The 228,602-nt window shown below is 61.8% G+C and carries 207 protein-coding genes, 3 tRNA genes and 7 pseudogenes (1 of these 217 running past the window's edge); 125 read left to right on the forward strand and 92 right to left on the reverse strand.

Annotated features, from left to right (window positions below):
* Positions 1-149 precede the first annotated feature (149 nt).
* Positions 150-1,106, forward strand: coding sequence for a DUF1963 domain-containing protein (locus CRD15_RS06160; protein WP_034994303.1), 957 nt, complete (start codon positions 150-152; stop codon positions 1,104-1,106).
* A gap of 47 nt (positions 1,107-1,153) precedes the next feature.
* Here CRD15_RS06160 and CRD15_RS06165 read toward each other — a convergent pair whose 3' ends face one another.
* From CRD15_RS06165 to CRD15_RS06175, 3 genes are all read right to left on the reverse strand, one after another.
* Entirely contained in the window at positions 1,154-1,597 is a 444-nt protein-coding gene (locus tag CRD15_RS06165) for a DUF1990 family protein (RefSeq protein ID WP_034979495.1), read from the reverse strand.
* 13 nt (positions 1,598-1,610) lie between these two features.
* Entirely contained in the window at positions 1,611-2,732 is a 1,122-nt protein-coding gene (locus CRD15_RS06170) for a M48 family metalloprotease (RefSeq protein WP_035008465.1), read from the reverse strand.
* Positions 2,733-2,812: 80 nt separating this feature from the next.
* Positions 2,813-3,373 (reverse strand): LemA family protein, encoded by a 561-nt coding sequence (locus tag CRD15_RS06175; protein WP_034967548.1) that lies wholly within the window; start codon positions 3,371-3,373, stop codon positions 2,813-2,815.
* Positions 3,374-3,561: 188 nt separating this feature from the next.
* Here CRD15_RS06175 and CRD15_RS06180 point away from each other — a divergent pair.
* The 3 genes and pseudogenes from CRD15_RS06180 to CRD15_RS06190 all read left to right on the forward strand — a co-directional run bounded on the left by CRD15_RS06180 (position 3,562) and on the right by CRD15_RS06190 (position 6,405).
* Positions 3,562-3,946: pseudogene (locus CRD15_RS06180) on the forward strand (hypothetical protein).
* A gap of 193 nt (positions 3,947-4,139) precedes the next feature.
* Positions 4,140-5,396 (forward strand): phosphatase PAP2 family protein, encoded by a 1,257-nt coding sequence (locus tag CRD15_RS06185; protein ID WP_034967541.1) that lies wholly within the window; start codon positions 4,140-4,142, stop codon positions 5,394-5,396.
* A 118-nt stretch (positions 5,397-5,514) separates the two neighbouring features.
* The gene (locus tag CRD15_RS06190) at positions 5,515-6,405 is read left to right on the forward strand and encodes a S1 family peptidase (RefSeq protein WP_255463772.1); all 891 of its coding nucleotides are present in this window, start codon (positions 5,515-5,517) and stop codon (positions 6,403-6,405) included.
* Between the two features lie 36 nt (positions 6,406-6,441).
* Here CRD15_RS06190 and CRD15_RS06195 read toward each other — a convergent pair whose 3' ends face one another.
* Positions 6,442-6,768: a chorismate mutase gene (locus tag CRD15_RS06195; protein WP_034967537.1), complete on the reverse strand. Its 327-nt coding sequence runs from the start codon at positions 6,766-6,768 to the stop codon at positions 6,442-6,444.
* 58 nt (positions 6,769-6,826) lie between these two features.
* On the opposite strand from CRD15_RS06195, the gene CRD15_RS06200 reads away from it, so the two are divergent.
* From CRD15_RS06200 to CRD15_RS06210, 3 genes are all read left to right on the forward strand, one after another.
* Positions 6,827-9,553, forward strand: coding sequence for a UvrD-helicase domain-containing protein (locus tag CRD15_RS06200; RefSeq protein WP_370546881.1), 2,727 nt, complete (start codon positions 6,827-6,829; stop codon positions 9,551-9,553).
* 156 nt (positions 9,554-9,709) lie between these two features.
* Complete coding sequence (locus CRD15_RS06205) at positions 9,710-11,410, forward strand: AMP-binding protein (protein ID WP_035001169.1); 1,701 nt, start codon at positions 9,710-9,712, stop codon at positions 11,408-11,410.
* A gap of 58 nt (positions 11,411-11,468) precedes the next feature.
* The gene (locus tag CRD15_RS06210; RefSeq protein WP_034976693.1) at positions 11,469-12,269 is read left to right on the forward strand and encodes an SGNH/GDSL hydrolase family protein; all 801 of its coding nucleotides are present in this window, start codon (positions 11,469-11,471) and stop codon (positions 12,267-12,269) included.
* Positions 12,270-12,405: 136 nt separating this feature from the next.
* Here the strand turns inward: CRD15_RS06210 and CRD15_RS06215 are convergent, their stop codons facing one another.
* Positions 12,406-13,176: a M23 family metallopeptidase gene (locus CRD15_RS06215; RefSeq protein ID WP_187402166.1), complete on the reverse strand. Its 771-nt coding sequence runs from the start codon at positions 13,174-13,176 to the stop codon at positions 12,406-12,408.
* Positions 13,177-13,622: 446 nt separating this feature from the next.
* Between CRD15_RS06215 and CRD15_RS06220 the strand changes: the two genes are divergently transcribed.
* Genes CRD15_RS06220 through purH form a run of 3 tightly spaced genes read left to right on the forward strand, consistent with a single transcriptional unit; the run spans position 13,623 to position 17,438 of the window.
* Positions 13,623-15,275, forward strand: a complete 1,653-nt coding sequence (locus CRD15_RS06220) for a DUF6350 family protein (RefSeq protein WP_370546882.1) — start codon at positions 13,623-13,625, stop codon at positions 15,273-15,275.
* Positions 15,220-15,783: a phosphoribosylglycinamide formyltransferase gene (gene purN, locus CRD15_RS06225; protein WP_187402167.1), complete on the forward strand. Its 564-nt coding sequence runs from the start codon at positions 15,220-15,222 to the stop codon at positions 15,781-15,783. The genes CRD15_RS06220 and purN overlap by 56 nt, the downstream gene beginning before the upstream one ends.
* Positions 15,784-15,818: 35 nt before the next feature.
* The gene (gene purH, locus CRD15_RS06230; protein ID WP_187402168.1) at positions 15,819-17,438 is read left to right on the forward strand and encodes a bifunctional phosphoribosylaminoimidazolecarboxamide formyltransferase/IMP cyclohydrolase; all 1,620 of its coding nucleotides are present in this window, start codon (positions 15,819-15,821) and stop codon (positions 17,436-17,438) included.
* A 331-nt stretch (positions 17,439-17,769) separates the two neighbouring features.
* On the opposite strand, the gene CRD15_RS06235 is transcribed toward purH, so the two are convergent.
* Positions 17,770-18,150, reverse strand: a complete 381-nt coding sequence (locus CRD15_RS06235) for a hypothetical protein (RefSeq protein WP_187402169.1) — start codon at positions 18,148-18,150, stop codon at positions 17,770-17,772.
* A 94-nt stretch (positions 18,151-18,244) separates the two neighbouring features.
* Between CRD15_RS06235 and CRD15_RS06240 the strand changes: the two genes are divergently transcribed.
* The 13 genes from CRD15_RS06240 to CRD15_RS06300 all read left to right on the forward strand — a co-directional run bounded on the left by CRD15_RS06240 (position 18,245) and on the right by CRD15_RS06300 (position 32,099).
* Complete coding sequence (locus CRD15_RS06240) at positions 18,245-19,177, forward strand: hypothetical protein (RefSeq protein ID WP_255463773.1); 933 nt, start codon at positions 18,245-18,247, stop codon at positions 19,175-19,177.
* Between the two features lie 65 nt (positions 19,178-19,242).
* Entirely contained in the window at positions 19,243-19,857 is a 615-nt protein-coding gene (locus CRD15_RS06245) for a TetR/AcrR family transcriptional regulator (RefSeq protein ID WP_034967501.1), read from the forward strand.
* A gap of 182 nt (positions 19,858-20,039) precedes the next feature.
* Positions 20,040-21,641 (forward strand): carboxyl transferase domain-containing protein, encoded by a 1,602-nt coding sequence (locus CRD15_RS06250; RefSeq protein WP_187402170.1) that lies wholly within the window; start codon positions 20,040-20,042, stop codon positions 21,639-21,641.
* 59 nt (positions 21,642-21,700) lie between these two features.
* Positions 21,701-23,809, forward strand: a complete 2,109-nt coding sequence (locus tag CRD15_RS06255; protein ID WP_187402171.1) for an acetyl/propionyl/methylcrotonyl-CoA carboxylase subunit alpha — start codon at positions 21,701-21,703, stop codon at positions 23,807-23,809.
* A 63-nt stretch (positions 23,810-23,872) separates the two neighbouring features.
* A complete protein-coding gene (locus tag CRD15_RS06260; protein WP_187402172.1) occupies positions 23,873-25,042 on the forward strand; it encodes an acyl-CoA dehydrogenase family protein in 1,170 nt (389 codons plus the stop codon).
* Between the two features lie 81 nt (positions 25,043-25,123).
* Complete coding sequence (locus CRD15_RS06265; protein ID WP_034967489.1) at positions 25,124-25,621, forward strand: MaoC family dehydratase; 498 nt, start codon at positions 25,124-25,126, stop codon at positions 25,619-25,621.
* Positions 25,614-26,495, forward strand: coding sequence for a CoA ester lyase (locus tag CRD15_RS06270; protein WP_187402173.1), 882 nt, complete (start codon positions 25,614-25,616; stop codon positions 26,493-26,495). Before CRD15_RS06265 ends, CRD15_RS06270 begins: the two co-directional genes overlap by 8 nt.
* A gap of 101 nt (positions 26,496-26,596) precedes the next feature.
* Positions 26,597-28,291, forward strand: a complete 1,695-nt coding sequence (locus CRD15_RS06275) for an AMP-binding protein (RefSeq protein WP_034967483.1) — start codon at positions 26,597-26,599, stop codon at positions 28,289-28,291.
* A gap of 73 nt (positions 28,292-28,364) precedes the next feature.
* Positions 28,365-29,141 (forward strand): CoA transferase subunit A, encoded by a 777-nt coding sequence (locus tag CRD15_RS06280; RefSeq protein WP_043012651.1) that lies wholly within the window; start codon positions 28,365-28,367, stop codon positions 29,139-29,141.
* On the forward strand, positions 29,138-29,779 hold the full coding sequence (locus CRD15_RS06285; protein WP_034967475.1) for a CoA transferase subunit B: 642 nt from the start codon (positions 29,138-29,140) through the stop codon (positions 29,777-29,779). Before CRD15_RS06280 ends, CRD15_RS06285 begins: the two co-directional genes overlap by 4 nt.
* 108 nt (positions 29,780-29,887) lie before the next feature.
* Positions 29,888-31,081: an acetyl-CoA C-acetyltransferase gene (locus tag CRD15_RS06290; protein WP_043012652.1), complete on the forward strand. Its 1,194-nt coding sequence runs from the start codon at positions 29,888-29,890 to the stop codon at positions 31,079-31,081.
* The gene (locus CRD15_RS06295; RefSeq protein ID WP_187402174.1) at positions 31,072-31,494 is read left to right on the forward strand and encodes a DUF2752 domain-containing protein; all 423 of its coding nucleotides are present in this window, start codon (positions 31,072-31,074) and stop codon (positions 31,492-31,494) included. The genes CRD15_RS06290 and CRD15_RS06295 overlap by 10 nt, the downstream gene beginning before the upstream one ends.
* Before the next feature lie 116 nt (positions 31,495-31,610).
* Positions 31,611-32,099: a CD225/dispanin family protein gene (locus CRD15_RS06300; protein ID WP_187402175.1), complete on the forward strand. Its 489-nt coding sequence runs from the start codon at positions 31,611-31,613 to the stop codon at positions 32,097-32,099.
* 11 nt (positions 32,100-32,110) lie between these two features.
* Here CRD15_RS06300 and CRD15_RS06305 read toward each other — a convergent pair whose 3' ends face one another.
* The 6 genes from CRD15_RS06305 to rpmB all read right to left on the reverse strand — a co-directional run bounded on the left by CRD15_RS06305 (position 32,111) and on the right by rpmB (position 35,042).
* Positions 32,111-33,052 (reverse strand): AEC family transporter, encoded by a 942-nt coding sequence (locus CRD15_RS06305; protein WP_035008481.1) that lies wholly within the window; start codon positions 33,050-33,052, stop codon positions 32,111-32,113.
* A 21-nt stretch (positions 33,053-33,073) separates the two neighbouring features.
* A complete protein-coding gene (locus tag CRD15_RS06310) occupies positions 33,074-33,799 on the reverse strand; it encodes an RDD family protein (protein ID WP_237744550.1) in 726 nt (241 codons plus the stop codon).
* A 266-nt stretch (positions 33,800-34,065) separates the two neighbouring features.
* Positions 34,066-34,314, reverse strand: coding sequence for a 30S ribosomal protein S18 (gene rpsR / locus CRD15_RS06315; protein WP_005293672.1), 249 nt, complete (start codon positions 34,312-34,314; stop codon positions 34,066-34,068).
* Positions 34,315-34,329: 15 nt separating this feature from the next.
* On the reverse strand, positions 34,330-34,635 hold the full coding sequence (gene rpsN, locus CRD15_RS06320) for a 30S ribosomal protein S14 (RefSeq protein ID WP_034967453.1): 306 nt from the start codon (positions 34,633-34,635) through the stop codon (positions 34,330-34,332).
* 3 nt (positions 34,636-34,638) lie between these two features.
* Positions 34,639-34,803, reverse strand: a complete 165-nt coding sequence (rpmG, locus tag CRD15_RS06325; RefSeq protein ID WP_005279910.1) for a 50S ribosomal protein L33 — start codon at positions 34,801-34,803, stop codon at positions 34,639-34,641.
* 2 nt (positions 34,804-34,805) lie between these two features.
* Positions 34,806-35,042: a 50S ribosomal protein L28 gene (gene rpmB / locus CRD15_RS06330; RefSeq protein WP_034967450.1), complete on the reverse strand. Its 237-nt coding sequence runs from the start codon at positions 35,040-35,042 to the stop codon at positions 34,806-34,808.
* Between the two features lie 449 nt (positions 35,043-35,491).
* On the opposite strand from rpmB, the gene CRD15_RS06335 reads away from it, so the two are divergent.
* The 7 genes from CRD15_RS06335 (at position 35,492) to CRD15_RS06365 (ending at position 40,905) form a co-directional block, all read left to right on the forward strand.
* A complete protein-coding gene (locus CRD15_RS06335; RefSeq protein ID WP_005293662.1) occupies positions 35,492-35,755 on the forward strand; it encodes a type B 50S ribosomal protein L31 in 264 nt (87 codons plus the stop codon).
* A 67-nt stretch (positions 35,756-35,822) separates the two neighbouring features.
* Positions 35,823-35,990: a 50S ribosomal protein L32 gene (gene rpmF, locus CRD15_RS06340; protein ID WP_011273951.1), complete on the forward strand. Its 168-nt coding sequence runs from the start codon at positions 35,823-35,825 to the stop codon at positions 35,988-35,990.
* Between the two features lie 141 nt (positions 35,991-36,131).
* Positions 36,132-36,827: a response regulator transcription factor gene (locus CRD15_RS06345; protein WP_034972554.1), complete on the forward strand. Its 696-nt coding sequence runs from the start codon at positions 36,132-36,134 to the stop codon at positions 36,825-36,827.
* Between the two features lie 110 nt (positions 36,828-36,937).
* A complete protein-coding gene (locus CRD15_RS06350; RefSeq protein ID WP_255463774.1) occupies positions 36,938-38,383 on the forward strand; it encodes a cell wall metabolism sensor histidine kinase WalK in 1,446 nt (481 codons plus the stop codon).
* Between the two features lie 112 nt (positions 38,384-38,495).
* Positions 38,496-39,986 carry a S1C family serine protease gene (locus CRD15_RS06355; RefSeq protein ID WP_187402177.1) on the forward strand — a complete coding sequence of 497 codons (1,491 nt, stop codon included), beginning with the start codon at positions 38,496-38,498 and terminating at the stop codon, positions 39,984-39,986.
* Between the two features lie 135 nt (positions 39,987-40,121).
* Positions 40,122-40,709 (forward strand): molybdenum cofactor biosynthesis protein B, encoded by a 588-nt coding sequence (locus tag CRD15_RS06360; protein WP_051873983.1) that lies wholly within the window; start codon positions 40,122-40,124, stop codon positions 40,707-40,709.
* 1 nt (position 40,710) lies between these two features.
* The gene (locus CRD15_RS06365) at positions 40,711-40,905 is read left to right on the forward strand and encodes a hypothetical protein (protein ID WP_187402178.1); all 195 of its coding nucleotides are present in this window, start codon (positions 40,711-40,713) and stop codon (positions 40,903-40,905) included.
* 8 nt (positions 40,906-40,913) lie between these two features.
* On the opposite strand, the gene mscL is transcribed toward CRD15_RS06365, so the two are convergent.
* A complete protein-coding gene (gene mscL, locus CRD15_RS06370; RefSeq protein WP_034967429.1) occupies positions 40,914-41,345 on the reverse strand; it encodes a large conductance mechanosensitive channel protein MscL in 432 nt (143 codons plus the stop codon).
* Positions 41,346-41,396: 51 nt separating this feature from the next.
* Complete coding sequence (locus CRD15_RS06375) at positions 41,397-42,002, reverse strand: 5-formyltetrahydrofolate cyclo-ligase (RefSeq protein ID WP_187402179.1); 606 nt, start codon at positions 42,000-42,002, stop codon at positions 41,397-41,399.
* 108 nt (positions 42,003-42,110) lie between these two features.
* On the opposite strand from CRD15_RS06375, the gene CRD15_RS06380 reads away from it, so the two are divergent.
* The 6 genes from CRD15_RS06380 (at position 42,111) to CRD15_RS06405 (ending at position 47,835) form a co-directional block, all read left to right on the forward strand.
* Positions 42,111-43,028: a UTP--glucose-1-phosphate uridylyltransferase gene (locus CRD15_RS06380; RefSeq protein WP_034967423.1), complete on the forward strand. Its 918-nt coding sequence runs from the start codon at positions 42,111-42,113 to the stop codon at positions 43,026-43,028.
* A gap of 30 nt (positions 43,029-43,058) precedes the next feature.
* Positions 43,059-44,372 (forward strand): gephyrin-like molybdotransferase Glp, encoded by a 1,314-nt coding sequence (gene glp, locus CRD15_RS06385; RefSeq protein WP_187402180.1) that lies wholly within the window; start codon positions 43,059-43,061, stop codon positions 44,370-44,372.
* A gap of 7 nt (positions 44,373-44,379) precedes the next feature.
* On the forward strand, positions 44,380-45,102 hold the full coding sequence (locus CRD15_RS06390; protein ID WP_187402181.1) for a GNAT family N-acetyltransferase: 723 nt from the start codon (positions 44,380-44,382) through the stop codon (positions 45,100-45,102).
* Between the two features lie 98 nt (positions 45,103-45,200).
* The gene (gene glpR, locus CRD15_RS06395) at positions 45,201-46,577 is read left to right on the forward strand and encodes a gephyrin-like molybdotransferase receptor GlpR (RefSeq protein WP_187402182.1); all 1,377 of its coding nucleotides are present in this window, start codon (positions 45,201-45,203) and stop codon (positions 46,575-46,577) included.
* A gap of 15 nt (positions 46,578-46,592) precedes the next feature.
* Complete coding sequence (locus tag CRD15_RS06400; RefSeq protein WP_080716729.1) at positions 46,593-47,015, forward strand: DoxX family protein; 423 nt, start codon at positions 46,593-46,595, stop codon at positions 47,013-47,015.
* A 31-nt stretch (positions 47,016-47,046) separates the two neighbouring features.
* A complete protein-coding gene (locus CRD15_RS06405; protein WP_034967413.1) occupies positions 47,047-47,835 on the forward strand; it encodes a zf-HC2 domain-containing protein in 789 nt (262 codons plus the stop codon).
* A 32-nt stretch (positions 47,836-47,867) separates the two neighbouring features.
* Here the strand turns inward: CRD15_RS06405 and CRD15_RS06410 are convergent, their stop codons facing one another.
* Positions 47,868-49,451: a dolichyl-phosphate-mannose--protein mannosyltransferase gene (locus CRD15_RS06410; protein ID WP_187402272.1), complete on the reverse strand. Its 1,584-nt coding sequence runs from the start codon at positions 49,449-49,451 to the stop codon at positions 47,868-47,870.
* A gap of 72 nt (positions 49,452-49,523) precedes the next feature.
* On the opposite strand from CRD15_RS06410, the gene rsmI reads away from it, so the two are divergent.
* The 3 genes from rsmI to metG all read left to right on the forward strand — a co-directional run bounded on the left by rsmI (position 49,524) and on the right by metG (position 54,150).
* Entirely contained in the window at positions 49,524-50,447 is a 924-nt protein-coding gene (gene rsmI, locus CRD15_RS06415) for a 16S rRNA (cytidine(1402)-2'-O)-methyltransferase (RefSeq protein WP_187402183.1), read from the forward strand.
* Positions 50,448-50,495: 48 nt separating this feature from the next.
* Positions 50,496-52,232, forward strand: a complete 1,737-nt coding sequence (locus CRD15_RS06420; protein WP_187402184.1) for a BCCT family transporter — start codon at positions 50,496-50,498, stop codon at positions 52,230-52,232.
* A 79-nt stretch (positions 52,233-52,311) separates the two neighbouring features.
* Complete coding sequence (gene metG / locus CRD15_RS06425; protein WP_187402185.1) at positions 52,312-54,150, forward strand: methionine--tRNA ligase; 1,839 nt, start codon at positions 52,312-52,314, stop codon at positions 54,148-54,150.
* A gap of 6 nt (positions 54,151-54,156) precedes the next feature.
* Here the strand turns inward: metG and CRD15_RS06430 are convergent, their stop codons facing one another.
* Entirely contained in the window at positions 54,157-54,837 is a 681-nt protein-coding gene (locus CRD15_RS06430; RefSeq protein WP_034975412.1) for an HAD family hydrolase, read from the reverse strand.
* Positions 54,838-54,966: 129 nt separating this feature from the next.
* On the opposite strand from CRD15_RS06430, the gene CRD15_RS06435 reads away from it, so the two are divergent.
* From CRD15_RS06435 to CRD15_RS06475, 9 genes are all read left to right on the forward strand, one after another.
* Positions 54,967-56,241, forward strand: coding sequence for a CynX/NimT family MFS transporter (locus tag CRD15_RS06435; protein WP_034967598.1), 1,275 nt, complete (start codon positions 54,967-54,969; stop codon positions 56,239-56,241).
* A gap of 20 nt (positions 56,242-56,261) precedes the next feature.
* Entirely contained in the window at positions 56,262-57,161 is a 900-nt protein-coding gene (locus CRD15_RS06440) for a TatD family hydrolase (RefSeq protein ID WP_187402186.1), read from the forward strand.
* 269 nt (positions 57,162-57,430) lie between these two features.
* Entirely contained in the window at positions 57,431-58,609 is a 1,179-nt protein-coding gene (locus CRD15_RS06445; protein ID WP_034967398.1) for a resuscitation-promoting factor, read from the forward strand.
* Positions 58,610-58,699: 90 nt separating this feature from the next.
* Positions 58,700-59,647, forward strand: coding sequence for a 16S rRNA (adenine(1518)-N(6)/adenine(1519)-N(6))-dimethyltransferase RsmA (rsmA, locus tag CRD15_RS06450; protein WP_035008489.1), 948 nt, complete (start codon positions 58,700-58,702; stop codon positions 59,645-59,647).
* A complete protein-coding gene (locus tag CRD15_RS06455) occupies positions 59,644-60,684 on the forward strand; it encodes a 4-(cytidine 5'-diphospho)-2-C-methyl-D-erythritol kinase (protein ID WP_187402187.1) in 1,041 nt (346 codons plus the stop codon). Before rsmA ends, CRD15_RS06455 begins: the two co-directional genes overlap by 4 nt.
* Positions 60,677-62,509 carry an ABC-F family ATP-binding cassette domain-containing protein gene (locus CRD15_RS06460; RefSeq protein WP_034979432.1) on the forward strand — a complete coding sequence of 611 codons (1,833 nt, stop codon included), beginning with the start codon at positions 60,677-60,679 and terminating at the stop codon, positions 62,507-62,509. The genes CRD15_RS06455 and CRD15_RS06460 overlap by 8 nt, the downstream gene beginning before the upstream one ends.
* Positions 62,496-64,361, forward strand: coding sequence for an alpha/beta-hydrolase family protein (locus CRD15_RS06465; protein ID WP_034979429.1), 1,866 nt, complete (start codon positions 62,496-62,498; stop codon positions 64,359-64,361). The genes CRD15_RS06460 and CRD15_RS06465 overlap by 14 nt, the downstream gene beginning before the upstream one ends.
* 95 nt (positions 64,362-64,456) lie before the next feature.
* On the forward strand, positions 64,457-64,786 hold the full coding sequence (locus tag CRD15_RS06470; protein ID WP_034979426.1) for a putative quinol monooxygenase: 330 nt from the start codon (positions 64,457-64,459) through the stop codon (positions 64,784-64,786).
* A gap of 42 nt (positions 64,787-64,828) precedes the next feature.
* Complete coding sequence (locus tag CRD15_RS06475) at positions 64,829-66,334, forward strand: L-serine ammonia-lyase (RefSeq protein WP_187402188.1); 1,506 nt, start codon at positions 64,829-64,831, stop codon at positions 66,332-66,334.
* On the opposite strand, the gene CRD15_RS06480 is transcribed toward CRD15_RS06475, so the two are convergent.
* Complete coding sequence (locus CRD15_RS06480; RefSeq protein ID WP_187402189.1) at positions 66,331-67,602, reverse strand: glycosyltransferase 87 family protein; 1,272 nt, start codon at positions 67,600-67,602, stop codon at positions 66,331-66,333. The genes CRD15_RS06475 and CRD15_RS06480 overlap by 4 nt on opposite strands.
* Before the next feature lie 109 nt (positions 67,603-67,711).
* On the opposite strand from CRD15_RS06480, the gene ppk2 reads away from it, so the two are divergent.
* Both ppk2 and CRD15_RS06490 read left to right on the forward strand, forming a co-directional pair.
* On the forward strand, positions 67,712-68,719 hold the full coding sequence (ppk2, locus tag CRD15_RS06485; RefSeq protein ID WP_187402190.1) for a polyphosphate kinase 2: 1,008 nt from the start codon (positions 67,712-67,714) through the stop codon (positions 68,717-68,719).
* A 66-nt stretch (positions 68,720-68,785) separates the two neighbouring features.
* Positions 68,786-69,874 (forward strand): 3-hydroxyisobutyryl-CoA hydrolase, encoded by a 1,089-nt coding sequence (locus CRD15_RS06490; RefSeq protein ID WP_187402191.1) that lies wholly within the window; start codon positions 68,786-68,788, stop codon positions 69,872-69,874.
* Here the strand turns inward: CRD15_RS06490 and CRD15_RS06495 are convergent.
* The 12 genes from CRD15_RS06495 to CRD15_RS06550 form a co-directional block, all read right to left on the reverse strand.
* Entirely contained in the window at positions 69,871-70,605 is a 735-nt protein-coding gene (locus CRD15_RS06495; RefSeq protein WP_034972276.1) for a nicotinamide riboside transporter PnuC, read from the reverse strand. The two genes, CRD15_RS06490 and CRD15_RS06495, sit on opposite strands and share 4 nt — an antisense overlap.
* Positions 70,606-70,685: 80 nt before the next feature.
* Positions 70,686-71,351: a TetR/AcrR family transcriptional regulator gene (locus CRD15_RS06500; RefSeq protein WP_187402192.1), complete on the reverse strand. Its 666-nt coding sequence runs from the start codon at positions 71,349-71,351 to the stop codon at positions 70,686-70,688.
* Positions 71,352-71,383: 32 nt separating this feature from the next.
* A complete protein-coding gene (locus CRD15_RS06505; protein WP_255463775.1) occupies positions 71,384-72,016 on the reverse strand; it encodes a TetR/AcrR family transcriptional regulator in 633 nt (210 codons plus the stop codon).
* 19 nt (positions 72,017-72,035) lie between these two features.
* On the reverse strand, positions 72,036-74,456 hold the full coding sequence (locus tag CRD15_RS06510) for an MMPL family transporter (protein ID WP_187402194.1): 2,421 nt from the start codon (positions 74,454-74,456) through the stop codon (positions 72,036-72,038).
* 118 nt (positions 74,457-74,574) lie between these two features.
* Positions 74,575-76,221, reverse strand: a complete 1,647-nt coding sequence (locus CRD15_RS06515) for a peptide chain release factor 3 (protein WP_187402195.1) — start codon at positions 76,219-76,221, stop codon at positions 74,575-74,577.
* 26 nt (positions 76,222-76,247) lie between these two features.
* Positions 76,248-76,952, reverse strand: a complete 705-nt coding sequence (gene pth / locus CRD15_RS06520) for an aminoacyl-tRNA hydrolase (protein WP_187402196.1) — start codon at positions 76,950-76,952, stop codon at positions 76,248-76,250.
* A 79-nt stretch (positions 76,953-77,031) separates the two neighbouring features.
* Positions 77,032-77,658, reverse strand: a complete 627-nt coding sequence (gene pth, locus CRD15_RS06525; protein WP_034967346.1) for an aminoacyl-tRNA hydrolase — start codon at positions 77,656-77,658, stop codon at positions 77,032-77,034.
* 100 nt (positions 77,659-77,758) lie between these two features.
* Complete coding sequence (locus CRD15_RS06530; RefSeq protein WP_034967342.1) at positions 77,759-78,403, reverse strand: 50S ribosomal protein L25/general stress protein Ctc; 645 nt, start codon at positions 78,401-78,403, stop codon at positions 77,759-77,761.
* A 278-nt stretch (positions 78,404-78,681) separates the two neighbouring features.
* The gene (locus CRD15_RS06535) at positions 78,682-79,653 is read right to left on the reverse strand and encodes a ribose-phosphate diphosphokinase (protein WP_034972269.1); all 972 of its coding nucleotides are present in this window, start codon (positions 79,651-79,653) and stop codon (positions 78,682-78,684) included.
* A 110-nt stretch (positions 79,654-79,763) separates the two neighbouring features.
* Positions 79,764-81,281 (reverse strand): bifunctional UDP-N-acetylglucosamine diphosphorylase/glucosamine-1-phosphate N-acetyltransferase GlmU, encoded by a 1,518-nt coding sequence (glmU, locus tag CRD15_RS06540; RefSeq protein WP_034967335.1) that lies wholly within the window; start codon positions 81,279-81,281, stop codon positions 79,764-79,766.
* A gap of 87 nt (positions 81,282-81,368) precedes the next feature.
* Positions 81,369-82,751, reverse strand: coding sequence for an MFS transporter (locus CRD15_RS06545; protein ID WP_187402197.1), 1,383 nt, complete (start codon positions 82,749-82,751; stop codon positions 81,369-81,371).
* A gap of 29 nt (positions 82,752-82,780) precedes the next feature.
* Positions 82,781-82,852, reverse strand: a tRNA-Gln gene (locus CRD15_RS06550).
* Positions 82,853-82,942: 90 nt separating this feature from the next.
* Between CRD15_RS06550 and mfd the strand changes: the two genes are divergently transcribed.
* Both mfd and CRD15_RS06560 read left to right on the forward strand, forming a co-directional pair.
* Positions 82,943-86,701, forward strand: coding sequence for a transcription-repair coupling factor (gene mfd, locus CRD15_RS06555; RefSeq protein WP_187402198.1), 3,759 nt, complete (start codon positions 82,943-82,945; stop codon positions 86,699-86,701).
* Between the two features lie 10 nt (positions 86,702-86,711).
* Positions 86,712-88,046 carry a MazG nucleotide pyrophosphohydrolase domain-containing protein gene (locus tag CRD15_RS06560; protein WP_043012672.1) on the forward strand — a complete coding sequence of 445 codons (1,335 nt, stop codon included), beginning with the start codon at positions 86,712-86,714 and terminating at the stop codon, positions 88,044-88,046.
* On the opposite strand, the gene CRD15_RS06565 is transcribed toward CRD15_RS06560, so the two are convergent.
* Genes CRD15_RS06565 through CRD15_RS06575 form a run of 3 tightly spaced genes read right to left on the reverse strand, consistent with a single transcriptional unit; the run spans position 88,043 to position 90,672 of the window.
* Positions 88,043-88,900 carry a metal ABC transporter permease gene (locus CRD15_RS06565; RefSeq protein ID WP_034967321.1) on the reverse strand — a complete coding sequence of 286 codons (858 nt, stop codon included), beginning with the start codon at positions 88,898-88,900 and terminating at the stop codon, positions 88,043-88,045. The genes CRD15_RS06560 and CRD15_RS06565 overlap by 4 nt on opposite strands.
* Positions 88,900-89,751: a metal ABC transporter ATP-binding protein gene (locus tag CRD15_RS06570; protein WP_051879633.1), complete on the reverse strand. Its 852-nt coding sequence runs from the start codon at positions 89,749-89,751 to the stop codon at positions 88,900-88,902. The genes CRD15_RS06565 and CRD15_RS06570 overlap by 1 nt, the downstream gene beginning before the upstream one ends.
* Positions 89,752-90,672 carry a metal ABC transporter solute-binding protein, Zn/Mn family gene (locus tag CRD15_RS06575; protein ID WP_080716132.1) on the reverse strand — a complete coding sequence of 307 codons (921 nt, stop codon included), beginning with the start codon at positions 90,670-90,672 and terminating at the stop codon, positions 89,752-89,754.
* A gap of 116 nt (positions 90,673-90,788) precedes the next feature.
* On the opposite strand from CRD15_RS06575, the gene CRD15_RS06580 reads away from it, so the two are divergent.
* The 8 genes from CRD15_RS06580 (at position 90,789) to CRD15_RS06615 (ending at position 97,814) form a co-directional block, all read left to right on the forward strand.
* Positions 90,789-91,469, forward strand: a complete 681-nt coding sequence (locus CRD15_RS06580; protein ID WP_034967317.1) for a metal-dependent transcriptional regulator — start codon at positions 90,789-90,791, stop codon at positions 91,467-91,469.
* A gap of 106 nt (positions 91,470-91,575) precedes the next feature.
* A complete protein-coding gene (locus tag CRD15_RS06585) occupies positions 91,576-92,451 on the forward strand; it encodes a lytic transglycosylase domain-containing protein (protein WP_034994238.1) in 876 nt (291 codons plus the stop codon).
* Between the two features lie 181 nt (positions 92,452-92,632).
* Positions 92,633-93,910, forward strand: a complete 1,278-nt coding sequence (gene eno, locus CRD15_RS06590) for a phosphopyruvate hydratase (RefSeq protein WP_034967311.1) — start codon at positions 92,633-92,635, stop codon at positions 93,908-93,910.
* A gap of 97 nt (positions 93,911-94,007) precedes the next feature.
* Positions 94,008-94,739, forward strand: coding sequence for a septum formation initiator family protein (locus CRD15_RS06595; protein WP_034975473.1), 732 nt, complete (start codon positions 94,008-94,010; stop codon positions 94,737-94,739).
* A 65-nt stretch (positions 94,740-94,804) separates the two neighbouring features.
* Positions 94,805-95,371: a DUF501 domain-containing protein gene (locus tag CRD15_RS06600; protein ID WP_034994236.1), complete on the forward strand. Its 567-nt coding sequence runs from the start codon at positions 94,805-94,807 to the stop codon at positions 95,369-95,371.
* A gap of 60 nt (positions 95,372-95,431) precedes the next feature.
* Positions 95,432-96,415, forward strand: a complete 984-nt coding sequence (locus tag CRD15_RS06605; protein ID WP_187402199.1) for a Ppx/GppA phosphatase family protein — start codon at positions 95,432-95,434, stop codon at positions 96,413-96,415.
* A tRNA-Leu gene (locus CRD15_RS06610) sits at positions 96,406-96,479 on the forward strand. The genes CRD15_RS06605 and CRD15_RS06610 overlap by 10 nt, the downstream gene beginning before the upstream one ends.
* Positions 96,480-96,650: 171 nt before the next feature.
* Positions 96,651-97,814, forward strand: coding sequence for an acyl-CoA dehydrogenase family protein (locus tag CRD15_RS06615; protein ID WP_187402200.1), 1,164 nt, complete (start codon positions 96,651-96,653; stop codon positions 97,812-97,814).
* Positions 97,815-97,955: 141 nt separating this feature from the next.
* On the opposite strand, the gene CRD15_RS06620 is transcribed toward CRD15_RS06615, so the two are convergent.
* A complete protein-coding gene (locus CRD15_RS06620) occupies positions 97,956-100,055 on the reverse strand; it encodes an acyltransferase family protein (RefSeq protein WP_187402201.1) in 2,100 nt (699 codons plus the stop codon).
* Between the two features lie 155 nt (positions 100,056-100,210).
* On the opposite strand from CRD15_RS06620, the gene CRD15_RS10220 reads away from it, so the two are divergent.
* The 3 genes from CRD15_RS10220 (at position 100,211) to CRD15_RS06635 (ending at position 102,952) form a co-directional block, all read left to right on the forward strand.
* On the forward strand, positions 100,211-100,540 hold the full coding sequence (locus CRD15_RS10220; protein WP_083303452.1) for a deoxyribodipyrimidine photo-lyase: 330 nt from the start codon (positions 100,211-100,213) through the stop codon (positions 100,538-100,540).
* A complete protein-coding gene (locus tag CRD15_RS06630) occupies positions 100,449-102,134 on the forward strand; it encodes a bifunctional ADP-dependent NAD(P)H-hydrate dehydratase/NAD(P)H-hydrate epimerase (RefSeq protein ID WP_370546934.1) in 1,686 nt (561 codons plus the stop codon). The genes CRD15_RS10220 and CRD15_RS06630 overlap by 92 nt, the downstream gene beginning before the upstream one ends.
* A 119-nt stretch (positions 102,135-102,253) precedes the next feature.
* The gene (locus tag CRD15_RS06635; RefSeq protein ID WP_034975503.1) at positions 102,254-102,952 is read left to right on the forward strand and encodes an SDR family oxidoreductase; all 699 of its coding nucleotides are present in this window, start codon (positions 102,254-102,256) and stop codon (positions 102,950-102,952) included.
* Here CRD15_RS06635 and CRD15_RS06640 read toward each other — a convergent pair.
* Entirely contained in the window at positions 102,949-104,550 is a 1,602-nt protein-coding gene (locus CRD15_RS06640; RefSeq protein ID WP_034994231.1) for a succinic semialdehyde dehydrogenase, read from the reverse strand. The two genes, CRD15_RS06635 and CRD15_RS06640, sit on opposite strands and share 4 nt — an antisense overlap.
* A gap of 218 nt (positions 104,551-104,768) precedes the next feature.
* Between CRD15_RS06640 and CRD15_RS06645 the strand changes: the two genes are divergently transcribed.
* On the forward strand, positions 104,769-105,674 hold the full coding sequence (locus CRD15_RS06645; protein ID WP_043014692.1) for a Bax inhibitor-1/YccA family protein: 906 nt from the start codon (positions 104,769-104,771) through the stop codon (positions 105,672-105,674).
* A 900-nt stretch (positions 105,675-106,574) separates the two neighbouring features.
* On the opposite strand, the gene greA is transcribed toward CRD15_RS06645, so the two are convergent.
* Together greA and CRD15_RS06655 are read right to left on the reverse strand one after the other, a co-directional pair.
* Complete coding sequence (gene greA / locus CRD15_RS06650; protein ID WP_034967277.1) at positions 106,575-107,096, reverse strand: transcription elongation factor GreA; 522 nt, start codon at positions 107,094-107,096, stop codon at positions 106,575-106,577.
* Between the two features lie 130 nt (positions 107,097-107,226).
* Complete coding sequence (locus CRD15_RS06655; RefSeq protein WP_034979373.1) at positions 107,227-107,664, reverse strand: DUF4307 domain-containing protein; 438 nt, start codon at positions 107,662-107,664, stop codon at positions 107,227-107,229.
* 110 nt (positions 107,665-107,774) lie between these two features.
* On the opposite strand from CRD15_RS06655, the gene mca reads away from it, so the two are divergent.
* The 3 genes from mca to CRD15_RS06670 all read left to right on the forward strand — a co-directional run bounded on the left by mca (position 107,775) and on the right by CRD15_RS06670 (position 109,994).
* Positions 107,775-108,704, forward strand: a complete 930-nt coding sequence (mca, locus tag CRD15_RS06660) for a mycothiol conjugate amidase Mca (RefSeq protein WP_187402202.1) — start codon at positions 107,775-107,777, stop codon at positions 108,702-108,704.
* A 62-nt stretch (positions 108,705-108,766) separates the two neighbouring features.
* The gene (locus CRD15_RS06665) at positions 108,767-109,213 is read left to right on the forward strand and encodes a hypothetical protein (RefSeq protein ID WP_051873967.1); all 447 of its coding nucleotides are present in this window, start codon (positions 108,767-108,769) and stop codon (positions 109,211-109,213) included.
* A 10-nt stretch (positions 109,214-109,223) separates the two neighbouring features.
* A complete protein-coding gene (locus CRD15_RS06670) occupies positions 109,224-109,994 on the forward strand; it encodes an isoprenyl transferase (RefSeq protein WP_034979370.1) in 771 nt (256 codons plus the stop codon).
* Positions 109,995-110,041: 47 nt separating this feature from the next.
* On the opposite strand, the gene coaA is transcribed toward CRD15_RS06670, so the two are convergent.
* Entirely contained in the window at positions 110,042-110,968 is a 927-nt protein-coding gene (gene coaA, locus CRD15_RS06675; protein WP_034975518.1) for a type I pantothenate kinase, read from the reverse strand.
* Positions 110,969-111,117: 149 nt separating this feature from the next.
* Between coaA and glyA the strand changes: the two genes are divergently transcribed.
* The 3 genes from glyA to CRD15_RS06690 all read left to right on the forward strand — a co-directional run bounded on the left by glyA (position 111,118) and on the right by CRD15_RS06690 (position 114,063).
* Entirely contained in the window at positions 111,118-112,428 is a 1,311-nt protein-coding gene (gene glyA / locus CRD15_RS06680; protein ID WP_034967575.1) for a serine hydroxymethyltransferase, read from the forward strand.
* Between the two features lie 92 nt (positions 112,429-112,520).
* On the forward strand, positions 112,521-113,144 hold the full coding sequence (locus CRD15_RS06685) for an isochorismatase family protein (protein WP_187402203.1): 624 nt from the start codon (positions 112,521-112,523) through the stop codon (positions 113,142-113,144).
* 118 nt (positions 113,145-113,262) lie between these two features.
* On the forward strand, positions 113,263-114,063 hold the full coding sequence (locus tag CRD15_RS06690) for an enoyl-CoA hydratase/isomerase family protein (protein ID WP_187402204.1): 801 nt from the start codon (positions 113,263-113,265) through the stop codon (positions 114,061-114,063).
* Between the two features lie 19 nt (positions 114,064-114,082).
* On the opposite strand, the gene CRD15_RS06695 is transcribed toward CRD15_RS06690, so the two are convergent.
* Positions 114,083-115,258: an acyl-CoA dehydrogenase family protein gene (locus tag CRD15_RS06695; RefSeq protein WP_034967254.1), complete on the reverse strand. Its 1,176-nt coding sequence runs from the start codon at positions 115,256-115,258 to the stop codon at positions 114,083-114,085.
* 713 nt (positions 115,259-115,971) lie between these two features.
* On the reverse strand, positions 115,972-116,340 hold the full coding sequence (locus tag CRD15_RS06700) for a DUF5997 family protein (protein WP_034967250.1): 369 nt from the start codon (positions 116,338-116,340) through the stop codon (positions 115,972-115,974).
* Between CRD15_RS06700 and CRD15_RS06705 the strand changes: the two genes are divergently transcribed.
* From CRD15_RS06705 to CRD15_RS06720, 4 genes are all read left to right on the forward strand, one after another.
* Positions 116,339-117,142 (forward strand): substrate-binding domain-containing protein, encoded by an 804-nt coding sequence (locus tag CRD15_RS06705; protein WP_255463780.1) that lies wholly within the window; start codon positions 116,339-116,341, stop codon positions 117,140-117,142. The genes CRD15_RS06700 and CRD15_RS06705 overlap by 2 nt on opposite strands.
* A 122-nt stretch (positions 117,143-117,264) precedes the next feature.
* Positions 117,265-117,930: a hypothetical protein gene (locus tag CRD15_RS06710; RefSeq protein ID WP_034975524.1), complete on the forward strand. Its 666-nt coding sequence runs from the start codon at positions 117,265-117,267 to the stop codon at positions 117,928-117,930.
* A 280-nt stretch (positions 117,931-118,210) separates the two neighbouring features.
* On the forward strand, positions 118,211-119,602 hold the full coding sequence (locus CRD15_RS06715; protein WP_034994221.1) for a PhoH family protein: 1,392 nt from the start codon (positions 118,211-118,213) through the stop codon (positions 119,600-119,602).
* A gap of 83 nt (positions 119,603-119,685) precedes the next feature.
* Positions 119,686-120,366 carry a GNAT family N-acetyltransferase gene (locus CRD15_RS06720; RefSeq protein ID WP_187402205.1) on the forward strand — a complete coding sequence of 227 codons (681 nt, stop codon included), beginning with the start codon at positions 119,686-119,688 and terminating at the stop codon, positions 120,364-120,366.
* A gap of 40 nt (positions 120,367-120,406) precedes the next feature.
* On the opposite strand, the gene CRD15_RS06725 is transcribed toward CRD15_RS06720, so the two are convergent.
* The 4 genes from CRD15_RS06725 to glpX form a co-directional block, all read right to left on the reverse strand.
* Positions 120,407-121,996, reverse strand: a complete 1,590-nt coding sequence (locus CRD15_RS06725; protein ID WP_034994219.1) for an MDR family MFS transporter — start codon at positions 121,994-121,996, stop codon at positions 120,407-120,409.
* Positions 121,993-122,823 (reverse strand): TetR/AcrR family transcriptional regulator, encoded by an 831-nt coding sequence (locus CRD15_RS06730; RefSeq protein ID WP_255463795.1) that lies wholly within the window; start codon positions 122,821-122,823, stop codon positions 121,993-121,995. The genes CRD15_RS06725 and CRD15_RS06730 overlap by 4 nt, the downstream gene beginning before the upstream one ends.
* Before the next feature lie 833 nt (positions 122,824-123,656).
* A complete protein-coding gene (locus CRD15_RS06735; RefSeq protein WP_034970945.1) occupies positions 123,657-125,060 on the reverse strand; it encodes a class II fumarate hydratase in 1,404 nt (467 codons plus the stop codon).
* Positions 125,061-125,232: 172 nt separating this feature from the next.
* Positions 125,233-126,267: a class II fructose-bisphosphatase gene (glpX, locus tag CRD15_RS06740; protein ID WP_034979355.1), complete on the reverse strand. Its 1,035-nt coding sequence runs from the start codon at positions 126,265-126,267 to the stop codon at positions 125,233-125,235.
* Positions 126,268-126,425: 158 nt separating this feature from the next.
* Between glpX and CRD15_RS06745 the strand changes: the two genes are divergently transcribed.
* A complete protein-coding gene (locus tag CRD15_RS06745; RefSeq protein WP_187402206.1) occupies positions 126,426-127,037 on the forward strand; it encodes a DUF4245 domain-containing protein in 612 nt (203 codons plus the stop codon).
* Positions 127,038-127,061: 24 nt separating this feature from the next.
* Here CRD15_RS06745 and CRD15_RS06750 read toward each other — a convergent pair whose 3' ends face one another.
* Both CRD15_RS06750 and xseA read right to left on the reverse strand, forming a co-directional pair.
* Positions 127,062-127,337, reverse strand: coding sequence for an exodeoxyribonuclease VII small subunit (locus CRD15_RS06750; RefSeq protein WP_034970942.1), 276 nt, complete (start codon positions 127,335-127,337; stop codon positions 127,062-127,064).
* A gap of 4 nt (positions 127,338-127,341) precedes the next feature.
* Entirely contained in the window at positions 127,342-128,655 is a 1,314-nt protein-coding gene (xseA, locus tag CRD15_RS06755) for an exodeoxyribonuclease VII large subunit (protein WP_034970941.1), read from the reverse strand.
* A 64-nt stretch (positions 128,656-128,719) separates the two neighbouring features.
* On the opposite strand from xseA, the gene CRD15_RS06760 reads away from it, so the two are divergent.
* Positions 128,720-129,757: a 4-hydroxy-3-methylbut-2-enyl diphosphate reductase gene (locus CRD15_RS06760; protein ID WP_080716906.1), complete on the forward strand. Its 1,038-nt coding sequence runs from the start codon at positions 128,720-128,722 to the stop codon at positions 129,755-129,757.
* Between the two features lie 79 nt (positions 129,758-129,836).
* Here the strand turns inward: CRD15_RS06760 and CRD15_RS06765 are convergent, their stop codons facing one another.
* From CRD15_RS06765 to CRD15_RS06780, 4 genes are all read right to left on the reverse strand, one after another.
* Entirely contained in the window at positions 129,837-130,736 is a 900-nt protein-coding gene (locus CRD15_RS06765; RefSeq protein ID WP_035008516.1) for a DUF6542 domain-containing protein, read from the reverse strand.
* Positions 130,737-130,763: 27 nt separating this feature from the next.
* Positions 130,764-132,584 (reverse strand): AI-2E family transporter, encoded by a 1,821-nt coding sequence (locus CRD15_RS06770; protein ID WP_034978263.1) that lies wholly within the window; start codon positions 132,582-132,584, stop codon positions 130,764-130,766.
* A 61-nt stretch (positions 132,585-132,645) separates the two neighbouring features.
* Positions 132,646-132,825: a methionine/alanine import NSS transporter subunit MetS gene (gene metS / locus CRD15_RS06775; RefSeq protein ID WP_034970938.1), complete on the reverse strand. Its 180-nt coding sequence runs from the start codon at positions 132,823-132,825 to the stop codon at positions 132,646-132,648.
* Positions 132,822-134,447 carry a sodium-dependent transporter gene (locus CRD15_RS06780; protein ID WP_034970937.1) on the reverse strand — a complete coding sequence of 542 codons (1,626 nt, stop codon included), beginning with the start codon at positions 134,445-134,447 and terminating at the stop codon, positions 132,822-132,824. The genes metS and CRD15_RS06780 overlap by 4 nt, the downstream gene beginning before the upstream one ends.
* 336 nt (positions 134,448-134,783) lie before the next feature.
* Between CRD15_RS06780 and ychF the strand changes: the two genes are divergently transcribed.
* On the forward strand, positions 134,784-135,869 hold the full coding sequence (gene ychF, locus CRD15_RS06785) for a redox-regulated ATPase YchF (protein ID WP_011273881.1): 1,086 nt from the start codon (positions 134,784-134,786) through the stop codon (positions 135,867-135,869).
* A 3-nt stretch (positions 135,870-135,872) separates the two neighbouring features.
* On the opposite strand, the gene CRD15_RS10225 is transcribed toward ychF, so the two are convergent.
* From CRD15_RS10225 to merA, 3 genes are all read right to left on the reverse strand, one after another.
* Positions 135,873-136,262, reverse strand: coding sequence for a peptide chain release factor I (locus CRD15_RS10225; protein ID WP_034970935.1), 390 nt, complete (start codon positions 136,260-136,262; stop codon positions 135,873-135,875).
* Between the two features lie 191 nt (positions 136,263-136,453).
* Positions 136,454-136,804: a hypothetical protein gene (locus CRD15_RS06790; RefSeq protein WP_034970986.1), complete on the reverse strand. Its 351-nt coding sequence runs from the start codon at positions 136,802-136,804 to the stop codon at positions 136,454-136,456.
* Positions 136,801-138,222, reverse strand: coding sequence for a mercury(II) reductase (merA, locus tag CRD15_RS06795; protein WP_187402207.1), 1,422 nt, complete (start codon positions 138,220-138,222; stop codon positions 136,801-136,803). Before merA ends, CRD15_RS06790 begins: the two co-directional genes overlap by 4 nt.
* Before the next feature lie 98 nt (positions 138,223-138,320).
* Here merA and CRD15_RS06800 point away from each other — a divergent pair, with 98 nt between their 5' ends.
* Positions 138,321-138,710 carry a heavy metal-responsive transcriptional regulator gene (locus CRD15_RS06800; protein WP_005293249.1) on the forward strand — a complete coding sequence of 130 codons (390 nt, stop codon included), beginning with the start codon at positions 138,321-138,323 and terminating at the stop codon, positions 138,708-138,710.
* Between the two features lie 46 nt (positions 138,711-138,756).
* Here CRD15_RS06800 and CRD15_RS10125 read toward each other — a convergent pair.
* A pseudogene (locus CRD15_RS10125) lies at positions 138,757-139,002 on the reverse strand (alkane 1-monooxygenase); the annotation flags it as partial.
* A gap of 205 nt (positions 139,003-139,207) precedes the next feature.
* On the opposite strand from CRD15_RS10125, the gene CRD15_RS06810 reads away from it, so the two are divergent.
* The 3 genes from CRD15_RS06810 (at position 139,208) to CRD15_RS06820 (ending at position 141,076) form a co-directional block, all read left to right on the forward strand.
* Positions 139,208-140,182 (forward strand): NAD-dependent epimerase/dehydratase family protein, encoded by a 975-nt coding sequence (locus CRD15_RS06810; protein WP_035012351.1) that lies wholly within the window; start codon positions 139,208-139,210, stop codon positions 140,180-140,182.
* A gap of 301 nt (positions 140,183-140,483) precedes the next feature.
* Positions 140,484-140,762, forward strand: coding sequence for a type II toxin-antitoxin system RelE/ParE family toxin (locus CRD15_RS06815; protein WP_035012352.1), 279 nt, complete (start codon positions 140,484-140,486; stop codon positions 140,760-140,762).
* 8 nt (positions 140,763-140,770) lie between these two features.
* The gene (locus tag CRD15_RS06820) at positions 140,771-141,076 is read left to right on the forward strand and encodes a HigA family addiction module antitoxin (RefSeq protein ID WP_035012354.1); all 306 of its coding nucleotides are present in this window, start codon (positions 140,771-140,773) and stop codon (positions 141,074-141,076) included.
* Positions 141,077-141,083: 7 nt separating this feature from the next.
* Here the strand turns inward: CRD15_RS06820 and arfB are convergent, their stop codons facing one another.
* Genes arfB through CRD15_RS06840 form a run of 4 tightly spaced genes read right to left on the reverse strand, consistent with a single transcriptional unit; the run spans position 141,084 to position 142,494 of the window.
* A complete protein-coding gene (gene arfB, locus CRD15_RS06825; protein WP_035012355.1) occupies positions 141,084-141,527 on the reverse strand; it encodes an alternative ribosome rescue aminoacyl-tRNA hydrolase ArfB in 444 nt (147 codons plus the stop codon).
* Between the two features lie 19 nt (positions 141,528-141,546).
* A complete protein-coding gene (locus CRD15_RS06830; RefSeq protein ID WP_237745411.1) occupies positions 141,547-141,807 on the reverse strand; it encodes a hypothetical protein in 261 nt (86 codons plus the stop codon).
* A gap of 45 nt (positions 141,808-141,852) precedes the next feature.
* Positions 141,853-142,203, reverse strand: coding sequence for a VOC family protein (locus CRD15_RS06835; RefSeq protein ID WP_035012356.1), 351 nt, complete (start codon positions 142,201-142,203; stop codon positions 141,853-141,855).
* A 45-nt stretch (positions 142,204-142,248) separates the two neighbouring features.
* Positions 142,249-142,494 (reverse strand): CopG family ribbon-helix-helix protein, encoded by a 246-nt coding sequence (locus CRD15_RS06840; protein ID WP_080716819.1) that lies wholly within the window; start codon positions 142,492-142,494, stop codon positions 142,249-142,251.
* 114 nt (positions 142,495-142,608) lie between these two features.
* Between CRD15_RS06840 and CRD15_RS10230 the strand changes: the two are divergent.
* Positions 142,609-142,947: pseudogene (locus tag CRD15_RS10230) on the forward strand (pyridine nucleotide-disulfide oxidoreductase); the annotation flags it as partial.
* A gap of 78 nt (positions 142,948-143,025) precedes the next feature.
* Here CRD15_RS10230 and CRD15_RS06850 read toward each other — a convergent pair.
* Together CRD15_RS06850 and CRD15_RS06855 are read right to left on the reverse strand one after the other, a co-directional pair.
* Positions 143,026-144,918, reverse strand: a complete 1,893-nt coding sequence (locus CRD15_RS06850; protein WP_035001097.1) for a cation-translocating P-type ATPase — start codon at positions 144,916-144,918, stop codon at positions 143,026-143,028.
* Complete coding sequence (locus CRD15_RS06855; RefSeq protein ID WP_034973773.1) at positions 144,915-145,274, reverse strand: helix-turn-helix transcriptional regulator; 360 nt, start codon at positions 145,272-145,274, stop codon at positions 144,915-144,917. The genes CRD15_RS06850 and CRD15_RS06855 overlap by 4 nt, the downstream gene beginning before the upstream one ends.
* Positions 145,275-145,564: 290 nt before the next feature.
* Here CRD15_RS06855 and CRD15_RS06860 point away from each other — a divergent pair, with 290 nt between their 5' ends.
* Positions 145,565-145,831: a recombinase family protein gene (locus tag CRD15_RS06860; protein WP_005293226.1), complete on the forward strand. Its 267-nt coding sequence runs from the start codon at positions 145,565-145,567 to the stop codon at positions 145,829-145,831.
* Between the two features lie 349 nt (positions 145,832-146,180).
* The gene (gene erm / locus CRD15_RS06865; protein ID WP_065422277.1) at positions 146,181-147,035 is read left to right on the forward strand and encodes a 23S ribosomal RNA methyltransferase Erm; all 855 of its coding nucleotides are present in this window, start codon (positions 146,181-146,183) and stop codon (positions 147,033-147,035) included.
* Positions 147,036-147,137: 102 nt separating this feature from the next.
* On the opposite strand, the gene CRD15_RS10235 is transcribed toward erm, so the two are convergent.
* From CRD15_RS10235 to CRD15_RS06880, 3 genes are all read right to left on the reverse strand, one after another.
* The gene (locus CRD15_RS10235; RefSeq protein ID WP_309136521.1) at positions 147,138-147,575 is read right to left on the reverse strand and encodes a type IIL restriction-modification enzyme MmeI; all 438 of its coding nucleotides are present in this window, start codon (positions 147,573-147,575) and stop codon (positions 147,138-147,140) included.
* A gap of 334 nt (positions 147,576-147,909) precedes the next feature.
* Entirely contained in the window at positions 147,910-149,385 is a 1,476-nt protein-coding gene (locus CRD15_RS06875) for a multicopper oxidase family protein (protein WP_035001090.1), read from the reverse strand.
* A 71-nt stretch (positions 149,386-149,456) separates the two neighbouring features.
* Positions 149,457-150,032 (reverse strand): CueP family metal-binding protein, encoded by a 576-nt coding sequence (locus CRD15_RS06880; protein ID WP_034973832.1) that lies wholly within the window; start codon positions 150,030-150,032, stop codon positions 149,457-149,459.
* Between the two features lie 404 nt (positions 150,033-150,436).
* Here CRD15_RS06880 and CRD15_RS06885 point away from each other — a divergent pair, with 404 nt between their 5' ends.
* From CRD15_RS06885 to CRD15_RS06895, 3 genes are all read left to right on the forward strand, one after another.
* Positions 150,437-151,159 carry a response regulator transcription factor gene (locus CRD15_RS06885; RefSeq protein WP_005293213.1) on the forward strand — a complete coding sequence of 241 codons (723 nt, stop codon included), beginning with the start codon at positions 150,437-150,439 and terminating at the stop codon, positions 151,157-151,159.
* Positions 151,156-152,283 (forward strand): cell wall metabolism sensor histidine kinase WalK, encoded by a 1,128-nt coding sequence (locus tag CRD15_RS06890; RefSeq protein WP_005293210.1) that lies wholly within the window; start codon positions 151,156-151,158, stop codon positions 152,281-152,283. Before CRD15_RS06885 ends, CRD15_RS06890 begins: the two co-directional genes overlap by 4 nt.
* 140 nt (positions 152,284-152,423) lie before the next feature.
* Positions 152,424-152,750, forward strand: coding sequence for a heavy-metal-associated domain-containing protein (locus CRD15_RS06895; RefSeq protein WP_034979322.1), 327 nt, complete (start codon positions 152,424-152,426; stop codon positions 152,748-152,750).
* A 6-nt stretch (positions 152,751-152,756) separates the two neighbouring features.
* Here CRD15_RS06895 and CRD15_RS10130 read toward each other — a convergent pair whose 3' ends face one another.
* The gene (locus CRD15_RS10130) at positions 152,757-153,002 is read right to left on the reverse strand and encodes a hypothetical protein (RefSeq protein ID WP_005293203.1); all 246 of its coding nucleotides are present in this window, start codon (positions 153,000-153,002) and stop codon (positions 152,757-152,759) included.
* On the opposite strand from CRD15_RS10130, the gene CRD15_RS06900 reads away from it, so the two are divergent.
* The 4 genes and pseudogenes from CRD15_RS06900 to CRD15_RS06915 all read left to right on the forward strand — a co-directional run bounded on the left by CRD15_RS06900 (position 152,928) and on the right by CRD15_RS06915 (position 156,876).
* Positions 152,928-154,997 carry a copper-translocating P-type ATPase gene (locus CRD15_RS06900; RefSeq protein WP_255463781.1) on the forward strand — a complete coding sequence of 690 codons (2,070 nt, stop codon included), beginning with the start codon at positions 152,928-152,930 and terminating at the stop codon, positions 154,995-154,997. The two genes, CRD15_RS10130 and CRD15_RS06900, sit on opposite strands and share 75 nt — an antisense overlap.
* A gap of 88 nt (positions 154,998-155,085) precedes the next feature.
* Positions 155,086-155,771: pseudogene (locus CRD15_RS06905) on the forward strand (DUF305 domain-containing protein).
* 510 nt (positions 155,772-156,281) lie between these two features.
* Positions 156,282-156,562: pseudogene (locus tag CRD15_RS06910) on the forward strand (type II toxin-antitoxin system RelE/ParE family toxin).
* Positions 156,563-156,570: 8 nt separating this feature from the next.
* Positions 156,571-156,876, forward strand: coding sequence for a HigA family addiction module antitoxin (locus CRD15_RS06915; protein ID WP_005293187.1), 306 nt, complete (start codon positions 156,571-156,573; stop codon positions 156,874-156,876).
* Positions 156,877-156,882: 6 nt separating this feature from the next.
* Here CRD15_RS06915 and CRD15_RS06920 read toward each other — a convergent pair whose 3' ends face one another.
* The 4 genes and pseudogenes from CRD15_RS06920 to CRD15_RS10135 form a co-directional block, all read right to left on the reverse strand.
* Complete coding sequence (locus CRD15_RS06920; RefSeq protein ID WP_187402209.1) at positions 156,883-157,509, reverse strand: hypothetical protein; 627 nt, start codon at positions 157,507-157,509, stop codon at positions 156,883-156,885.
* 72 nt (positions 157,510-157,581) lie between these two features.
* A complete protein-coding gene (locus CRD15_RS06925; protein ID WP_034970923.1) occupies positions 157,582-158,148 on the reverse strand; it encodes a TetR/AcrR family transcriptional regulator in 567 nt (188 codons plus the stop codon).
* A gap of 81 nt (positions 158,149-158,229) precedes the next feature.
* Positions 158,230-158,598, reverse strand: a pseudogene (locus CRD15_RS06930) (ATP-binding cassette domain-containing protein); the annotation flags it as partial.
* Positions 158,599-158,614: 16 nt separating this feature from the next.
* Positions 158,615-158,728 (reverse strand): annotated as a pseudogene (locus tag CRD15_RS10135) (ABC transporter permease); the annotation flags it as partial.
* 173 nt (positions 158,729-158,901) lie between these two features.
* Here CRD15_RS10135 and CRD15_RS06935 point away from each other — a divergent pair.
* Entirely contained in the window at positions 158,902-159,141 is a 240-nt protein-coding gene (locus CRD15_RS06935; RefSeq protein ID WP_034970922.1) for a type II toxin-antitoxin system Phd/YefM family antitoxin, read from the forward strand.
* Entirely contained in the window at positions 159,138-159,557 is a 420-nt protein-coding gene (locus tag CRD15_RS06940) for a type II toxin-antitoxin system VapC family toxin (protein ID WP_034970921.1), read from the forward strand. The genes CRD15_RS06935 and CRD15_RS06940 overlap by 4 nt, the downstream gene beginning before the upstream one ends.
* A gap of 10 nt (positions 159,558-159,567) precedes the next feature.
* Here CRD15_RS06940 and CRD15_RS06945 read toward each other — a convergent pair whose 3' ends face one another.
* Together CRD15_RS06945 and CRD15_RS06950 are read right to left on the reverse strand one after the other, a co-directional pair.
* Positions 159,568-160,245 carry a YoaK family protein gene (locus CRD15_RS06945; protein ID WP_187402210.1) on the reverse strand — a complete coding sequence of 226 codons (678 nt, stop codon included), beginning with the start codon at positions 160,243-160,245 and terminating at the stop codon, positions 159,568-159,570.
* Positions 160,246-160,306: 61 nt separating this feature from the next.
* A complete protein-coding gene (locus tag CRD15_RS06950; protein WP_187402211.1) occupies positions 160,307-161,083 on the reverse strand; it encodes a MerR family transcriptional regulator in 777 nt (258 codons plus the stop codon).
* Positions 161,084-161,249: 166 nt separating this feature from the next.
* On the opposite strand from CRD15_RS06950, the gene CRD15_RS06955 reads away from it, so the two are divergent.
* The 4 genes from CRD15_RS06955 to CRD15_RS06970 all read left to right on the forward strand — a co-directional run bounded on the left by CRD15_RS06955 (position 161,250) and on the right by CRD15_RS06970 (position 165,214).
* Positions 161,250-162,560: a metallophosphoesterase family protein gene (locus CRD15_RS06955; protein ID WP_222866478.1), complete on the forward strand. Its 1,311-nt coding sequence runs from the start codon at positions 161,250-161,252 to the stop codon at positions 162,558-162,560.
* 91 nt (positions 162,561-162,651) lie between these two features.
* A complete protein-coding gene (locus CRD15_RS06960) occupies positions 162,652-163,155 on the forward strand; it encodes a 2'-5' RNA ligase family protein (protein WP_187402212.1) in 504 nt (167 codons plus the stop codon).
* 127 nt (positions 163,156-163,282) lie between these two features.
* Positions 163,283-164,482, forward strand: coding sequence for an MFS transporter (locus CRD15_RS06965; RefSeq protein ID WP_187402213.1), 1,200 nt, complete (start codon positions 163,283-163,285; stop codon positions 164,480-164,482).
* Between the two features lie 75 nt (positions 164,483-164,557).
* Complete coding sequence (locus tag CRD15_RS06970) at positions 164,558-165,214, forward strand: hypothetical protein (protein ID WP_034970916.1); 657 nt, start codon at positions 164,558-164,560, stop codon at positions 165,212-165,214.
* Here the strand turns inward: CRD15_RS06970 and CRD15_RS06975 are convergent.
* From CRD15_RS06975 to CRD15_RS06995, 5 genes are all read right to left on the reverse strand, one after another.
* Entirely contained in the window at positions 165,211-166,080 is an 870-nt protein-coding gene (locus CRD15_RS06975; RefSeq protein ID WP_187402214.1) for a patatin family protein, read from the reverse strand. The two genes, CRD15_RS06970 and CRD15_RS06975, sit on opposite strands and share 4 nt — an antisense overlap.
* A gap of 84 nt (positions 166,081-166,164) precedes the next feature.
* Positions 166,165-167,094: a DUF808 domain-containing protein gene (locus CRD15_RS06980; RefSeq protein WP_187402215.1), complete on the reverse strand. Its 930-nt coding sequence runs from the start codon at positions 167,092-167,094 to the stop codon at positions 166,165-166,167.
* Complete coding sequence (locus tag CRD15_RS06985; RefSeq protein WP_187402216.1) at positions 167,024-167,836, reverse strand: SDR family oxidoreductase; 813 nt, start codon at positions 167,834-167,836, stop codon at positions 167,024-167,026. The genes CRD15_RS06980 and CRD15_RS06985 overlap by 71 nt, the downstream gene beginning before the upstream one ends.
* 79 nt (positions 167,837-167,915) lie before the next feature.
* On the reverse strand, positions 167,916-169,784 hold the full coding sequence (locus tag CRD15_RS06990) for a hypothetical protein (protein ID WP_370546914.1): 1,869 nt from the start codon (positions 169,782-169,784) through the stop codon (positions 167,916-167,918).
* A gap of 21 nt (positions 169,785-169,805) precedes the next feature.
* Positions 169,806-170,528: a DUF4232 domain-containing protein gene (locus CRD15_RS06995; protein ID WP_187402217.1), complete on the reverse strand. Its 723-nt coding sequence runs from the start codon at positions 170,526-170,528 to the stop codon at positions 169,806-169,808.
* Between the two features lie 232 nt (positions 170,529-170,760).
* Here CRD15_RS06995 and CRD15_RS07000 point away from each other — a divergent pair, with 232 nt between their 5' ends.
* Together CRD15_RS07000 and CRD15_RS07005 are read left to right on the forward strand one after the other, a co-directional pair.
* Positions 170,761-171,930 (forward strand): acyl-CoA dehydrogenase family protein, encoded by a 1,170-nt coding sequence (locus CRD15_RS07000; protein ID WP_034970912.1) that lies wholly within the window; start codon positions 170,761-170,763, stop codon positions 171,928-171,930.
* A gap of 209 nt (positions 171,931-172,139) precedes the next feature.
* Entirely contained in the window at positions 172,140-172,859 is a 720-nt protein-coding gene (locus CRD15_RS07005) for an excalibur calcium-binding domain-containing protein (RefSeq protein ID WP_187402218.1), read from the forward strand.
* Between the two features lie 77 nt (positions 172,860-172,936).
* Here CRD15_RS07005 and CRD15_RS07010 read toward each other — a convergent pair whose 3' ends face one another.
* Together CRD15_RS07010 and CRD15_RS07015 are read right to left on the reverse strand one after the other, a co-directional pair.
* Positions 172,937-173,581: a DUF402 domain-containing protein gene (locus CRD15_RS07010; RefSeq protein WP_187402219.1), complete on the reverse strand. Its 645-nt coding sequence runs from the start codon at positions 173,579-173,581 to the stop codon at positions 172,937-172,939.
* A gap of 135 nt (positions 173,582-173,716) precedes the next feature.
* The gene (locus CRD15_RS07015; RefSeq protein WP_034978331.1) at positions 173,717-174,403 is read right to left on the reverse strand and encodes a hypothetical protein; all 687 of its coding nucleotides are present in this window, start codon (positions 174,401-174,403) and stop codon (positions 173,717-173,719) included.
* Positions 174,404-174,728: 325 nt separating this feature from the next.
* On the opposite strand from CRD15_RS07015, the gene typA reads away from it, so the two are divergent.
* The 7 genes from typA to CRD15_RS07050 all read left to right on the forward strand — a co-directional run bounded on the left by typA (position 174,729) and on the right by CRD15_RS07050 (position 182,700).
* Positions 174,729-176,645, forward strand: a complete 1,917-nt coding sequence (gene typA, locus CRD15_RS07020; protein ID WP_034970910.1) for a translational GTPase TypA — start codon at positions 174,729-174,731, stop codon at positions 176,643-176,645.
* A 176-nt stretch (positions 176,646-176,821) separates the two neighbouring features.
* On the forward strand, positions 176,822-178,549 hold the full coding sequence (locus tag CRD15_RS07025) for an ABC transporter family substrate-binding protein (RefSeq protein ID WP_237744278.1): 1,728 nt from the start codon (positions 176,822-176,824) through the stop codon (positions 178,547-178,549).
* A 3-nt stretch (positions 178,550-178,552) separates the two neighbouring features.
* Positions 178,553-179,575, forward strand: a complete 1,023-nt coding sequence (locus CRD15_RS07030; RefSeq protein WP_034992094.1) for a PIG-L family deacetylase — start codon at positions 178,553-178,555, stop codon at positions 179,573-179,575.
* 52 nt (positions 179,576-179,627) lie between these two features.
* The gene (locus tag CRD15_RS07035) at positions 179,628-180,098 is read left to right on the forward strand and encodes a hypothetical protein (protein ID WP_237744279.1); all 471 of its coding nucleotides are present in this window, start codon (positions 179,628-179,630) and stop codon (positions 180,096-180,098) included.
* Between the two features lie 69 nt (positions 180,099-180,167).
* A complete protein-coding gene (gene fdxA / locus CRD15_RS07040; protein WP_034970907.1) occupies positions 180,168-180,485 on the forward strand; it encodes a ferredoxin in 318 nt (105 codons plus the stop codon).
* A 76-nt stretch (positions 180,486-180,561) separates the two neighbouring features.
* A complete protein-coding gene (gene dapC / locus CRD15_RS07045; protein ID WP_034992098.1) occupies positions 180,562-181,698 on the forward strand; it encodes a succinyldiaminopimelate transaminase in 1,137 nt (378 codons plus the stop codon).
* 87 nt (positions 181,699-181,785) lie between these two features.
* Positions 181,786-182,700 (forward strand): pseudouridine synthase, encoded by a 915-nt coding sequence (locus CRD15_RS07050; RefSeq protein WP_051879500.1) that lies wholly within the window; start codon positions 181,786-181,788, stop codon positions 182,698-182,700.
* On the opposite strand, the gene dapD is transcribed toward CRD15_RS07050, so the two are convergent.
* Together dapD and CRD15_RS07060 are read right to left on the reverse strand one after the other, a co-directional pair.
* Positions 182,697-183,704, reverse strand: a complete 1,008-nt coding sequence (dapD, locus tag CRD15_RS07055) for a 2,3,4,5-tetrahydropyridine-2,6-dicarboxylate N-succinyltransferase (RefSeq protein WP_034979254.1) — start codon at positions 183,702-183,704, stop codon at positions 182,697-182,699. The genes CRD15_RS07050 and dapD overlap by 4 nt on opposite strands.
* Before the next feature lie 11 nt (positions 183,705-183,715).
* A complete protein-coding gene (locus CRD15_RS07060; protein WP_051879501.1) occupies positions 183,716-185,131 on the reverse strand; it encodes an amino acid permease in 1,416 nt (471 codons plus the stop codon).
* A 91-nt stretch (positions 185,132-185,222) separates the two neighbouring features.
* Between CRD15_RS07060 and dapE the strand changes: the two genes are divergently transcribed.
* The 5 genes from dapE (at position 185,223) to CRD15_RS07085 (ending at position 190,229) form a co-directional block, all read left to right on the forward strand.
* Positions 185,223-186,350, forward strand: coding sequence for a succinyl-diaminopimelate desuccinylase (dapE, locus tag CRD15_RS07065; protein WP_034970904.1), 1,128 nt, complete (start codon positions 185,223-185,225; stop codon positions 186,348-186,350).
* A gap of 185 nt (positions 186,351-186,535) precedes the next feature.
* A complete protein-coding gene (locus tag CRD15_RS07070) occupies positions 186,536-187,390 on the forward strand; it encodes a TIGR00730 family Rossman fold protein (RefSeq protein WP_034979252.1) in 855 nt (284 codons plus the stop codon).
* 29 nt (positions 187,391-187,419) lie between these two features.
* Positions 187,420-187,773: a DivIVA domain-containing protein gene (locus tag CRD15_RS07075; RefSeq protein WP_034970902.1), complete on the forward strand. Its 354-nt coding sequence runs from the start codon at positions 187,420-187,422 to the stop codon at positions 187,771-187,773.
* A gap of 2 nt (positions 187,774-187,775) precedes the next feature.
* Positions 187,776-189,254 (forward strand): M17 family metallopeptidase, encoded by a 1,479-nt coding sequence (locus CRD15_RS07080; RefSeq protein ID WP_034970901.1) that lies wholly within the window; start codon positions 187,776-187,778, stop codon positions 189,252-189,254.
* Positions 189,255-189,353: 99 nt separating this feature from the next.
* Positions 189,354-190,229 carry a methyltransferase domain-containing protein gene (locus tag CRD15_RS07085; RefSeq protein ID WP_034970900.1) on the forward strand — a complete coding sequence of 292 codons (876 nt, stop codon included), beginning with the start codon at positions 189,354-189,356 and terminating at the stop codon, positions 190,227-190,229.
* A 29-nt stretch (positions 190,230-190,258) separates the two neighbouring features.
* On the opposite strand, the gene CRD15_RS07090 is transcribed toward CRD15_RS07085, so the two are convergent.
* Together CRD15_RS07090 and glgA are read right to left on the reverse strand one after the other, a co-directional pair.
* Positions 190,259-191,800 (reverse strand): GH32 C-terminal domain-containing protein, encoded by a 1,542-nt coding sequence (locus CRD15_RS07090; RefSeq protein ID WP_255463782.1) that lies wholly within the window; start codon positions 191,798-191,800, stop codon positions 190,259-190,261.
* A 27-nt stretch (positions 191,801-191,827) separates the two neighbouring features.
* Positions 191,828-193,012 carry a glycogen synthase gene (gene glgA, locus CRD15_RS07095; RefSeq protein WP_070551912.1) on the reverse strand — a complete coding sequence of 395 codons (1,185 nt, stop codon included), beginning with the start codon at positions 193,010-193,012 and terminating at the stop codon, positions 191,828-191,830.
* 110 nt (positions 193,013-193,122) lie between these two features.
* On the opposite strand from glgA, the gene glgC reads away from it, so the two are divergent.
* Complete coding sequence (gene glgC, locus CRD15_RS07100; RefSeq protein ID WP_187402221.1) at positions 193,123-194,340, forward strand: glucose-1-phosphate adenylyltransferase; 1,218 nt, start codon at positions 193,123-193,125, stop codon at positions 194,338-194,340.
* 34 nt (positions 194,341-194,374) lie between these two features.
* On the opposite strand, the gene CRD15_RS07105 is transcribed toward glgC, so the two are convergent.
* Positions 194,375-195,055, reverse strand: coding sequence for an O-methyltransferase (locus tag CRD15_RS07105; protein WP_034973709.1), 681 nt, complete (start codon positions 195,053-195,055; stop codon positions 194,375-194,377).
* Positions 195,056-195,253: 198 nt separating this feature from the next.
* Between CRD15_RS07105 and sigE the strand changes: the two genes are divergently transcribed.
* The 3 genes from sigE (at position 195,254) to tatB (ending at position 196,932) form a co-directional block, all read left to right on the forward strand.
* On the forward strand, positions 195,254-195,844 hold the full coding sequence (sigE, locus tag CRD15_RS07110) for an RNA polymerase sigma factor SigE (protein WP_034978353.1): 591 nt from the start codon (positions 195,254-195,256) through the stop codon (positions 195,842-195,844).
* Positions 195,845-195,921: 77 nt separating this feature from the next.
* The gene (locus CRD15_RS07115; RefSeq protein ID WP_043012702.1) at positions 195,922-196,290 is read left to right on the forward strand and encodes a zf-HC2 domain-containing protein; all 369 of its coding nucleotides are present in this window, start codon (positions 195,922-195,924) and stop codon (positions 196,288-196,290) included.
* A 36-nt stretch (positions 196,291-196,326) separates the two neighbouring features.
* Positions 196,327-196,932 carry a Sec-independent protein translocase subunit TatB gene (gene tatB, locus CRD15_RS07120; RefSeq protein ID WP_187402222.1) on the forward strand — a complete coding sequence of 202 codons (606 nt, stop codon included), beginning with the start codon at positions 196,327-196,329 and terminating at the stop codon, positions 196,930-196,932.
* 37 nt (positions 196,933-196,969) lie between these two features.
* Here the strand turns inward: tatB and CRD15_RS07125 are convergent, their stop codons facing one another.
* From CRD15_RS07125 to CRD15_RS07135, 3 genes are all read right to left on the reverse strand, one after another.
* Complete coding sequence (locus CRD15_RS07125; protein WP_034970892.1) at positions 196,970-198,100, reverse strand: Mrp/NBP35 family ATP-binding protein; 1,131 nt, start codon at positions 198,098-198,100, stop codon at positions 196,970-196,972.
* A 65-nt stretch (positions 198,101-198,165) separates the two neighbouring features.
* Positions 198,166-198,702 carry a DUF1003 domain-containing protein gene (locus CRD15_RS07130; protein WP_034973700.1) on the reverse strand — a complete coding sequence of 179 codons (537 nt, stop codon included), beginning with the start codon at positions 198,700-198,702 and terminating at the stop codon, positions 198,166-198,168.
* Positions 198,703-198,709: 7 nt separating this feature from the next.
* Entirely contained in the window at positions 198,710-200,077 is a 1,368-nt protein-coding gene (locus tag CRD15_RS07135; RefSeq protein ID WP_237743867.1) for a magnesium transporter MgtE N-terminal domain-containing protein, read from the reverse strand.
* A gap of 51 nt (positions 200,078-200,128) precedes the next feature.
* Here CRD15_RS07135 and CRD15_RS07140 point away from each other — a divergent pair, with 51 nt between their 5' ends.
* A complete protein-coding gene (locus CRD15_RS07140; RefSeq protein WP_237744280.1) occupies positions 200,129-200,860 on the forward strand; it encodes a hypothetical protein in 732 nt (243 codons plus the stop codon).
* 141 nt (positions 200,861-201,001) lie between these two features.
* On the opposite strand, the gene CRD15_RS07145 is transcribed toward CRD15_RS07140, so the two are convergent.
* From CRD15_RS07145 to CRD15_RS07155, 3 genes are all read right to left on the reverse strand, one after another.
* Positions 201,002-204,685 (reverse strand): multifunctional oxoglutarate decarboxylase/oxoglutarate dehydrogenase thiamine pyrophosphate-binding subunit/dihydrolipoyllysine-residue succinyltransferase subunit, encoded by a 3,684-nt coding sequence (locus tag CRD15_RS07145; RefSeq protein WP_187402223.1) that lies wholly within the window; start codon positions 204,683-204,685, stop codon positions 201,002-201,004.
* Between the two features lie 53 nt (positions 204,686-204,738).
* The gene (locus CRD15_RS07150) at positions 204,739-208,176 is read right to left on the reverse strand and encodes an ABC transporter ATP-binding protein (protein ID WP_237744536.1); all 3,438 of its coding nucleotides are present in this window, start codon (positions 208,174-208,176) and stop codon (positions 204,739-204,741) included.
* Between the two features lie 94 nt (positions 208,177-208,270).
* Positions 208,271-209,038, reverse strand: coding sequence for a hypothetical protein (locus CRD15_RS07155; protein WP_034978365.1), 768 nt, complete (start codon positions 209,036-209,038; stop codon positions 208,271-208,273).
* Between the two features lie 87 nt (positions 209,039-209,125).
* On the opposite strand from CRD15_RS07155, the gene CRD15_RS07160 reads away from it, so the two are divergent.
* Both CRD15_RS07160 and CRD15_RS07165 read left to right on the forward strand, forming a co-directional pair.
* Positions 209,126-210,640 carry a carboxylesterase/lipase family protein gene (locus CRD15_RS07160; RefSeq protein WP_035000920.1) on the forward strand — a complete coding sequence of 505 codons (1,515 nt, stop codon included), beginning with the start codon at positions 209,126-209,128 and terminating at the stop codon, positions 210,638-210,640.
* A gap of 140 nt (positions 210,641-210,780) precedes the next feature.
* Entirely contained in the window at positions 210,781-211,572 is a 792-nt protein-coding gene (locus CRD15_RS07165) for a hypothetical protein (protein ID WP_043014835.1), read from the forward strand.
* Here the strand turns inward: CRD15_RS07165 and CRD15_RS07170 are convergent.
* Positions 211,569-212,057 carry a hypothetical protein gene (locus CRD15_RS07170; RefSeq protein WP_034979224.1) on the reverse strand — a complete coding sequence of 163 codons (489 nt, stop codon included), beginning with the start codon at positions 212,055-212,057 and terminating at the stop codon, positions 211,569-211,571. The two genes, CRD15_RS07165 and CRD15_RS07170, sit on opposite strands and share 4 nt — an antisense overlap.
* 257 nt (positions 212,058-212,314) lie before the next feature.
* Here CRD15_RS07170 and CRD15_RS07175 point away from each other — a divergent pair, with 257 nt between their 5' ends.
* Positions 212,315-213,673: an FAD-dependent oxidoreductase gene (locus tag CRD15_RS07175; RefSeq protein ID WP_034979221.1), complete on the forward strand. Its 1,359-nt coding sequence runs from the start codon at positions 212,315-212,317 to the stop codon at positions 213,671-213,673.
* Positions 213,674-213,720: 47 nt separating this feature from the next.
* Positions 213,721-215,940, forward strand: coding sequence for a DEAD/DEAH box helicase (locus CRD15_RS07180; RefSeq protein WP_187402224.1), 2,220 nt, complete (start codon positions 213,721-213,723; stop codon positions 215,938-215,940).
* 135 nt (positions 215,941-216,075) lie between these two features.
* On the opposite strand, the gene CRD15_RS07185 is transcribed toward CRD15_RS07180, so the two are convergent.
* The 3 genes from CRD15_RS07185 to putP all read right to left on the reverse strand — a co-directional run bounded on the left by CRD15_RS07185 (position 216,076) and on the right by putP (position 219,041).
* Positions 216,076-216,561, reverse strand: a complete 486-nt coding sequence (locus CRD15_RS07185) for a hypothetical protein (protein ID WP_035008539.1) — start codon at positions 216,559-216,561, stop codon at positions 216,076-216,078.
* A gap of 165 nt (positions 216,562-216,726) precedes the next feature.
* A complete protein-coding gene (locus CRD15_RS07190; protein ID WP_255463783.1) occupies positions 216,727-217,170 on the reverse strand; it encodes an HNH endonuclease family protein in 444 nt (147 codons plus the stop codon).
* Between the two features lie 290 nt (positions 217,171-217,460).
* Entirely contained in the window at positions 217,461-219,041 is a 1,581-nt protein-coding gene (gene putP, locus CRD15_RS07195; RefSeq protein ID WP_034979212.1) for a sodium/proline symporter PutP, read from the reverse strand.
* Positions 219,042-219,574: 533 nt separating this feature from the next.
* On the opposite strand from putP, the gene CRD15_RS07200 reads away from it, so the two are divergent.
* From CRD15_RS07200 to CRD15_RS07215, 4 genes are read left to right on the forward strand one after another with little or no spacing between them, the layout of a single operon-like run.
* Positions 219,575-222,346: a DEAD/DEAH box helicase gene (locus tag CRD15_RS07200; RefSeq protein ID WP_255463784.1), complete on the forward strand. Its 2,772-nt coding sequence runs from the start codon at positions 219,575-219,577 to the stop codon at positions 222,344-222,346.
* Positions 222,339-223,349 carry an SWIM zinc finger family protein gene (locus CRD15_RS07205; protein ID WP_187402227.1) on the forward strand — a complete coding sequence of 337 codons (1,011 nt, stop codon included), beginning with the start codon at positions 222,339-222,341 and terminating at the stop codon, positions 223,347-223,349. The genes CRD15_RS07200 and CRD15_RS07205 overlap by 8 nt, the downstream gene beginning before the upstream one ends.
* Before the next feature lie 8 nt (positions 223,350-223,357).
* Positions 223,358-224,617, forward strand: coding sequence for an exonuclease SbcCD subunit D (locus CRD15_RS07210; protein WP_187402279.1), 1,260 nt, complete (start codon positions 223,358-223,360; stop codon positions 224,615-224,617).
* A 32-nt stretch (positions 224,618-224,649) separates the two neighbouring features.
* The gene (locus tag CRD15_RS07215; RefSeq protein WP_187402228.1) at positions 224,650-227,424 is read left to right on the forward strand and encodes an AAA family ATPase; all 2,775 of its coding nucleotides are present in this window, start codon (positions 224,650-224,652) and stop codon (positions 227,422-227,424) included.
* Positions 227,425-227,448: 24 nt separating this feature from the next.
* Here the strand turns inward: CRD15_RS07215 and CRD15_RS07220 are convergent.
* Positions 227,449-227,524 (reverse strand) — tRNA-Arg (locus CRD15_RS07220).
* A 127-nt stretch (positions 227,525-227,651) separates the two neighbouring features.
* Between CRD15_RS07220 and argS the strand changes: the two genes are divergently transcribed.
* Positions 227,652-228,602, forward strand: partial view of an arginine--tRNA ligase gene (gene argS, locus CRD15_RS07225; protein WP_034978399.1) — the 5' portion only. 720 nt of this gene lie beyond the right edge of the window; the window shows 951 of its 1,671 coding nt (coding positions 1-951); its start codon is at positions 227,652-227,654; its stop codon lies off the right edge, out of view.

Consider the following 228,602-nt stretch of genomic DNA (forward strand, 5'->3'; position numbering starts at 1 on the left):
GGGGTGTGCCGTAAAGGTGAAAACGTTCCAGGCTGGTTCTCCGGAACTCCATACCAACAATGCTGTCAAGAAATGAAGGTGCTGTCAAGGTGTGAAAGTGTATCTTGAGTCGTCGGAACCACCAATGGTTTTCCCTTACAGTGGTTGGCATGCTTGTCAATCATGTCGTGTATGACCTGAAGTACTCCTTCGATAGCATCCCCACCCGCCCTGCTCTTGCACTTAAGGAAAGCACGCGGCCTGATTCGCCAACCACTTCGAAGGTGTGTGGCACTCCCTACCTGCCGGAACACGCGCCCTACCCGTATTACGATGGCCGGCCCATGTTCTTCATCGCCCAGTTTAATTTTTCTGAGCTAGAGCCCCTTCCAGGGTTCCCCACGACAGGGCTTCTTCAGCTTTTCGTACCTGACATAGAATTCTGGGGCGATCCCTGGATAGCGACGGACAAGCCAAATCTCTGCGCAGAACCCACTCCGTTCGCCCGATACTTCGAGGATTTCTCAGCGCCGCATGTCGGCGAGATGCCCGGGGAAGAGATCATGGATTCCGGTGAGCACCCTGCATCTGAGCCATTCGATCCCGTCACTATCGACGGAGTTCGATTCGATCAAGAAGTGAATTACAGCACCCACGAGTACGGTCGTTTCATTTTTGATCTGAAGGGTCCCCGCGCCTTTTTAAGGAGGGGGCGGGATTTCGTAGATATTCACACTTATCGAGGAAGCTTAGTTTCACGCTGGGTAATTGGTGGGCAAACGACATTTGAGCAGCCCCACCTTGACCTCGGGAAAACGACAAAGGATGCGTTTGATGCGGCCGTCGCCCGTGCAGAAAAAGAGGGCTTCACCGTTTACCCTCACGCCGATGAATATTTGGAGCCAATTGGCTATCCACAAGCAAACGGATCCTCGCTCGGTGGCTACACAATTCTTGTGAACGAAGGGCGGTTTCTGCCGTCTGACCCTCGGATCGTGCTGGCGACGATTGATCAAGATGGCCCATGTGAGTGGGGCGATTCTGGAGTCGGAAACTTCTTCATCCACCCCGACGACCTGGCAGCACGCAACTTCGATCGGGTCATCTTCGGCTGGGATTGCTTATAGAGTTGCGCGCGGTCTGTGGCCGCCGCTATCTGCCGTTAGTCTTCTGCTCAATCGTCCAAAGCGCGCAGGTAGAAGCGGCGGATCAGGGCACGCCTCGGCAGGTCGATGACTGGGCGCAGGGTGGGGAAACGGGCGGGCTGAGATTTGGCGTCAATAAGAAAAAGAACCCTTCCGTCCTGCAGTCGCTCGAGGGTGAAGGTTTCCTCGCCCCGTTCGACGTGGCCAGGGAGAGTGCCGTAGGTAAAGCCACAGCGATTGGGCTCGGAGAAAGCATCGATTACGCGGCAGCGGAAGGTCCACGGACCGAAGCCGAGTGCGACCTCGGCGCCAGTCTCCACAACCTCGTGGGTGGGGCGCACGCGGAAGAGGCCGCTGCGCTGCACACCCCAGCGGAAGAGCTTCTCCGCGGCGGTCTCGAAGTCCGCAGTGATGACCCGCGACATGTGTAGCTCCGGAAAGCCGTCGGTCGAGGTGTAGGAGAGGGGAGTCATAGGGTGCCTCAGGCTACTTGATGTGCCCGGAGATCTGCTCGTGCTGCGGTACGTAGGGGACGAAGTCCTGCACATAAGCCCCCATGGCAACCAGCGCATTAACACGTTCCCAGATCGGCGGGTGGGTGGCGGAGAAATCACGCTTCTTCGTCATAGCGCGCTTGAAGATGGAACCCTTTTTGCCCTGGTCGGAATTGTGGAAACCTTGGATGATGTCCTGCTCCGGGGCGTACAGAGCCAGGGAGCCCGGTGTGCCGTACATGGAGTTCTGCACCGTGGACGGGTTCGCCTGGTGAAAAGCCCGGATGGTGATCAGAGCCTGCGCCAGAGCGGTTGGGTTACGGCAAAGCGCCACGCCATGGCTATCGGCTTGCTGCTCGCGGTAGCGCGACATGTAGGCCCTGGCGATGTTGGCCAACGCGGGGGCGGCGAGGATCACGCAGAAAGAAATCAGAAGGATCACCAGGGCAGCGACAGCGTTTCCGCCACCGTTCGAATTGGAGTTCGACCGGCTCCTGTTGTTGCTGCTGAAGCTGCCGTAGATAAACACCGACTGCAGGATGGCGATGACGGAGGCGATGGCCACCAGCTGCGTCATTACTCGGTTGTCGTCGGCGGTCAGGTGGCTCATCTCGTGGGAGATGACGGCCTGCATTTGTTCGCGGTTTAGCAGGTAGCCGAGTTCCTCAGTAACGACGATGGTGCCGGTGTGGGGCTTGTTCCGCTTGCCGCCCAAGGCGTAGGCGTTGGGCACGCCGGTGCCGATGAGGACGTAGACCTTCGGCGGGGATGGCAAGCCAGCGGCGATCGACATCTCCTCCACGATGTTGTAAACCATGCCCTGCTCTACCTTGCGCTTCTCCCCACCGATCGCGGAAATCACGGTCTTGGTGGCGAAGAAATAGGAGTACAGCAGGATCAGCGCGGCCACCGGGATGGCGACCCCGGCGGAGATCAGGATGACCTTGCCCAGGGTGTTGTAGTCAATGTCGCTTCCCTGGATGCCAACGTAGGCGGCACAGGCACACGCCACGATGGAAAGCTGGAGTACAAATACGTTCGCGATCCACGCGACAGCGATGCCTTTGCGTAGCTGCGATAGCGATTCGTTGAAAGTTCTGGGCTGGTGGGCCATTGCTCGTCCTTTCAGTACTTAGATCACCCGGGTGTACGTGGCTCAGCGGCGCACGCTGGTGGGGGTGAGTTAAGGGGAAACTAGAAAGAAACGTCGGGAGCCTGGCGCTTGGATTCCTCTACCTGGAAGAAGCCGAAGGGGCGGAAGCCGTGGACGGAAGCGACGATGTTGGTCGGCACGGACTGGATGGCGGTGTTGTAGGTGTTGGTGGAGGCATTGTAGTGCTGGCGCGCGAAGCCCACCTTGTTCTCGGTGGAAGCGAGCTCTTCCTGCAGCTGCTGGAAGTTACGGGATGCCTGCAGCTCTGGGTATGCCTCGGCGGTTGCGCGCAGGGTGGCCATGGTGCGGCCGAATACAGCGTCGGCCTGGGAAGCATCCTGCACATTGCCCGTGGCGCGGGCGCGGTCGGTGGCAGAACGTAGCTCGGCGATGTCGTGGAAGACCTTGGCCTCGTGGTTGGCGTAGCCCTTGACCGTTGCTACCAGGTTGGGGATCAGGTCGCCGCGGCGCTGTAGCTGGGTATCGATCTGGGCGTATGCCTCGTTGACTGCGTTGCGCTTTTTGACGAGGCCGTTGTACATCGCGAACCAGATCAGCAGGAGGAGGACGAGGATGGCGATGATGATAATTGCGATGATCATGTCAGTAAAACTTCCCTGGAAAACTCTTGAACGTAACTATCTTGAATGTATCTGTGCAGAAAACTTTGGCGTGTGAAGGGGCGGGGTGCGCCCCTCACGCAAGCCGTTAATGCTGAAATGTATTATCGCTAACGTTTGTTCCCGGCGCAGGCGGGAGAGTCGAAAATCTTCCAGCTAGGGTGGGTTCCATGGCTAGCAATTCAAACTCGATGGTCGACCGCCAGCTTTCCCACCGCACGATCAGGGAGTTCACCGATCAGCCGGTGGACGACCAGACCCTCGCAACTATCTACGAGGTAGCCATGCGCACGAAGGCCTTTGTGGAGGCCTTCACCGATGCCTGCCTGATGGCGCAGAACGTGGTGAATGCTGCGGAGTCTTTCGGCCTGGGCGCCAACTACCTGGGCAATATTCACAACGACACTGCCGGGGTGATCGACCTACTACGATCTGCGCAATGCCAATCAGCGGGTGGATAGCTTCACCAATCAGGTTTTGAAGAACTTCCCCTTCACCCGCGACGGCAACGATGATTCGCTGCAAGCCGCGCGCTGGCAAGGCTTTATTGTTTAGTGCTTTTTGCTTTTGGCTTCTTTCTGACGCCCACAGCGTCATTTGTGTCTAACCCCAAATTAACCTGCCGTTCAGATATTTGGGTTAGTATCCCGAGGAGTTTATAAAACTATCGCGATCGGCGCCGGGCGGGCCCGGAAGCTCGGCGTCCAAAAGAATCGCAGCAAGAGACTTCAAGGGTGAGGAATAAATAGTGACTAAGAACAAGAGCCTAAAGATCACGGCAGCGGCCATGATGGCTACGACCATGTCCCTTTCCGCAGTCAGCGTGGCGCCGGCGACGGCGCTGAGCATGCCGGCGATCGCCGGTTCCCAGGGACTACCGAACTACCCGCACCCCGTTCCGCACAAGGGTGCTCCGAACCCGCAGCCTTTCGGGCCGGAGTACCTGGGCGGCTACATCTCTGACATCAGCTCCCACGGCTACGGCGTCTACCTGGACGTAGTTGATGGCTTCAACGACGTGCGCGCTAACCACCCGGGCATCATCAAGCAGAACCTGGACAAGGTTGTGGACATCAACAACGCTGCACAGAAGAACCCGGCAGCCATCAAGCGCGCGCAGAGCGATGCTCGGGCGGACAAGGATGGCGTGCTGATGGCGTTCTCCGACGCTCTGGGTGGCGAGCTCGGTCGGCACTTCCGCGATGCGCTGCGTGAGAACCGCCTGCCGAAGACGCAGTTCCTGCTGGGCAATGGTTACCTGGCACGCGCGGGCGGAGTGGCTTCCTCCACCTTCGTGGAAAAGATGGTGTTTAACAACGATCGCCCGTTCGTGGTTGCCCCGGACCGCATCAAGAAGTACCAGGACGGCAAGCGCGACTACTACGGCACCTCGAAGTCCTACCCGTCTGGCCACACCAACCAGGCCGTATGGTCCACCACGCTGCTGGCGCTGACCCTGCCGGAGCTGGCGCCGCAGATTCTGGCTCGTGGTTCTGAGGCCGGCCACAACCGCATTGTCATGGGTGTGCACTACCCGCTGGACGTCATGGGTGGCCGCATGTCGGGCACCGCAGCCGCTGCCGACCGCTGGAATGACCCGAAGATGCGCGACGCAATCCGCCAGGCAGGCAAGGAGCTGCGCGCCGAGCTGGAGTGGCGTGCGGGTCGTCCGATTTCCCAGGTAGTGAAGAGCGACAAGGCCTACCGCAGCACCGACCAGGCTGTGCGCGAGTACACCGAGCGCATGAGCTACGGCTTCCCGAAGATCTACCGCAAGGACGCGCCGATGGTAGTGCCACAGGCCGCCCCGGATCTGCTGCTGGCCAAGTTCCCGAAGCTGAGCTACAACCAGCGCGCCTCCATCCTGCGCCAGACCGCCATTCCTTCCGGTTCTCCGCTGGATGACCAGGGTCCGCGCGGCTCTTGGCAGCGCCTGAACATGGCCGCTGCTTTCGCTGCAAAGGTCAAGGTTAACGGCGACGGAAGCGTCACCGTCCTGCGCTAATTCAGGTGGCGGGAAGGGCAGGGGTAACCTTTTTCAAACTGTTACCTCTGTGACGCATGTGAAATGGTTTTTCTGCGCTAGGGTTAGTTCTGTCCATCAACAGAACTCTAAGGAAATAATGCTCTTCCGGTTTTCCTCAGCCTCACCTGAAACTACTCGCACTGCCCGCCAGGACAACGTCGCACCGCGGCGTTCTGCCCGGAGACGGGTGCGCCGCCGAATCGGTGCACTGATGGCAGGCGTGGCACTGGCGGCGACGACGGCGCTGGGCTCCGCCTTCACTGCACCGGAAGCTACCGCCGCACCGGCAGGCTCTGCGGATGCTTTCCTGAAGGCCACCGGGCAGCCCGGGCCACACCGGATTCCGGGCCACTACTTCACTTCCCCCGGGATTCCCCAGGCACAGCGAGACGCCGCGCCTAGCGTGCTGGCTGGCCCGTCCATGCCGATCTACGTCGGCAACAACATCTGCACCCTCAGTGTGGTCGGCTACGACAAGGCCGGCAACAAGGTGGGAATCACCGCGGGCCACTGCGGTGGCCCAGGCGCCCCGGTTGTCTCCATGGACGCCGAAAAGGCCGGGCAGATCGGCACCGTCGTTCGCAACGGCTACCCGGATGTTGCCGTCATCAAGTTCAACAACAAGGTGCGACTGACACGCTCCTACAACAACGTGAACATCGGTGCATTGGGCGGAGCTACCCCGGCTAGCCTGCAGCAGCTGTGCAAGACGGGCGTAGCTACCGGTATGTCCTGCGGGCCGATGCTGGCGATTTCCGGACCGTTCCTGGTTTCCCACCTGTGCGGATCCATCGGTGATTCCGGCGCCCCCATCTACGTGGACAACCGTCTGGTAGGAATCGTCAACGGTGGCATGGCAAACCTGCCTTCCTGCACCACCCCGCTGCAGGGGCCGCTGCATGCGCCGACGGCCGGCGCGGCGTGGAATGTCATCGCCGCGGACCTCAACGCAGCTGGCGGGGTGGGCGCCGGATTCCGACTGCCCTAAAGCTTTAGCCTAAACACCGCCTAGCCCCAACAACGCCTAGCCCAAGCGCCCTCTGCCTAGCTGCAGCAGGGCCTTTGCTATATCTACACCCTCAGAGCCGAACTCCTCGCGGAACTGGTTAATGATGGCGACCTCGCGGGTATACACCAGCTTCGTGCCGCCGGAACTCAGGCGCGTCTTACCGATTGCCTTGGAGACTTCGCTGCGGCGGTGGATTGCGTCGATGATCACGCGATCCAGCCGGTTGATTTCCTCGCGGTAGGATTGAATTTCTGAATCCGACAAAGGATCGTCCGTGCCAGAGGGCATGCGGACAGTGAACTCAGTGAACTCTGTGGACTCTGAGGATTCGTTGTCGCTCATGGGCTGTATTCTACCGCTAGTTGTGCCGAAGAGTTTCAAGGGAGCATAAAGGGAAAACATGGACCACCAGCAGGATCTTTTCGCTGATCTGCCACTGCCCGAAGAGCCCCCGGCGTTTGAAGGCGAAGTTCCGCCACCAGAAGACGAACTGCCGCCAGAGGGCTACGAAAGTGTTTTGGCGAATCTGCATTCCACTGGTTCACAGCCCACACCGGGGCAGGAACCTGCACGCACCTCCTACGCGCAGCCGCTACGTGGCGCTGGAATGGTTGCGGGGGAGACGGGGCGTCATAAAGAAAAGCTCCTCGAAGGCCTCAACCCGCAGCAGCGGCAGGCGGTCGAGCACATGGGCAGCCCCTTGCTGATCGTGGCGGGCGCGGGCTCGGGTAAGACGAGTGTGCTGACGCGCCGCATCGCCTACCTGCTGGCAAACGGTGTAGCGCCATGGCAGATCCTGGCGATCACCTTCACCAATAAGGCCGCGGCGGAGATGCGCGAGCGCGTAATGGACATGGTCGGCCCGCAGGCGGAACGCATGTGGGTTTCCACCTTCCACTCTTTCTGCGTGCGGGTGCTGCGGGCCAATGCGCACCTCGCGCCGGGGCTGAACACGAACTTCAGCATCTACGACTCGGACGATTCGAAGCGGTTGATGACGATGATCATCAAGGATGCCTCGCTGGATCTGAAGGAGTTCTCGCCGCGCGGGGTGCTGAACGTGATCTCTAATTGGAAGAACGAGCTGGTCGGACCGACCGGTGCGCTGGAAGAGGCACAGCGCGATTCCAACCACCACACCGCGCAGATCGCCACGCTGTACAAGACCTATCAGAACCGCCTACGGGCGGCGAACGCGGTGGACTTCGACGACCTGATCGGTGAGGTCGTGGCGATCCTGAACAGCAACCCCGACGTGCGCGAGCACTACCGGCGCCGTTTCCGCCACATCATGGTCGACGAGTACCAAGACACGAACCACGCCCAATATGAGCTGGTCGCAGCGCTGGCAGGCAAGGGTAAGGCAGAGTCTGAGCTGTGCGTGGTGGGCGATGCCGACCAGTCGATCTACGCCTTCCGCGGCGCGACGATCCGCAACATTGAGGAGTTCGAGCGCGACTACCCGGATGCCCGCACCATCCTGCTGGAGCAGAACTACCGCTCTACACAGCGGATCCTGTCTGCCGCCAACGCTGTGATCGACCGTAACCAGGGGCGCCGTCCGAAGAAGCTGTGGACCGACCTGGGCGAAGGCGAGCTGATCGGCGGCTACGTTGCGGACAACGAGCACGACGAGGCCAACTTTATCGTCCAGCAGATCGACGACCTGGTGGATAACGAGGGCTACTCCTACGGCGACATTTCGATCATGTACCGCACCAACAACGCCTCCCGCGCGATTGAGGACGTACTGGTGCGTTCCGGCATGCCGTACAAGGTCGTCGGCGGCACGCGCTTCTACGAGCGCCGCGAGGTTCGCGACATTGTGGCTTACCTGAAGGTGCTGGACAACGCAGAGGATACGGTCGCGTTGCGGCGCATTATCAACACCCCGCGCCGTGGAATTGGCGACAAGGCCATTGCGCAGGTCACTGTTCACGCGGAAGGGCAGGGAATCGGTTTTTCGGCTGCACTTGTGGACGCCGCAGCGGGGAAGGTGGCCGGCCTTTCCGCACGCGGCCGCAATTCCATTGGCAAGTTCCTGGACATGATGGACGAGCTGCGGGCTGAGACAGAGACGATGGAAATGACGGCTTCGGACGGATCCGGTCTGGGGCTGCCCGACTTGGGGCGCGTGATCTCCGCAGTGCTAGATGTGACCGGCTACAAGGAGTTGCTGGAGAAATCCAACGACCCGCAGGACGGCGCGCGCCTGGACAACCTGAACGAGCTGGTGAGTGTGGGCCACGAGTTCTCACAGGAGTCGGCGAACCTGAAGGCGTACGAGGAGGTGCCGGTCCGTGGTGACAGTGCCGGCAGCCGCGCTGGTGGGGACAGTGCCGGTGGCAGTGCTGGGGACAGTGCCGGTGCCGACAGCGCCGAGGCGATGCTGGCGGAAGGGGAGGCGCCGCTGGGCAGCCTGCAGGCCTTCCTGGAGCGCGTGAGCCTGGTGGCCGACGCGGATCAGATTCCCGCGGACGAGCAGGACATGGTCACGCTGATGACGCTGCACACCGCCAAGGGGCTGGAGTTCCCCGTTGTGTTCTTGACCGGTTGGGAAGACGGCCAGTTCCCGCACATGCGTGCGCTGGGTGACCCGACGGAGCTGGCAGAGGAACGCCGCCTGGCTTATGTGGGTATTACCCGCGCAAAGCAGCGGCTGTTCCTCACCCGCGCGATCACGCGCAGTGGTTGGGGAGCGCCAGTGAACAACCCGCCGTCGCGCTTCCTGTCGGAGGTGCCGGAGGATCTGCTGGAGTGGATCCGCGAGGAGCCTGCCCGGTTCGGCAGTGGTCTGGATTCTGCTTGGGGTGGCGGTGGCTATGCCGACGGGACCAGCTTCGGTGGCTCTGGTGGCTGGGGTTCGGGCTCTGGCTCCGGCGGGTGGGGCAACCAGTCTTACCGTAAGCCTGCGAAGAAGTCGAAGCCGGCCTTCGGGGCTGGCTCGAAGAAGAACCAGGATCTGGACTTGGCTGTGGGGGACAAGGTCAACCACGACAAGTACGGTCTGGGAACGGTGAAGAGCGTTGATGGCAGTGGCTCGCACACCACGTGCATGATCGACTTCGGCAGCCAGGGTACGGTGCGCCTGATGTTGTTCGGTGGTGTGCCGATGGAGAAGCTCTAGCAGCAAGCTCTAAGCGGGAGTTCCAAAAGAGCAGGATGCGCCCCGGCTGACGTTACTGAAGTGACTAATGTTGCAGATGTTTCGTGTAGGATACTTTTCCGATGTAACGTATTTTCTTGACCAAACGATGGCCGAAGAGGAACAAGAAGGGAATTTATGTCGGATAACCAACAAGTCGCATCCAAACTGCAAAACCTCAAACATTTCGGCGAAGCAGCGTGGGCGGAGACCCATGCCATTGCCACTGGATTGGGAACTGCGCTGAAATCGGGCGTAGTCGTTAAAGGCGGTGGCGTTAAAGGTAAAGCAAAACTGGCGGAGAGTATCGCCCGCTACGGCTTCACTGCTGCGCGTCAAGCCTGGTACGCAGCAGAAGTAGCGCCAAACCGCACGGCCATCATCGATGACATCGGTGAGCGTACGTACACCGAGGTTCGAAGCGATGCACTTGCCTTCGCCCGGGCGCTGCAGCGCATGGGGCTGGGGCCGGGGAAGAATATTGCGGTCATGGCGCGCAATTCTCGCGTGGTTGTCTATGCACTGATCGCTAAGGGGTTCATCGGGGCAGACATTTGCCTGCTCAATCCAGCTTCCAGCCCAGTTCAGCTGCAGAAGTCAATGGAAGAGCTGGACGTCCACACCATCATCATCGATGAAGAGTTCGCAGACAGGCTGCCTGCCGACTATTCCCGCGCCAAGGTGATCATCGGCTACGCGGAGGATCCTAATAATCCGAAGACCCCGAATCCGGATTGGGAGACCTTCCAGCAGGTCATCGATAACGCGCCTTCCGAGGCGGAGGAGAAGCTACCTACGATCCCGAAGCGTGGCTTCATCACCATCATGAGCTCCGGCACTTCTGGTACTCCAAAGGCTGTGGTGCACCGAGAGCCACCTATCCCGACACCCCTGGCGGACCTCGTTACGTGGATCCCATGGCGCGCGGAGATGATGATTCAGCAGACCGCCTCTATGTTCCACTCGTGGGGCTGGGCGAACGTCAATCTGATCTTTGCTCATCGAGCGACTGTGGTGTTCCGCCGCGTCTTCGACCCGGTTCAGGCCATGGAAGACGTAGAGCGTTACAGGATTAACGGCATCATTACTTCGCCGATCTTCATTAAGGAGCAGCTGAAGGTCGCTCAGAACGGCAATTACGATGCATCGGCGGTGGAGTTCATCGTGTCCTCCGGCAACGCCATGCATGAAGATCTGCTTCGCGGCCTGCACAAGCAATTCGGGCCTGTGGTCTGCAACTTCTACGGCTCCACGGAAAACAGCGTGGTCGCCATTGCGAAGCGGGAAGAGCTGGCCGAGAATCCGGCCTTGGCTGGACGCCCGGTTCGCGGTGTGCGCGTCAAAATCCTGGATGACGACGGCAACGTGCTGCCGCCGAACACACCGGGTCGAATCTATGCGCGTGGCACGATGACGATGCGCCGCTACGCCCTCACTCGCGATCGCATGAAGATCAAGCATGGTCTGTTGGAGATCGGCGACCGCGGATACCTCGATGAGGAAGGGCGACTGTTCGTGCTTGGTCGTGCAGACGACATGATCATTGTTGGCGGAGAGAACGTCTACCCGCGCAGTGTTGAAGAGGTACTGGCGCCGATGCCTGGTGTGAGGGATCTCTACGCAAAGGGTGTGGACGACGAAGAGAGTTTCAAGCGCATGGCCGTGTGGATTGTCCGCGAAAACAACCCAGAGGGTGAAGCGCTGACTAAGGAATCCGTCCAAGAATGGATCCGGGACAACCTCGCGGAGCACTCCGTTCCCCGCGAAGTGACTTTCCTGGATGAGCTTCCGCGCAATCCGACTGGTAAGGTCATGCCGGCAATGCTTCCAAACGGCTAACATTTTTGTATCTCGATCGATAGCCTTAATAAGGCCAAAACAATCACGGGAGAAACTTATGAAGAAAATTGCACGCATTCTGACTGCGACGGTGGCCGTGGCCGGCTCCGTCGTGGGGCTGGCGCCCGCTGCACAGGCAGCCCCCGGAAACACCGTTTTGCTGGGCGATTCCTACTTTGCTAACACGACCTTCAACCAGATCATTGACGCCAAGAAGAGCGGCAAGCGCAAGTGCATCCAGGGTAATTTCCGCGTTGCGACCGAGCTGCGTCGCCTGACCGGAGCTCGCGTGGACGATTACTCCTGCAACGGCAAGGAGCTGTACCTGGGACGCGAGCCGCTGGAGGCTCGCCTGGATCAGGCTATCCGAGACGGCAGGCTGAACCGCCACACGCGCAATGTGCCGATCATGGTTGGTGCTAATGACACGTACCGCACCCTCGCCCCGATCGACAACCGTGCGGCAGCTCGCTCCTATGATCGTCTCGCAAAGAAGATCAAGCGCGTTGCTCCTGGCGCTCGTATCCAGTTCGTGAGCTACCCGCACCTGACGAACGACCGTGCTGGACTTTGCCTCATCCGTCCCCGCGGTTTGCCTCCGATTCAGGCTCCGTTCCCGATCGTGAAGGAAGCTGAGCGTCAGCTCTGGCGGCAGGCTCACGACGCTGCAAAGCGTAACGGTGGAGTGTTCGTTGACTTGCACCGCTCCACGCATGGTCACGATACGTGCCAGCCGGGCGGAAAGGCATGGGTTGCTGGCGTATTCGACAGCCAGACTCCGCGCTACAACCTGACCCTGCACATGTCGCACACGGGCGTTACCAACGCGGCTAAGCAGATCGGTGCTGCTCTGCAGTAGGCCATCTGCAACAAGGGGAGGGGGCTCCTGGAAACCTAGAGCCCCCGCTTTCCAAACAAACGGATAGAAGAGAGGCCTCCCGGTTGCCTTAGAAGGCAACCGGGAGGCCTCTTTGTGGTCTAAAGGGTTAGCTAGCCTAGAGCGTGATGCCGCGCTCTTCCAGCCACGGCTTCGGGTCGATAGCGTCGCCACCGTTCGGGTGAACCTCGAAGTGGAGGTGGGAGCCGGTGGAGAAGCCGAGGGCGCCCATGCCAGCAATCTTCTGGCCGCTGGTTACGCGGTCGCCAACCTTGACGTCCAGGGTAGCCATGTGGCCGTAGACGGTGACGGTGCCGTCGTCGTGCTTGATGCGGATCCAGTTGCCGAAGCCGGAGGCCGGGCCGGAATCGATGACCGTACCGTCGTGTACGGCGCGGATCGCGGTGCCCACGGCGTTGGCAATGTCGATGCCCTTGTGGAAGCTGCCCCAACGCGGGCCGAATCCGGAGGTGAAGGTGCCCTCGGCAGGCTTGACAAAGTCGGGCATGCGAGCAGCGAGATCAGCCTCGGTGCGCTGCTTAGCGAAGCGCAGGACGGAATCTAGCTGCTGGGACAGGTCGGAGACCGGCTTGGCCTGGGGAACCTCGAGGATCTGAGGTGCCTCAGCGTTGTTGCCCTCTGCCGCTGCGGGGTTGGAGCTGCCCTGCGCGCCCTCTGCGGTAGTGCCTTCACCCTGAGCCAGCATGGTGGTGTTCTCAGAAGCCAGGGCGATGTCCTTGTCGGCATCCTGGGTTGCGCCAGCGGTGGCGCCCGCTGCGCCGGCGGTGGTCATCGCGGTCGTGGCGACTGCAACCATGGCGAAACGGCTCTTGGCGGTCGGCTCCTGCTTGCGGTGCTTGCTGGTGCGGCGCTGAGTAGTGTTCTGCACTGTTCTCTGTAACCCTTTGACCTAATCGACTGCTGTGATCATCTCTCAAATGTGGTGCTTCAAGCTGTTCTGGTTGGCTCGAAGCCTTTGCGTGAGCATTTCGTAACCACTTTGTTATCAACGGAACGTAACACTATCCGGTCGGCAACGTTGCAGCAACTAATTCAGCCAAAAATAACGCTTTGATTACACTGCGGGGGTAGTGGGGTTAAAGGTGATTTTTGGCAGTGTCCGATTATCCCAGTTCCGAGGCGGTTTATTTTGCACATTCGGGGGAGGGGGATGGATTGGTGATCTTCGGCACGCTACCTCCAAACCCTCAAGTAGAACCTGAAGCGTGTTGCGCGAATGTGGCTCTTCCCATGTAGAGAACAGTGTTGAAGAAGCATTACTTAGAGGTGGGTCAGTCCGCCAGGTGAAGGGAAGTCTTAGGCACAATAGGACGGGTGAGTAAAGATTCTGCTGCCCAACGACCCGGATCCCGACGATCTGCGTCTTCGCGACGCCCCGGCACCGGCCGCACCCGGCGGTCTGCCACGAGTGGTGACGCGCACAGAGTTAAGGGCAGCGGCCACGAGCGGTTTGTTGCTGCAGAGCATGCCAAGGGCAACTCCGTCGGCAGCGGTGCAAAGGCCACGCCGACAACTTCCGGGGCAGTGAAGGATCAGCAAGCTGCGGGTGGGCTGAAATCTACGATCGCGACGTGGTGGTCCAAGTGGAAGCCTCACGTTAAACGCTTTGGGCCACAGTTGCTCATTAATCACGCTGTCACCGTGGGCGTGATCGTCATTATCGCCGTTCTTATCGGAATCGGCGCCGGATTCGCCGTTGTGCCAGCCAGCATTGCCTCCATGTGGATGACCTTTAACCTTGCGCCGGTGGAGATGGCGGGGGCGAAGTTGGGGTTCGTTCCGCTACTCCCAGCGGTGGCGGTGGTCTGGGGGCACGCTAAGCGGGCTACGACGGTGCTGGGCAACTCCATCAGCGTGCGCGGGCTACGAGTGTTCACCACCCTGAGTCTTCTGATTCCTTTGTTATTTACGTGCATTGCGTGGCTGATGTTGTGGGACGCCTCGCGCGTCTACGACGTCACACCACCGAACCTGCTGGTAGCGCTGATCGCTACGGCGCTGGTGAACGGCGCTGCAATCGTTATTGGAATGCGAGCGCGCGTGTGGCGCGCGTTGCTGCTGCGCCGCGGATGGTCGACCTGGCCGGTTGAATCGGTGCTTCTGGCAGGGCGGTTCTTGAAGTGGATGAGTGCGGCCGGTGCTATCGCGGCGCTGGTGTACCTGCTGACGAACCTGGAGGCCTTCGGTAAGGCCTACGACATCACGACCACCACGATGGGCGTGGTGGGGCTGACGTTCGTGGCGTTGTTATATGTACCCAACGTGGTGATCGGTGCGGTGGCTGTGTTGCTGGGCGGAGAGTTCCACGTTGGCAATGGCGCCGTGAGCCTCTTTACTGCCAACAATGTGAACCTGCCCCCGGTGCCGATCTTGGCGGCAATCCCGAACGATCAGATTCCCTTCGGCCCTGCGCTGCTGGCCGTTCCTGCTGCTGTGGCCGTGGGCTGTGTGTACACGTTCCTGCGCGGGCGGAACTTCGTTGAAGCGCCTTTGTTGCAGGCGGTGGGTGCGGGTGCCTTCGCCGGTTTCATCGGATTCTGTGTTTCCTGGCTGGCCGGCGGAGAGATGGGTGTTTATGGGCACGCCGGTGCTGTGGAATGGCTCTTTGCTATCGAATTGGCGGCCTGGCTGCTGGTGCCTGCGGCCGTCATGATGTTCTTCACCGCACGCCGCGGGGAGGCCGTCGTTGAGGACATTCCGGAGGCCGAGATTGTGCCGACGAAGGCGCAGCAAGCCGAAGCGGAGGCTGAGACTGATGCTGACGCTGCTGCGGATGCTGACGCTGCCGAGAGTGCCGAGGAGACTGATGATTCTGAGGATGACGCCCCTACGGAGGAACCGGAAGAGGGGGAAGATGGGGGCGTCACGAAGAAAGAACAAGAAGATACACAAGATACAGAGGAGAGCGACGATGAGGATAGTGATTCTGGCGAGCGGGACGGGGACCCTGCTCCAGAGCGTGATTGATAACGTTGCCCGCTCGCGGGTCGAGATCGTGGCCGTGGGTAGTGACCGGCAATGCGAGGCTCTCGACCGTGCCGAGCGAGCGGGCATCGAACACTTCCTGGTCGAGTACGTGCCGAAGCAGACCGACCGGGACAAGTGGAACGAGGAGCTGGCTGACAAGCTGGCCAGTTACCAGCCCGACCTGGTGGTCAGCGCGGGTTTCATGCGCATTATCGGTCCGACGGTGGTGGAGCGTTTCGAAGGCAAGATCATCAACACCCACCCGGCGTTGCTGCCCGCATTCCCCGGAGCGCACGCCGTTGAAGACGCACTGGATTACGGTGTGCGAGTGACCGGGTCTACAGTTCATGTAGTAGATAGTGGCGTGGACACGGGGCCGATCATTGCCCAAAAGGCGGTAGAGGTCGCGGACGACGACACAGTCGACAGTTTGCATGAAAGAATCAAAAAGGTGGAGCGCGCACTCTTGGTAGAGGTGCTGCACGACATCGCCGGAACGACTGATTAAAACCTTCCAAAGACGAAAGGCCAGGATCCAAAACAATGAGTGATGGCAGCACAGCAACCAACGGTGCAAACAAGAAGGCAATCCGCCGTGCACTGATCAGCGTGTACGACAAGACTGGTCTGGAGGACCTGGCGAAGGGACTGCACGCGCAGGGCGTAGACATCGTGTCTACCGGCTCTACCGCAAAGAAGATCGCGGAGGCCGGGGTGCCGGTCACCGAGGTTGAGGCGCTGACCGGATTCCCGGAGGTGCTGGAGGGGCGCGTGAAGACTCTGCACCCCCGCGTCCACGCTGGCATCCTGGCCGATACCCGCAAGGACGACCACCTAAAGCAGCTGGAGGATCTGGACATCGAGGCCTTCCAACTGGTCGTTGTGAACCTGTACCCGTTCACCCAGACCGTGGCTTCCGGCGCAGATTTCGATGCGTGTGTAGAGCAGATCGATATCGGCGGGCCGTCCATGGTGCGTGCAGCGGCGAAGAACCACCCGTCGGTGGCCGTTGTTGTGGATCCCGACCGCTATGAGGATGTGGTTGCCGCTGCCGGTGCCGGTGGGTTCACCCGCGCACAGCGCACTGAACTGGCTGTAGACGCTTTCCGCCACACCGCCGCCTATGACGTTGCTGTGGCGACGTGGATGGGGGAGCAGATCGCAGAGGGTGCAGAGGACGCTGAAGGTGCAGAGGCTGTGCACTTCCCCGAGTGGATCGGCGCCTCCTACGAGCGCGCCAACGTGCTGCGTTACGGCGAGAACCCGCACCAGGCTGCCGCGCTGTACTCCAATGGAACTGGCCTGGCCGGTGCCAAGCAGTTCCATGGCAAGGAGATGAGCTACAACAACTACACCGACGCGGACGCTGCCTGGCGTGCTGCGTGGGACCACAAGCGCCCGACCGTGGCCATCATCAAGCACGCCAACCCGTGTGGCATTGCAGTATCCGACGTGTCCATTGCCGATGCGCACAAGAAGGCCCACACCTGTGACCCGATGTCCGCCTTCGGCGGCGTGATCGCCGTGAACCGCGAGGTCAGCGTAGAGATGGCCGAGCAGGTCGCCGAGGTGTTCACCGAGGTCATCATCGCGCCGGGCTACGAGGACGGTGCTGTGGAGATCCTGTCGCAGAAGAAGAACATCCGCATCCTGCAGGCCGAGGCTCCGAGCGAGGAGCCGGAGCTGCAGGGGCGCGAGATCTCCGGTGGCCTGCTGGTGCAGCAGGCCGATGCCATCGACGCGAAGGGCGACGACCCGCAGAATTGGACCCTGGCGGCCGGCGAGGCTGTCGACGAGGCCACCCTCCGCGAACTGGAATTCGCTTGGCGTACCGTGCGTGCGGTGAAGTCGAACGCTATCTTGCTGGCGAAGGATGACGCCACCGTGGGCGTGGGCATGGGACAGGTCAACCGCGTGGACGCTGCCAAGTTGGCGGTAGAGCGCGCAAACTCCCTGGCTGGTGACGAAAAGCGCGCTGAGGGTGCAGTTGCAGCCTCGGACGCTTTCTTCCCCTTCGCCGACGGCTTTGAGGTGCTGGCTGCCGCTGGTGTCCGCGCCGTCGTGCAGCCCGGTGGCTCGGTCCGCGATGCGGAGGTCATCGAGGCGGCGGAGAAGGCGGGCGTCACCATGTACCTGACCGGCGAGCGCCACTTCGCGCACTAGAAAAACACACCCCCCACGCGCAGGAGTTCCCCCCCCCACCAATGTCTAACGAACACCCCACTAACCCTGGCATCGGCAGCAATTCGAACCAGCCGGAACCACCGCAGTATCGGCACAATGCGAATGCGCCGGAGCAGAATCAGTGGCAGCAGTGGCAGAACTCTCCGCAGCCCCAGTTCTCGCAACAGCCCCCGCAGCAGTTCTCGCAACAGCCCCCGCAGAATCCCCCGTACCACTACGAGGGCTCTGACGGGGACAGCAAGTTCAAGCCGATCATGGGCATCATTCTGGCCGCGATCTTGGCTATTGCGCTGATCCTGGGTGCGGCCTACTACCTAGGCTGGATCGGCAACCGCAACGACAACGGCGGCACCGGTGGAGGCGCTTCCCAGTCGCAAGGAGCCGACGGCGGTAGCTCCAGCGGTGACGACGAGGGGGCGATGCCGCGCAGGGCGAAGAGTCGGATTCCGACGGCCAGGACAGCGAAGAGTCCGAAGGCCGGGACGAGGACGGCAAGGACGAGGATGGCAAGGACGAGAATGACGCAGAGGATTCCCGCCCCGCCCGCCCGAAGCTGCCCTCCGGGGCAGTCCCCGCCAACCAGTCCGCCGAGCAAAACAAGCCCGCCGGCGACTTCAACAACGTCTACACCGGTAGCGACATCACGTCGAAGCCTTTCGCCCGCGCGGTTCGCGACGCATTTGTTACCCACTACCTGGACACGGATGAAACCGAAGGTACGGTGAAGGCTCACTCGTCGGTGACGGGTCAGACTTACACGATGAAGTGCAAGGATAACGGCCAGTATGTCACCTGCACCGGGGGCAACAATGCCATTGTCTACATCGCTTAAGACCCGTCGCTCGCTTGTCGCGACGCTGCTCGTCGCTGTCGGTGCGACTGCTGCCGGTTGCACGATTGGTGATGTGGATGGGGAGGACGCCACGTCGTCCGCAGCGACCACCTCAGACAAGCAGGACGCGTCCACCGCTGGGCACCCTCCGCGGCCGACACTGGGGGCGTCCCCCACAAAGAAACCGCACAAGCCAGAGAAGCCGCAGGAGAGAACCGACGTGGAGCTGCACTACGACGGCAGCGCGACGATAGCCGTGGCCGGAATGAAGGGACCGGGGCAGACCGCGGTTGCGCCGTGGTCAACTATGAAGGTGCCGATTGCGATTGCGGCTTTGCGCAATGATCCGGGGATGAGCGCTACGGTGGCCCAGGCGATTCAGAATTCGGATAATGCGGCGGCGGAGACGCTGTGGTCCTCTCTCGGTTCGCCGCAGCAGGCGGCAGAGGCCACGGGTGCGGTGATTTCGGAAGGCGGCAGCACTGCGCGTGTGGAAACGCAGCCGGTGCGGCCGGGTTTTAGTTCTTTTGGTCAGAGCGAATGGTCGTTGTCCGCGCAGGCCGATTTTGCCTCGCACTTGCGGTGTATCAAGGGGGCAGAGCCGGTGGTAAAGGCCATGGGCAATGTGACCAACGGCGGGGGCTACGGCCTGGGCACGATCCCGGGCGCCATCTTTAAGGGCGGCTGGGGTCCAGATGCCGATGGCGCCTATGGGGTGCGGCAGTTCGGGCTGATCCCCAAGTCGGAGGGCGACGGTGGCTATGTGGCTGTGGCCATCGCCGTGAAAAGCCCGGATGGTAGCTATGAGTCGGCGCAGGCGGAGCTGACGGCGGCTGCGGAATTCCTCAAGGGGAAGGTGGGTAGCCTGCCCGCGGCCGCGTGCTGAGTGGATTGCGGGTAGTACGGGCACTGTCTGTCGGTTAGTGGCGGATAACCAGTAGTGTGTGAGCTATGAGCTCTCAATATCTAGACGATCCCAACACCGAGGGGTTATCTCCGCGGGCGGCGGCAAAGGAACAGCGCCGGGTGGAACTCCTGCGCGCCGCTGCGTCGATCATGGCGGACAAAGGGTTCCACGGCACGCGCCTGGAAGAGGTCGGGGAAGCTGTGGGGATATCTGGCCCGGGGGTCTATCGGCACTTCTCCGGGAAGGAGGAAATCCTCACCGAGCTGATGACCGGAATCTCGGAATACATGCTCTCTGAGGCGCAGGGGATCGTCGAGGGGTTGGTGGATCCGCGCGAGCGATTGGCCGTATTGATTGATTTTCAGGTGGACTTTGCGCTGTCCCGCCCAGAGTTAATTCGCCTGCATAACCGCGAATTGTTCCGCATGGGGGAGGAGGGGCGCGGGCGCGTGCGCTCAGTGCAGGGGCGCTACCTGAAACTATTGGCGGAGTCGCTGGCGCAGATGGATCCCCGCTACAAGGGGGAGGCTGGGAGGATTACCGCCCAGCTGCTGGTCGGAATGATTAACTCGTCGGAGCTGACCCGGGGGTGGGCGTCCACGGCATTGGTGCGGCGCCAGACGTTGGCTGCGGCGCGCGCGGCGGTGGGGCTGGGTTAGCGCTGGGGGACCCACCACTTTCGGGGGTAGTTTTAAAGGAGAAACTTTTTAGATTCACTAGCAAAAGTGGTCTAGCTCACATACAGTGTGCGTTACAGGTTAGTTAATCGTCTGTAACTGAAATGTAGGAGCGGAGGGCGACGAACGCCCCGCTCCCTCGCCACACTCAAGGAGCTGCACACGTGGAAACCGCAACCCCCCGAGCGACAGACTCTGCCGAGCCGCGCGGCATACCGAGCCACCGCGAGCTCGTCCAGGAACTACGCGAGCGCCTCACCCGCGCTCAGGACGGCGGCGGAGAGAAAGCCCGCAAGCGGCACACTGACCGGGGCAAGCTGCTACCGCGCGAGCGCATCCGCCTACTGCTGGATCCCGGCAGCCCATTCCTGGAAATCGCGCCCCTTGCCGCCGAGGACATGTACGACGGCAAGGCACCGGCGGCCGGAATCATCGCCGGGGTCGGGCTCGTTCACGGTCGGCTGTGCTTGATCGCTGCTAATGACGCCACCGTCTCCGGCGGCACCTACTATCCCATGACGGTGAAGAAGCACCTCCGCGCCCAGGAGATTGCCGAGCAAAACCACCTGCCGTGCATCTACTTGGTCGATTCTGGCGGAGCGATGCTGCTGCAGCAGGATGATGTGTTCCCGGACCGCAACCACTTCGGCCGCATTTTCTTTAACCAGGCGAACCTGTCGGCCAAGGGTATCCCGCAGCTATCAGCAGTGATGGGATCCTGCACCGCCGGCGGCGCCTACGTTCCCGCTATGAGTGACGAAACCATCATCGTGGAAAACCAGGGCACCATCTTCCTGGCTGGCCCACCGCTGGTGAAGGCCGCCACCGGCGAGGACGTGACCCCCGAGGAGCTCGGCGGTGGCGCGATGCACTCCCGCATTTCCGGCGTAACGGATCACCTGGCCGCCGACGACGAGGATGCTTTGCGGATCATGCGGGGCATCGTAGAGACCCTGCCGGAGCCCAAGCCCACCCCCTGGAAGCGCAGCACCCCGGTTCCCGCACCACGCCCCCAGGAGGATCTTTACGACATCGTGCCCACTGACCCGAAGATTCCCTACGATGCGCACGAGGTCATCGAAACCCTCTGCGACGAGGGCAGCCTGTCGGAGTTTAAGAGCGAATACGGCAACAGTATCATCACTACCTTCGCCCGGTTGGAAGGCCACCAGGTCGGAGTGATTGCCAACAACGGCATCATCTTTGCCGAAGCCGCCATGAAGGGCGCACACTTCATCGAACTCTGCGAGCAGCGCAACATCCCCATCATCTTCCTGCAGAACACCACCGGTTTCATGGTGGGGCGTCAATACGAAGAAGGCGGCATCGCGAAGCACGGGGCGAAGATGGTGAACGCCGTGGCCACCGCATCGGTGCCCAAGCTGACGGTGGTTACGGGCGCGGCCTTCGGTGCCGGCAACTACTCCATGTGCGGGCGGGCTTATTCGCCGCGCTTCCTATGGATGTGGCCGAACGCGCGCATCGCCGTGATGGGCGGACCCCAGGCCGCCATGACGCTGTCCACCGTCCGACGCGCCCAGATTGAACGCCGCGGCGGGGAGTGGTCGGCCGAGGAACAAGAGGCATTCGAAGCCCCCATCCGCGAGATGTTCGATGAGAAATCCACCTGCTGGTATTCCACCGCCCGCCTGTGGGACGACGGAGTGATCGACCCGGCCGATACCCGTCGCACCCTCGCGATGGCGCTCGACATCTGCGCCCAGGCTCCGCGCGAGCAAACCGGCTTCGGCGTATTCCGCATGTAGTCCAGCCCAGTCTCAGCTCTAGTCCGACGACGTACGCACCACAAGAAAGAGAAACTGACGTGAGTGACACAAACGCCCTCACCGGCCCGTTCGATACGGTGCTGGTCGCCAACCGCGGCGAGATCGCCCTCCGCGTTATCCGCACCGTACACCGCATAGGGCTTAAGGCCGTGGCCGTTTACTCCGAAGCGGATTCCGCCGCGCCGCATGTGCACGCCGCCGATAGGGCCGTGTGTCTAGGCCCTGCCGCCGCTGCCGAGTCTTACCTCAACATCGATAAGGTTATTGACGCCGCCAAGGCGACCGGCGCCGGCGCCATCCACCCGGGCTACGGATTCCTCTCGGAAAACGCGACCTTCGCCAAGCGCTGCGAGGACGAGGGGATCATCTTTATCGGCCCGCCCGCGAGCGCGATCGAGAGGATGGGTGACAAGATCACCGCGCGTGCGACCGTGGAGTCCCGCGACGTGCCTACCGTCCCCGGAATCTCCCGGCCGAACCTGACGGACCAGGAGATCATCGACGCATCCGAATCCGTGGGCTACCCGGTGCTGATTAAGCCGTCCGCAGGCGGTGGCGGCAAGGGAATGCACCTGGTGGAGGATCCAGAGAAGCTGGCCAGCGCGCTGGTGTCGGCCCGCCGCGAGGCAGCCAGCTCCTTCGGCGACGACACGCTGTTCCTGGAGCACTTCGTGGATACCCCGCGCCACATTGAGGTGCAGATCGTCGCCGACTCGCACGGCAACGTGATCCACCTGGGCGAGCGCGAGTGCTCCCTGCAGCGCCGCCACCAAAAGGTCATCGAGGAAGCTCCGTCCGCTCTGTTGGACGAGCAGACTAGGCAGGAGATCGGCGAGGCCGCTTGCGACGCAGCCCGCGCCTGCGGCTACTGCGGTGCGGGCACCGTGGAGTTCATCGTCTCTGCCAAACAGCCCGAGCGCTTCTTCTTTATGGAGATGAACACCCGACTGCAGGTCGAGCACCCAGTCACCGAGATGGTTACCGGCCGCGACCTGGTGGAGTGGCAAATCCGCGTGGCTCGCGGTGAGGCCCTGCCGATCGCGCAGGACGACGTGCGGCTCAACGGACACTCAGTGGAGGCGCGCGTCTACGCCGAAGATGCCGCCGCCGGATTCCTGCCCACCGGTGGCCTAATCACGGGTCTTTCCTGGCCGCGCGGGGAAGGGATTCGTGTGGACGCCGGCGTGGTGGAGGGCCAAGAGGTCAGCTCCGACTACGACCCCATGCTGGCGAAGATCATCGCCCACGCCGACACGCGCGAAGAGGCCCTACAGCGCCTTGACCAGGCGCTGTCCCACACACGCATCGAGGGACTGACCACCAACATTGACTTCAACCGGTTCCTGGTCACCCGCCCAGAGGTCGTGGCGGGGGATCTACACACCGGTCTGCTCGACTCCATCGTCGAAGAATTCCAGCCCCGCGAGATCCCCGCGGATACCCTCGCCGTCGCAGTGTTGTACCTGGCTGGGGCGCTGGCCGGCGGGGACGAAGGGACGTCCCTAGTAAAGACCCCAACGACCCCGCTGGGCAGCACGTGGACCGCCCGCGACGGTTGGCGCGGCGCGGGGCAGCGCGCACCCCTGCGACTGGTGCTGGCCGACCCGGGTGGCGTCACGGCGCCGGTGGAGGCTCGTGCGGAGTATCAGGATGGTGCGTGGAATGTGCAGCTCACGCCGCTGACCAGTGGAGATGGTGAGGGCACTGCAGTGGATACCGAAACCCGACGCATCCAGATGGTCGCGAACCCACAGGCAAGCGCCACCGAATGGCGACTCTCCATCGACGGCGCCCCGGCTGAAAGATGGAGCGCCACTGCCAGCGGTAGCATCACCGGCCCGCACGGCACGCATGTGGTGGAGGTGTTCTCCGGCACTGCGAACGACGCGGAGGCCAGTGCGGAGGACTCGCCGGACATTCTGAGCCCCATGCCGGGCACCGTCATTGCAGTGGAAGTTGCCGACGGCGACCAGGTCACCGAGGGCCAGCCCGTGATCGTCATCGAGGCCATGAAGATGGAGCACACCCTGGTGGCTACCCGCGACGGGCAGGTCAAGATCAGCGTTTCCGTCGGCCAGAAAGTCGGCACCGGAGAAGTCCTGGCGGAGGTCATCGCGGCCGACAGTGCAGATACAGCCGACAGCTAAAGCCTTCACTTCACACTCATCTCCCTAACCCAGAAACCTAACCCAGAAAAGAGAACCAAAACCATGAACCAGAGCACCAAAGACCGCAACCCCTACCTCTCCGACGAGCTGCACGAGCTGCGCGCCAGCGTTGAGGACTTCGCCAACACCGTCGTCGACCCCGTCGCCGCCCAGCACGACCGCGAGCACACCTTCCCCTACGACGTGGTTCGTCAGATGGGAGAGATGGGGCTGTTCGGCCTGCCGATCTCCGAGGAATACGGCGGCATGGGCGGCGATTATATGGCCCTCGGCGTGGCCCTGGAAGAGCTTGCCCGCGTGGACCAGTCCGTCGCCATCACCCTGGAAGCTGGAGTCTCGCTGGGCATCATGCCGATCTACCGCTTCGGTAGCGATGAACAGAAGCAGACCTACCTGCCCAACCTGGTGGCGGGCAAGAACCTGGCGGGCTTCGGCCTGACCGAGCCCGAGGCCGGATCGGATGCTGGTGGCACCAAGACCACCGCCAAGCTCGACGGCGGCGAGTGGGTGATCAACGGCTCCAAGCAGTTCATCACCAACTCCGGCACGGACATCACCTCCCTCGTCACCGCCACCGCCGTCACCGGCCAGCGGGAAAACGGGAAGAAGGAAATCTCCGCCATCATCGTGCCCACCGGCACACCCGGCTTCACGGCCGAGCCCTCCTACAACAAGGTCGGCTGGAACGCCTCCGACACCCACCCGCTGACCTTCGACAACGTCCGCGTGCCCGAGGAGAACCTGGTCGGCGAGCGCGGCCGCGGCTTCGCCTACTTCCTGTCCATCCTCGAAGAAGGCCGCATCGCCATCGCCGCGCTGGCTACGGGTGCCGCCCAGGGCTGCGTCGACGAGTGCGTGCGCTACGCCAAGGAGCGCACTAGCTTCGGCAAGCCGATCTCCGAATACCAGGCCATCAGCTTCAAGATCGCCCGTATGGAGGCGCGCGCCTGGACTGCCCGCCAAGCCTGGTATGCCGCCGCGGCGAAGATGGCCGCGGGGCTGAACTTCAGTAAGGAGGCATCCATCGCCAAGATGGTCGCCTCCGAGGCGGCTATGGATAACGCCCGCGATGCCACGCAGATCCACGGCGGCTACGGCTTCATGAACGAATACCGCGTTGCCCGTCACTACCGCGATTCCAAGATCCTCGAGATCGGCGAGGGCACCACTGAGGTGCAGCAGATGCTCATCGCCCGCGCCCTGGGCGTGTAGGTCGGGCGGAGCACCTCAGCGCGTGGATACCGACGAGGCGTCACAAAGAAAAAGGGCATAAGGAAAAGGAGACCAGCGACAATGAGCGCAGAAAAAGAAGTTGTGCAGCGGGGCCTGTGGTTCGAGGAGTTCACGGAGGGCGTGGTGTACCGGCACCAGCCCGGGCGCACCGTCACCGAGGCAGACAACACGCTGTTCACGACCATGACCATGAACACCCAGCCGCTGCACATCGATGCGGCCTGGGCTGCCACTCAGGATGGCTTCCGCGGCGAGCGGCTGGTGAACTCCATGTTCACGTTGTCGACGGTGGTGGGGCTGTCCGTGAGCCAGCTTTCCCTCGGCACCATCGTGGCCAACCTGGGGTTCAGCGAGATTTCCTTCCCCGCCCCCATGTTCCACGGCGATACCCTCTACGCCGAAACGCGCTGCGTGGGCAAGCGACTGTCGAAGTCGCGGCCGGGGCAGGGCATCGTGGAGTTGGAGCACATCGGGCGTAACCAAGACGGCACCATCGTGTGCAAGGCCACGCGCAAGACGCTGATGCAGTGCGCGCCGGAAGGGGGCGGCGATGTCTAACACCCCTTGGCTGCCGAAAGGCCCCGCGCTGCTGTTCGCCCCCGCCGATCGCCCCGAGCGCTTCTCCAAGGCCGCCGAACGTTCCGACATGGTCATCCTTGACCTGGAGGACGGCTGCCGCGCCGAGAATCGCGCCGAGGCCAGGCAGAACGTCATCAACGCGGACCTGGACCCGGAGCGGACGATCGTGCGCATTAACGCAGTCGATTCCTCCGATTTCGCCGCGGATATCGCCGCCGTCGTGGACTCGCCGTTGAGGACCGTCATGGTGCCGAAGGTCGAAAGCGCTGTCTCTTTTACTGACGCCTATTCCAACCGCCCGGCACTTCCAGCTGACTTCCGCGCTATCGCCCTGATCGAAACTCCCCGGGGAGTGGTGAACCTCGCCGAGATCGCCGCAGACCCGCAGGTCGTTGCCCTGTTCTGGGGAGCAGAAGACCTCACCGCTGCGGTTGGGGGAACCAGCTCGCGCTATGGCGCGGACGAAGTTCCCACACCAGGCGGTGGCCCTTCTGGTCACCCGGGCGGTTACCGCGAAGTGCCTCGGCTGACCCGCGCGATGGTGCTGATGCACGCTGCAGCTGCGGGCATCGTGGCGCTGGATTCCATTCACGCAGACACGAAGGATATCGAGGGTGCCAGGGCGGAGGCGGTCGACGCCGCGGCCAGTGGTTTCGCCGCCACTGTGTCCATCCACCCGGGGCTGGTGCCCGCCATCCGAGAGGCCTATGCGCCTACAGAGGAGCAAGCCACCTGGGCGCGCCGGGTGATCGAAGGCGCCGCCGAGAACTCCGGGGCTTTCGCCTTGGATGGCCAGATGATCGACGCACCACTGCTGCGCCAGGCCGAAGTGATTGCCGCCAGAATCCGCTAGATACCTTGCTTTACCTGCTCGCTTCTTCCCTCACAGTCCCTTAATCCCTTAAGCACAGTTCTTCACAGGACACAGTCCTTCAAAACAAAGGTTGATGCCCAATGACTACCCCGACTCGTAACGACCGCCCGATCGTGCTCTCCGACCCGGCGGACCTTGACCCCACTTTGTCCCACCAGGTCGGTCGCACCGACGTGGAGCTGCTGGACGAGACCATCGGCCAGTGCCTCGCCCGCATTGTGGCCGAATACCCGGAGCATGACGCGGTCATCGACTTCTATGGCGATGTCCACCTGACGTACACGGAGTTCTACCGCAAGGTGCAGCGCCTGGCCTCTGGGCTGCACGCTGCCGGCTATCGAAAGGGCGACCGTATCGGAATCTGGGCGCCGAACCGCTGGGAGTGGACGCTGGTGCAGTTTGCCACTGCCGAGATCGGTGCGATCCTGGTCTGCATCAACCCCTCCTACCGGCACAAAGAGCTTGTCTACGCCATGGGGCAGTCGGGCGTGAAGGGGCTGTTTTCCGCGGGCCGCTTCAAGGAATCTAATTACCGCGCGATGATCGATGCGGCGGAAAGCCAGTTCAGCCGCCACAACTACAAGGAGACGATCTTCTTCGGCTCCGAGCGCTGGGATGAGCTAGCCAACCATGCCATCCTCGACCTGAATCCGGTGCGCGAGCAGCTGCACCCGGACGATCCCATCAACATCCAGTACACCTCCGGTACCACGGGCATGGCGAAGGGCGCGACGCTGACCCACCGCAACATCCTGAACAACGGCTACCTGGTGGGGGAGACCCTGCAATACACCGACCAGGACAAGGTCGTGATCCCCGTTCCCTTCTTCCACTGCTTCGGCATGGTGATGGGCAATCTGGGCGCCATCACCCACGGCGCAACGACCATCATCGCGGCCCCCGTGTTCAACCCGCAATCCGTGCTGGAAGCGGTGGAGCACGGCAAGGCCACCAGCCTGTTCGGTGTGCCGACGATGTTCATGGCGGAACTGGATGAGATCGAGCATGCCAAGGCCAAGGGTAAGACCTATGACCTGTCCAGCCTGCGCACTGGCATTATGTCCGGCACTGCCTGCCCCACCCGCACGATGCGGCAGGTGATGGACATTATGAACATCAACGAGATCACCATTGCCTATGGCATGACGGAGACCTCGCCGGTGAACCACCAGACCCTGGTGGACGATCCGATCGAGAAGCGAGTGGGCACCGTCGGCCGCCCGAACCCACACATTGAGGTGAAGATCGTCGACCCGGAGACCGGCGAGACGGTTAAGCGTGGCGAGCAGGGCGAGATCCTGATCCGCGGATTCCTGGTGATGCAGGGCTACTGGGATATGCCGGGTAAGACCGCGGACGCCATCGACGAGGACGGCTGGATGCACTCCGGCGACCTGGGAACGATGGACGAGGAAGGCTATGCCCGCATTACCGGCCGCGCCAAGGACATGGTGATCCGCGGAGGGGAGAACCTCTACCCGCGCGAGATCGAAGAGTTCCTCATGACGCACCCCGATATCTCCGACGTGCAGGTCGTGGGTGTGCCGGACGAGAAGTACGGCGAGGAGCTGATGGCCTTCATCATTATGCGTGAGGACACAGCCCCATTGGATCAGCCGGCAGTCCGGGAATTCTGCAACGGGGAGCTGACCCGCCACAAGATCCCGAAGTACGTCCAGTGTGTGGATTCCTTCCCCATGACGCTGTCGGGCAAGGTGCGCAAGGTTGAACTGCGCGAACAGGCCGTGGAGCTGCTCGGGATCTACCAGAAGTAGGCAACCACCCACCCCCCCAAAAAAACAGAGCTCAAACAGAGCCCAAACAGATTCAGTTAGAAAGGAAACAACCGTGAGCACCACAGCGCCACATCATTCAAAACTGCGCACCGCCGCGGAGGCAATCGCTGACATTAAAGACGGCGCCACCCTGGCCGTCGGCGGATTCGGGGTGTGCGGCATCCCGCAGGTTTTGCTCGAGGAGCTCAGCCGCACGCAGATCAAAGACCTAGAAGCCGTTAGCAACAACGCAGGCCTGGATGGCCGGGGCCTGGGCCTGCTACTGGCCAATCACCAGCTTCGCCGCATCGTGGCCAGCTATGTGGGGGAGAACAAGGAGTTCGCCCGCCAATACCTAGACGGCGAGCTGGAGGTCGAACTCACCCCGCAAGGCACCCTGGCTGAACGGCTGCGCGCTGGCGGCTCCGGTATCGGTGCCTTCTTCACCCGCACCGGCGTGGGCACTCTCGTGGCCGATGGCGGCATGCCGTGGAAGTACGACCAGAGCGATAAAACCAAGGTAGAGGTCGCTTCCCCGGCGAAGGAAACCCGCACCATCGACGGCGAGGACTATGTGCTGGAAACCGCCATCCGCGCCGACTTTGGCCTGGTGCGCGCCGCTATTGCCGATAAGGATGGCAACCTGCGCTTCGCCAAGACCGCCCGCAACTTCAACCCCCTGGCTGCTATGAGCGGCAAGATCTGCATCGTCGAGGCAGAAAAGGTCGTGGAGGTCGGCCAGCTGGACCCGGACGAAATTCACCTGCCCGGCGTGTTCGTCCACCGCATCGTGGAACTTTCCCCGGAACAGGCTGCCGACAAGATGATCGAAAAGGAGACCGTGCGATGACCGGCTGGACCCGACAAGAAATGGCTGCTCGCGCCGCGCAGGAACTCGAAGACGGCCAGTACGTCAACCTCGGAATTGGCATGCCCACCCTCGTGCCGAACTACGTGCCGGAGGGAGTGACCGTGTCCCTGCAATCGGAAAACGGCATGCTCGGTATCGGCCCCTACCCGGAAGCGGGCCATGCCGACCCGGACCTCATCAACGCGGGCAAGGAAACCGTCACGGCACTTCCCGGCACCAGTTACTTCGATTCCGCCGTTAGCTTCGGCATGATCCGCGCGGGAAAGATCGACGTCGCCATCCTCGGTGCCATGGAGGTCAACGCTCGCGGTGACATCGCCAACTGGATGGTGCCCGGCAAGATGGTCAAGGGCATGGGTGGCGCCATGGATCTGGTTGTCGGCGCGCGCCGCGTTATCGTCCTCATGGATCACACCACCAAAACCGGGGAGCCGAAGCTCATCGAGGAGCTCACCCTCCCCACAACCGGCCTCGGCGTGGTCGATCGGATCATCACGGATCTTGCCGTTTTCGACCGTGACGAGGATGGGTTGAAGTTGGTGGAGCTGGCACCGGGCGTCACCACAGAAGAGGTAGAAGAAAAGACCGCGGTACCCTACACAACGGCGCTGGGGTAAGAGCATTCAATCGGCTTCGCTGAAGCATCGTTCGTGCCATACTTGAGGGCACGACGCAGGCTTTTTTAAGCGATGACGCCACTAGTTTCGAAAGTTAGGAATAATCAGATGACCTTGCAGGAAGACCCGAAGGACATTGTTGTTGTAGGCGCAGCACGCACCCCGCAGGGGCGTATGCTCGGCGCGCTGGCGAAGAAGAGCGCGGTCGATCTGGGCGCAGAGACCATCAAGGCCGTTCTGGAGCGCGCGGGTGTGGCGGCGAACGAGGTGGATTACGTGCTGATGGGCCAGGTCGTGCAGGCGGGCTCCGGACAGAACCCCGCGAAGCAGTCCGCTGTAGCCGCAGGCATCCCGATGAATGTGCCCGCCATGACCGTGAACAAGGTATGCCTATCCGGCTTGGATGCCGTGATTAACGCCTCTCGCCTGATCCGCCTGGGCGATGCCAGCATCGTTGTCGCCGGTGGTCAGGAGTCCATGACGAACGCCCCGCACATCGCGGCGGGCGTGCGCGCGGGCAAGGGCTACGGCTCCCTGGCGCTGCAGGATTCCCTGGAGCGCGACGGCCTGTCCGATCCGAACGAGGGCACCGCCATGGGCCTGGAGACTGACGAGGGTAACGCCGAGCGCGGCATTACCCGCGAAGAGCAGGACGAGATCGCAGCCCGTTCCCACCAGCTGGCCGAGGCTGCGACCAACGAAGGTATCTTTAACGACGAGATCGTTCCGATCGAGGTCAAGGGTCGCAAGGAGACCGTGACCGTCTCCGCTGACGAGGGTATCCGCCCCGGCACCACCACCGAGGGGCTGGCTAAGCTGCGACCGGCCTTCGTGAAGGACGGCACCATCACCGCCGCCTCTTCCTCCCAGATCTCCGACGGGGCGGCAGCGGTGGTGCTGACCACCCGCGAGAACGCTGAGGCCAAGGGCCTGGAGATTCTGGCCACTCTGGGCGAGTACGGTCAGACCGCTGGCCCGGATACCAAGCTGCACTCTCAGCCGTCGCAGGCCACCGCCGCGGCGCTGAAGAAGGCAGGCTGGGAGGCTGGCGACCTGGACTTCCTGGAGATCAACGAGGCCTTCGCCTCCGTCGTCGCACAGTCCATCAAGGACCTGGACTACCCGCTGGATAAGACCAACATCCACGGCGGCGGCATCTCCCTGGGCCACCCGATTGGAGCCTCCGGCGCCCGCCTGGTGGTACACGCGGCACACGAGCTGAAGCGCCGAGGTGCCGGCAAGGCTGCTGTCTCCCTGTGTGGCGGTGGCGGTCAGGGTGACGCGCTGCTGCTGTGGCGCTAAGTCTCCGCACAGGGGCTTGTGCCAAGCTGCTGCCGCTGGCTGTCGGAGCAGCAGCCGTGTGCACGTGCTGCGCCATCGCCGCAGCCGATCCGCAGACCCCGGGCGGGGTAATCCCGGTATGCCCCACGAAGGCGCTGCTTGGCATTAACTGCCCCGGCTGCGGATCGATGCGCATGATCCAAGCTCTGGTCCAGGGGGACTTCGGCGCAGCACTGCACTACAACGCGGTTGGGATCCTCGGGCTCGTACTGCTGACTTGGAGTTGGCTGGTGTGGACCGCGCGATCGTGGGGGAAGCGAATCCCTAACTGGGAACACTTCCGGCATGCGCCGCTGGTAGTGGGCATAGTGATCGGCTTGTGGTTCGTTGCGCGCATCCTGCCGTTCCCGCCGTTTCTGGAACTACGCGTATAGATTCCCCTTTGCAGTCGACCTTGCAGTCGATCTCGCAATCGGCGTTGCAACACTTTCTTGCATTCCTCTGATACTTTTGGGGCATATTTCGCAGCACGGCCTCGCAAAGGATCCACATGACCAATCCCTATGACCAGACTCCCTCCAATGAGGATCCCTTCGGGCTGCAGGGAGGCCAGGGCTATCCCTACAACAGCGGCTACAGCCAAAACTCTAATCCTGGAAACAACCAGCACCCGAAGCCAACGCAGCCTCCGAGTTATGGCAGCTACCAGAATCGTTATCCGAACCAATCAGCCGGTTACGGCGCCCAGCTAGGGCAGGAATACCAGCCAGGTGTGGGGCGCACTGCACCGGACAACTGGCTTTGGGCCACTATTGTGATCACGATCATGTGCTGCTCACCCGTGGCAGCAGTGGGCATTTATTTCTCCTCCCTAGTGGAGGGGCGCTGGGAACAAGGGGACTATGCCGGGGCGAAGAGTGCGTCAGATACGGCGCGGAACCTAGCTCTGGCTGGTGCCGTAGTTACCTGTTTAATGTTTATAACGTACGTCGTAGTGATGGTTGTCTTTGCTGGCAAGCCCCTCGATGAGGTTCTCTGAGAGGCAGAGTTTTAGCTGACCAACACCATAATCAGCGCCATCACCGGTAGCGCGAGCCCCGTGGAAACCACCGCGGTGTCTCGCGCTAGAACTTTATTCACACCGAAACGCTGGGCATAGGTGAATACGTTCTGGCCAGTCGGGAGGGCTGCCAGGAGCACCATGGCCAAAAGCAGCTGAGACGAGGCGTCAAAAAGAACAACACCAAAAAACGCGGCGATAGCGGGGTGGACAACGGTTTTGATCAGCGACGCTGCCCATACCGAGCGACGGGGCGACAGCTCGGGCTGGAGCACCCGCACCTCGGCCATGGACATGCCGAAGGCGATCAGTGCGCAGCCGACGGTAGCGTCCGCGATGATCCCCAACGGATCCGCGAAGAGTGACGGCAGAACGAAGCCTGTGTTGTGCTGCAGCAGGGAGATGACGATGCCGATGGTGGCGCCGATGATCAGGGGGTTCTTCAGGATCGTCAGCAGGGTAGAGCGCACGAAGTTCGTGTTGCGCTTGCCGGTGCGCATGTCTAGGGCCAGCACGCTCAGCGGGCCGTAGAAACCGACCTGGAACAAGATGACGGGGAGGGTGAGGGTGGGGTCATCCATCAAGTGCGCAGCCAGCGGGATTCCCAGGTTGGAGCCGTTGCAATAGGTGCACGCCAGCATCGCAATGATGGAATCCTCGGTGGAGCGGCGGGTGATCCAGCGGTAGCCGAGGAAAGCCAAGAAGCCTGTCGTGAGGGTGGACAGTGCCACCACAAGTAGGTTTGGACCGAAGAGCTGGGCAATATCCGTCTTGGCCATGAACGTGATCAACGTGCAGGGAAGCGCGATCCAGAACACGAACATGTTCAGGGAATAGACTGCATTCGGCCCCAGAAGGCGAAAACGCCCTACTCCGAAGCCGATCGCTATGACGAAGATAACGACGGCAAAGCCGGAGAGGACGTTCAGCATGAGTTGTTTAGGCTATGGGGTTTACTTGTTGACCACGTAAGCCTTGGCGAACTTATCGGTGAAGGACTGCTTCTCCGGGCTGCGGCCAATAGTCACGCCTACAACAATGTAGAGAGCCAGCGCCAGATAGGAGCCGACCAAAGGGATCAGGCCCAGGACAGTGCCGATGATGTACCAGCCGTTACGCTTCAGCGACTCTACCGGGGTGAGGTTTTGCCCGTCAACGGAAATTACACGGGCACCGATGGCCATCTTGCCGAGGCTGGCTCCCTTCTTAGATTCCATGAGGACACGGTAGGTTAACCAGACGACCAGCATGATTAGGCCCCAGATGGCCAATTTACCGCTCGGGAACAGTTCGTTTGCCTCTTCGGGGGAGTTGGCGACTTTCAGAGCGTTGTACCAGTCCTCTAGATCCTGGCCACAGATAATTAACAGCAAAGTGCCACCGAGCATCACTTGAACCAAGAGGCTGTCGATGATCAATCCCAGGAAGCGCTTCCAGGCACCTGGGCGGTCGTTGCCGAACATGCCGTTGGACTGCATCGCGTTGTTCGGCATGCTGTCGTACTGGGGTGCACTCGGGTAAGCCGGGGTGCCGTAGCCATTGGACTGCCCATAACCAGACTGGTCATAACCAGACTGCTCGTAAGGGTTCGCCTGCCCGGAGTTGCCACTGGTGTAGTCGTTGTAGTCCGGCAGATCGCCACTGGAGCCGAAGTTGTTATTGGGGTAGTTGTTGCTCAACTGCAAAAATCCTAACTGTGTGTAGCTGTGGCCATAGATGAGGCTCAAAGTGTCACTGTGCCAGCATAGCGGACACATTGTTTGCGTCTCGTAGGGGAGGGGTTAGGAGGGGAGGGGGCCAGGAAAAGCGAGCAAGCAAACGAAAAAGACCCACCGCCTGTCTCGTGCTTGTTAGCACGGGGCGTGGGTCTTAGTCGTGTCTGTTAAACGTCTTCGGGCTGGAACCTTAGGCTGCCAACCCCAAAGGACACAGCGGCTTAGCGGGCTTAGCGGCTGTGGAAGGGCAGGAGTGCCATCTCGCGCGCGTTCTTCACGGCGGTGGCAACCTGGCGCTGCTGCTGCGGGGTCAGGCCCGTCACGCGGCGAGAGCGAATCTTGCCACGCTCGGAGATGAACTTACGCAGCAGGTCGTAGTTCTTGTAGTCAACCGTCTCAATGCCCTCGGCCTTGAGCGGGTTCTTCTTCGGGCGGCGGGACTGTTCCATCCGCGCCTTCTTCATGTTGGTGCGCTTCATTTTTAAAGCTCCCCCTTACCAGCTGGACTTGCGTACGCCCGGCAGCTCACCGCGGTGAGCCATTTCGCGGACACGTACACGGGACAGGCCGAACTTACGCAGGTAGCCGCGCGGGCGGCCATCGGCTGCATCGCGGTTACGGACGCGAACTGGGGAAGCGTCGCGGGGCTGACGGTTCAGCTCCCACTGTGCATCCAGACGCTCTTCGTCGGTGCTGTTCGGGTTCTTGATGATCTTCTTGAGCTCGGCGCGACGCTCCGCGTAGCGGGCGACGATTTCCTTGCGCTGCTCGTTCTTCGCGATCATGGACTTCTTAGCCATAGATTATCGCTCCTCGCGGAATTCGACGTGCTTGCGGGCAATCGGATCGAACTTCTTCAGAGTGATGCGATCCGGGTTGTTGCGCTTGTTCTTACGGGTGACGTAGGTGTAACCGGTGCCAGCCGTAGACTTCAGCTTGATGATTGGGCGGATATCGTTACGTGCCATAGTTAGATCTTCTCCCCACGGGCTCGGATCTTGGCAACGACAGACTCGATGCCGTCACGGTCGATGGTCTTCAGGCCCTTGGTGGACACGTTCAGCGTGATGGAACGGCCCTCAGAGGGCAGGTAGAACGTACGACGCTGGATGTTCGGGTTCCAGCGACGGTTCGTGCGGCGGTGCGAGTGGGACACAGACTTGCCGAAACCCGGCTTGCGTCCCGTGACCTGGCAATATGCCGACATGGGTTTTCTCCTTCCACCGGAGGGTACAGATAGCAGCGCCGCGCACAGCTAAAACCCATGGTTAGACAGGCCATGTATTTTACGTGGTGGGACGCTGTTTTTAGTCTGCTTCCGTCCGGCGATGACGTTTACATAGACAACAGCGGGAGCTAACGTTACCGCACCGTGGCGCCATAACCTAATCGCTGTTTATGACGCCCCTTGGTCCCCACTGCACCCCGTTCCAGCATGGGAAACGCGATTTTAATAATGGCCTGTTCTTTCGCTATCATAGTTCCTCGTCGTGCGACCAACTTTGTCGCGCCCTCGTGGGGCTCGGTAGACGAGTGGCCTAAGGGGCGTCAATGAAGAAGGCGCGCTGCTTTTTATGACCCGACTCAGGCACGACCCGCGCAAGGGATGCGCAGGACCGACCTGTTGTACACACTCCTAGGGAATAGAAGGAAACCATGAAGAAGGATATCCACCCTGACTACCACCCCGTAGTCTTCAAGGATGCGAGCACTGGCCACCAGTTCATCACTCGCTCCACCGCTACCTCCGACCGCACCGTTGAATGGGAAGACGGCAACGAGTACCCGCTCATCGTCGTTGACGTGACTAGCGAGTCCCACCCCTTCTGGACCGGCGCTCAGCGCGTCATGGATACCGCCGGCCGCGTGGAGAAGTTCCAGCGCCGCTACGGCAACATGACCCGCCGCAAGAAGAAGTAAGACCTCTTCACACCACAGCAGATCACAAGAAACCAATTTCATACCTTTAATAAGGAGGTAGACGACAATGGCAGTTCCGAAGCGCCGTATGTCCCGTGCAAACACGCACTCCCGCCGTTCCCAGTGGAAGGCCGATAACGTTGCTCTGCAGCACGTTAAGGTTCAGGGCCAGGATGTTCAGATTCCTCGCCGACTGGTGAAGGCCGCCCAGCTGGGCCTCATCGACCTGGACTAGTTCCAACTGATCGCGTTATCCCCGTCGCACATCGTGTGGCGGGGATTTTGCATGCACAGAAAAGGTCTGAAAACCTGTGCTTTCTTTAAAAAAGTCGTTGCGCACGGGCATTGAGAGGAATTCGTAGGCACAATGGAGCGCATGAAGATTCTTGTTGTAGATGACGATCAGGCTGTGCGCGAATCCCTGCGCCGCTCCCTGATCTTCAATGGCTACACCGTCGTGCTGGCAACCGATGGTGAAGAAGCCCTGAAACTCATCGCAGAGGAAAGGCCTGACCTGGCCATCCTGGACGTCATGATGCCGAAGAAGGACGGGCTGGACGTATGCCGCGAGCTGCGCAGCCACGGTGATGACCTGCCCATCCTGCTGCTTACCGCCCGCGATTCGGTCTCCGAGCGCGTCGCCGGCCTCGATGCGGGCGCGGATGACTACCTGCCGAAGCCCTTCGCCCTGGAGGAGCTGCTGGCGCGTACCAGATCGCTGTTCCGCCGCGCCGCCCGCCCGGCAATCCAAGAGGGCGAAGCTAGCGAGCCGCTGCGCTTCGAGGACCTGACCCTGAACCAGGAAACTCGCGACGTCTATCGCGGAGACCGCCAGATCAGCCTGACCCGCACCGAGTTCGCGCTGCTGGAGTTGTTGATGAACAACCCGCGCAAGGTGCTTTCCCGCAATAGCATTCTGGAAGAAGTCTGGGGCTATGATTTCCCGACCTCCGGCAATGCCCTGGAAGTCTACATTGGCTACCTGCGCCGCAAGACCGAGGCCAACGGTGAGACTCGTCTGATTCACACAGTCCGGGGAGTGGGATACGCGCTGCGTGAGACCGCCCCGTGATCCTTCGTAGACTCCCGGAGGACATAGGTGCGGTTGCGGTTGAACCCGCACTAGCGTCCCCCGCCTCTGACGAGGGCGATCACCCAAGCGAAAGCAGGGGAGATCGCCTCATGCAGTCCGTGCAGTTTTCCCTGCGCGGGCTGTCTCTGCGTGTACGCCTGGCAGGATTAACTGCCATTGTGGTGATGCTCTGTATTGCGATCATTACCCTGTCCTCCTACACCACCGTGAAGCAGGTGCTGTCGCAGGAGATGGACAAGACGCTGCAGACGCAAGCTCAGGCTTACATCGATGCCGGCTTCGAATTCCCCTCCAGCCAAACCGGCGAAGGGGAAAACTATCGCCCCCGTTTCTTCGACGCAGACAACAACATGAGCGTGTTGATTGTCCCCGCCGAACAAGCAGGGCGCCGCGCTGATGTGCAGAAGTTCGAAGGCATCCTCAGCCCTGACGAAATCAGTGTGCTGGTCGGCGACGATCCCTACGTGTTCCAGACGGATGGCGACCATCGCTCGTTCACCATTGCCGCCCTCGACGGGCGCGTGATTGTGCTCCGCCTGGACATCTCCTTCACCAACCAGACGCTAGAGTCGTTGTGGTTGGTGTTGATCCTGATTGCGGTCACCGGAATCGTGGCCTCCATCATCGCGGGTATTGCGGTGGCGAACTCGGGTATCCAGCCGATCACTCGACTCCGTCGCGCTGCCGATGAGGTCTCGCGCACCGGCGAGCTGCGCCAGATCCCTGTGTACTCCCACGACGAGTTGGGCTCCCTCACCGAGTCCTTCAACAACATGATGAACGCACTGCAGGACGCGCAGATTAAACAGAAGAACCTCGTCGCGGATGCTTCCCACGAGCTCAAAACGCCGCTGACCTCGCTGCGGACCAACATCGAGTTGCTGATGTTGGCGTCCCAAAGAAAGGGCGAAGGTGGCCCCGGCATCAGCGACGAAGACCGCAAAGACCTCGAAAGAGACGTGATCGCGCAGATCGAAGAGATGAGCTCGCTGATCGGCGACCTTGTCGACCTTGCGCGCGAGGACTCCAACCCTGAGGTCATGAGCACCGTGGAGATCTCCGAGCTCATCTCGCAGGGCATCGAGCGCGTGCAGCGACGGCGCCCCGACGTCACCTTCACCACGCACCTGATCGATTGGCAGCTGCGGGGTGATTCTTTCGCCCTGTCGCGCGCCTTGCTGAACCTTCTGGATAACGCGGCGAAGTGGTCGCCCGAGGGAGGCGTGGTGCGTGTCTGGATGCAGCCCATTGCAGGTGAAGGTAGTGACGCCGCAGCCTCCGGCGCCGCGGACTTCAGCGAAAGCGAGGTGGAGATCCGAGTGGCGGACTCTGGACCTGGTATCCCCAAGGAGGACAGAGAGAAAGTGTTTGACCGCTTCTACCGGTCCATCAAGGCGCGGGCGATGCCCGGATCCGGGCTTGGCCTGGCCATTGTGAAGCAGGTTATCGAGCGGCACCACGGAGTTATCGTGGCCGACGAGTCCGACGACGGTGGTGCGTTGATGCGAGTAGTGCTGCCCGGACAACCGGGTTAGCGATGTGACAGAGAAAAATTTCCTTAAACTAGCAGAGAACCATCAGCGTTCGTACCGCTGAACTACACACAGAGCAGGCATACTGGTGGCCATGAACGAAAAGGACAACCAAATGGGTAATAACAATCCAGGGGACGGGCAGCGGATGCCCGGCGAGCCCAACTTCTCTGGTGGGGGAGAAGACGGCTACCGAGGTTCTGGATGGTCAGTGCCCAATGGGAAGGTCGGCCCTGACGGGCAGGCCGGACCGCAACCAGGTCGGAATATGCACTGGAATGGTGAGCAAGGTACGCCGCAGAACCCGGCGACGCACGTGGGGCCGGCGGTTCGGCAGCCAGGACAGGCGGGCCAGCCGACCCAGCAGGCCCAGCCGGGCAACCTGTACACGGGGCAGCAGTCGGCAGTGCAGCAGCCAGCGCAGCCGAATGACCCGCTAGCGGCGCCGAACGATCCACTCGCACAGCCCGAGAATCAGTTTGTCCCCCAGCCCCGAGAGAGGAAGCGTTGGTCCACCCCCGCCGTGGCAGCATTGCTGTTGGTCGGCGCGGTAGTCGCCTCCGCCGTCACTTATGTGGGTATGGACTCGGTGTACAGCAAGAGGTCTAGCAATAATGCGACGTCTTCCTTCGACAATGCCAACAACACCAATGCCTCCTCGAAGGAGGGCAAGGCCTCTAACCCAGTGAAGCCGGGCAGTACTACCGATACGGCGAACAAGGTTCTGCCCTCGGTCGTGTCCATCAGGGTCGCCACGGAGCGCGGTGGTGAAGAGGGCTCCGGCTCGATCATCTCCTCCGATGGGCTGATTCTGACGAATAACCACGTCGTCGATGCCGCCAGGGACGGGCGCGCAAAGGTAGAGGTCTCCCTGAACGATGGCCGCACCCTCGACGCGGAGGTTGTGGCAACCGACCCGCCGACGGATATTGCCGTGATCAAGGCGAAGGATGTCACCGACCTCAAGCCAATCGAATTCGGCGATTCGGACGCGGTGAACGTTGGCGAGGACGTTATGGCAATCGGTTCCCCGCTGGGGCTTTCGGCCACCGTCACCACCGGTATCGTGTCGGCAAAGAACCGTCCTGTGCAAGCTTCCGGTGAGCGTGGCGGCGAGGCCTCCCTCATCGACGCTATCCAGACAGATGCCTCCATCAACCCCGGTAATTCCGGTGGTGCGCTGGTGGACATGAATGGCAAGCTCATCGGCATCCCATCCGTCATTGCCACCACCGGTGGTGGCGAGGCCGCTGGCTCCATCGGCCTGGGCTTTGCCATCCCGATCAACCAGGCCGAGCGCATCTCGAAGCAGCTGATCGAAAAGGGTAAGGCAGAGCACCCCATCATCGGTGCGCAGGTCAACACCCGCTCCTCGGAGACTGGTGCAGTCATCATGGACGTCAACAAGGACAGCCCAGCGGACAAGGCCGGTCTGAAGAAGGGGGACGTTGTTACTCATGTCGACGAGCGTCGCGTGGATTCCGGCGTGGCCCTCATTGCCGCCATCCGCTCGCACGCGGTGGGGGACAAGGTCAAGCTCAAGGTCAAGGATGGTCCGGACGGTAAGGAACGCGAGGTCGAGCTGACCCTGACGAAGGCGGAGTAAAACTGCATTCCCGTTCGTCTGTACAGCCGTTGCCGAACGGGATATCTTATTTATGTTCGCTTATTTTTCAGGAGGATCGAAGTGGTCGCTCGAAAGACAGAAGTCGTGTCCACGGACTTTAATGAGGTTGCGGCCATGAAGTCCGTAGACCACGCCGAGGTAGAACGGCTGGCCGAAGTGATCCCGGAGCCCGATGATGCGCTGTTCCATTCCCTAGACGCAGAACAGCGCACCCGCGCGAATCTTTCCGACGAGCCACCCGTGCACGCGATGGTTGTGCTGGTCACCGACTTCCCCGAAGAGAAGGCCAAGAACGGTGAGCTGGTAGCCGAGCTGCTGGACGAAGAAGGCTTCATCGTTGACGCTGTGCTGAGTGTCGAGTCCCGCAAGTCTGCCATCCGCAAAGCGATTCAGACCGCCGTTGTCGGTGGCGCGGACTTGGTTGTGACCATCGGCGGCACCGGCACTGGACCGCGCGATAAGACCCCGGAGGCCACCCGCGCAGAGCTGGATCGCAAGGTGCCGGGTATCGCCGAGGCTCTGCGGGCTTCCGGCCTGGCAGCCAATTCCCTCGACGCGGGCCTGTCCCGCGGCGTAGCTGGTGTTTCCGGATCCACCGTGGTCGTCAACATCGCTGGTTCCCGCGGTGCTATCCGCGATGGCATGGCCACCCTGGGGCCGCTGGTTCGCCACGTTGTTGGCGATATGAATAACCGAGCCTAAAATGCGCGCACGCCGCAGGTTCTTCGGCAAGGTCGGCCAGCGTGGGGATTCGGGCTCTTCTTTTATTGACGCCATCGCCTCCGGAAACACGAAACCCCACTCACACCTTGTGCAGGATGAGTGGGGTGACGATTGCCCTTCCGCAGAGGGGGAACGCCGCTACCTAGAGGAGCAGCGCCCACCCCACTGGGGTTAGAAAAGCGACTAGTGGGCGTGCTTGCCGGTCGGCTCTGCGTTGCCGCCGCGCTGCTCTGCCAGCAGGTCGCGGATCTCGGCCAGCAGCTCAGTCTCGGTAGCTGCAGCCTCTTCCGGCTCGATGCCCTTGCGGCGAGCGTTCATCTCGGCCAGCTTGTTCATCGGCATGATCATCAGGAAGTAGATAACGGCAGCGATGATCAGGAAGTTGACGATGGCGGTCAGGATGCTACCGAGGTTAACGAAGGTAGCCGGGTTGCCCTCGCGCAGGTGGAAGCCCAGGCCGAACTCGGGGGAACCGCCGAACAGAGCCAGAACCGGCTCGACAATACCTTTGGTGAATGCGGTAACGATGGCAGTGAAAGCACCGCCGATGATGACGGCTACGGCAAGCTCCATGACATTGCCGCGCATGATGAACTTCTTAAAACCTTCAAGCATGATGCTAAAGACCTTTCTTGTCCGCGCCCCATGCGCGGCCACTAAAAGCGACTACATGATGGGAAAGAAACCGAGGTCGTTGAGCACTGCGTCGACGACCAGATCGTGATCCTGGCTGGGTACTGTGCGTGTGAATTCTTCGTGGTCTACCACAGCCCACACTTTCACATTCGATGGGCGGTTGGCCAGAGTCCGGTCATAGAAGCCACCGCCCTGTCCGAGCCGTGTCCCATGATAATCAATCGAGAGAGCAGGAGTGACTATTACATCTGCGCAAGTCGGAAAAGTGTGAATTACATTACCTACGGGCTCAGAGATTCCCCACGTTCCTGTGACCAGGTTCGGTTTCTCCGGTTGGAATTCGATCCATTCGAGGCTGGGGGCTTCGAGGCGGGGGGCGTCACTACGAACAACGCGGGGGAGCAACACCTGCGCACCGGTGCGCGCAAGAACAGTTGGTAGGTCGGCGCCACCCGGCTCTCCGGGCAGGGGGACATAGGCGCCGATGGTGGTCGGCGGCGAGGGGAGGTCGGCGAGCGCGGCGAGGAGATGGGACTGGATGCGTCGGTCGCGTGTGGGGCGTTCGGCAACGCGGCGAGCGCGGGCAGCGCGAACCTCAGCGCGGACGAGTTTCTTTAGAGCAGAAGGGTTGGTCATCGCTTAAGAGCCTACTGGAGCGGGCAAAATGGTTGATCTGCGAAAGAAAACTGTGCATAGGCGGTGTGTGGAGCACAAAATGGGGATCATAAGCGCTACTATTCCGGCATGACTTCTAGCCCTACGATCTCCACGTCCGAGCAAGCCGACCTGCGCACCGTGGTAGTGCCGGCTGCTGGGCTTGGAACCCGCTTCCTACCCGCCACCAAAACTGTCCCCAAGGAGCTGCTTCCCGTTGTAGATACCCCGGGCATTGAGCTGATCGCCAAGGAGGCCGCCGATGCCGGCGCAGGTCGATTGGCTATCGTGACTGCTCCGAAGAAGGGCGGAGTGCTCGGCCACTTCGATACCGACGCGGAGCTGGAAGCCACCCTGGAGCAGCGCAACAAGACCGAACAGCTGGATAAGGTGCGCGCCACCGACGGACTGATCGACGTCGTGGCCGTGGAGCAGGAAAAGCCACTGGGTCTGGGGCACGCCATCGGCCTGGCTGAAGAGGTGCTCGACGAGGACGAGGACTGCTTCGCCGTCATGCTCCCAGACGATCTGGTGCTACCTACGGGCGTGATGGAGAAGATGCTGGCAGTGCGGAAGCAGTACGGCGGTTCCGTGCTCTGCGCCTTCGAGGTGCCGCGCGAGGAGACCAGCAACTATGGAGTCTTTGAGATTGACGAGGCGGACCACGCCGACGTGAAGATCGTCAAGGGCATGGTGGAGAAGCCCGCTGTTGAGGACGCACCGTCGAACTTTGTGGCGACGGGGCGCTACCTGCTGGATCGTCAGGTTTTCGACGCGCTGCGCCGCACCAAGCCGGGCAAGGGCGGGGAAATCCAGATCACCGACGCCATCGAGCTAATGATCACCGAAGGCCACCCCGTGCACATCATCGTCCACCACGGCCTGCGCCACGATCTGGGCAACCCAGGCGGGTACATTCGTGCCTGCGTCGACTTTGCATTGCAGAATGAGACCTATGGCCCCAGCCTCAAGAGCTGGCTGCGCGAGCGCCTAGAGCAAGAGAACTAAAAGGCTTTACCAAGCTGAAGGGAACCCCTCATGCGATCGGTTGAAGAACAACTGGCAATCATTACCTCCGCGGCGGTGACCCCGGAGCCTGTGCGCATTGCCATCACCGAGACCCTGGGGCTGCGCTGCGCGGAACGGGTCGAAGGCACCCAACCGCTGCCCGGATTCGACCAGGCCGCCATCGACGGATACGCGGTGCGAAGCGTGGATATTCGCCAAGCTTTGGCTGTATCGCGGGGTGGGGAGGTAGCCGATCCGCGGGAGCTGGAAGACGCGGACGCGGAAACCTCGGCACAGAACAGTGGCGTGCGGGAGACCCTGCCGATCGTCGGTGACGTCACCGCGGGTTCCCTGCGTCCGATTCGCCTGCAGCCCCGCCAGGCGGTGCGGGTGGAGATGGGTGCGCCCCTGCCGACCCTCGCCGATGCCGTCCTGCCGCTCGACTGGGTGGAAAAGGAAGGGCGCAAGATCCGCCCGCTGGAAGCGATCGCCTCGGGGGAGTTCGTCCACCGCAAGGGTTCGGATGTACAGCCGGGCGACGTGGTCGTAGAGGAAGGCGCAGTTATCGGCGCTGCCCAGGTGGGACTGCTGGCCGCCGTGGGGCGTTCCAAGGTGCTGGTTTACCCTCGTCCGCGCATGTCAGTGCTTTCCTTCGGCCGCGAGCTGCTGGATATCGACCGCGATCCGGCAGTGGGCCAGGTCTACGACGTGAACTCTTATGCGCTGGCAGCCGCGGGGCGCGAGGCCGGTGCCGACGTACACCGCGTAGGCATTCTGGCTGGCGAGCCGCGCAAGATGCGGGAGGTTATCGAAAGCCAGGTGCTGCGCTCCGAAATCGTCGTGATTTCCGGTGCCGTCGGTGGCGCGGCCAGTGATGAGCTGCGCGAGATCCTCTCCGAGATGGGGGAGATGGACATTCAGCGCGTCGCCATGCACCCCGGCTCTGTGATGGGCTTTGGCACGCTCGGCCAGGATAAAGTGCCGACGTTCCTCCTGCCCGCCAACCCGTCTGCTGCCTTGGTGGCGTTCGAGGTTATGGTTCGGCCGCTGGTGCAGCTGATCCGCGGTCGCCGTCAGGCGACCCGTCGAGTGGTGCCCGCCCGCACTATCGCCGGTTTGGCATCTGCACCGGGGCGCCGTGGCTTCATCCGTGGCCAGCTGATGCGCGACCGCGAGACCCGCGAGTTCCTGGTCGACCCGCTCGGCGCAGCGAACGGCGGGGAGCCGACTCACCTACTGGGTAGCCACGGCCAGGCGAACTGCCTGATCGTGGTTCCGGCCGACGTGACCGACGTCGCGCCGGGACAGGTTGTGGATGTACTGTTCTTGAGCAACAAGGACTAGCGCCGCCGTGCTCAGCCGACTGCGCGCCGCACTGGCTTCTTCCACACTGGCTCCTGCTACCGCCGAAGTGCGGACTCAAACCGTTCTGAGCCGCGGGCATCTTTTTTCTTCTAGTGACGCCCCTACGGCCGCCCTGCCGGTGGCTTTGCGTCCCGTGCGCGCCACCGACGGGCCGCAGTGGACCTCCGCGCGCATCAAGGATCAGGAACTGCTGCAGCCTTTCGAGCCGACAGTGGAAGGGGATTGGGCAGAGGCGCACAGCCCGCAGGCGTGGCGCCGGAACTTTCACAACCTGCAGGCTCTGGCGGCTGACCGGATCGTGGTGCCGATGGTGATCGACGTCGACGGACAGTTCGCAGGGCAGCTCACCCTTGGCAACATCCAGTACGGAACCGTTTCCAATGCCTGGATCGGCTACTGGGTGCATTCGAAGTTCCAGGGCTGCGGGGTGGCCACCGCAGCTGTGGCGCTGGGCGTGGACTTGGGGATGCGAGTCGTTGGACTGCACAGGATAGAGGCGACGGTGATGCCTGACAACGTGGCGTCCAGAAGAGTTCTAGAGAAAACCGGCTTCCGCGTCGAAGGGCAGCTGCGCCGTAACCTGCACATCAACGGCGAATGGCGCGACCATTTGCTGGTGGCGCAGACTCAGGAGGAATCACTGCCCGACGGGGTTGTGCGCAGGCTCATTAACAGCGGAGTATTGGGGCTGGCTGTGAACCGAAACTAGCCTCGGCGTGGCACCACAGATAACGGTTGCGCAAGGGTAGCGTTGCAAGCACTTGAACTTCTCACGTCGCCCGCAAAACTCCAGGAGAACTGATACTCGTGTCCGGCTCCCTTCTGCTCATCGCCGCCGTCTGGCTGGTGCTGTTGGCGCCGCTTTTGCTGCGCAACCAAAGACCCGTACGACGGACCGCACAGGCACTGGGCGAGACGCGGGTGCTGCACCGCGGTGGAAGTGCCCTCAAGGCAAAGCGCAAGCTCAAGCCCGCAGAGGGACTGTACATGGCCTCCGATGATGACGAGCTGGAGCTGGTCGAGGCAGAGCCGGAATACGTGCTGCTAGAGGACGAGGATTCCGCTGCGAAGGCTGGCAAGTCCCGCGGCCTGCGTGCGTTTATGGCGAACAAGGGTAGCTCGTCTGTGGATGACGCTGCGGACGTTGCCGACTCTGACGATGCGGCGGACGCTGCAGAGGTCGTGGACGGGGAAGTTGTTGATGCTGCCGACACCGCCGACACCGCCGACGATGTTGATAGGGGCGCAGAGGAAACCTCCGAGGGTGAGGACAAGGTTGTCGCCGCCGAAGCGAACGCGACGAAGAGCAAGGCCGTGCGTTACACCACGCAGGATGAGATGGATACCGGCGAGTTCGAGCCCATCCGCGATGTCGCTGAAGTTGCAGAGGTTGCAGAGGCTGCCGAGTCCGCTGACACTGCCGAGGCAGCAGACGCCGCGGACAGTGAATACGCAGCCGCAGACTCAGATACAGACTCAGATACAGACAAGGATGCCCGACAGCGCGCATACGCCTCCGTTCCTGCTGAGTACGTACGTGGTGGGGACGTAAAGGCGTCACCAGATCTGGTCGACGATGTCGACGAGGCACCGCGGGACAAGAGCATCGACATCCTCATGGATTCCGACGAGCTGAGCGAGGATGACCTGAAGTACCTGGCGGCCCGTCGTGGACGTGGCGTGTACGACCCGGTCGCATCGGCAGCGCTGGCGCGGCAGCGGCAGAACCGCCGCAAGAAGGTGCTCTTTGTCCTGCTCGCGCTGTCCGCGCTGACCTTCGGCATGAGCATGTACCTGGGCGGAACCGTCTGGCTGAGCTTCGTGGCCATGATCGCCTTCACCGCGTTCTACCTGGTCATGCTGCGTCGCCAGGCTATCGAAGAACGCGAGCTGCGGCACCGCCGACTGGTGCGCATGCGCCGTGCCCGCCTGGGCGTGCGCAACACCGAGGACAACGAGCTGGGCGTGCCGGACCGCCTGGTTCGCCCCGGTGCGGTGATCCTGGAAACCGATGAGGTCGACCCGGCCTTCAGCAACCTCGAGTACGCCGACGGCAGCGACTTCTTTGACCTGCACGAGGGAACCCACGGTACCGGTGCTGCCCCCGCAGCCGGAACACGCCCGGCCGTGGTCGACGGCGACGAAGAGTTCATCGATCCCCGCTCGGGCATCCGTGCCGTTTAAGCGTGATCGCCGCGTATGCTGAACCACCCTGCTGCCCGTGACACGGCACTGCTCTTCGTGCGCCTAGTCACCGGCGTGATTTTCATTGCCCATGGCTGGAAGAAAGTTTTTATCGACGGCATGAACGGAGTGACGGGCACTGTCGCTACCTTCGAGCGCCTGCACATTCCGCAGCCGAAAATCAGCGCCTGGGCGGCTGCAATCCTGGAGATGCTCGGTGGGGCAATGCTGATCGTCGGACTGCTGACTACCGCCGTTGCTGGGCTGTTCGTGGTCTACAGCGCGCTTATCCTGTACTTCGTTCACTGGTCCAACGGGTTTTTCGTGGCTGACGGGGGCATGGAGTTTGTCATGCTGCTGGTGGTCTCCCTTATGATGATTGTTGTTTTCGGCGCGGGGCGAGCAAGCCTAGATAAGGCTCTGTCCCGCTTCGGCTGAGGTCTGAACACGTACACGGACGGGAAAGCGAATGGACTGTCAAGAGGTTAGAACCTCTATGTCCGCACGCCTGGATGGCGAGTCCGCTGCACTGTCCGACGACCTCGTCGACGCGCACCTAGCCGGGTGCGAGGACTGCCAGCGCTGGTATGCAACCATCACCGCGCTTGGACGCAACCTGAACCTGGCCGCGGCGCCGTCCAATGGGGAACAGGTGCGCTCCGCGGAAGATAGCGACGACCGCAAAGCCGCGCTGGTCGAACAGGTCTTGGCGCAGGCCGATCAGGATCCCCAGATCAACGTAGGCCTTCGCCGCCGCCAACTGCCCTTCGTGCTCGGCCGCGCAGCTCTAGTGGCCGTTGCGGTGCTTTATGTTTTGTGGGGCGTCTCGCTGCTGTTTGGGGTGCCTATTGAGGATGACGCCACCTCGTCCCAGCTACACCTGGTCTCAGACGCAGCGGCGATGCGTTTCGCCCTGGCTGGAGGTCTGCTGTGGGCTGCCTGGCGCCCCAAGGTGGCCTCTGCGATTTTGCCCATCTACTTGGCTATCTGGGCTTTCGGAGTCGGCTTCGCAACCCGTGAGATCGTGCTGGGCCTGATCAGCGAAGCAGGGGATTTGAGCGCCCTTTGGCTGCTGCTGGTTCACTTGGCGGCGGTGTTGGCATTGGTCGTGGTTTGGGCTGGCCGGCAGAACGTGTTCATGCCATTACGCCAGTCGCTGCGGGCGCTGATGGCGCAACCGATCAATTTCAGTCCCAGTGATGCGCGGCGCAACTCCACCTATGCGGTAGGGGAGCCCCGCCCGCGCGACTGGGAATAGCCCGACAGACCCCCGGCAGCCAGGTCAGGGGGCTAGCGCCAGGACGGCAGCCACATGCGCATGTCGAAGGCGGAATCAGACAGTGGCGCGCCGATGTACAGCGGCAGGAAGTACAGGAAGTTCCAGACCACCAGCATGAGGTACACGACGACCAGCAGCTGCCCGGGGCGAGCCTTTACAAAGGTCTTCGGCGAGGAATAGGGGTTGGGAACCTCCGGCTTTTCCCAGCGCAGGAGTTGCCCCAGCGCCATCGCAATAGCGATGGCCAAAAACGGCACCAGGTTCGCCGCGTAGAACAGGTACATCTGGCGATCCAGGTTGACGAGCCAGGGAAGGAAGCCGGCGGCGAAACCGATGGTGGGAATGACCCAGCGGCGATCCTTATGCACGATCAGGCACCACAGGCCCCACAGAATCGCCGGAACGCAGAACCACCAAATTGCAGGGGTGCCGACCAGCAGAATGACCTTGCGTACTCCCTCGTCACTGGAGGGGCTGTAGTACAGCAGCGAACGGCTAGAAACCAGCCAGGACCAGGGCTTGGATTCCCAGTTGTGGTGGTGGCCGTTGGAGTTCGTCAGCTCCGTGTGAAAGCGCATGACGGACACGTGGTAGTAGATGAAGTTCTGCACTACGTCGGGCAGGAAAGACCAGAACCAGTCGCCAGTCGTCTTCGTGTACTGCTCCGATTCCACCGCGTGGCGGAACACGCCCGTCTCCGAGGCAAACCATGCGCGCCAGCTGATCACGTAGAGGATCACGGGGACGATGACTACGGAGAAGAAGGAAGGCAGCGCATCGAAAATCGCGGTGCCGGCAAGGGGGCGCTGGACGCCGAAACGGCGGCGTCGAAAATAATCAACCGCAACGATCGTCAGCCCGAAGAAGGCCATGTAATAAAGACCATTCCACTTCACAGCCAACGCGAGGCCCAGACCCACACCCGCGGCGAAGCGCCACCAGCGGTAGCCCATGCGGGGGCCAAAGTCGGATTCGTGGATGCGGTCGGTGGCCCATACGTGCTGGAAGCGCTGCTCCATCTGCTCGGCATCGCGCACCGCGCAATACGCGACCAGGCACAGCAGGAAGACCTGGAAGTGGTCAAGCATTCCCGAGCGCCCGGTGACGAACAAAATGCCGTCGCACAGGGCGATAACGCCCGCGAAAAGCCCGACCAGATCCGACCTCGTGATCCGGCGCGCCGTGGCGGCGATCAGCAGGATTGCAGCCACACCGAGGAGTGCGGCCATGATGCGCCAACCCCACGGCGTGTAGCCGAACAGAATCATGCCAATGGCCTCGATCTGCTTACCGAGGGGCGGGTGAACGACCAGGCCATAACCCGGGTTGTCCTCGATACCACCGATGAATGGGTTGTCCCAGCTTTGCATTACCTGCCACGCCTGTGGCACATAGTGCTTCTCGTCAAAGATAGGCGTGCCGGCATCCGTCGGACGGTGCAGCATCAATAGGCGACTGAGAGCACCCAGGATGCCCAAGGAGACCAGAATGCCCTTCCACCGCGTAAAAGCGAAAGTCCGCGAGTGATCGGAGCCCGTCGAATCGCTGACGGCGGGCGCGTCACTTCCATGGATGGCTTGCTGGTCAGTAGTCATTGTCGAGGGCACGGAGCTAACTGTAGTAGAAGCGGCGGACAAGCGGGTGCAGTGCCGGGCATACTGGCGGTTATGAGTGATTCTGTAGATGCCTCCGTAGATGCCAATGTGCTGCTTAGCCGGGCGGCCGAACGTCGCCCGTTGCCGTCGGGCGGGATCATCTTGGCGGCCACGCCGTTGGGGAACCCGCTGGATGCGTCGCTGAGGCTGATCGATGCGCTGGCCAGTGCGGACATCATCGCAGCAGAGGATACCCGCCGCACCCGCGCATTGGCGGACACGTTGGGGGTAACGATCGCCGGCCGGATCTACTCCAACTTTGACCACAACGAGGCCGAACGCGCGGAGTTCTTCGTAGAGCAGGCCGAACAGGGCCGCCGCGTGTTGGTTGTTACGGACGCCGGCATGCCCTCTGTCTCTGACCCAGGCTTTCCCTTGGTCGTTGCCGCCCGCCGCGCGGGTGTCCCGGTGACGTGCCTGCCGGGTCCTTCCGCCGTGCCGACCGCCTTGGCGCTGTCGGGTCTGGGGGTGGGGCACTTCGCCTTCCGGGGCTTCGCCCCGCGCAAGGATGGCGCCCGGCGGTCGTTCTTCCGTTCTTTTATTGACGCCCCCTACGCCGTCTGCTTCTTCGAATCCCCGCACAGGCTGGCAAAGACCCTGCAGGCTGCGGCCGAAGAGCTAGGCGATGGGCGACAGGCCGCGGTATGCCGGGAGCTGACAAAGACCTTTGAGGAAGTGAAGGTCGGCGGGCTGGCGGAGCTGGCCATGTGGGCAGCGGACGGCGTGAAGGGGGAGATCTGTGTGGTCATCGATTCGGCGGCGGAATCCGGGGATGGCGATGCGGAACTGGATGTGGAGGCCCTGGTGGAACTGGTAGAGCTGAAGGTCGCAGAGGGGGAGCGGTTAAAGACGGCCGCTGGGGACGTGGCGAAGCTCCACGGTGCGAGCAAGCGCGAGCTTTACGAGGCTGTTTTGCGTGAGCGGAACCAGGAATAGGGGCTGGAAAGGTTGAAAAGACACGGCAATGCCCCCAACATGTAAAGAATGACCGCATCAAGTGAAGAAGTGACCGCGAGAGAAGTAACAGAGTCGAGAGAGATAGCAGAGACGCGAGAGACTGACGAGGCTGAACAGAATCAGTCGATCGACTGGGTGGTGACGGGCAGCGCGGCTGCACTCATTCTTTCAGTCGTATTGTGGGGAATCTTCGGCGGAGATAGCTTCGCCGAGTTTGCCTCCACCGCCCTGGGGTACATCGTCGGCGACTGGGGATGGCTGTATGTGCTGGCCGGAACCGTGTTTGTCGCATTTATCCTGTTCATCGCATTCAGCAAGTTCGGGCACATTCGGCTGGGCAAGGATAACGAATCGCCCGAGTTTAACAGTGTGTCCTGGGTTGCGATGATGTTCGCAGCAGGCATGGGCATCGGCCTGATGTTCTACGGGGTGACCGAGCCCTTGACGTACTACCGAAATGGCGTGCCTGGTGCAGAGGACCACGATGTTGCCAGCTCCTTTGCCTCCACGCTGTTCCACTGGGGACTGCACCCGTGGTCACTGTATGCCATCGTCGCACTGGCCATTGCGTACAGCACGTTCCGACTCGGACGCAAGCAGTTGCTTTCTTCGGCCTTCATTCCCCTGATCGGCAAGAAACGCGCCGAGGGGGCTGCGGGCAAGATCATCGACATCGCGGCTATCTTCGCCACCGTGTTCGGTACGGCGGCCTCCCTGGGCCTGGGTGCCGTGCAGATTCAGTCCGGCCTGAAGGCAACGGATCTGATCTCGAACCCAGGGACCTCCGTGATCGTCGGAACCATCGTGATTTTGAGCCTGTGCTTCCTGGCCTCCGCAGCGTCCGGTGTGGGCAAGGGAATCCAGTACCTGTCGAACACCAACATGGTTCTGGCTGGCCTGCTTGCCCTTTTCGTGTTGATCGTTGGCCCGACCGTTGTGATCCTGAATATGATCCCGACCTCCCTGGGTAACTACTTTGCCCAGTTTTTCGAGATGGCCGCACGCACCGCGGATTCCAGTGAGGACGCAGGTGAGTGGCTGGGTTCGTGGACCATTTTCTACTGGGCCTGGTGGGTCTCTTGGTCCCCGTTCGTCGGCATGTTCCTTGCCCGCATTTCCCGCGGACGTACCATCCGCGAATTCGTATGTGTTGTGCTGATGGTGCCGACCGTGGTGACCATCATCTGGTTCTCCATCTTCGGCGGTTCCGCCATCCACGCCGAGGACAGCGGCAACTCCATCTGGGGCGACGGTGAGGCCACCAGCCAGCTGTTTAACCTGCTGGAGACCCTGCCGGCGGGACACGTGGCAAGCATCGTGGCGATGCTGCTGCTGGGCACGTTCTTCATTACGTCGGCCGATTCGGCCTCTACCGTCATGGGATCCATGTCCCAGCGTGGCCAGCTGGTAGCTAACCGTGGTGTGACCGTCCTGTGGGGTGCGCTGACTGCAGTGATTGCCTTGATGCTGTTGCTGACGGGCGGCGACGAAGCTCTGACGAACCTGCAGAACGTCACGATCATCGCCGCCAGCCCCTTCGTGCTGGTGATCATCGCGCTGATGTTCTCCATCTACAAGGCGCTGTCTGACGACCCGCGCTACTTGGATGAGAAAGCCCACCGCGAGTACGCACTGCGCATGGCTCGGGAGCGCCGCATCACCCAACAGCGGGAGAACGCGGCTAAGAAGAAGCGTCACGCCCGTGCCGCGAATGCGGTGCAGAGCCACGGCGAACAGTTAGGCGAACAGTTAGAGGAAAGCTAACTGAGTAAACCACGTGAGCAGCTCTGCATAAGCAGGGCTGCTTTCGCATAGCTGTGGTGTATCCCCTAATCTAAAGGCTATGTCGAAACGAGTTCTCACCTCAGTTGCATGGCCTTATGCCAATGGCCCCCGCCACATTGGACACGTCGCCGGATTCGGCGTTCCTTCGGACGTTTTCGCACGTTATCAGCGGATGGCCGGCAACGAGGTGCTCATGGTTTCGGGCACGGACGAGCACGGAACTCCGCTGCTGGTGCAGGCAGAGAAGGAAGGCACGACCGTCCAGGAGCTGGCCGACCGCTACAACCGCATCATCGTCGAAGACCTGGCGGGGCTAGGCCTTTCTTATGATCTCTTTACCCGCACGACGACCCGCAACCACTACGCGGTCGTGCAGGAGCTCTTCACTGGGCTGTACAACAACGGCTACATGGTGACCCAAACCACCCGCGGTGCCATTAGCCCGTCGACCGGCCGCACACTGCCGGACCGCTACATTGAGGGCACCTGTCCCATTTGTGGGGCGCACGACGCCCGCGGCGACCAGTGTGACAACTGCGGTAACCAGCTGGATCCCGAGGATCTGATCGATCCGCGCTCCAAGATCAACGGTGAGACCCCGGAGTTCGTGGATACCGAGCACTTCATGCTCGACCTCCCCGCCCTGGCAGAAGCGCTGACCACCTGGTTGAACAACCGTAAGGGCTGGCGGCCCAACGTGTTGAAGTTTTCCCTGAACCTGCTTGAGAACATTCGTCCGCGTGCCATGTCCCGCGACATCGACTGGGGCGTGCCGATCCCCGTCGAAGGCTGGCAGGATAACAACGCCAAGAAGCTCTATGTCTGGTTCGACGCGGTGGTCGGATACCTTTCCGCATCCATCGAATGGGCGTGGCGCACCGGCGACCCGGAGGCCTGGCGTAAGTGGTGGAACGACCCAGAGGCGCTGTCCTACTACTTCATGGGCAAGGACAACATCACGTTCCACTCCCAGATTTGGCCCGCTGAGCTGCTGGGCTACGGCGGCGAGGGTTCCAAGGGCGGGGAGGCCGGCGAGCTGGCCGAACCTGCGCTGAACCTGCCCACGGAGGTTGTGTCCTCCGAGTTCCTGACCATGTCGGGATCCAAGTTCTCCTCTTCCAAGGGAGTCGTGATCTACGTCCGCGACTTCCTCAAGGAGTTCGGCCCGGACGCGCTGCGTTACTTCATCGCCACCGCCGGTCCGGAAACGACTGACACGGACTTCACTTGGGATGAGTTCGTGCGCCGCATCAACTCCGAACTCGCCAACGAGTGGGGCAACCTGGTTAACCGTACGGTTTCCATGGCCTACAAGAACTTCGGTGAGGTTCCCACCCCGGGGCCGCTCACCGCTGAGGACGAGGCGCTGCTCGCAGAGTCCGCGAAGGCCTTCGACGTGGTCGGCGAAAACCTCAACCGCTCCCGTTTCAAGGCCGGCATCAACGAAGCAATGCGTATTGCCGGACGGGCGAACCAGTACATCGCGGCCATGGAACCGTGGAAGCTGGCGAAGGACGAGAACCAGCGCGAGCGACTGGCCACGGTCTTGCACACCGCGCTGCAGGTGGTCTCGGACGTCAACACACTGCTGACCCCGTACCTGCCGTTCTCTGCACAGAAGATCTTTGAAACTCTGGGTGGCGAGGGCATTTGGGCAGCCCAGCCGCAGGTTGTCGAGGTTAAGGACGAGTCTCCGCGGGAGCCGGTGGGCGTCGGGCTGCCCGAAGCAGGACGCACCTACCCGGTCATCATGGGCAACTACAGCGAGCAAAAGGCAACGTGGGCTCGCCAGGAGATTCAGCCTGGTACGACGCTGCACAAGCCCAAGCCGTTGTTCCCGAAGCTTGACCCCGAGCTGGCAGAGACCGGCCCGGAATGGGCGCCGGTCCAGAAGTAAAAGCCCCTAGTCCGCGAGGCGCAGGCTGGTGATCGGCGCGAGCACCTGGTGGACGGATTCCACACCGCGCCAGGGGAAAGCCTCCCAGCCACGGCGCTCCGCGGCTTCCAGGTTCGCCTGACGGTCGTCGAAGTAGATCAGCGTGGCGTACTCGTGACCAGCAGCGGCCGCGGCCTGCTCGAAGCGGCGGAACGCGCCCTGGTGGGGCTTGGTAAAGCGCAGGTCGGGGGAGAAGCAGGTGACGGCCGCGCCGCCAACCCAATCCTGGCGAAGCACTGCCTCCATCACCGGGCGCGGCGCGTTGCTGAAAACGCCCCACGGCTGGTCGATGGCGTTGAGGTGGTTCAGCAGGTTCCGCACGGAATCGGAGATCGTGGAGCACAGGCGAGTATCCGTTTCCTCCAGCTCCGCGATGAGCTCCGGGGTCGGCTGCACGCCGGCCGCGCGGCAGAGGGTGGTGAAGTAGTCGTTCGGCCCCATCGACAGGCTGTAGCTTTCGCGGTAGCGGCCGTAGGCAGCCTCGAAGCTGAACGGATCGGTGATGATGGTGGGAACGGTGGTCTGGGTGCCCTGGTTCGAACGGGACTGGATGTTGGCGTGGCGGATCATCACGGTGGTGAGTTCGCGCAGGGTGTGGCGGCGTGGCACCAAAACGCCACCGAGGTCGAAGACAATCAAATGTTCCATGTTCGGTTCTTGCCTTTGCAGTGGTGTGGAATGTGTTGGTGACTAGTAGAGTCTGTGGCTAGTGTGCCGGGTCTGCATGACCGGAAGGTGGCGCTAACACGAATCCAAAACGAACCGGGGGTGAACAACATGGCGAAGGCTGCGGGCAGCACATCCCGTCGAATTCCCTCCGCGATCGCCCTGCTGGCCGCTGTGGCCGTGTTGTTGACCAGCTCCAACCTGCGCAGCCCCGTCAGCGCTTTCCCGCCGATTGCCGACCAGGTTAGCTCTGACCTCGGCGCCTCCGAATTGTTCATCGGCCTGGTCGGCATGGCTCCCACGGCAATGTTTGCCCTGGCTGCGGTCCTTTCCGGCCCCATGGCCAGGGCCCTGTCGTTCCGTGCTGTGATCAGTACCGCCATGGTGCTGGCGACTTTCGGTTTTAGCCTGCGCACGGTGGCCCCGAACGGCCTGCTTTTCCTGGCTGGAACCATGATCGGCCTGGTCGGGGTGGGGATCACGAATACGTTGCTGCCCGCGGTGATCAAGGACTACTTCCCGTTCAAGCTGACGGTGATGTCGGTGGCGTATATGGCGGTGGGGCAGGTGAGCATGGCCACCGCCTCCGTCGTGTCGGTGCCGTTGGCGCAGTTGGGTGGCTGGCGCGTGGCCATCGGCGTATGGGCAATCCCGCCGCTGCTGGCGCTGCTGTGCTGGGGGATCCTGGTCTTCGCTGTCACCCCGGGCACTGCTGCCCAACGCGGCGGCGAGATGTTGCGACAGGCGCACCCGCGGAAACTTATGGGCGTCATAAACAACAAAAACAACGAGTCCCGCGGTGCGTTCCGGCACATGTGGCGTAACCCCGTGAGCTGGGGGATCGTGGTGATGTTCGCTATGACTTCCTCCATCTCCTACTGCTTTATCACCTGGGCGCCGAAGATCATCGTGGAATCTGGTGGCTCGGCGCAGTTGGGTGGCATTATCGGCGGGGTGTTCGCGATCGTGGGTACGGCCTCGTCGTTCTTCGTTCCGTGGATGACTTCGCGTTTCGAACGCGGCGCGGCGTGGGTGACGATCCTGTCCTGCAGCTGCATGTTTAGCGCGCTGCTGATGGTGATTACCGATCCGATGCGCTTGCCGGTGGTGTGGATCTCGCTGGTGTCGCTGGGGTGCTCGACCTTCCCGCTCGGGCTGATGCTGATCGCCACCCGCACCCGCGAATCCAAGGCCGCCGCCGTTTTGTCGTCGGGCGCGCAGGGTATCGGGTACACCGTTGCCTGTGTCGGGCCTTTTGGTTTTGGTGCTCTTTATGACGCCACCGCCTCCTGGACCGCCGGGCTGCTTGTCCTTGTGGGATTCAACTTCGTTTTGTTGGCGGCGGGCCTGGTGGCCAGCCGCAGGGTGTTCGTGGATGATCACTGACGATCGTTAGAGTGGGGAGTATGGCGAAAAAGAAGCGACCCACCCCCGTGCCTCCCGAGCCGATCGTCCCGCTCTTCGACTCGCACACCCACCTGTGGTCCACGGTGCTCAAAAACCAGCGCCGCGAGGAAGCAGTGGGCCGGGAATGCGGGGAGGAAGATCACCGCAGGTTGGTGGGGGAATTTATGGATCGCGCCCTTGCGGCGGGAGTGCGCGGCGTATGCACCGTGGGCGATGGGATTGAGGAGACAGAAAAGGCGCTGCAAGCAGCCGAGTTTCACGACCGTGTGTGGGCAGCCTGCGCGGTGCACCCGACCCAGGCACAGACGGTGACGGGTGAGGTGCGCGAGCGGCTGCGGGAAATGGCCTTCCATCCACGCTGCGTGGCGATCGGGGAGACCGGCCTGGACGCGTACTGGATCGGCAAGGACATGGGGGATGGGGAGGAAACCCCTGGTATTGAGGTGCAGGAGGAAGCGCTGCGCTTTCACATTGACTTGGCCTGCGAATCCGGCAAGGCGCTGATGATCCACAACCGCGAGGCCGATGCGGACCTGCTGCGGGTGCTTGCGGACGCGCCGCGACCGAAGGACATTATCCTGCACTGCTTTTCCTCGCCGCTGGACGTGGCTAAGGAGGCGCTGGACAGGGGATATGTGCTTTCCTTCGCGGGGAACGTGACATTTAAGCGCAATGAGGAGCTGCGCGAGGCGGCGCGTATCGCACCGCCGGAGCAGATCCTGGTAGAAACCGATGCGCCGTACATGACCCCCGAGCCTTTCCGGGGTGCCCGAAACGAACCGGCCTTTGTGGGATACACGGCGGCGTGCGTGGCGGAGCAACGGGGCATGTCCCCCGGCGAGCTCGGAAAGCTGGTCACGGCCAATGCGTGCCGACTATATGGGATTGACCTCCACTAGTGAGGTCCGTGTTTCTGGTGTTACGTAATATAACGAAATCGTATAGGAATTAACGCTTGTTGGGGGCTGTGTCTGCTGTTATTGCAGATACACCCCCATATTTGTGATTTATGGAACAAATCGCGCGAGAGTTTTGTCCGTTATCGATCGTTATCGTATTGTGACAAAAGTTGAGAAAATCGGCGTTCCCGGCGCCCGTGTTCTACGGCTAAAGATCTTTAAGGCCGATGGGACCAGAGGGCGTCAGTAACAAGAGAGGCAACGATCTAGTGTCACCGAAGAAGAAGTCCCACCTGCACCGCATCAACAACACCAACTCCACCCCGCTGCGCATCGCCACGGGCGGCATGCTCGCCACCCTGGTTGTCGGCGGCGGCGTTGCGGTCGCAGGTCAGAAGTCGGTCACCCTCGACGTTAATGGCGACATCATCCAGGCCAACACCATGTCCGGAGATGTCGAAGGCGCGCTCAAGTCCGCTGGTGTAGAGGTCGACAACCGTGCCATGGTCACCCCGGCGCTGAACGAATCCATCAGCAACAACGCCAAGATCACTGTCCGCAGCGCACGCACCGTGGCGCTGACCATCGACGGCAAGCAGGAGAAGATCGACACCACGGCACTGACCGTCGGCTCCCTGCTGGACCAGCTCGGCCGCAGCGACGACATCAGCGCGATGTCCATGACCCGTAACCAGGAGATCCCGCTCGACGGTATGGAGCTGGAGATCGTCACCCCTAAGAAGTTCACGCTGAACGACGGTGGCCAAGACGGTCGCATGAGCCTGCCGGCCCGCACCGTGGGTGAGATCTTCGAGATGCGTGGCACCCCACTGGGTAAGGATGACAAGGTCACCCCATCTGCGGATACCCCGCTGAAGGAGGGTATGCACGTCGAGGTCACCCGCATCGCCAACCGCGACGAGACCAAGATCGAGGACATTCCGGCTCCGGAGCGCGTGAAGGAAGACCCGAACCTGCCTGAGGGCGAGGAGAAGGTCGTGAAGAAGGGCGCGCCGGGCAAGGCTCGCGTGGTTGCCACCGTCCGCACCGTCAACGGCAAGGAAGTAGACCGCAAGGAGAAGTCCAGCCAGGAGATCACCGCGCCGAAGGAGCGCGTGATCATCCGCGGCACCAAGAAGACTCCGGGCTCCGGGGACTCCAAGGGTTCCAACACCGGCGCTTCCGCTCCGTCCGTGGCCGATGGTTCCGTATGGGATCAGCTGGCGATGTGTGAGTCCACCGGCAACTGGTCGATCAACACCGGCAACGGATTCTCCGGTGGTCTGCAGTTCACCCCGTCCACCTGGGCCGGCTTCGGCGGTACCCAGTACGCGCCGGCTGCCCACATGGCTACCCGTGAACAGCAGATCGACATCGCCAAGCGCGTGCAGGCTGCACAGGGCTGGGGCGCATGGCCGGCCTGCACCGCCAAGATGGGTCTGCGCTAAAGCACCCCTTTGAGTTCTCCGGGTACGCACACCCGGAGTGCTTGGGAACCCTGGTTTCTATCGAGGATTAGCTCGACTACCCTGTATTAGGTGAGTGAACGGAAGATTCAGCTGCTAGGGCCCATTGAGATCCGGCAGCTCGCCGAGGAATTGGACTTAAACCCCACCAAGAAGCTGGGGCAGAACTTCGTCCATGACCCGAATACGGTCCGCAAGATTGTGAAGGCTGCGGACGTCACGGCCTCGGATACCGTGGTGGAGATCGGCCCGGGCCTGGGGTCGCTGACCCTTGCGCTTCTGGAGACCGGCGCGAGCGTGACCGCGGTGGAGATCGACCCGCGGTTGGCGGAAAGGTTGCCGGCGACTTTGGTCGAGCAGGGGGCGGATGATGCGGATGTCGCCGTGATCCTGAAGGACGCGATGACGGTGACGGTCCAGGATTTTGTTGATTCGGGACGCCCACTTCCCACCGCGCTGGTAGCGAATCTTCCCTACAACGTCTCCGTGCCCGTGCTGTTGCACATGCTGGAGGAATTCCCCACCATCGACCGCGTTTTGGTCATGGTGCAGTTGGAAGTGGCCGACCGTTTGGCCGCGGTGCCTGGCTCCAAGATCTACGGTGTGCCCAGCGTGAAGGCCGGATTCTACGGCTCGGTATCCCGCGCGGCGACCATCGGCAAGAACGTATTCTGGCCTGCCCCGAAGATCGACTCTGGCCTGGTTCGCATTGATCGCTACGCCGATGGGGAGCAGCCGTGGGCGGCAGAGCTACTGGACCGGGAGCAACTGGACCAGGAGCAACTGGACCAGGAGCAGCTGCGCCGCGAGGTCTTTGCCCTGGCAGATGCCGCTTTCCTGCAGCGCCGCAAGACCCTGCGCGCGGCTCTTTCCGGCCACTTCGGCGGTGGACAAGCCGCGGAGCAGGCACTGCGAGACTCCGGAATTGATCCGACGTTGCGCGGGGAGAAGCTGTCCACAGAACAGTTTGTGCAGCTGGCCGTGACCTCGCTGCGGAACGCCCCACGGGGTGCCCAATGAACGTTTCCCATATCTTTGGACCGCCAAAACCCAAGTACCGCTCCGTGACCGCGAGCGCGCACGGGAAGGTGAACCTGCACCTCGGAGTTGGCCCGGCCAGGGAGGACGGGTACCACGAGCTGGACACTATCTTCCAGGCCGTATCGTTGAAAGAGGAAGTCACGGTCGCCCTGCGGGAAGCACAGGGAGCGCAGGATACTGCCGATCCAACACCGTGCACCTGGAGCGTCTCCGGTTTCGACTCGCACCTGGTGCCCCAGGATCCCAGCAACCTGGCGTGGAAGGCCGTCGCCGCCATCCAAGACCTGGCGCGCGACGCGCACGTTGCCTGGGCCGATGAAGGTGTGCACATTCACATTGACAAGGGCATTCCCGTCGCCGGCGGGATGGCCGGGGGGTCGGCGGATGCCGCCGCCGCGCTGATCGCAGCCACGGAGCTTTACTTCCCGGACCCGCGTTCGCCCCGGCGCCCGGACAGTGCGCAGCTGTCGGAGATCGCGGCCGACCTGGGCGCGGACGTTCCCTTCTGCCTGTTGGGCGGCACCGCGCGGGGGACGGGTAAAGGGGAGAACCTGATGCCCGTCATCACCCAGGGCACCTACCACTGGGCCATCGCCACGGATAAGCGCGGCCTGTCCACCCCACAGGTGTTTAAGCAACTAGACCAACAACGTGCCGCCGCCCCGGAGGCCAGCCCCAAGGGCGCCCGGGTGGGAAGCCCGGAGGCGCTCATTACGGCTCTGCGGGCGGGTAACCCGGCGGAAGTAGGGAAGCTGCTGGTCAACGACCTTCAAGCCCCGGCCATTAGCCTGCTGCCGAATCTGCGCGAGACGCTGAAGGCCGCAGAGGAAGCCGGCGCAATCGCCGCGATCGTCTCCGGCTCCGGGCCCACCATCGCCATGCTGTGCGCATCCGCTGACGATGCAGTGGAGGTAGCGACAGCCGTGAGCGTGGCCGGGAAAGCCAGCTCCACGATGACGACGAGTTCCCCGGCTGCGGCTGCGGGCGTCATAAAAAGGGAAGAAGTACGTGAGTAACCTCATCAACCTAGAAAAAGTCTCGAAGAGCTACGGGCTCAAAACCCTGCTCGACGACGTGAGCATCGGTGTGTCCAGCAACGACCGCATCGGCGTGGTCGGGCTGAACGGTGGCGGCAAGTCCACGTTGCTGAACATCCTGAGCCAGCGGGACGAGCCGGATTCCGGGCGCGTGAGCCACAACAACGACCTGCGCATGGCCATGGTCACCCAGGACGTACTGCGCGACGCGCCGGAAGGCATGACCGTCGCCGGGGCGGTGCTGGAACCGCTGGGGCTGCAGGAATACGAGTGGGCGGGCGACCCGAAGGTACGCAGCGTGCTGAACGGGCTGGACATCGCCCGCCTGGGGCTGGATACGCCGGTGCATTCGCTGTCCGGTGGCGAACGCCGCCGAACTGGTCTGGCCGCCGCGCTGGTGCAGGACCTGGACCTGCTGATCCTCGACGAGCCGACCAACCACCTGGACGTCGAGGGCGTGCAGTGGCTGGCCGAACACCTGCTGGGACGCAACACCGCACTGGTTGTGGTCACCCACGACCGCTGGTTCCTAGATACCGTCGCCAACCACACTTGGGAAGTACACGACGGGGCGGTGGACATCTACGAAGGCGGCTACAACGACTGGACCTTCGCCCGCGCAGAGCGTGCCCGGCAGGCGGACGCGGCTGAGCAGCGCCGACAGAACCTCGCGCGCAAAGAACTGGCATGGCTGCGCCGCGGCGCACCCGCACGAACCTCGAAGCCGCGCTACCGCATCGAGGCCGCCGAGTCCCTGATCGCCGACGTGCCGCCCATGCGCAACAAGGTGGAGCTAATGAGCTTCTCCGCCCGCCGCCAGGGCAAGAAGGTCATCGAGCTGGAAGATGCCCGCATCGCCACTCCGGATGGTCGCACGCTGGTGGAGGACCTGACCTGGCGCCTGGGCCCCGGCGAACGCATCGGCCTGGTGGGCGTGAACGGCTCCGGCAAGACCACCCTGCTGCGCACCCTGGCGGGCGAGGCACCGCTGGAGCAGGGGCGCAGGATCGAAGGCAAGACCGTGCGCCTGGGCTGGCTGCGCCAGGAGCTGGACGACCTGGACCCCACGAAGCGCCTGATCGAATCGGTGGAGGACGTCGCCAGCTACGTGACCTTCGGCGACAAGGAAATCAGCGCCTCCCAGCTAGCAGAGCGACTGGGCTTTAGCGCGAAGCGCCAGCGCACACCCATCGGGGACCTGTCGGGTGGTGAAAAGCGCCGCCTGCAGCTGACCCGCGTGCTGATGGCCGAGCCGAACGTGCTGCTGCTAGATGAGCCCACCAACGACCTGGATATCGACACTTTGCAGGAGCTTGAAAGCCTGCTTGACGAATGGCCCGGCACGCTGGTGGTGATCTCCCACGACCGCTACCTGATCGAGCGCATCTGCGATTCCACGTGGGCGCTGTTCGGCGACGGTCAGCTGACCAATCTGCCCGGCGGCATCGAGCAGTACCTCGAGCGCCGAAAGCGGGAGGCCAGCGACGAGGGGCGCAAGAACACTCTGTCCTTCGACGCTGCGGATTCTGGCGCTGTTTCTTCTGGACGCCCCAGCCTCGGCGCCAAGGAAGTCCACGCACTCACCAAGGAAATGAGCGCGCTGGAAAGGAAGATGGCCAAGGTCGAGGCGAAGATCAACTCCATCCACGAGAAGATGAACAAGGCGGCGGAGAAAGCCGCGACCGGCGAGCCCGTCACCGACGAATTGGCCGCGCTGGATAAGGATCTAAAGGCAGCCCAGGAGGAGCACGGCGAGCTGGAGATGAAGTGGCTGGAAATCGGGGAGAAGCTTGAAGATAGCTGATGTTGCCTCCACCGCTGAGGAAGAGATCTCAGAGAGGCTGAGCGCCGCCAGGGATCAGTGGGAAGCCCACGTGGACCCCGGTGGCGTTCTTGTCGGCGCACTGTTGTTCGCGGCTTCGCTGACCCCCTCGTTGCTGCCACGCGATTGGTTGTTCCAGGGCGTGGTCGCGGGCATCTCCGGTGGCACTGGCTATACCGTCGGTGTGTTCCTGCATTGGCTGTGGGAGGCATTCCTACAGAAGTTCTTCGCTGAACCCCTGTGGAAGTGGCGCCGTAAGACAAGGGACTTGGTCGGGCGCGTGCAGGCCAGGGCGGGGCTCGGCGACCGTGGCATGCGGAGGCTAAGCAACGGCCTGGAAGTGGCCTTCGTGGTTATTGTGATTCTGGCGCTGCTGGTGTGGATTTCCTTCGCCGTGCGCTGGCAGCAGGAACTCGCCGGCCTGATGGGTGCGGAGGCTTACACGGCGGGAGAGTTCCTGCTGGTGCTGCCAGTTGGCCTAGGCCTGTGGGCGCTGATCGTGCTGGTGGGCAAGGGGCTGCTCTGGTTGATTGAGGCCCTGGAAGAAGGTCCAGTAGGGCGACGGCTCGGCGGGGTGACCCGCCCCGTATTCGCCTGGTTGGCCGTCGGAATGGCGCTGATTTTCCTGGTGGATACGGTCGTTCCGGGCACCGTCGTGCGTGGTGCCGAACGGGTGTTTTCGGTTCGGGACCAGGAGATTCGGCCGGATCTTAAACAACCTCATGTCCCGGAGCGTTCCGGCAGCCCGCAGTCACCCAACAAGTGGGAGGACCTGGGGGCGTTTGGCACTAGGTTCGTCGGCCTCGGCCTGTACAAGGACGAACTTGAAGCGCTGACCGGTCGCCCCAGCAAAGAGCCCATCCGCGTCTACGCCAGCCTGGAAAACGGAGCGGAGGATACAGATACCGCCCGTGCGGAAAGCGTGGTCGAAGAATTGAAGCGGACGGGCGCGAAGGATCGCAAGGCGTTGCTCGTGGTGCCCGCGACCGGTACCGGATGGGTGAACCCCACGGCAGCCCAGGCCTTTGAGCTGATGTTCGACGGCGATTCCGCCATCGCCTCGGCACAGTACTCGTACTTGCCCAGTGGCGTGCAGTTCATCGCCGACCAGCAGCGCGTGGAAGACGCAGGTGAGGCACTTGTTTCCACGGTTGTGGACTGGTGGCACACCCTGCCGAAGAACCATCGCCCGAAGCTCTACGTCTACGGCGAATCGCTAGGCACTAACGCAGGTAGCGGTGCGTTCTCCGGTGTGCGTGACATCGTCTCTAGTGTGGACGGCCTGTTGTGGGTAGGACCACCGAATTCCAATAAGCTGTGGCACGATCTGGTGGATCGGCGTGACCCTGGCTCGCCGGAGGTATCCGCGGAGTACGCGGGTGGGCTGAACGTTCGCTTCGCGGAGAACACCGATGAGATCTGGCGCTGGCGCCGCGAGGAGGATCTTTCCTCCCGCGCCGGATGGCACAACCCGCGCATTCTGTTCTTGCAGCACCCCTCGGATCCGGTGGTGTGGTGGTCGCCGTCGCTGATCGCCAGGGAACCGGATTGGCTGAAGGAACCGGCGGGCTTCGACCGCTCGCCGTCGATGTCTTGGATTCCTTTCGTCACTTTCTGGCAGGTCACGATGGACCTTCCGGTTGCAGCTAACGTGCCGAATGGCCACGGGCACAACTACGGCAACGGCGTGCTGGACGCGATGCTGGCGATGGTCGGTGGGGCGGACTTTAACCCGCGCCGCGCCGCGGAGCTCCGCGGGCAGTTGGATGAGGCGATGTTGACCCAGGGACCGGAGAAGGAAGTCGGCGTGGACAACAGCAAGAACAGCGGCTAGGTCGCGCCCTCACCAGGGACAAGTGGTGCAGCCTGACCAGGGGAGAAGGGGCGCTGGCTGCTAACGCGCCGGTGGGGCGCGTACTGTGGAGAATCATGATTTTGATCAACGTAAAGTACAAGGTTCGCCCCGAGTTCGCCGACACCTTCCTGCAGGAGGTCTCCTGGTTCACGGAAGGCACCCGTGCGGAGGAAGGCAACATCTTCTTCGACTGGTTCCGCGATCCCGAGAACTTCAACGAGTTCCTGTTGATCGAAGCTTTCCAGGACGATGCCGATGTCGCACACGTCGAGTCCGAGCACTTCAAGCGCGCCTGCGACGAGATGCCGAAGTACCTGCTGGAGACCCCGGAGATCATCAACACGAAGATCCCGGGCAAGACCGAGTGGGATCGCATGGCCGAGTTCCGCGTCGAGGACAACTAGAAACTAACCACTAACAACGAACCCAGTACCCAAGTAACCAGCATGACCGTCAGCGTCTTCGACCTCTTTCAGATCGGCGTAGGCCCGTCGTCCTCGCATACCGTCGGACCGATGCGCGCGGGACTGTCCTTCGCGCAGCGGGTCAAGGCTCTTGTGGGTGTGGACGCCACGTCTCCCCGCGCTGCCGACTCAGCCCAAGGCGAGCGGCTGCACCCGCTGGGATCTGACAAGCTGGCAGACGTGGTGAGCCTGCCCGATGAGGGCGAACACGGGCTAAGCATCAGCATTATCCTTTATGGCTCGCTGGCAGCTACCGGCGCTGGTCACGGCACACTGGGGGCTTGCCTGCTGGGCTTGGACGGTGCCGACCCGGCGCAGGTGGATCCGGACTATATGCAGTCCCGGCTGGAAGAGATTCGCCAGACCCGCACCATTTATCTGGCGGGGGATAAGAACCTGCCCGTCACCTGTGGTTTCGAGGACATCGTGCTGCGCCCGACGGTGCGCCGCTCGATTCACACGAATGCCTTGACATTCGTGGTCAGTGGCCTGACCAGCCCCGAGCAGCCCGCCACGGCTGAGCCACTGAAACAGACCTACTATTCCATCGGCGGTGGCTTCATCCGCACCGAGGAGGAAGTCCCGACCCTGGACGAGCTCAGCGGGGCGTGGCTGTTCGAGTCCGGCGACAAGCTGATCTCCCTAGCCGAGCACGCGGGCATCAGCCTGGGGGAGGTGCAGCGGCGCTGCGAACAATCGCTGCGCACCGATGAACAGATTGATGCGAACCTGGACGCTATTGCCCAGGCTATGCAGGATTGCGCCAAGCGTGGCGTGACCTTTGCTGGAGTGCTGCCGGGTTCTCTGATGGTTCGCCGTCGCGCCAAGCGCTGGTACGACCAGTTGATGGACGAAGATCCGCACCGCACCGCGGAGTTTTCCGAGGATTGGGTGAACCTGGTCGCCCTGGCGGTGAACGAGGAGAACGCGGCCGGTGGGCGAGTGGTCACCGCGCCGACGAACGGTGCCGCGGGCATCATCCCCGCCGTGATGTTCTATGCACGCGAGTTCACGCCCGCGGGCAAGGAGAACCCCTTCCAGGTGAACCGGCGCTTCCTACTGGCCGCGGGTGCGATTGGCTCGCTGTACAAGGAGCGCGCCAGCATCTCCGGTGCGGAGGTCGGGTGCCAGGGAGAGGTCGGCTCGGCAGCCTCCATGGCTGCGGCCGGGCTGGCGGAGATCCTCGGCGGTTCGCCACGTCAGGTGGCCAATGCTGCGGAGATTGCAATGGAGCATTCTTTGGGGCTTACCTGCGACCCCATCGGCGGGCTGGTGCAGATCCCTTGTATCGAAAGAAATGCCATCAGTGCAGGTAAGGCTATCAACGCGGCCAAGATGGCTATGCGCGGTGACGGGGATCATCACGTCACCCTCGACGAGGTTATCGAGACGATGCGCCAGACCGGCAAGGATATGTCAGAGAAGTACAAGGAAACGGCCGGTGGAGGACTGGCCACGAACGTTTCCGTGAATATCCCCGAATGTTAAGCCGTCTCCGTGGCCGTCGGCGCTTCGCCTTTGTCGCGATATAGCGCCAGGTGAATCGCCATCACCGCCAGGGCGAGGAGGGTCCACCACAGGTAGGCGTTGCCCAGGATTACCTGCCAGGCGTTCCACTCCAACTCGCGCTGCTCCTGGAAAGGAACAAAAGCGGAGGGCTCGAAGGCGAAGGCGGCGAAGCCCAGCACTACCAGTCCCGTCCACAGCCAACGCGGCGTGGCCAGCGGGGACGTGGGGTTGGCTACCGCATAGCTGGCCAACGCCACCAGCAGCACTGGGGCCCACGACCAGTGGTGGTTCCAGGAAATCGGGCTGGCCAGCAGGGCGAAGAGTGAATTGACGCACAACGCGACGATGGGAGCCTGTGCCTGCAGTAGCTTGAACATGACGAACGCGACGATCACCAGCGAGGCGCACACTAGCAGCACCCACAGCAGGCTGGAGGAGTCCGCCGTTCGCAGTCCGAAACGGTAGAGCAGACCGTTGAGGCTCTGGTTCAGGGCGTATTCATGGTTGCCGATGCGGCTGGAATCGCGCAGCGTGTGGGTCCAATACTCCAGAGAATCCCGCGGCAGGATCAGCCACGCCAAAGCTGTAGTGCCCAGCGTGCCCGCGCCCATGCGCAGGATGGAACCCCAGTCCTTGCGCAGAAGGAACCACAGGCCGAACACTGCGGGCGTCAATTTGATAGCAACCGCAGCACCCGTCAACAGGCCACGAAAACGGCGAGGAACGACCAGCGCATCTGCGAAGACCATGCCCATCAGCAACACGTTGATCTGCCCATAAGCCAGGCTGGTGTGGATTGGGCTCAGGTGGATCAGCACGACGGCCAGCGCCACCGCGATCCACCCGGCAGATGTGCGATCCAGGCGCGCCGCCACGTGCAGGGTGTGGGCGAAAACCCACCAGGTAATTGCGACCGTGGCGGCAATCAAAAGGATCGCCGAAAGGTCATAGGGCAGAACCGCCAGAGGCGTGAAGAGAAGCGCCGAAATCGGGGGATAGGTAAACGGCAGGTACGTATCGCCGATGATGTGGAAGTGGCCGCTGTAGAGCTCCTGGCCGTCCAGGACGCGTTGGGCTCCCACCCGATAGACATCCAGATCCAGGTGGTAGTGGAAGCCGCGGGTGTTGATCACCTTCGGCAAGACGGACAGCACCGCGAGCACGCTAAGCATGATCTTAACCGGAAGGCTGATCGACAGGTGCCTAAAGTTCTCCATCCGCGTTGAAGCGGCTCCCTTTGTCTGCATAAAGGCTAATTATTGCACCTTTCGTGGCGCGAGTTGCGCCCAGGTTCGGCAACGTGGGGAGGGGAAAACACATTAGGCGTTTGGCCTGCGAAGAACTAAAGTAAGAAAGATGAACAACGCACTACCCAAGCTGGACAAAAAGGCCTACGAAAAGGAGCTTAAGCGGCTCCAGGCGGAACTCGTCGAAATGCAGCAGTGGGTGGTGGAAACAGGTGCGCGTATCGTCATCGTGATGGAGGGGCGCGATGCTGCTGGTAAGGGTTCCGCCATCAAGCGCATCACCCAGTACCTCAGCCCGCGCGTGTGCCGGATCGAGGCACTGCCGGCGCCGAGCTCGCGCGAGCAGGGCCAGTGGTATTTCCAGCGTTACATTGAGAAGCTGCCGACGGCCGGAGAGATCGTCATTTTCGACCGCTCCTGGTACAACCGTGCCGGTGTGGAGCGCGTGATGGGCTTCTGCACCACCCAGGAATACCGCCGCTTCCTGCACCAGGCACCGATCTTCGAGCGCCTGCTGGTGGAGGACGGCATTATCCTGCGCAAGTACTGGTTCTCCGTTTCTGACGAAGAGCAGATCCGCCGCTTCCAGTCCCGCCAGTCCGATCCGCTGCGCCAGTGGAAGTTGTCCCCGATGGACTTGCAGTCCATCACGCGCTGGGAGGACTACTCGCGCGCGAAGGACGAAATGTTTGTGCACACCGACATTCCTTCCGCACCGTGGTACACGGTGGAGTCCGAGGACAAGAAGCGTTCCCGCATCAATGTGATCAACCACCTGCTGAACACGATCCCGTGGGAATACGTGGAAAAGAGCGTGCCGAAGATCCCGGAGCGCCCGGAATCCGAATCGACCTACGAGCGCCCGCCGCGCACCCAGTTCCGCTACGTGCCTGACGTGGCCAAGGCTTTGGAGAAGGCGGCTGTGAAGCAGGCCGAGGACTCTGACTCTCAGGAAGCAAAGAAGGCTGAGAAGTCCGACAAGGCCGACAAGGCCGAAAAGTCTGAGAAGGACAAGAAGTCTGGGGACAAGAAGGCTGGAGACAAGAAGTCCGCAAAGGAAAAGTCCAAGAAAAAGAAGGACAAGAAGTCCAAGAAGTCCTCTAAAAAGTCGAAGTAAGCCCAAAGGGGCAGCGAAAACTGCTGTCCGGCTGCGGTGGGTCGGGGTTCCTGCAATTATGGTTGCATGGCCGACAAGAGAAGGAAGCACCCGACCTACGACCCGGACGCCGAGGTAACCACCGTCGTCGCCGGTCATATCGGAGTGATTGAGCTAAACCGCCCGAAAGCTCTGAATTCCTTAAGCGTAGAGATGATTCGCCTTATCCGCGAAGCCATCGACAAGTGGGCGGATGACGATTGGATTCAGTTCATCGTCCTTAAGTCCTCCTCTGAAAAGGCTTTTTGCGCGGGCGGCGACGTTCGCTATGTGCGAATGCGCGACAAGAAGCGCATGTACCGCTTCGGGGATTCCTTCTTCGAGGAAGAGTACGACCTCAACGAGCGACTCTCCCAGGTAAACAAACCCGTCATCGCGTTGCTGGAGGGCATCGTCATGGGCGGCGGCATGGGTATTTCAATGCACGGTTCGCACCGTGTGGTTACCCCGCGGACGCTCGGTGCGATGCCCGAGGCCGCCATTGGCTTCGTGCCCGATGTCGGAATGTCTTATCGTCTGACCCACCTGGATGTGTCGCCTGCGGTGGGGCTTTTTATTGCCACGACGGGCTGGAGGCTTAGCCCCGCCGACATGCTGTACACGGGGCTCGGCACGAACTTGGTTGCGGACGTGAATAAGTTCGAATCCGACTTGCACTCCGGTGATTTGCCGGAAGCCCTGCGTAGTAATGCGCTAGATCCGCAAGCGCTGCAGGAACCAACCTCCATCTTGCAGAAGCACCACGAATGGATTGAACAGACCTTTGCCGACGGCGATTGGGGCGCGATCGAGGCCCGGATCGTTGAGGCTGTAGATGCTAGTTCTTCTATTGGGGACGCCGAGCTGACCCAGTTTATAACCAAGGTGGCCGAATCCTTGCAGGGGGCCAGCCCGGAGAGCCTGGTGGCGACGGTTGAACTGTTCCGACGCGCGGAACGCGCGACCCTTCGCGAGGCTCTGGACATGGAGTACAAGGTCGGTTCTGAGCTGCGACGCGGCAAGAACTTCATCGAAGGCGTGCGCGCGGTGCTGGAGCACAAGGACCACAACGCGCAATTTGATCCCGCAACCACCGACCAGGTTGATGTGCAGAAGTGGCGGGAGCTGCTGGCTTAGCTGGTCGCAGTGTTCCCCTCGCGGCGCTGCACGCGTAGCCAGACGATGAATCCCCACATGACGAACGCGCCGTAAATGAGGTAAAGCGCGGCGGAGGGGTAGTAGCCAGCTGTGAGCAGTAGCGGTACGCCGACGATGTCCACCCCGATCCAGATCAGCCAGAACTCTGTCCAGCCGCGAGCCATGCCGAAGGTCGCCAGGATGGAACCGGTGAAGATCCAGGCATCTGCCCACGGTCCCCACGAACCGAGTGCGTCGAAGATGAGCGCGAAAACGACGGTGCCGGCGATCGCGAAGGCCAGCATTCCTAGGCGCGCCTTGGCGCTGGCCCAGCTGGGCTGAACGGCGGCGCTATCGGCCGCGGGTTCGCTGACGATGGAGCGCGAAGGGTCGGTGTTGTCAGGTTCGCGCATGCCGGCGGTGCGCGCGCGGTTCCACTTGTACCAGCCGTACAGCGAAACGATGAGGAACATCACCTGGCGACCGGCCTGGCCGTAGAGGTCCAGATCCTGCGGGGTGTGGAACAGGCCGCCCATGAATACGGTGAACAGCAGCATGTTGCCGACGATGCCCACGGGCCACGCCCAGACAACGCGCTTCATACCGCCGACGGCGGATGCTAGACCGAATGCGTTGCCGACGATTTCTCGCCACAGGATCGGGTAGCCGCCGATGATCAGCGTTGCATTCAGAAGCGTTGAGAAAATTCCTTCGGATTCCACACCGACCATCTTTCCCCATCAATCCGCGGGGCGGAAAACCGGGGTGCCAGAGCGCCTGCGGGCACCAGTGCCCTAGGGGATGGGGGAGCCTAGCCGCGGTCCACGCTGGCCAGCATGTCGAAGGCGCGGTCGTAGAGTTCCCGCGGGGTGGAGCCAGCAGATAGCCTATCGTCCACGGCCGCCTCCATGGCACGCAGTGCAATGCTGAAGGATACGTCCAGCAGTAGGAAGGCATCGAAGGGGGTGAGGGCAGGGTCGATTTCGCAGATCGCGGTTGTGCCCGGTTGAGTGAGGGAGGGCAGATCTACCTCGAGGCTCTCCCCACTACTGTTCTTCTGCGGGTGCTCCAGCATGATGAGCAGCGGCTTGAACTTGCGGATGTCCGGCACTGTTGGGTCGAGGATTTCCCCTTCAGGGCTCTGTGGTGGGTAGCAGTAGGTCCACATCGTGTCGCGGAGGATGTCCGCAGTCCGCCCCGTGGGGTGGTCAGCGGCGATGTCGTGTAGGTGCTGCGCAAAGTTCTCAAAAACATCGTGCAGGTAGTAGGCGAAGACGTCATCCCGGCGTTCGAAGTAGTTGTGAAAGGTACGGGGCGACACACCTGCTTGCTTGGTGATGGCATGGACTGTCGCTGCTTCCGGCCCGTCGTTGATGAAGAGGTCGACGGCAGCATCGATCAGGCTTCGCTTAGTGAGGGCTTTCTTTTCTTCGCGCCGAGATGCAGAGGGTTCGGGAATGCTCGAACTCGAGGACATGGGGGACCTTTCAGTAATTCTTGTACGTTACACTAACCTAGCTCTGAAAGGCCGTTTGCCAATAAGTGAAAAGCGTTCCTCACATCACTATCTGTAGACGGGGATCCGTCCTGTTCGAGTGCGGTGAAAATGCCGGGGACGAGCATGATTGTTTGAACGACAAGGAGCGCATTCGGGGTGCTCAGTTCCTTCCCCTCTCGATAGCTATAGTCCTGTAATGCCTGCACAAGAGGGGAGAAAAACTCTAGACTGCTGTGGAACCTACGGTCATTATCTCCGAACAATTCCGCCCGCAGATGGGGTGGAGTGCCATGTAGGTGATCGGCAATGCGCGACAGCGATTCGATGCTAGTGGGGCTTGCAGCTGGTCGATTATAAAAGCTGATTGCAATATCTTCGGCGATCGATATCAACTTTTTGCCAGGTTCTGCAAGATTCACCATGTCAACCATTTCGTCAAGAAACTGGTTGATCATGTGCAACAATGCTGCCTCACGATGTGGGAAGTAATTGTGAAATGTGCGCGTTGATATATTCGCCTTTTCTGCGATCCGGGCGATTGTTGTGCCTTCTGTCCCCTCATTTACCAATAGGTCGACGGTGGCGTAAGCAATGCGCGTACGCGTCGCGGCCTTCTTGCGGTCCCGTAGACCGGAGGTGCTCATGCCTTGCATTGTGACGCCCCTACTTCCCATCCTCTAGCGCCTCCGCAGGGCGCCCATCGTCCTCTTGGTTGGCGTGATCGTTCTTCGCTCCTGCTTCCAGGCCGACCAGGCTTTCGCCTTCGACATCGACAGCGGGGATGATCTTGCCCAGCCACGTGGGGAACTTCCACGCGTGCTCGTCGAGAAGGAACATCGTCGCTGGAATAAAGGTCATGCGGACGACGAAGGCGTCAAAAAATACGGCGGTGGCCAAGGCAAAGCCCATAACCTTAATAAACGGCTCGTCGGCCATGATGAACGCGGCGAAGACCGAGATCATGATCAGCGCGGCGGCTGTGACTACACGCGCACCGTGCTTAAAGCCGTTGGCCGTGGCGTTGCCGGCGGTCTTGCCGTGCGCCCAGCCTTCGCGCATGCGGGTGACAAGGAAGACCTGGTAGTCCATGGCCAGGCCGAAGACGATACCGATCAGCATGATGGGGAGGAAGGAAATGATCGGCTGCGGATCGTCGATGATTCCGCCGAAGCCTTCCTGCCACAGTGCAACGGTGACGCCGAACGTGGCGGCGACGGACAGGCCGAAGCCGAGCGCGGCGATTAGCGGTACCCAGATGGAACGGAACACCACCATCAGCAGGATGAACGCCAGCACCAGCACAATGGCGATGTAGGGGATGAGGACGTCCGACAGGCGCTGGGAGATGTCCTCGTACATGGGCGTTACACCGGTGATGGCGTAGCTGGCGCCGGTCTTGTCGGTGTAACCGGCTTCCGCGGCGCGCATCTGCTCTAGCACGTCGGCCGCGCGGGCATCCGTTGCTCCGTAGGACGGGGTGATGAGCACCTGGGCTGCGGTGCCCAAGTCGGCGGGATTGTGCGGATCTCCGTTGGTCTGAACAATCTGCGCGTTGTCTACGCCGTCGGTGCCCTGGAGCGCGGCCACTGCCTCTTGTGCGGCGGCGGCCTTCTGCTTTTCGTCGAGGCTGCCGTATTCGACGAGGGCGACCATTGGTGCATTGCGGCCGGCGCCGAAGCCCTCTTCGGTCATTTCGTACGCCACTCGGTTCGGCGTGCCCTTAGCCATGGATCCATCGGAAGGCATGGCCAGGCGCAGGTTCATGGCGGGGATGGCCAAAAGAACCAGCAGAACCGCAGAGGCGATCAGCCACAGTGCGGGCTTCTTGCGGATCATACGTACCCATTTCAGGCCCATGGTCGGCTTGTCGTTCTCCGGGTCCGGTGCCTTGACGATCGGGGCGCGGCCAGCGAAGACCTTCGTGCCGATGAGACCCATGATGGCGGGAAGCAGGGTGATCGCGACGATAACGGCGATGGCCACTGTCAGCGCGGCGGCCAGCGCCATGGCGGTAAGGAAAGGAATGTTGATGATCGACAGCGCGGCCAGTGCGATCAGCACCGTAAGGCCAGCGAATACCACGGCGGAACCGGCCTTGCCGACGGCCAGCCCAGCCAGATGTGCCCGCTCCTTGGCGGGAATGGTCTTGAACTTCTGCTGCAGCTCCTTCGGTTCCAGATCCTGCCCGTTCACATGGGCGATCAGTTCACTGCGGAAGCGGGAGAGGATAAACAGCGCGTAGTCGATGCCCACGGCCAGGCCGATCATGGAAGCCAGGGTCGGGGTCATGGAGTTAATGCTGTCGGTGATGGAGGTCGCGGCCATGACGATACCGATGCCGGTACCCACTCCGATCACCGCGGAGAGTAGCGGAAGACCGGCGGCGACGAGGCTGCCGAAGGTGACGATCAGCACGACGGCGGCGACGGCAAGGCCGATGATTTCGGAGGCCATGCTCATCTCCGGCTGCTGGAATGCGTTACCGGACCAGCCGACCTGGAGGTTGCCCTCGTTGTCCTTGACCACCTCCTCGAACTTCTTCACATCCTCGGCGGGGACGTCGGCGGCGGTCTCCGCGTCGAAGGAGACCTCGATGATGCCGGTGCGCTTGTCGGGGCTCAGAGGGCTCAAGGCAGCAATGTCGGAGGCAACCTGTTCCTTCGGCATGCCCTGCTTCTGCTTCATCGGAGCCATCTGCTGGTGCATATTTTCGCTGGCTAGGACAGGGGAGACTAGCTTTTCCTTGTCCTGCAGGAAGTCCAGCTTCTGCAGCGCCTGCAGAATGTCCTCGGTCGACTGAGCTGCCTCGCCCTCCGCGAGGTTCTGCCCCTCGGGGGCTTGGATGACTAGCTTGCCCTTGGCGGCCTCTAGCGCATCGGCATCCTCACCATTGGGGAAGAGCTCCTTGATCCTTTCCTGGGTTTCGATGGATTCCAACCCAGGGATCGTGAAGGACTGGGAGGTTGGTTTCGTTAGCAGTGCAGAGGCGGTGCCCACGCCGACCAGCACTATGAGCCAGACGGCGAGGAAACGCCACTTGTGGAAGTACGCGGAACGACCGACGCGATACAGAAATTTAGCCATGCACAAAATATTGCACAGATAGTGAATTGTTGCCAACCCTGTGCAATATTTTTCTGGCTGAGCCGGAAGGCTGGCCTACTAGTTTGGCCCAGAAGTCTGCCCGAGAAATCAGGCCGGACTAGTCGGCGACCAGCGTCTCCATCGTCAGCTCCGGATGCTCCTTCTCCACGAAAGCCAGCTTCCACTTGTCGCCGAACAGGGCGATCAGTTCCCCATCGGAGCGGGTGAAAATCTCCACGCCTCGCTGCTTGGCCAGCACCGGCGCGGATTCGGCGTCGGTACGACGGGCGACAGAGTAGGGTACAGGGTCGGCCACGGTCTCCACGTTGTACTCAACGTCCATGCGCGCCTGCATAACCTCGAACTGCATGGGGCCAACGGCGGCCATGACCGGGTTAGCGTCACCGCGCGCATCGTTGCGCAGGATCTGCACAACGCCTTCGGAATCCAGTTGCTCGAGGGCCTTGCGGAACTGCTTGTACTTGCCCAGGGACTTGGCGCGCAGCGTGCGGAAATGCTCCGGCGCGAACTGCGGCATGGGCGGGAACTGCACCTTTTTGCCGCTGTAGATCGTGTCGCCGGGCGCTAGCGAGCCCGCGTTCACCAGGCCCACGATATCGCCGGGGTACGCGGCCTCCACAGTCGAGCGGGTGCGGCCGAACACAGTCAGGGCGTACTTCGTAGAGAAAGACCGGCCCGACTGGGCGTGCGTGACCTGCATGCCACGTTCGAACACGCCGGAGACCACGCGCATGAAGGCCAGCGAGTCGCGGTGATTGCGGTCCATGCCCGCCTGTACCTTAAACACCACGCCGGAAAACTCGTCACTCGGATCGCGGTGCTCGTCCACGGCAACGGAGTTGCCACCCGCGGTGGCCTCCACGACCTTCGGATCTGAATCGCGTCCAGCCGGTGCGGGGGCAAGCGCGCACAGCGTATCCAGGATCTGGTGTACGCCGAAGTTCAGCATCGCGGAGGCGAAGATCAGAGGGGAAGTGGTGCATTCCAGGAAGAGATCCTGGTCGTGCAAAGCGCCATCCGCGGCCAGCAGCTCGACTTCTTCCGCGGCCGTGTCCCAGACATCGGCTTCCCGCTCGGCGGCCTGCTCCGGGGTGTAGTGCTCCTCCGGCGCGATGGTCGAGCCACCGGCGGTGCGCAGGAAGTGAATGTACTCCTCAGCTTCGCCATCGTCGTTGATGCGCGCCAGACCGCGGAAGTCGCCAGCCTCACCGACGGGCCAGAAAAGGGGAGTGGGCTGCAGCTGGATCTCGTTGACGATCTCATCCACCAGCTCCAGCGGGCTCCGCCCAGGACGGTCCCACTTGTTCACCACTGTCACGATCGGCAGACCGCGGGCCTTACACACCCGGAACAGCTTCAGCGTCTGAGGCTCCAGGCCCTTCGCCCCGTCTATCAGCATCACCGCGGCGTCCACAGCAGAAAGAACTCGGTAGGTATCCTCCGAGAAGTCGGCGTGACCCGGGGTGTCTACCAGGTTGATCATGTACGGCTCGCCCTCGTGGCCCTCCGGGGCGTATTCGAACTGCAGGGCGGAGGAGGCGATGGAGATGCCGCGGTCCTTCTCCATATCCATCCAGTCAGAGACGGTGGACTTACGCCCCGCCTTTCCGTGGACCGCACCGGCTTCCTTAATCATGTGTGCGTGCAGGGCAAGAGCCTCGGTGAGGGTGGACTTACCAGCGTCCGGGTGGGCGATAACGGCGAATGTGCGGCGGCGGTTGGCCTCAGTAGCAGTAGAGCTCATAATGCATCAAGCCTAGCTGGTAGCCCCTAGCGGGTGTGAATGTCATTGCGGGCGATGTCGTTGCCCTTGGTCACGATCAGCTCTACCGCGTCCGCGGCCGTGTCGATCGCTGTGCTCAGCCAGGTCTGCTCCCCGTCAGTATCGAATTGCTCCCCGTCAGTATCGAATACGGAAAGCACGAAATCGATCACGCTAGTGCCCTGCGGCGGGCGCCCAATGCCCATGCGCACGCGGGTGTACTGGTTAGTGCCCAGGTGACGGGTGGTGGACTTCAACCCGTTGTGGCCGCCCTCCCCGCCCTGATCCTTGATGCGGATGCGCCCGGGCGCGATGTCCAACTCATCGTGGAGAACGATGACCTTCTGGCTGGGAATGCCATATCGCTCCGCCAGCGGGCCGATGGCCGCGCCGGATTCGTTCATGTACGTCGTGGAACGCACCAGCGCCACGGGTACTTCAGCAATCTCCACCAGCGCTACTTGCGCCGGCGCGCCCGCGACGGGCTGCAACTGTCCCGAATGCCTTTCTAGCAGCTCATCGACAGCCATGTACCCGATGTTGTGCCTGGTCCCGGCGTATTTCGCGCCGGGGTTGCCCAGGCCGACAACCAGGAACTCGGGCTTGATATCCGGGGTGGTCGCAGTCGCGCGCTCGGCCGAGCCGGAGCCATCTGCACCGCCGTCGCGGTGACAGCCAAACAAGGTCGCGAAAATCTTCTTCAAGGAACTCACGCGCTCTAGTCTCTCACATCTCTTTTAGGTCCCCGGCGCCGCTTATCCCGCCGGGGAAGGTGCCTCTAGCCTTGTACTTCTAGCCCTGCGCCAGCAGCCGCTCGACCTCATCCGCCGCGTCGGCACACATTATCGCCACGTCGGCGGCCTCGCTCTTCGGGAAGGGCTTCAGCACATAGGCCGCCGGATCCATACGACCGGGTGGCCGCCCGATACCGCACGACAGGCGCCAATAGTCCTTCGTGCCCAGCGACTTTGTGATGGATTTCAGCCCGTTGTGCCCCTTGTCGCCACCGGACTGTCGCAGCTTCACTGCCCCCGGATCGCCTTCCAGGTCGTCGTAGGCCACGATGATGTTCTCCGCCGGGATTTTAAAGAACGCCGCCAGCTGCTGTACCGGCCCGCCGGAGACGTTCATGTACGTCCGCGGTTGCGCCAGCACCACCTTGCGCCCCGCGATGTTCACTTCGGCGATGTCGGTGTTGGTCTTCTTGTGGGTACTCAGCCGTGCGGCTGGAACTTGTCGATCGAGTACCTCGCCAATCACCATGCGCCCGACGTTGTGCCTTGTCGTAGCGTATTTATCGCCGGGGTTACCCAGGCCGACGAGCAGCCACGTGTCGCTGTTGGTGTGTTGCTTTTTGTTTTGGGACGCCACCTTCTCCAGCCCTCTCTCTAGCTCACTGACGGTCATTGTACTGTCCACCCCGGATAGCCCCCGCAGCCGTGGGGTGGCGTCAATAAAAAAGGGCCACACCGTGCGTAGGTTGCACGTGTGTGGCCCCAGTGGGTGAAGGGGGAGTGGTTTACTCCTCGGACTCGCCCTCTGCGGACTCGCCCTCGGCTGCCTCGGCAGCCTCGCCCTCGGCGGCTTCGCCCTCTGCGTCCGGCTCCGGCAGTTCCTCTTCCACCGGCTCCACAACGTTGATGATCAGGGTGTCCTCTTCGGAAACCAGGGAAGCGTTGCCCGGCATCTGCAGGTCGCTAGCCAGGATCTGGTCGCCGATTTCCTTGCCCTCAACATCGACGGTGATCTCTTCCGGAATGTTCAGAACGTCAGCCAGGATGGTGATGACGTCTGCTTCCTGGGTGACCAGGGCGCCCGGAGCTGCCTCACCAGTGAAGACAACCGGAACGTCAACCTCAACCTTTTCGCCGCGCTTAACGTTCAGCAGGTCAGCGTGGTCAACGTCCAGGGTCAGCACGTTCTGGTCAACAGCCTTGATCATGACCAGGTGGTCCTGGCCCTCGACCTCCAGCTCCAAAACGGCGTTGACGCCCTCGTTACGCAGGATTGCCTGGAACTCCAGGATGTCAACGTGGACGTGCATCGGCTCCAGATTGTTGCCGTAGACAACAGCCGGAACGCGGAAGTCGCGACGCAGGCGGCGGGAAGCGCCCTTACCGAACTCGGTACGCAGCTCGCCCTTCAGACGGGTGATATCAGCCATGAATTTCTCCTTCTAGTTTTACGCTTCAGATGGACTCTGATTGCTTTGTGCGTTTCAACCGCGGGCATAAAAAATGCCGCGATATCTCGCGGCGTGTATGCATCCCACAGTTTTATTGGTCACGCACCCGCACGCGAGCGGTCTCGCTTAAAGGTTACGTCAAACAAAAAGAAGGGGGAATGTGCTTTTCGCGCCGATAACGGCCAAATCCTGTAGAAGAATTCAGCCCTCGCCGAGATTCGAAAGTATGTTAGCACACCCCCAACCGGGGAATAAAACTACTCAAACAGAGTGGTCACGGAGCCATTCTCGAAGATCTCGTGAATGGTCTTAGCCACCAGCGGGGCGATAGACAGCACCGTCAGGTTGTCCCAGCCCTCAGTGGACTGCGGCAGCGTGTCGGTGGTGATGATCTCGCGGGCGCCACAGTTGCTCAGGCGCTCGCGTGCCGGGCCGCTGAACACACCGTGGGTGGTAGCGATGATCACGTCGCCCGCGCCAGCTTCGCGCAGCACGCCGACGGCGCCAGCGATGGTTCCACCGGTATCGATCATGTCATCCAGCAGCACGCAGGTGCGGCCCTTCACGTCACCGACCACGCGGTTGGCGGTGACCTTGTTGGCCACGTCTACGTCGCGGGTCTTGTGGATGAAGGCCAGCGGGGCATCGCCCAGCACGTTGGCCCACTTCTCGGCTACCTTCACGCGGCCGGCATCGGGGGAGACCACGCAGATGTTGTCCAGGTTGTAGTTGGACTTCACGTGGTCGGTCAGGATCGGCATGGCGTGCATGTGGTCCACCGGGCCATCGAAGAAGCCCTGGATCTGATCCGTGTGCAGGTCGACGGAGACGATGCGGTCCGCGCCAGCGGTCTTCAGTAGGTCGGCAACCAGGCGTGCGGAGATCGGCTCGCGGCCGCGGTGCTTCTTATCCTGGCGGGCGTAGGGGTAGAACGGCAGGATCGCGGTGATGCGCTTGGCGGAGCCGCGCTTCAGAGCGTCGATCATGATCAGCTGTTCCATCAGCCAGTTATTCAACGGCTGCGGGTGGGACTGGAGTACGAAGGCATCGGAACCGCGGACGGACTCTTCGAAGCGAACGAAGATCTCGCCATTGGCGAAGTCGCGGGCGGTGGTCGGAGTGACCTCGATGCCCAGTTCGCGGGCAACAGCCTCCCCCAATTCCGGATGAGCCCTGCCGCTAAACAGCATCAGGTTCTTTTGATTGTCGATCCAGTGGGTGGTGGACACTTGTGCTTTAACCTTCCGGTCGAAGAGCTGGACTATTCACCTTTTAATAGGGCGCTCCCCATTTTAGGTCGCGCCCAAAGATATCAACAAAACCAGAGCGGCGGAGTGCGCTACTGCTGGTCAGCTTGTGGCGTGGAGGCTGGCGAACCACCTTCGGCCACGCGCTTGGCGGCGGCTTCCCCGGCTTCAGCTGCCGGGGTGCCGGGGCGCTTCTTAGCGACCCAACCCTCGACGTTGCGCTGCTTTCCGCCGGAGACCACCAGTGCTCCCGGAGGTACATCCTCCTTGATCACGGTGCCGGCACCAGAGTACGCGCCATCGCCCACGACGACCGGGGCGATAAACATCGAATCCGAGCCGGTGCGCACGTGGGAGCCCACGGTGGTGTGGTGCTTGTTCACGCCGTCGTAGTTCACGAACACGCTGGAGGCGCCGATGTTGGAGTATTCGCCGATCGTTGCATCGCCGACGTACGTCAGGTGCGGCACCTTCGAGCCCCGCCCGATGTTTGCCTTCTTGGCTTCGACGAAGCCGCCGAGCTTGCCCTCTTCGCCCAGCACCGTGCCGGGGCGGATGTAGGTGTAGGGGCCGACCTCGGCACGCGGGCCGATGGTGGAATCGGAGCCGTGGGTGCGCACAACGTGTGCGCCTTCGCCGACCGTGACATTCTCCAGCGTGGTATCCGGTCCGATCTGCGCATTGTCGGCGATGGTCGTGGTGCCAAGCAGCTGGGTGCCCGGCAGGATGGTTACGTCCTGGCCGACCTTTACGTCCACGTCGATCCAGGTCGTCGCCGGATCCACGATGGTCGCCCCGCCACGCATTGCGGCGGTTACGGTGCGGCGGTTGAGTTCGGCGCCTGCGGCGGCTAGCTGTACGCGGTCGTTGACGCCCGCCAGTTCCGCCGCATCGGCGGCGATGTGGGCACGCACGGGGTGGCCCGCCCGGCGGGCGATGCTCAGAACGTCTGTCAGGTACAGCTCGCCCTGGGCGTTATCGGTATTCAACTGCGCCAAGCCGTCGCGCAGAATTGCAGCGTCGAAGGCGAACACGCCAGAGTTGACCTCGGTGATTGCCTTCTGCTTCTCCGTCGCGTCCTTTTCCTCGACGATGGCGGTGACCATGCCGTCGTTGGTGCGCAGGATGCGGCCGTACCCGGTGGGGTTGTCCTGGTGGACGGACAGCACGGTTACGCTCGCGCCATTATGGGTGGCGGTGAGTTCCCGCAGGGTATCGGGTGAAAGTAGTGGAACGTCCGCGTTGGTGACCACGACGGTGCCCTCGAAGCCCTCCAGCGCCTCCATCGCGCACTGCACGGCGTGGCCGGTGCCGTTCTGCTGTTCCTGGACAGCCGTATCGATCTCACGCCCCAGCTGCTTGGATACCTCGGCTACAGCCGGGCCGACCTGGTCGCGCCCGTGGCCGATGACAGCAACGATGCGGGCCGGGTCGATGCCGGCAGCGGCGTGCAGGCTGTGGGAAAGGAGGGTGCGACCGCCGATGGAGTGCAGGGTCTTTTGGGTTGCGGACTTCATCCGCGTACCCGCCCCAGCGGCCAGCACGATCACTGCCACAGGCTTGTCTTGGGCCTTCGGGTGAGCTTCGGGGTTCTGTGCAGCATCAGTCACGTTGTTGGCATTCCTTACTTTCGGTTAAAGCGAATTCCAGCATAGCGTCGCTTCGCCGCCGCGTCGGTGAGGGTCGCCCGCGAGCGTTTAAGAAATCTCGCTTTTGCCCACCGATACCTCCGGCAAGCTCTTGGACAGGGCTGCGCCCAGCAGGCCGAAAAGAGCCAGCGCGGCCAGCGCGACCTCGGGGGAAAGCAGAGCCAGCACACTGGTCAGCGCACCCACGATCAGCAGCAACACGCCCATCAGCGTGTTGGCTACCGACACATAGCGGGTGCGCTGCGTGCCCTCTGCCATGTCGACGATATAGGTGGAGCGGGCGACCCTAATCGCAGCGTGGGCAAGCGAAATGATGAAGAACGCGATGGGGAGCCACCACACCAGGGCAGTGGTCCACGCGTGGGCGTCACTAAGCGAAGAAACATAAGCCAGCACCACCGTGACGATTAGGACGATCGTGGCCAACAGCGCGGCGCCGGACAGCGTGTTGCGGGAGCTCACATCCGACAGCCAGCCCGAGACCCTGCCCGCGAGCAACGAGGCCACGCCAGCGGCGATAACGAAGGTGCCCAGGCCCGTGAAAATGGTGCTGGCCAGCGAGGATTTCTCCGCGGCGCTGTGCTGGTTCGCCATTGTGACCAGGAACGTCGGCGATAGCGCGGAGGCCAGTAGTAGCGAACGAACCAGCACGAAGCGCCTAAAGTAGCGGTCAGAACGTACGAGGTCTGCGATGTCGTCGACCACATCGCGTACGTAGTTCGTGCCCTGTGGCAGGTCTTTTTCTTCTTGTTTAGTGACGCCCTCCCGGATCCCCTTAAACAGCCATGCACTGGCCAACCAGGAGACAGCGGCGATGGCGAAAAGGATTGCGAAGAGGGTAGGGGTGAGCTCCCCGCGGGCGGCCTGAATGGCCACGCCCACCAGGATCGCCACCGCACCAGACAGGGTGGTGGCAAAACCGGTCAGGCGCCCGCGGAAGCCCTTCGGCACGGTGCGCCCGGCGATGTCCTTACTGGTCAGCGATACCAAAGAGCGGCAAGTGGACAGCAGAGCGAGGGCGAACAGGATGATCAGTCCGGCCAACAGTCCGCTGGTAAGCAATGCTGCGGCGACCATGATCGCGCACGCCAGTGCCTGGCCGAGAGTGCCTACCTGCATGAAGCCCAACCGCGAGGTCTTCGTCTGCAGCCACGGGCGGAACAAGGCCTGGGGCAGCATCGAACCGGACTCGCGGATCGGCACCAGCAGCGGGATGATCCACGCCGGGGCGGCGACGACCGACAGGAACCACGGCAGAACCGTCTTCGCGGAAACGATCTGATCGCCGATGTTCTGTGTGCCGAAGCCCAGGGAATAGCGCCCCGCGTTCTCTTCGACGTGCTTCAGGTCGCTCTCGGGTGGCGTGCCGATGAATTTCGTGGTGAATGTGTGCCAGAACCTACTGGAATCTGTGTTGGACTTGCCGGACATGTATCGCCCCACCCTTCCAAATAAAAAAGCTCTCCCACCAGGACTCGAACCTAGAATGACGGTACCAAAAACCGTAGTGTTGCCAATTACACCATGGGAGAAGCGCACATATTGATGTGCAGCGAACACTTTACAGCACACCCAACCGGGCGCATAAACCGCCGGGTGGTGTGGAAGATAGACTGTTGGCCATGAGTCAGACAGCCACGTCGCAAGCCAACGCCAACCTTTCGCCGAAACCGGCGCCCAGCCTGGCGGGGCTGCTGAAAGCCGCCGCGCAGGACGGGAAACTGCGCGGGATGATGACGCACCTGGGGGAGGGTTCCCTGCACATGCAGGCCTCCGAGGGCGCGTGGCCTTTCGTTGTCGGCACACTGGCGCAGCGTACTCCGCTGCTGGTGGTCACGGCCACGGGGCGCCAGGCCCAGGACCTGACCACGGTGCTGCGCTACATGCTGGGGGATCGCGTGGAACTGTTCCCGTCGTGGGAGACTCTGCCGCACGAGAAGCTTTCCCCGGCTGTGGAGACGGTCTCCACCCGCATGCGAGTACTGCGCCGCCTGCACGAGGGCGACGAGAACCTGCAGGTCGTGGTGGCTCCGACGCGCGCGGCGGTGCAGCCCGTGCAGTCCAACCTGGGCGAGGTCACCCCCGTGCGGCTGAAGGTAGGGGAGGAAATCGACTTCGACTCCCTGACCCACCGACTGCAAGAGCTCGGCTACACCCACGTCGATGTGGTGGGCAAACGCGGCCACTTCGCCATCCGCGGCGGCATTGTGGATATCTTCCCCGCGACCGAGGAGATGCCCGTCCGCGTGGACTTCTGGGGTGACGAAATCACGGAGGTGCGCGCCTTTAGCGTCGGCGACCAGCGGACCATCCCTGGGGTAGAGCCCGACGAGGTGATGGTTTACGCGTGTCGGGAATTGATTGTGACGGACGAGGTGGCGTCCAAAGCAAAGAACCTTGTCCAAGAACACGCCGGCAACACGGAGCTGGCCGAGATCCTCGACAAGATCAGCCAGAAAATCCAGGTACAGGGGATGGAATCGCTGATTCCGGCGCTGCACACGGCCGAGCTGGTGGCACTGCCGGAGCTCATGCCGGAAGGTACGCACACGCTGGTGATGGCGCCCGCGGCCGTCGAACGCCGCGCCCATGACCTGCGCGAAACCGGCCAGCAGTTCCTGGAGGCAGGCTGGGATGTCGCCGCCATGGGCGGCTCGGCGCCGATGGAGGGCGTGGCTTATCTCTCGATCGACGCGGTACAGAAGGTGCAGCAGAAGCTGGGGCGGCCCTGGTGGACGCTGTCTACGCTCGGGATGGCGGATTTTGACGCCGACACTTCCGACGTTCTGGAGCTCAACTACGACTCGGCGCCCCGACCGCACGGCGAGATGGAGGCCATCGGCGCGCTGATGAGCGACATCCGCAAGCGCGTGGAATCCGGTGGAAGGGTGGCCTTCGCCGCCCCGACCCCGGCCGTGGCGGCCCGCATGCTGCGGCGTTTCCAAGAAGCTGGCATCGCGGCCGAGGCGATCGGTGTGGACCTCAGCGGTAGCCGTGGGCTGGGGCGGATCAAGAAGTCCAAGCACACCACCGCCGACGAGCCCGCACCCCGCCAGGTGAGCATCTATCACGCTGTGGCTTATGAGGGGCTGGTGTTCCCCTTCGCCGGGGATGACAAGCGCCCCAGCCTGCTGTTCTTCACGGAAACGGACCTGACGGGCAACCGCGTGGACGCGAAGGCCACAGGCAAGCGCAAGCCCGCGAAGAAGCGCAACCGCGTGGACCCGCTGGCGCTGGAGCCGGGCGATCTGGTGGTGCATGATTCCCACGGCATCGGCAAGTTCGTGAAGATGACGGAACGCACGGTGGGCAAGGGGCCGGATGCCTCCCGCCGCGAATACCTGGTGCTGGAGTACGCCCCCAGCAAGCGGGGTGGGCCGGGCGATCAGCTGTACGTGCCGATGGATCAGCTGGATATGTTGTCGCGCTACGTCGGTGGGGAGAAGCCCTCGCTGTCGAAGATGGGTGGCGCGGATTGGAAGAACACCAAGCGCAAGGCCCGCGGTGCGGTGCGGGAGATCGCGGGCGAGTTGGTGCAGCTTTACGCCAGCCGCCAGGCCGCGCCGGGCTACGCCTTTGCACCAGATACGCCCTGGCAGCGGGAGATGGAAGATGCCTTCCCGTTCACCGAAACCGAGGATCAGTACAACGCCATCGAGGCCGTGAAGGCCGACATGGAAAAGCCGGTGCCGATGGACCGCGTGATCGTCGGCGACGTGGGCTACGGCAAGACCGAGGTTGCGGTGCGCGCGGCGTTTAAGGCCGTGCAGTCGGGCAAGCAGGTGGCCGTGCTGGTGCCGACGACCCTGTTGGCGCAGCAGCACTACAACACGTTCAGCGAGCGCATGCAGGACTTTCCCACCACCATCAAGGAGCTGTCCCGCTTTACCACCCCGGCGGAGTCCAAGAAGGTCATCGCTGGCATGGCCGACGGCACCGTGGACATCGTGATCGGCACCCACCGCCTGTTGCAGACGGGTGTGCACTGGAAGAACCTGGGGCTGATCATCGTGGACGAGGAGCAGCGCTTCGGTGTGGAGCACAAGGAGCACATCAAATCACTGCGTACCCACGTGGACGTGCTGACGATGTCCGCGACCCCGATTCCCCGCACGTTGGAGATGTCGATGGCGGGTATCCGCGAGATGTCGACGATCCTCACCCCGCCAGAGGACCGCCACCCGGTGCTGACCTACGTCGGCGCGCAGGAGGATAAGCACGTGGCTGCGGCTATCCGCCGCGAGCTGCTGCGTGACGGCCAGGTGTTCTACGTGCACAACAAGGTTCGCAGCATTGAGCAAACCGCCGCAGACATTCGCCGCCTGGTGCCGGAGGCCCGCGTGGTTGTCGCCCACGGCCAGATGAGCGAGGAGCAGCTGGAGACCACGGTGAAGGGTTTCTGGGATCGCGAGTTCGATGTGCTGGTGTGCACCACCATCGTGGAGACGGGTCTGGACATCGCAAACGCCAACACCCTGATTGTGGAAAACGCCCACCACATGGGCCTTTCCCAGCTACACCAGCTGCGTGGCCGCGTGGGCCGGTCCCGCGAGCGCGGTTACGCCTACTTCCTGTACCCGCGCGGTGAGGTGCTGACCGAGACCTCCTATGACCGCCTGACCACCATCGCCCAGAACAACGACCTGGGCGCGGGCATGGCCGTGGCCATGAAGGACCTGGAGATGCGCGGTGCCGGCAACGTGCTGGGCGCCGAGCAGTCCGGCCACATCGCGGGCGTGGGCTTCGACCTTTACGTTCGCCTGGTCGGCGAGGCAGTGGAGGCCTTCCGCGCCATGGCCGACGGCAAGCCCGTCGACGGCCGGGAGGAGGAGAAGAAGGAGATCCGCATCGACCTGCCCATCGACGCGCACATCCCGGCCGAGTACGTCGCCTCCGAGCGCCTCCGCCTGGAGGCCTACCGCAAGTTCGCGGAGGTGCAGGACGAGGAGCAGATAGAGAAGGTCCTTGAGGAGCTGCGCGACCGCTACGGCGAGCCACCGGAGCAGATTCAGATGCTCGCGGTACTTTCGCGCCTGCGCCTTCTGTGCCGCGACCTGCAGGTCACGGAAGTCGTGGCCACTGGGTCGAAGATCAGCTTCAGCCCCATCGAGCTGCAGGATTCCACCCAAGTGCGCCTGAAGCGTCTGTTCCCGGCGGCAAACTATCGGGCTACGACGAAGATCGTGCTGATCCCGGCGCCGAAGCGCGGTCAGGGAATGCGGGCCGTCCCGCTGCGTGATACCGAGCTGGTGCAGTGGTGCGCCGATGCGTTGACCCAGCTGGCGGGCATTCCGATCCGCAGCATGTCTGGCGGGACTGGCAAGGCCTCTAACACGGCTGCAGGCAAGGATAAGAGCACGACTAAAACTGCGACGCGCTAGAATAACCGCCATGTCAGTCGTATTGCTCGATCCCCGTTTCCCCGCGATGATTCCCGTGGAGGCAGTCGATCTGCTCCGTGACGATGTCTGCTACACGGAGGAGGTGCCCATCCGCGTGCGCTGGGTCATCGCCGACCTGGGTGGCCACACCGTCGACGAGGCGGACATCCTGGTCACGACGGATCTAGAGAACGAGACTGTCGTTGCCCGCCTCGAAGCCGGTGAGGACCTCATCACCGCGCCGAGCCTGAAGGTTCATATGGAGCCCGCCCGCGAGCTCGAGGCTGGTCCTTCCGGTTCTTCGGAGAGTGACGCCACCACCGGGGAAAACGACCAGGAGATCGCCTACTCGGGCGATGGTGTGGTGGATGGTGAGATCGTCGGGACCGACGAGCACACCGCAGCTGTGGCCGGTCTGCGTCGCACGACGCGGACGGAGGTGCCCGCCTCGGTGATGGATGAGATCGAGGACGCGGTGGCGCTGATGGCGCGTGCGCTGCGCCAGGGGGAGTGGGAGCAGTCCATGACCCACGGCAGCCTGGTGAAGTTCCTGCGAGAGGAAACCGAGGAGCTGGCACGCACGATCGACCTGATGGAGAAGTGGGAATCCACTGGCGAAGATTCCGATGCGCCGACTGATGCGCCAGCCGAGGCAGCTGCCCGGCGGCCGCACCCGGAATGGCTCGAACAGGATCTGTGCAACGAGCTTTCGGATGTGCTTCTGCAGGTTCTGTTCCATGCAGAGATCGCCAACCGCCGCGGTGCCTTCGACATTGGCCACGTGGCCGGGGCGTTTTCTGCGAAGCTGCGCGCCCGCGCCCCCTACCTGTTTGAGGAGGTCGAGCGTCAGGTTCCGCGCCAGGAGCAGGATCGCCTATGGGAGGGGGGCAAGAAGGAAGAGGAAGCTCAGCGAATTCGCAGTTTCGGTGAGGAGTACCTGCGCTACAGCGAGGCCAAGAAGGAAGCTGAGCGGAAGGCGGCCGAGAAGCAGGCTGAGCCTGCACAGCCTGCACAGTCTGCACAGCCCCGCCAGGAGCCGCACGCGGAACAGTTCCCGGCCGTCCAAGCGCCCGCTGAAACGGCAGGTCCGGCAGTCCCCGCCAGCTCTGTTGGCACAGCTGTCGGCTCGACTGGCACCAGCGCCCTGACCGCAGCGGAGGCCGTCATCGCTGAGGCGCGGGAGCGGGGAATCCCGGATAAGGACATCCCGACCGACATCCGCTACCCGATGGTTGGCCTGGAGCTAGATAGCCCCGGTGAGGCAGAGCGTCGCCTCCACGACGCTGTTGTGGCGTTCCGCGAGAAGCTGCGCACCCAACATAACCCCCAGCAGCAGGGCAACTAGCGGCGCGCCAGCAGCGCCCGCACCAGCCCCTCGCGCGGGGCGAAGAGGTACGTCAGGCAGAAGATCCCTGACTGCACCAGCACAATCGTGCCGCCGGTGGAGACATTCAGGTTGAAGCTCAGCAGGATGCCCGCCACGCAGCTCACCCACGCCACCAGCGGCGCGATCAGCAGCATGCGGCGGAAGCGCCTCGTCCACAGATAAGCCGTCGCGCCGGGGGTAATCAGCATTGCTACCACCAGGATCACGCCGACGGCCTGTGCGCTGGCCACCACCACGCACGCCAGGCACGCCAGCAGCGCCCACCGTATGGCCTTCGTGTTGAAGCCCATGGTTCTGGAGTGTTCGGCGTCAAAGGCCCACAGGGTAAACGTGCGTGCATTCGCCAGCAGCACCACAAACGCGATGCCGCCAATGGCCAGGATCTGCCACAGCGCGGACTGCGTAATGCCCAGCAGGTTGCCGAACAGGATCTCCTGCAGGTGTGTGCCGCTGGGAGTTACGGAGAGCAACACCAGGCCGAGGGCGAAGAAGGTGGTGAAGATGATGCCGATGGAGGTGTCTTCCCGCAGCGTGGTTCTTTCCTTGACCGAGCCCACCAGGCCCACGGCAATGAGGGCGGCGATCATCGCGCCGACGGCGAAGGGCGCTCCGAAGATGTAGGCCAGCACCACGCCTGGCAGTACGGCGTGCGAGACCGCATCGCCGAGCAGCGACCAGCCCACCAGAATTAGCCAGCAGCTCAGCAGTCCCGCCACCACGGCCATCACGCTGGCGGCGAGCACCGCCCGCTGGACGAAGCTGTAGCTCAAGGGGAACAGGATCGGGTCGAAAACGCTTGCGAGCGTGCTCATTACTGTGCCTCCTTTCCCATAGTTACCGTGGTTCCTTCGGCCCCTGCGATTGCGGCCGTCGCGTCGGTGCTAAACGTGCGGGTGAGGTTCTCCGCCGTCAGCACTTCATCCAGCGCGCCCTCGGCGATGATCCGACGATTGAGCATCGCCACGTTGTCGCACAGCTCCGGCAGCCGATCCAGGTCGTGCGTGGAGATCAGCAGCGCCGTCCCGGCCTCCGCCAGCTCGTGCAGCAGTGCGGTGATCTGCGACTGCGACTGTGTATCCACGCCCGCGAAAGGCTCGTCCAGCAGCATGATCTTCGCCTCCTGAGCAATGCCGCGCGCCACGAACACGCGCTTGCGCTGTCCGCCGGATAGGGCTCCGACGGGCCGATCCTGCAGGTCCGTCAGCCCGGTCTGTTGTAGCGCTTTATCGACGATGCGGTCGTTGTTCTTCTTTTCTTGACGCCACTTCTTCAACCCCAGCAGCGCCGACCCCTGGGGCAGGAGCCCCACCTTGGAGCGTGCTTTGCGCCGCCCACTGGAAACGATTTCCCGGACACTGATGGGGAAGTTCCAGTCGACGTGATCGTGCTGAGGGACGTAGGCAACCGCCCCGTTTTTCCCGGCCGCGGTGCTTTCACCGTCAGTGGCGGAATTGATGGAAATCCGTCCGTGGGTGGGCGATACCAGCCCCATGATGGCTTTGAAGAGCGTGGACTTTCCCGCGCCGTTCATGCCAATCAAGGCTGTGATCTGCCCATACTCAAGGTTAAGGGTCACGCCATTGAGCGCCTCGACGGAGCCGTACTTGACGTGCACGTCGTCGACGGCCAGTGCCGGGGGAGCTGAAGATTGCGGCGGGTTCATCTATTTTTTCGTGTCCTTACCGGTGAGTCCGCTGACGATGGTTTTGGCGTCATAGGAAAGAAGGTCCAGATAGGTCGGCACGGGGCCATCGGCTGCAGAGAGCGAGTCTACGTACAGCGTCCCGCCGTCGCGAGCGCCGGTATCGCGCATGACCTGCTCCTTCGGTCCCGGTTCAACGGTGGATTCGCAGAACACGGCAGGGACGTGGTTGTCGCGCACGAACTGGGCAGCCTGGGTGATCTGCTGAGAGGTGATCTCACCCTCGTTGTTCACCGGCCAAATATAGCCCTCCTTCATGCCCGCATCGTGGGTGAGGTAGCTGAAGGCGCCCTCGCACGACATGAGCGCGCGCTGGTTGTGCGGTAGGGAGGCCAGGCCTTCGCGTAGTTCGGACTGCACGTCGTCGAGCTTGGACTTGTACTTCTTGCCGTTGTCCTCGTAGGTCTTCGCGTTGTCCGGGCGCAGGTCGCTGAGGGCCTTAACGATGTTGTCCACGTAGGTCTTCGCGATGGTTGGGCTCATCCATGCGTGCGGGTTCGGATCGTCGGTGCCCTTGATCTTGATGGGCTTGACGCCGTCGCTGGCGGTGGCGCGCTTGGCCTTGCTGTTTTCGGTGAGCTTGTTCAGCCAGTGCTCCAGGCCTAGGCCGTTGTCGATGATGAGCTCGGCATCGGAGGCGGCAGCGATGTCGCTGGGGGAGGGATCGTATCCGTGAACTTCCGCGCCGGGCTTGGTCAGCGAGCGAACCTTGAGCGTATCGCCAGCGATGTTGGCGGTGATGTCCTCCAGGATGGTGAAGGTCGTCAGAACCTCGGCTTTGTCGTCCTTGGAGTCGTTGGCGCCGCAGGCGCTGAGCCCTGTCGCGGTGAGGACGGTGGCGCACAGCGCTGCGACCATTTTCTTCGCGGATTTCGTTTTCATGTTTCTAAACTTTCCTTCTGCGAGAGTTTCAATGTTCAATAAAGTGAACAATATAGTGCAGTGTAAACCACAAGCACGAGTTCTTTAAAGCCATTCACCCCCGTACACTGGGCTGCATGCATGTCAACGACCTGCCCGAGCGATCTCAGGACTACCTGAAGAAAATTTTCGACCTGCAGGAGTGGTCCGGTAGTGGGGTATCCCTCTCCGTTTTGGCTTCCCACATGGAACAGCGCCCGTCGACGGCTTCCGAAGCCATCAAGCGTTTGTCCGCTCAAGGTCTTGTCGAGCACGCCCCCTACGGCGACATTGCGCTGAGCGAGACCGGGCGCAAAATCGCCCTCGCGATGGTTCGCCGCCACCGGCTGATCGAAACGTTTCTGTGCAATCATCTGGGCTACGACCTCGATGAGGTGCATGCCGAAGCCGAAGTTCTGGAACACGCGGTCTCTGATACCTTCGTCGCGCGCATCGCTTCGCTGCTGAATAACCCCACCCGCGACCCGCACGGTGACCCGATCCCTGATGAGGGGGGCGATGTGCCGGAAAGTTCGGCTTTCCTTCTTTCTGACGCCCACACGGGCCAACATCTGGTCGTGGATCGCATCAGTGACAGGGATGATGCGCTGGTGCGTTACCTAACCCAGAACGGTGTACTGCCAGGGGCACAGTTCACGGTCGGCGAAAGGGTGTTTGCAGATATGGCAGAGCTGGTTTTGGCCGAGTCGGAGAAACGAGTTCAGCTGCCGGCCAGTAGTCTAAGCGCAGTATTGGTCAGGGAAGCTGCGCAGGGCTAACGGCGCAAGCAGAGCAGTAGCAAATGCGCAGTGTACAAGTGCACAGTGCGCAAGTCACAGTGCGCAAGTCACAGTGCACAAGGAAACAGGCTAGGTAAGGACATTTATGGCGTCTAACCGCTATCGTCGCCCCCAAAGAATCGAACCGAACGAATCTTTGTGGGAGGCCAGCGAAGCAGCCGACAGCGGCCGCCCGAACCGAGGGCTGCTCGGCGGGTGTGGCTTCTTCGTAGTGGTCGTTGCCCTTTTGGCGATTATTGCTCTGGTGGGCTACCTTGTCGCCGGTTTCGTCTCCGGCAAAAACAACGCGGAATCCGACCGCCTGCCGGTGCCCACTGATGTGCCGCCGAAGGCTGCGGCTCCCGCTCCGACTGTGGATCTGGAAGACGCAGACGCTAGCTATCAGAAGCTCCTGGACTGGGCTAAACCGAAGTCGGAGGAGCTGAACATCCCCTTGCAAGCATTGATGGCCTATGGAAAAGCGGAGGTTTTCGTCCGCGCGAAGACCCCCGAGTGCAGTCTTTCCTGGAATACCCTCGCGGGGCTCGGTTACGTAGAGACTCGCCACGGAACCTACGACGGAGAGACCTTTGGGGCTGCCAAGCTTAACGACCAGGGCATTGCCGAGCCCGACATCATCGGTCCGCAGCTGAATGGCGAAGGTTTTGCGAAGGTGGACGATACCGACGACGGACGGCTCGATGGCGACCGGAAGTACGACCGTGCGCTGGGGCCCATGCAGTTCATCCCCGAATCCTGGAAGATCTACGGAGTAGATGCCGATAACGACGGCGAAAAGAACCCGCAGAGCGTTTATGATGCGGCAGCTTCCGCGGCAGTACTGCTGTGCAGCAAGGGGCGCGATCTAAGCACTGAAAGTGGCTGGACAAGCGCCATTAAGGGGTACAACCTGTCCGATAGGTACGTCGCGGATGTGCGGGACGCGGCGGCGAACTACGCACTGGGGCAGTCGCCGCTGTAGGGGGAGTTCCCCCTTTAGGGAGGGCTAAATTTCTGAGGGTGACGGCGAAAAATCTGTGACGGTGCCACAATGGAGGCGTACTGCTGCGCCAGCGTCGTAGCGGAGACCCTTGTTAGCTGTTAATGCAGAACAGATAATCAACAGTTTGGCACACGATGCCACATGCCAAGGAGGCAGACACATGGCCCTGATCCTCAACATTGATGCCCGTGAAATCATCGATTCCCGCGGTAACCCGACCGTGGAGGTTGACGTAATGCTGGACGACGGCTCCTTCGGCCGCGCAGCCGTTCCCTCTGGCGCCTCCACCGGCGTGCATGAGGCCCACGAGCTGCGTGACGGTGGAGACCGTTACCAGGGCAAGGGCGTACTCAATGCCGTCAAGAACGTTATTGAAGACATCGACGAAGAGCTGATGGGCGTAGAGGCAGACGATCAGCGCCTGATCGACCAGCTGATGCGTGACCTGGATGGCACGGAGAACAAGTCCAAGCTGGGTGCTAACGCCATCCTGGGCGTTTCCATGGCCGTCGCCCGCGCCGCTGCAGAGTCCGCCGAACTGCCGTTGTTCCGCTACGTCGGTGGCCCGAACGCTCACGTTCTGCCGGTGCCGATGATGAACATCCTCAACGGTGGCGCACACGCTGACTCCGGTGTGGACGTCCAGGAGTTCATGATCGCCCCCATCGGCGCCGAGAGCTTCTCCGAGGCACTGCGCGTCGGCGCCGAGGTGTACCACACCCTGAAGAAGGTCATCAAGGACAAGGGTCTGTCCACCGGTCTGGGTGACGAGGGCGGCTTCGCTCCGTCCGTGGACTCCACCAAGGCTGCCCTGGACCTGATCGTCGAGGCTATCGAGAAGGCCGGCTTCAAGGTCGGCGAGGACGTTGCCCTGGCACTGGACGTTGCTTCCTCTGAGTTCTTCAAGGACGGCAAGTACCACTTCGAGGGCGGCGAGCACACCGCTGAGGAGATGGCCAAGGTGTACGAGGATCTGATCGAGGAATACCCGATCGTTTCCATCGAGGACCCGCTGCAGGAGGACGACTGGGAGGGTTACACCGCCCTGACCGCCAAGATCGGCGACAAGGTCCAGCTGGTGGGTGACGACTTCTTCGTTACCAACCCGCAGCGCCTGGCCAAGGGTATCGAGGAGAAGGCAGCCAACGCACTGCTGGTGAAGGTTAACCAGATCGGTACCCTCACCGAGACCTTCGACGCTGTCGAGCTGGCACACCGCAACGGCTACCGCACCATGATGTCCCACCGTTCCGGTGAGACCGAGGACACCACCATTGCAGACCTGGCCGTCGCACTGAACTGTGGCCAGATCAAGACCGGTGCACCGGCCCGCTCCGAGCGCGTTGCCAAGTACAACCAGCTGCTGCGTATCGAGGAGATCCTGGGCGACGCAGCTGTTTACGCTGGTCGCTCCGCATTCCCACGCTTCACCAAGTAATCCCGCGCGGATTAGCCTCGCAGTAGCCCACGCCCACCCACGTTGGTGGCCGTGGGCTACTCGCATTTCGGCCTCGCTTCGCTAGACTCTGTAGACCATGAGCGAATCGACCAAGGGCGAACCGGGAAAGGAACCGGAGGACCTGGCGCACGCAGATGTGGCGTCAGAAAGAAAGGGGCGGGAAAGCGACCGCCCCGAGTCCGCCCGACTGCCCCGCGCACGGTCGATCGAAAGGCGCGAGAGGCGCCGCGAGCGCGCACAAACAGCGCCGAAGCGAATGGCGCGAACCTTTGTGGCAGTGCCGAAAAGCATGAGTCCAGCGACGTGGCTCGTGGCCCTGATGCTGGCGATCTTCCTGGCACTGTCGATCGCAAACCCGCTGCGCAACTACTTCGAGCAACGCGCGGAGCTGGCACAGATTAATGCGAAGATCGAGGGGCAAGAGAAAGAAAAGGCGGAGCTGACCGACGAGCTCAACCGCTACCGCGATCAGGATTACATCAAGGAGCAAGCGCGTACCCGGCTGGGGCTGATTGAACCTGGCGAGTCGGCCTATCGCATTATCTCCCCGAAGATTCACGCCGATAAGCTGGGAACCGAACAGGGCGAGGATGCCACCGGCGACGAGGCCAACCGGGATTGGTATGCGCGGCTATGGGATTCCATCTCTACCCCAGAGGAAGCGAAGGACGAGGGCAGCGACCCGGCGAAGGAAAACCACAAGCTGCCGACAGTGCCAGAGCAGAACCCTGAACAGGCTCCCGAACAGAACCCGGGAGCCCCGGAGGGGGCTCCACAACCCGCACCGGAACAAGCACCAGCTAACTAGCGCCGAGACCAAAAGACGCCGCGAATACAAGAAACCGCGAATACAAGAAACGAGAAAGCACCGCAATGACCAACTTCCGCCAGCCCGGCCCACCGACCGACGATGACCTTGAGGTAATGCGCAAGCAGCTAGGCCGACCATTGCGCGGTGTGGTGGAAGTCAGTTACTACACGCCCGACGGCGTTCCGGCCGTGGTGAAGACCCAGCCGAGGTTGCCCGATGGCACCCCTTTCCCCACGCTGTACTACCTCACCGATCCGCGCCTGACCGCCGAGGCTTCCCGCCTGGAAGTCGCTGGTGTGATGAAGACGATGCAGGATCGACTGGGCGAAGACGAAGAGCTGGCGGCCGACTACCGCGCGGCGCACGAGCATTACCTAGCCGAGCGCAACAAGATGGAGGATCTGGGCACGGATTTCTCTGGCGGAGGCATGCCTGACCGCGTGAAATGCCTGCACGTCTTGATCGCCTACGCCCTGGCGGAGGGGCCAGAGCGGGTGCGCCTGGGTACCGAAGCGGTGGCGCTGGCGATTGAAAACAACCCCAAGCTGGAAGGCGCCGCGCTGCCTGCGGACTGGCCGACGTCCGCCTCGCTGGGAACGTCGATGGAAAGCGCTAGCGTCGCTGAATAAGTGGCGCGAAGCGGGCACTGAAACCCGGTGGTTCTGGGGTACTCCGGTAGCCTGGGAACCATGAGTGCTGCCCCAAACGAATCCGCCAATCCTCGCTTTGCCGCCATCGACTGCGGTACCAATTCCATCCGCTTGCTGATCAGTGAAGGTACGTCGGATGGCCAGGTCAAAGAGCTAAATAGGGATAACATCATTGTCCGACTTGGGCAGGGGGTAGACGCGACGGGTCGTTTCGCCGATGAAGCCCTGGAGCGTGTAGACAAGGCTCTGCAGATTTACGCCGACCGGATGGTGGAATACGGGGTGGTCGACGTGATGATGGGCGCGACCTCCGCCACCCGCGATGCCACGAACCGCGAAGAGTTCTTCGAGATCACCCGCCGCCACCTCGGCCGCGTGCGCGAGGGGGCGGTCGCACAGGTGATCTCCGGGGAGCAGGAAGCAGAGCTTAGCTTCCGCGGTGCCGTCACCGACCTGCCCGATGCCGAGGAACGCACCATCTGCGTGATCGACCTTGGTGGCGGTTCCACGGAGTTCGTGGTGCACGGTCCGGGGCGCGAACCGCAGGCCTTTTCTGCGGATATGGGGTGTGTGCGGCTGACGGAACGCTTCCTGGTGGACCAGCCGCCCACCCCACAGCAGGTCGCGGAAGCCCGCGCCTTTGTGGAGGAGCTGCTGGGCAAGGTTCGCGAGCACGTAGAATTGCGGACTGTCGACCAGATCGTTGGTGTGGCTGGCACGATGACGACCCTTGCCGCCCTTACCCTGGGGCTTTCGTCCTACGACCCGGAGCGCATCCACATGGCCACCCTGTCGCTGGAAGACTTCCGGTCTACGGCGCGTTCGCTGGTGGAATTGACGCCACCGCAGCGGTGCGAATACGGGCCGATGCACCCGGGCCGTGCGGATGTGATCGGTGGCGGTGCGATTGTGGTGGATGCCTTCACAAGCCAGTTTCTAGACTGGGGGCTTAGTGAGATCACAATTAGTGAGAAAGATATATTGGACGGAGTGCTGGCAGGAGTCATGGCACGCCCCCTATAGCCCAATTGGCAGAGGCAGCGGACTTAAAATCCGTTCAGTGTCGGTTCGAGTCCGACTGGGGGGACTTTTCATTTCCAATAGCGGAAAATAGGCTCGAGTTTTTGGAATGTGGGGGAAGGGCAAGGGTGTGCTGTTGTACCGTTGCTCCCAAGAAAGTATTTCGCCAGCAAAATTAAGCGCTGGTGTTTCGATACTGACGAGCGAGACTCACGAGACTCACGAGGGAGCCACTGCAATGATTCTGGATAACTACCGCGCCACCTGGGAAACCGAAGAAACGGACGCCCTACGCCAGCACGCCCGCGAGTTTATCGCCAGGGAAGTCACCCCCAACGAGCTGAAGTGGGAAGAAAACCACCAGGTGGAGCGGGAGTTCTGGAACAAGGCCGGCGAGGCTGGCCTGCTGTGCGCCTCCATCCCCGAGGAATACGGCGGAGGTGGCGGCACCTTTGCCCACGAGGCAGTGATCCAGCAGGAGCTCGGCCTGGCTGGCGATTCCGCCTGGCACAACGGTGTGCACTCCGTCATCGTTGCTCACTACATTTACCAGCTCGGCACCGAGGAGCAACGCAAGCGCTGGCTGCCGGGAATGGCCAGTGGTGAGCTTGTTGGCGCCATTGCCATGACCGAGCCCGGCACCGGCTCGGATCTGCAGGCCATCAAGACCCGGGCAGAGCTGGATGGCGGCGAGTGGGTGATCAACGGCTCCAAGACCTTCATCACCAACGGCACGCACTGCGATGTTGTCGTAATCGTCGCCCGCACGAACGAGCAGCCGGGTGGTAAGGGATTGTCGCTCATCGTTGCAGAGACCAAGGAGCTGGAGGGTTTCGAGCGCGGTCGGGTGCTGGACAAGATCGGCCAGCGGGGTCAGGACACCCGCGAACTGTTTTTCACTGACATGCGCGTCCCCGCCGACAACCTGCTCGGCGGGGTGGAGGGCAAAGGCTTCATCCAACTGATGCAGCAGCTACCTCAGGAGCGTTTGATCCTGGCCATCGCCGGGGCGTCCGCATGCGAAGGCGCCGTGCGCGAGACCATCCGTTACGTCAATGAGCGCGAGGCGTTCGGCCGACCGCTGCTGGGATTCCAGAATACGCAGTTCGTGCTGGCAGAGTGCGCGAGTGAGACGCTGGCGGCGAAGACCCTTACCGATCACTGCACGGGGCTCCATATCGAGGGCAAGCTAACCACAGCGCAGGCTTCGGCGGCGAAGTACCTGGCCTCCGATCTGCAGAGTTCCGTAGCGGATCGCTGCCTGCAGTTGTTCGGTGGTTACGGCTTTATGCGCGAGTACCCGATCTCCCGCATGTACACAGACGCGCGTGTGCAGCGCATTTATGGCGGGACGAACGAGATCATGAAGCTGCTGATCGCCCGCGAGTTCAAGCTGGACTAGTCGGCGGCTCCCCGCGGGGGCGGGGCGGGGGATTCCGGCGGCGCGGCTGGTTCACATCACAGCCAGCTCGAAGCCCGTGCCGCCGTTATTGATCCGGGAGATGAGAAGCTCCGAGTTGCAGCCCAGAATTACGGCCCAGAATTACAGCCCAGAGTTGACGATCAGTTCGTCGGATGGCTGACCATCCTTGTCCTTCGGGTAGGCCTTGGCCAGGGCCGCTGCGAAGCGCTGGGCGCGCTGCGTGTTTCCATTCGCGCCGTAGTGCGCGTAATCATCCAGGGCGAACCACTCGGGCTTGGCCTCGCTAGCCCAGTCGTAAATGCACAGGTTGGGGTAGTCCTTCTGTGCATCCCGCAGAGCCTGGTTAAAGGTCTCCATGTTGGACTTGGCGTAGTAACCCTCGTTGGTATTGGTCGTAGCCGTCGGCCACAGAACCTTCTGGTCGCGCAGTAGATCCATCATGGTGCGGATGCGCTCTGGCGATTCCATCGTCGCTCCGGCGGCGATGTTCGCAGCGTCGTTCACACCGGTTGCAATCACCCAGCACGTATCTGGGCCACTGGCGCTCGGCAGCAGCTCCTTCACGGAATCCACGGCGGAGGGGTAGTTCTGTGAACCGTCCGGGGATTGCCAGCCTTCTGTGGTCGCGCGGGCACCGAAGACGCTGTCCACGACCTCGCTGGCTCCATACTTCACATACGTTTCAAACGCTGTGTTCTTGGGATCCTCTACCTGGTCGGTAGAGAACATGCCGATAGAGGTGGAGTCGCCCACGTGCACAACCTTTTTGCAGCTCGTCAGTGAGGATGCAGAAGCCTTGGCCTTGCCCTTGTCCTGCCCCTGAGCCTGCGGGTTGGCGTCGGGCTTTTTCGCCCCACCAGCTGCCCCAGCCGCTCCGGCGTTGGCGGGGCGTTCGGCTGGGTTCAGCTCCATGGCACGATGACCGCCCTGACCCGCGCCAGCGCCCTGCTGAGCGTTGCTGGGGGTGACACTAATGGGCGTCGCACCAATAGCAACCACGGCGGCCAAGATGACGGTGGCGCCGGAAGCGATGTAGGCGGGGAAGGGGTGGCGGATAATGCCTCGGGAAGCAGCCCCGGACGTGTCGCCGACCTCGCGGTCCGCCTTGCGGCTGCGCAGCCACGCCTTGATCGGTGGGATCACACCGTTTCGGCGGATCGGATCCTCCACCAAGGTCCAGCTGAGAGCAGCCAGGGCTACGCTCACACCGATGGTGATGGCGCTGCCCAGCAGCTTGTGCTGCTCCAGCCAAGTCTGCGGCATGAAGGCGATAACCGGCATGTGCCAGAGGTAGATGCCGTACGAGCGCTCGCCGAGCCAGCGTATGGGGCCGAAGCCCAACACGGCGCTCCAGATGCTTGCCGGGTGTAGCACGGCGAAGATCGCCAGAGCTGTTGCCACTGTCAGCAGAATCAACCCGCCGTGGTATAGGAACATCGACTCCTGCTCGACGAAGAACACCAGCGCAGCGATGCCTGCCAAGCCGATAAAGCCGAACAGGTTCGCAATCTTCACGGCCGGCTGCGTGGACTTTCCGGCTGCACGGCGCGAGGAAAGCCAGATCGCCAAGCAGGCTCCCAGCAGAAGGCCACCCGCGCGCGTATCCGTGCCCTCGTACGCCCGGGTGTTATCCATCCCGGGGGAGGCGACGATCCACATCCAGGCAAAAGAGACAATGGTCAGCAGGAAGGATCCAGCCAACGCACCAGTGCGCGAACGTGTGACGAACAGCAGACCAAGCAGAAGCAGAGGCCAGATCAGGTAGAACTGCTCTTCGACCGATAGCGACCACATGTGGCTCAGCGGGCTGGGCCCACCGAAGTTATCCCAGTAGGACTTCTCTTGGAAGATGGTGTGCCAGTTGTTGACGTAGAACAGACTGGACAGTGCCTCCCAGAAGCGGTCGGTGAGCTTGTCGCGGGTCAGCGCCGCCGCCAGAATCAGGGTGGCGATCAGCGCGATGATCACAGCGGGCATGAGGCGCCGGAAGCGGCGCAACCAGAAGGTGCCCAGACTCAGGTGACCCTTTGTGTCCCAGGAGCGCATGAGGTTGCCGGTGATGAGGTAACCCGACAGCGTGAAGAACACGCCGACTCCCAAGAGCCCGCCAACGAAACCGGGAATATGCAGGTGATAGAGGACTACTACGGCGACTGCGATCGTCCGCAGCCCGTCGAGGCCAGATACGTATTGCTGGTTCTTACTAATCGGGCGTGGCATGTATCGAAGGGGAACCTTTATCCAAATGGGGGGTTGCTCGTGCGCCACTCGGCGCATCGGTTCAGACTTTGGAGTCTATCCCCTCGGGTAGTCTTTAGGAAACAAACTCGCAGGAATGCTACGCAACTTCTAAGGAGCTTTTGCGGAGGTAGCCAGTGGCGCTGGAAACGATCATCTGGTTCCGCGATGACCTGCGGTTGATTGATAATGACGCCCTCACGTGGGCTGTCGAAGAGGCCTCACGTAGGGGTGCTACGCTTCTACCGGTTTTTATCCGCGAGGCAACTTCCGGGCTGGATCGCGCCGCGGAATGTAGCACCGCGGATCCCTATCATGGGAGTCATGCGCACTCTCTACACAGTCGAGGACATCCGTGCCGCCGAGTCTGCCCTGTTGGCCCGCCAGCAGCACGAGGACGAATTGATGCAGTCCGCCGCGCATGCAGTGGCAACGGTGGCGGAAAAACTCCTGGCGGACACGAGTGACCCCGTGATGTTGCTGGTCGGCCCCGGTGGCAACGGAGGCGACGCTCTCTACGCCGGCGCTGTTCTGGGGATGCAGGGGACAAGCGTGGTCGCTTATGCACTCGATGGAATCGACAACGTACACCAGCGCGCCGCCCGGGCGTTTACGTCTGCCGGTGGGCGCTTCGTTGATCTGCCCGCCGAGCCCCATGCCGCCGCCACAGAGCACTACGGCGTGATCATCGATGGGATGTTTGGCCTCGGCGGGCGCGGGGAGATCCCCGCAGACGTTGACGATTTCCTCCGCTTAGCGCAGCGCAGCAGGGTCCGACACGGCATGGCCCGAAACGGCACGACTCGACACAGCACGATCCGACACAGCACAGCTGAGCACGCTTCATCCGAACACGGCTCCGGGGCGCGCGTTCTGGCCATCGATATCCCCAGCGGCGTGGTCGCGGATACGGGTAAGGCACCTGGGCGCCACGTTCACGCCGACGCGACCATTACTTTCGGTGGGTTGCGCCGTGCCCACGGCCTGAACGCGTCCTGCGGAGTCGTGATCTGCGAGGACATTGGCTTGGACAATGGTTCGCGCTCGTTGCTTTCCGCCGAACTCGCAGCTAGGGAAGGCACCCGCCCCGAGCCTTCCGCGCGCCTCTGGCACACTCCGGTGGAACTCCTCGACTCGGAGCGGTCGGTGCTTCCCTTCGCCTCCCCGGAGCCGCTGCCGGGCACCTTGCCGGAGGAGCCAGGCGCGACCGACGACAAGTACTCCGGTGGAGTGGTAGGTATTTGCGCAGGTAGTAAGGACTATCTAGGGGCGGGAGTGCTGGCCACCCTGGCAGCGGTGAACACCACCAGCTCTATGGTGCGCTATATCGGCGAACACCCTGAGTACGTCCTCGCCACCACACCCGAGGTCATCGTGCACCCCACGGTTCGCGCAGCAGGTCAGGTGCAGGCACGCATGGTCGGCTCTGGTCGCGGTACGGATCGCGACGCTCGGCAGGAATTGCTCGCCGTTCTCGAGATGGTGCAGCCCCTTGTTTTGGACGCCGACGCGATCACCGTCCTAGCCAAGAACCCAGACGTTCTGGAGGCTTTGCGTGCGCGCAACGCCCCCGTACTGCTCACCCCGCATGACGGGGAGTTTGACAGGCTTGCCAAGGCTGCGGGGCTGCCAGAGGAATCGCCGGATCGCATCACCTCCACCGAGCGTCTGGCCCGCGAGCTGAACTGCACTGTGCTGCTTAAGGGGCGCTTCACCATCATCGCTAACCCGCAGCGCACGGTGGTTGTCGATACTGCCTCTTCGTGGGCTGCAACCCCGGGATCCGGCGATGTGCTGGCGGGGATCCTGGGTGCTCTGGTGGCGCGGGATGCGGGCAAACGCGCCCGCGATGGTGGTTACGCCGAGGCCGGGCAGTCCGAATTTGAAACTAGCGAGGCAGACTACGTGGTCGATACGGCTGCGGTCGGAGTGGCGCTGCACGCTGCGGCGTCATATATAGCTTCCCTTACCCCGTACGGCCCCGCACCGACCTCGGCGCTGAAGATTGCGCAACACATCCCGCATGCGACGGCGTGGTTGGGGTCGGTTGCTGGGCGCTAGAAGCTACAGCGTTAAAAGTCGCAGCGCTAGGCTCTCGGACGCGAGCAAGAACAACAAGAAAAACAAGAACAGTAAGAGAAAGCCCCAACGAGGAAGGGAAGAGGAAAGGAAATGGAGCAATGGATCGCAAGATTGCACTGATTACCGGCGGCACTCGAGGCATTGGCCTGGCGATTGCGCGAGAGCTGCAGGACGACTACCACCTGATCATCGGCGGTAGCTCGGAGTCCGCCCATGACGTGGCTGCGCAGTTCCCGAGCGCGCAAGGCTTCGTGGCGGACCTGGCCGATACGGATGGCATTGCGGCGGCGGTGGTTGAGTTGGGGCTGGAAAGTCTGGATGTCCTGGTGCATTCCGCGGGAGTGGTGGCGCACGATCCGGTCACGGAAACCACGCCTAAGCAGTGGAAACACGCCTTCGACATCAATCTGTTCGCGGTCGCGGAGCTCACCCGGCAGCTGCTGGGCGCCCTGCAAGCCGCCCATGGCACCGTGGTGACGATCAACTCCGGCGCGGGCTACCGTTCTAGCGTGGGTTTCGGCCCCTATGCCACGACGAAGTTTGCGCTGCGGGCATACACGGATGCCCTGCGGGAGGAACAGCGCGGCAAGATCCGCGTAAGCTCCATCCACCCGGGCAAGGTCGATTCGGATATGCAGCGCGAGATCCAGGCGCACCGTGGTGTGGCCGAGGCCGACTATGACGAAACGCAGTTCCTGCGCCCGGAGTCCGTGGCGAAGGCCGTGCGCCTGGCCATCGACGCGACCGACGACGCGATGGTGGAGGCGCTGACGATCCGCCCCGCCAACGGGCGCTAGGGCAGCAGGCGGAAAGTCTTGCCGCTCTTCAACAGGGCGAGCATGATCTTCGAGAAAGTCTTCCGGCTGATGGACTCCGGTCCGCGGAAGTACATAAAGCGCTGCGAGGTTACGTTCTGCGTAGCCGTGTACTTCTGCAAGCCCTCCGCGCCGTGGCGGTGGGAGACACCGGATTCCTTCATGCCACCCATTGGGTTATCGATGGCCGCCCAGCTAGAGGTGTAGCCATCGTTCAGGGCAACGGAACCGGATTCGATCTTCGGCCCGATCTGCCATGCAGTGTCATCCGCTGCGAAGACAGAGGCGTTTAGGCCATAGTCCGTGTCGTTGGCCAGCTCGATCGCGTCGTAAAGGTCATCGACCGGCTCGATGTAGACCACAGGGCCAAAGACCTCTTCCGTGCGCAGCAGCGCGTCCTGCGGGACGTCTGTAAGCACGGTTGGCTCGTAGAAGTACGGGCCCAGGTCCGGGCGTTTCTTACCGCCGCAGATGATGTTGGCGCCCTTCTCGCGGGCGTCCTCCACGTACTTCTCCACGGTTGCCAGCTGGTCGGCAGAAGCCAGGGAACCCATCTGGATCTCCCAATCGAACCCGGATCCCAGGCTCATGGCCTGCACACGGGAACTAAAGGTGCCGACAAAATCCTCGTAGGAAGCGCGCTCGACGTAGATACGTTCGATGGAAACACACAGCTGGCCGGAGTTGGAGAAGCAGGCATCCACCGCGCCACGGGCGGCGTAACTAATGTCCGCATCGTTTGCGATAATCAGCGGGTTCTTGCCGCCCAGCTCGGCAGAGTAGCCCACCAGGCGACGGCCAACCTGCTCGCCCAGAACCTTGCCGGTTGCCGTCGAGCCGGTGAACATCAAAAAGTCGCACTGATCCGCGATGGCACTACCAACCACGCGGCCTGAACCCGTAACTAATTGCACCAGGTCGCGGGGCAATCCGGCGTCAAAAAGAAGCTTAAAGATCAAAAGCGACGTGAAAGGGGTAGCAGAGTCGGGCTTAGCGACCACGGCGTTGCCCGCGATCAGTGCGGGGATGGCATCGCCGATACCCAGGGAAAGCGGGTAGTTCCACGGGCTGATCTGGCCGACAACACCCAACGGATGGCGGTACTCGATGGATTTCGCCATGATCGACATCGCCGAAGCGCGCTTGCGGGGCTTCATGAACTTCTCGACGTTGTTGGAGTAGTAGCGCGCGTTGTTGGCGACGTCCATGACCTCGTCGAAGGAGCTGGCGCGGTTCTTGCCGGTCTCTAGCTGCACCATGTCGCACAGCAGGTCGGAGTTTTTGAGGACTAGGTCGTGGAAGCGGCGGAAGATGCGCTTGCGCTCGGCGAAGGGGACGTGGACCCAGGACTGCTGGGCGCGGCGGGCAAAGCGGAAAGCCTCGGTCACGTCCTCGGCGGAACCGCTGGCGACCCAGCCGATGGTCTCGCCCAGGAACGGGGCTTCGATATCCAGGCGCTTGCCGTCGTAGTCGTCGTTGAGGTTGTGCAGGCGGGCGTTTGTGGTGAGGTCGCGCAGCTCCGTTTCCAGATCGGCAGGCAGAGCGGCGACAGAAAGGCGCTTGTAGTTGGTTCGTTTCATGTTTGGGAGACTACCTAAAAGACCGCAAACAAGTGTTCGTTCTAGAACATTTCTAAGCAAACGGATATGCGGGAGGGGTGCGTCGGGAACATTTGAGAAGCCTTAGACGTTGGTAGGATGTACGCGACAGCAGCGGAAGTTCACTTTTCGGCCATACGCGGGTCGACCGGTAGCTTCCGGCTTTCAAAAATGACCAGCAAAACAATGGAGTGCAAAGAATGAAAAGCTCGAACCCGTTCATGGGGTCGCTGGCCAAGAATCAGGGCCAGCACCCATTCGCACAGCAAGGCAACCAGGGTGGCTACGCCCAGCAGGGCGGTTATGGTCAGCCGGGGATGAACCCCTACGCGACCTCCGCTCACGGCGGCGTGCAGACCGCCGCAATGGGCTACGGCATGCAGGATGCTGCCAACTACGGCCAGGCAGGTGCCGCCGACCGTCCGATGACTGTTGACGATGTTGTCACCAAGACCGGCATCACCCTGGCCGTGATTGTCGCCCTGGCAGTCGTGAACTTCATCATCGGCCTGAATGACGACAAGCTGGCGATGGGGTTGACCTTCGTCGGCATGATCGGTGGCCTGATCGCTGTTCTGGTTTCGGCTTTCGGTAAGAAGTACGACTCTGCCCCTGTCACTCTGACCTACGCGGCCTTCGAGGGCCTCTTTGTTGGTGGCTTTACGTTCCTGATTTCTGGCGCTGCGGTTGGTGATACGGACGCCGGCATGCTCATCGCCCAGGCAGTTCTCGGCACAATTGGCGTGTTCATCGGCATGCTGTTTGTTTACAAGACCGGTGCTATCCGTGTAACTCCGAAGTTCACCCGCTTCCTGGTGGGCGCCATGATCGGTGTTCTGGTTCTGGCTCTGGGCAACCTGGTGTTCGCGCTGGTTACCGGCTCCGCTGGCATCCTGCGCGACGGTGGTCCGATCGCCATCATCTTCTCCCTGGTCTGCATTGGTATCGCTGCAATGAGCTTCCTGCTGGACTTTGATCAGGCTGACCGTCTGGTCCGCGCAGGCGCGCCGTCCAAGATGGCCTGGGGTGTTGCGATGGGCCTGGCCGTTACCCTGGTCTGGCTGTACACCGAGATCCTGCGCCTGCTGTCCTACTTCAGGGACTAGCACTTTGAGAGGATAAGGCTTTTAGAGGCTAAGGCTTCATGGGGCTAGCGCTGAAGCGCTGTCAGTTGAGGGGCTTCCGGTTAACTGGAAGCCCCTTTTTTCTGCCGGTTTGCAGGGGATTTCGCTGCTAGGGCGGGGAAATGTCGCTAGAACGGGAATGCGTGACGGTTGGCAGGGGGAAATGTCGCTAGAACGGGAATGCGCGACGGTCGGCAGGGGGAAATGTCGCTAGAACGGGAATGAGTGAGCGCGGCCAGACAGCCTGATAAAACTGCAACACCCTGACCTGCACGTTCTTGTAGTGGATAATGGTTTGCAATAACGTATTCCCGTTCTAACGACATTCACTCCGCTGTAGCTCTGTTTTGGCGAGGTTCACCCTGGCGCGGTCTGGAACTGGCGACATTTTGAGGAAATCTTGAGGAACGAAACCCTTGAGGATTGGGTTAAGGGAAGGGAGTAGGGGGAAGAACGGATCAAGAAACGGAAGCGGGGTGGGAAATGTCGGAAAAGTTGCAAAACCAGAATCTCCGCCAACGACGTGTGAGCAACAAAACGTTCTGACCTGTAGGTTTAGGTAAGTGAGAATGCTCCCCAATAACAAATTGCAACTTTTCCGACATCTAACCCCTCCGAGAGGGGCAATGGGGCCTGCCGGGAGGTCTCAAAGGCAGAGAAAATGAGGCCTGAAAGGCAGAGAAAAGCAAGAAGGGCGCCCGAAGGCGCCCTTCTTGCTTACCACCGGTCGCAACCAGCCAAGGCCGGCAGCAATTGACGGCCAGCCAGTGCAACAGGAGCCCGCACAACTGGAGCCAGCACAACAGGAGCCAGCCGCAGCCGACTAGAGCCGCAGCTAAAGCCGCCAGCCACCCAGTGCCGGCCAAGTAGTAACTGTAGTAACTACTGCTCCGCGCGCGGAACGTCCAGGTCAGGGTCGTAAGGCTCAGCGGCGACGATCGTCACAGAGACGGTGTCGCCAGCCGGGGTCTGGTACTCGCGGGTCTCGCCAACCTTGGCGCCCACAATGGCCGCACCCAGCGGCGCATCGGTGGAGTAAGTCTCCAGGTCCGGGTTGGAAGACTCCAGGCCACGGGTACCGATCAGGAATGTCTCCTTATCATCCTCGTCGCCGTCGTAGTACACGTGGATCACGGAACCGACCAGTGCCACGCCGGACTCCTGCGGAGCCTCACCGATGGTGGCGCTATCCAGCAGCTCCTCCAGGTAGGTGATGCGTGCTTCCTCCTGGCCCTGTTGCTCGCGGGCTGCGTGGTAGCCACCGTTCTCCTTCAGGTCACCCTCTTCACGGCGCTCGTTGATCTCGGCAGCCAGCACCGGGCGGTTTTCCTTCAGAGCGGTCAGCTCTGCATTCAGTCGGTCGTAGGATTCCTGGGTAAGCCAGCGGGTCTGGTTGTCAGCCATTGGGTTCTCCCGTCTTTGTTGAGGGTTCACGCGGTGATCCACGTGGGCGTCAAAAGATTAATCAGTAGGCGTGCAAAGTCTAGCACCTAGACATGCGGCGCCGAGGTGCCAGGGCGCTAACTATGGCGCTTTAGCTGCCGTCCGCGTTGAGGTGCGGCGGCAGAGTGCTGGAGCAGCCATAGGCAGTGGCGGCATAGCCGCGCTCGCGGGTGGGGATGTCGACGTTGAAGCGCGTGACTTCTTCGCCCCCGGCGGGAATCACAAATTCGCGGCGGCCGACCTCGTTCTTGTCGTAGTCCAGCGCGGTGACGATGCAGTACGCGGCTTTCGCGGGGTCTTTGCGGGTGACGTCGATGCTCATGGTCATGCGGTTATCCGACACGATCTTGCCGCCAGATTCCTGCGCCGTCACGTCGGCATCGGATGTGCGCATGAACTGCGTCACCGCGTAGCTCAGCGTCCCGGCCAGGATGAGCGCCAGAATCACCACGACGATCTTTCCGGAGAACTTCTGGTTGCGCGTTGTGCCGTAGCGCTCTTCTTGGGTGCTGTTTCTTGCCGCCTTCATGATGCCTCTAGTCTAGCCCACCCTATTCTTTATGACGCCTTCGTCCCCGGCCCGTTTTGCGCTGGTGGCTCTATTGGGAAGGGCGAGGTTGGCTAGTAGATTGTATTGACGTGAGTGATAAGACATCTTCCGTAGACACCCCGCGTTATCGCTTGTTGGCGATCCACGCGCACCCGGACGACGAGTCCAGTAAGGGTGCGGCCACCATGGCTCGCTATGTTGACGAGGGTCACCGGGTCAAGGTGCTGACCTGCACGGGCGGGGAGCGCGGGGACATTCTGAACCCGGAGATGCAGCAGCTGGCTGAACAGGGGATCGGCGAGATGATTGAGGTTCGCCGCGAGGAGATGGCGCAGGCGGCCTCCATTCTGGGCGTGGAACACGAGTGGCTGGGCTATGTCGACTCGGGCTTGCCAGAGGGGGACCCGAAGCCACCGTTGCCGGAGGGCTGCTTTGCGCTGGAGGATACGGAAGAAGTCACGCAGAACGTCGTGCGGGTAGTGCGGGAGTTCCGCCCGCACGTGATCATCACCTACGACGAGCACGGTGGCTACCCGCACCCGGATCACATTAAGGTGCATGCTGTATCTATGCGTGCCTGGGAGGCTGCCGGCGACCCCGATTACCACCCCGAGCTGGGGGAACCGTGGGAAGTGAAGAAACTGTACTACACCCACGGCTTCATCCGTCAACGCTTCGAGGACTTGGCCACCGCCATGTATGAGCGGGGAGTGCGCCTACCAGAGCACGTCCTGCAGCACCTGGAGATGTGGAAGCAGCTGCCGGACATCTTCTCCCGCGTAACTACCAGGGTCAATGTCGGCGAGTGGTTCCCCCGCCGCGACGATGCGCTGCGCGCACACCGCACCCAGATCGACCCCAATGGAGCGTTCTTCCTGGCGGATACGGATCTGCAGCAGATGATCTGGCCGACCGAGGAGTTCGAGCTCGCGCAGTCGCGGGTGCACAGCGAGCTGCCGGAAACGGATTTGTTCGCAGGTCTTGATGCCGAGTCGTGCACAGGCCGCAGCGATGTCTAAGTTTCCCGCTGACGGCGAACAAACTACAGTTAATGGGCAAAGAATAGAAGGAGTTTCCCGCGATGAACACCGCCACCTGGATCCTGGCGCAGGCCGAGCGCACCGGCCCGAAGGGTGCCGAGTTCGGCAAGGCCGCACCCATCGGCCTGTTCGTGATCGTCATTCTGCTGCTGGTTGTGTTGCTTATTGGCTTCGCCATGAACAAGCGCATTCGTCGGCTAGAGCGCCGACGGGCCTTCGCAGATGCCCGGGGAATTGACCTCTTCGATACGGAAAAGCTCGAGGCGGCGATGAAGGCCGAGGGATTCGACGACACTGCGGGCAAGCGATCCATGTTCGCTCGCACCGAGGTTCCCCAGACCGACGAGCGTTTCCTTCCCGCCTCCGGCACGCTGACTGGCCCCGCCGCTATTGACGCTGAGCGGGCGCGGGCTGAGGGCGTCGATAAGAAGGGCGCCAAGAAGAACACCACGCCGGACGCAAACAGCGAAGAACCGCCGAAGCAGTAGGATCAAAACTGTGAACCGCATCCCCCAACTGCTCTACCCGGCATATGAGGCGAGCCTGGCGCGCTCGCTGCGTGATAAACCGCGGCCGAAGCACATTGCCATCATGGCCGACGGTAACCGGCGCTGGGCACGCGAAAACGGGTTCACGGATGTGTCGCACGGCCACCGCGTAGGTGCGAAGAAGATCGCGGAAATGTGCGGTTGGTGCGATGAGCTAGGGATTGAGACCGTCACGGTCTACCTGCTCAGCACCGAAAACTTGAAGCGCTCCAAAGAGGAGCTGTCGTTGCTGTGCAGCATTATTGGCGATGTTGCTGAGGAATTGGCAGATTCGGACGCCGGGTTCCAGCTACGCACCGTTGGCCACTTAGAACTATTGCCGGAGCAGCTACGCGTTCGCCTGGAAGAAAACCAGGCCAAGACGGATGACCACACGGGCGTGCGGGTGAACGTCGCCGTGGGCTACGGAGGGCGCCAGGAGATCGTGGATGCGGTGCAGACCCTCGTGGCAGAGCTAGCAGAACAGGGCACCGCGCCCGAGGACATGGCGGAGGCGATCACCGCAGAGGCGCTGGGAGATCACATGTACACTTCCGGCCAGCCGGATCCGGATTTGGTGATTCGCACGTCGGGGGAGCAGCGACTGTCCGGGTTCCTGTTGTGGCAGTCCGCGTATTCGGAGATTTGGTTTACGGATACCTATTGGCCGGCGTTCCGCCGCGTGGACTTCCTGCGCGCCCTGCGTGATTATTCGCAGCGGCACCGGCGCTTCGGCCTGTAAGGGCTAAGGGCTTAGGGCGTAAGGGCGTGTGGGCGTAGGTGCGCGCGCTAGATCTTGCGCATCCGCACTTTTTGCACCAGGTGATCCGGCCCCTTGCGTAGCACGAGGGAGGCGCGTACCCGGGTGGGGAGGATATTTTCCATCAAGTTCGGCAAGTTCACGGTCTGCCAGATTTCCCGTGCCACCAGCGTGGCTTCTTCATCGCTGAAATTAGCGAAGTGGTGGAAGTGAGCCTTCGGATCTTTGAACGCGGTGTTCTTGAGCCGTAGGAAGCGGTCGATGTACCAGTCCTCGATGTCCTCGCGGCGAGCATCTACGTAGACGGAAAAGTCGAAGAGGTCCGAGACCATGAGGGTCGGGCCAGTCTGCAGGACATTGAGGCCCTCGACGATGAGGATATCTGGCCGGTCGACGGTGATGGATTCCCCGGGGATGCGGTCGTAGGCCTCGTGGGAATACACGGGAGCCTGAACCTTTTGGGTGCCGGATTTCACCTTTGTGACGAAGCTGAGCAGTGCGGCTTGGTCGTAGGATTCCGGGAAACCCTTGCGGTGCATGAGCTTGCGGCGCTCGAGCTCTGCGGTGGGCAGCAGGAAGCCGTCCGTGGTGACGAGATCCACGCGCGGGTTGGTCTCCCAGCGCTGCAGTAGAACCTGGAGCACACGGGCGGTGGTGGATTTGCCGACGGCGACGGAGCCGCACACGCCGATGATGTAGGGGATTTGTGGCATTGCTTCGCCTAGGAAGGTCTCCGTCGCTGCGTTCAGGCGCCTGTGCGCCTCGACGCGTAGGAAGATCAGGCGAGACAGTGGAAGATAGACCTCGGAGACTTCTTCCAGGTCAATCTCGTCGCCGATGCCGCGCAGCTGTTCCAGTTCGTCTTCGGTGAGGACCTGGGGCATCGATTTTCTAAGTGTGCGCCACTGAGTACGGTCCAGCTCAATGTAAGGGCTGGGGGAAGTCATAGCATCCATTGTGCCCCGAAAATGGGGCGAGGTGAAATTGAATGGGGGAAATATCGAGCGTTGCCATTACCAGTGGATTAGCTTGTCTGGAGGACTCGCTATGATGGTGAGGCAGATAAGCAACTAACTTTCATCCCCAACGGAAGGCCTTGGTCGACGTGACTTCTCCGCAGAATTCGTCTACTCAGAACTCGCTACAGCACAACACTCCTCTGGCGGAACTTGATCCGCAGGTCGCCGAGGCCATTGCGGGCGAACTGCGCCGCCAGCGTACGACTCTGGAAATGATCGCTTCGGAGAACTTTGTTCCCCGTGCAGTGCTGCAGGCTCAGGGTTCGGTGCTGACCAACAAGTACGCCGAAGGTTACCCGGGTCGCCGTTACTACGGCGGCTGCGAGCACGTGGATGTGATTGAGGATCTGGCGCGCGACCGCGCTAAGCAGGTCTTCGGTGCGGAGTTTGCCAACGTGCAGCCGCACGCGGGTGCACAGGCCAACGCTGCGGTGCTGATGGCTCTGGCTAACCCGGGCGACAAGATCATGGGCCTGTCCCTGGCACACGGTGGCCACCTGACTCACGGTATGCACCTGAACTTCTCCGGCAAGCTCTACGAGGTTGCTGCCTACGAGGTGGATCCGGAGACCTTCCGCCTGGATATGGATAAGATCCGCGAGCAGGCCATTGCCGAAAAGCCGCAGGTGCTTATTGCCGGCTGGTCCGCGTACCCGCGTCACCAGGACTTTGCCGCCTTCAAGTCCATTGCCGACGAGGTTGGGGCGAAGCTCTGGGTGGACATGGCTCACTTCGCTGGCCTGGTTGCCGCTGACCTGCACCCGTCGCCAGTTCCGCACGCCGATGTTGTCTCTACCACCGTTCACAAGACGCTGGGTGGCCCGCGCTCCGGCATGATCCTGGCCAAGCAGGAGTACGCCAAGAAGCTGAACTCCTCCGTATTCCCGGGGCAGCAGGGCGGACCGCTGATGCACGCCGTGGCCGCGAAGGCAGTGGCCATGAAGGTGGCCCAGACTGACGAGTTCCGCGACCGTCAGCAGCGCACCCTGGAAGGCGCCAAGATCCTCGCTGAGCGTCTGAATGCACAGGATACGAAGGACGCTGGCGTACAGGTCCTCACCGGCGGCACCGACGTCCACCTGGTACTGGTCGACCTGCGTAACTCCCAGCTGGACGGCCAGCAGGGTGAGGATCTGCTGCACGAGGTTGGCATCACCGTCAACCGCAATGCTGTGCCGTTCGACCCGCGCCCGCCGATGGTTACCTCCGGCCTGCGCATCGGTACCTCCGCGCTGGCTTCCCGTGGCCTGGATTCCGCGGCCTTCACCGAGGTTGCGGACATCATCGGTACGGCTCTGGCCGGTAACGCCGACGTTTCCGCCCTGCGCGCCCGCGTGGACAAGATCGCTGCGGACTTCCCGCTGTACGACGGCCTGGAAGACTGGAAGCTGGTTTAATTCCCGTTGGGTTAAATCCCGTTGGGTTAGTCCCCGCTGGGCTAGTCCTTGCCGGGGTGAACCCTATTGGGGAAGTAGGAGAGATTTGAGAAATGGTCAGCACCCGCTCGCGCGAAGCAATCATCGTCGTTGATGTTCAAAACGATTTCGTCGACGGTTCTTTGGGCACCGCCCGCGGTGTTGAGGTCGCGCGGGGGATTAATGCCTGGTTGCGCGAGGTAGTGGGCGCCGACGCGGAAGAGGGCGCAGAGATCAACTCCCGCCCTCTGATCGCCGGCACGATGGATTGGCACATCAACCCCCAGGGGCATTTCGCACCCGAAGGGGAGGAGCCGGACTACGAGAATACCTGGCCGGTGCACTGCGTGGCCGATACCCACGGTGCGCAGGTCTGTGGCGAACTCAACCCCGAGCTCGTGGACGTCTGGTTCCACAAGGGTGAATACACCGCTGCCTACTCCGGCTTTGAAGGCCACCTGGCGCGGGAAGAGCAAACGCTGAAGCAGTGGCTGGACTCCTTGGAGGTCGAGCATGTCACCATCGTCGGCATCGCCACCGACTTCTGCGTGCGCGCCACCGCCGAAGATGCCCTGAAGGCTGGCTTCGGCGTGACTGTGGTGGAAGAGCTCTGCTCTGCCGTCAGCGAGGACGGCGCTGCTAAGGCTTTGGACGCCCTCAGGGCAGCTGGCGCCGAAGTTATCGCCCAACCACGCTAGTCATCCCCCCGCCTTGGCGGGGCATGAGGGGGAGCGGGGGCGCGAGGGGGCGTCCATAAGAGAAAGCAACCGCCAGAAAAGACGGCGCTTTGCGGCCACGCCACGTAGCGTGAAGCACATGAGCGAAAACAACAATCTTGTGCTGGTCGAAGACAAGGCCGGCGTACGTTACATCACCATCAACCGGCCAGAGGCATACAACTCCCTGGACAAGGCGCTGCGCCTGGCGTTGATCGACGCGTTCCGGAAAGCACAGAAAGACTCGCAGGAACTCGGCTCCGCAGTGCGCGCCGTCGTGCTGCGTGCCGCTGGCAAGGCATTCTGTTCCGGGCAGGATCTCAAGGAACAACTGCAGGACACGAAGAACCGCACCGGCATGGAAAAGGTAGTGGAGGAGTACAACCCGATGGTTGAGCTGCTCACCGGAATTAGCGTGCCGACGATCGCCGCGCTGCAGGGGCCGGCAGCGGGCGCTGGCTGGGGTTTGGCGATGGCGTGCGACTTCCGCGTGATGTCCACGGCTGCGTCCTTCAAGGGCGCATTTACCGGCGTGGGGCTGGCGGCAGATTCCGGGCTGTCGAAGACCCTAGTGGATTGCGTGGGGCGTGCGAAGGCGCTGCAGTTGCTGCTGATGGATCGCAAGGTGCCCGCCGAGGAGGCCCTAGAGCTGGGGCTGGTGGAGAACCTGGTGGAGCCCGCGGAGCTAGAGGCGGTGACAGAGAAGTTAGCGACGTCCTTTGCCGGTGGCCCGACTGCGGCATACAAGGAAATGAAGGCGCTGGTGAAGAACGCTGTAGCCATCAACGAGGCCGCAGCGGCGGAGGCAGAGGCACAGCTGCGTCTGTTTAACACCGCCGACCATAGCGAAGCGGTGGCCGCTTTCGTAGGAAAGCGACCACCGCAGTTTAAGGGGGAGTAGGGGCTTAAGGGACTAAGCCTTACTTCTCGCCCTTAGCCAGGCGACGAGAGATGATCTCGATCATGATCTCGTTCGGGCCGCCGTAGATCGGCTGCACGCGGGAATCCAGGTAGTGCGTGGAGATCGGGTACTCCAGCATGAAGCCGTAGCCGCCGTGCAGCTGCAGAGCCTCGTTAACAACCTCGATCTGCAGCTCGGTGGTCTGGTACTTAGCCATCGCGCCGGTGACCTCGTCCAGGGTGCCGTTAACCTTCTCCATGATGCAGGCATCAACGAAGGACTGGGAGGTCTGGATGTTGGTAGCCATCTTGGCCAGCTCCCAGCGGTAAGCCTGGTGGTCGATCAGGCGCTGACCGAAGGTCTTGCGATCCTGAGAGTGCTTGTAAACCAGGTCGAATGCGCGACGGGAGGTAGCGATGGAGCCCACGGCGATGGACAGACGCTCCTGAGCCAGGTTGGTGCGCAGGTAGCCGAAGGCAGCGCCCTCTTCGCCCAGCAGGTTCTCCTTCGGAACGCGGGTGTCCTCGAAGGACAGCTCGGCGGTGTCCTGTGACTTCAGGCCGACCTTCTTCAGCGGGCCGGTCTTGGTGTAGCCCTCCATGCCGTCCTCGACGATCAGCATGGAAACGCCAGCGCGACCCTTCTCCGGGTTGGTCACGACGACCAGCAGGGTGAAGTCAGCCTGAACACCGTTGGAGATGAAGGTCTTCGCACCGTTGACGATGTAGTCGCCGTTCTCGTCCTTCTTGGCGAAGGTGCGGATGCCAGCCAGGTCAGCACCTGCGCCCGGCTCGGTCATTGCCAGTGCGGCGATCTTCTCACCAGCACACAGCGGCTTCAGGAAACGCTCCTTCTGCTCGTCGTTGCCGAAGCGCTGCAGGTAGGGGATGACCAGGTCGTTGATGGTCTGGATGCCCACGATCACGGAACCGGAGTCAGCCTTTGCCAGCTCCTCGGTCAGCACAGCGTTGAAGCGGTAGTCGTTCTCCATTCCGCCGCCGCCGAACTGCTCCGGAGCCATCATGCCTAGCAGGCCCTGCTGGCCGGCCTTCTGGTACATCTCACGGTCGCAGTAGCCCTGCTCGTGCCAGCGGTCAACGTTCGGGGCGATCTCGGCCTTCACGAAGTCCGCGCAGGCCTCGCGGAACATGTTGTGCTCTTCTTCGAAAATGTTGCGTGGCAGGAAGTTCTTCATGGGTTCCTTTCAAACCAAGACGGTGGTGATTCGTGCGCTGGCCAGCACGAAGGCCTTGTAACCCCGCGTGTAAACCTAGCCAGTTCTCGAAGTACCAATGTCGGCTATTGAGATTTCTTGTGTCGCAGTTCGATTTTACGCCAGCAGTGTGACGTGCATCTCTGCATTGCTTATGAGAATAGCATCTTTTAGGTGTAGAAGTGCAAGAAATCCCCCAGATCGCGGGCGAATATACACCGATTCTTTAGCGCTGTCGTCTTGCTTTGTGGCGCTAACTACCCCCACCTGGATTGGGGTGCCTCAAAGTTCTGCAAAAACCCTGGTCATTTATTTAAACAACAAAGATGTTGCAAAAGTATTGACAACTCAGGTGAGGCTTGGCTAACCTCACAGATGTGTCGCAGGCTAGTCACCTGAGGCGCACTGCAGTTGTGGAATATGTTGCAATGCTCGCGAAGGAGTTCAAAGCTGCCGGCGCAGACACTTACGCGTTAAGGGTTTTCTCTCTTCTCCCCGAAGTGCGTAGGTGCCGGTAGGGGCTTCTTCACCCCGAGTGTTGTGGTTGTTTCGTCCGGCCAACGTATGGCGCCAGACTCGTCACCTGGTCGCTGTATCGGGCGAAGGGTTTTTGATGGCTCGTCACCATTGGAAACTACATAAAGTTGAAAGGCGGGGAAGGGTCCGATGTATCGGGCTCATCCCCGCCTTTCTCTTTATGACGCTGGCGTCTCCGTCCGCTCGGTCGCCAGCTTATTCCGAGCCTCTCGCAGCCACTCGGGCTGCTTTTCCAGTAGCTCCTTGATTTCCGCCGTGGTGAGCGGCTTATCCATATCGTTAGCCTTCAAAGACGTGATGCTAATGCCCAACTTCCGCGCCACCTCCGGGCGTGGGTGTGGCCCTTCGCGCCGCAGAGTCTGCAGCCACTCGGGCGGGTTCTTCTGCAGCTCCACGAACTGCTCGTGGCTCAGGGGTGTGTCTTGAAACTCCTGCGGAGTAGCGGGAAGGTAGATCCCCAGCTTCTTGGCTGCCGTGGCGGGCTTCATGGGTGGCCCGGACTTGGTACTCGGATTAGCGTCAGTCATGACCATCATTCTAATGAAGCGCCTTATTATTGGTTCCATGCCCGAAGCTTCCGCCTCGCAGAATCAGCAGCGAACCCAAAAACCAACCCAGCACCAGCAGCCCCGTCAGCGCCAGCGCGTGAACCAGCAGCGGCATCTGAAGGTTGTGTTTAGCACGGGAGTGCAACCGGATAAATGGTTCCGGCGCTTCGACGAGAGGACACCGGGGTGGAAGGTTGCCAGCGCAGGTACCGATGATCCGCTGGCTTATGTCCGCGCGGGGCAGGCGGATGTGGCTCTAGTGCGGTTGCCAGCCGAGGGGTATGAGCGCCCGGCGGACATGCATGAGGTCGCCCTCTATGAAGAGCAGACCGGGGTCGCCGCCCCGAAGGACCACCCGGCCAAGGTGATGGAGGCCATTGACTACAGTGAGCTCGTCGATGAGAAGCTGATGTATGTCACTCCGGCTAACGGCTGGGACGATATCGCCGCATTGCGCGAAGCCCTTCAGGTTGTCGCTGCCAATGTTGGTATCGCTATCGCGCCGCGCCCACTGCTGCGCGGAATTAACCAAGGCGGGGTAGTGCACCGGGATCTTCTTGGTATTGACGCCACCACGTGCCCGCGCACTCGCGTAGCCCTAATGTGGCGAGTCGAATCTGACAATGACGTCATTCAGGACTTCGTTGGGATATGTAAAGGACGCACAGCGGGCAGTTCGCGACAGGCGGCTAGTCGGGGGCGCGGTGGCGTCAATAAAAAGGCAGGTAGAGTGCAGAAAACGGCGAAGAAAAAGGCTGTGCGGACAGCTAAGCGTAGATAAAGAAACGATTGCAATTGAGTTAAAGATCATGCACGGCACGTGCATTTCCTCAAGGCCGTGATTAGGAATGGGTGGGTAGTGCTTTCGCACAATGCGAAGAGCAAAGAGAAAGGTTTAAATTAATGAACTCCAACAAGCGTTTCCGTCGTTCCGCAGTAGCACTGGCCGCTGGTGCATCCCTGGTATTCGGCGTTTCTGCATGCTCCGACGATGCTAAGGACAAGGCTGGCGACGCTGCCAACTCCGCTTCCGAAAAGGCTGGCGATGCAGCAGCTTCTGCTTCCGAGAAGGCCGGCGAGGCTAAGGACTCCATGACTGGCGAAAAGGGCTCCGAGTCTGAGGGTGCTGACGCTAAGGGCTCCGAGGGTGCCGACGCTGAGGGCGCAGGTTCCGAGGGTGGCGCTGAAGGTGAGGGCGAGAAGGTCAAGACCGCCAATGGTGAAGAGGTTGAACTGCCAAAGGACGTAAAGACCGCCTGGGATAACGAGGGCGGCGAGTCCGGCGCTTTCGGCAAGCTGACCGAGTACACCGAGGGCAAGAACGGCTCCCTGGCTACCTTCGAGAAGGGCTGGATCGCCAACTCTAAGGGCCACGGTGCAGTTCCGGTTATCGGCAAGATTGGCGAGACCTGGGTCAACGGTGGTGGCCTGGATAACGAGATCGGCCTGCCGACCGGCCCGGAGAAGGGCGACGCAGCCAACGGCTGGACCCAGTCCTTCGAGAACGGCACCATCAAGTGGGCTAAGGATGAGTCCGGCAAGTTCACCGACACGATCGAGAAGCGCTAAGAAAAAGCGCGGCGAACGCCGGAAGTTCTAACCTTCAAGTAGAACTTGATAACCCCAGGTGAGGGGCAGTAAATGCCTCCGATCCTGGGGCTTTTTCATGTTTACCCAGAGTTCATCTAACAACAATGTAATTTCCATGCAGCGCCCCTAGCGTCGAGGGTGTCCGAAGCAAGTCACACCTACCCACATCATCCGCATTCCCCGGATGTAAAGCGTAGCTTTTGCGGCGTGGAACGTCCGGGTTAACTAACTCTTAATCCCTACAAGGAGCACCACCTCCATGACTTCCGCTGCGCCCACCGATCAGGCACATCAGAACTTCCAGGCTGAAGAGGCAATGAACGCTCATTCCGACGCAGAGCTTGGCCTACGCACTTACGTCCTCGACACCTCGGTGTTGCTGTCCGATCCCTGGGCATTGATCAAGTTTGCGGAACACCGCATCATCCTCCCCGTCGTCGTTATCAGTGAGCTGGAGGGCAAGCGCCACCACCCGGAACTCGGATGGTTCGCCCGTCAGGCTCTGCGCATGCTCGAGGACTTCCGCCAGGAGCACGGCCGGCTGGACATGCCCAGCATCGTCAACGACATGGGTGGCACCGTCCAGGTAGAACTGAACCACGTTGACCAATCCGTACTGCCCACGGGGCTGCGGGGCGAACAAAACGATCACCGCATCCTGGCGTGTGCGCTGAACCTGCGCGCGGAAGGGCACAACGTCACCCTGGTGACTAAGGATGTGCCGCTGCGCGTGAAGGCTGGTGCGGTTGGTCTGGACGCCGACGAGTACCACGCGCAGGACGTGGTGCTGACCGGTTACAACGGTATGGCGCGGGCGGAGGTGCCCTCCGGCATTATCGACGAGCTCTACGACGTGGGAGAGGCCGATATCTCGGGCGCCTTGACCGTCGACGGGGAAGAAGTCGACGAACTGCCGATCCACTGCGGCTTGCAGCTCACTGCAGGCAGCCAATCCGTGCTGGCACGCTCCATGGGAGACGGCATGGTGCGCCAGGTTCCCACTGACCTGGAGGCCTTTGGAATCCGCGGCCGCAGCGCCCAGCAGCGAATTGCCCTGGATCTGCTTCTAGATAACGAGGTGGGCATTGTGAGCCTCGGCGGTTCGGCCGGCACGGGTAAGTCCGCCCTGGCGCTGTGCGCGGGTCTGGAAGCTGTGCTGGAGCGCGGAGAACACAAGCGCATTGTCGTTTTCCGCCCCCTCTATGCAGTTGGTGGCCAGGACCTGGGCTACCTGCCGGGCAGCGAGTCCGAGAAGATGAACCCCTGGGCGCAGGCGGTGTACGACACCCTGGAGGGCGTGGTAAGCGACAACGTCCTGGAGGAGATCGACGCGCGCGGACTGCTGGAGGTGCTTCCGCTGACGCACATTCGCGGCCGCAGTCTGAACGACAGCTTTGTGATCGTGGACGAGGCACAGTCGCTGGAGCGCAACGTACTGCTGACCGTGCTGTCCCGCTTGGGGCGCAATTCCCGGGTGGTGCTGACCCACGATGTTGCCCAGCGCGACAACCTGCGCGTTGGCCGTCACGACGGCATCCAGGCGGTGATTGAGAAGCTCAAGAACAACCCTCTGTTCGCGCATATCACTCTGACCCGTTCCGAGCGTTCGGCGATCGCGGAGCTGGTTACGAACCTGCTGGAAAAGGGCTAGAAAGGGCTGGAAAGGGCTAGTTCGCTGAGAGCTACCACCGGTCAGGTGGCGCAAACCGTAGCTTGTGAGGCACAATTTCTTCCATGACTTCCGCGAATACCGCAGGCAACTCTGCGCAGGATAGCGCCGGTAAGGGCACGGACAAAGGTGCCAAGCAAGCAATCTCCATCCGACTGATGGAGGAAAAGGACTACCCACAGGTGCAGGCCATTCTGCAGACCGGAATGGATACTGGTGAGGCGACTTTTGAAGAAAACGCGCCGGAAGCGTGGGAAGACTTCATGCGCCACCGCCTGCCCGAACTCTCCTTCGTTGCCATCGACACTGACCCCGCAGCGGCTCAGGCAGCGGGGCTGGGTGACGACAGGGAGAAGATCCTGGGGTGGATCACCGCCACTTCCGCCAGTCACCGCGACGTCTTCGACGGAGTGTTGGAAGACTCGATCTACGTCCACAAGGACGCTGCCGGAAAGGGCGTAGCGGGGAACCTTCTAGATCGCTTGCTCAAGGATGCCGCCGACCAGGGCCACTGGGCGATGCACTCCAGCATCTTCCCGGAGAACGAAGGCTCCGTGCGATTGCACCTGTCCCGTGGCTTCGAGCAGGTGGGAATCTTCCACTGCATGTCCCACATGAACTACGGCCCGAAGAAGGGCAAGTGGCGCCACAACATGGTTATGGAGAAGATCCTGGAAGGCGGCCCCGCCTGGGAGTACTACCAGCAGAACCTGGAGCACTCCAAGGACGATGCCGCTGGCGAGTAAGTAGCCCCGGATAAGTAGCCACCGAATAGGTAGCTCGGGGCTACTCGACGGTCTCCTTAAGGTTGTCCTGGCGGACCAAGGTCAGGATCAGCGCGGCCAACACAGCCACCGGCGCCATCGCGCCAAGCACCGGAACCAATGCATCGTTGTACGAGGTCGTAATGGCCTCGTGCAGCGGGACAGGAAGCGTGTCTACGATCTCCGGGGTCAGGCGGGCGCTGCCTCCACCCTGGAGCTTCTCCGCAAGCGGCGCCCCCTGTGGACCCAATTCCTGCAACGCGCCGGGCACTCGCTGGCCCATGAGATCCGCCACGCGGTGGGTGAACAGCGAACCGATAATCGCAGAGCCCGCCGTGCCACCAATCTGGCGGAAGAAGTTATTCGAAGCCGTCGCAGTTCCCACCATCGAAATCGGGAAAGAGTTCTGCACAATAAGCACCAGGATCTGCATCGAAAGCCCCAGGCCAACACCCATAAGAGCCAAGACGAGGCCGAGGTGCAGTAGGGAATCGTGGGCGTCAAAAAGCCCCATTAGAGCAACCGCAGCGGCGGCGACGAGCAGACCCGCGACGGGGAACCACTTGTAACGGCCGGTGCGGGAGACGTACTGGCCAGACGCGGTGGCCGTGACGATCATGCCCGCCATCATCGGGATCATCATCAGACCAGCCTTGGTGGGGGTCATGCCGTGAACCATCTGGATGTACGTTGGCATATACGCCAGCACGCCGAACATCACCACGCCCGTGATCGTGCCCGCTACCGTCGTGACCACGAAGTTGCGGACGGTGAACAGCTGCATCGGGATCAGCGGTTCCTTGGCCTTGCGCTCGACCAGAACAAACAGGGTGGCCAGCGTGACAGCGGCGATGCCCAGGCCGATGATGACAGGGCTGGACCAGGCGTAATCGCGGCCGCCCCATGTAAGTAGAAGGATCAGTGAGCTCGTAGCGCCGGCCATCAACACGGTGCCGGGAACATCCAGGTTCGCGCCCTTGCCGCGCTTCGGCAGTTGGAGGTTGAAGCCGACCATCAGCAGCGTAATGACAGCCAGCGGCACATTGAACCACAAGGCCCAACGCCAACCCGGGCCGTCGGTGAAGAAGCCACCCAGCAGCGGACCTAGCACGGAACTTAAGCCGAATACACCGCCCATGATGCCCATGTAGCGTCCGCGGTCGCGGGCGGGGACGACGTCGGCGATGATAGCCTGCGCGCCGATCATTAGGCCACCGGCGCCGAAGCCCTGCACGCCACGGGCGACGATCATCATGTTCATGCTCTGGGCGAGGGCACCGATCACCGAACCCGCAAGGAACAGAGTGACCGCGACCAGGTACAGAGGCTTGCGACCCATCTGGTCGCCCAGCTTGCCGTACACAGGCATGGCGATAGTCATAGTCAACAGGAAGCTGGTGATGACCCAGCTCATCTTGTTCGCGCCGCCGAGTTCACCGACGAGGGTAGGCAGGGCGGTGGAGAAAATCATCTGCCCCAGCGAAGACATCAGCATGCCGAGCATTAGGCAGCCGAAGACTAGTGGGACGTTGTTGTGGTTTTCCTGGCGTTGTTTTTCCGCCGCTTCGAGACGTGCCTTGGCCGCTGCTGCTTGGGTGCGAGTGTCGCTCACTGACAGTCCTCCTGATTCTGATTCTGCGATGTTTTATCTGCGATGTGTTCGTTGGTTGGCTCTATGGCCGTGAAGATCTGCTGCAGCCCTGCAAGAGCAATGTCGAAATCCTTCGTGCTGGTCAGGGTTCTGCCGCTGCGTGTTGCCGATGTTGCCGCGGCCCACTGCACCGTCGTTGCCGCGGTGACGATGAGGTGTGCTTCCTCCATCACTTCGAGCTGGGTGCAGCGGTTGCCGGGGTGGTTCTCTAGGTTCCGGCACACTGCTTCCGCGAGGTCACTGCGCAGCTTTTCGTAGCTAGCGAGCTTTGCCAGTGCCAGGCTGGGGAATCTCTTTATTATTTGGGATCGACGCCACCGTATCGACTCCGCCAACTCCGGATCAAGGTTGGCATTGTCCGACTTTCGAGCTTCCTCGAGACGCTTCTTGGTCAACATGTCGTAGAGGTGCTGTGGCAGGCTGCCTTGGGTGGGGGAGAAGTTCTCGAGCTTGTCGAAATCGTCCTCGGTGAGCAGGGGAGGTTGCTTACCGACCGCAACGTGTTCCTTCGAGGAGAAGTAGTTGAAGAAGGTGCGACGGCTGATGTCAGCTGATTCGCAGATTTCCTCCAGTGTGACTCCATCAAAGGAACGATCGAGGAAGAGGCGGGTGGCCTCGTCCTCGATTCGCAGCCTGGTTTCCAGGCGTTTGCGCTCGCGCAGCCCCATGGTTGCGGGCTCCGTGGGATCCGCGGGCTCCGTGGGATCAGAGGGTTCCGTGGGATCCGTGGAATCCAAGGGCTCCGTGGAATCCGAGGGCTCCGTGGGATCAGAACAGATTGATTGCATCACTTGGCCAAACTTACACCCAGTGCAAAGTTTTAACCAGTGCAATGTTTGTGTAGTTTTTCATACGGGATTTCTGGGTGTGTTGTGGCTAACTATTGGGCCGGCGGGGGTGTTGTTGCGAGTGCGCTAAGGCTCGCGTGGCGGCGAGACGCCGGAAAATGGCACTCCGGCAGGCCAAATGTCGGAAATGCTGCAAAGCCTTGTTGGGGCACGTTTCCAATAATGTAAAAGCGCAGGTCACAGGGTTTCTACCAAAGGTGTCGAATTAGGTGAGGGGGAGTTTTGCAACTTTTCCGACATTTATGAAATGTGTGGTGCTGATGTGGTTGGCGGCGGCCCGCGATTTGGGTGCAGAGGGACTGAATGTCGTTAGAACGAGAATGGGTTAATGGAAGCGAATGCTATTAATGTAAAATGCCAGGTCAGAGCGTTTTGATTCTTCGGTTCCAGGCGCACGCGTTTCCATATTCCCGTTCTAGCGACATTTCGGTGTCGCGGAAGGTTAGCGAGGGGTGCGGAGGGCTAGCGAGGGGTGCGGCAGGCTAGCGAGGGGCGCGGCAGGCTAGCGAGGGTGGCGGAAGGCTGCAGAATGCAAGGTCAAGGCGGGGAGGGAGTGAATTCCTCGATCTGGGCATAGAAAAACCGCTGGTGTTCCCAGGGAGACAGAAGCCCGATCTAGCGGGAAGCCAGTCTCAACAGGAAAACATCAACGGTGAAGTTAGCAAGCGGGGCTGCTGGACCACGGTGATGGGCGTCAGTTGCGCCAGCCGCCAGCAGCGCCAGCTGGACCACGGTGATGGGCGCCAGCCGCCAGCCGCCAGCCGTGCCAGCGCCTACTTGTCGCGGTCGGTGTTGGCCATAGCCAGGACGTCGAGGCGCTTGTCCAGCTCCTCTTCCGTCAGCTTCTCGCCGTCGACAAAGCCCAGGTCAATGACCGTCTGGCGGATGGTCTTGCCTTCCTTCAGCGCAGTCTTAGCAACCTTAGCCGCATTCTCGTAGCCAATGGCAGAGTTCAGCGGGGTCACGATGGACGGGGAGGACTCAGCCAGAGTGCGCATGCGCTCCTCGTTCGGCTCGATGCCGTCGACCAGCTTCTCTGCGAACACGCGGGCGGTGTTGGCCAGCAGCTTCGCAGACTCCAGCACGTTGCGGGCCATCATCGGGATGAACACGTTCAGCTCGAACGCGCCCTGGGAACCACCGAAGGCAACGGCAGCGTCGTTACCGATGACCTGCGCAGCAACCTGGGTTGCGGTCTCACACAGGACCGGGTTGACCTTGCCCGGCATGATGGAGGAGCCCGGCTGCAGGTCCGGCAGGTGGATCTCGCCCAGACCAGTCAGCGGGCCGGAGCCCATCCAGCGGATGTCGTTAGCGATCTTGTTCAGGGAGATCGCGATGGTGCGCATAGCGCCGGAGAACTCCACCAGGCCATCGCGGTTAGCCTGTGCCTCGAAGTGGTTCTCTGCCTCGCGCAGCTGCTCCACGCCGGTCAGCTTCACCAGCTCGGCGGTAACGTTTGCGCCGAAGTCAGCCGGGGTGTTCAGGCCGGTGCCGACTGCAGTGCCACCGATCGGCAGCTCGCCCAGGCGCGGCAGGGTGGCCTCAACGCGCTCGATGCCTGCGGCGATCTGGCGGGCGTAGCCGGAGAACTCCTGGCCCAGGGTCACCGGAACGGCATCCATCAGGTGGGTGCGGCCGGACTTCACAACGGTCTCCCACTCCTTGGCCTTCTTAGCCAGGGAGTCGTGCAGCACCTTCAGACCCGGGATCAGGTCGTTCACAGCAGCTTCGGTAGCGGCCACATGGGTTGCGGTCGGGAAAGTGTCGTTGGAGGACTGGCCCATGTTCACGTGGTCGTTCGGGTGGATCTCCACGCCGTTGTTCTTGGCGATGGAGGCGATGACCTCGTTGGTGTTCATGTTGGAAGACGTGCCGGAACCGGTCTGGAAAACATCGATCGGGAACTCAGCGTCGTGCTTGCCCTCAGCGATCTCCTTGGCAGCGGCGATGATCGCGTCCGCCTGCTCGTCGGTCAGCAGGCCACGGTCCTTGTTCACCTGCGCGCAGGCCGCCTTCAGCAGACCCATCGCGCGGATCTGTGCGGACTCCAGCGGACGGTCGGAGATCGGGAAGTTCTCCACGGCACGCTGCGTCTGTGCACGCCACAGAGCCTTGGCGGGAACCTTAACCTCGCCCATCGTGTCGTGTTCAATGCGGAATTCTTGCTCGGTCATTCTTTCATCACCTTTATCTTGATTGCTTTTTGACGCCTCCCGCATCGAACCCGTCCAGGCTCAGCAGCGGAAACGCACAGAAGCGGATTGGTCTTCGTGCCCCGCACGGACACCGCCCAATCTACCTAAAAGGCCTGCTGCGCGGTGGGGCGTGGGGGCGTCCATAAAAGAGCTAGTTACGGGTGTAATCCAGCACGGAGTAGGACTGCAGCTTCGCCAGCTGGTGCTGCGACTCGATGAAGCGGATCGTGCCGGAGCGAGAGCGCATGACCAGGGAGCGGGTGGTAGCGGAGTTGTGGTGGTAGGACACACCCCGCACCATGTCGCCGTTGGTCACGCCGGTGGCGACGAAGTAGCAGTGCTCGGAGTTCACCAGGTCGTTGGTGGTCAGCACGCGGTCCAGGTCGTGGCCAGCGTCCAGAGCCTTCTGGCGCTCGGCCTCGTCCTTCGGCCACAGCTTGCCCTGGATTTCGCCACCCATGCACTTCATGGCAGCGGCGGCGATAACGCCCTCCGGGGTGCCGCCGATGCCCATCATGATGTCTACGGAGTTGGTGGCGTTATCCTGCGCGGTGGCCACAGCGCCGGCCACGTCGCCGTCGCCGATCAGGCGGACCTTCGCGCCGGCCTCGCGGATCTCTCGGATCAGGTCTTCGTGGCGCGGGCGATCCAGCACGACGACGGTGATGTCGCCCGGCACGGTGCCCTTGGCCTTGGCAACGGCCTTGATGTTGTCGGCGACAGGAGCGTCGATGTCGACCTTGCCCACGGCCTCCGGGCCGACGGCGATCTTCTTCATGTAGAACACGGCGGACGGATCGTACATGGATCCGCGCTCGGCCGCGGCGATGACGGAGATCGCGTTCGGGCGGCCCTCTGCCATCAGGGTGGTGCCGTCTACCGGGTCGACGGCGATATCTACTGCCGGGCCGTTGCCGGTGCCCACGTGCTCACCGTTGAACAGCATGGGGGCTTCGTCCTTTTCGCCCTCGCCGATCACAACAACGCCGTCCATCTCCACGGAGTTGATCATCTGGCGCATTGCATCCACCGCGGCGCCGTCGCCGGACTCCTTCTGGCCACGTCCGACCCACTTTCCGGAGGCCAGTGCGGCGGCTTCGGTCACGCGAACCAGTTCCATCGCCAGGTTGCGGTCCGGGGCATCCGGATTGGGGGAAACAGCAGGGGTGTGCGCTTCAGTCGACATGATCTTCCAGCTCTTTTCTATTGCTGATAGGTAATCGTTTCTATTCCTCTTCTATTGTGCCCTATTTCCTCCGAGCGTTGCTTTAGCCTGCGCTTTGTGTGGTGTTGGCTAGCCCTACCCAGGGTTAATTTGGCCGTGTAAGCGGGGGCAATGCGATAATGGCGGGCGTGCAGATTCAAAAGCCCCGCGCGTTTCAATCCACCAAGGACATTGTGTTGTCCTTGGTGGTGTTGTTGTTTGCTACGTTCCTGACGGTTGGGTTCACGGGACTGTGCTCTTTTAAACCGGGTGAGGCGGATCGTTCCGGTCCGGTGCAGGAGGTCGATGCGGACTCGGTGCTGCAGATGGACGCCCGCAGCCTCAGCTTCCCCATCCGCAACCCAGACATGCCGGATAACTGGGTAGCGAACTCCGTCCGTCGCGTGTCGGTCGGTAAGGAGCCGTCGAGCCTGGTCGGCTGGGTGATCGACGGGGAGAACTACATTTCCCTAACTCAAACGGGCGCGGACTACAAAGCCGCGACCCAGCCCGATGATGAGGTGCGAGAGGAAACGGGAGCCGAAACCACCGGGGACGTCGAGTGGCACGTCTTCACCGGCGACGATGCCCGCCCTCTGTGGGTGGCCGATCTGGGTGACGTGCGCCTGATCCTCGAGGCGATGGCCACGCCTGAGCAGACTCGCACGGCTGCGGAGAGGGTCGCCCAGACCGACCCGATCGATGTTGGTGCGACGGCCAGCCAGGCCGCAGACGGTGGCGTCAAGAAATAGGCGAACAACTGGCTCGACGGTGAGCTAGCCCTCGCCGTCAGTTTCAGCGTTACGTGCCTCGCGCTGCTGCAGCGCCTGCTCGATGCGCTTGGATGCGCCGTTGAGGTAGTCCTCGCAGTACGCGGCCAGTTCCTCACCGCGTTCCCAGTAGTTCAGCGACTCGTCGAGGCTCATCTGACCGAGCTCGAGGATCTTCACCACTTCGATGAGCTCGTCCCGTGCCTGCTCGTAGCTGAGCTGCTCCAGCGGGCGGAACTTCTGCTGTTCTGTGCCGTTTGCTGCGGTGCCGTTCTGTGCCATTGTTCTATGCCTCTTCTGTGTCTGTATCTGTATTGCTGTTGTCTGTGTTGTTGTCTGTGCCGTCTTTATTCATGACGCCCCCAGGCGCAGCCTGCACACCCATCGCCGCGGCCGTGATGGACCCGTCGGGGACACGGATCCGCAGCTGCGAACCGGGATTGACTTGATCCACGGTTGTCACCACCTGCGCCCCGGACTTATCCCGCGGAATCACCTGCACGATAGAGTATCCGCGGGCGAGCGTCTGCGAAGGCCCCAGGGCGTTGACCTGAGCTTTCAGGGATTCAATGGAGGAGCGCAGCGAGCGCACGTGAACCCCTAGCGCATGGTCCTTGCGCTGCAATGCCTCCGCAATGATGTCTTTCTGGTGCGTGACCGGCAGACTCGGATCAGCCATGACGGGGCGGGAGCGGAGCTGCGCGAGCCCCTTGCGCTCGTGAGCCACCCAGTTGCGCAGCGCGCCGGCACTTCGCTGGCGAGCCTCGCTGACTATGCGCAGCTCTTGCACGACATCCGGCACCACCGTCTTCGCCGCGTCGGTGGGGGTGGCAGCGCGGACATCGGCCACGTAATCCAGCAGCGGATTGTCCGGCTCGTGGCCGATAGCGGAGACCACGGGGGTGCGCATGCGGGAGACCTCGCGCACCAGAGATTCCTCGGAGAACGGCAGTAGGTCCTCCACCGAACCGCCACCACGGGCAACGATGATGACGTCCACCGTGGGGTCATTCTCCAATTCCTGCAACGCGGCAACCACTTGTGGCACGGTTTTCGGCCCCTGCACTGCCGTGTTGATGGTGCGGAAGTGCACCGCGGGCCAGCGCCGCTTGGCAACCTCCATGACGTCGCGCTCAGCCGCCGACGCGCGCCCCGTAATCAGCCCGACGGTAGTCGGAAGGAACGGCAGCGGGGTTTTCAGCCGTGGATCGAAGATGCCCTCGGCGAACATTGCCTTCTTCAGCTGCTCAATCTGGGCCAGCAACTGCCCGATGCCCACCTGGCGAATCTCGGTGACCCACAGGGAAAAGCTGCCGCGCTTGGAATAGAACGACGGCTTGCCGTGGACAACGATCCGATCGCCGTCCTTGACCGGGGAGGGCAGGTTCGTGAGCGCACTGGTTTCCACTGTCAGGGAGACCGACGCCTCAATGTTCACATCGCGCAGCGTGATGTAGGAAAACCGCCAGGAGCTCTTCATGTTGACCTGGGTGACCTGACCTTCGACCCAAATGAACCCCAGTTTCTGGATCCAGTTTTTAACCTGGTCGTTCAGCTGCCCAACCGCCCAAGGGGCCTCTGCAGAATTAGCAACGCTCATAGTTCTGCATTCTAAAAGACGGCCCGGACACCGGGGATGGGAAGTGCAAGGTACTTCCATTACGATGGGGCACATGACTGCCTCTACTACTGAGACAACCGTTCAGCCAGCCACCGACGCACATTCCGGTGCTGATGCCACCGCAACCGCCAGTGCAGCAAAGAAGGTCTACCTTGCTGCTCCGCGTGGTTATTGCGCAGGTGTCGACCGCGCCGTCGAAACGGTCGAGAAGGCTCTGGAGAAGCACGGTGCGCCGCTGTATGTGCGCAAAGAGATCGTGCACAACAAGCACGTGGTGAAGACTTTCGAGGATCGCGGTGTGATCTTCGTCGACGAGACCACGGAGATCCCTCACGGTTCCAACGTTGTGTTCTCTGCTCACGGTGTATCGCCCGCTGTGCACGAGGAAGCTCGCCAACTGGAGCTGAAGACTTTTGACGCCACGTGCCCGCTGGTCACCAAGGTTCACCATGAGGTGAAGCGTTTCGCCAAGCAGGGGTATCAGATCGTTTTGATCGGCCACCACGGCCACGAAGAGGTCGAGGGCACCGCCGGCGAAGCTCCGGATATTGTCCACCTGGTCGATGGCGAGGCAGATGTTAACGCGCTGGAGTTCCCAGAGGACACGAAGCTTGTCTGGCTATCCCAGACCACGCTCAGCGTTGATGAGACGATGGCGACCGTGAAGCTGCTGCGCGAGAGGTTCCCCCACATCCAGGATCCGCCGTCTGACGATATCTGCTATGCCACTCAGAATCGCCAGGTAGCGGTGAAGGCGATTGCGCCGAAGGTGGAGCAGATGATCGTGGTGGGTTCCCAGAACTCCTCTAATTCCAAGCGGTTGGTTGAGGTTGCTTTGCAGCACGGTGCGCAGGACGCTCACCTGGTTGATTATGCAGAGCAGGTTGACCCGGCCTGGCTCGAGGGCGTGACTAGCGTCGGGGTGACCTCGGGCGCTTCCGTGCCGGAGATCCTCGTCCGCGGTGTTCTGGAGCTACTGGCGGAAAAGGGATTCGGTGAGGTCGAGGAAGTCACCACGGCGACGGAAGACCTGATCTTCTCCCTGCCGCGCGAGCTGCGCCCGGCGCGCACGCAGAAATAACCGCACGCAGAAATAACGCAGAAATACATCCCAAAAAGCTGCATTAAAACTGCAGTAAGCAGCGCGGCGGGATGTTTCGCTAGTCCCGCTCGTCGTCGAGGAAGTGCCTGGGGGATACTCGACGCTCAGGGAAAGGCACGCGGCGCCGCTGCGCACTGTTGCGAAGCTGCTCGGAGCTTCGCGTCACGGGGCTTCGAGATTCAGTGCTCCGAGGCTCAGTGCTCCGAGGTTCAGTGCGGCGAGTTTCAGCGCCACGGCTTTCACTATGGCGCGCCGTATCGCCACGGGACTCAGAAGCACGGCTTGTTGAACCGCGGGACGGTTCACCGCGGTAGGCGTCAGTATCATCGCGAGAATCCCTGTACACCTGGCTGCGCGCCTGCGAACGCTGCTTCGCACGACCATAAGCCTCCACGTTGCTGCGGTCGGATTCGCTACGGCGGCGGCGCTGCATCTCCAGTCGCGCGGCCTGGCGTGTGAGGGATTCGCGGTAGTTCCACCAGCGGAACACAGCGATGATCACCGCAATGAGGAAGGGGAACAGCAGCCACAGAAAGTGCTCGATGGCGGGGTAGATCGAGGTAATGACCTTCGTTTTCCGGCTCGCTATCGTTGCGGCACCGGAGCTGAACCAGCCAATGAGCAGCGATCCAAACAGGTAGTACAGCGGGTAAGAAGCTACCGAAAGGAACAATCCGCGCGGCTCCACGAAGATCGTCGAGACAATCATCGCTACCGCGAACAGCGCAAAGAAACTGGTGGGGATAGTCGTATCGCCCTTCGCCAGAACCAGGCCGGTGAAAATCACCGCGAGCATGACAAGCACGGGCGCCCAGACGGGGAACCAATGGGATGGAGTTTCGCCGGAGATCAGATCGGCGCCCCCACGGCTCCCGCCGACACGTCGCGCGGAGCGACTATCGCCCCGCAGCGAGGCTCTGGTGCGGCTACTGCTTCTCGTTCGACTGCTTTCGGTCACGGGGTAATGCTACTTCGTTGCTGTGAGTTACTCGTTATTGCCACGGAAGGACTTGAGGATCGACTGCATCTTACCGCGGATGTTCGTCGCCGCTTCGCGGGGGAATGACGCCCCTTCGTCCCCGTCGGCAGTCTCTTCAGCGGGGGCGCTGGACGTGGCCTTGGTGGTGTTTTCTTTCGCTCCCTCGGCGGTGTGGCCCTCCGACTGAGAGTTGTTTAGCATCATGGCCTTGCGCAGTTCCTGCCAGCGCTGAGCTGCACGTTCCGACTGCTCGCCGGTCAGGGAACCGGCTGTGGTGGCGAATTCGATATCCCGCGACGTCTTTTCGCCAGTGGCCAGATCCGTTAGGTCGCCCATGTAGCGCAGGATAACGGCGATCATCGCTGCGCAAGGCACAGCAAGGAAGGCGCCGATGATGCCGAACAAAGTGGAACCCAGGGTGACGGATAGAAGGATGATGACCGGGTGGACGTTCATGGCGCGGGACTGCAGCACCGGCTGCAGAATATTGCCTTCCAGCTGCTGGACAGCGATGACCAGCAGCAGCGCCATGACGGCGGTGTTGAAGTCCACTGCCACCAGTGCGATCAAGACGGACAGGGCGCCCGCGACGAACGCGCCGACCATGGGGATGAATCCGCCGAAGAAGGTCAGGATGGCCAGAGGGCCGGCCAGGGGCACGTTTAGCAGTACCAGGCCAAGGCCGATGAAGACGGCATCGATGGCGGAGACGATGGCCTGGGTGCGGATGAAGCCGCCCAGGGTGTTCCAGCAGCGGGTCAGAACCTCAGTGAGGTGCCAGCCGACACGGCGACCGGTGACGCGGCGCAGCATCGGCAGGAAGTTCTCGCCGTCCTTCAGGAAGAAGAAGGTCAGCACCAACATGACGAACATGGTGACCAGCAGGGAAGCGGTCTCAGTACCGAAGGCAGCGATGCTTGTCGCAATATCGCCGGACTTATTCTGCAGCCAATCGGTGATCTGCTGAACTCCGTCGTTGAACTGGCTTTCCTGCAGGTTCACAGGTGGGCCCTGCAGCCAGTCCTGGATACGGCCGATACCGTCGCTGGCCTGGTTGACGATCGTCTTGCCCTGATCCACGGCGCTCGGCGCGATAGCGGCAAAGGTGCCGATGATGAGGGCGAAGAAGCCCAAAATTGTGATGAGCACTGCCAGGCTGTTGGGAACCTTTGCCTTGCGGAGCAGGCGAACGACCGGCCACAGAACGGTACACACAATCACCGACAGGCAGACCGGCAGGATGCCCGCCCACAGCTTGCCGAACACCTGGAATCCCAGGTAGAGCGCGGCGGCAATGATGATGAAGCGCAGGCACCAGCCCGCAAGCCAGCGACCTGTGGTGCCAATAACCTCGGCGCGGTCACGCAACTCGGGGTTCAGTTCCTCGTCGATGGCCGACTTTTTGGAGGATTTATTGGCCTTCTTCTTGGCCTTCGCCGCGCGAGAACTCAGACCCGGGTAATCGTCGGTTTCAGCCTCGCCGTTCGGTTCGTGATCCTTTGCGAGGGGCTTTTCCATGCCGGTCGTTGCGCGGGCGCTGTTGCGATTCTGGACGAAAGAATCGCCCTTTTCCTCCACAGTAGGTGCGGTCTCTGCCCGCTTGGCTTCGACCAGCTTGGCTTCGGGAGAATCGGGGCTGACCGTCGGATGCCTGGCAGCTTCGGGTTCGTTGGCGAACTGGCCATGACCTAGTCGCTCTTCATCTTTATCGTCACCCGGGATAGGGATGTTTTCGGTATCCATACGGTGGGAACCCGCGATAAAGTCTGCGAAATCACGGCCATCCTTGTCAGGAAAGGACCTGTCGTGGGGGTTCTGGGAGTTCATTCTCCCCATTCTGCCTCACGCAGGTCCAAAACGGGAGTTAATTATGCCCTCCCGGGGCATGTTATCGGGCGATGGTGGACGCGCTTTCCGCCAATAGCGATTCGTTGTCCGTGCCGGGTGCAGAACCCAACTCGCCAGTGGTGTTGTCATCAGTTTTAGCGAGCATGAGGACCGCGGCTACAAGCCCGCCCCAGATCACAAGAATGAACAAAGCCATCAGGAGGATAGCGGGGCCGGTCATGACAGTTCCTTTCCTTCGTCAGCGGTGGGGGCTGAGGTGGGCGTCGATAAAGGGTTTGGCACACCACTCGGGCGGCCCTTCGGAGGTACGCCGTAGTCCGAGCTCGGCAGACCATCGAGGATCTGGTTACCGCGGAAGGGCAGGAGGCTCCACAGAACTGCGCCGACGCCGATGATGATCAGCACCAACCAGCCGAAGGCGAAGATCGTTCCTGATTCATAGCCCTCGTAGCCTTCGCTGATGAGGGTGCGGACTTCCTCGACCAGGAAGTAGAGCAGCACCGCAGGGGTGATTGCGAACACGCAAGCCTGCCAGACGATACCCAGACGCAGCTCCGATACGGCGTTGATGTGCTGCGCGATCTCGTTGCGGCGCCCCTGGACCCAGCCGATGGTCAGCACCGCGGCGATCGCACAGATAACGATGCCCAGGTTGTTGGTGAACTTATCCATGATGTCCAGGGTGATCATTCCGGACGTGGTGGAAAAGAGCAGGCAGGACACGACAGCCATGAGGCCGCCGACGCTGATGGAGGCAACCTCGCGAGAAAGGTTCAACTTATCGCGTACCGCAGAGATCACAACCTCCATGATGGAGATCAGAGAGGTGATACCTGCCAGGAACAAGGAACCGAAGAAGAGCACACCGAACAGGGACCCCATCGGCATTTCGTTGATGATTGTCGGGAAGGCGATGAAGGCCAAGCCAATGCCGCCGGAGACCGATTCCTCGACAGAGGTTCCAGACTGTGCAGCCATGAATCCCAGGGTGGCGAACACGCCGATGCCGGCCAGCACCTCGAAAGAAGAGTTAGCGAAGGCAGTAACCATACCCGTGCCGGTCAGGTTGGTGCGTGGCTTCAGGTAGGAGGCGTAGGTGATCATGATGCCGAAGCCGATGGACAGGGAGAAGAAGATCTGGCCATAAGCGGCGATCCACACCGAGGTATCGGTCAAAACGCTCCAGTCCGGAGTGAAGAACGCGTTGAGACCATCCGCGGAGCCTTCGAGGAACAGTGCGCGCACTACCATCACTAGGAACAACACGATGAGTACAGGGACGAAGAACATCGTGATTCGCCCGATGCCTTCGTTAATGCCGCGGGCGAGGATGAAGATGCATGCCACCCACACGGCGATCATGACCAGCAGAATCGGGAGGACGACGTCGCCGGTCCAGGCGGAGGAGGAATCAACCTTGAGGAACTCCTCCAGGAAATATGTTTCCGCGTTGTCGCCCCAGGTCTTGGGGATGGAGTTCCAGGTGTAGATGCCGGCCCAGGCGATGATGGCGGCGTAATACACCGCGATGAAGAAGTTGACGCCAACCTTGAGCCAGCCGATAGACTCAGCAAACTTGCCAGTGCGGCGGAAGGTTAGGGGAGTGGAGCCACGGAAGCGGTGCCCCATAGCTAGGTCGAACCAGAGCAGCGGAATACCCGCGCTGAGAAGAGCGACCATGTAGGGGATCAGGAAGGCGCCGCCACCGTTATCGTATGCGGCATAGGGGAAACGCCAGATATTGCCCAAGCCGACCGCAGAACCAATCGCGGCCATCAGGAATACAAGGCGGGTATTGAAAGTTTCCCGTCTCTGACGGGGATTAGCTTCGGAGGTAGTCATAAGAGGTGCATCTTTCTCGCAGGCAACCCGCGGGCAGCTCAAGAGGGCGAAGAGGATGGGGTTTCAAGGCCTCGGGGGTGGTGAAACCTCAAGGTTTTCTAAGGTGCAATCACTATACGACTCAGCGGGGGTGCTAATAGTGGGTTTTCACAATTTTTCGTTCAGATTTACTACCCGGAGTGAGGGAAATGGGTAGGGGACTAGGCGGGAGTGCTGGAATGGGCGGCGGTGGGCGGCGGTGGGCGTCCATAAAAAGATCAATAAAAAGGCATAAATAGAGCAACAACGATAAGGGCGCGTTGGAGGGCGCGACGGCCGGGCGATAGGATGAGGCACGTGACTCTTACTCTTGGAATCGTCGGCCTGCCCAACGTGGGCAAGTCCACGCTGTTTAACGCCCTGACCCGCAACGATGTTCTGGCTGCGAACTACCCGTTCGCGACCATCGAGCCCAACGTGGGGCTGGTGGAGTTGCCGGACCCGCGCCTGACGCGCCTGGCCGAGATCTTTGAATCCGAGCGCATCCTGCCTGCGACTGTCTCCTTCGTGGACATCGCCGGCATTGTTAAGGGCGCCTCCGACGGTGAGGGCATGGGTAATGCCTTCCTGGCGAATATCCGTGAGGCGGACGCGATCTGCCAGGTGGTGCGTGCGTTCTCCGACGACAATGTGATCCACGTTGACGGTCGAGTGGACCCCGCCAGCGACATTTCCGTCATTGAGACGGAGCTGATTTTGGCCGACCTGCAGACGGTAGAGAAGGCTCTGCCGCGCCTGGAAAAGGAAGCGCGCAAGAACAAGGATCTGGCTGAGCAGGTCGAGGGGGCTAAGAAGGCGCAGGAAATCCTGGAGGATAGCCGCACTCTGTCGAGTGCCGCGGCGCAGGGGGAGATCGACCTGGCGACCGTGCGCGACCTGCACTTCCTGACGGCCAAGCCGTTCCTGTACGTGTTTAACTCCGACGAGTCTGTGCTGACCGATGACGCCAAGAAGGCGGAGCTGCGCGAGCTGGTGGCCCCGGCGGACTGCGTGTTCCTGGACGCCGCGACGGAGGCGGATCTGCTGGAGCTGGATGACGAGGAGGCGGCTGAGCTGCTGGAATCTGTCGGTCAGACCGAACCGGGGTTGCAGACCCTGGCCAAGGCTGGCTTTGCAACGCTTGGCTTGCAGACCTACCTGACTGCTGGGCCGAAGGAGGCTCGTGCGTGGACGATTCACCAGGGTGATACCGCCCCGCAGGCGGCCGGAGTGATCCACACGGACTTCGAGAAGGGCTTCATTAAGGCCGAGATCGTGGCCTTTGAGGACCTGGACGAGCTCGGCTCCATGGCGGAGGCCCGGGCCCACGGCAAGGTGCGCCAGGAGGGCAAGGACTACGTGATGGCCGACGGTGACGTGGTCGAGTTCAAATTTAACGTGTAGTGCTTAACCTCTGCGATGAACTCTTTGATCCCGGGACGTGATGAGGACTGGGGCTATTGTGCTCCCCCGAACGCTACGGCCCGGGGACACGAGGCTGTGTCGCAGGTGCAAGCGAGAGGACCAGGAGCGAAACACAGACCGCTGAGTCGACGCAGTCACGGTAAAGACGGAGCCGTCTAGGCGGTGCTCGAGGTTGCGCGAGATACGGTGACGCTGGGCGTCGGTAAGCGATGCGCATTCGGCGACATCGATGGAAAGCTGGACTTTGCCGTCCGTCGTGTTGACGCCCTGGCCGCCCGGAGTCAACGATTTCGCGAAACGCTCCGCGAGATCGGCGGCGATGACCGCACCGTCGGGGATCCCCGGGCCGGGCGCTATGGTCAGGTCGTTCATGCCGCCCAGCCTAGGTGCCCACAACCCTTTCTCGTCTCGGCGGAAGCGGAGACCGCGTCGCGACGGCCGGGATCCAGCCTCAGTATTATCCTCGTCACCGGTTGATTCGAACGCTTTTTGCTCCTCCTTCTCCCGTCGGGCTTCGATTTCAGCGGCCTCCGCAGGTGGCAGTGATCGCTGGATCCCTCGAACTACCGGTTCCGATCAGCGGTCGAAGGATTTTCGCAGCAGCCGGACCTGCGGCGCCGGTGCCGCCGCCGTAGCCTGACGAGCATCCCCGCCATGACGGCCATCACGACGGCGGTCCCGGCACCGATGATCCAGGGATTACCGAGGAGCCCACCGACGCCTGCAAGTGCTCCGCCCGCCGCGATGAACGGCAGGCCGCAGCAGAGCAGCGACGGAAGCGCGCAGCATGCCAGCAAGAGCAGCCCGGTCACTGCAGCGACGACGGGACCGGCGCGCCATTCGTCGCGGTCCTGATCGGCGCTGATCGTCTGCTTCAGGATGAGATCTCCCCGATTGCCTGTGTTGCCGTTCATGCGCAGCACGACAGCAGCGACGGGTCGGTGGTGAAGGCCTTCGCGGCGATCCGGATGCCCTCGGCCATGGTCAGGTAGGGGGCCCAGGCGTTGGCGACCTCGGCGATGGTCTTGCCGAGCACGTGGACGCCTGCGGCGGCGAGTTCCCCGGCGTCCTTGGCGACGGCGGTGAGGCCGAGGATCTCGCTCGTATCGGCGTTCACGACGATCTTGATGAACCCGCGGGTGTCGCGGTTGATCACCGCCCGGGGCACATACTTCAGGGGCAGCACGCGGCAGTCGCAGCGGATCCCCGCGGCGAGGACGTCCTTCTCGGTCATCCCGACCGCGCCGATCTCGGGCCCGGTGAACGTCACCCGCGGCAGGCGGGCGTAGTCGACGGACCGGTCGGCGTCGGCGAACGCGTTCTCGGCGACGAGGGTGCCGTGGTGGGCGGCGACGTAGACGAACTCGGGGTGCCCGGTCACGTCGCCCGCGGCCCAGACCCGCGGGTTCGAGGACTGCAGCCGGTCGGAGACGACCACCTCGCCGGAGTCTCCGGTATTCACCCCGACCGCATCGAGGTTCAGGCCATCGGTGACGGGACGGCGTCCGAGGGCGACCAGGACCTGGTCGGCGCGGAACTCCTGCGAGCCGCCGGACAAGGCGGCGGTCACGACGGCCTCGCCTCCCATGCCGCGGGAGACCCGGGTGGGCACTGCGCGGCTGACGACGCGGATGCCCTCGTCGGCGAACACCTCCTGGAGCGCCTTCGACACCTCCGGCTCCTCCTTCGAGGCGAGCCGGGACCGCACGAGCAGCGTGACCTGCGAGCCGAGGCGGGCGAACAGCTGCGCCTGCTCCAGGGCGACGTAGCCGCCGCCGAGCACCAGCAGCGACTCGGGGACCTCCGTCAGCTCCATCGCCGTGGTCGAGGTCAGGTATCCGGTCTCCTCCAGGCCGTCGATCGGCGGTGCCCACGGGCGAGAACCAGTCGCGACCAGGTAGTGGTGGGCCTCGATGGTCTCGACGCTTCCGTCGGATCCGGCAACATCGAGAACCGGCGCATCAGGGGTGCCCACGAACGAGGCGTCGCCGCGGAGGACCTGCCAGCCGTAGGAGTCGGCGACGTCGGCGTACTTCTCGCCGCGCAGCGACTCCACCAACGCTTGCTTCCCAGCGATCAGCGCGGGCATGTCGACGGGATCCGCCGTCGTCGCGATCCCGGGGAACCGGGTTGCGGCGTCGACCGCGACGTGCCGCGCGCCGGCCGCGGCAATGAGCGCCTTCGACGGGACGCAGCCCGTGTTCACGCAGGTGCCGCCGAGCGTCCCGCGCTCGATCATCACCACCGACTTCCCGAGCGTGCTGGCGCGGATCGCAGCGGCGAACGCGCCGCCTCCCGATCCGATGATGGCGAGATCGTACTTCGTAGGCATCGCTACTCCTGTCAACTCTTGGCTTTCTGCTCTGTCTCAGCCATACTGGACCTTCCAGTGCAGGGGAAGGTCAAGCGCGGCCACGGAGGGAGACAGCAATGTGGATCGGAGAACTCGCCGAGAGGGCGGGCACTACCGCGAAGACCCTTCGCTTCTACGAGGAACAGGGCCTTCTACCCCCGACCGAGCGCACGCCGTCCGGATACCGCGACTACGCGCCCGAGACGGTCGCTCGGATCGACTTCATCCACCGCGGCCAGGCCGCGGGCCTCACCCTCGCCCAGATCCGCCAGATCCTCGACATCCGCGACGGCGGCCATGCGCCCTGCGGGCACGTGCGCGACCTGCTTGACGTGCGCCTCGCTGAGATCGAGCAGCAGATCGCGCAGCTCTCCGTGCTGCGCGACACTATTGCGGACCTTAGCCAGGACGCCGCGCACCCGGATCCTGAAACGTGCAGCACCGATCAAGTGTGTAGGTACTTGTAGACGGCGGGAGTCAATGACTCAAACGCTACAACCCCGATATGCGCTAGCGCATGTCGATGCCGCCGGTGCCCACCTCGATGATTTTGGTGGTGGCCGCGATAGCACACAGCAGCGGCATCGGGGCGGAGGCCTGCAGCGCGAAGTGGTGGACTCGGAAGGACGCGTTGTTCACGCCGATTTCGTCCGCAGCCTGGGTGATCTCCAGACGAGTCTTGGCGATCTTTTCCGCAGATGGCCCGCACTAGCTGCCGAAGGCGTAATGCCCGAAGCTTAAGAAGCCGATCGCTTTCATTGAATAACACTCCTTTTGATGGTGTTAACGAGAGGGGGTAACTTTGCAACGACATACCGTTGAATTTAAGTTCAATGTGCAGGTTAGCCGCATAAGAAGCTCTGGCAGATGGTGGGGTAACCCTGCTCTGACATCTGAATCTAGCTTTGATGCGCTGGGATTAAGACTGGTCACGTGTGAGAAGGTTTCGTGTACAACTAGGTACATGAACTTTTTATTGCTCGGTGGTACCGGTTTCCTTGGAGGACACATTGCGTTTGCAGCAGTCGAGCGAGGACATCAAGTTACTTGCCTTGCACGGGGTAACGGGAAGGTTCCCAACGGAGCTGAGTTTGTGAGTTCAGACCGTGACCGTGACGGTGCGTACGATGAGGTTGCGGGGAAAACTTGGGACACCATTGTGGATCTGACGAGTCAGCCGAAGCATGCGCGGGATGCGGCGGCGAAACTCCAGGCCAAGCATCGTATATTCGTGTCTTCGAGCAGCGTATGTGAGGACCAGGGAAGTATTTCTTCCGAGTCTGATTCCGTAGTCGCACCGCTTGAAAATGACTACATGGAGAACATGGGGCAGTACCCAGCCGCAAAGTCTGCTTGCGAAACGATTTATCGCAGCACAAATCGGTCGGTAATGGTAGTTCGACCCGGTCTGATTGCCGGCTACGGCGACGAAACAGGGCGCAGTGGTTACTATCCGTGGCGTTTCGCGCATCCCACGGGTGAGAACGTGATCGTCCCAGACCCGGCGTTTCCCGTCGCTATGATTGATGTGAAAGACCTTGCAGGCTGGATAGTTGAGTCTGCAGAAGTTGGGACTTTCGGAACCTTTAACGCTACGGGGTTTGCTACTTCCTTGTCTGATGTGTTCAAGATTTCGCGTGAGTTAACCGCATCGGAGGCTACTGAGCGACCTTGCTCTGATGAACTGCTTCTCGCTAATGATGTAACCCCGTGGATGGGTCCAAAATCGTTGCCGTTGTGGGTACCAGGTGAACAGTTTCGCAACATCGCGCTACTCGATTGCGCCGCAGCCTACGAAGCTGGCCTGCGGATTCGCCCGTTGAAAGAAACATTGGCGGATGCGCTGCGATTCGAAGAAGAACGGCAGGGTGAAAGACTCGCTGGACTCAGCGATGAAGAGGAAGTCGTGCTTCGCCAGCGGTTAGAAGATGGTATTTAGCTTCGGAGGAACAGTTTTAGTTGCAGTCGGGACCGTGCTGAGTTGTTCTTGTTCCGCGACTGACTGTGAGGTTTCTTCAGGAACGTCCATTACACGCGAGTCTCAAATGGGGCCCACGAGCTGGCAGTCACGGGTAGAGCTTGAAGACCGTTTACGCTCCTGCCCCCGCAGCTGCCGGGCGACTGCGGCGGAAGCGCCACCTATCGATTCAGCGGTTACCCTGTACTGAAACGTGGTGGAGTTCAAATTTAACGTGTAGCGTTATTGACGCTTCGCGTTATGGGGGATAGGGTGAAGCACGATTCAGTCGTTCGGGAATCGACAAACAGAACTGGTGTTTCTGCGTGAGCCGGTTCCGAAATTGGATCCTCGGATCCACAAGTCGGCGAACAAGAAACTCCACCAGCTTGATGCGGCAGTCTCTCTTGACTCCCTCGGTGTGCCGCCTGGGAACCGTCTAGAGGCGCTCAAGGGCGACAGGAAAGGGACTTTCAGCATCCGGGTCAATGACCAGTGGAGAATCACTTTTCGCTGGACGAGCGCGGGGCCCGAGCAAGTGATCATCGAGGACTACCACTAAGGAACGCCATGTCGGAGAAGCTTTACCCACCGATTCATCCTGGAGAGATTCTTCTCGAGGATTTCATTGAGGGATTTGAAATCACTCAGCACAAGCTTGCCGTATCGATCGGGGTGCCCCCTCGTCGAATCAACGAGATCGTGCACGGGAAACGCGGAATTACAGCTGACACCGCGCTCAGGCTCGGAAAATACTTTGGCGTCGAGCCGATCTTCTGGATGAATCTGCAGAACCAGTATGAGATTGAGGTGGCGGAGGATAAGGCCCTCGCTGAGATCGAGCGGATTCAGCCGATCCAAGCTGCCTCGGCATAGGCCCGAATTAGGGAATCTGGGGCCGTCGCCTCGTCGACTTCAGCTCCGAGCGCCGTTTCTTCGCTTCGAGACGGCGCCGTACCGAGCCCCTCGTCGGCTTCGTTTTGCGCCGCGGGGGAGGGGGCGGAGCTAGGGCCTCGCGCAACAGGGCGGCCATGCGTTCGCGTGCCTCAGCTCGGTTGCGCACCTGCGACCGCTGGGTCGACGCAGACACGGTGAGGACGGAGCCGTCCAAGCGGTGCTCGAGGTTGCGCAAGATGCGGCGGCGTTGGGCGTCGGTAAGCGATGCGCTTTCAGTGATATCGATGGAAAGCTGGACCTTGCTGTCGGTCGTGTTGACGCCCTGGCCGCCCGGACCCGACGACTTCGCGAACCGCTCCGTTAGGTCGGCAGCGGCGATGACTGCACCGTCGGGGATCCCCGGGCCGGGCGCGATGGTCAGGTCGTTCATACAGCCCAGTCTAGGTGTCCTACGAGTCGTTCTTGTCTCGGCGGAAGCGGAGACCGCGTCGCGACGGACGGGGTTCAGCCTCAGAATTATTCTCGTCGTCGGTTGAGTCGAGTGCTTTTCGCTCTTCCTTCTCCCGTCGGGCTTCGATTTCAGCGGCCTTCGCAAGTAGCCGGTCGTCGTTCATGTCGCGAATTTTCTCGGTGGCTTTCTGCGCCTGATCCACCGCAGCCTGACGGGCGCAGTTCGCGACATTGACTGTGTCTCCCGCTAGCGACATCACAGATTGACGCCAGCCTTGGACCTAGAGACGCTCCGCGTAGTGTAGCTAGTCCCCGGGGTTACCCACGCAGAACTCGTTGCCTTCCGGGTCCTGCATGACAGTCCACACCAATCCCGGCGCCTCGTGGGTGGTGAGTTCGGTAGCGCCTAGGTCTTTGAGGCGTTCTATTAAAGTTTCGCGCTCCGCCCCGCCAACGTCGATGTGCATGCGGTTTTTCCCAGGTGTCGGATCCTTGACGCGCTGAAATCCCAGCGCCGGGGTGGAATCAACCATCACAAAATCGCCGTAATCCGCGGCGATTTCGCAACCGGTTGCGGCGGACCAAAACTTGGCGAGCTTTGAGGGATCGTGGCAGTCGAAGGTGATCTGCCCGATCGTGAGATTGGCATCATTCATGGTCTCTATTATGAGGATGGGATCTGACGCTTGCTACGTGCATTTCTAAATAGCATTCTTTAGCGCTTCGCGGATTGCCTGGGACCGTGACCATCCGTGGGCGGCTGCGTATTTGTCGAGGTCCAAGATTTCGCGAGGAGAGAGCCGAATGGAGATAACCTTCGCAGTATCTTCGTTGCGAGGTTTCCTTCCTCGTCGACGAAGTATTTCTACGTCGTAGCCTTTCTCGGCTTCGGTTACCCACGCATCGATTTGCTCTTCGCTGACTGGCTTTCCGTTGATAGTTTTCATGAACATAATCGTAATACGGAAAAGGGCTTGGCGGCTCGGGGGAGGTTATAGTCTTTCGACAATCCGTGGAGTTCAAGTTCAACGTTTAACGCGGGCAGCCACCGCCGGATTCTCGGTGGCGATTCCGGCCCGAACCTCGGGGACATTGTCGCGCTTCCTCATTTACGTGAGCTCCGCGACTCCGGCCAGCTCACCGCTACCCCCATCTTCGATAGCTTGAGCGAGCTCGACCACGACCATCTGATCTGGTGCACTGGTTTCCGTCCGGCCCTCAGTCCATTCCGCCACCTCATGCGTGGCCGCGAAACCGCAGTGAAGAATCTGCATCTAGTCGGTTATGGCAACTGGACAGGCGACGGATCGGCAACCCTGATGGGTGTGGGGCTCTTTGCCAAACACACTGCCCAGGTAGTCGCGGACCGTGTCGATGAAGCTCGGCAGCAAAAGTTTTGAGGCGACGCTTGGTCCCTAAGCAGCTCGATCCTTCCAAGATCCGCGCTGGAGAGCCAGCGCGCTGGGCGAAAGTGTGTCTCAGCGCTTCGCTCGTGCAGCCCGCAGGCCGTTCAAGATCACGATGACTTCGGCGACTTCGTGTACCAACACGACGGCGGCCAGGCCCAGCACACCACTGATCGCCAGTGGCATCAACACGATGATGATGGCCAGAGACAGCACGATGTTTTGGTTGATGATCCTGCTGCCTCGGCGAGCGTGCTGCAGCGCCTGCGGGATCAGTCGGAGGTCGTGGCCGGTGAAGGCTACGTCAGCGGACTCGATTGCGGCGTCAGAGCCGGTCGCTCCCATCGCTATGCCCACCGTCGCGCCCGCCAGCGCAGGAGCGTCGTTGATGCCGTCGCCAATCATCGCCGTCGGCGTCTTGGAGGAGAGTTCGGCGACGATGCTTGCCTTGTCCTCCGGGCGAAGCTCGGCGCGCACGTCGTCGATTCCGGCGATTTCAGCCAGCGCCCGGGCGGTGCGAGTGTTGTCGCCGGTGAGCATGCTCACTTCCACGTCGTTGGCGTGCAGGGTCTGCACGGCTTCGGGCACCTCGGGGCGCAGCTCGTCGCGGACCCCGATCGCCCCAGAGAGGGCGTCATCGACGGTGACAAGGACGCAGGTCTGGCCCTCGGACTCCATGCGCTCAACGTCTGCCTTTAGTGGCCCGGCGTCGATCCACCGGGGGCTGCCCACCAGCACCCGTCGACCTTCGATAGTGCCGCCGATGCCATGTCCGGCTTCCTCGCTGATGTCCTGGGCGGCGGGCGCTTCGGGCACCGCTGCCGCGATCGCCGCAGCGAGGGGGTGCGTCGATTGCTGCTCAACTGCCGCCGCGAAGGCAAGCACCTGCGCCGGATCGAATCCGTCTGCCGGGACCACGTCGGTAACCTCGGGCTGGTTGCGGGTAAGGGTTCCGGTCTTGTCCACCGCCAGGTGACGGATGCCACCGAGTCGCTCGAACGCCGCGCCGGACTTGATGACCACGCCGAACTGGCTGGCCGCGCCGATGGCGGCCACGACTGTCAGCGGCACGGAGATTGCCAGCGCGCATGGCGACGCTGCGACCAGGACCACCAACGCTCGGGTGATCCACGTCTCGGGGTCGCCCAGCAGCGAGCCGATCACGCCGACCAGCACCGCCAGGATCATCACCCCGGGCACGAGGGGGCGGGCAATCCGGTCGGCGATCCGGGCGCGGTCGCCCTTTTCCGCCTGCGCCTGCTCGACTAGGTCCACGAGTGTGGTCAGCGAGTTGTCCGTTCCAGCTGCGGTCGTCTCGACCTCCAGCGAACCGGCGGAGTTGATTGCTCCCGCGGGCACCTCGTCGCCGGGCGCTACCTCCTCCGGAATGGATTCTCCGGTGATCGCTGAGGTGTCAAGGCTGGAGCGCCCGGACCGAATGATGCCATCCGTGGCGATCCGCTCTCCGGGGCGCACGAGCATCAGCTCGCCAGCCACGAGGTCCTTCGCGGCGACCTCGACCGCCGTGCCGTCGCGCAGCACCGTCGCGGTTTGCGGTACCAGCTTCAAGAGTGCCCGCAGTCCGCCCTGGGCCCGGTCCATCGCCTTGTCTTCCAGTGCCTCGGCGATCGAGTACAGGAACGCTAACGCCGCGGCCTCCCCGACGTAACCGAGGATCACCGCGCCGACCGCGCTGATCGTCATCAGCAAACCAATGCCGAGCTTGCGCTTCGTGGCAAGGTTCCGGATAGCGCCGGGCGCGAACGTATACGCCCCTAGCAGCAGGCCGACCCAGAACAGTACTGTCGCGGGTGTCTCTAGCCCGGACCAGCCCAGTGCCAATCCTATGCAGAGGGCTACGCCGGAGAAGATCGGCAGTAGCAACTCGGGGTCCTTCCACCATGGCCGATCGAGATCTTCGATCTCCGTGGCTGGTTCGTGTTCGCATCCACATGCTGAACTCATGCGTCCGCTCCTTTTCCGTCGCAGCCGGGCACCGAGCACTCAGGGTCGATGCACGGGGCGTTTTCGTCGACAGCCAACGTCGCGTTCACTAGCGCGTTGAGCGCTGTCGCGAGGTGCGGATCGGCGATTTCGTAGCGTGTCTTGCGGCCCTCCGGCTCGGCGACGACGATGCCGCAGTCACGCAAGCAGGTCAGGTGGTTCGAGACGTTCGAGCGGGTCAGGTCCAGGTCGCGCGAAAGCACGGCCGGGTAGCTCGGGCCGTCGAGTAGTGTCATCAGGATTCTGGAGCGCGTCGGATCCGCCATGGCCCGGCCGAGCCGGTTCATGACGTCGAGGCGTGAAACAATGGTCAGCATGTGCTGAACAATACATCGTGTGCTGAACTATTCAAAATGCGCTGAACTGACAGTTACGCGAAGGTCCTGCGACCTGCAAGAATTAGTCGATGGGATAGCAGATGACTGATCCTTTGTGGTTCGGCTGCCACCCAACGCGGGAGCGACGTGGGCGGCGAGGTTCTCGAGAAAGTAACTTTGCAACTACATACCGTCGAGTTTAAGTTCAATGTGTAGCTAAGGGCCTTATTAATAGCGTTTGACAACACGCGCTCCTATTTACCTTCGTATCTCACGAGACGCTGACGTGGATGGCCTCACCATCGACCGGCAGCGTCAGGACTGTGAAGCCATTGCAAAGCAGCGTGGCTTGCACGTTGGACATAGGACATAACTACGTCGATCAGTCCATTTCCGCGTCAAAGAAGAATGTGGCTCGCCCCGACTACGACGCCATGGTGGCGTCCTTTGAACGCGGCGAAATCGACGCGATCATCTGCTGGGACCTCGAACTACCCGCCCCACGTCGGTGGATAGTCCGATCGGTCGGACAAAATTACTCCCGCACCACAGCGTAATCAGGGGTGCACCTTAAAAACATCCGGAGGTGGGGGTAACTCCCCCTCGTTGCCCAGAGACAAAATACGCCAGTGGCGTCTGTACGACGAGCCGAAAGTAGGACAAATTCCAATCCAGAGAGGTCTTGCACTGTTGCGGTGCGGTTGTCTTCTTTCTCACCGTATTGGACCCTGCGAAATTAATTGGATACGATAGGCCCATGTTGATTTCAGGTTCCGTTTTCATGCGGCCGCTCACCAGCCGCTAAGGCGGTTTTCTCCCTCCCGCAGGTTAGAAACCGCTCCGGTCCTTTAGCCGGGCGGCCATTTGCCATGCCCGGCTTCGTTTCAACTCCACGGAGCACACCTGATGTCTACATACGGATACGGCCGTCACGAACATGGCCAAAATTTTCTCACAGACCACAAGATCATCAACTCCATCGTCGATCTTGTAAAACAATCCTCTGGCCCCATCATTGAGATCGGGCCAGGAAGCGGTGCCCTCACTCACCCGCTATCCCGCTTGGGGAGGCCAATAACGGCAGTTGAGGTAGACGCAAAACTAGCTGCCAAACTCACAAAAAAGACCGCCTCGGCGTCGGTCGAAGTGGTCCATGATGATTTCCTTAACTTCCCGTTACCCGCCACTCCCTGCGTCATTGTGGGAAACATTCCCTTTCACCTCACTACTGCCATTCTTCGAAAGTTGTTGCATGCGCCGGCATGGACTGACGCTGTACTCCTCATGCAGTGGGAAGTCGCTCGCCGCCGGGCCGGGGTAGGCGCAAGCACAATGATGACGGCTCAGTGGTCCCCATGGTTCACATTTCACCTTGGTTCCCGAGTACCAAGGTCTGCTTTCCGGCCACAGCCAAACGTTGACGGGGGGATCTTAGTGATCCGCCGGGTGGGTGACCCGAAGATCCCGATAGAGCAGCGCAAAGCCTTTCAGGCGATGGTGCACACCGTTTTCACCGCCCGGGGACGCGGGATAGGGGAAATTCTCCGAAGGGCAGGGTTGTTTTCATCACGTTCAGAGACACAATCATGGTTGCGCTCGCGAGGAATCGACCCCGCAACCCTACCTCCCAGATTGCGCACCAGCGACTGGATCGATCTCTTCCAGGTGACTGGTTTCTCTCCACCGCGCCATCGGCCCATTTCACAATCGGGAAGTAGTCAACGCCCTCCTCAACGGAAAAAACGAGGCCGGCGGCGGTAATCCCCCCACCACCAAAACCGAAATCCACCAGTAGTAGTGAACGACCCATGCTCGTCTACCGTGAGCCGCGTTATGACAGTGACGTGTTCTCGTCGGGCACAGTCATAGTTCCCGGCGTTGCCAGCGACAGGGTTCTACACCCGGCAGCGGGCCGATCAAAATCACCCGCACGGGGAACGACCCTGCTGGTGGTTTCGATTTTGATGAAAGCGAGGAGACATAGCCCCTCGCCAACTCCCCGTAGCTGGCGAACAGTAGCTCCTGGCGGTGGCGCTCGTTGGTGAGTTTGCGTGCCGCACCGAAAGCCTTATCGACTTCCTGGTCCAAGTTGTTGTGAGCCTTGAGCAGAATTGGGTCCATCGATAACGGGTTGTAGTGCTCCGCGAGTGACCGCCGGGGGTGCCGCTCGCGTGCCCGCAGCACCAACTGTCCAGCGTCGATGATTCGCTGCTGCGCCTTCTCATCTAGTTCACACAGAGCTGGTCCGCAGTTGTAGCTCCCGATGTACTCCGAAAAACGGAAAAAATAAATAGCGGGGATACATCAACCTTCCACTTTCCATTCTTCCGGCTCAGAGTATTGAGGGGTCTGGGACCGGGTCCGTAAACCCTTTATGTTTTCCGCGCACAGCGGTTTTTAGCGACGCGCCCTATAGGTTTTCCGCAGAACCTATATGTGTTTCTGTGCACCCCATATGTTGTCTGTTTTAGCGGTATTTCGTTGTTAATTCCGCACGCGCGCATCAAATGGTTAGTTATCGCCGACACTCCGTGGAGTTCAAGTTCAACGTAACCTAAGGCGCGCTAGTGTTAGTCGTATAACAACACGTGCTGCCATTTACCTTCGCATCTCGCTCGATACCCTGCTGTGGGGGTTACTCGTAGCGAAGCGAGCTGAGCATCCCGGTTTCCATGTGATAGGCGTTATGGCAGTGAAATGCCCACTCACCGGGGTTGTCAGCGATCAGGTCGGCGATCATGGTTTCACCGTGGCGGAGAAGGACGGTGTCCTTGCGTAGTCCGCCGCTGCCGGGCAGCGCCCACGTGTGGCCGTGGATGTGCATGGGGTGGGGCATCATGGTCCTGTTGCGCATGACCATCCGCAGGCGCTGGCCCTCCTGCACGGTCGCGGAGGAGGATTGGCCGTCGGTGAGAATGCTCCATTCATACGGCATCATCTGCCCGCCCAGGTCGATGCTGACTTCTCGGTCTGGTGTGTCCTCGGGTAGGAGTGCACGGTCTGCTGGCTTCAGGGAGGACAGGAGCAGTCCGGTGGACGACAACTCGGGGAAGTCGACATCGGGGTGGGGGGCCTGGCCGCCGGCGGTGCGGATGACGGCGAAGGCGCGGTCGTCCTTACCCACCGCCAAAGCCGTGAGCGGGAAGATGCCGTCGCCGAGGATGACCTCGACGTCGACACGCTCGCCCATCGACAGGTAGATCGATTCGGTCTCCCGGGGCTGGACGGGGAAGCCGTCGGTGTGGGTGACGGTCATGCGGTGACCACCGAGGGCCACCTTGAAGATGGTGTCACCGCCGGAGTTGATAAACCGCAGGCGGGCCTTGTCGCCCGGGCGAGCCTCGAAGGTCCGGTGAGCACGGGGGATACGTCCGTTGATGAGGTAGTGCGGATACATCACATCGCCGACATCCCCGCCCAGTACCCGGTCCGGGGTGCCGTGCATCATCTGGCCGTGACCTCCCATTCCCATACCCCCGTTATGGTCGCCCGAACCCATTCCGGTGAGCTTGTCGAGCTCATCGTCGGGAGTGCCCTGAATGCCATCGACCCAGTCGTCGAGCACGATGGTCCACTCAACGTCCTGGTCTTCAGCGTCTTGCGGGTCACGGATGATCAGTGGGGCGTGGAGGCCGCGATCAAGCTGCAGGCCGGTGTGGGAATGGTAGAAGTAGGTGCCACCGTGGGGGACTTCAAAAACATAGGAGAAAGACGCGCCAGGTTCAATGGGGTCCTGGGTCATGCCGGGCACACCGTCGGCTGCGTTGTGGAGTGCGATGCCATGCCAGTGGATGGAGGTGCTCTCAGGCAGTTCGTTAGTGATATCGACCTGGAGGACGTCGCCGGCAGTGGCCTCAATGGCCGCATCCCCGGTGTCAGAGACGTATCCCCACGTCTTGGCTTCGATGCCGCCGATATCCAGGGAGAGGGGCCGGGCGGTCAGTGTCCGGCGCACCGTCGGCTCACCGAGCGCAGTGGGGGTGGGGCGAAGGGAGGAACCTGGTGCCGAGGCAGCGGGTCCAGGGTCGCTGGTGCAGGCGGCCAAGGCCCCGGTGCCGGCGAGGACGAGCCCGCCGAGCAGAAACTGTCGTCGGGAAAACGTGTTCGTCATGATTTAACCTTTCTTGGTGCAAGATTTCAGTGACACGGGAGACAGGCGCAGGTGAGGATCCTGCTGAGCCATCACGTCAGGCGCAGGTCTGTGACACAGGTGGCACCGTCGTCGGTGGTGGAAAACTCCGTGGTGGCGGTACGCCCCTGGTAGCTGACCTCAATCAGGCCGGTGACATCATCGGGAAGCCAGAAGCCGACAAACCCGTTGTCGAAGGTGGTTGTCGCCTCGTCCACCAGCACCTCACCGGTCGCCTCATCGGTGATCGTGACCTGGATATCCTCATTGTCGAGTTCCCCCTGGCAGGTCGTGAGGCTGTGGTAGAAGCAGTCGTGGGTGGAGGTGAGATAGGGTGCGATCGAGACATACGTCTGATTGTCGGGAAGATCAACCACGACTTCCTGATCATCGCTCGAGAGCAGCAGTTCATCGTTACGCACTGAGGCGATAAGATCCGTGGGACGCTCAGTGACCTTCTGCCGGTCGAGGTGATCAATAATCTCCACCGCGTCCATGCCGGCCAGGCCATGGGTAGTCAGGAATGTGTCCTGGGACACCGTCCCATCGGCGGTGGGTTCCGGGTCGGCGGCCGAACACCCCGTGAGGGCGAGGGCAAGGGCGGCGGCTGCGATCGCTGCTCGTTTCACGTCAATCTCCTTGGATCGTGGCTGGGCCATGAGAAGACACCGCCTCAAGGTCGATGCCATACCTTTATCTAGCACGGGTGCCTGACGGGCTAGAAATCAAAAGCCCTGCTCACAGTCTTATAACAGGGCGAAAAGGGGGGTGAATTCGGTGGGCTGGGTCACCACCGGAACACCACCCCACAGCCGTGGGCGATGTCCTTCCACCCGCCCCGGGTATGCGGTGCAAGCAGTGAAATCCCTGGTGGCGCCTGCTGAACCGACCAGGGGAGGCGATGCCGACGACGCGGGATGGGGCACAGGGGTGACGGCGGTCGAAGGGTGATGTTTGAAGATTTGATGAAGATTCCCCGCCGGGCACTGAGCGAGGATGGTATTCCCCCCTGGCCGGAGCGATACTGGGGTCTATGGCTGACCACACACCGACCACCGCCACGCCCCCGGGGCGGGTGCTGGTCGTCGATGATGAACAACCCCTGGCTCAGATGGTGGCCTCCTACCTCATCCGGGCCGGGTTCGATACCCGCCAGGCGCACACCGGCACCCAGGCCGTGGACGAGACCCGTCGCTTTTCCCCCGATGTCGTGGTGCTGGACCTGGGGCTGCCCGAACTCGACGGCCTGGAGGTGTGCCGACGGATCCGCACCTTCTCGGACTGCTACATCCTCATGCTCACCGCGCGTGGCAGCGAGGACGACAAGATCAGCGGTTTGACCCTGGGGGCGGATGACTACATCACCAAACCTTTTAGCATCCGGGAACTGGTGACCCGGGTGCATGCGGTGCTGCGCCGTCCACGCACCAGCACCACCCCACCGCAGGTGACCACCCCCTTGATCGTTGGTGACCTCATCCTTGACCCCGTCGCCCACCAGGTGCGGGTGGGGGAGACGACCGTGGAGCTCACCGGCACGGAGTTCGAGCTGCTGGTTGCCCTGGCCCTGCGCCCCGGCCAGGTGCTGACCCGCCACGACCTGGTCACCGAGGTCTGGGACACCACCTGGGTCGGTGATGAACGCATCGTCGATGTCCACATCGGCAACTTGCGTCGCAAGCTCGGCACCGACACCCGGGGCCGGGGGTTTATCGACACCGTGCGTGGCGTGGGCTACCGGGTGGGGCAGCCATGAATCACGGACCCGGCCTGACCTTCCGCTTCCTGGCCGCCCAGGTGTTGGTCGTGGTGATTAGCCTGCTGGTGGCCGCGGCCGTGGCCACGATGGTGGGCCCGACCCTGTTCCACGATCATATGTTGATGACCGGCCGGGAGAACCCTTCGCTGGAGCTGTTCCATGCCGAGCAGGCCTACCGGGGCGCCAACCTGATCACCCTGGCCGTCGCCCTACCCACCGCCTTGATCAGTGCCCTGCTGGCCAGCCTGTGGTTATCGCGTCGTCTGCGCACCCCCCTGCAGGATCTCACCCGCGCCGCTACCAGCCTAACGGCCGGCAACTCCCGTATCCGCGTGCCCGCCGGAAAAGCAGGCCCCGAGGTCACCACCCTGGCGCATGCCTTCAACACCATGGCCGACCGGCTGGAACACACCGAACAGGTCCGCCGCCAGATGCTCTCTGATCTGGCCCACGAAATGGGCACCCCCTTATCGGTGCTCACGGTCTACCTCGATGGTCTCCAGGACGGGGTCGTGGACTGGAATAATGCCACCCACACGATCATGGCTGACCAACTCACCCGCCTGACCCGGTTGATGGAAGACATTGACGATGTTTCCCGGGCCCAGGAACGCCGGATCGATTTGGACCTGGCGGAGGAAGGGCTCGGGGATCTGCTCCATACCGCCGCAGCTGCCGCGGGGGAAGCTTATGCTGACAAAGGCGTCGATTTACAGGTCGAGACCATTACGGACACCGCCCGGGTGCTCGTGGACCGGCAACGCTTCGGCCAGGTGTTGAGCAATCTCCTGTCGAACGCGCTACGGCACACCCCGGCCGGCGGGCAGGTCCGGATCAGCGTCCACCGACAGGGGGCGTCCACCGCGCTCATCCAGGTCGCCGATGACGGTGAGGGCATCCCACCTGGCCAGCTCGGACACATCTTCGAACGCTTCTACCGGGGGGATGCCGCCCGCAGCCAGGACAACGCCGGGGCCGGTATCGGTCTGACCATTTCCAAGGCATTGATCGAGGCTCACGGCGGCACTCTCACCGCCACCTCCCCCGGACCTGGTCGCGGAGCGGTGTTTGCCCTCCGTCTCCCGCTGTCCCCTCCCGACAGTGAGGAGGCTGCTCGGTGACCACAGCCTGCCCCGCGTGAGGGCCGTGCCCTCCACCCCTTGAAAATATACCCCCAGGGGGTATGCTGAAAATATACCCCCTGGGGGTATACGCTAGAGAGCGGCATCGCCGCACCCCACCGAACCGAAGGAGCTTTCCTATGATCACCTCCCCGCCCCGCCTCTTGCCGATGGTCTCCCACGGCTGCAGCTGTTGCGGACCTGCCTCACGTGCCGACACCGCCTCCATCCCTGCCGCCAGCGACTCGTCAGCAGGAGGATCCTCCCCGAGCTACCAGGTCACCGGCCTGACCTGCGGACACTGCGTGAAAAGCGTGACCCAGGCCCTTCAGGCCCTCCCCCAGGTCGACGACGTCCAGATTGATCTCGCTGCTGGTGGTGTTTCCACCGTCACGGTCACCGGTGTCGTACCTCCGGAGATGGTTCGCCGGGCCATCGAAGAGGCCGGCTACACCGTCTTATCCTGATCAGTTTTACCCATCATCTCGACCCCGACCGGGTTGAGCGAAAGGAACGTCATGAGTACTCCCCACCATTCCGGTGATCACCATGGTGATCACCCCGCTCCGGAAACAGACCACACCCACCACCCGCATCATGCCAGCCACGAACACCACGCAGATGCCGACACCCACGGCCAGGCGATGCCCCACGATCACCCGCACTCCGCCATGGACGACGACCACCACGTTCATAGTCACGGCGAACACGCCGGACACAGCACCGCAATGTTTCGGGAACGCTTCTGGTGGTCGCTGATTCTGTCCCTTCCCGTCGTTATTTTCAGCCCCATGGTCGCCCAGCTGCTCGGCTACCACCTCCCGGCATTCCCCGGATCCACCTGGATCCCCCCGGTGCTGGGCACGATCATCTTCGTCTACGGCGGAACGCCTTTCCTCAAGGGCGGATGGAACGAACTGAAATCCCGCCAACCCGGGATGATGCTCCTGATCGCCATGGCCATCACCGTGGCGTTTGTCGCCTCCTGGGTCACCACTCTGGGGCTGGGCGGTTTTGACCTGGACTTCTGGTGGGAGCTGGCTCTGCTGGTGACCATCATGCTGCTGGGCCATTGGCTGGAGATGCGCGCTCTCGGGGCCGCGTCCTCCGCGCTTGACGCGCTGGCTGCCCTGCTGCCGGATGAGGTCGAGAAAGTCATCGACGGGACCACCCGCACCGTGGCCATCTCCGAGCTGGCCGTCGACGACGTCGTGCTGGTGAGGGCCGGTGCCCGGGTGCCGGCCGACGGAACCATCCTCGACGGAGCCGCCGAATTCGATGAGGCGATGATCACCGGCGAATCCCGTCCCGTCTTCCGCGACACCGGTGACAAGGTGGTCGCCGGTACTGTGGCCACCGACAACACCGTCCGCATCCGGGTGGAGGCTACCGGCGGGGACACCGCCCTGGCCGGGATCCAACGCATGGTTGCCGACGCCCAAGAGTCCTCCTCCCGGGCCCAGGCCCTGGCGGATCGGGCGGCAGCGTTGTTGTTCTGGTTCGCGCTGATCTCCGCTCTGATCACCGCGGTGGTGTGGACCATCATCGGCAGCCCGGACGATGCCGTGGTGCGCACGGTCACGGTGCTGGTCATCGCCTGCCCGCACGCTCTGGGCCTGGCGATTCCGCTGGTCATTGCGATCTCCAGCGAGCGGGCCGCGAAATCCGGAGTGCTCATCAAGGACCGGATGGCGCTCGAGCGGATGCGCACCATCGACGTGGTACTCTTCGACAAAACCGGCACCCTGACCGAGGGTGCGCACGCGGTCACCGGTGTCGCAGCAGCTGTCGGCGTCACCGAGGGCGAGTTGCTGGCCCTGGCCTCCGCCGCGGAGGCCGACAGCGAGCACCCCGTGGCCCGCGCCATCGTGGCGGCCGCGGCCGCCCATCCCGAGGCCTCCCGTCGGCAAATGCGTGCAACTGGTTTCAGCGCCGCCTCCGGCCGGGGGGTCCGGGCCACTGTCGATGGCGTTGAGATCCTCGTGGGCGGGCCGAACATGCTGCGCGAGTTCAACCTCACCACCCCGGCCGAGCTCACCGACACCACCAGCGCCTGGACCGGGCGTGGGGCCGGTGTGCTCCATATTGTCCGCGACGGTCAGATCATCGGTGCGGTGGCCGTCGAGGACAAGATCCGCCCCGAATCCCGAGCCGCCGTGAAAGCCCTGCAGGACCGCGGGGTGAAGGTCGCGATGATCACCGGTGACGCGCAGCAGGTGGCCCAGGCGGTTGGCCAGGACCTGGGGATCGATGAGGTCTTCGCCGAGGTCCTGCCCCAGGACAAAGACACCAAGGTCATGCAGCTGCAGGACCGGGGTTTGAGCGTGGCCATGGTCGGTGACGGTGTCAATGACGCCCCCGCTCTGACCCGCGCGGAGGTCGGTATCGCCATCGGTGCCGGCACGGATGTGGCCATGGAATCTGCCGGGGTGGTCCTAGCCAGTGATGACCCGCGGGCAGTGCTGTCGATGATTGAGCTGTCCCAGGCCAGCTACCGCAAGATGATCCAGAACCTGGTCTGGGCCTCTGGCTACAACATCCTCGCCGTGCCGCTGGCCGCCGGAGTGCTCGCCTCGATCGGGTTCGTGCTGTCCCCGGCCGTGGGCGCGATCTTGATGTCTGCCTCGACCATCGTGGTGGCCCTGAACGCCCAGCTGTTGCGCCGGATTGATCTGGACCCGGCCCACCTGGCTCCCACCAGTCCGAAGGAGTAACACACCACGCCTACTCCGAAATCCACCGCCGTCCACTGATCCATCACTTCTCTCCACTGACCCCATATGACCCTGAAAGGGCTCCACCATAAAGCGCACCCTTGTTCTTTCCGCTCTCGCCGTAGCCTCCACCCTGGCGCTGGCCGCCTGCGGTGAGGCCACCGACTCAGGCAACACCGACGCCACCACCTCGGCCACCAGCACTGTGACGACTACCGCTGAGACGACCGAGACCACCAGGGCGGCGACTGAGGAGGACGGGGAGATCTCCGCCGATCACAACGACGCGGACATCATGTTTGCCCAGATGATGATCCCCCATCACAAGCAGACCGTGGAAATGAGTGAGATGCTCCTGGCCAAGGAGGGCATCCCCGCCCAGGTCGTGGAGTTTGCCCAGGGGGTTATTGACGCCCAGGGACCGGAGATTGACCGGATGAACGCCATGCTCGAGGCCTGGGGCCAGCAGCCGGTCACCGACTCTGGGGCATGGGGACCATGGATGAGATAGGTGGAATGGATCACGGCGAGATGGGTGGCATGAGCGGGATGATGAGCCAGGAGGACATGACAGCCCTTGAGGAAGCCCAGGGCACCGGCGCCGCCCGCCTTTACCTGGAGCAGATGACCGCCCACCACGAAGGTGCGGTCGACATGGCCCGTGACGAGGTGGCTGACGGCCAGAATCCCCATGCAACCACCCTGGCCGAACAAATTATCAACGACCAGGAGGCCGAGATCGCCCAGATGCAGCAAATGCTCACTGACCTATGACAGGTCCCCGTCTTTTTCTGATCCCGAGGACAGGAATCTGACAAAGAGGGATAACCGTGACGATTGCCACCTGCTGCGGGCGATGGGTCGTTGTCACCGCAGCGGGTGCACCGGGGTGGATGTTTCTACTCCCTCTGGTCGCACCACTGAGGAAAGGGGAAAGCCCCTGTGTCCAGACCCTTGGAGGACTACGCATTATTGTCCGATACTCACACGGCCGCCCTGGTCTGCCGGCAGGGCAGCATTAATGTTGGGGGTGTCCCCCGAGTAGTGGACACGGCGTTGGTGTCAGTTAGGCAACGAGGCCTACGGTAGCAGCCGTCGTCGCGGTCTCGAAGGTTGTACTGCGATCCTAGCTATCGCTTTTTACTTTTTGTATCTACTCAATCTCTAGCAGCTTCTACTGTATGTCCATAGGGTAAAGGGTATTTAGCAACGACACGTCGTGGAGTTCAAGTTTAACGTTTAGCGTTATTGACGCTTTACGTTATGGGGGGGATAGGGTGAAGCATGATCCAGTCATTCGGGAACCGAGGGACGGAACTGGTGTTTTTGCGTGAGCGGGTTCCGAAACTGGATACTCGGATCCACAAGTCGGCGAACAAGAAGCTCCACCAGCTCGATGCTGCAGTACCCTGGACTCCCTTCGCGTACCTCCTGGGAATCGCCTAGAGGCTCTAAAAGGTGATAGGAAGGGGACGTTCAGTATTCGAGTGAATGACCAGTGGAGAATCACTTTTCGGTGGACGAGTGCGGGGCCCGAACAAATGACCATCGAGGATTACCACTAAGGAGTGCCATGTCGAACAAGCTTTACCCGCCGATTCATCCTGGAGAGATTCTGCTTGAGGATTTCATTGAGGGATTTGGAATCACTCAGCACAAACTGGCTGTGTCGATAGGGGTTCCGCCGCGCCGGATCAATGAAATCGTGCACGGGAAGCGCGGAATCACCGCTGACACTGCTCTGAGATTGGGCAAGTTTTTTGGTGTCGAACCGATGTTTTGGATGAACCTGCAGATGCAGTACGAGATTGAGCTTGCCGAGGACAAGGCACTAGCAGAGATCGATAATATTCGGCCATACCAGGCTGCTTCAGCGTAGCGGCCCCTAGTCGAGGATCTCCGGCTTGTAGTCCGAGTTCTCGACCGTCACCGCCGTCGGGGGAGCGGATGGGTCCGTCGCGAAGGTCATGTTATCCCGGTGCGCGATAGCGCGGATTTTGCGCCCGACCATAGAGTCCCAGTTCATTTCATTTGGCATACTGCTGCTACCAACGATGGCCCATGCAGGGGTCTGGGTACCAATGCCTGCCCCCAATTTAGCCGTCACGGGCTTCTTCGGATCGAGTTTGATCGCGTAGTAGACCACGCTATCGTCCACGATGTCCGCCACTCGTGCGAAGTCCTCCGGAGGGGTCATGTCGCTGAAACGTACCTTCATCAGCTCGCCCTCCAGGGCTGCTTCATTCGGAGCGAGCTCGACCTTATCGGGCTTCGGGTCGCTGGCCGCTGTGGGGTTGGGCCGCTTTTTGGCCTTGTCATCTGCGTTATCTGCGGCCTCATCTTCTTGCCCTTCCTCCGAAGTATCTTCCTGTCCTTCGGCTGCGGAAGCTTCTTCGGACTCCTTAGAAGACGAAGCCGTGCTCGGCTCAGGCGGAGTCTCATCATCCGAACAAGCTGCAAGCGAGAGGGCCGTCAACGCGGCAATGGAGAGTGCAACAAGGCGATTTCGCATGAGGTTAAGCGTACAACGTCGCCGGGGATTGTCCCCGCCGAACTAAGGAATTGGGGGGCTCGTTGCGACGGTCTATCCCGACACGATGGCGCGCGCCATGCGGTGCAGCGTCGCCGTTGCGCGCTCAAGATCCTTGGGGGTCTTTGCGGTTTCTGACGCCCTCATCACCGCCGCATTCAGCATGCCTAGATCGATTGCGGAGACTTCGGGGCAAAACCTTCCCACGATGTCCTTAAATCCCGCGTGCGATTTCTGCACTTTTTCCTCGGCGAAAGCTTCCGGAAACTGCTGGGCGGCGGCCATTAGTGGGCCGTGAGTGCCGTGCGCGAAGAGGTCAAGCATTGCGTCGACATAGGCGCAGACGCGATCTTTGGCCTCTGACGGGGCGGATTTGACCTTATCTTCCAGCTGGTCGTGCCAGGTATCGCTGTTAAGCACCAACAGCTGAACCATCAGATCATCTTGGGAGGAGACGTAGCGGTAGACGCTGGGGCGGGCCAGGCCAACCTCGGCCGCCACCTCTGCCAGGGAGGGAACCTTGCCGCCGCCGGCAACGATCAACCGCTCGGCGGCCTCCAGAACCGCTCGGTGCTGGACCGCGCGGTGCTCCGTTACCGTCGTCTCCGTGATCCTCGGCATGGTTGCTTAGTTTACTACCCGCTTCTTTGCCTGCGTAGAGGCCTATTTGGGTGCCTATTCGGAGGCTGCGCTCAAGCGCCCGTCGACCAGCAACACCTGTGGGTCGCCGACGAGAGCTCGGACGATGCCCACACGCTGACGTTCGCCACCCGACAGACTTCCTGGGCGGTGCTTAGCTCGGGGCGTCATACCAACCTTTTCCAACAGCTCCGCATCAGAGTAACGACCGTGCTTACCCACAACGCGCGCGGCGAGCTCCAGTTGTTCCTCGGCGGTGAGGGCGCCCGGCAGGCTGCCGGAGGCCGGGTTGGTTAGCGCTCCAGCAACGGCCAGCAGTGTGGACTTACCGGAACCGGAGGGGCCGACGACGGCGACGAACTCTCCGGGCTCGACGGTCAGGTTCAGCTTGTCCAACGCGGTGATCTGGGAATCACCGTCGGTGTAGGTCACCGTAACGTTTTTAAGTTCCGGCTGTGAGTCCGGAGATGATGACGACCAGCAAGGACATGAGTGTCAACATGACGCTCATGAGAAGAAATCGGGTGCGCGCAAAAAGCATTTCGCGCAAGGCTAGAAGCATGAGGAAAATTCCTGAGGTTGGGGTTGGGGAGGTGAGCGGTTGATCAGTCGCCACACAGCCTTTAGCAACAATGTGTCGTCAAGATAACAGCAGGGCGTTTCTAACTGTGGGTATTGAAAAGTGCTGGCTGGTTAGTTAGAATGTAGGTACGTTGCTACAAAAGGAGGGTTCTCATGACTAGCGTGAGTGCGCGTGAGTTCAATCAGGATGTGAGTTACGCGAAAAGGAAGGCTAGTGAGGGACCCGTTGTTATTACTGATCGAGGTGAGCCGGCCTTCGTATTGCTTTCCATTGATGACTACAGGAAGATCTCCGGCTCGAATGAAGGCTGGGTTTCGCGGTTGCAAATGGAAGAGGACATTGACCTCGAGGATGTAAGGATGGACTTCGAGCCGCGGGTGCCCGAGCTATGAACTACCTGCTCGATACGAATGTGGTTAGCGAACTCCGGAAGCCGCCCGGGAAAGTAAATCCCAGGGTGTTTGAGTGGGTTAATGCGCAGATCTTGCACAGCCAATTTCTCTCTGCGATCACTATCTATGAGCTCAAGTTAGGTATCTCCCGAAAGAATCACACCGATCCTGTGCAGGGGCAGCGGCTGCAGAAGTGGTTCACTCAGGATTTACTTCCGCTGTTCGAAGGCCGAGTTCTTCCTCTTGATGAGCGAGTGGCTATAGAGGCGGCCAATATGAATGTTCCGGATCCGCGGCCCCAGGCTGATCTATTTATTGCTGCCACCGCGCGTGTGCATGGGCTGACAATCGTGACTCGAAATGAAAAGGACTTTGAACCGATGGGTGTGCAATATTTGAACCCCTGGGAGCTCTAGTCCACTAGCGCTAAACCGCGAGCCCACGGTTGCGCCGCCATTGGCGGTACATCAGTGCAGTCACGGTTCCCGCGTACAGCATGCCCGTCACCACCAGAACCGCGTGCAGGCCCACCTGGACATACATCCAACCGCCTAGCAGTGCCCCGCAGGCAAGTGACATCCACAGCGCGAAATAGCGCAGCCAATCCATGTGCGGGCCGCCGAAGAGCGCGGCCACGAATCGCTGAGACATTTTCACCAGCGTGCCGGTCATGTACGTCAGGGAAATGCTCACTTCGCCGTCGCGCTCGAAAGTGGAATTCATAGCGCCAACCGTGAACGACAGGCTGTACACCGCCCACTGCTCGTGCCCGGTCAGTACCATTACTGAGGCAATCGTCGAGGTGGCACAGATGAACAGCAGAATCACCTCGCGCGTTCGCGTCCGTGGCAAGTACCGCCGCCCCAGCTGACTGATCAGCGCCCCAATCCCCACTCCGACGAGGAATAGCACCATCACTCCGCCGGCCGTCATCGCGACGTCCCATTTTCCCGCATTGACCGCCGCAGTCAGGCGCGTGGTGTTACCCGACATGAACGACAGGAAGTACCCGCCCAGATACAAAAAGCCCAGCGTATCTACGAACCCTGCAATGGAGGATAAGTAGATAGCCAGTGCGTGTTCTCCGGTGCGGTAGCCTTTCATGGCGCAATCGTAGCAACCATGGTGCAGCTCGGCGCCTCGTCGTCCCGGTTAGCTGCTTCAGCTAGTCATCCCAACTGGGGTCTGTGATCCCCTCCTGCTTCGCACGGTACTCCACCAGCGAGAGCAGGTAGTCCTGTGCACCCTGGTATGCCTCAGCAAAACGCTCGTCGTCTACATACATCCGCGCCAGAATCAGCTGCCGCGAGGTCGTAACCTCGTACCACTGGTTGATCGTGGCGCGGTGCCGCTCCACGAGTTCTTGTGCTTCGTCGCTATCGGAGGTGACGCCACCATCTCGGGCAGCTACCAAATCTGCGACGAAGCGGTCGTGGTCGGCCTTAACCTCCTGGAAGTCGCCGTCGGTCATAGAGGCCAGCTTTTCCTGAGACTGCTGGTATTCAGGGGTGTCGCCCCAACGTTCGCGAGCTTCCTCCTGGTAGGCAGGCATTTTCTCGCCGAAGTACTGCTTGATCTTGTCCATCTGTTCCATGGTGTATCCCTCCACTCGGGTTGTTGTTATCAAATCCTCGACCGCACGCAATTGGCTCTCCACCTCTTCGCGCTTGCGCGCCAAGGCTTCCCGGTGGGCGCGGAGGGCACGGTCAAGGGCAGCATCGGAAGGTGCTTCAATCAGGTCGGGGATCTCCGCCAGCTTGAAGCCCATGTTCCGGTACAGCACAATGGCCGCGCCGATTCGCAGATCTTCCTCGGTATAGAGGCGGTAGTCGCCCAATGTGCGCCACTGTGGGCTGAGCAGCCCAATGGAATCCCAATGGCGCAACGCTTTGGGCGTCACTCCCAAAAAATCTGCAGCATCACCAATCGTGTATTCGGTCATGGGCTACATCCTTTCGGTTGCCGCAACGGCAAGGTCAAGCGAAGTGGTCAAACGGCAAGGTCAAGCGGTGAGGTTGTTATGAATTCATCTTTAGGCAACCTCGCGCTTACCTTTGGCCGATAACTTGTGATGGTTCAATTCTCGCAGGAAAAGGAACTCAATTACCTTGTCTAGTAATTCATCTAAAAAATCGCAGCAGCTGGAAGGCCAGAATGCGTCCAAGCAGTTCAATGTGAATCGCCGTAACTTCTTGGCAGGAACGGGGGCGCTGGGCGTCACCGCTGCACTTGCCCCGGCTGCGCAGGCACAGGGGTGGAACTCGTCGGCAGGCTCGCTGGCAGGATCCAGTTTCGGCCCGGGGCGCGGAAACGGCGGTAACGGCGGCGACAACAACGGCGGCAACGGCGCAGACATGCCGCTGAAGTTCAACGGCGACGGCAAGTTCAAGATCGTCCAGTTCAACGACACTCAAGACGATCACCTCACTGATCGTCGCACCATCGAGTTCATGGGCAAGGTGTTGGATCAGGAAAAGCCGGACTTTGCGCTGATCAACGACGACGTGATCTCCTCTGGGCCCAAGACCACCGAGCAGGCATTCCAGGCGGTAAACAACGTGGTGCTGCCGATGGAATCCCGCAAGATCCCGTGGGCCATCACCTTCGGTAACCACGACGAAGACTCGATGGAAGACGGCACCCAAGCCAACGAGGTCGCGCTGCTGAATTTCGTGCGCAAGTACAAGTACAACCTCAACGTCGCTGACGATCCGATTCACGGCGAATCCAACGTATCGCTGCTGGTTCAGGGCAACGCAAACTCGAACCCGGCATTCGCCATCTGGCTGCTGGATTCTGGCAACTATATCGGCGAGGAACTGGCGGGGCAGGAGACGAAGGAGATCCCCGGCTACGACTACATCCACAGCGACCAGATCCAGTGGTACCGCGATACTTCCCGGAGCTATGAGGAGCGCTACGGAAAGAAGATCCCGGGCCTGATGTACTTCCACATCCCGACCTACGAGCACCGCGATATGTGGTTCGGTGGGCCGTACCACAACGGTCCCATCAAGCATGGCGAGGCGAAGAAGCGCCACAGCATCGAAGGCGTGAAGAACGAGGACGTCTATGTCGGTGCCTTCAACCCCGGCATCTACACTGCTGTCCGCGAGCGCGGCGATGTGCTGGGCATCTACTGCGGCCACGACCACATCAACTCGTTTAACGGCAACTACTTCGGCGTAGAGCTGGGCTACTGCCCGGGCACCGGCTTCGGCCCCTATGGGTTGAAAGACGGCACCTGGTCCATGCACACCCTGCGTGGCGCCCGCGTGTTCGAGCTGGACGAGGCCGACGAGCGCGTCTACAAGTCCACCCGCCTTGTCTTCGCCAAGGAGCTGGGGCTGGACATGAACCCGAAGAAGCAGCCGCTGGACAAGCCGGCCGACCTGCCGGAGTACGTGTCCTTCAAGTAGCGCACCGCCGAGTTGCGCACCGCCGAGTTGTGCACCGCCGGGCAACGCGACGCACCGGTGGTCTCGGTGCAGCCAGTTAGGATGGGGGACAATGTCCGTCAATTCCCCTGAGAACATCCTGCTGAACCTGCCCGCTGAGCAGTGCGCCACCATCCGCGGGATCTTCGACGAGCTAGCAGCCCGCGGATTCCCGCCGCAGCGGCAGACCCCGCACATCACGGTCACGTTCTCCCCGAACATGGCCCCGCACGTCGTGGAGCGTGCCCGCGAGATCCTGCCTTCCGCCGTGCCCTCGGAGCTCAGTCGCCGGGGCGTGGTCGTCTTCGGCACAGGCAAGAAGCAGACCGTGGCGTGGCTGCTCGAAGCCACGGACGAGCTGGAGAATGCCGCCCGCGAACTCAGCGCGCTGAATCCCGATGGTCGCGGTCCGCGCTGGGTGCCGCACCTCACGGTCGGCTTAAGGCTGCCGCGGGATATTGTTCCTTCTTATATTGACGCCCTGTCTCAGATCACACCGCGCGAGCTCAAGTCCATCACCGCAGCTGAGGTGGCGTATTGGAGGCCCAGCGCGGGGGAGCGCGTGGTGCTTTCCTGATGCCTGATTGCGGGCTGGATGCGTAGGGGCGTCACGAAGAAAGAACACAGAAAAAGTGACCCCTGCCTCACCGGGGCTGCAGATGTTTGGTAACGTGCTCCGCGGCATTAAATATAGAAACAATTAAATGAAGAAGGTGTTCCTAACGTCCGCACCAACGAAAGAGCCGGTTGTAACACCGGCTTTTGTCTTTGCATGGTTAGTTAATTTTGCCCAGTTCATGATCTTCTACGTCCTCGTGACGACCATGGCGGGCTACGCAGTCAAGGAATTCGCGGCCAATAACGCGAGCGCAGGTCTGGCCTCCAGCGCCTTCGTTATCGGCGCAACAGGGGCGCGTGTGTTCTCGGGCTTCCTAGTCGATGCGGTGGGGCGGCGGCGAGTGCTTTTCACAGCGCTGGTGCTGATCATCGTGACCTGTGCTTTTTACATTCCCGCACATTCGCTGGGGCTATTGATTACCGTGCGCATCATCCACGGCATTGGGTACGCCTTCGCTAGCACCGCAGTGATGGCCGTCGCGCAGTCCGTGATTCCCAGTTCACGGCGCGCGGAAGGAACCGGCTACTTTGCGCTGGGTACCACCCTGGCCACCGCGATTGGGCCAGCACTGGGCCTGTGGCTGGTCGGTTCCGTCGGTTACACCACTATGTTCCAGGTCGTCATCGGAATGTCCATCGTGGCATTCCTGCTTTCCTTGCTGGTGCGTTCCCCAGAGGCTCATGGGCACAGTGAACATGCGCACCCGCACCGCCCGACCTTCAACCTTTCCGCCATCGTCCATCCGAAAGTCGCACCCATCGGCTTCTTTATGCTGCTGGTCGGTATCTGCTACGCAGGCGTGATCACCTACTTAAACGGCTATTCCGAGGACAACAACCTGGTCACCGGCGCGAAGTACTTCTTCTTGGCTTATGCGTTGGTCACGCTCGTGATGCGTTTCGTACTGGGAAAAATCCAGGATCAGAAGGGCGACAACATCGTTATCTACCTGGGGCTGGTCACTTTCGCTATCGCGCTGGTTGTCCTCGCATTCTCTACCCAGGACTGGATGGTGATTCTGGCAGGTGCGCTTACCGGCTTGGGCTACGGTTCACTTATGCCGGCGGCGCAGGCGATCTCCGTCAAGGCTGTTGAGCCACATCAGATGGGTGCAGGGATTTCCACGCTCTTTTTGCTTCTGGACGTCGGCGTGGGCTTCGGTCCGATCCTGCTGGGCATGATCGTTTCGGCCACTAGCTACCAGGCGATGTACACGATGTTGGCCGGGCTGGTTGTCATCAGTGCTGCCGTGTACTTCCTTGTTCACGGCCGGAAGGTTAGCTAGAGTTCGCAAGAGTTCAAACCTTCCCCTTTGCAACGATCTTTACGCGAAGGGGATCTGCCGAAAGGACCCCACCGCATGCTGCACGCCGTGAGTTTCGCGTTGGCCGATTCTGTCAACGTTCTACTCATCGGAGTGCTTTTCGCTATCGCGGTGATGCATCCCAAGCCACGGCGCTACGCGACTATCGCCGCGGTGTTGGTGGCAGGGGACTGGTGCGGAGTGTTTTTGCTCTCGCTGGTCACACTGCTGCTTTTCAACGGCATTGAGGATGCGGTGCAGGCGGCCTTGGCCTCGCCGATCTTCGGCCTGGTGCTGATTGCTATTGGCCTTCTTAGTATCTTTTTGACGCTACGAGGCGGCGACCCTGCTCCGATGATCAATCGCCTGGCCCGCCCCCTTCGCAGAGCGTCGTTGGGCACCTTTCTTTCCGGCATGGTTCTAGGGCTGGTGCAGTCCGCGACATCGGCGCCCTTCTTCGCTGGCTTGGCTTATCTGAGCACGGTGGAGATCAGCGCGGCTGGAAAGTACTTGACCGTGTTTCTATATGCCAGCCTCGCGCTGAGCTTGCCGGCGTTGTCTGCACTGGCGTTGGGAATAGTGCTGCGCAAGCCCGAAAGCGGGCTGGCGGTGTTTATTGATGGGCTGCGCCACCGCAAGGAACAGATGGTGGCACTGGCGGGCTATGTAGTGGCGGCGATGTTGATCGTCCTGGGGCTGCTGAGCATCTTCTAGCCCAGGAACTCCATCCACGTATCCCACTCGCGCTTGGTCTGCTCCAATCCGTCGTTCCAGGATTGCTCCAGCCGATCTATTCGTCGCTCTGTGTTGCTCACCTGCATTTTCTCCGGATAGAACACTAGCGCCTGGCCCTTGGATTCCAGTTCCGCGATCTTGTCGGAGGCCAGATTGTACTTCGGCGGGCGGTCGATCATCGCCTGGGCGACGGCGGGGCGCTTGCGTAGCAGGGCGCGTACCAGGTGTGGGCTGCGCAAAGCCGGGCGGACGTATCCCTTTGGCTTGGTACGCAGTACCAGGAACTTCTCAAAGCCATCCTCGATAGCTGCGTCGATCAGCAGGCCACCGGAAGAACCCAGCGCACCGTCGACATAGTCCACCCCGTCGATGGTGGGCACGGGCATGAGACCCGGCAGAGTCGAGCTGGCGCGCACTTTACGCATGAGATCCGGAAGATCCTTGATGTCCTCGCGGCGCCAATAGACCGTCTCGCCGTTATCCGCGCGGGTCGCACCGATGCACACCTGGGACGTGGAGCGCTGGAAGGTTTCCCAGTCGAAGGGCAGATCGTTTCCGGGGGCGCCCGCGGTTTCGTAGATGTACTCCGCGTTGAAGTAGCCAGTGCCGCGCACCAATGACTTCATCCCGCCAGTCTTAGGATGGCCGCCAAATTCCACGAAGGATTCGCGGGCGCGCTTCCTGTCCCCGGAAAGGAAGTTCACGGTGTGTGAGGCTCCTGCACTGATGCCGCCGACCCAGCCGAAGTGGATGTTGTGTTCCAGAAGCTGGTCGATGCAGGCGGCGGTGTAACTATTGCGCATTCCACCGCCCTCGAGAATGAGGGCGACCTCTTGGGCAGACACGGCGGTGGAGCCTCCTTATGTTGATCGGGTGCTTGCGTGCGTTAGTGGTGCTTGTGCGGATACGTGGTGATTACGGACGGAGGTTTAGTGGGTGCGCAGCTTTTTGATGCCCGCGATCACAGCCACGATGATCGCACCGATGAGCAGGCCGAAGACCAGGCTAAAGCCAGTCTCTACAAGCCAGGTCACCGCCCCGCCAAGGTGCTCAACGAGTTCCACCACGTGGTGGACCGTGTGATACGGCCAGTGTAGCCCTAGCTCGTCCAAGCCGACCAGCAGAATATGCCCGCCGACCCACAGCATGGCAAGGGTGCCGATGATTCCAATGACGGTGAGGAGCTTCGGCATTCCCTTGACCAGGAACAGGCCGAACTTCTTTGTGCCCTCGCTAGCGCCCTGCTTGTCTACCAGTGCCAGGCCGATGTCATCGATCTTGATCAGTACGCCCACCAGGCCGTACACGGCGAAAGTGATCAAGAGACCCACCACGATCAGCACCAGGGCGCGGGTCAGTAGCGGTTCTTGAGCCACCTCGTTGAGGGAGATCACCATGATTTCCGCAGACAGGATGAGGTCGGTGAACACTGCACCGCGAACCATTGCGTCCTCGGACTGGCCTGCTGCCTCGTCCTTGCCCTCGGCCTCCTCGTGCTCAACGAGGCCGACTTTCTGCAGGACCTTCTCAGCGCCCTCGAAAGAAAGATAGAAACCACCGAGCATCAACAGGGGAGTCAGCGCCCCTGGCAGCAGCCAACTGAGCAGCAAGATGATCGGCAGGATAATGACCAGCTTGTTGACCAGGCTGCCTTTGGTGATTCTCCAAATGATCGGCAGCTCGCGCGCCGGGCTTACCCCAGCGACGAACTTCGGTGTGACGGCGGCGTCATCAATAACAACCCCAGCCGCCTTCGTCGAGGTACGACCGGCCATGGCAGCGACATCATCAGTGGTGGCCGCAGCCTTCTTGGCGATAAGTGCAATGTCGTCCAACAGTGCTGCAAGGCCAGCTGCCATGGGGATTTCTCTTTTCTGTGCGGTGGGGTTTGTTTAGCTTTCGGCGTGTGCGTCGAGAGCCTCGGCAATGGGGGGTATCGCCGTTATTGAATTCAATGAAGTGGCCGACCAGGTTCGGGCGATCCACTACCTCGGCGATCACGGTGGCGACGTCTGCGCGGGAGACCTGACTGGACTGCAGCTCATCGTCTCCATTGGCGGTGCCGTCGGCCTTCGGCGCGCGAGTCTCAATCTTAGCGGTCGGTTCGTCCAAGGTCAGCGCAGACGGCCCAACAATAGTCCACTGCGTTGCCGAGGCACGCAGGTGGTCATCCGCCGCGGCCTTGGACTCGCAGTAGGTGAACATGGAGTGATCCTCCGGTACACCGTGGTCAGCACGCGAGTTGAAGTAGCTGACCATGATGTAGCGCTTGCTACCCGCCGCATCGATCGAGCGGATCGCCGCATCGCGATCCACGCGGTAGGTGCGCGCATCATCGCCACCGCCCACGCCTGCGGACCAGATAATTACGTCCTGATCAGCGAATAGCTTTTCGAAACCTGCGACATCTAGCTGCTCGATGTCCTGCACTACGGCCTTGGCTCCGGTGGCCTCCACATCCGCCACGTGATCGGGGTTACGCACCACGGACGTTAGTGTGTGGCCGGCCTCTACGATCTTTGGGGACGCCTTCAGCGCCACCTTGCCGTGGCCTCCGAGGATCATGACGTTCCGTGCGTTCCGTGCGTTCTGCGTCGACATAGCTTCAATGCCTCCTTGAGGTGGGTTTGGTTCTTTCCTAGCCACCCTCAACGGTACGGAAAGGCGCACTATTCCAGCTTTAGCCTGCCTTCGCCACAAGCGGGCCGATGCCACCCGCCCCGATGCACACGTATTCATCAGATGCACCGGAATCCGCCTCCGCCCGCACCAGCAAGATTCCGCCGCCACCGGAAACCCGCACCCAACGCGGCTTCAACTCCGAATCGACCTGCACCTTCGTGGCGCGGCTTTTAGTCTCCTTGGCGTCCTCCAGACCATTGGGGGTGGTGATGGTTAGCGTCATGTCCGTGCTTGCCGTCGCGTTGAGCTGCCACGTCCAGTCCCCAAAAGGCAGCGGTTTATCCAGCAGAATGGCCTGGGACTCTCCCGCGGTGATGCGCACACCGCACTCTGGTTCTTTTCCTTGCTGTGTTGTTGCGGACGCCACCACCTCCGCATCCACAATCTGGCCCGATTCGTCAATGATCCGGGGCTCGTGGTCTAGCTGCGTGACAGGCGGCTGGCCAGTGAGCGTAGAGACTTGGTCGTGCGGGTGCACCACTGGAGTGAGGATATCCAGCGGTACCGGCTGCCCCAGGAGGGGCGGGGGAGGTCCAGAGTCGTCTAGCTTTGTGGAGGCACGCAAGTTAGCCAGGTAATCGGCTGTTCTATCGTCGCGCCAGGCTCCCACCCAGGTGAACGTCGAGATCAGACTGATTGCCACTGCGCACACGACTGTGCAGACTCCTAGCCAGCGGGCTCTGCGAGCGTGCGCGTCCGCAGAGCTGACATCGGGGCGGGCGGGGGCGTGGGGGCGTCCTAAAGAAAACAGGCAACAACCTACGACCAGCACGGCGAAGCTAAACCAGTCGGCGAAGTAGTGCATCGAGCGCAGCAACAAGTCGGAGGTGCCGGTGGTGCTACGCGCGCGACTGAGCAGCAGGTAGATGATGGCGAGGTAACCCACAATCACCAGCAGCCCCAGGGAGCGGCGGCGGGTATCGCGGCGCAACCAGAGGAAAGCGGCGATGAGGAGCAGCGCGGCGCTGGTGATGCTCCACCAGGTGGGGGCGGTGGCGAAGGCGCTTGACGGTGACCAGCGATCCCAGGACAGTGGACCGCCGAGCGCGCCGGGAAGAACTGTGGAGAAAAGGCTGGTGGGAATGCCAGACCATAGGGACTCGCGCGCGGGCTCTTCTGCAGGGAGCGGGCAGAGCGTGAGGTATAGCACGCACCAGAACAGGAAAAGCGCGCCGGGAGCAGCGAAGAAGCGTGTAATGGTGCTGCGGGAAGAATCGTGGGCCCCTTTAACAGACCAGTCGACGAGAAGCGCGAGGGCCACGGCAGCCGGGACGATGGTGAGGGACTTCTCGGTGAAGCACAGCGCCAGCAGCAGGATGGCTGTGGCGTTGAGGGAGTGGCGCCAGGGATTGGGGGAACTTCGGGCGGAAAGGAAGCAGAGCGTGAAGCCTGCCATGCCGACCTGCCAAGCCAGAGCGTTGAGGCCTGCGGACCACCAGCCGGCGGCGTCCATAAGGAAGGGGCTGAACAGTAGAGCGGTGTAGAGCCCCAAAGTGGTGAGGGAACGGCCGGTCAAGCGCACACAGACCCGCGCCCATAACGCAGCCGCGACAGCACTGAGCACAAGCAACAGGGTTGCGGGGAGTGCCCAGTTCAGCGGCGCGATCCGATGCGCCACAACCTGTACCAGCGCGGAGGCGGGCATCAGGTGGCCGTCGTAACTGGTGAAGTAATCGCCGATGGAACCGCCACGGAAGGTCGCGGGGATGATGAAGTCATCCCAATAGAACGTGCGCTGGCTCAGCTGCCAACCGCGCACGCCGAGCGCCACGACGGCCACCAGTGTGAGGAGGGCGGTGAAGCGGGCGCGCTTGGTAGCTGAGCCAGCGCGCGTGACAGTGAGGTGAGTGGGAATAGAGAGTCGCACTAGTGAGTAGCGTTCGGCGGTTTAGCTTTTCGGCCCAACGGGTTGCACGGACAGGAACTCGACGTCGCCGCTGCAGCCTTCCAGACCCTTCATCGGCACGTATGCGGCCTTGGTCTGCTCTGGTGGGTAGACGCGCAGGCCGTCAGCTTGCTGCGGCTTGCACTGCTCGGGATCCATAACACCCGGGTTGGAGATCTTTAGCCCAGCAACGGCGGACGCGCCCGGAGCGAGCTTCACCGTTTCGTCCGGAGCGCCGGTTTCGCGCTTGGCGGGCTTACCCAGCTGGGTGCCGTTGTTATTCGTGACGAGGGAAACGCCGGGAAAGCCGCGCATGGAGCACGGTTCGTTTGAGGTGTTTTCGAACACGACGTTGATCAAGGTGGAGCCCGCCGCGCCTTGCTGGTCGGCGGTTGTGATCTTGAGACTGTTGGTGGCGCACATGCCGTTTTTGCCGACGGAGCCGTCGTCGGCCTTGCTGTTGTTGCCGTTGCCGTTGCCGTTGCCGTTGGAGGCGGGGGCTGTGGGGTTGGCGCTGCCGTCACCGTCGGCAGGGGACTGTCCTGCGTCTCCGTCGGCTTCGGCGCTACTTGTTGAGGCTGCTTCGGAGGGGGTTGTGTCCTCATCGTCACAGGCGGCCATTGTGAGGGCGGAGCCTGCCAGTAGGATCGTGGTTGCTCCCGCGAGAAAAGTTGCACGCGGAGAGCGGGAACTGGGGGAATTGCGGCGGGGGCTGAAGTTCTTCATGGTTATTACTGTAAATGTGAAGTGCTGGTGGGGCTAGAGTGATTCACATTTTGTTATCAAAAGGTGAGCGGGCAAAGATATGCGCACGGGCAGACCACAGGGAAGGGGGAGTGCAACTCGCAAACTTCTTTCTGTAAATATGGCCTTTAGGATCACCGACTTGCCGGAGAGCACTACACTCGGTGGGAAAGAACGTTCTGAACTTCATTGCTAGAGAGGCGAAGAGTTAACCATGGGTTTCAACCCCGATTTCGAACCATTCCGTCTGCCTGACGAGTACATCGCTCTGCGCGAGGCCATCCGCGATCTGGCGGAGCAGCAGATCGCTCCATACGCCAAGGACGTTGACGAAAACGAGCGCTTCCCGCAGGAAGCCCTGGACGCTCTGAACGCTGCCGGCTTCAACGCTATCCACGTCCCGGAGGAGTTCGGTGGACAGGGCGGCGACTCCCTTGCAGCGGTCATCGTCATCGAAGAGGTTGCCCGCGTTTGTGGTTCTTCCTCCCTTATCCCGGCCGTGAACAAGCTGGGCACGATGGGCCTGATCCTGCAGGGCTCCGACGAGCTGAAGAAGGAAGTTCTGCCGGACATCGCTAACGGTGCTCTGGCTTCTTACGCGCTCACGGAGCGCGAAGCTGGTTCGGACGCCGCAGCGATGAAGACCCGCGCTGTCCGCGACGGTGACGACTGGGTGATTAACGGCTCCAAGTGCTTCATCACCAACGGTGGTAAGTCCACCTGGTACACCGTGATGGCTGTAACTGATCCGGAGGCCGGCGCGCGCGGCATTTCCGCGTTCATGGTGAACAAGGACGACCCGGGCTTCAGTGTTTCCGGTTACGAGCACAAGCTGGGCATCAAGGGTTCCCCGACGGCTGAGCTTTTGTTCGAGGACTGCCGCGTTCCGGCTTCCCGCATGATCGGCGAGGAAGGAACCGGCTTCAAGACCGCTCTGCAGACCCTGGATCACACTCGCCCGACTATTGGTGCGCAGGCCTTGGGTATCGCGCAGGGTGCGTTCGACCAGGCTGTGGCTTATGTCAAGGAGCGCAAGCAGTTCGGCAAGGCGATCGCGGACTTTCAGAACACCCAGTTCATGCTGGCGGACATGAAGATGAAGATCGACGCCGCACGCCTGATGATCTACACCGCTGCGTCCAATGCAGAGCGTGGCGTGGCTGAGGATGGTGCCAAGCTGGGCCTCATGGCTGCAGGCTCCAAGGCGTTTGCTTCCGACGTTGCCATGCAGGTCACGGTGGACGCCGTTCAGCTGCTCGGCGGCTACGGCTTCACCCGCGACTTCCCGCTGGAGCGCATGATGCGTGACGCGAAGATCACCCAGATCTACGAGGGCACCAACCAGATCTGCCGCATGGTGATGGGGCGCCAGATCCTGGGCTAGTAATCCACAACCCGTTCTCGAGAGGGAGTGATCGACGCTTCCGCAGCCCCGCGCACTTAACCGGTGCGCGGGGTTAGTCTTTGTCGTTTTTGGCCGTTGCAGCACCGGGTGTGAGTTCCGGGAGGGCCTATTCGGAGGGGGTGGTGCAAAAACTACCCCCCCTGAGTATTTGCTTAGAAAAAAGTTAAACAATGGTTTATCTTTACACCATGATGAAAAAAGTGGTGGTGGCCGCACTCTCGGTCAGCCTGGTCATGGGTGGTATCTCCCCGGTAGCGGCGCAAGATAAGCCTGAAATCTCTGTAGGAAGCTCCTCCCAGGGGGCGCCGAACCCTGACAAGGATAAGAACAAGGACTCTGACAAGGATAAGAAAAAGGACGAGGGCAAGGAGCCTGATTCCGAAGCTGGTCAGGACCCTTCTTCTGACCCGCAGGGTGGAGCAGATCTTAGCTCCAAGCCAGTCGGGTCGACTGACCTGAAGACGGTTATTGGCGCGATTGTCGGAACCCTCGCGGCGGGCGCCCTCATCGCTGCTGGTTTGAACTGGGCAGTTCAGCTCCGCCTTATCCCCAATCCTCTCCCGGGCTTGATCCCCAATCCGCCTGCACCTCCAGCTCCGGCAAAGCCTGCCCCCAAGCCTGCTCCGGCAAAGAAGGCACCGGCAAAGAAGGCACCGGCAAAGCCTGCCCCGAAGCCTGCTCCGGCGAAGAAGGCACCGGCAAAGCCTGCCCCGAAGCCTGCTCCGGTGAAGCGTCCTGCCCCGGCAAAGCGCCCAGCTCCTGCACGCCCGCAAAGCGCGTACTACGCAAATTGCAAGGACGTTTGGAATCGCTTGGGTCGTCCGATCTACCAGCGGGATGCCGGTTTCTCAAGCCGTTTTGATCGTGACGGCGACGGCGTAGGCTGCGAGAAGCGTCCGAGGTACTAGTCCGCTACAACTCTCATCACCCGTGTCGGGTGGTGGGGGTTTGTTTTTTTGAGCTTGCGGCTGGTCTAGGTGGTGCGTCAAAGACGCACGCCCTGGGTGGCCAGCCATTCGGCCACGCTGCCGTGCTCATGCAGTCCATCTAGCAGGCGCTGGGTAGAGTCCAATGCCCGGCGTGCTTCTTCGGCGGTGATGTAGCCCGCCAGGAGTGCTTCGCCTAACTCGTCCAGGTCCAGCGCCTGGACTTTTGCCTTTGAAGATGTGCCCGGGGCGTAGTTAGAACTCGACTGGGATCGTTCCCGGGAGGAAGCCTCTGGGAGGTGCGTCACCACATCCACGTACAGGTCACGGGTGCGCCAGGTTGCTGGGGTGGTGGCGTCATCAATATCGATAAAGGCGATGTCGATGTAGAGGTCCTGCGTGGGCTCAATGCCCTCGAAGAAGTGGAACTTGTTGAGGCGTATGTCTAGGTGGGGGACTAGCCAGGATTCGAGGTAATGGAAGCGCGGATGGCCGGGGGTGGGGCGGCGCATGTACAGCACCGGGCTTGGGTGCTCTGGGCTGGGATGCTCCGAGCTTGGGTGTACTGGGCTGGGATGCTCCGTGACGGGCAGCGCGGAAAGCAGCTCGTAGGCGTCCACGGCGCGCTCGAATCCCTTGGGGTCGATGTTGATTGCGCGGGCGATGTCGAAGGTCTCTTGCTTTACTTTGTGCAGATCGGCCATGGCTTGTGCGATTGTGGTGAGCAGGATGCGGTGTGCCCAGGGGGAGCGGAGTGCAGGTAGAGGATAAGGATATGAGAAAGGCCGCGCAGGGAAGCGCGGCCAAGGGCGGAAACCCGGGTGTCTAGGCGAAAGCTACTAGACGTGCAGCAGTGCCGCGGTGGGCAGGAAGTTGCAGTTGGAGTTGCCGGATTCCTTCTCGTGGGTGGTCACGCCACCTTCCAGCAGTGCAATGACGGTGCCCTTGCCGGTCTTAGCAACACCGTTGACGGTAGCCGGGCCCTTCGGGTTGATGCCGGTGTAGCCCAGCGGGGTGCGGCCCATCTTGCCGGTGTTGATGTTGATCCAGTGCACGTTCATGGCGGTGTTCTGCTTCTTAGCCACGGTGCCGGTGCCCATGGCGGTGAACACGAAGTTGACCTCGCCAGCGCCGATGCCCGGCAGTGGAAGCTTAGCGGGGCCGGGTACGCCCATGGCGGTGCCGACGGCCTTGTTCTTGCCGCCGATGCACTTGCCGGAAACGGTCGGCCAGCCGAACTGGGTGAAGACCGGGGCGTTCTTCGGGATGTCAACACCCGGCTTGCCATCGCCGCGGAAGAAGCCAACCAGCTTCTTCAGGGACGCCTTAACGTTCGGCGGCAGCTGCGGGTTGTTAGCGAAAGCCTCGATCTGGTTCAGGATGTGCGGCGCAGGGCGGCCGAGGTGATCGATGGAACCCTGGACCTGAGCGCCAGCCGTTGCAGGGGCCACCACGGTCGGGACAGCAAGCGCGCAGGCGGTCGTCAGTGCTGCAGCAGCACGGGTCAAGCGTCGGGAGAAAGCCATGGCGTACCTTTCAGGTTTTGTCGCTGTTTCTAAAGTTGCTCGAGCATATACCCAAACCACATTAGTCACATTAGTCACATTTGTCACATTAGTAACGTTCATTAGGAACCTTTTGTAAACAATAACACCGGCTTCAGTGCACGTCTTGCGGTTTTGAGAAAAACTTCTTCATGTCCTATGCGTTATCCTGGTGAACTAAAGGAGTAGGCTGTGAAAGGTTCCCGTAGGCAATGTTCTAGGCCAGGTTCTAAGCAATGTTCTAGGCCATGTACTGCCTTACGCTGCACTACTAAAACTGACCCCAATTTAAGGAAAGATCGGATCTGTGTCTTTGACTGAATTCCGTAATGTCGCCATCGTCGCGCACGTCGATCACGGCAAGACCACCCTCGTCGACGCCATGCTGCACCAGTCCGGCGCCTTCTCTTCGCACGGCGAAGTGGAAGAGCGCGTGATGGACTCGGGCGACCTGGAAAAGGAAAAGGGCATCACGATCCTGGCGAAAAACACCGCCATTCACCGCAAGGGTCTGGGCAAGGACGGCAGCGACCTCATCATCAACGTGATCGATACGCCCGGCCACGCTGACTTCGGCGGTGAGGTTGAGCGCGCCCTGTCCATGGTCGACGGTGTGGTTCTTCTTGTTGACGCCTCTGAAGGGCCGCTGCCACAGACCCGTTTCGTGCTGGGCAAGGCCCTGGCTGCGAAAATGCCGGTGATCATCTGTGTGAACAAGACCGACCGCCCCGATGCCCGCATTGACGAGGTTGTTGAGGAATCACAGGATCTGCTGCTAGAGCTCGCCTCCACCCTGGAGGACGAAGAGGCGGCAGAGGCTGCCGAACAGCTGCTGGATCTGCCGGTTCTGTACACCTCCGGTCGTGAGGGCAAGGCTTCCACCGAGAACCCAGGCAACGGCAACGTCCCGGACTCCGAGGATCTGCAGCCACTGTTCGACGTTCTCTACGACGTGCTGCCGGAGCCTTCCGCAGACGTAGACGGCCCGCTGCAGGCGCACGTCACCAACCTGGACTCCTCCTCCTTCCTGGGACGTATCGGCCTGGTGCGTATTCACGCTGGTCGCCTGCGCAAGGGGCAGCAGGTTGCGTGGATCCACTACGACGAAGATGGAAACCAGCACACCAAGACCGCCAAGGTTGCGGAGCTGCTGCGCACCGAAGGTGTGACTCGCGTCCCGGCCGAGGAGATGATCGCTGGCGACATCGCCGCTATCTCCGGCATCGAGGACATCATGATCGGCGACACTCTGGCCGATCCGGAAAACCCGGTCGCTCTGCCGCGCATCACCGTGGATGAGCCCGCGATCTCTATGACCATCGGCGTGAACACTTCCCCGATGGCAGGCCGTGGCGGTGGCGACAAGCTGACTGCCCGTATGGTCAAGGCCCGCCTGGACCAGGAGCTGATTGGTAACGTTTCCCTGCGCGTGCTGCCCACCGAACGCCCGGATGCCTGGGAAGTTCAGGGCCGTGGCGAGATGGCTCTGTCCGTCCTGGTGGAGACCATGCGTCGTGAAGGATTCGAGCTGACCGTCGGTAAGCCGCAGGTGGTTACCCGCACCATCGACGGTACGGTTCACGAGCCCTACGAAAACCTGATTATCGACGTCCCGGAGGAGCACCTCGGAGCCGTCACCCAGCTGCTGGCCGCCCGCAAGGGTCGCATGGAGTCCATGGACAACACCGGCACCGGCTGGATCCGCATGAAGTTCATCGTTCCGGCCCGTGGCCTGATCGGCTTCCGCACCGTCTTTATGACCGAAACCCGCGGCACCGGCATCGCCAACAGCTACTCCGCTGGCTACGAGCCGTGGGCGGGCGAGATCAAGGGCCGCGCCTCCGGCTCCCTGGTTGCCGACCGCTCTGGCCAGATCACCGCCTACGCGCTAATCCAGCTGGCCGACCGTGGCACCTTCTTCGTCGAGCCGGGTGCAGAGGCCTACGAGGGCATGGTCGTCGGCGCGAACAACCGCGACGAGGACATGGACATCAACATCACCAAGGAAAAGAAGCTGACCAACATGCGTTCGGCTACCGCGGATGCGACGGTGACCTTGGCTAAGGCTCGCACCCTGACCCTGGAAGAGGCCATGGAGTTCTGTGGTTTCGACGAGTGTGTCGAGGTTACCCCGGAGGTCGTCCGTGTGCGTAAGGTGATCCTGAACGCCACCGACCGCGCCCGCGCTCGTTCCCGCGAGAAGCAGCGCAATAACAACTCCTAGAAGCACTCTTGTACTCTTTCTTCCCCCTATCTGATCCCTCGTCGCGACACCGTTCCGCCTGGGCGCGTCGTCGGCGTTTTTGGGGTTCGACGCCCACCGTTGCGGCCGCGCTGACCTCTGCGGCTCTCGCGCTGACGCTTTCCGCGTGTCAGGCGAACCCCGGGGAGGCTCCGACGGTGGAAGACCCCTCTGCCACCACGCAGTCTCAGCCGCCCAAGCCGGTGGATGAGAGCCTGCGGGAGATCACGGTGGGAGTCGATCGCTTCACCAGTAACCTCAACCCGCACCTGGTGGGTAACCGCAACCCGGTGGTCGCGGCGGTAGCGGATCTGACCTTACCGAGCGTATACATGCAAGGTACTGAGGAGGAGGGCCTCAACAACGACCTGATTAGTTCGATCGCGCCAAACGATGAGGAGTTTCCGACAGAGGTGACCTACACCCTCAATCCGGAAGCGCAGTGGTCGGACGGCACCCCCATCACGATCTCCGACTTTCAGTACCTGCGCGAGGCGATCCTAAAGGAACCGCTAGCGGAGTCCAAGGGGCTGTACCGGCATGTGACTTCCATCAAACCGGGTGATAAAGAAAAGAGCGTGAAGGTCACTTTCGATCGCCCGCTGGGCGGTTGGAAGCGACTGTTTATGCACCTGCTGCCTAGCCACATTTATCGAGCCGAGGGGCGCACGTTCACCACGATGATGGCCGAAGGGTCAGTCGCCTCGGCGGGACAGTACTCCGTGAAGTCGGTAGACGAAGGCCGAGGGCTGCTGGAACTGCAGCGCAACGACCGCTACTGGGGCAAGAAGGCGGCGAAGACGGACATCATTCGTTTCACCACGGTTCCCAATGAGTCGACGGGTGCGCAGATGATGCGCACCCAGCAGATCCAGATGTACATGACGCACACCTCGGCCACTACCGACCTGGCCATGGAGCAGTTGCCCTATGCCCAGGTGCGAAAAACTACCCGTGAAGTGCAGCTGAACCTGCAGCTGAATCAGGCTAGCCCTCTCTTGCAGAACCGCACGCTGCGGCGCCGGTTGCTGGGTGCAATCGATTCCGAAAAGATCGCCCGGATCGTTTCCGGGGACCCTGATGTCGGCTCCCCGCACTGGAACGTCAAGCCGAAGATGGAAAAGGAAGTACCGGACAATCTGGTGACCGATGACCGACCCGATGGAATTGTCATCGGTGCGGTCAACGACGATCAGCTGGCTGTGGACGCTGCCCGTTCGGTGGTGGATCAGCTATTACAGGCCGGTATCCCCGCAGTGGTGCGCACCGGGGAAGCCTCAGACATTCTGGGTACGTCGGTGCAACAGGGCACCGTCGACGGCGTGATCACTTGGCAGCGCAGCCCGCAGCTTATCGCGGATTATGTGCAGCAATACGGCTGCACGAACAGCTCGCAGACTGCGGACGCGCGCACGTCGAATAACAACTCCGGCTCCGAAGTTCAGGGTGGGAAAGGCAAACGCTCAGGCAAGAACGCTGGCGAAGGGGCAAGCGCGAGCGCCAACGAAGGTGCCGATGGGAGCGCCGATGAGAAATCCGGCGCGGAAGCGCGCCTGGATAACACGCCAAGCGGCGGCAACCTCAGCGGAACGTGCGACCAAGAACTGGAACAGCGCCTCACCAAGCTCCGCGAAGGCGAGACGAAACTGGATGATGAACGTCCTCAGGTGGACGATCGCATCGCGGAACTCTCGACGGTCCTACCGATCCTGTCGGATCGTTTCACCGTGGTGGCGTCGAATAGGCTCAGTGGGCCGACCCGGAAGCTGGAGGACTGGCCGTTGGACGACAGTAGTTCGTTGCTGATCTCCGCGCCTTTGTGGACTCTGATGCCGATGGAGGAGCTGGATCGCAGCGCCGCCGATAACGCCCGCAAGGAGGACTAAACCGTGAGCAGCAATCCGGAACCAGCGCACGCGATCACTGTAATGGCGGTGCATGCGCACCCCGACGACGAAACTCTGTGGACGGGTCTGGCGTTAGCTAAGGCACGCAGACTCGGCCATGAGGTGACCGTGGTGACCTGCACCCTCGGCGAAGAGGGCGAGGTGATCGGGGAGAAGTACCAAGCTCTTGTGGACGCCCAACAGTACGAACACGGCACGGGAATGCTCGGTGGTTACCGCATCGCCGAGCTCCAGCGAGCACTTAGCGCGCTGGGGATTCAGCATGGCCCGAACCTGCTGGGTGGTTGCGGTGCCTGGCGGGATTCGGGAATGGAAGGAAGCGACTCGATTCGCCACCCGCGGGCATTCGCACGCGCGCCGGAAAGCCCCAGCGACGGCGCCGATGGAACCGCGGACGCGGGGTTAGAGGCACAGGTTGCGCAGCTTATCCAGCAGATCCAGCAGATCCGCCCGGAGGTCATCCTGACCTACGCCGCCGACGGTGGCTATGGCCATCCGGATCACAAGCGGGCGCACCAAATCGTGCACGAGGCCGTGCAGCGGCTGGAGGCAGCAGCTACAGGTACAGAAGCGGAGAGCTTCGTGCCCAGCCAAGTGTTGTGGTGCGTGACGGAGGACGAGAAGTTCGCCGAGGGCATGGAAAGCGTGCAGGCGCCGGAGGGATGGAAGCTCCCCAGCGCAGGCGACATCGCCACCGTACCTTCCGCCGAGGTGGACCTGGTGGTTCACGGTTCTGTAGAAGACGTGGCAGCAAAGCAGGCCGCCATGCGCGCCCATGCCACACAAATTTGGGTGGCGGATGGGTCGACCTCTGATGTGAACGATCAGGCGCGGGAATCCAACCCGCCCGCGCGCACGGCCGCCACGTTGTTCTGCCTTTCCAACCTGATCACCCAGCCCCTGCTGGACAACGAAAGCTATCGCGTCGGGTGGACCAAACCTGGAGTGCCGGAGGACCTCTTCGCCCGCGCAGTCGGGGAGCGCTTGGTGGGCGGGAAGTCTTAAACGGCGCGGCCTGGGGCGTCAATAAGAAGAGCAAGCACTAGGATAGATCGACGTGAATGCGAAAAAGAGCACCGGAACCGGCCAGGACGAAGAGCCGAACTGGGGGCACCCCACGAAAAGCCAGGCGCGCAAGGATACGACGCGCGCGGAGCGCATTTCCGGCATCGTGTGGCTCTCTATCGGCGCACTGTTTGGGCTGTTCATCAGCGTTTTATACATCGGCTCCCGCATCACGGTGGGGGACGTCGAGGTGCCGCTGCCGTGGACAATACTTTTTGCCCTGGTGTTCAACCGCGCACTGACTAAAACCGCACTGCTGTGGACCGACAACAAGCTGATCGCCGGCATTCCCGCGCTGGTGTGGCTAGCCGGGTACCTGCTGGCGGTGATGTGGCCGGAGCTGCCCTTCGGCGAGGCGACGTTAATGCCACAGACCGTGTGGTCTATGCTGCTGCTTGTGGTCGGTTTGGCAGCGGCCGCGTGGCCACTTCGGCCTCAGTTTTCTCTGGAACCGCTGAAGTGACAGAATAGAAGCTCATAGAGAGCTCTGTGGAGTATGACGAACTTTCCAGAAAGGGTAGGTATTTAGACGATGACCTACACGATCGCGCAGCCTTGTGTAGACGTGATGGATCGCGCTTGCGTTGAAGAGTGCCCCGTTGACTGCATCTACGAGGGCAAGCGTTCCCTGTACATTCACCCCGACGAGTGCGTTGACTGCGGTGCTTGTGAGCCTGTCTGCCCGGTCGAGGCCATTTTCTACGAGGACGATGTGCCGGACGAGTGGGAAGAGTACAACGACGCTAACGCTGCCTTCTTCGACGACCTGGGCTCCCCGGGCGGTGCTGCGAAGCTGGGGCCGCAGGACTTCGATGCGGAGCTGATCGCTAACCTGCCGCCGCAGGCTTAGGGCTTTTTCTTTATCGACGCCCACTGTTGCGCCGGTTAGCGCCGAGCACACAGAGCAGGCGGTATAGAGTACAAGCATGACCCTGAAGCGCACCAAAGTAGCCGACCGACTGCCCGACTTCCCCTGGGATTCGCTTGCCGAGGCCAAAGCCACGGCGGCGAAGCACCCCGACGGGATCGTGGATTTGTCGGTCGGCACTCCTGTAGATCCGGTTTCCCCGGCGATTCAGTTGGCGCTGACGGAATCCGCCGCGGAGCCGGGCTACCCGCAGACTAAGGGCACCCCGGAACTGCGTAAAGCCATCGTGGGGGCGATGGAGCGCCGCTTTAAGGTGACCGGCCTAAATGCCGATAGCCAGGTGCTGCCGGTGATCGGCACCAAGGAGGCCATCGCGTGGATGCCCACCCTGCTGGGGCTAGGCGCAGGCCACACGGTAGTGATTCCGGAGCTGGCTTACCCGACCTACGAGGTCTCCGCCCGCCTGGCTGGGGCGGACGTGCTGCGCAGCGATTCTTTGCTGAAGCTGGGGCCGCAGACCCCGGCGCTGATCTACCTGAACTCCCCGGCCAACCCACACGGCCAGGTGCTGGGAGTGGAGCACCTGCGCAAGTTCGTGGAATTCGCCCGCGAACGCGGCACCATCATCGTCTCCGACGAGTGCTACCTGGGTCTGGGCTGGGGCGAGGAGCGCCCCGTGTCGATTCTGGATCCCGAGGTATGTGGCGGTGACTTCACTAACCTCATCGCCGTCCACTCGCTGTCGAAGACCTCCAACTTGGCCTCTTATCGTGCGGGCTGGCTGGCCGGCGACGGTGCGCTGATCCAGGAGCTGCTGGGAATCCGCCGCCATGCAGGTCTGATGAACCCCGGCCCGATCCAGTCCGCCATGGTCGCCGCCCTGGAGGAAGACGGCCACGAAGTTCTGCAGAAGCAGTTGTACCGCGAACGCCGCGAGCTGCTGAAGGCTGCCCTGCTGCAGGCCGGTTTCGATATCGAGTACTCCGACGGCGGCCTGTACCTGTGGGCCACCCAGGGGCGCGACGGCCGCGAGACCGTCGCTGAGCTGGCCGACAAGGGCATCCTGGTTGCTCCGGGCGATTTCTATGGCCCGAAGGGGAAGAACTTTGTCCGCGTGGGGCTGACCGCCACCGACGAGCGGATTGAGGCAGCCGCCCGCCGCCTCACCGGTGACGAATCGGCAGCCGCGCAGTAGCGCGCAGTACTTGGAGCTCTGGCGCCGATTCCTGCCCTACAACGCTGGCGCCCACCGCCGCGCCACGGCGTATCTGCCGTCAAGACCATGCTGACTGGCCGCGTCCCCGACGACGGTCGCATCTACCTGGCCGCCGCGGCGGGCGATTCCCCTTTCGCGCCCGGCGCCCCGCTGGAACCAGGGCTTGCTCTTGTGGATCCGACGCCCACATGGGTCTATCCCGACTTTTCAGAAGAACCCGCCGAGCTCCTGGCAGCTGATATTCCGATTCTGTACTCCGGGCCGGATGCATTGGTGGTGGACAAGCCCCACGGGCTGCCGTCTACGCCCAATGGCAGGCTATTGCGCGCCACCGTGCAGTCGTTGATGCGCGTGCGCCTGAGGGAGCCGGAGTTAGTGGCGGCTCACCGCCTGGATCGGGACACTCGCGGCCTGTTGGTGTTATCCCGCAACCCCGCCACGCGCGGGTTCCTGCAGTCACAGTTCCAGCGTAGGAAAGTGGAAAAGACCTACCAGGCGATGGCGCCGGACATTCCGGAGATCGGGGCGCAGTGGCAAGAAGTAACACTGCCGATGCTGAAGGTGAAGGACGACCCGCAGGTGCGGGTGGGCAGCGCCGCAGCGTTGCCTACACAGCTCAAACCGCAGGGCCGGGCGAAGTCCACGGTGACGCGCATCCGGAAGCTGGCAACCCGTCGCTGCGTGGCAACCTCAGAAACCAATGCTGCCGCTGGCACAGCCGCTACCGCTGTCTATGAGCTGCAACCGCGGACCGGGCACACGCACCAGCTACGGGCGTTGATGAATCATCTGGGTGCTCCCATCTACGGCGACGACACGTACCCGGCATATTGTCCCGGGACGGGGGCGCTACAGCTGCGCGCGGTCGTTATCGAGTTGGCGCTGGTGGCGTCAGAAGAAAAAGGCGCAATAAAAAACAGGCAGCGCATCGCGATCGAGCGCTGCCTGGAAGATCCCTGGTCGCAGTGGAACAGGGGTTAGTTGGCGTGTAGAGCCTCGTTGAGCTCGACGGTGTTGGCGTTGGCGACGGCCTCTACCGCGCCGCTGACGGAGTTGCGGCGGAACAGGATGCCGCTGGCGCCGGAGAGCTCGGCGGCCTTCACAGCCTCGCCCTCCTGCTTGCCCAGCTGCCGGGCGACTTCGCCGGTCAGCGTGACCTTGGTACCGAAGGTGACGTACAGGCCGGCCTCGACGGTGACATCATTGCCCAGGGAGATGCCCACGCCGGAGTTGGCGCCCAGCAAGCAGCGCTCGCCGATGGAAATGACCTGCTTGCCGCCACCGGATAGGGTGCCCATGATGGAGGCGCCACCACCGATGTCGGAACCATCACCGACGACAACACCGCCGGAGATACGGCCTTCAACCATTGAAGAGCCCAGGGTGCCGGCGTTGAAGTTCACGAAGCCCTCGTGCATGACCGTGGTGCCCTCGGCCAGGTGAGCGCCCAGACGCACGCGGTCGGCATCGCCGATACGTACGCCGGTGGGAACCACGTAGTCGACCATGCGGGGGAACTTATCCACGCTGTAGATCGTCACCGGGCCGCGCTCGGCCTGTAGGCGGGCGCGAACAGCCTCGAAACCGGGGACCGCGCACGGGCCGTGGTTGGTCCACACAACGTTGCTGAGCAGCCCGAACAGGCCATCCAGGTTGCAGCCGTGGGGCTTGATCTTGCGGCCGGAGATCAGGTGCAGGCGCAGGTAGGCGTCGTGCGCATCCTCCGCCGGGGCATCCAGGTCAGTAATGGTGGTGGTCACCGCAACGCGGCGGGTGCCGCGGACCTCGTCCGTACCGGCCAGATTGGCCAGGGGACGGAAGGATTCGGGGGCGGAGGTGGTGGCGTCATCAAGATCGAACACTTGGGTTCCAGCCTTATCGCCAGCGGCGTCAGATGTACCGAGGTCGAACTCGAAGAACCAGGTATCCAGCACATCGCCGGAATCGGTCAGAGTGGCAAATCCATTTCCATAAGCAGCAGTCATGCTTTTCGATCCTACCTTTCAGCGGTCGTTGATTCTGGGCTGCTGTGACCCTTCTGGGTGTTCTGCAGAACAAAGCCGATCACGCTCAGTACTGCGAAGGCAATAGTGACCGTCAGAACCTGCATGCGAGCGCCTTCGTCGAAGAGCATCAGGACGGTCAGCGCAACGAGTGCGAGGAAAGTCAGCCACGGCAGAACCGGGTAGCCCCACATACGCACGGTGAGGGTGCCATCTTGCTCGAAGGTCGGGCGCAGCTTGATCTGCGCCAGCACAATCACCATCCAGATCACCAGCAGGGTGCCGCCCACGGCGTTGAACAGTATGTTGATGAGGTCCTTCGGACCCCATACCTGCAGGGCGACAGAAACGAAGGCGAAGAACAGCGAGCACCACACGGCGCGGAAAGGAACCTTCTGCGCGTTGGTTTTGCCGAACCAGCGGGGGACGTTGCCCTCCTGGGAGAAGCTGTACATCAGGCGGCTGGTTGCGTAGATCTGCGCGTTGAAAGCGGACAGCAGGGCCAGGACGATCACGCCCTCCATGATCTCCACGACGCCCGGGATCTGCGCGAGAGCCAGGATGCGGGTGAAGGGGGATTCTTCGGCGGACTCTGCCTCACCGAGCGTTTCGAAGGGCAGCAGGGCCGAGATGAGGAACACACTGCCCAGGTAGAAGATCGAGATTCGCCAGATCACGGCACGCACAGCCGCGGCAATAGATGAGGCCGGATCCTTGGACTCCGCGGCGGCGATCGTCACAATCTCAATGCCACCGAAGGCGAAAGCCACGGCCAGCAGACCCACGGCCATGCCGGAAACGCCGTTGGGGGCGAAGTCGGCGAAGTTGCTGAGCCCCGGGGACTCGTAGTTCGGGAACAGGTTGAACAGCAGACCCGCACCCACGAACAAGAAGACAACGATGACCGCGACCTTGATGAACGCGAACCAGTACTCGAATTCACCGAAGCCACGCACGCCCACGAGGTTCACAATGGTAAACAGCACCACGCATATCAATCCAGGGATCCAGCCCTCTACGCCGAACCACGAACCCATGATCGCGCCCGCTCCGGTGATTTCCGCGCCCATCACCATGATCAGCATGAACCAGTACAGCCAACCCAGGGCGAAGCCATTCCAGCGACCGAAAGCCATCTGGCCGTACGTGGCGAAGGTGCCGGACGCGGGGCGGGCGGCGGCGAGCTCGCCAAGCATCTGCATCACGGCGATCACTACGATGCCGGCGACGATGTAGGACAGCAGCACCGCCGGGCCGGCGGCCTGGATGCCTACACCGGTGCCTAGGAACAGCCCGGCGCCGATGGCAGAGCCGAGGCCCATCATCGTCAGGTGGCGGGTTTCTAGGCTGTGACCCAGCTGGTTCGAGGCGCCCTCGCTAGCACCTGTGTCGGAATCTCGAGTTTTCATAACAGAATTAGAACACAACGGGCTTTCCCACAGGCCAGCATGGGCAGTTTTAACCCCGTAGGTGTTTGATATTCGTCTAGGATCGCAAGCGATGAGTACACCAGAGACGTCCATTGACCTGACCGCTGGCGCGGTGGCGCTCACCCGTCAGCTTGTCGATATTTATAGCGAATCGCACCACGAGCAGCAGATCGCCGACGCAGTCGAGCCTGCCCTGCGTGCCATCGAAAACGTGGAGGTTACCCGCCGGGGCAACACCCTGGTCGCTCGTACCCACCGCGACCTGGGCGATCGGGTGGTGCTGGCCGGCCACCTGGATACGGTGCCGCCGGCGGATAACCTGCCTTCCCGAGTAGGGCCGGATCCGGAGACGGGGGAGGAGACCATCTTCGGCCTCGGCTCGGTGGACATGAAATCCGGCGCGGCCTGCTACGCACATGCGTTTGCGACGTTGGCGAACTCCCCGGATCTGGCCTGCGACCTGACGTTGGTGCTTTACGAAGGCGAGGAAGTAGCCACCAAATACAACGGGCTGAACCACCTGGTGCAGTCCGATTCCGAGTTGCTGGAGGGCGACCTGGCGCTGCTGGGCGAGCCCTCCGGTGGGATGATCGAAGCCGGCTGCCAGGGCACCTTGCGGGTGAAGGTCACCGCCCTGGGTGCCCGCGCGCACTCCGCCCGCAGCTGGCTGGGGCACAACGCGTTGCATGATCTGGCTCGGGTGCTGGTGCGGGTGGCGGATTACGAGCCCCAGGATGTAGAGATCGACGGCCTGGTCTACAAGGAGGGCCTCAACGCCGTGATGGCTGAGTCCGGCGTGGCCACCAACACCATCCCCGACGAGGCCTGGGCGTTCATCAACTTCCGCTATGCTCCGCACCGCAGCGTCGACGAGGCTCTGGAGCACCTGTACGACGTGCTGCAGGTCGGCACGCCCGATGCGCCTGCCGAGGGTTTCTCTGTTCTTCTTGATGACGCCGCAGCCGCGGCGAGCCCCGGCCTCAACCAACCCTTCGCGGCGAAGTTGGTGGAGGCCACCGGAGGGCGCGTGCGCCCGAAGTACGGCTGGACCGACGTTGCACGTTTCACCCAGCTGGGCATCCCCGCCGTGAACTTCGGCCCCGGCGACCCCGGCTTGTGCCATACGAAGGATGAGCGGTGCCCGGTCGCGCAGATCGAGGACGTCAGTAGGGAACTAATTCAGTTCCTTACCCGCTAACCGCACGCTGGGACCCGAGCTAACCCCGACCACCCGCGCTCCCGGTGCGTGGCACCTAGAGGAGGTGTGAACTGGGTGGAAGTGAGGTGGCGTCAATTAGGACGAGCGCCAGAGGCCGCCAAGCAGTAGCGTGAAAAGCACACAGAAACATAAAGATCTAGAAGACATTTAAGGCAAACTCCCGCATGAACAACAGCGAGAACAACCGAGACTTCCGCCTCCGCGGCCCCGTGCTGCTGCGCGGCAAGAAGCACAGCCAGAAGCAGAAGTCGACCACGGATCAGCGACTGCTGGGCGAGCAGGCCAACATCGACTGGCTGCACACCGATCCGTGGCGCGTGATGCGCATCCAGTCCGAGTTCGTCGATGGCTTCGGCGCGCTGGCGAAGATCCCCAAGGCCATCACAGTGTTCGGCTCCGCGCGGGTAAAACCCGACCACGAGTACTACGCAAAGGGCCGAGAGCTGGGACGGTTGATCCACGAGGCCGGCTACGCGACGATCACCGGCGGCGGGCCAGGTCTGATGGAAGCCCCTAACCGGGGCGCGCAGGAATCCGGCGGCATGTCCATCGGCCTGGGCATTGAACTGCCGATGGAACAGAGCCTGAACCACTGGGTGGATCTGGGGCTGAACTTCCGCTACTTCTTCGTGCGCAAGACCATGTTCCTGAAGTACTCTCAGGCCTTCATCTGCCTGCCCGGTGGCTACGGCACGCTGGACGAGCTGTTCGAGGCCCTGGTGATGGTGCAGACCGAGAAGATCCGGAAGTTCCCGATCATCCTGATCGGCAAGGAATTCTGGGGCGGGCTGGTCGATTGGATCACCACACGTCTGGTCGACGAGGGCATGATCTCCCCGGAGGACGTGGATCTTTTCCACGTGACCGACGACCCGGCGGAGGCCGTGCAGATCTGCGTGGACGCACACGCCAACCACGTGCGGAAGCTGAAGATCCGCCAGGAGGAGCTGTCCATCGAGCAGGAGCGGATCAACGCGCAGCTGGAGCGCTTTGAGGGCGAAGAGCCCCGCGCGGACTAGGGCTGGCGCAAGGCGGTAGATTAAGAATCATGTTTTGGTTGTTGTCTCTTGTCGGAGCGTTCCTGGTGGGCGCGCTCCTGGTTTTCTTACTAGGCACCGTTTTTGGGCGTGGGGAGGCGCTACCGCCCGTCACGGAGGGAGCGGCGAAACGACAGCACTGGGATGACCTACAGAACAGCCCGCTGACCGCCGACGGGATCCGAGAGACCAGTTTCTCCCTGGCATTCCGTGGCTACAACCAGGCTGAGGTGGACCTCTACATCGAGCGCCTGGCAGCGCGCATCGAAGAGCTGGAAGGCCACAGCGAACAGCCCGACGCGACGGAAGTAGACGCGAGCGCAACCGAAGTAGATACAGCAGAAACTCTGGAACAGGAGCGTTAACGATGGCACCGATCCCGAACATCCCGCAGAAAGTGACCAACGTGACGATCGGCCCGCGCGCCGAAGGTTCCGAGATCATCGAAACCGAAATTAAAGTCGCGCCGGGGCAGACCGCGCCTGGGGACGTGGAACTTGATGCCTCTGGACGCTGGGCAGCGTGGGTTCCCGCCGAGCCGACCCGCCCGCTGGATCTAAGCGACGGCCGGGAGTTCTTGGAGGACGGCTGGCGCGGCGCTGGTGCGAAGCTGGTGCGCCGGATCGGCAAGGTGGTAGACGGCCACCCCGTGCGCGCAAAGAAGCACATCGTACAGGTGAACCTGCCGGCGGAGTTTACACCGGACAACGTCCGCTCCCTGGTCATCGGCCTGATCGTCGGTAACCACTCCTTCGTGACGACCAACAAGCGCAAGCCCGCCCGCGTGCGCAACGTGCATGTTGTGCTGCCGGAGGGGTATCAGTTCTCTGGGTTCGAAACCTCCGACTACGTCGACGCGGTCCAGCAGGGCACGGCGCTGGGTAAGGCTACCTGCCTGTCCCGCGATCTTGCCAACGCCCCGGCCAACGTGAAGTCCCCAGAGTGGTTGGCCAACCAGGCCAAGCAAGCTGTGGCTGGCCTGGACGGGGTCAAGGTGCGCCTGCGCGACGCGGGTTGGCTGGAGGACAAGGGCTTCGGCGGCATCCTGGCCGTCGGCCGGGGGTCGTCCCGCCCGCCGATGTTGATCGAGTTGGTTTGGGATCCGCAGAAGATCGACAAGCCGCGTCGCCGCCGCACTGTCGTCCTGGTAGGCAAGGGCGTGACCTTTGATACCGGTGGCATCAGTGTGAAGCCCGCCGCGGGGATGGACACGATGCGCACCGACATGACAGGTGGCGCCAGCGTGATTGCTGCCTTCCGAGCGCTGGCGGAGCAGCAGGTGCCGCGCAAGATCGTGGCCCTCATCCCGACCGCCGAGAACATGATCGATGGCAAGTCCTACCGTCCCGGTGACGTGGTGGAGCACTACGGTGGTCTGACCTCCGAAGTGACGAACACCGACGCCGAGGGGCGCATGATTCTGGCCGATGCCATCAGCTATGGCGCGAAGAAGTACAAGCCGACTGCCGTGGTGACGATCGCTACCCTCACGGGCGCGGCGAAGCTCGCCCTGGGCACGCGTACTGGCGCTGTGTTTTCCGACAACTGGGGAGCAGGCGTCAAACTTGCCCGTCGCGGCGCGACCGTCGGCGAAAACTGGTGGCCGATGCCGATGCAGGAGTACCTGGAAGACAACGTCACCTCCAAGATCGCCGATGTGCGTCAAACCCCCAAAGGGCCGGGCGCGACGACCGCTGCGATGTTCCTGCGTCGCTTCACCCGCGATCTGCCTCTGATTCACCTGGATATTGCCGGTCCGGGGCGCGCGGAATCTACCTACGACGAAGTCACTCCGGTGGGTACGGGCTTTGGCGCCCGCACACTCGTGCAGTGGCTGTTGCACTAGCCCTCCGCGAAAAGGCAGTGGACGGTTTACCATGGGGGAGTCGTTTATTAGCTCCCTCTCAAGAGAGCTATCTAGAAATTTTCAGGAAGGAATCTGTTCGTGCTTGCAGATGTCATTGACCTCCTCGCCGATCCAGTAGACGGTTCCCGCTTGAGCGCTGGCGACGAAGAGTGGCGCACCCTGGTTTCCGAATCGGGCCACAGCTATGACGTCGCACGGCAGGGCTATGTGACTCTTGCCGGTGGCTCTGGGCTGCGCTATTCGGGTGATGACGCCTCGATGATCGATGCGCGCGAGACCTTCCTCTCCGGTGGCCACTTCGCCCCCTTCGTCGAGGCTGTGACTGCCGATGTCGAGAAGGTCCTCGACGATGGCAATGTTGCCGCTGAGCACGCCCCATCCATCGTGGAGATCGGCGCGGGTACGGGCTACTACCTGGCTCACACCCTGGACACGATCGAGCGCTCTCGCGGCGTGGGCATCGATGTCTCGACCGCGGCGGCGAAGCGTTTGGCTTCTTCCCACTCGCGGGTCGGTGCGGTTGTTGCCGACGCCTGGTCGCGCCTGCCTATTCTTTCGGAAAGTGTGGACGCCATCATGGTTGTCTTCGCTCCACGCAATGCGGCAGAGTTCGCCCGCATCCTTACGCCGGAGGGACAGGTGGTTGTCCTTACCGCAGAGGTTGGCCACCTGGGTGAGCTGCGCGAGCCCCTGGGCATTCTGGATGTGGAAGAGGGCAAGGTTGAGCGAATGATCAACCAGGCCTCCGGCCACCTGGTGCCGGTGGGGGATCCGGAGCACATCGAGTTCCCGATGGTGCTGGATCAGGCCTCCATTGCCGCCCAGATCGGCATGAGCCCCTCTGCGCGCCACATCCACCCAGATGTGCTGCAGGAGCGCATCGCTGCACTGCCGGAGACCATGGAGGTCACCGCCCGCGCAGCCATCACGCGCTTGGCGAAGGCCAACCGCTAGGCTCTTGCTCGGTCGCGACTAGCGGCCAGTTAGTCTTCGTCGAAGATTCCCGCGGCCACGTCGCGATCGGCGATGAGGGCCTCCGCCATGTAGGCTTCCTGATCCTCCGGGGAGGTCAGGCCAGCCTGCATGCGCATCAGGTGCCGACCGGCCGTCTGCATAGAGGAGATAATCCTTGCGCCGCCGGTTGCGCGCACGTCGATATCGGAAATCTGCGAGTGCGCCGGAATAGCGCTGGTGAGGGTCACAGCACCGCCATCGGCGAACACCTCACACACGGGCCCGTCCAGGAACACCGTCAGGGTGTCCGAGTCTGCGTCTTTGAGCGGTGCCGTGCGGGTATCCACGCCCAGGCGGGTGACGGACACCGCATCGTTGGTGTAGCTGATTGTTGCAATGACCTGCCCGGAATCATCCGTGACATCGACATCCACGCTGCCTTGCTGGGCGTCCAGCTGAGCGGACCAAATGAACGCATAGTCAGAGAACGTCCGCACGGCGGTAGGGGCGCCGACGACATCTTGGTACAGCTCCCCGCCCACCAGCGAGAGGTAGCGGGGTGCCGACAGGCAGTTGGCCCACTGGCCGTCCAGCGATGGGTGCGCGCCCACCAGGCCGAACATCACCGGCGTGTGGTAGTCGATCACACGCGGGCGGGTGAAGTCGTGGCCGAAGTCGATGACGGTGAACGGGGTGGTCACCTTGAAGGCATTGCCACTCAGGTTGCCGACTACGTACCCAGCGACCTCATCGGATTCGCCCGCGCCGCCAGGGAAGGTCACGAACAAGACATCCCGGCGGGCGGAGGAGTCGGCGTCCACCATAGAAACAATGCGCGGAGCGAAGGGGCGATCGGGGCGCAGGGCGGCCTCGGCAGGCAGCTCCAGTGGGCCGAGTACCCGCCAATGCTGGCGGTCGCTGGACCGCAGAACAATGATCTGCGCATCCACGTCGTTGATGAGGGATAAGGCGATCATCAGCCAGCCCTCATCCGGGTGGGCGGGATCCTCGTGGCGAATCACGCTGGGGGTGACCAGGTTTTCTACCGGGTGGGCGGAATCGTCAATGTCGATGGCGCCGAGCCGCTGGACGTGGGGATCCGGCAGACTCGGATCGTCGGATACCTCCGTGGCCTCCATCAGGTTGGGGATAAGCGCCCGTTCGATCGTGAAGGTTCGTGGGCCGCGCTGGCCGTGGGGAATGTCGGCGCCGCGCGCTTCCGCAGCAGTGGCTTCACCTGCAGCGTGAGTAACGACGAAGAACAGTTCCGCCCCTAGACCCACCGGAACCGTGGCGCCGGCCAGAATATCGACTTCTGCGCCGCGGGCGGTGCCCTCCTGGTCTGCTAGCCCCCGGTTTGGAACGACCACGTCATCGCAGATGTCCCAGTCGTAGGTGGCTTCCGAAGCCACCTGGTGCGCCCACCGAGAGCCCTCGGAAGGGCGCGGGCGGAACTGGTGGAATACGTGCAGGGCATTGCCGGAGAAAACGGCGCCTGCTGGGGCTTCCAACACCCCCGTTTCTGCGGTGATGTGCAGTTCCGGGCGGTGTTTGTGGGAGGAAGAATGCATGCCACCATTCATACCAGCGGATTGCGGTTAAAGCAGGGACTTGTACACGTCCACGGTCTGCTCGGCGATGGTTGCCCAACTGAAAGTCGTCACCGCACGCTGGCGACCGGCCTCTCCAAAGCTGCGCACCTTGTCCTTATCTGCGACAAGTGCGTTGGTGGCTTCGGCGAGGCCTCGTTCGAAGGCTTCGGCATCGTTCTCGTCGTAGTGGACCAGCGTGCCGGTCTCTCCGTCCACGACGACCTCCGGGATACCTCCGACGTCGGAGGCCACAACTGCCGTCCCGCACGCCATGGCTTCCAGGTTAACGATTCCCAGGGGCTCGTAGATGGAGGGGCAGAGGAACGCATCGGAGGCCGACAGGATCTCCTGCAAAGCCGGTTTCTCCATCATTTCCTTTACCCAGAACACGCCGTCGCGTTCTGCCTGCAGCGCCTCCACCAATGCGGTGACTTCGGCTTCGATTTCCGGGGTATCGGGGGCGCCGGCGCACAGCACAACCTGGATCTCCGGATCCAGGTGGGCGACTGCCTTAAGCAGGTGGGGTACGCCCTTTTGGCGCGTGATGCGTCCGACGAAGGAGACGATGGGGCGATTGGGGTCGACGCCGAGCTCCGTGAGTACGGATCGATTGCCAGCCTCCACGGCCGCCTCGAAGGTGGGGCGGGGCTGCCACAGTTCGGAATCGATGCCATTGAGCACCACGTGGATGCGATCCGGGTCGATTGCTGGGTAGGCGTCGAGGATGGATTCCTTCATCTTGGCGGAGACGGCGATAACGGCATCCGCGTTCTCCATCGCATTCTTCTCCGACCAGGAGGAGACATCGTAGCCACCGCCGAGCTGCTCGCGCTTCCAGGGGCGGTGTGGCTCTAGCGAGTGGGCGGTCGCCACGTGGGGGATGCCGTGCAACAGGCCACCAACGTGGCCTCCCAGGCCGGTGTACCAGGTGTGGGAATGCACAACCTCTACATCGCCGAGGGAGTGCGCCATGCGAAGTCCGGTGGAAAGTGTCTTGATGGAACCGTTGGCGTCCGAAAGCTCGGGATCTACCCCGTGGACATAAACATCCTGCTCTTCGCGAGGCCCGCCCATGCAGTGCACGTCGACGTGCTCCAGCTGCCGCATGTAGCGAACCAGTTCGGTGACGTGCACCCCGGCGCCACCGTAGATCTCTGGGGGATATTCCTTTGTCAGCATGGCGATACGCATGCCTCCAGACTAACCGGCTGCGCACCGCGTGTCCTGGCAACAACGGTCGCCAGTAATTGGATTGCCTGCTTGGCAAGCAAAACTACCGCCGGGTCGCTAGGTTGGAAAGTGTGAAGAGCAGATCGAATGTCCTGTCCATTGTCCTTGCTGGTGGCGAGGGAAAGCGCCTGTACCCTTTCACCGCCGACCGCGCTAAGCCCGCCGTGCCCTTCGGCGGTAACTATCGCCTGATCGACTTCGTACTGTCCAACCTGGTCAACGCAGGTTATTACAAGATCTGTGTGCTGACCCAGTACAAGTCCCACTCCCTTGACCGCCACATTTCCCAGTCCTGGCAGCTGTCGGGCCTGACCGGCCAGTACATCACCCCTGTACCTGCACAGCAGCGCCTGGGGAAGCGCTGGTTCACCGGTTCCGCGGACGCGATTCTGCAGTCCCTCAACCTCGTGTACGACGAGCAGCCGGATTACATCATCGTCTTCGGTGCGGACCACGTGTACCGCATGGATCCGGAGCAGATGGTGCAGGAACATATCGCCAGCGGCGCCGGTGTGACGGTTGCAGGACTGCGCGTTCCGCGCCACGAAGCTACGGCATTCGGTGTGATCCAGTCGAATGACGACAACAAGATCGAACAGTTCCTGGAGAAGCCGGCGGAACCGCCGAGCGTGCCGGATGATCCAGAGGTCTCCTTCGCCTCCATGGGCAACTACGTCTTCACTGCGCAGACGTTGATCGACGCGTTGAAGGAGGACTCCGAGGACGAGAACTCCAACCACGACATGGGCGGCGACATCATTCCGCGCCTGGTCGACCGTGGGGAGGCGTACGTTTACGATTTCTCCAACAACTACGTCCCGGGCGAGACCGAGCGCGACAAGGGATACTGGCGTGACGTGGGTACGGTCGACGCGTTCTACGAGGCGCACATGGATCTGATCAGTGTGCACCCGGTGTTTAACCTGTACAACCAGCAGTGGCCGATCCACACCGCAGAGACCGGCAACCTGCCGCCCGCGAAGTTCGTAAAGGGCGGAATCGCCCAGTCTTCGATGGTTTCGGCGGGCTGCATCATCTCCGCCGGCACGGTGCGTAACTCCGTGCTGAGTGAGAACGTGATTGTGGAAGAGGGCGCCTCAGTCGAAGGCTGCGTGATCATGCCGGGCGTGCGCATTGGCCGCGGCGCAGTGGTGCGCCACGCCATCTTGGACAAGAACGTTCAGGTTTCCGCGGGTGAGATTATCGGAGTGGATCGCGCCCGCGATCAGGATCGCTTCACCATCTCCAAGGGTGGCGTGGTCTGCATCGGCAAGAACGTGGTTGTCTAAACCTCCGCCGCGCAAGCGGCGGGGAGTAAGGGAGTTAGCTGATCTTGGTGATCAGCGTGGCGCCCGCTCCGAGGGGGAGGCGGGCGACCTTCGCGTTATCCAGCTCGCGGAAGAACTGATCTGCCTCGCGGGCGCGGGTGGTCTGGCGATCGGCGTGCTTGTCATCGCCGACGAGGCCATCCATCAGGGAGTCCAGCAGGATGAGGACGCCACCGCGGCGCAGTGCCGGGAGGGTGGACTCCACGATCGCGGTGAACTCCTCCGTGGCGGCTTCCGCAACTGCAATGTCGTAACTATCGCTAGCCAGACGGCGAATAACGTCCAGCGGAGCACTGGGCAGGAATCGGAAGGTGTTGGGGCGCTGCCCAGCGTTCGCGAAAGCCTGCTTAGCCAGCTGCTGATGCTGCACTTCTGGCTCGATGCACGTCAGGTGTCCCTCCACCTGGGCAGCGTTGAGTCCCTTGAAAAGGTGCAGGCCGATCACACCACTGGCGGGGGACACGATAATGCCGGTGGGGGTGTGGCCGCTGGCGGCGGCGTTCGCGCCGGCGCGGGTAGCCAGGAACTCCAGGAACTCGGCCGTCATCGCATCGGGGGTGAGCAGACCGAACTCCTGCGCGGCCTCGACGGCGGCAGTGACGACCTCGTCTGGCTCGGTAGTGGCCCGAACGTACTCACGGATGGCCTCGATTGGGGAAGATGATGCAGCATTCACGATTCCTGACGATAGGCCAGGGAAGCGCCAATGTTGTGCTTGACTTCGGCATGTCAGACTGTGGCGTCAAAAATAGAAAAGAGAGTGAACAGATGTGACCGGAGTGACTAACTTTCCCCCCTCCCCACGAGGGGGTAAAATTCTCACAGGAAACTGCCAGGTGTGCAGCACAAGAATTTGAGGACGATCAGTCACAATATGGTCATGAACGCAGACCGAACCCCCAACCCCCGTAGTACCGCAGAGTTTGATGCAGGTACCGGCGAGCTTCCCAGCTGGGGTGAATTGGTCGCAGAACACGCAGACAGCGTGTACCTCCTGGCCTACCGGCTGGCGGGCAATCAGCAGGACGCCGAAGACCTCACGCAGGACACGTTCATGCGCGTGTTCCGGAGCTTGAAGAGTTACCAGCCAGGCACCTTCGAAGGTTGGCTCCACCGCATCACAACCAACCTCTTTCTGGACATGGTGCGCCGTCGCGCGAAGATTCGCATGGAGCAGCTGCCCGAGGATTACGACCGCATCGAAGGTGGCATCGCGGACCCAGCGGAGACCTTTGAGCTGAATAACTTGGATCCGGCGCTGGAGAAGGCCCTGGATCAGCTAGCCCCCGAATACCGTGTGGCGGTGGTGCTGTGTGACGGGCTGGGGATGAGCTACGACGAGATCTCCCAAACCCTGGGCATCAAGATGGGCACCGTACGCTCCCGCATCCACCGCGCCCGTGCCCAACTTCGCGGTAACCTGGAACGTAACCAAGGCGAACTGGTCTACACCGGCCAGGTCTAAAAGCCCGGTGTAGCTAGCGAAGCGGGATAGCGCGAGATAGTGCGGGACAGACAGGGACAGAAAGGTAGGTAGCGCGTGTGACATCTTTCGTAGAAAACTTCACCGGGGAGCTGTCTATCGATCACCTGTCAACCGAGGCCATCGCCGCCCTCGTGGACGGCGAACTATCGCGCCGGGCAGAGCACCGAGCCAAGATCCACCTTGTGCACTGCGAACACTGCCGGGAAGAGGTTCGTGCACAGCGCACGGCAGCCAATCGCATGCGCAAACACGCCGCAGCAGTACACACCCCGGGTGGGCTGATGGAGAAGCTGCAGCGCATTCCCGAGGAATGCTGCGAGGACGATTCGCACCACCGATTCTCAGTGGACGGCTGTCGGCGCCCCGAAACGCTAGTCGACCGAGTTGATTTGTTGCTTCGGAAGTTGCACCTGCGCGGCAAGTAGAGTGAAAGTCTGTGCGGATTAAGTTAGGTTAGACAGGTGTTTTCCAATGTAGGTTGGGGCGAAGTCCTCGTACTTTTGATCGTTGCGCTGTTTCTGATTGGCCCGGAGCGTTTGCCGGGGCTCATCAAGGAAGCTCGGGCGATGCTGTTGGCAGTGCGCAAGGCCGTCTCGCAGGCCAAAGAGCAGCTGGATGGGGAGCTGGGGGAGGATTTCCGGGAGTTCTCTAAGCCACTGCAGGAGCTCAACAATGTGCGCCAGATGGGCGCCAAGGGCTTCATTACCAAGACTCTGTTGGACGATGATGACAGTATCCTGACCTCTTTCAGCGAGACGAAGCAGGAAGTGAAAGACACCGTGGATACGGTGCGTAAGCCGAACCTGCGCGAGTCCCTCAAGGCGGACAGTGCAAAGAAGAAGGCTCCTGCCGACAGCGCTGCCCCCGCGAGCGGTAGCGCGGACAACGGAGGCATCGCCGTAACCCAGCAGTCGACCGCTGGGGAGTCCCGCACGCAGACTTCGAGCCCGGTCGCCGATGCTGCAGAGCAGCTCACGGGAGATGCCGGGGGCGCGGGAAACGCAGGTAACGCTGGGGATAAAGAAAAGCCCTCCGCACCCGGTTACGGGTGGGAGGACGTGACCTAAACCGCGCTAGCCGCGGTTGCGGCCGGGGTCTTTCGGCCTATTTCTTTGTGACGCCGAGGTTCAGCGACTTACCTGCCAGCGAACTGCGACGAACGGCCAACTGATCGGCAATTCCGCCGAAGGCGATCGTGGCCGGAGAGTTCGGCTCGGACAGCACGATCGGATTGCCTAAGTCCCCGCCAATGCGCAGGTTCGGATCCAGCGGGATCTGGCCCATCAGAGGCACCTTAGTGCCGGTGATCTGGGACAGGCGGTCGGCGACGAACTGGCCACCGCCCGAGCCGAAGACCTCCATGCGGGAGCCGTCCGGCATGTCCATCCAGCTCATGTTCTCGATCACGCCGCCGATGCGCTGGCGGGTCTGCTGGGAGATCGAACCGGCGCGCTCCGCCACCTCCGCGGCAGCAGCCTGCGGGGTGGTGACGATCAGCAGCTCAGCATTCGGAACCAGCTGGGCGACGGAGATCGCCACGTCGCCGGTTCCCGGCGGCAGGTCCAGCAGAAGGATGTCCAAGTCACCCCAGAACACATCCGCCAGGAACTGCTGGATAGCGCGGTGCAGCATGGGGCCACGCCACACGACGGGGGAGTTATCGCCGATGAAGTGGCCGATGGAAATCAGCTTCACGCCGTGCGCCTGCAGCGGCATGATCATCTCGTCCACCTGGTGGGGCTTATCCGTGGAGCCCATGAGGCCGGGTACGGAGTGGCCGTAAATGTCGGCGTCGATCACTCCAACCTTCAGACCCCGCTTCTGCAAGGCTACGGCGAGGTTCACGGTGACGCTGGACTTGCCCACGCCACCCTTGCCGGAGGCGATGGCGAACACGCGGGTGGTGGAGTCGGCCTGGGCGAAGGGGATGACCGGATCAGCGGAATCGCCACGCACCATTTGGCGGATGTTGCGGCGTTGCTCGTCGCTCATCACGTCGGTCGTGACGGTGACGTTCTCCACGCCATCGACGGATTCCGCAGCTTCGCGCGTTTTCTCCGTCAGGTGGTTCTTCATCGGGCAACCAGCGATGGTCAGGTAGATCTCGATGGCGACATCGCTACCGTTGATGTCGATGGACTTCACCATGCCGAGATCCGTGATCGTGCGGTTGAGTTCAGGATCCTCTACGCGGGATAGCGCGCTGCGTACAGCGGATTCAGTGACTTGGGACATGATGGCTTTCAGTGTATCGAACGACTGCCCAGACGTTAACTTGGCCTGGTAGGTGGAACTCTGACTTAGTCTTCGCGGGACTCTCCGCGGGCTTCCTCATCGCGCCGCGAATCGTCGATCTTGTCATCGATGCGCTGCAGAATGTCGTGGAGCTCCTCCAGTTCGCGCCGCAGGTAATCGCGGGTGACGGTTTCGCCGACGGCGATGCGGACGCTGGCGACCTCGCGGGCCAAGAATTCCGTATCGGCCTTGGTCTCCGCAGCGCGGCGGCGGTCCTCGTCCAGGCTCACGCGGTCGCGGTCGTCCTGGCGATTCTGCGCCAACAGAATGAGCGGTGCGGCGTAGGCAGCCTGGGTGGAGAAGGCAAGGTTCAAAAGGATGAACGGGTATGGATCCCAGTTCCACCACATTCCGCCCAGGTTCAGCGCGATCCAGGCGATCACGATGATCGTCTGATAGAAGAGGTACTTGCCCGTACCTAGGAAGCGGGCGATGTTCTCGGCTACGCGGCCAACACCGTCGCCGTCCAGGTTGAATTTCTTTTTCTGACGCGTTGCGTCGGTGGGCGTATCTAGCTCTGCGCGGGAAAACTTTCGTGCCATAGAGTGCCTAGACCCCCTTCACTTCATTGTTGGTCGCAGTCTCATTGTTGGTCGCATTCGCTGCCTCGGGGCTGGAGCTGTCAGTGGATTCGGCGGCAGGGCGTGCCACGGAGGAGGCGTCGACGCGCCAATCCTCTTCGCGCCAGTCCTCCGGAAGCATGTGGTCCAGCAGGTCATCGACGCTGACCGCGCCCAGCAGGTGCTGGTCGTGGTCGAGTACCGGGCCACACACCAGGTTGTATGTCGCGAAGTAGCGGGCCGCGGTTTCCTGCGTATCCTCCGCGAACAGCGCCGGTAGTTCGAGATCCAGGATCCCACCGATCAGGGAGGACGGCGGTTCACGCAGCAGCTTCTGCAGGTGGACACAGCCCAGATACTTGCCCGTCGGGGTGGCCTGGGGTGGTCGAACCACAAAAATGAGGGAGGACAGGGACGTTGGTAGCTCTGGGTTTCGCGCGTGAGCGAGAGCTTCGGCGACGGTGGCCTGCGGCGTCAAAATAATGGGTTCAGGAGTCATGAGCGCGCCTACGGTCTCGGGCGAGAAGTCCATGAGGCGACGAACGGGTTCGGATTCCTCCGGATCCATCAGCTCCAGCAGCACGTCCGAGGTATCCTCCGGCAGCTCCGCCAGAATATCGGCTGCGTCATCCGGGTCCATCTCCTCCAACACGTCCGCGGCGCGTTCGATGTTGAGGTGCTCCAGGATCGCAGCCTGATCGTCATCCGGCATCTCCGCCAACACGTCCGCCAGCCGCTCGTCGTCGAGCTCCGCGGCGATCTTGTTGCGGCGGGCATCTTCCATCTCCACCAGGGCGTTAGCCACGTCAGCATTGCGCATTTGCGCGAATGAGGCGATCAGCTCCGCATCCTGGTTCACTGCTCCCGTTCCAGAGGCGTGGAGGCCTTGAATGTGCTCGATGGGGATAACGTCGATCGCGGTCCGGCGCCCCAGGCGACTGCGCTGGGTGACCGCCAGGTTGCGGATCTTCCACTCGCGGCGACGGCTACGGCTGAGCTCCACATCGGTGATCTCCACGACCTTGCCGTGAAGATCCTCGTGCTCCGGATCGTCCGTATGCACCTTGGAGCCGATGAGGTCCTCGAAGATCGTCAACTCCGCAGAGCGGGATTTGAATGGGCGCAAGTTCACCGAACTGGAGGTAGTGGTGATGTCCGTGGCAGTGATTGCCGCGATTCGTAGCATCGGCAGGAAGATCTTTCGCTTATTGGAGATCTCCACCACCAAACCAAGTGCCGTCGCATTATCGCCGTGGATGGTGATCACGACATCGCGGACACGACCGACGGATTCGCCGTCTGGCCCCAGCACCACTAAGCCGGCTAAACGTCCTGCATACACACGACTAGTACTCATGTCTACTAAGGTTACTTGATGCCTAAGACGCGGTAGTATGTGGCAAGTTGGATGGCTGCACACAGCCAGAAGCGCTGGATAGCGCCAGAAATGCTGGATATCGCCAGAAAGTTAAAGGGGAAGAACCAGATGCGAGTGTTGGGCGGGCGCAACGTGGCGTCACTAATCGCAGCAGTGACCTGTCTTGCCACCGCAAGTGGGCTGGCAGGGTGCGCGGAACAGAGCGCTCCGCAGTTCGTCGTCGGCGTGCCGGAGCAGTCCCTCGGGAATTCGCCCATGCCCAACCGCAATGCCGATGCTTTTGCCCGCTACCTGGTGCGGGGACTCAAGGATGACCACCGGAAGGTGGAGCGCAAACTCGTGTCCGCAGACTACCGGGTCCGGCAGTTGCGCACTGGTGAAGTGACCGTGACCTTCGGCTGCACGGGCGAGCTGTTGCAAAGGCTGGATCGGAACCGGGGCCTAGAGCTGCGCCGGGAGTATGCGGATCGGGAGGCTGTGAAGGGCGGCGAGCAGGACGAGAGCGCCCCGAAGTCCGACGCCCCGAAGTCCGACACCTCGAAGTCCGACCGGGAATGGGAGGCGCTGGTGTACGACGAGCTGCGCAACGTGCTGCCGCAGGATATCGGCATTACCGCGCCGGGGGAGGCCATGCCGTGCCAAGGCACTGGTTTGCCGCAGAACGCCGTTGTGCTCTATGCGAAGGAAGGCCTGAGCCGCGACATTGTTGGGAAGCTGAACTCCGTGGCTACGGGAACGACCATGGAGATGCTCGGAGGCTAGGGCTCGGGGCGAGGCAGGGCAGGGCTAGGGCTAGGACTTGGGCTCGGGGCAGGGCAGGGCGCTGAGACCAAGAAAAAGCCCGCCGCTAGTGCAACGGGCTTGTTGCTGGCTAGTAGCTAGCCGCTGAGGGCTTGCCGAGTTTTACTCGAAAGCCTCCTCCAGCAGCTGCTTCTGCTCCAGCTGGTGCACCTTTGCCACACCGGTAGCGGTGGAGGACTGTGCACGGCGGGAAACGCGCTTCAGCTGGATGCCTGGGATGTGCTCCGGCAGCTGCAGAGCCAGGAACGGCCACGGGCCCTGGTTGGCCGGCTCGTCCTGTACCCAGCGCACCTCGGCGTTCGGGTAGTTTTCCAGCGCATCCTTGATGCGGTTGAACGGAATCGGGTGCAGCATCTCCACGCGGACGATGGCGACATCATCGCGACCGTCTGCCTGACGCTTCTTCTCCAGATCCCAGTAGATCTTGCCCGAGCACATCAGAACAGTCTTGATGTTCTCGTTCTTGCCGTTCTGGTTCGGGTCGTCAATGACGGACTGGAACTTCTTGACCTCGGTGAAGTCCTCCACGGAGGAGACCGCCATCTTGTTACGCAGCATGGACTTCGGGCTGAAGACAACCAGCGGGCGCTTCAGGGAGCCCAGTGCGTGGCGGCGCAGCAGGTGGAAGTAGTTCGCCGGAGTGGATGGCTGGGCGATGGTCCAGGAGCCCTCCGCGGACATCTGCAGGAAGCGCTCGATGCGGGCGGAAGAGTGGTCTGGACCCTGACCCTCGTAGCCGTGCGGCAGCAGCAGAACCAGGGAAGAAATCTGGCCCCACTTGGCCTCGCCGGAAGAAACGTACTCGTCCAGGATGGTCTGGGCGCCGTTGGCGAAGTCACCGAATTGTGCTTCCCAGGCGACCAGAGCGTCCGGGTTACCGACGGAGTAGCCGTACTCGAAGCCCATGCCCGCGTACTCGGTCAGCGCGGAGTTGTAGGTCTCGAAGCGGCCGCCCTTGCCGGACTCGCGGGCGAGTTCCTCCAGCGGGCTGTAACGGTCGTGGTCGGTGTGGTCGAACAGGACAGCGTGGCGCTGGGTGAAGGTACCACGCAGAGTGTCCTCACCGACCAGGCGAACCAACTTGCCGCCGTCCACCAGGGAACCGAAGGCCAGCAGCTCGGCAAAGCCCCAGTCGATGTTGCCGTTGCGGGACATTTCCTTGCGGCGCTTGATGACCGGCTTAACGCGCGGGTGCGGGGTGAGGCCGTCGGGCACGTCGGCGAAGAGATCGCCGATGCGCTCGATGAGCGCGCGGTCGACGGAAGTATCCAGACCGTGCGGCAGATCCTGGGAACCGGTGATGCCACCTTGTTCCTTCGGCTTAGCGCCCTTTTCTGCCTCGCGAACCTGCGTGAACACGGTCTCCAGCTGCTCGTGGAAGTCGCGCTGAACGCGCTCGATGTCTTCCTCGGTCAGGTCGCCACGGCCCAGCAGGGTTTCGGTGTACTGGTCGCGGGAGCTCTTCGTCTCACCGATCAGCTTGTACATCAGCGGCTGGGTCATCGACGGATCGTCGGCCTCGTTGTGGCCACGGCGACGGTAGGTCACCAGGTCGATGAAGACGTCCTTACCGAAGCGGTTGCGGTAGTCCACAGCCAGCTGTGCAACCCACACAACGGCCTCTGGGTCGTCGCCGTTGACGTGGAACACCGGGCAGTCGAAGCCCTTTGCCAAGTCGGTTGCGTAGTGGGTGGAGCGGCCGGCATCCGGGGTGGTGGTGAAGCCGATCTGGTTGTTCACCACGATGTGGACGGTACCGCCGACCTCGTAGGCCTCCAGGCGAGCCAGGTTGATGGTTTCCTGAACAATGCCCAGGCCGGTAAACGCGGCGTCACCGTGCAGCAACAGCGGCATAACGGTGTGCTTCTCGTGCAGCTGATCCTGCTTGGCGCGGGCGATGCCCTCCATGACCGGGTTTACGGCCTCCAGGTGGGAGGGGTTCGCAGCCAGGTAAACGTCGATTTCGTTATCGCCGAACATCTGGTGGTACTGGCCCTGCTGGCCCAGGTGGTACTTCACGTCACCGGAACCGCCTGCGGCGGCCGGGTCGATGTTGCCCTCGAACTCCGTGAAGATTTGCGCGTAGGGCTTGCCCACAATGTTGGCCAGCACGTTCAGTCGGCCGCGGTGCGGCATGCCGATGATGACCTCGTCGAGGGCTGCGTCGGCTGCGCGGTCGATGGCTGCATCCATCATCGGGATCAGCGTTTCAGCGCCCTCCAGGGAGAATCGCTTCTGGCCGACGTACTTGGTCTGCAGGAAGTTCTCGAAGGCCTCGGCGGAGTTCAGCTTCTGCAGGATGTACTTCTGCTGAGCCGGGGTGAACTCTGCCTGGCCAGCCTCGATACGATCCTGCAGCCAGTTGCGCTCTTCGGCGTCCAGAATGTGGGTGTACTCCGAACCGACCTTCAGGGTGTAGGCCTTGCGCAGGGTGGCAAGTACCTCGCGCAGCGTCATGGTTTCGCGACCAGCGAAGCCACCGACGTGGAAGGTGCGATCGAAGTCCCACAGGGTCAGGCCGTGGGATTCGATGTTCAGGTCGGAGTGATCCGGGATCGGCAGACCCGGCTGGGTCCACTGCAGCGGGTTGATGTCGGCGATCAGGTGGCCACGGGAGCGGTAAGCCTCGATCAGCTGCATCACTCGGGTGGACTTATCGACGCCGATATTCGGCAGGTCCTGGCTCCAACGCGTCGGAGCGTAGGGCACGCGCATGGCGTGGAAAATGTCATCCCAGAACTCGTCGTTGATCAGCAGGCGGCTCATGGTGCGCAGGAACTCGCCCGATTCGGCGCCCTGAATGATGCGGTGATCGTAGGTGGAGGTGATGGTCACCAGCTTGCCGATGCCCATCTCGCCCAGACGATCCTCGGAGGCACCTGCGAACTCAGCGGGGTAGTCCATGGAGCCCACGCCGATGATGGCGCCCTGGCCCTTGGTCAGGCGCGGCACGGAGTGGCGGGTGCCGATACCGCCCGGGTTGGTCAGGGAGATGGTCACGCCGGTGAAGTCGTCCATCGTCAGCTTGCCTTCGCGGCCGCGGTGAACAACGTCCTCGTACTTCTCGACGAACTCGCCGAAGGACATGTTCTCGGCTTCCTTGATGGCGGCGACCACCAGGGAACGCTGGCCGTTCTTGCCGACCATGTCGATAGCCAGACCCAGGTTGATGTGCTCCGGGGTAACGAGGGTCGGCTTGCCGTCGACAACCTCGTAGGAGTTGTTCATGTCCGGGTGAGCCTTGACGGCCTGCACCAGGGCGTAACCGATGATGTGGGTAAAGCTGATCTTGCCACCACCGCGCGCACGCAGGGTCTCGTTAACCATGGCGCGGTTTTCGAACATCAGCTTTGCCGGCATATCGCGCACGGACGTAGCAGTCGGAATCTCCAGGGAGATGTCCATGTTCTTCACCACGGCCTTTGCGGCGCCCTTAATGGTGGTCTTGCCCGGTTCTGGAGCCTCAACCGGCTGCTTCGGTGCCGGCGGGACGGTGCGCTTCGGCGTGGGCTTAGCGCTGCTGCCCAAGCTCTGAGGGGTCTGGCGCTGGGACGCAGAGCCCTTCGGCTGCTTACCGCCGGCCGTCGTATCCCGGGTAGGGGTGACGGTGGTCTTCTGAGATCCATTGCCCGTCGCAGCCTGGATGTTGCCCGACGTACTTACGGGGGAGGAATTCTTTTCAAAGTAATCGCGCCATTCTGCGTCGACAGACTTTGGGTCTTCCTTATACTGCTGGTACATCATATCGACCAGCCATTCGTTTTGACCGAAATTCGCGCTGCTCACAGCAGGTCCTCGCCTCTTTCCTTAATGACTCTAAGTCTCGTCGTTCCACCCTACTACAAACCCGCAGTTGGGCTTGGGGCGGCATTCCATAATTCAGCGTAGGCTCCGTCACGCTGGAGCAGCTCTTTGTGGGAGCCAATTTCTACGACTCGACCGTGTTCCATCACGACGATCGTGTCGGCTCGCGCGGCGGTGCGCAGCCGGTGGGCGACGATGAGTGCCGTGCGTTCGCGGGTAGCGAGGGCAATCGCCTCGACGATCTGCGCTTCCTCTTCGTCGCTGATGTTTGCCGTCGCCTCATCCAACAGCATGATCGCCGGGCGGATGTATTCGGCGCGTGCCAGGGCGATCATGTGCTTCTGGCCCGCCGATAGCGCGTGTGCGCCGGGGGAGATGTGGGCGCCCAGCCCGCCGGGGATCGTCTGCAGGATAGCTGCCCCGCCGATGCGCTCTACCGCAGCAAGCACGCTGCCGTTGTCGGAGCCATACGCGATGTTCTCCGCGACAGTTCCGGCGAAAAGTTGTGGTTCCTGGGGCACAGTGCCGATGCAACGTCGCCAGTCGCGCACGTCGAAGTTTCGGATATCCACCCCGTCGGCCAGGATCGCCCCTTCCGTCGGTTCCACGAATCGGTTGATCAATCGCAGCAGCGTGGTCTTGCCCGCCCCGGTTGCGCCGACCACGGCCGTGGTGCCGCGGAAGGTGTGGTTGATCTGCACGGTGGGTTCGCCATCGCCGTACTTGTACATGACGCCCTCACACCGGATCGCCGGGCCTGCCGACAACTCGGGCGTAGTTGGGTTCGCGGGTGCGGTGATTGCTGGTTGCTCGTTGAGGAGTTCCCGGATACGCGAGACACTTACGCTGGCCTGCTGGAACTGGTCGAATACCTGGGAAAGTTGCTGGATCGGCCCGAAGAGCATGGTGAGGTACAGGCTGAAGGCCACCAGTGCGCCCTCGGTGGTCTGTCCCTGTGCAACGAGGGTTCCACCGGCGCTGAGAACCGCGGCCTGCGCCAGCTGAGTCAACAGATTGATGCCGGGGAAGTAGAGGCTGACGGCAGTCTGCGAGTAGGTGCGCAGACGGAGGTATTGCCTGGATTCCTCATCCAGTCGACCCTGCAAAGTGGATCCGTAGTTGTAGGCCTGGCCGGTACTGAGCCCCATGAGGGCTTCTTGGAACGTTGCATTAACCTGGCTGACCTGGTTGCGTGCCCGGCTGTACAGGCGGCGGGAAATGATACGGAAGACGACTGTGGCGACCACGATGACGGGCAAGAACAGTGCCACTATTCCGGCCAAAGTTAGGTCGGTGGCCAGCAGCATGCCGACGATACCCAGTGCCAGGGAGGCGGACACGATCGTCTGCGATAGACCCGTTTGCAGGAAGTTGGACAGCGAATCGATGTCGGTCGTCAGACGAGTCATGATTCTGCCGCTGGCTTGGCGGTGAAACCACAGCAGATCCATGTCGGTGATGTGCCTAAAGAGTCTGTTGCGCAGTGCAAAGATCAGCTTCTCGCCGGTGAGGGTGGTGAGGATGGTGTTGGCGATCTGCGCCGCCCAGGAAGCTGCGACTACTATCAATGCGACCCCACAGGTAATCCAGAGCGCCTGCATATCGTTGGCCGCAACTCCGTGGTCGATGGCGTGGCGGATAAAGGTGGGGAGGGCGATGTCCGCGGCCGAGGACAGCAGCAGGGTCGCCACAACTGCCGCAATCAGACCCGGCACCATGCCGAACAGGGTGCGCAGGCGGAAACCATCGCCGCCGGACGGCAGGGAAAGATCCGCGATGTGCGGTTCGGCGGGCGGATATTCTGCGAGCTTCTCGGCCGAATTCTCTGCAGAATTCTCAGATGGCTGCTCGCTAACTGTGTCGTTTTCGGGGTTGGGACGCGCCGAGGGCAGAGTGATTACCTGGTCCGGATTGCGGAAGCCCCCGTCGGCTCGATGGCTGATGTAAACCACGGTGGGACGGGAAATGGTGGCGCGCAGGTTAGCTAGGATTGTCGCCTCGGTGGCCTGGTCGATGGCCGAGGTAGCGTCATCGAAAATGATCGTGTGTGGTTTACGCAGCAGCATGCGGGCGATGGCGATGCGCTGGCGCTGCCCTCCGGACAGGGTGATTCCGCGCTCGCCGACGATTGTGTCCAGCCCGCCAGCGTCCCTGATGAAAGTATCGGCGCAGGCCAGGCGCGCTGCTTCCCACACCTCCTGATCCGTGGCCGAATGACCGAGCAAGATGTTTTCCCGGATCGTGCCGGAATAGAGGAAGGCCTCATCCATCACCAGTGCGGGCCGGTAGGCTTCCCGAATCTCCAGCAGCGGAATCGACTGTGCAGATCGTCCCGACTCTGCCGACTCCCCGTCGGTGACTTCGATATCCTGCGCATCCACGCTGTTCAAACCGGCTAGAGCATGCGCCAGGCGCGTCTTCCCCGAGGCCACCGGTCCTTCCACGATGACGGTGCTGCCGGGGGAAATGTCCAGCCTTACTGGGGTGTTTCCCGGCGAGATGGGGACGAACCCCGAGAACCCCATCGGGCCGCGCACAGACGTGGTGCCGGTGGGGCGGGGCGGGGCGTCAATAATTTCAAAAATCCGATCCGCACACGGTTCGGTGACGTGCACATTGACCAGCATCCCCGCTGCCATTCGGGCAAGGCGCGCGATCATTGTGATGTACGTGGAGACAGCCAGGAAGTCTCCCACACTGATCGTGCCGCGCATCGCCAACCATCCGCCCAGCCCGATTGCGGCGACCAGAGCAACGTTTGGGAGGGCGGATAGAGCTGGCTGGAAGAGGGCACTCAGTTTTGCGACGCGCATGTTGATGCCGTAGTGCCTCGCCGATTCCCGCCTGTAGCGGGCGACCTCCCGGGGCTCCTGGGCGAAGCTCTTGACTACCTGGACCCCAGAGACCGTGCGGTCGACCTGCTCGGCGATCACCGCGGCCTGCTTCTGTGACGCCAACGACGGCTCGTACAGACGCGTGCGGGAGGCATAAGCCACCGCGAAGAGCAGGGGAATCTGCACCGCCACAATGCCTGCGATGGGAGGGGAGATCCAGAGAACCACGGCGAAGATCAGAACGAGCTCCAACATGCTGGTCGCCATCAACGGCAACATCGCTACCGTGCCCTGCACCTTCGTCAGATCGGTGATGGTGCGCGAAATGACCTGGCCAGTGCCGAAAGCTCGCCCCTGCTGCGCATCGACGGATTGGATCGCGCGGAACATCCGAGTGCGCAGGCTGTGCTGGGTGCGCACACTGAACGTACCGGCGAGGAACCGACGCAGCGACTGCACGACAAAACGCGCACAGGCAGCGGCCACCAGGAGCCCAATAGCGCGCCGGCTGCCATCCACAGAGGCACCCGCCAGGAGTGGCAAAAGCAGCTCGATGGCAGGAAGCAGCACCGAAAACACGACGACGGAAATGAACAACCATCGATGGTGTCGGGCGGCTTCTTGGATGACTCTGAACACGCCGATGATTCTAACGCGAGGGGCGGACCACCCCATACCGTCGAACAGCGGCTTCCTGGGGCTGGATGAGAGTTAGCCGCGAGCTGGGCGAGAACTAGAGGATCTTGTCAGCCTCGCGGATGAAGACATGCACGTTGTCGATCATGTGTTCCGCGATCTTGCGGTTGGCTTTAGCGCCTAGGTAGGCGCCGACGCCGAACGGCAGAACCTTCTTAAACATCGCCCCGCCGAAACGCTTGCGGACCTGGCGAAATGCGAAACGTCCCAGAACATTGTTGGCCTGTTTGAGCTCCACAGAGCTGGTATCCCGCAGCTTCCGCGTACCGCGCAGGTTGTTCGCAGCCTTCAGGGAACCGAACGTGTTGTCCTCGGCGATTGCCTGCACCGGTTCCTTGGCCGTAGCTCCAGAGATAGCCAGGTACACGACAGCACGGCGGGTTTCTTCCTTTGAGATATCAATGCCATGCAGCTCCGCGGAGGCCAGAGCGTACAGTGCGCATACCTCGACCAGCAGCGCGGATTCCGCGGTAATGCCAGCAAGTGAAAGCAACGTGCCCACGCCCGGCACGGCTGCCACGCCGCCGGTTCCCGCGCCGGAACCCGTGGCCAGGTTCTTAAAGTGCGTGTCTAGAACTTCCTGTTTGCGCTGCAGGCTGGCGTCGCCGTGCCTCTTTTCGATGTTGGCGACGTAGGAACGGATCAGCGGTTCCTGGACGGACACTGTCCGATCGATCGCGCCGAAGAATCGGCGAGCGATCGGCCCCGAAGGATAGGGGGCGCGCTGAGCTTGGTGAATCAGATCCGCAGTAGCTGCGGCTTCGTCGCGCGCATGGCCGGACTTGCCGAAATTGAAAATACCCATGTTTCCCAAGAGTAGGGCAAAACTTTGGCAGTAGTCGGCATAGGATGGTGGGACACCTTTGATGAAAGCAAGACAAAAGTAATACAGATGACGACTACAGGCGCCACGCGAATAGAAACCTCTGGCGGCACCGTGCACGGCGTGCAGATCGATGGGGTGCGGACGTGGCGGGGCATCCCCTTCGGTGCGGCAGAACGCTGGAAGGCACCACACCCTGTGCATTGGGAAGGGGAGTGGCCTGCGGATGAGTACGGAAATGTTGCTCCCCAGACGGCTTACAACTGGAAAGACGAGGTCATCGGCGACGAGGATTGCCTGAATCTGGACATCGTCCGGCCAGATACGGAAGACAAGCTGCCGGTCGTGGTATTCCTCCACGGCGGCGGGTTCTTCGCCGGTGCCTCGCACACAGCCGTACTGCGTGGCCATAACTTCGCCAAAGAGCTAGACGTGGTTTACGTTGCCCTGAACTTTCGCCTGGGAGCCCTGGGGTATGTGGACTTGAGTTCGCTGGAGGTGCCGGACGCCCACGATTGCGAGGCCAACCCCGCAACCCGCGACCAGATCCTGGCGCTGCAATGGGTGCAACGCAACATCGAGAGTTTTGGCGGCGACCCGAACAACGTGGTGTTGATGGGCGAGTCCGCTGGAGGCACGTCTGCAGCGGCCCTCATGGCAATGCCCGCGGCACGAGGGCTGTTCCACCGGGTGATCCTGCAGTCCGCGCCAGTCATGAGCGTGCACACGAACGCGCAGTCGAACCTGTGGGCGCGGAAGCTGGCTCAATATTCCGGACTGGTGCCGCGCACGACCTCCATCGCCGAGCTGCGTGCCTTGCCCTTTGCAGATGTCGTTCGCGCCGGGCAGCAGATGCTGTGGAAAGGGCGCGGTTTGCGGCAGCTGAACGCTGCTTTTGGTATTGCTATCGACGGCGAGTTGTTGTCGCAGCACCCGCTGGACGTGTTCGAACAATCGCTGCAGCAGCGCATTCCGCTGCTCATTGGTACGAACAACGATGAGCTGTCGGCGGCGCAGATTCTGTTCTTCTCTAAGTCCGCGCGGCTGAGGACTGCCCGCGAGATGCTGCGCGCCCATGACCCGGCGTTAGCCGAGGACATCGAGGCTGCCTACGGAGATATTGGACGCCGTGGCGTGTTCGCGCAGATGCTGACGGACGCTGTGTTTTGGGCTCAATCCGTACGGCTGGCCGAGTTGCACCAGGCGGCCGGGGCGCCCGTGTGGATGTATCGCTTTGATTACGCGCCCACGATGTTGCGCCGCCTTGGTGTGGGAGCGATGCACTCGATGGAGCTGTCGGCCCTTTTTGGTGACGCCAAATCCTCGAAAGCCAGCTTCGTGTTGGGCGATGAGCTGGCCGTGGTGTCCGAACACATGCAACGATCCTGGAAGAGCTTCATCTGGGACGCACACCCTGGGTGGGAGCCCTACACCGCGATGTACCGTGCCACGCAGATTTTCGAGCGGGAGACCCGCATGGAGGAGGATCCGCGGGCGCCGTTCCGGCGTGTGTGGGAGGAATTCGATATGCGGGGCTGGAACGGGGATGAAAGCTCCGTGGCGATGCCCAGACCGGGACGATAAGCAGGGGCGTAAAGAAAGTCGTTTTGTGTGGGGACGCTTTGGTGTAGATCGGGTTACTATGGTGGCCAAGTCACGGATTGCACGTTGTGGCCGGGGCGAAAAAACACCTCAAACACCTCAAACACTAGGAGACATTGGCTGTGGGTTTCTACGAGGACATTGCGAAAGCGCTGGACACTGAGGGTATTGAGTCTCGCGTAAATGATGGAATGCTGTTTGTGCCGATCGCCCCGGAGCTGGAGATCCAGTTCCAGCAGATCGAGCAGACCGGTACGACGGCAGGCATTGATTCGGCCAATGTCTTCCTGGCTAAGGGGGAGCTAGACGAGGAAGAGGGGATTGAGGAGTTTGAGGCCACCCTGGTCGGCGTGGTCTTCTCTGTGGAGGCTGCGGTCGCGGAGGTTTCCCGGTACATCGCTACCGATCAGAGCATTACCGTTTTGCACGACCTGCTGGAGGGTACCGACGATCGTATCTCTGACCTGGAGTTCGAGCAGGATCTGATTGAACCGATGCTGGTGCGTGCGGAGGTCGGAACCGACTCCATGATCACCGTGCTGCTGGGATCGGGTTCCGATGAGCCCGAGGCTACCGTGACCTTCGTTACCTTCGGTGAGGACTACGACGAGCTGATCGACCAGGCTGTAGCGGAACTGGAAGCGGATGAGACGCTGACGGACTTCGAGCGCGAAATGATGTACCAGAACGTGCTGGAGGACGCCGCCGAGATGACCCAGGAAACTCTGGAGCTTGGCACCTTCAAGGATTTCGACCAGCTCTTTAACGCCCTGGCGGTAGCGCAGGTGCAGGCCACCGAGTGGGAGGAGCTGCTCGTTCCACTGGAGGACTACCCGTTCGACGATGAAGACTTCGACGAAGATTTCGACGGAGAAGACTTCGATGACGAGGACGACGAGGAGGACGAGGACTAGGCCACCTGCGGAGTCGAGCTATCGCCCGCCCGCAGATCCTCCTTAGTCATCAGTGCATGCCACGTCAGGCGCACCTGCCGCTGGTGGTCGTTATCCCTGAATTCCTGCGGGTCCTCCTTTACGGTCCACGCCTGCCCAAGGATCAACTCCAATAGCCGTGCCGAACTGTGGGTCATCCAGCGGGGGCCTTCCACGGATGCCGTGACCAGGAAAAGTTCTTGCCCAGTGGGTGCTGAGCTCTGGGAGAGCCTGCGCCACATCAGGGGCGACATGCGGCGCCGGGAAATGTGTACCACCGCGGTGGATTCGCCCGCTCCAACGTAGAAGCTGGGTGCCCGCCAGCCGGGTGTAATGCGAATCAAGCTGCGTGGATGGCGCAGGATTGCGCGGGCTTCCTGCGCAGTACGGTGAGGTTCGCCCAAGCCAAAACGGCGTACCGCAGTGGAGGCGTTGATGGTGCGCGACGTGGTGATGCGGGAATTCATGGTGCTGTTCACTTCCTTTGCTTCAGGCTTGTGTTGTGCCGGGGCTCCACGGTGGAGATCCGTCGGCAGTGGCTTGCGTTCAAGGGCGAACACTAGGGGAGGGGGCGGACAAGGTGGCGTCACTAAGAAAAAATAATAGAACAAACAATCGAATAAGGGAAGATGGTTTGAACGACCGAACGCGGCGCCCGGTGCGATAGCATGGGGCGAAGAAAACGTGGGCAGACAGTCGAGCGACAGTTTTGGGAGCGACGAATATGGCACAGGGCACGGTAGGTGGCAACACGCAGAATGTAGCCATCGTCGGTGGCGGGCTGGCTGGTCTGGCTGCCGCTCGTACTTTGCGTAAAAGTGGTGTGACCTGCACTGTCTTTGAGGCAAGTGACCAGCTGGGCGGGCGGGTCCGCTCGGAGAAGATTGACGGCATCACTGTCGATCATGGGCTGCAGACATTTAACTCCTGGTACCCGGCGGTGAAGGAACTGCTGCAGCCAGGCGAGTACTCTGCCCTGGGGATTCGCTATTTCCAGCCTGCGATCCAGACACTCACAGATGACGGGTTGGCGCTTGTCTGTGACCCGATCCGCGCACCGCACCTGATTCCCCGCCTGATGCGATCCAAGGCGCGCAGTGCACTATCCTTCCGCGACCTTATTGCCCTGCGTAAATGGCTAAGGTCTGAACTGTCCCACCGCTCCAGCCTGGAGCTGCGGACGATCAAGCAACGGCACATGGACGAGGACGTGAAGGTCTGCGAGTCGCTCGACCAGCGTGGCGTGCACCGGCGCACCCGCGCGGTGGCGATCGATCCGCTGCTGCGCGCGTTTCTCTTCGATGCGGAGGGTGAGTCTTCGGCGATCTTTGCCAAGTGGATGGTCGGTACCCTGCTGCGAGGCAACTTGGCTGTGCTGGAAAACGGCATGGGGGACCTGGTGACGATGCTGGCGCGCGTGCCCGGTGTGGACTACCGGCTGAATTCACCGATCGTGCGGATCGTAGAGGACGGCGATGGCGTGCGCGTGACAGTTGGCGCGGAGGGTGAAGGTACCGACAAGGGGTCTGGCAGCACCGAGCATTTTTCCCACGTCATCGTTGCCGTCGGCCCGAAGCAGGAAACGAAGCTGTTGGGCTCACCCGAGGTACCTACGGCCAGCGTGTCTTCCTGGTGGTTCGTCTCTGATGAGCCAGTGGCCGACGAGGCATTGTTCGCCGTCGACGGCACCCGCAGCACCCCCATTACCTCCGCCACGGAAGTGACAGCCGCTGCGCCGAGCTATGCGCCGGGCAAGCACCTGGTGGCCTGCAACCACGTGCACCCGCGCGGAGCTAACCCTGCGGACGGGCCGAACGTCGATGAAATGCAGCGCGGTCTGGGCACCCTGTTCGGTGTTGATCCTTCCGGTTGGGAGCTGGTGGCGGAGCAAAAGTTTATTGACGCCATCCCGCTTATCCTCCCCAAGAGCCTGCAGCGCATAGGCAAGAAGATCGGGGAGCGGGAACTTCAAGGCAGTCGCATCGCCCTGGCAGGCGCCCAGCACGCGACGCCGAGTATCGACGGGGTACTCCGAAGTGGACAGCGCGCAGCCAACCATGTGATCAAGCAGTTAGGCCTCTAGGTCTGTAAATCGCTTTATCCTTCCAGTGCGCGTAGGCTTGGGCAACGATGAGTGATACTGAAAACGTCACCGGCGACGTAAACCAGCCGGCCAATGACGAGGTGGTATCTCAGAGTGAACTGCAGGGTGACATCACGGAGAATTCTTCGCAGGATTCTGCCGTAGAAGAGCAAGAGTCACAGAGTGTGACCAATGAGGCAGTAGAGTCTGAGAACGCCGAAGCGAAAGTTCCAGATAACGACCCAGACAACGACCCGGACAAGACCCCAGACAAGGGCGACGAGCGACCCTCTTTTGACGGCCTAGGACTACCAGACAACGTTCTAGCTGCGGTCAAGAAGGTCGGTTTCGAAGTACCATCCCCGATTCAGGCAGAGACCATTCCGGTGCTGATGGAAGGCCACGACGTGGTCGGCCTCGCTCAGACCGGTACCGGTAAGACGGCAGCATTTGCGCTGCCGATTCTGTCCCGCATTGACGTGTCGAAGCGTCACCCCCAAGCGCTTGTATTGGCGCCGACGCGCGAGCTTGCGCTGCAGGTTGCCGAGAGCTTCCAGTCTTTCGCCGAGCACCTGGGTGGCATTCACGTGCTGCCGATCTACGGCGGCCAGGCTTATGGCGTGCAGCTGTCCGGCCTGCGCCGTGGCGCGCACATTGTGGTTGGTACCCCCGGCCGTGTGATTGATCACCTGGAAAAGGGTAGCCTGGATATCTCCGAGCTGCGCTTCATGGTGCTCGACGAAGCCGACGAGATGCTGAACATGGGCTTCCAGGAGGATGTCGAGCGCATCCTGGAGGATACGCCCAGCGACAAGCAGGTTGCGCTGTTCTCTGCGACGATGCCCTCCGGCATTCGCCGCCTATCGAAGCAGTACCTGAATGATCCGCAGGAAATCACGGTCAAAGCTACTCAGCGGACTAGCGAAAACATCGAGCAGGATTACCTGTTGGTCAGCCACCGCGACAAGCTGGACGCGCTGACCCGCATCCTCGAGGTCACTGAGTTCGAGGCCATGATCATGTTCGTGCGCACGAAGAACGAGACCGAGGAGCTGGCCGAGCGCCTGCGCGCCCGCGGTTTCAACGCGGCTGCCATCAATGGCGATATCCCGCAGAACCTGCGTGAACGCACTGTGGACCAGTTGAAGGACGGCCGCTTGGATATCCTCGTGGCCACCGATGTTGCTGCCCGCGGCCTGGATGTCGATCGCATCACGCACGTGTTCAACTACGACATTCCGCACGATACCGAGTCCTATGTGCACCGCATTGGTCGCACGGGCCGTGCAGGTCGCAAGGGTCGCGCTATTTTGTTTGTGACGCCCCGTGAACGCCGCCTACTGAAGGCCATCGAAAGGGCAACTAAGTCTCGGTTGAATGAGATTGAGCTGCCCACGGTGGACGCGGTGAACGAGGCTCGCAAGGAGAAGTTCCGCGACAGCTTGACCGAGTCTCTGGCAGATCCGCAGATCGGCATCTTCCGCGACCTGGTTAAGGAATACGCGGAGTCCAACGAGGTGGAGCTTGCGGATATCGCTGCAGCTCTGGCCGCCCAGCTGCAGGCGGGTGAGGATTTCCTGATGAAGGAGAAGCCGAAGGAGGAGCGCCCGCGGCGCCGCCGGGAGGACCGCTATGGCGACGATTCCCGCAACGGCGGCGGAGCCTACAGGCCGATCGACGAGCGCTTCAACAAGGAAGCTCCGCGCATCACGGACCGCAGTGGCAAGGAATTTGCCGTGTACCGTCTGTCGGTGGGGCACCGTCAGCGAGTCCGCCCGGGTGCCATCGTGGGTGCTTTGGCCAACGAGGGCGGTATGAACTCCCGCGACTTCGGTCGTATCAGCATTTTCGCGGAGCACTCCCTGGTGGAGCTTCCGGTGGATCTGCCGATGGAGGTCTTCCACGCGCTGGATCAGACCCGCGTGTCCGGCCAGTTGATCAATATCGAACCGGATCCGGGTGCGCCGTCTGGCCGTCCGGGCAGCCATAAGCGCCAGCACCGCAATGACTTCGGCGATCGCGATCGTGGCGACCGCGGTGGGCGTGGTTATGATCGTGGCGGACGTGGCGACCGTGATCACGGTGGCCGCGGCGACCGCGGAGGACGGGACCGCGGCGGTCGCGGGTTCGACCGCCGGGACGACCGTGGTAATTGGAATGGCCGCGGTGGTCGCGATCGAGGTGGTCGCGATGACCGTAATGGCCGCGGTGGTCGCGGCGGACATGGTTTTAAGGGGGACCGCGGGCACCGAGGCGGCCGCCACTAACAATGAAGGCCGGCGCCCCTTGGTAGGGGTGTCGGCTCTTTTGCGCCCTAGAAGGCTGTCCCAGCGCCATCAAACAAAAACGCACCCCGAGGGGTGCGTTTTTCGGTCTGAGCGACCGTCTAAAAAATTCTTTGGCTAGATGAACATCAGGATTGCAGTGATCAGCCACAGCAGATTGAAGATGCCGGCGAACATTGCAGCCTGACCCGGGATCTTGGAGGTATCTGCGTCCGCAGCCTTGGCAGCTTCAGCCTCGGAAGCCGGAGCGTCGCCAGCCTCGACAGCATTCAGTGCAACCAGACCTTTGCGCTGGCTGGGGATAACCAGGGCGATCAGGATGCCCCAGGCGACGATCGCCAGCAGTAGGGCGAAGTGCAGGGCGTGCTCCTTCATTGCTCCATCGACGGTGAAGAATGCAACCAGGCCCAGCACTGGAACCAGCAGAGAGACGAACCCGTATGCGCGGGTGATGCGGTGAACCAGGCGCAACGCGCCAACAGCAGCTTGGTCGCCGGACTGCGCCTTGCGGAACTGCGGGGCGTACATGGAAGAAGAGATGGCAACGGGGCCGATCAGCAGGATCGCAGCCAGAACGTGAAGGGCAACAATAAAAGTAGACATGTCCTCTACTTTGACAGATCAGCAGGTGACTTGTCACTTTGACAGTCCACCCATTCCCGCACGTCCGCCGGGCGCTTCATACGCCACAGAGCTACCCCAGAGCTACCGCAGAGCGAACCCTGAGCGAACCTAGAGCGACCACGGAGCATAAGCGAGGGGGCAAAGTTAAATGTCGCAGGCTTCACGAGCAGCGCGCGCATCTGCCTCCGCCAAAGCCAGGCCATAGTCGCCGATTACCCGCACGAAGCGTGCGCTATAAGCACACTGATCCACGGGAGGCAGCCACTCGCTCAGCGTGGCATCGGACTTTTCCCGGTTCACCGCAGAGTCCGTGACCACCAAGTTCCGCAGCGTATCGTTGGCAAACTCTTGCCGTTGCGCCTCCGGCCATGCATAGGCTCCCAGGTCCCACGCCGCCGCTAGTGGGACGATGTGGTCGATGTCGACGTTCTGGCGGTCCATGTCGTGATGTGTATAGGGATCGACGCCCCTTCGTTCCCCCGATTCACCGCCTGCGTTGTTGCTGGCACATCCGCCGGAGGAATCTCCGAAGGTTTGCACCAACAACAGGTGGCGGGTGGTGCAGATGCCCAGGTTTGTGACTTGCATGCCCCATCCATCGCCGAAGCGTTCCCGCGAATAGCCAATCACCCGAGGACGGGCAGGAATTTGGTGGATGCGTTGCAGGTATTCCGTGACTGCTTGTTGATCTTGGGGGTGGTGACGATGTGGCGTCCTCACCCAAGCAACACCAGCGACCAGTATGGCCAGGAGAAGGCAGTAGATGGTGAAGGGGTCGGGGCGAAAGAGAGTGGGGCGGGAAGGAGGCAAGAAAAAGCGCCGCATGCAGTAATAGACTGCAGCGGCGCTAGAAAGGTTCGCTCAAGAAAACGGTTGGATTACTTGGCGGTAACCTCGGCGGCTTCCTCGAAGTCGATGTCCTTCTTGGCGGCAATCTTGGACAGCTTGGCTGCCTCGTCGAAGGTATCGGTAATTGCCTTGGAGGGTGCCTTCGTGAGCAGGGTGACGGTGACCATGACGAGGACGTTCAGTGCCACGCCCGGGATCATCTCGTACAGGCCGAACGGCTTTTCCATGACGCCGAACTGCGGCAGGCCACCCCAGATGAAGGCCAGGATGGCGCCGGAGACGAGACCTGCGGCGGCACCCGTAGCGTTGAGTCGGCGCCAGTACAGCGAAGCCAGGATTACCGGGCCGAAGGAGGCGCCGAAGCCCGCCCAGGCGAACTCGACCAGGCCAAGAATTCCGGACTCCGGGTTAAGAGCAATCACGCCGGCGAAGATAGCGACAACCAGCACGGAGATTCGAGAGAGATTCTTCAGGGACTGGTCGGACGCATTCTTGTTGATCAGGCCGTTGTAGATGTCCTCGATCAGCGCGGAGGAAACAACCAGCAGCTGAGAGGAAATGGTGGACATGATCGCTGCCAGAACGGCGGTCAGGATCAGACCAGCCAATAGCGGGTGGAATAGGATGCGACCCATGTCCAGGAAGATAGATTCGAATTTATCCTGGTCATTGATGGCGATGGAGGGGTCCATGCCGAAGAATGCAGGGCCGATGATGGCGACCATGACGGAGCCGACCATGCACAGGAACATCCAGCCGACACCGTAGCGCATACCTGCGCGGGCATCGGACGGGCTACGCAGCGCCATGAATCGCACGATGATGTGCGGCTGGCCGAAGTAGCCGAGACCCCACGCGGCGTTGGAGATGATGGTGATGAAGGAAACGCCGGTAAACAGGGAGAACCAGTCCGGGTTCGGCTCAATGGAATCGAGGCCGTAAGAGTTTTCCAGCTGGTAGGTCCAGATCGCGCCCGGATCATCCATGTGCAACAGTGCCATGACCGGCACCAGGAGCAGGGAGACGAACATGATGCAGCCCTGGACGGTATCGGTGAAGGATACGGCCAGGAAGCCACCGATGAAGGTATAAGCCACGGTGACGGCGGCGATGATAATCATGCCGGTCAGGTAGTCGCCCTCGAAGGTGGACTCGAAGTAGACGCCACCGGCGACCATGCCGGAGGCTACGTAGAAGGTGAAGAACACCAGGATGATGATGCCGGCGGCGATGCGCAGGAAGTGGCTGCGGTCGTTAAAGCGATTCTCCAGGAAGGAAGGGATCGTGATGGAGTTGTTCGCCACCTCGGTGTAGGAGCGCAGGCGCGGAGCGGTGACGATCCAGTTCACGGCGGCACCGATCAGCAGGCCGATGGCCATCCATGTTCCGCCAAAACCTGTCGCATAGATGAGGCCCGGCAGGCCCATCAACAGCCAGCCGGACATGTCTGAAGCGCCGGCGGACAAAGCGGCGACGAAGGGGTGCAGGTTGCGTCCGCCGAGCATGTAATCCTCATACTCGTCGGTCTGGTTGAAACTATAAAGTCCAATCAGCAGCATGATGAACAGATAGATCACCATGGCTATGACAAACCATGTCTGGTCAGCCATAAACAGTCATCTCCTCAAGTTGAATGTATAAGTTCTATACGTCAGCTTTCGGGCTCTCTGTGCTCCGAAGTACAGAAGGCGCGCGCATGTGTGACGCGCACAACTCCGTATCCACGTTAGCGAACAGTTCTGCGCTGCGAAGGTTGTCTGGGGTACGTGGTAAAACTTCCACCATGGGATACACGCATCAGATGCACGTTGTTGCACCCACATCGGGCGGGCTGTGGTTGTGGGTAGAGCGCGTTGCAGGCCACGGGGTGGTGCTCGATATCGATGAACTTGAATCAGGCGATCTGCCTGCGGTTTGTATGGAAATCCTGGGGTCCCGACCGTGGCGAAATCGGGGTGGAATGTGGTTGGCCACGCCCCGTGGGCGGGTGAAGGAATTGCCGGTTCCTGCGGTGGCTCTAACGCCCGAAGAATCTGTTGGGTTAATGGGGGAATTATGCGAGTATGCGAATAATAATATTAGTTCTGGGCAGGGTACTAAATCTGGACTGATCGATGGACTCGGTGCGGAAGTTACATTTCTTATGCAGCTCTGCACTTTCGTTGAGGAAGCGGTACTTGCTGGGCGGGTAATGGTGCGCATGGAACGCGTCGACGATCAGTGGTTCCCCCGGTGGACTCTGTCGCCGGCGGGCGACCACATGCGGGTGCTGCAAGAATTCCGCACGCGCGTGCCTGGGGTGCTCACGCGAAACGGCGGCGCCGATGTGGTGGAGCGGATTGCCGACGAGTTTGCTCACTGGATCGCTGTGGCGCACCTGCGCCGCGAGCTGGGCGACTTTACCTCCGACTTCGTCCGCGCCCTGGCGACGGGCACGGCCACCCGACGTGGAGGGGCCAGCACCGTCGTCAACCTGGGGCAGTGGCGGCGCGAGGCTGAAGCGCAGGCCGGGCAGCTGGTCTTTCTGTTGTCTACTCCGTCGGAGGTGCAGGAAGAACAGGAAGAACCGGAAGAAGAGACCGGCGACAATCCAGCAGTAGGTGGTGCTGCGCCGAGTTGGTGGCTACAGATCGCCTATTCGCTGAATGGTGGCCCCTTTGAGCCCCTCAACCCCGCCACCATGGACGAAGAGCTCAGGGAGCAGGTCATCCGTGGCCTCTACCGGGCAGAGGAGGCGTGGAAAGAGTTCAACCCGCACGTGCGTAGCCTGCTGACGTGGATCAACATTGGCGCGAATCCGCAGCAGCGGGGATGGTGGCGTCCAGAAGAATTGCCGAGCGAACAGCCGACCTTGGGCACGAACCTGGACATCACCGAGCTCGCGAGCTTCCTAGAAGAAGGAGCGCCGGCGCTGCGGGAGGCCGGGTTCGGCGTGATGATCCCGCGCGAATGGGGCAAGGTGCGTCCGCGGGTGAAGGCGACGGCGACTCCGGTGGGGCAGGGACCGGGATCGGGAAAGTTGGGGATGGACCAGCTGATGAACTTCTCGTGGGAACTCAGCCTGGGCGGCGATGGTGCCGACGGTGCTGGTGGGGTAGACGGGGATCTCGACGAGGCCACGCGCCAGGAGTTGCTCAATGCGGCCGAAGCGATCGTGCGCATCAACGGCGAATACGTGTTCCTGGATCAGGAGGCCCTGTCTGCCGCCCGCAAGTGGTTCGCGGAGGTGACAAAGGAGCAGGAGCAGGATGCGCCCGTCGGCGACGTCACCGTTAGTGTGCGGGACATTGTGGAAGCCGACCTGTTAAGCGCCGCCGAGGTGGTCGATGCCGACCATGAGTTCCGGGTGGTTGCCGACGGATGGGTGGCGCGACTGCTGGATGGTGAGGCGCAATTGGATCCTCCGGAGCCGGTGCAGGTGCCCGCTGCGGTGCGAACCACGCTGCGCGACCACCAGCGCCGCGGTTTAAGCTGGCTGGCCTGGATGCACCGCCACCGCATCGGCGCGATCCTGGCCGATGACATGGGTCTGGGCAAGACTCTGCAGGTGCTGTCGCTGCTGGCATGGGAGCGTGATGTCGACGACTGCGTAGGTCCGACCCTTGTCGTTGCGCCCACCACCGTTGTGGAAGCGTGGCGTGCCGAGGCCGCGCTGCACGTGCCGAGTCTGAAGGTCCTGGTCGATCACGGTTCGGGGTTGCTCACTGATGAGGAGTTTGGTGACGCCACGTCTCGGGGGCTAGAAGGCACAGCGAAGCAGCCGGATCTGGTGGTGACAACCTACGGGCGCGTTGCCCGGAACACTGCCCGTTACCAGCAAGTTCAGTGGGGAAGAGTGGTAGCCGACGAGGCGCAGGCGATTAAGAACCCGGCGACGAAGCAGTCCCGGGCGGTGCGCTCGCTGGGAGCTGCGACCCACATTGCGTTGACGGGCACCCCGGTGGAAAACCGGTTGAGCGACCTGTACGCCATCATGGACTTCGCGAACCCAGGGATCTTCGGATCCGCCGCGGCATTCCAGAATCGCTTGGCTATCCCCATTGAGCGCTACGGGGATGAGGAAGCCAAGCGGCGGTTACGTGGGCTGGTACAGCCGTTTATTCTGCGCCGGTTGAAGGGCGACGCCGCGATTGGTCTGGACTTGCCGGAGAAGCAGGACATCGTAGAGCGCGTTCCATTGTCTAGGGAACAGGCGGCGCTGTACGAGTCCTTCATTAAGGACATGGAGATGCGCCTGCAGCTGCCCGGCGGCAAACGGCGCGCCAACATCCTGGGCGCATTGGTGAAGATCAAGCAGATTTGTAACCACCCGGCGCATTTTGCGGGTGACGGGTCGGGGATTTTGGCAGACGGGAAGCACCGTTCGGCGAAGATCGAGCGCATCTTCGAGATTACCGGCCAGGCGCTGGAACAAGGCAAGAAGGTACTGATGTTCACCCAGTTCCCGACATTCGGCAAGATGCTGGCGCCGGAACTGCAGAGCACCTTCGGCGTGGAGGTTCCCGTGCTGCACGGCGGCCTGTCGCGTGCCAAGCGCACGCAGATGGTCCGCGTTTTCCAGAGCGCCGATGGGCCGCCGATTATGATCCTGTCGGTGCGGGCGGGCGGTACTGGCATCACCCTGACCGAAGCCTCGGTAGTGATTCACATCGACCGCTGGTGGAATCCGGCGGTGGAAGACCAGGCCACAGATCGCGCCTACCGAATCGGCCAGAACAAGTCCGTGGAGGTTTATAAGCTGGTGGTGCAGGGCACCATCGACGAAAGAATCCACGACATCATCATGAGCAAACGCGAGCTGGCGGGGGACATTGTCGGTGCAGGCGAAGGGTGGATCGCCAACCTCGATGACGCGGAGCTCAGTGAACTGCTGCAGCTGCGCGAGTCCACCCAGCTGGAGGATAACGATGGTTAACAAGCAGCCGAGGAAACGCACGCGCACCGATGCGACCTGGGGTGAGAACGTGGTGCTCGCCGATTTTGGAGCTAAACGACGCCAGGAGATGAACCGCCTGCGCGATCAGCACGGCACGCACATCCGCGGTGAGGATAGCTGGGCTAGTTCGCAGCTGATGGAGGCAATATCTAGGTCGACGGATTCCGGCCGCCTGGCGCGCGGTCGAGAGTACTTCCGGGGCGGGAAGGTCCTGAGCGTGGAGTTTGCGGAGAACGTCGTAGCAGGCTTGATCCACGGCTCGCAGTTGGAGCCGTTTGAAACGTCCATTCATCTGCGCGGGCTTACGGATCGGCAGAGGGATTTCGTGCACCACGAGATGCTGACCGATAGCTCGCATGTCCGCTCCCTCCTGGGTGGCGGCGCGCCGGGCTTGGACGTTGCATCGGTGCTGCTACATCCCGGGCACGTCAACCGGGTGAGCTGTACGTGCCCGGACAAGTCCGCGATCTGCAAACACGTGGTGGCGCTGGCCTACTCGGCGGCTGAGAGGCTGGATCGGGACCCCAGTCTCCTTCTGAAATGGCGGGGATTGAACCCACAGGAGCTGCTGCGCCCAGTGCAGGGCTGGGGTGGCGGGGGCGTGGGGGCGTCCCCAAATAGGCAACCGCAAGAACAGGAACGCTTAGACAAGCAGGCTAACCAGCCGGAACAAGTCGATTCGGAAGCATTCTGGGGCACGTCGGCGGAACCAATCGAATGGGAGCCGCTGCGGTGGGAATCCGGGATGGAACAGGGTGACCAGAAGGCTTTGAATGAGGCTCTGCGGTCGGTGACATGGCATGCGGTAGATCAGCTGAAGGCGAAGCACGAGCTGGAGGTTTGCTACGAAACCTTAGAAAATGTCGAACCTATGTTCTATTATGAAACTAGGTTGTCCGGGTCGATTGATAAAACTGCGGACGAGGTAAGCGGCGAGGACGGAACGAATAGTACGGAAAGAACAGGTAGGGCAGACACGTGACACAAGCAATGGCGGCAACGTCCGCGCATCGGGCGCGGATCCTGCACACGTCGGACTGGCAATTGGGGATGAAGCGCCACTTTTTGAGTGGGGAGGCGCAGTCGCGCTTCGACGAATCGCGGCTGACGGCGATCGAGGCGTTGCTGGAGCTCGCGGAGGAAAGGCAATGTGACGCCGTCGTGGTGGCCGGTGACGTTTTCGACGATAACCTGCTGAAACCAGAGATTTACGGGCGTGCGATGGACGTGCTGAAGGGCTCGACAGTGCCCGTATTTCTGCTACCTGGAAACCACGATCCGCTGGATGCGGCGAGTGTGTATCACCGGGAGGAGTTCGACAACCTGGCGAATGTCTTCGTGCTGAAGGATTCGGAGCCGGTGGCGGTGCCAAAGTCCGGTGGTGGTAGAGCAGAGGGTGCAGCTGCCCTGGAGATCGTCGGCGCCCCATTGCGTGGAAAAACCGCGGACGAGGACTTGGTTGCGGCCGCATTGAGTGGTCTCGAGCCGGTGCAGGGTGCTGGGATCCGCGTGCTGGTTGGGCATGGCGGGGTGAGCTCTTTCGGTGAGATCGACGATTTCGACCGCATCGACGTGGACAATGCTGCCCGGGCATGCCACGAGCGCAAGGTGGACTATGTGGCACTAGGGGATACGCACTCGACAATGCCGCTGGACGCAGACGCGACGCAGGCGCGGGTGTGGTACTCCGGGGCGCAGGAGGTCACGGACTTCGTTGAGCAGGACGGGCGGGGCGAGTCAAACTCCGGCAACGTCCTGGTGGTGGAGATTGCAGTGGATCCGGCGCGACCAGAAAAGCAAGCGCAGGTGCAGGTGGAAGAGGTGCCAGTTGGGCGCTGGGCGTTCAAGGCGCTCAACGCGACAGTGAACTCGACCGCCGATATCGACGAGTTCCTGGAGCGGCTGGGGGGAATTGAGTCGAAGCGCACCACCGTGGTGAAGTACGCGCTGGTGGGCACTTTGTCTGTCCACGATGCTGCGTACCTAGATGAGCAGTTGGAGAAGATCGCGCCGACCTTCGCGGCCCTGTATGAGCGCGAACGACTGATGGACGTGCACGTCATCCCCGACGAGGATGAGTTATCCGAAGGGCTACTGAGCCAGGGCTTCATCGGCGAGGCAGTGCAGGAACTCAAAAGCTTGGCCGAGTCCGACAGCCAAGACCCCCAGCAGATGCAGCAAGCGCAGCAGGCACAGGACGCTCTGCGCCTGTTGGTACGTCTGGCGCACCACGCGGAAAAGGGTAACTAGAAGGGTAACTAGGGGAGAGGAACGGCAAAGAAATGACAACTTCTAACGAGGCTTCGTCCAACATTCAGACCAAGGCCAGCTTTGTGCTGGAAAGCCTGGACGTCCGCAACTTCGCGGGCATCGAATCCGCACACTTCGCCCCCAGTGCAACGGGTGTGACCGTTATCCACGGCAGTAACGAGGCTGGAAAATCCAGCCTGATGAATGCCTTTGGACTGCTGCTTTCCGATTGGAAGGTCTCGACGAGCTCCAAAAAAGTCAGCACTTTCTTCCCCGTGGGTGGTGGTAGTAAGTCGAAGATCACCGCGCGACTGTGCCTGGGCGAGAACCTGGTGGAATACACCAAGGACTTCGAGGGCAAGAAGATGCAGCTGGATGTGCTGCGCCCCTCCGTGCGCAACTACACCGGCGACCAAGCAATGGAGAAGTTCAACGAGCTGCTAAACGAAAGCATCGATTCCGCGCTGCGAGAGGCTCTGTTCGTCAGCCAGGGGCAACGCCTGGATGCCCTCGATTTCACGGCCATCCCTTCCCTTTCCTCGGCCCTGCGCAGCGCTGGCGACGACGCTAGTGACGCCACAGCGGGGACGGGCGCCAGCATCAGCGAAGGTGACCAAGGCGCTGCTGAGCTTCTGGTCCACCTGATCGACGAGGAGGACAAGAAGCTACAGGATCGCCGAGCCAACCGAAATCCCAAAGGAGAGCTAGCCACGGCCGAGGCGGATCTAGCCAGCGCAAAGGAGGCGCTGGCCACGGCACGGAGTGACTACGACAATGCGCAGGAAGCGATTTACGCGATCGAATCCAAGCAGGCACAGCGCGCGGCGGCGGAGGCCGACCTGCCGGAGGCCCAGAAAGAATACGACGAATATGCCAAGCGACTGGAGGCTGCGAAGAAGGTAGCGGAGACTCTCCGCACTTTGGAAAACGAGCTGGAGCTCAAGGACAGCCAGGTCGGGCGGTGGAAGGAGGCCACCGAAGCCCGGGATAGTCAGAAGTCCGCGCTGGGGAAGCTAGAACAGTCGCTCAAGGATGCGAGGGAGGCGCTACGTGGCGTCCAGAAACAAGCAGATGAACAACAGGCCGAGCGCGACGAGGCGAAAAAGGCCTTCGATAGTGCTCACGCTGCGTATGTGTTGGCCGATAAGCGGGCGAAGCTGGCCGCGGCGCTGAAGAGTGCGGAGGAAGTTCAGGAGCGCCTGGATGGCTTGACGGAGGAGCGCGACAGTGCGGTAAAGCTGGACTCGCAGGTCGCGGAGCTGGCGCAGAAAGTGGCTCGCGACCCGGCTACCCCCAAGGCGGAGCAGAAGATCCGCGAGGCGATGACGGACCTGGAAGCGCAGATAAAGATCCGCGATGCGGGCGCGACCTCCGTGCACATCACTGGGCCGACAGGTGGCACGGTCGTTGATGATGGTGCCGAGACCACCCTGGAGGAAGGTGGCCTGGATAAGAAGATCACCGCCGAATGGACCGTCGGTCTGGGTGAATACCAGGTGCGGGTGACCCCGGCGCAAGATTCCAGCAACCTCGACCTGAACGTCGCCGAGGCTCTGCAGAAAGTCAACGCGGAGCTGTCGGCGGTTGGGCGCGAGCACATCGGACTAGAGGACTCCCGTGCGGAGGTCCTCGAGGAGCTTGGGCAGGCAGTACGGGCGCGCAACGAGGAAGAGGAAAACCTGCGCGACCTGCGCGCGAACCTCAAGGCAACCCTCGGCAAGCGCACCCTGTCCGATTTGACCGGCCAGGTCGGCAGCCTCACCGCCGAAGTTGAAAGGCTGCAGGAGCGTTGTGATGTGCTGCGTAGTGACGCCAACGTGGGGGCCGACGAGAATGTCGACGAAGCGGCAGCGGTCACAGCCCTGGAATCGGCCACCCTTGCCCGTGATGAGGCCAACGAACGGCTGCTTTCCCTGCAGAGCAGCGATGCGATCGAGCGGAAAATCCAGCACGAAGCCAAGGTGGAAAACCTGCAGCAGCAACTGGAGGTGGTGACGAAGGACCTGAACACGGCCCGCGAACGCTGCTCCGACGAAGATTTGAAGGCGAAGCACATGCAAGCCACCCAGGCTGTGGCTGCGGCCCGCGAGAAGCTGGAGTCGAAGCGCCTGGAGGTCGGCGAACTAGGCGACGTGGCGGACGTGCAGGCGAGCCTCGACGGTGCCCAGAGCCGCGTGAACATGCTGAACCAGCAGATGCAGGAGTGCCGCGTGGACATTGCCGCCCTGAATGCGAAGCTGGGGCAGGCCCGCGGTTCCGCAGAAGCGAAAGAACAGGCAGAAGCGGAAGTAAAGCGCCTCGGGGGAGTAGTTGCCAGGTTGCGTAGGCAGGCGGATGCGGCGGAGTTACTGCATCGGGTGGTTCAGGCATCGCGGAAGCGGATGCAGGAAAAGTACTCCGAGCCCTACCGCAAGGCTTTGAACAAGCTCTCCGGGATGGTCTTTGGCAGTGACGTTGATTTGGATGTGGATGAGAAGTTCCAGGTTTCGAGCCGCGCTATCGGCAACGTGCGCTTGGACAAGGAACAGCTCTCCGGTGGCGCGCAGGAGCAGGTGGAGATCCTGCAGTTGCTCGCTATTGCTCGCTTGGTGGGTCACGACGGCAACGGTGTGCCGATCTTCCTGGATGACGTGTTGGGCTTCAGCGACACTGACCGTGCTAAGAGCATGAACAAGGTGCTTGGCGCCCTGGGAAAGGACAATCAGATCATCGTTTTGACCTGCGACAAGGATCGATTCTCCCGGATTCCGGGCGTGGAGTTCCAAAGCATTGACAGCGTAAAGAAAGCCGGAGCTTCGCAGCCGTGACGGTGGTGAGCGTCAGTAAAAAAATGGTGCCCTCGGCGAGATTCGAACTCACGACCCCTGGTACCGGAAACCAGTGCTCTATCCCCTGAGCTACGAAGGCGCGTATCGGCGGTTCACTTCACGTTCACGTCAATACGGGTTGAAAGTCTAGCACTGCACCGGGGCGGTAGTTTAATCACCTCCGCCACTGCGTGAGTCGTCCAGCCTCACTGCTAGTGTTTAATGCTGTGACTCCTGCTGAATTGTCTGAACTGATTACCGAAACTGCCCGCACGACCCTGGATGCCCACGGTCTGGATTCCTCCGTGGTGCCGGAAAGCGCCACCGTGGAGCGCCCGCGCAACCCGGAGCACGGCGACTACGCAACGAACATCGCCATGCAGGTGGCCAAGAAGGCCGGCACGAACCCCCGCGAGTTCGGCACCTGGCTAGCGGAATCCCTCGGCGCCCACGAGGGCATCGACGAGGCCACCGTTGCCGGCCCGGGCTTCATTAATATTCGCCTGGCCGCCGCCGCCCAGGGCAAGATCGTTGAGGAGATCCTTGCCGCCGGTGCAGACTTTGGCCACGGCGACGAGTTCGCAGGCACAGCCATCAACCTGGAGTTCGTCTCCGCCAACCCGACCGGCCCGATCCACCTGGGTGGTACCCGCTGGGCAGCGGTCGGCGACTCCTTGGGACGCGTCCTCACTGCCCGCGGGGCGAAGGTAACCCGCGAGTACTACTTCAACGACCACGGTGCGCAGATCGACCGCTTCGCCCGCTCCCTGCTGGCTGCCGCGAAGGGCGAGCCCACCCCGGAGGATGGCTACGGCGGCGACTACATCCAGGACATCGCCTCCCAGATCGTGGAGGCAAACCCTGACTGGCAGCAGCTCGGGGAGGACGAGGCGCAGGAGCTGTTCCGCTCCCAGGGTGTGGAGCTCATGTTCGCTCACATTAAGCGCACCCTCGCGGAGTTCGGCACGGAGTTCGACGTGTACTTCCACGAAAATTCCCTGTTCGAATCCGGCGCGGTTGAGGCTGCGATCCAGAAGATCAAGGACAACGGCAATCTGTACGAGGCCGACGGTGCCTGGTGGCTGCGCTCCACCAACTTCGGCGACGACAAAGACCGCGTGGTCATCAAGTCCGACGGCAACGCGGCCTACATCGCCGGCGACATCGCCTACGTGGCC

It is taken from the genome of Corynebacterium sp. LK28 (assembly GCF_014335105.1).
GTDB classification, from domain to species: domain Bacteria; phylum Actinomycetota; class Actinomycetes; order Mycobacteriales; family Mycobacteriaceae; genus Corynebacterium; species Corynebacterium macclintockiae.

Excerpts from the sequence above, each read along its gene's own strand:
- CRD15_RS07015 (WP_034978331.1), bottom strand. The coding sequence starts at position 174,403 with ATGGCTTTCTCCCGACGCTTGACCCGTGCTGCTGCAGCACTGACGACC.
- CRD15_RS06410 (WP_187402272.1), bottom strand. The coding sequence starts at position 49,451 with ATGACTACTGACCAGCAAGCCATCCATGGAAGTGACGCGCCCGCCGTC.
- CRD15_RS06950 (WP_187402211.1), bottom strand. The coding sequence starts at position 161,083 with ATGACCGAATACACGATTGGTGATGCTGCAGATTTTTTGGGAGTGACG.
- dapD (WP_034979254.1), bottom strand. The coding sequence starts at position 183,704 with ATGACTGCTGCTTATGGAAATGGATTTGCCACTCTGACCGATTCCGGC.
- CRD15_RS06275 (WP_034967483.1), top strand. The coding sequence starts at position 26,597 with ATGACTACCCCGACTCGTAACGACCGCCCGATCGTGCTCTCCGACCCG.
- CRD15_RS07005 (WP_187402218.1), top strand. The coding sequence starts at position 172,140 with ATGATGAAAAAAGTGGTGGTGGCCGCACTCTCGGTCAGCCTGGTCATG.
- CRD15_RS07205 (WP_187402227.1), top strand. The coding sequence starts at position 222,339 with ATGGTTAACAAGCAGCCGAGGAAACGCACGCGCACCGATGCGACCTGG.
- CRD15_RS06665 (WP_051873967.1), top strand. The coding sequence starts at position 108,767 with ATGAACACCGCCACCTGGATCCTGGCGCAGGCCGAGCGCACCGGCCCG.
- CRD15_RS06890 (WP_005293210.1), top strand. The coding sequence starts at position 151,156 with ATGAATCACGGACCCGGCCTGACCTTCCGCTTCCTGGCCGCCCAGGTG.
- CRD15_RS06960 (WP_187402212.1), top strand. The coding sequence starts at position 162,652 with ATGTCCGTCAATTCCCCTGAGAACATCCTGCTGAACCTGCCCGCTGAG.
- CRD15_RS06715 (WP_034994221.1), top strand. The coding sequence starts at position 118,211 with ATGACTTCCGCTGCGCCCACCGATCAGGCACATCAGAACTTCCAGGCT.
- merA (WP_187402207.1), bottom strand. The coding sequence starts at position 138,222 with ATGCCTACGAAGTACGATCTCGCCATCATCGGATCGGGAGGCGGCGCG.
- CRD15_RS06685 (WP_187402203.1), top strand. The coding sequence starts at position 112,521 with ATGGTCAGCACCCGCTCGCGCGAAGCAATCATCGTCGTTGATGTTCAA.
- CRD15_RS06210 (WP_034976693.1), top strand. The coding sequence starts at position 11,469 with ATGAAGAAAATTGCACGCATTCTGACTGCGACGGTGGCCGTGGCCGGC.
- CRD15_RS06455 (WP_187402187.1), top strand. The coding sequence starts at position 59,644 with ATGAACGTTTCCCATATCTTTGGACCGCCAAAACCCAAGTACCGCTCC.
- glp (WP_187402180.1), top strand. The coding sequence starts at position 43,059 with ATGCGATCGGTTGAAGAACAACTGGCAATCATTACCTCCGCGGCGGTG.
- CRD15_RS07160 (WP_035000920.1), top strand. The coding sequence starts at position 209,126 with ATGACGACTACAGGCGCCACGCGAATAGAAACCTCTGGCGGCACCGTG.
- CRD15_RS06575 (WP_080716132.1), bottom strand. The coding sequence starts at position 90,672 with ATGAAAACGAAATCCGCGAAGAAAATGGTCGCAGCGCTGTGCGCCACC.
- CRD15_RS06560 (WP_043012672.1), top strand. The coding sequence starts at position 86,712 with ATGTCAGTCGTATTGCTCGATCCCCGTTTCCCCGCGATGATTCCCGTG.
- CRD15_RS06430 (WP_034975412.1), bottom strand. The coding sequence starts at position 54,837 with ATGGAACATTTGATTGTCTTCGACCTCGGTGGCGTTTTGGTGCCACGC.
- CRD15_RS06490 (WP_187402191.1), top strand. The coding sequence starts at position 68,786 with ATGGCCGACAAGAGAAGGAAGCACCCGACCTACGACCCGGACGCCGAG.
- CRD15_RS06290 (WP_043012652.1), top strand. The coding sequence starts at position 29,888 with ATGACCTTGCAGGAAGACCCGAAGGACATTGTTGTTGTAGGCGCAGCA.
- CRD15_RS06200 (WP_370546881.1), top strand. The coding sequence starts at position 6,827 with ATGGACCACCAGCAGGATCTTTTCGCTGATCTGCCACTGCCCGAAGAG.
- CRD15_RS07215 (WP_187402228.1), top strand. The coding sequence starts at position 224,650 with ATGACAACTTCTAACGAGGCTTCGTCCAACATTCAGACCAAGGCCAGC.
- CRD15_RS06595 (WP_034975473.1), top strand. The coding sequence starts at position 94,008 with ATGAGCGAATCGACCAAGGGCGAACCGGGAAAGGAACCGGAGGACCTG.
- rpmG (WP_005279910.1), bottom strand. The coding sequence starts at position 34,803 with ATGGCACGTAACGATATCCGCCCAATCATCAAGCTGAAGTCTACGGCT.
- CRD15_RS06655 (WP_034979373.1), bottom strand. The coding sequence starts at position 107,664 with ATGAAGGCGGCAAGAAACAGCACCCAAGAAGAGCGCTACGGCACAACG.
- CRD15_RS06985 (WP_187402216.1), bottom strand. The coding sequence starts at position 167,836 with ATGTCGACGCAGAACGCACGGAACGCACGGAACGTCATGATCCTCGGA.
- CRD15_RS06705 (WP_255463780.1), top strand. The coding sequence starts at position 116,339 with ATGACCATCATTCTAATGAAGCGCCTTATTATTGGTTCCATGCCCGAA.
- CRD15_RS07190 (WP_255463783.1), bottom strand. The coding sequence starts at position 217,170 with ATGCAAGTCACAAACCTGGGCATCTGCACCACCCGCCACCTGTTGTTG.
- CRD15_RS06530 (WP_034967342.1), bottom strand. The coding sequence starts at position 78,403 with ATGGCTGATATCACCCGTCTGAAGGGCGAGCTGCGTACCGAGTTCGGT.
- CRD15_RS06505 (WP_255463775.1), bottom strand. The coding sequence starts at position 72,016 with ATGAGCACCTCCGGTCTACGGGACCGCAAGAAGGCCGCGACGCGTACG.
- CRD15_RS06835 (WP_035012356.1), bottom strand. The coding sequence starts at position 142,203 with ATGAATGATGCCAATCTCACGATCGGGCAGATCACCTTCGACTGCCAC.
- CRD15_RS06745 (WP_187402206.1), top strand. The coding sequence starts at position 126,426 with ATGGCGGGCGTGCAGATTCAAAAGCCCCGCGCGTTTCAATCCACCAAG.
- CRD15_RS06615 (WP_187402200.1), top strand. The coding sequence starts at position 96,651 with ATGATTCTGGATAACTACCGCGCCACCTGGGAAACCGAAGAAACGGAC.
- CRD15_RS06940 (WP_034970921.1), top strand. The coding sequence starts at position 159,138 with ATGAACTACCTGCTCGATACGAATGTGGTTAGCGAACTCCGGAAGCCG.
- purH (WP_187402168.1), top strand. The coding sequence starts at position 15,819 with ATGAGTGATGGCAGCACAGCAACCAACGGTGCAAACAAGAAGGCAATC.
- CRD15_RS06510 (WP_187402194.1), bottom strand. The coding sequence starts at position 74,456 with ATGGCTAAATTTCTGTATCGCGTCGGTCGTTCCGCGTACTTCCACAAG.
- metS (WP_034970938.1), bottom strand. The coding sequence starts at position 132,825 with ATGACCGGCCCCGCTATCCTCCTGATGGCTTTGTTCATTCTTGTGATC.
- CRD15_RS07155 (WP_034978365.1), bottom strand. The coding sequence starts at position 209,038 with ATGGGTATTTTCAATTTCGGCAAGTCCGGCCATGCGCGCGACGAAGCC.
- fdxA (WP_034970907.1), top strand. The coding sequence starts at position 180,168 with ATGACCTACACGATCGCGCAGCCTTGTGTAGACGTGATGGATCGCGCT.
- CRD15_RS06435 (WP_034967598.1), top strand. The coding sequence starts at position 54,967 with ATGGCGAAGGCTGCGGGCAGCACATCCCGTCGAATTCCCTCCGCGATC.
- CRD15_RS06645 (WP_043014692.1), top strand. The coding sequence starts at position 104,769 with ATGAAAAGCTCGAACCCGTTCATGGGGTCGCTGGCCAAGAATCAGGGC.
- CRD15_RS06305 (WP_035008481.1), bottom strand. The coding sequence starts at position 33,052 with ATGCTGAACGTCCTCTCCGGCTTTGCCGTCGTTATCTTCGTCATAGCG.
- CRD15_RS06420 (WP_187402184.1), top strand. The coding sequence starts at position 50,496 with ATGACCGCATCAAGTGAAGAAGTGACCGCGAGAGAAGTAACAGAGTCG.
- CRD15_RS06995 (WP_187402217.1), bottom strand. The coding sequence starts at position 170,528 with ATGAAGAACTTCAGCCCCCGCCGCAATTCCCCCAGTTCCCGCTCTCCG.
- CRD15_RS06700 (WP_034967250.1), bottom strand. The coding sequence starts at position 116,340 with ATGACTGACGCTAATCCGAGTACCAAGTCCGGGCCACCCATGAAGCCC.
- CRD15_RS07200 (WP_255463784.1), top strand. The coding sequence starts at position 219,575 with ATGCAGCTCTGCACTTTCGTTGAGGAAGCGGTACTTGCTGGGCGGGTA.
- CRD15_RS06545 (WP_187402197.1), bottom strand. The coding sequence starts at position 82,751 with ATGTCCGGCAAGTCCAACACAGATTCCAGTAGGTTCTGGCACACATTC.
- CRD15_RS06750 (WP_034970942.1), bottom strand. The coding sequence starts at position 127,337 with ATGGCACAGAACGGCACCGCAGCAAACGGCACAGAACAGCAGAAGTTC.
- CRD15_RS06915 (WP_005293187.1), top strand. The coding sequence starts at position 156,571 with ATGTCGAACAAGCTTTACCCGCCGATTCATCCTGGAGAGATTCTGCTT.
- CRD15_RS06345 (WP_034972554.1), top strand. The coding sequence starts at position 36,132 with ATGAAGATTCTTGTTGTAGATGACGATCAGGCTGTGCGCGAATCCCTG.
- rsmI (WP_187402183.1), top strand. The coding sequence starts at position 49,524 with ATGAGTGATTCTGTAGATGCCTCCGTAGATGCCAATGTGCTGCTTAGC.
- purN (WP_187402167.1), top strand. The coding sequence starts at position 15,220 with ATGAGGATAGTGATTCTGGCGAGCGGGACGGGGACCCTGCTCCAGAGC.
- CRD15_RS07060 (WP_051879501.1), bottom strand. The coding sequence starts at position 185,131 with ATGAAAACTCGAGATTCCGACACAGGTGCTAGCGAGGGCGCCTCGAAC.
- CRD15_RS06965 (WP_187402213.1), top strand. The coding sequence starts at position 163,283 with ATGAAGAAGGTGTTCCTAACGTCCGCACCAACGAAAGAGCCGGTTGTA.
- CRD15_RS06980 (WP_187402215.1), bottom strand. The coding sequence starts at position 167,094 with ATGGCAGCTGGCCTTGCAGCACTGTTGGACGACATTGCACTTATCGCC.
- mfd (WP_187402198.1), top strand. The coding sequence starts at position 82,943 with ATGAGTCAGACAGCCACGTCGCAAGCCAACGCCAACCTTTCGCCGAAA.
- glgA (WP_070551912.1), bottom strand. The coding sequence starts at position 193,012 with ATGCGTATCGCCATGCTGACAAAGGAATATCCCCCAGAGATCTACGGT.
- CRD15_RS07130 (WP_034973700.1), bottom strand. The coding sequence starts at position 198,702 with ATGGCACGAAAGTTTTCCCGCGCAGAGCTAGATACGCCCACCGACGCA.
- CRD15_RS06860 (WP_005293226.1), top strand. The coding sequence starts at position 145,565 with ATGGCCTCACCATCGACCGGCAGCGTCAGGACTGTGAAGCCATTGCAA.
- CRD15_RS07050 (WP_051879500.1), top strand. The coding sequence starts at position 181,786 with ATGCTGACTGGCCGCGTCCCCGACGACGGTCGCATCTACCTGGCCGCC.
- CRD15_RS06500 (WP_187402192.1), bottom strand. The coding sequence starts at position 71,351 with ATGTCCTCGAGTTCGAGCATTCCCGAACCCTCTGCATCTCGGCGCGAA.
- CRD15_RS06285 (WP_034967475.1), top strand. The coding sequence starts at position 29,138 with ATGACCGGCTGGACCCGACAAGAAATGGCTGCTCGCGCCGCGCAGGAA.
- CRD15_RS06245 (WP_034967501.1), top strand. The coding sequence starts at position 19,243 with ATGAGCTCTCAATATCTAGACGATCCCAACACCGAGGGGTTATCTCCG.
- CRD15_RS06935 (WP_034970922.1), top strand. The coding sequence starts at position 158,902 with ATGACTAGCGTGAGTGCGCGTGAGTTCAATCAGGATGTGAGTTACGCG.
- CRD15_RS06470 (WP_034979426.1), top strand. The coding sequence starts at position 64,457 with ATGATTTTGATCAACGTAAAGTACAAGGTTCGCCCCGAGTTCGCCGAC.
- greA (WP_034967277.1), bottom strand. The coding sequence starts at position 107,096 with ATGGCTGACAACCAGACCCGCTGGCTTACCCAGGAATCCTACGACCGA.
- CRD15_RS06335 (WP_005293662.1), top strand. The coding sequence starts at position 35,492 with ATGAAGAAGGATATCCACCCTGACTACCACCCCGTAGTCTTCAAGGAT.
- CRD15_RS06730 (WP_255463795.1), bottom strand. The coding sequence starts at position 122,823 with ATGCAATCAATCTGTTCTGATCCCACGGAGCCCTCGGATTCCACGGAG.
- CRD15_RS06270 (WP_187402173.1), top strand. The coding sequence starts at position 25,614 with ATGTCTAACACCCCTTGGCTGCCGAAAGGCCCCGCGCTGCTGTTCGCC.
- CRD15_RS07000 (WP_034970912.1), top strand. The coding sequence starts at position 170,761 with ATGGGTTTCAACCCCGATTTCGAACCATTCCGTCTGCCTGACGAGTAC.
- CRD15_RS06800 (WP_005293249.1), top strand. The coding sequence starts at position 138,321 with ATGTGGATCGGAGAACTCGCCGAGAGGGCGGGCACTACCGCGAAGACC.
- CRD15_RS06160 (WP_034994303.1), top strand. The coding sequence starts at position 150 with ATGCTTGTCAATCATGTCGTGTATGACCTGAAGTACTCCTTCGATAGC.
- CRD15_RS07125 (WP_034970892.1), bottom strand. The coding sequence starts at position 198,100 with ATGTCCCAAGTCACTGAATCCGCTGTACGCAGCGCGCTATCCCGCGTA.
- CRD15_RS06710 (WP_034975524.1), top strand. The coding sequence starts at position 117,265 with ATGAACTCCAACAAGCGTTTCCGTCGTTCCGCAGTAGCACTGGCCGCT.
- CRD15_RS06195 (WP_034967537.1), bottom strand. The coding sequence starts at position 6,768 with ATGAGCGACAACGAATCCTCAGAGTCCACAGAGTTCACTGAGTTCACT.
- CRD15_RS06885 (WP_005293213.1), top strand. The coding sequence starts at position 150,437 with ATGGCTGACCACACACCGACCACCGCCACGCCCCCGGGGCGGGTGCTG.
- CRD15_RS06945 (WP_187402210.1), bottom strand. The coding sequence starts at position 160,245 with ATGAAAGGCTACCGCACCGGAGAACACGCACTGGCTATCTACTTATCC.
- CRD15_RS07140 (WP_237744280.1), top strand. The coding sequence starts at position 200,129 with ATGGCTGCACACAGCCAGAAGCGCTGGATAGCGCCAGAAATGCTGGAT.
- CRD15_RS06170 (WP_035008465.1), bottom strand. The coding sequence starts at position 2,732 with ATGGCCCACCAGCCCAGAACTTTCAACGAATCGCTATCGCAGCTACGC.
- CRD15_RS06515 (WP_187402195.1), bottom strand. The coding sequence starts at position 76,221 with ATGAGCTCTACTGCTACTGAGGCCAACCGCCGCCGCACATTCGCCGTT.
- CRD15_RS06585 (WP_034994238.1), top strand. The coding sequence starts at position 91,576 with ATGGCGTCTAACCGCTATCGTCGCCCCCAAAGAATCGAACCGAACGAA.
- CRD15_RS07185 (WP_035008539.1), bottom strand. The coding sequence starts at position 216,561 with ATGTCTACTTTTATTGTTGCCCTTCACGTTCTGGCTGCGATCCTGCTG.
- CRD15_RS06350 (WP_255463774.1), top strand. The coding sequence starts at position 36,938 with ATGCAGTCCGTGCAGTTTTCCCTGCGCGGGCTGTCTCTGCGTGTACGC.
- CRD15_RS07170 (WP_034979224.1), bottom strand. The coding sequence starts at position 212,057 with ATGAATTCCCGCATCACCACGTCGCGCACCATCAACGCCTCCACTGCG.
- CRD15_RS06190 (WP_255463772.1), top strand. The coding sequence starts at position 5,515 with ATGCTCTTCCGGTTTTCCTCAGCCTCACCTGAAACTACTCGCACTGCC.
- CRD15_RS06405 (WP_034967413.1), top strand. The coding sequence starts at position 47,047 with ATGGACTGTCAAGAGGTTAGAACCTCTATGTCCGCACGCCTGGATGGC.
- CRD15_RS06475 (WP_187402188.1), top strand. The coding sequence starts at position 64,829 with ATGACCGTCAGCGTCTTCGACCTCTTTCAGATCGGCGTAGGCCCGTCG.
- CRD15_RS07210 (WP_187402279.1), top strand. The coding sequence starts at position 223,358 with ATGGCGGCAACGTCCGCGCATCGGGCGCGGATCCTGCACACGTCGGAC.
- CRD15_RS06760 (WP_080716906.1), top strand. The coding sequence starts at position 128,720 with ATGGGGCACATGACTGCCTCTACTACTGAGACAACCGTTCAGCCAGCC.
- CRD15_RS06600 (WP_034994236.1), top strand. The coding sequence starts at position 94,805 with ATGACCAACTTCCGCCAGCCCGGCCCACCGACCGACGATGACCTTGAG.
- CRD15_RS07080 (WP_034970901.1), top strand. The coding sequence starts at position 187,776 with ATGGCACCGATCCCGAACATCCCGCAGAAAGTGACCAACGTGACGATC.
- metG (WP_187402185.1), top strand. The coding sequence starts at position 52,312 with ATGTCGAAACGAGTTCTCACCTCAGTTGCATGGCCTTATGCCAATGGC.
- CRD15_RS07135 (WP_237743867.1), bottom strand. The coding sequence starts at position 200,077 with ATGAGTACTAGTCGTGTGTATGCAGGACGTTTAGCCGGCTTAGTGGTG.
- CRD15_RS06260 (WP_187402172.1), top strand. The coding sequence starts at position 23,873 with ATGAACCAGAGCACCAAAGACCGCAACCCCTACCTCTCCGACGAGCTG.
- CRD15_RS06355 (WP_187402177.1), top strand. The coding sequence starts at position 38,496 with ATGGGTAATAACAATCCAGGGGACGGGCAGCGGATGCCCGGCGAGCCC.
- CRD15_RS06900 (WP_255463781.1), top strand. The coding sequence starts at position 152,928 with ATGCCCCACGATCACCCGCACTCCGCCATGGACGACGACCACCACGTT.
- CRD15_RS06850 (WP_035001097.1), bottom strand. The coding sequence starts at position 144,918 with ATGAGTTCAGCATGTGGATGCGAACACGAACCAGCCACGGAGATCGAA.
- CRD15_RS06375 (WP_187402179.1), bottom strand. The coding sequence starts at position 42,002 with ATGACCAACCCTTCTGCTCTAAAGAAACTCGTCCGCGCTGAGGTTCGC.
- mscL (WP_034967429.1), bottom strand. The coding sequence starts at position 41,345 with ATGCTTGAAGGTTTTAAGAAGTTCATCATGCGCGGCAATGTCATGGAG.
- CRD15_RS06495 (WP_034972276.1), bottom strand. The coding sequence starts at position 70,605 with ATGGTCGGTGTGGAATCCGAAGGAATTTTCTCAACGCTTCTGAATGCA.
- sigE (WP_034978353.1), top strand. The coding sequence starts at position 195,254 with ATGGTCATGAACGCAGACCGAACCCCCAACCCCCGTAGTACCGCAGAG.
- ppk2 (WP_187402190.1), top strand. The coding sequence starts at position 67,712 with ATGAACAACGCACTACCCAAGCTGGACAAAAAGGCCTACGAAAAGGAG.
- CRD15_RS07010 (WP_187402219.1), bottom strand. The coding sequence starts at position 173,581 with ATGGCCGATCTGCACAAAGTAAAGCAAGAGACCTTCGACATCGCCCGC.
- coaA (WP_034975518.1), bottom strand. The coding sequence starts at position 110,968 with ATGGATGCTATGACTTCCCCCAGCCCTTACATTGAGCTGGACCGTACT.
- rpmF (WP_011273951.1), top strand. The coding sequence starts at position 35,823 with ATGGCAGTTCCGAAGCGCCGTATGTCCCGTGCAAACACGCACTCCCGC.
- CRD15_RS06605 (WP_187402199.1), top strand. The coding sequence starts at position 95,432 with ATGAGTGCTGCCCCAAACGAATCCGCCAATCCTCGCTTTGCCGCCATC.
- CRD15_RS06580 (WP_034967317.1), top strand. The coding sequence starts at position 90,789 with ATGCATGTCAACGACCTGCCCGAGCGATCTCAGGACTACCTGAAGAAA.
- CRD15_RS06300 (WP_187402175.1), top strand. The coding sequence starts at position 31,611 with ATGACCAATCCCTATGACCAGACTCCCTCCAATGAGGATCCCTTCGGG.
- glpX (WP_034979355.1), bottom strand. The coding sequence starts at position 126,267 with ATGTCGACTGAAGCGCACACCCCTGCTGTTTCCCCCAATCCGGATGCC.
- CRD15_RS06635 (WP_034975503.1), top strand. The coding sequence starts at position 102,254 with ATGGATCGCAAGATTGCACTGATTACCGGCGGCACTCGAGGCATTGGC.
- CRD15_RS06720 (WP_187402205.1), top strand. The coding sequence starts at position 119,686 with ATGACTTCCGCGAATACCGCAGGCAACTCTGCGCAGGATAGCGCCGGT.
- xseA (WP_034970941.1), bottom strand. The coding sequence starts at position 128,655 with ATGAGCGTTGCTAATTCTGCAGAGGCCCCTTGGGCGGTTGGGCAGCTG.
- CRD15_RS06360 (WP_051873983.1), top strand. The coding sequence starts at position 40,122 with ATGAAGTCCGTAGACCACGCCGAGGTAGAACGGCTGGCCGAAGTGATC.
- CRD15_RS06565 (WP_034967321.1), bottom strand. The coding sequence starts at position 88,900 with ATGAGCACGCTCGCAAGCGTTTTCGACCCGATCCTGTTCCCCTTGAGC.
- CRD15_RS06205 (WP_035001169.1), top strand. The coding sequence starts at position 9,710 with ATGTCGGATAACCAACAAGTCGCATCCAAACTGCAAAACCTCAAACAT.
- CRD15_RS06690 (WP_187402204.1), top strand. The coding sequence starts at position 113,263 with ATGAGCGAAAACAACAATCTTGTGCTGGTCGAAGACAAGGCCGGCGTA.
- CRD15_RS07075 (WP_034970902.1), top strand. The coding sequence starts at position 187,420 with ATGTTTTGGTTGTTGTCTCTTGTCGGAGCGTTCCTGGTGGGCGCGCTC.
- dapC (WP_034992098.1), top strand. The coding sequence starts at position 180,562 with ATGACCCTGAAGCGCACCAAAGTAGCCGACCGACTGCCCGACTTCCCC.
- CRD15_RS06440 (WP_187402186.1), top strand. The coding sequence starts at position 56,262 with ATGGCGAAAAAGAAGCGACCCACCCCCGTGCCTCCCGAGCCGATCGTC.
- dapE (WP_034970904.1), top strand. The coding sequence starts at position 185,223 with ATGAGTACACCAGAGACGTCCATTGACCTGACCGCTGGCGCGGTGGCG.
- CRD15_RS06875 (WP_035001090.1), bottom strand. The coding sequence starts at position 149,385 with ATGACGAACACGTTTTCCCGACGACAGTTTCTGCTCGGCGGGCTCGTC.
- CRD15_RS06400 (WP_080716729.1), top strand. The coding sequence starts at position 46,593 with ATGCTGAACCACCCTGCTGCCCGTGACACGGCACTGCTCTTCGTGCGC.
- CRD15_RS10225 (WP_034970935.1), bottom strand. The coding sequence starts at position 136,262 with ATGAACGACCTGACCATAGCGCCCGGCCCGGGGATCCCCGACGGTGCG.
- CRD15_RS06925 (WP_034970923.1), bottom strand. The coding sequence starts at position 158,148 with ATGCCGAGGATCACGGAGACGACGGTAACGGAGCACCGCGCGGTCCAG.
- CRD15_RS06640 (WP_034994231.1), bottom strand. The coding sequence starts at position 104,550 with ATGAAACGAACCAACTACAAGCGCCTTTCTGTCGCCGCTCTGCCTGCC.
- CRD15_RS06265 (WP_034967489.1), top strand. The coding sequence starts at position 25,124 with ATGAGCGCAGAAAAAGAAGTTGTGCAGCGGGGCCTGTGGTTCGAGGAG.
- CRD15_RS06480 (WP_187402189.1), bottom strand. The coding sequence starts at position 67,602 with ATGCAGACAAAGGGAGCCGCTTCAACGCGGATGGAGAACTTTAGGCAC.
- rpsR (WP_005293672.1), bottom strand. The coding sequence starts at position 34,314 with ATGAAGCGCACCAACATGAAGAAGGCGCGGATGGAACAGTCCCGCCGC.
- CRD15_RS06810 (WP_035012351.1), top strand. The coding sequence starts at position 139,208 with ATGAACTTTTTATTGCTCGGTGGTACCGGTTTCCTTGGAGGACACATT.
- CRD15_RS06970 (WP_034970916.1), top strand. The coding sequence starts at position 164,558 with ATGCTGCACGCCGTGAGTTTCGCGTTGGCCGATTCTGTCAACGTTCTA.
- CRD15_RS06380 (WP_034967423.1), top strand. The coding sequence starts at position 42,111 with ATGACTTCTAGCCCTACGATCTCCACGTCCGAGCAAGCCGACCTGCGC.
- CRD15_RS06165 (WP_034979495.1), bottom strand. The coding sequence starts at position 1,597 with ATGACTCCCCTCTCCTACACCTCGACCGACGGCTTTCCGGAGCTACAC.
- CRD15_RS06820 (WP_035012354.1), top strand. The coding sequence starts at position 140,771 with ATGTCGGAGAAGCTTTACCCACCGATTCATCCTGGAGAGATTCTTCTC.
- erm (WP_065422277.1), top strand. The coding sequence starts at position 146,181 with ATGTCTACATACGGATACGGCCGTCACGAACATGGCCAAAATTTTCTC.
- CRD15_RS06695 (WP_034967254.1), bottom strand. The coding sequence starts at position 115,258 with ATGAAGAACTTCCTGCCACGCAACATTTTCGAAGAAGAGCACAACATG.
- eno (WP_034967311.1), top strand. The coding sequence starts at position 92,633 with ATGGCCCTGATCCTCAACATTGATGCCCGTGAAATCATCGATTCCCGC.
- CRD15_RS06920 (WP_187402209.1), bottom strand. The coding sequence starts at position 157,509 with ATGCGAAATCGCCTTGTTGCACTCTCCATTGCCGCGTTGACGGCCCTC.
- CRD15_RS06855 (WP_034973773.1), bottom strand. The coding sequence starts at position 145,274 with ATGCTGACCATTGTTTCACGCCTCGACGTCATGAACCGGCTCGGCCGG.
- CRD15_RS07180 (WP_187402224.1), top strand. The coding sequence starts at position 213,721 with ATGAGTGATACTGAAAACGTCACCGGCGACGTAAACCAGCCGGCCAAT.
- CRD15_RS06840 (WP_080716819.1), bottom strand. The coding sequence starts at position 142,494 with ATGAAAACTATCAACGGAAAGCCAGTCAGCGAAGAGCAAATCGATGCG.
- CRD15_RS06570 (WP_051879633.1), bottom strand. The coding sequence starts at position 89,751 with ATGAACCCGCCGCAATCTTCAGCTCCCCCGGCACTGGCCGTCGACGAC.
- CRD15_RS06365 (WP_187402178.1), top strand. The coding sequence starts at position 40,711 with ATGCGCGCACGCCGCAGGTTCTTCGGCAAGGTCGGCCAGCGTGGGGAT.
- CRD15_RS06770 (WP_034978263.1), bottom strand. The coding sequence starts at position 132,584 with ATGAACTCCCAGAACCCCCACGACAGGTCCTTTCCTGACAAGGATGGC.
- rpmB (WP_034967450.1), bottom strand. The coding sequence starts at position 35,042 with ATGTCGGCATATTGCCAGGTCACGGGACGCAAGCCGGGTTTCGGCAAG.
- rpsN (WP_034967453.1), bottom strand. The coding sequence starts at position 34,635 with ATGGCTAAGAAGTCCATGATCGCGAAGAACGAGCAGCGCAAGGAAATC.
- CRD15_RS07070 (WP_034979252.1), top strand. The coding sequence starts at position 186,536 with ATGAACAACAGCGAGAACAACCGAGACTTCCGCCTCCGCGGCCCCGTG.
- CRD15_RS06620 (WP_187402201.1), bottom strand. The coding sequence starts at position 100,055 with ATGCCACGCCCGATTAGTAAGAACCAGCAATACGTATCTGGCCTCGAC.
- CRD15_RS07090 (WP_255463782.1), bottom strand. The coding sequence starts at position 191,800 with ATGCATTCTTCCTCCCACAAACACCGCCCGGAACTGCACATCACCGCA.
- CRD15_RS06175 (WP_034967548.1), bottom strand. The coding sequence starts at position 3,373 with ATGATCATCGCAATTATCATCATCGCCATCCTCGTCCTCCTCCTGCTG.
- CRD15_RS06735 (WP_034970945.1), bottom strand. The coding sequence starts at position 125,060 with ATGACCGAGCAAGAATTCCGCATTGAACACGACACGATGGGCGAGGTT.
- CRD15_RS07175 (WP_034979221.1), top strand. The coding sequence starts at position 212,315 with ATGGCACAGGGCACGGTAGGTGGCAACACGCAGAATGTAGCCATCGTC.
- CRD15_RS06240 (WP_255463773.1), top strand. The coding sequence starts at position 18,245 with ATGTCACCTGCACCGGGGGCAACAATGCCATTGTCTACATCGCTTAAG.
- CRD15_RS06790 (WP_034970986.1), bottom strand. The coding sequence starts at position 136,804 with ATGAACGGCAACACAGGCAATCGGGGAGATCTCATCCTGAAGCAGACG.
- CRD15_RS06780 (WP_034970937.1), bottom strand. The coding sequence starts at position 134,447 with ATGACTACCTCCGAAGCTAATCCCCGTCAGAGACGGGAAACTTTCAAT.
- putP (WP_034979212.1), bottom strand. The coding sequence starts at position 219,041 with ATGGCTGACCAGACATGGTTTGTCATAGCCATGGTGATCTATCTGTTC.
- arfB (WP_035012355.1), bottom strand. The coding sequence starts at position 141,527 with ATGAACGACCTGACCATCGCGCCCGGCCCGGGGATCCCCGACGGTGCA.
- CRD15_RS06895 (WP_034979322.1), top strand. The coding sequence starts at position 152,424 with ATGATCACCTCCCCGCCCCGCCTCTTGCCGATGGTCTCCCACGGCTGC.